Source organism: Nonomuraea sp. B208 (assembly GCF_057536035.1).
On sequence record NZ_BAAJOU010000021.1, the window covers coordinates 722,646 to 949,315 of the forward strand.

Below are 226,670 nucleotides of genomic sequence, written 5' to 3' on the forward strand. Positions count from 1 at the left end.
CCAGCGCGACGACGCCAGCGCCGCCACGATCGTCTACTTCGGCGACGGCGCCACCTCCCAGGGCGACGTGAACGAGTCCTTCATCTGGGCCAGCGTGTTCAACGCGCCGATCGTGTTCTTCTGCCAGAACAACCAGTGGGCCATCTCCGAGCCGCTGGAGAAGCAGACCCGCATCCCCCTCTACCGCCGCGCCTCCGGCTTCGGCTTCCCCGGCATCCGGGTGGACGGCAACGACGTGTTCGCCTGCCTCGCCGTCACACGCAAGGCCCTGGAGGCGGCGCGGACCGGGCAGGGGCCGACGCTCATCGAGGCGTTCACGTACCGGATGGGCGCCCACACCACGACCGACGACCCGACGCGCTACCGGGTCGCGAGCGAGCTGGAGGCGTGGAAGCTCAAGGACCCCATCGAGCGGGTGAAGGCTTACCTGTTCAAGAACGAGCTGGCCGACCAGGAGTTCTTCGACTCCGTCGACGAGGAGGCCGGCCAGCTCGGCGCCGACCTGCGGCGGCGCTGCCTCGCGCTGCCCGACCCCCAGCCGCTCGACATCTTCGACCACGTCTACCGCGAGCCCCACGCGCTGATCGACCAGGAGCGCGCCCAGTTCGCCGCGTATCTGGAGGGGTTCGAGAAGTGACCGTTCTGAGCTTGTCGAAAGCCCTGAACGAGGGCATGCGCAAGGCCATGGAGGACGACCCCAAGGTCCTCATCATGGGAGAGGACGTCGGCAAGCTGGGCGGCGTCTTCCGCGTCACCGACGGCCTGCAGAAGGACTTCGGCGAGGACCGCGTCATCGACACGCCGCTCGCCGAGTCCGGCATCATCGGCACCGCGATCGGCCTGGCGCTGCGCGGCTACCGGCCGGTGTGCGAGATCCAGTTCGACGGGTTCGTCTTCCCGGCCGCCGACCAGATCATCACGCAGCTCGCCAAGATGCCCATGCGGTCGCTGGGCGCGATCAAGCTGCCGGTGGTCGTGCGCATCCCGTGCGGCGGCGGCATCGGCGCGGTCGAGCACCACAGCGAGTCCCCCGAGGCGTACTTCACCCACACCTCCGGGCTGCGCGTGGTCGCCTGCTCCAACCCGGCGGACGCGTACACGATGATCCAGCAGGCCATCCGCTGCGACGACCCGGTGGTGTTCTTCGAGCCCAAGCGCCGCTACTGGGAGAAGGGCGACATCGACACCACCTCGTCCGACTGGTGGACGCCGTTCGACGCGGCCAAGGTCGTACGGGCGGGGGCCGACGCCACGCTGCTGGCGTACGGGCCGATGGTGAAGACCTGCCTGGAGGCCGCGGCGGCGGCCGAGGACGACGGCCGCTCCCTGGAGGTCGTCGACCTGCGCTCGCTCAACCCGCTGGACGAGGCGGTGATCATGGAGTCGGCGCGCCGCACCGGCCGGGTCGTGGTCGTCCACGAGGCGCCCGTCTACAACGGCTTCGGCGCCGAGCTGGCCGCCCGCGTCACCGAGCAGTGCTTCTACCACCTGGAGGCCCCGGTGCTGCGGGTCGGCGGGTTCTCCACCCCCTATCCGCCGTCGAAGCTGGAGGAGCACTACCTGCCCGACCTGGACCGGGTGCTCGACGCCGTCGACCGGGCCTTCGGGTTCTGAGAGGGGGGTTCATGCGACGCGAGTTCAGGCTCCCCGACGTCGGAGAGGGGCTGACCGAGGCCGAGATCGTCCGCTGGCACGTCCAGCCGGGCGACGAGGTCAAGGTCAACCAGATCGTGGTCGAGATCGAGACCGCGAAGTCGATCGTGGAGCTGCCGATCCCGTGGGACGGCGTGGTGTCCGGCCTGCTGGCCGACGAGGGCCGGACGGTGGAGGTGGGCCGGCCGATCATCGCCGTGGACACGACGGAGGAGCCCGGCGAGGCCGGTTCGGCGGGCCAGGTCAAGGCCCTGGCCGACGACCTGGTGCCCAAGCCCCCGGCGGAGGGCGCGGTCGAGCCCGGCGCCCACGGCAGCCCGGCCCCCAAGGAGGAACGCCAGGCGGTGCTGGTCGGCTACGGCGTCAAGACCGGCGCCACCCGACGCCGCCCCCGCAAACCCGCCGCCACCACCGACGGCCCGCCCCCGGAAGCCGCCGCCCCGGAAGCCGCCGCCCCGGAAGCCGCCGTCACGGAAGCCGCCGTCACGGAAGCCCCCGCCCCGGAAGCCCCCGCCACGGGGGCTCCGGCCGCGGAGGCGCCCGCCGCCCCGATCCCCGCCGCTCCGGTGGCCAACCCGAGGCGCGTGGAGGTGGCGCCCGTACCCGTCCACGAGGCGCCCGGCCCCATCACGGTGCTGGCCAAGCCGCCGGTCCGCAAGCTGGCCAAGGACCTCGGCGTGGACCTCACCACGGTCACGGGCACCGGCCCGCAGGGCTCCATCACGCGGGACGACGTGCACGCCGCCGCGGCGGCCGCACAGGCCCCGCAACCGGCCCCGCAACAGGCCACCGCCGCCCCCGGGCAGCGCGAGGAGCGCGTCCCCGTCAAGGGCGTGCGCAAGATGATGGCCCAGGCCATGGTCGCCAGCGCCTACACCGCCCCGCACGTCACGGAGTTCCTCCAGATCGACGTGACCGGCACCATGGAGGCCGTCAGGCGGCTGCGCGCCCTGCCGGACTTCGCCGAGGTCAAGGTCAGCCCGCTGCTGCTGGTCGCCAAGGCCGTCCTGACGGCGGCCCGCCGGCACCCGATGATCAACTCCTCCTGGGACGAGCAGGCCCAGGAGATCGTCGTCAAGCACTACGTCAACCTCGGGATCGCCGCCGCCACCCCCAGGGGCCTGGTGGTGCCCAACATCAAGGACGCGCACGCCCTCTCCCTGCCCGACCTGGCCCGGAGCCTGGCCGAGCTGACGGAGACGGCCCGCGCGGGACGTACGCAGCCGGCCGAGATGGCGGGCGGGACGATCACGATCACCAACGTCGGCGTGTTCGGCGTGGACACCGGCACCCCCATCATCAACCCGGGCGAGGCCGCCATCCTCGCCTTCGGCCAGGTGCGGGACCTGCCGTGGGTGGTGGACGGCGAGCTCGCCGTACGCAAGGTGACGACGCTGTCGCTGTCGTTCGACCACCGGATCGTGGACGGCGAGCTGGGCTCCCGCTTCCTGCGCGACGTCGGCGACATGCTGGAGGACCCGCTCCGCATCATGGCGTGGAGCTGAGCTGAAACCAGGGTGATCGCCGGGAGGACCCCTCCCCCGGCGATCACCCTGCGAGGCGTGCCACACGCTTGCCTTCATGACGTCGGAGACGCCGCCCACCCGATCTGATACATCTCCTGTGGTTTTCCGCACCCTCACTCGGCCGTCCGCCTCATGGTGGCCGTACCCTGGTCGTTCCTAGTCTCTGGTGCATGACGGAATGGCTGATCGACCTGATGGAGATGCTCGGCGCCCCCGGAGCCGGGATCGCGATCGCGCTGGAGAACCTCTTCCCGCCCCTGCCCAGCGAGGTGATCCTGCCGCTGGCCGGCTTCGCCTCCTCCCAGGGAGAGATGAACCTGCTCGCCGTGCTGCTGTGGACCACGGCCGGCTCGGTGATCGGGGCGCTGGCGCTGTACGGGGTGGGCGCGATGCTCGGCCGGGAGCGCACGCTGGCCCTGGCCGCCCGGATCCCGCTGCTGAAGGTCTCCGACATCGCCAGGACGGAGGCGTGGTTCCTCAAGCACGGGCGCAAGACGGTGTTCTTCGGGCGGATGATCCCGATCTTCCGCAGCCTGATCTCCGTTCCCGCCGGGGTGGAGCGCATGCCGCTGGGCGTCTTCACGCTCCTGACCACGGCCGGCAGCCTGCTCTGGAACACCATTTTCGTCCTGGCCGGATGGACGCTGGGCGAGAACTGGGCGCTGGTGGAGACCTACGTCGGCCTGGGCACCAACGCCGTCATCGCCACGGTGGCGCTGGCGGTGCTGGTCTTCGTGGGCACGCGGCTGACCCAGCGGCGCAAGGGGCGGCATGCGGTCGGTGCTTAGCGGGCCGAGGCTCGTCGGGGCGGTGGCCGCCGGCGCGGTGACCGCCCTCGCGGGGTTGCTGTTCGTCCTGGCGGCGGCGCCGTTCGCGGACCGTCCCGCCGTGCGGACGGCGGCCGCCCGGCTGACCCGGTTCGAGCTGTGGCGGCTGCGCCTGGACCTACCCGTCGAGAACGAGGAGGGCGAGCTGCGTTACCTCGCCGCCCGTACGCCCGTGGGCGTGCTGGGCGGGCTCGTGGTGCTGCTGCTCGTGGTCGGCCTCGGCATGGCGGTCATGCTGGTGTGGTCGTGGGCGCGCGGGGAGGCGTTCGACGGCATGCTGCCCACCGCGCCGCTGGTGGCCTACCTGTTCGTGTCGGGCTGCGTGCTGCTGTTCCTGGACGTGTGCGGCCTGGTGGGGGTGGAGGCGCTGGAGCGGCGGCTGGCCGTACGGCTGCTCGCCCCAGACCCGGTGGAGGCGCTGCGGCGGCGGATCGACGAGCTGACCGTGAGCCGGGCCGGGGTGGTCGCGGCGGTCGACGCCGAACGGCGGCGCATCGAGCGCGACCTCCACGACGGGGTGCAGCAGCGGCTGGTGGCGCTGTCCATGCTCGCGGGCCGCGCCCGCAGGGGCCGCCCCGAGCTGCTGGAACAGCTCCACGAGCAGGCCCAGCAGGCGCTGGTTGAGCTGCGCGAGGTGGCCTGGCGGGTCTACCCGTCGGGGCTGGACGCGCACGGTCTGGCCGAGGCGCTCGCCGGAGTGGCCGAGCGGTCCTCGGTCGCGGTCAAGGTCACCTGCGAGCTGCCGGAGCGGCCCCCGGCGGTGGTGGAGGCCGCCGCCTACTTCGTGGCCAGCGAAGCGGTGACGAACGCGGCCAAACACTCCGGAGCCACCCTGGTGACCATCGACGTACGCCGGCAGGCCACCATGGTCGTCGTGCGAGTGGAGGACGACGGCGTGGGCGGGGCCGACGCCACCGGCGGCGGGCTGACCGGCCTGGCGCAGCGGGTGGCCGCCCTGGACGGCCGGTTCACCCTGACCAGCCCGCCCGGCGGGCCGACCGTGATCGAAGCGGAGTTGCCGTGCGCGTGATGCTGGCCGAGGACTCGGCCCTGCTGCGGGAGGGCCTGGTACGGCTGCTGAAGGAGGAAGGTCACGACGTGCCGGCCGCGGTGGGCGACGCCGACGCGCTGCTGCGGGCGGTGACCGCCGAGCGGCCCGACGCGGTGGTGGTGGACGTACGGATGCCGCCCACCCACACCGACGAGGGCCTGCGCGCCGCCCTGGAGATCCGGCGGCGCTGGCCGGAGGTCAAGGTGCTGGTGCTGTCGCAGTACGTCGAGAAGAAGTACGCCACCGAGCTGATGAGCGGCAGCATCGACGGCGTCGGCTACCTGCTGAAGGACCGCGTGGCCCAGGTCGGCGACTTCCTGGACGCGCTGGACCGGGTGGGCGCGGGCGGGACGGCGTTCGACCCGGAGGTGGTGCGCCAGCTGCTCGCGCGCACCAGCCACACCGACCCGCTGACCCAGTTGACCGCCCGCGAGCGCCAGGTGCTCGAGCTGATGGCGCAGGGCCTCACCAACGCCTCCGTCGCGCAGTCCCTGCACGTGTCGCAGAGCGCGGTGGAGAAACACGTCAACGCCCTGTTCGACAAGCTCGCGCTGTCGCACACCACCGGCTACAGCCGCCGGGTCCTGGCGGTGCTGCGTTACCTCGGCTCCTGAGCCGGCGTCGATAGGGTGCTCCCATGATTCGCCACATCGTGCTGTTCACCTGGACCGACGACGCGACCGACGAGCAGAAGGCGACGGTGACCGCCGAGCTGCGCAAGCTGCCGGACGCGATCCCGGAGATCCGCTCCTACACCGTCGGCCCCGACGCCGGCATCAACGAGGGCAACCACGCCTACGCGGTGGTGGGCGACTTCGACTCGGTGGACGACTATCTCGTCTACCGCGACCATCCGCAGCACCAGGCGGTCATCGCCGAGCACATCAAGCCGATCCTGGCCGCCCGCGCCGCCGTGCAGATCGAGGTCTAGGGCCTAGATCTCCGGGGGGTTGTTCTCGCGGTGCATCAGGCGCCCGTCGGACGTGCGGCCCCGCCTCGGGGCCAGCACGATGCTCAGCACGACGCCCACGCCGCCCACGATCATGAAGATCAGGCCGATGACGTCCATGTGGACGCTCTCGCCGAAGACGTCGGGCTCGATCGCGAACTTCAGGATGGCGCCGAGCGTGAGGAAGAAGATGCTGACCCCGACACCCATGACGAGCCTCCCTGGTAAACGGCCGGTACGCCCACGGTCATACCCGGGTGAGGACGATCACACCCCCAACCGGCCGAACGACGGAACGCCCGCACGGCGTGCGGGCGTTCCGTGTGGTGCCGGGACCTAGAAGGCCTCCTCCGGAAGCTCCATGAGCTCCTGGCCGGTGGCGTCGAGGACGCGCCGCTCGGCGGCCAGCCGGGGCAGCACGGTCTTGGCGAAGAACGTGGCCGACGCGACCTTGCCCTGGTAGAACGGGTCCTCGCCGTCCGCCAGCCGGGCCAGCGCCACCTCGGCCTGGCGCAGCAGCAGCCAGCCGATGACGAGGTCGCCGAGCGCGAGCAGCAGCCGGGTGGTGTTGAGCCCGACCTTGTAGACCTCCGCCGGCTTCTCCAGCGAGCCGAGCGCCCAGGTCGCCATCGTGTCGCCCATGGCCTTGACGTCGGCGGCGGCCTCGGCCAGCAGCTCGCGCTCCTCCTTGAGCCGCCCGTTGCCGGCCTCGGAGGCGGCGAAGGCGGTGATCTCGCCGAGCAGCGCGCCGACGGCCGCGCCCTGGTTGCGCAGGATCTTCCTGAAGAACAGGTCCATGCCCTGGATGGCGGTGGTGCCCTCGTACAGGGAGTCGATCTTGGCGTCCCTGATGTACTGCTCGATCGGGTAGTCCTGCAGGTAGCCGGAGCCGCCCAGGGTCTGCAGCGAGCGGGCCAGCAACTCGTACGACCGCTCCGACCCGACGCCCTTGACCAGCGGCAGCAGCAGGTCGTTCATCGCGTGCGCGTGCGCGTCGGCCGGGTCGATCATGACGGCGTCCTGGAAGGTGGCCGTGTAGAGGACCAGGGCGCGCATGCCCTCGGCGTACGCCTTCTGCAGCATCAGCTCGCGGCGCACGTCCGGATGGTTGACGATGGTGACGCGCGGGGCGGTCTTGTCGGTCATCTGGGTGAGGTCCGCGCCCTGGACGCGCGACCTGGCGTAGTCGAGCGCGTTGAGGTAGCCGGTCGAGAGCGTGGCGATGGCCTTGGTGCCGACCATCATGCGGGCGTGCTCGATGACCATGAACATCTGCTTGATGCCCTCGTGCACCTCGCCGACCAGCCAGCCGACCGCCGGGTGCTTCTCGCCGAAGGTGAGCTCGCAGGTCGTGGAGACCTTCAGGCCCATCTTCTTCTCGACGTTGGTGACGTAGACGCCGTTGCGCTCGCCGAGCTCGCCGGTCTCCAGGTCGACGTGGTACTTCGGCACCAGGAACATCGACAGGCCCTTGGTGCCGGGGCCGTGACCCTCGGGGCGGGCCAGCACCAGGTGGAAGATGTTCTCCGACATGTCGTGCTCGGCGCTGGTGATGAAGCGCTTGACGCCCTCGATGTGCCAGGTGCCGTCGGGCTGGCGTATGGCCTTGGTGCGGCCGGCGCCCACGTCGGAGCCGGCGTCCGGCTCGGTGAGCACCATGGTCGCGCCCCAGTTGCGCTCGATGGCCAGCTCGGCGAAGCGCTTCTGCTCCTCGGTGCCGACCTGCCACAGGGTGTAGGCGAAGTTGGGGCCGGCGGCGTACATGTAGAGCGCCGGGTTGGCGCCCAGCACCATCTCGGCCGTGGCCCAGGCGAGGCTCCTCGGGATGCCGGGGCCGCCCAGCTCGGCGGGCAGGTCGAGGTGCGCCCAGCCGCCGTCCACCAGCGCCTTGAACGACTTCTTGAAGCCTTCCGGCATGGTGACCGAGCTCGTCGCGGGGTCGAAGACCGGCGGCGTCCTGTCGCCCTCCTCGAAGGAGTCGGCGAGCACGCCGGTCGCCAGACGGTTGACCTCTTCCAGGATGCTGCGCGCGACGTCCTCGTCGACTTCCGCAAAGGGCCCTGCGCCGAGGATCTCGCGTCGCCCGAAGACCTCGAAGAGGTTGAATTCAAGGTCGCGAACGTTGCTCTTGTAGTGGCCCATGGGGTCGATCTCCTTGAACCGAGTCAGGGGTGTACTCGCGAGTAACCTTACTCTGAAATGCTACCCGCGGGTAACCCCCGCCATGCATGGCATGCTCGTCTCCATGGACGCCGAAGAACTCGCCGTGCGGTGGCGGGAGCGACTGGAGGCCTGGGCGATCCCGGACGAGATCCTGGCCCGTGCTTCCGCCGACCCCTGGACTCACTCGCCCGAACGGTTCGGCACCCGCACCGACCGGGCCCTCGCCGAGCCGGACGACGGACCCACGACGACGAGGCTGATGGAGGCCCTGCCCGACCAGGGCACGCTGCTCGACGTGGGCTGCGGCGCCGGCGCGTCCTCGCTGCCGCTGGCCGGGCGCCTCGGCCACCTCTACGCGGTCGACTCCTCGGCCGCGATGCTCGACGGGCTCACGCTGCGGGCCGACAAGCTCGGGGTGCCGGTCACCACGATCCACGGCCGCTGGCCGGACGTCGCCGACGAGGCCCCGGTGGCCGACGTCGCCATCGCCGCGCACGTCGTCTACAACGTGCCCGACCTGGCCGGCTTCCTGCGCGCGCTCGACGCGCACACGCGCGGGCGGGTGGTGCTGGAGCTGACGCACCGCCACCCGACGAGCTGGATGACGCCGCTCTGGCAGCACTTCCACGGCATCGACCGCCCGGCGCGGCCGGTCGCCGAGGACTGCGTGGCGCTGGCGGCGGCGCTCGGCTTCGCCGTACGGGTGGAGGAGCGGGAGGCCCCGCTGGAACGATTCAGCTCCCTGGAGGAGCTCGCGGCCAGCGCCTGCCGGCGGGCGTGCCTCGACCCGTCCCGAGCGGACGAGGTGGCCGAGACGGCCGTCGCGCTCGGCATGTGGCCGTTGCCGAGGGACCGCTGGGTCACCGTCTGGTGGGACTGACACCGGTTTGACGTCTACGGCGGTGTCGGGTTGGGTGTTGCCATGATCGAGATCCACGCCGTCACCGTCGACGCCGCCGACCCCTACGCGCTCGCGAGCTGGTGGAGCAGGGCCACCGGGCTGCCTCTGGGCGAGGACGACCAGCCGGGCGACGACGAGGTGATGCTGCGGACCGAGCGCGACCCCTACGTGCTGTTCATCCGCGTCCCCGAGGGCAAGACGGTCAAGAACCGCCTGCACTTCGACGTCAACGGCACCGCGGGCGCGACCCGCGACGAGGAGGTCGACCGGCTCATCGGGCTGGGCGCGACCGTCCACGCCGACCTGCGCCGGCCCGACGGCACCGGATGGGTGACGATGCTCGACCCCGAGGGCAACGAGTTCTGCGTGTGCCGCAGCCAGGCCGAGCGGGAGTCCTGAAGGCCGGGTGGGGTCACCGCTCAGAGCGTGCCCTGCCCTGCATCGTGAGCGTCAGGATGGCGGCGATCAGATAGACCAGCGCGCCGTGCCACAGCGCGTGCACGGCCGAGCCGAAGACCCCCTCGCCGTCGAGGACGAGCTGCACCGGATAGTCGAGCACCGCCGTGATGCCCGCGGGCAGCAGCGCGAACTTCCACGGGTGGCGCAGCGACCAGACGCGCGCCTGGCGGGTGACCCGGTCGCCCTCGTGCGGCTTGGACACCGCCCCGATCGCGGCGATCAGGGCGAACAGGCTGATGCCGAGGCCCAGCGCCCACACCAGGTCGCCGCCGCCCGTGAGCAGGCCCATGCCGTAGCTGGCGGCGGTGACGACACCGCCGCCGACGGCCGCGGCCTTCCAAGGGGCGCCACGGAGCGCGGCACCGGAGAGCGATATCTCATCGCGTCGACTGATTTCGTTCATATCGCCATGGTCGCTCCCGGGGCCCCTTGGGAGCATCGGGGACGGACCCTGAGCCGTCCCTGACATGATGCGAAACATGCAGGAACCGCACGTAACAGACATCACCTTCCGTACAGCCCGCCGTGACGACGTGCCCGCCATCGTCGCGATGCTGGCCGACGACCCCCTCGGCGCCCGGCGCGAGGGCGACCCCGGCGACCCGCGTTACCTCGCGGCCTTCGACCGCATCGACGCCGACCCGTACGACGAGCTCGTCGTCGCCGAGCAGGGCGGCGAGGTGGTGGGCACGATGCAGCTCACGTACCTGGCCGGGCTCTCCCGCCTCGGGGCCGAACGCTGCCAGATCGAGGCCGTACGGGTCCACGCGTCGACCAGAGGCCGGGGGCTCGGCCGCCGGATGATCGGCTGGGCCGTGGAGCGGGCCCGCGAGCGCGGCTGCGCCATGGTGCAGCTCACCTCGGACAAGACCCGCACCGACGCGCACCGCTTCTACGGCTCGCTCGGCTTCACCGCCTCCCACGAGGGCTTCAAGCTCCAGCTGAGCTGAGCCGCTCCAGCATCCACCTGCACCACTCGACGCGGTGCCGCTCGTAGCCGAGCCCGCACCAGAGCGTCGCGTAGTTGCCGAACCGGGGATCGCCGGGCGGGGGCGGCCCGCCGAAGGCCGCCTCCTCCCGCTCGTAGTCCGCCAGCCGCTCCTCGTGCATGGCGAGCTGGTCGGCGAACAGCCTGCGCAGCAGCCCCGGCTCGGCCAGCCACGACGCGTACGTCTTCAGCACCAGCTCGTCGCGCTCCGGCCGGGCACGCGGCGGCTCGGTCACCCATGCCCGCAGCTCCGCCAGGCCGTCGGCGGTCAGATGGTAGACCTTCTTGCCCTGCGGCCCGGGACCGTGCTCGGCCTCGAAGCCCACCAGCCCCGCGGCGCGCAGCTTCTGCAGCTCGGCGTGGATCTGGCTGTGGCCGGCCGTCCAGAAGTAGCCGACCGGGGTGCGCATGGCGGCGGCGAGGTCGTATCCGGTGCGCTCGCCGCGGGCCAGCACGGCGAGGATCGCGAATCCCAGTGTTGAGGTCATCGTCGCCCCAGGATAAGGTCCTTCACACTATGTCAGTTCTGACATAGTGTGAGGCATTGGAGGTGGGCGGTCGTGCGAAGGATGCTGAGCGCCGTCGGACTCGTGACCATGCTGGCCGCGCTGGCCGCCTGCGGAAGCGGCGGCGGGGGCGCCACGGGGGCGGCCCCCGCCCCGGCGACCCCGGCGACCCCGGCGACCAGCGCCGCCCCCAGCAGCAGCCCGCCGCCCACCGGCCCCAACGTCTCCGGCTGCTTCACCGAGGCCGACGGCAAGATCTTCGAGTACGACGGCGGCCTCCCCGGCGTGATCACCGGCACCGGCTCCACCGGCGTCGTCATCACCTACGAGCGCCGCGGCAACGTCTGCACCTGGCGCCCGCTCTCCGACCGCCTGGTCGCCGCCGGCTACCGCGTGCTCCTCTACGCGAGAAGCGCCGTCGCCGCCCCCGAGGACACCACCGTCGCCATGGCGAAACGCCTGGCCAAGGAGAAGGGCGTCGGCCGCGTGTTCCTGGTCGGCGGCTCGATCGGCGCCACCACCGCCGTCCCGGCCGCGCTGCGGCTCGGCCCGGAGAAGATCGCCGGCGTGGTCGCCCTGTCAGGCGAGATCGCCGCCGAGGACGCGGCCAAGCTGACCGTCCCGCTGCTCCAGATCGGCAGCGAGCACGACGACTACGGCGGCCGCGCCGCGCTCGACGCCGCCCGCGCCGCCGCCACCAAGGCCCCGGACGCCCAGGCGCTCGTCATCCCGGGGGAGCGCCTGCACGCCTCCCAGCTGCTCGCGAGCCCGTACGCCGATCAGGTCCTGAGCACCGTCGAGACGTTCATGAACCGGCACAAGGGCTGACCTCGACCAGGTTGTCGTGGAAGCCAGGCCCCTTGCCCATGTCGCCGTCCCGCTCGGCCACCACCGCGTTCGCGTTCGAGCCGCCGGGGCTGAGCTTCGGCCAGCGGCCCTTGGGCGAGGCCACGACCCCGGGGGCCACCCGGTCGCTGATCTCCACGTCGGCCAGGAACTCGCCGCCGTCGTTGTGGACCCGTACGCGCTGGCCGTCCGTCAGCCCGCGCGCCGCCGCGTCGGCCGCGTTGATCAGCACCACCGGGTCCTTGGCCCGCCGCCGCAGCTCCGCGTTGTTGCCGAACGTCGTGTTGAGGAACGTGTGCGAGGCCGGCGTCACCAGCGTCAGCCGGTACGGCGAGCCGTCCGCCGCCAGCGTCGCGTGCGACGGCACGTACGCCTCCCCGGGCCGCGGGAACCGCATCCGGCCCGACCGCGTCGGGAACCCGTCGGCGAAGGGCGTGAACGGCTTGGGATAGTTCATCCGCACCCAGCCCTCCTTGCGCAGCCGGTCGAGCGTGACGCCCTCCAGCGACGGATGCCCGCTGGACAGCAACTGCTCGGCCAGCTCCAGGTCCGAGTCGTAGAGCGACGGCTCGGTGAGCCCCATGTGCCTGGCCAGCCGCCGGAACGTCTCGGTCGTCGACAGGCACTCGCCGGGCGGCTCCACCGCGGCCTCGTTCCACAGCAGGTAGAGGTGGCCGTAGCCGGCGTGCAGGTCGTGGTGCTCGGTCTGCATGGTGGCCGGCAGCACGATGTCGGCGTAGTCCACGGTGTCCGTCGGGAACTGCTCCATGACGACCGTGAACAGGTCCTCGCGGGCGAGCTGCCGCCTGATGGCGTTCGCGTCGGGCGTGGAGCCGAGCGGGTTGGCCGCGTACACCCACAGGCACTTCACGTCGTCGAGCTGCGAGGCGAGCTTCGTCATGACCCGGGTGCGCACCGGCTTGGCCAGCAGGTCGTCGCGCGTGTCGATGTTGAGGTGGACGTGCCCGCTGGTCGAGTACGCCACCCCGCCCCCCGGATGCCGCCAGTCGCCCGTGACGGCAGGGATCGCGCCGATCGTCCGCATGGCCGTGCCGCCGCCCGCGTGCCGCTGGATGCCCATCGTGGCCCGGATGGCGGTCGGGCGGGTGTGCGCCAGCCTCATCCCCAGCCTGTGGATGTCGGCCGCCGGGATGCCGGTGATCTCGCTCACCTTCTCCACCGGGTGGGCCAGGATCTCCTCGCGGAAGCCGGCCCAGCCCTCGGTGTGCTCGGCCAGGTAGGCCTCGTCCTGGGCGTTCTCGGCCAGCACCACGTTGAGCAGCCCGAGCGCGAGCGCCGCGTCCGTGCCCGGCCGGATGGCGAGATGTTCGTCGGCCTGGTCGGCGGTCCTGGTGCGGATCGGGTCGATGGCGACCACGTGGGCGCCGTCCGCGCGGGCGTCCTGGATGAACTTCCACAGATGGTGGCCGCTGGTCAGCGTGTTGGTGCCCCAGAGCAGGATCAGCTTGGAGAGCGCGAAGTTCTCCGGGTCCATGCCGCCCGCGGTGCCGTTCGCGCGGAAGAGGCCGCTGCTGCCGGCCGCCGAGCAGATGTTGAGCCAGTGCTTGGACGCGCCCAGCACGTTCCAGAACCGCCGGCCCGCCACGCCCTCGCAGCCCTGCAGGTAGCCGAGCGTGCCGGTGCCGAGGTAGGGCCAGATGGCCTCGCCGCCGTGCTCGTCGACGATCGCGCGCAGCCGGGTGGCGATCTCCTCCAGGGCCTCGTCCCACGAGATCCGCTCGAACCGCCCCGAGCCCTTCGGGCCGACCCGGCGCATCGGGTGCAGAATGCGGTCGGGCGCCTGCGTGTGCTCCAGGTAACGGTTGACCTTCACGCACAGCGCGCCCCTGGTGTAGGGCTGGTCGGGGTTGCCGCGCAGCTTGACGGCCTGGCCGTCGTTCACGGTGACGACCCAGGAACAGGTGTCCGGGCAGTCCAGCGGACATGCCCCCAGAACTCTCAATTCGCCCGACATAGGACACAGCCTACGCGGGGCGCCGAGAGGTGAACTGCCGGAGCTGCACCGTGTAGCCTGCCTGCGCGGACGTAGGCTGCCCGATGGGGACGGCAGGCGCCCGTCCGCATTGCGAAACGGGGACACTGCGACCCAGAGATCTCACGGTCCTGCCGGGAAGGTGCAGAATCGCTGACGGTGGCCGAAATCAGGGAACGAGATGACGCGGAGGACCTCACGGAGGGGGATCCGGCCGTGGGCGAGCCACGCGCGGACACCGACGTCTACGTCGTAGAGCCGCTGCTGCCGCAGCGCCTGCGCCGTCCCTCCGACCTGCTGCGCTTCATCGCCACGCTCGTCGTCCTCGGCGCGGTCGTCCTGCTCGCCCTCGTCGCCAAGCAGACCCTCATCGGCCTGGAGGCCGACGTCAAGGAGGGCGCCGAGCTCGTCCCGCTGCTGAGCCGCGTCGCGGCCTTCCTCGGCGGCGCCGCCGTGCTCGTCGTGCCCACGGCGTTCGCCGTCGAACGGGTCTTCCACCGCGACGGCCTGCGCGTCGCCGAAGGGCTCATCGCCGCCATCGTGGGCATGGCCGGCTCGTTCCTGCTCGGGCAGTGGCTGGTCGGCGGCAACGTCGAGGACCTGCGCGTGCTGCTCACCGGCAACCGCGACATCGAGCCGCTGAACACCCTGCTCACCTCGGTCGTCGCCTACACCACCGCGGTCCGCATCTCCCGCCGCCCCACCTGGCGGATGCTCATGTGGACCACGATCGCGCTCTACATCCTCGCCTTCTTCTCCGGCCGCCAGATCACGATCCCCAGCGCCATCGTCACCGTCCTCGTCGGCATGGCCATCGGCTACGCCACCCTCTACGGCGTCGGCAGCCCCAACACCCGGCCGCCGGGCAGCGCCGTGGTGGCCGCGCTCCGCAAGCTGTCGTTCCAGGTCGTCTCCGCCCGCCGCATCGAGGACGACCACCAGGGCAGCCGCCGCTACGCCGTCGGGCTCAAGGACGGCACCAGCCTCGACGTCACCGTCCTCGACCGCGACCGGCAGGTGGCCGGGCTCCCGTACCGACTGTGGCGGCGCATCAGGCTCAACTCCGAGACCCGCCGCCGCGCCATCCGCTCGCTCCGCGCCGAGCTGGAGCGCGAGGCCCTCATGGCGTACGCCGGCCAGGCCGCGGGCGCCAGCACCCCGCGCCTGCTCGGCACCAGCGAGATCGGCACCGAGGCCGCCCTGCTCGCCTACGAGCACATCGAGACCCGCCCGCTCGACGAGGTCCCCGACAACGAGATCGACGACGCCCTGCTGCACCAGATCTGGGAACAGGTCGAGCTGCTGCAGATCCAGCGCCTCGCCCACCGCCGCCTCACCGGCGACGGCATCCACCTCGACCGGGCCGGCCGGGTCGTCCTCACCGACGCGCGCAGCGGCGAGATCGCCGCCGGCGACCTGCTGCTGCGCCTCGACGTCGCCCAACTCCTCACCTACCTCGCGCTGCGCGTCGGCCCCGAGCGCTCCGTACGCGCCGCGTCCGCCGTGATGGGCCCCGACGCGCTCGCCGCCGCCATGCCGCTGCTCCAGCGCATCGCGCTCACCAGGGAGACCCGCGCGGCCGTCGGCAAGGCCAAGCAGATCCTGCCCGGCATCCGCGAGCAGATCGTCGCGCTCAAGCCGCAGGGCAAGGTCGAGGAGGTCCGGCTCGAACGCTTCCGCCCGCGCACGCTCGTCACCATCATCGCCAGCGCGCTCGCCGCCTACTTCCTGCTCTCCCAGCTCAGCCAGGTGAACATCTACGAGGTGGTCACCACGGCCAACTGGGCCTGGTCGATCCTGGCGCTCGCGGCGTCGTTCGTCAGCTTCGTGGCCGCCGCGCTCATGCTGCGCGGCTTCGTGCCCGAGCCGCTGCCGCTCTGGCGGACCGTGCTGGTGCAGTTCGCGTCGTCGTTCGTCAAGCTGGTCGCGCCCGCGGCCGTCGGCGGCGTCGCGATCAACACCCGCTACCTGCAGAAACGCGGCATCCCGCCGGGCAGCGCGGTCGCCAGCGTCGGCGCCTCCCAGCTCATCATGCTGGTCTTCCACATCGCGCTGCTGCTGCTGTTCGCCTACATCACCGGCTCCAACACCGCGACGTCCTTCACCCCGTCGCGCGGCCTGGTGCTGGCGCTGCTGGCCGTGGCGGTGGCGGTCGTCGGGGTGCTGGGCGTGCCGCCGCTGCGCAGGCTGATCACCTCGCGGATGCGCCGGCTGTTCAGCAACGTGCTGCCGCGCCTGCTCGACGTGCTCCAGTCGCCGCGCAAGATGATCGAGGCGTGCGCCGGCACCCTGATGATCACGATGGCGTTCGTGGTGTGCCTGGACGCCTGTGTGGCGGCGTTCGGCGGCGAGCTCAGCTTCACCGCCGTCGCCGTCGTCTACCTCACGGCCAACGCCATCGGCTCGGCCGCGCCCACCCCCGGCGGGCTGGGCGCCGTCGAGGGCGCGCTGGCCCTGGGCCTCACCGTGGCCGGGCTGCCGGCCGAGCTCGCGACCTCGGCCGTGCTGCTGCACCGGCTGCTCACGTTCTGGCTGCCGGTGCTGCCCGGCTGGGCCTCCTTCACCTACCTCCAGCGGCACGAGGCCCTGTGAGCGAAGCGAACCATCAGACGCAGCATCTTGATCACCGGGCCGACGAAGTCGGAACGGTGATCTTGTCGATGGCGTCGAGTTCGTCCTCGGTGAAGGCGGGGCCGTCCACGCAGGCCACGTTGTCCTCAAGCTGCCCGACGCTGCTCGCGCCGATGAGCACGCTGGTCACCCTCGGGTCCCTGAGCGTCCACGACAGCGCCATCTGGGCCAGCGTCTGACCCCGCCCGCGGGCGATCTCGTCGAGGTCGCGGGCGAGCTCCCTGTCGATCCGGTCCGGGGTGAGGAACCGGCTGGTGGCCGCCCGCGAGTCGGCCGGCACCCCCTTCAGGTAGCGGTCTGTCAGCACCCCCTGCGCCAGCGGCGAGAACACGATGCAGCCCATGCCCGCCTCCTCCAGCGTGTCCAGCAGCCCGTCCTCGATCCACCGATTGATCATCGAGTACGACGGCTGATGGATGAGCAGCGGCGTGCCCAGCTCGCGCATGATCCGCGCCGCCTGCGCGGTCTGCTCGGGCGAGTAGTTGGAGATGCCCGCGTACAGCGCCTTGCCCGAGCGCACCGCCCGGTCCAGCGCCCCCATGGTCTCCTCCAGCGGCGTGTCCGGGTCGGGCCGGTGGCTGTAGAAGATGTCCACGTAGTCGAGGCCCATCCGGCCGAGCGACTGGTCGAGGCTCGCCAGCAGATATTTGCGCGAGCCCCACTCGCCGTACGGGCCGGGCCACATGTCGTACCCGGCCTTGGTCGAGATGATCAGCTCGTCCCGGTAGGGGAGGAAGTCCTCGCGCAGGATCCGGCCGAACGTGCGCTCCGCGGACCCGTACGGCACCCCGTAGTTGTTGGCCAGGTCGAAGTGCGTCACCCCGAGGTCGAACGCCCGCCGCAGGATCGCCCGCGAGTTCTCGACCGGCCGGTCGTCGCCGAAGTTGTGCCACAGGCCGAGCGACACCGCCGGCAGCCTCAGCCCGCTGCGCCCGCTCCGGTTGTACGGCTGCCGCTCGTAGCGCTCGTCGTCCGCCCGGTAACTCATGCCGTGCCCCTCTCGATGATCCAGGAGAGCGCGAACGCCTCCTCGCGCCAGGCGTCGTAGCGCCCGCTGCGCCCGCCGTGACCGGCCCCCATCTCCGTCTTCAGCAGGAACGGGCCGCCCTGGGCGCTCGCCCGCAGCCGGGCGATCCACTTGGCCGGCTCGTGGTAGAGGACGCGCGTGTCGTTGAGGCTGGTGATCGCCAGAACAGGCGGGTACGTCCGCCCGTCCACGTTCTCGTACGGCGTGTAGCTCTTCATATAGGCGTACACGTCGGGATCGTGCAGCGGATCGCCCCACTCATCCCATTCGATCACGGTCAGCGGCAGCGACGGATCGAGGATCGTGTTGAGCGCGTCCACGAACGGCACCTCGGCCACCACGCCCGCGAACTCCTCGGGCGCCAAGTTCGTCACCGCGCCCATGAGCAGACCGCCCGCCGAGCCGCCCCGCGCGATGATCCGCTCGCTCCAGCCGGACGCCTTCATGTGCCTGGCCGCCGCCACGAAGTCCGTGAACGTGTTGCGCTTCCTGGTCAGCTTGCCGTCCTCGTACCAGCGCCGGCCCATCTCGCCGCCGCCCCGCACGTGCGCGACCGCGAAGACGAACCCGCGGTCGAGCAGCGACAGCCGCGCCACCGAGAAGCCCGGGTCGATCGAGGTCTCGTAGCTGCCGTAGCCGTAGAGCAGGGTCGGCGCCGGCGTGGCCGCGTCCTTCCGCTTGACGATCGAGATCGGCACCCGCGTGCCGTCCTTCGCCGTGGCCCACTCGCGGAACTGCTCGTACTCGGCCGGGTCGTAGCCGCCCAGCACCGGGCGCCGCTTCAGCAGGATCAGCTCGTGGGAGTCGAGCTCGTAGTCGTACACGCTGGGCGGCGTCACCATGCTCGTGTACGTCAGCCGCAGCCGCCTCGTCGTGAACTCGGGGTTGCCGGCCGGGCCGACGTCGTACAGCGGCTCGGGGAAGTCGATCTCGTACGCGTTCCGCTCGGCCGCCTCGACGCGCTCACGCCAGCCCTGCCCCCCGTCCGGGTACGGCAGCACCCGCAGCCCGGTCAGCCCGTCGCGCCGGAAATACACCACCGCGTGGTCGGCGAAGGCGTCGATGCCCAGCAGCCGGGTGTCCTCCCGGTGGGGGATCAGCGGCGTCCACTCGGCGGGGGCGTCGAGCGGCGCCGTGGCCAGCTCGAAGTTCTCGGCGTTCTCGTTGTGCAGGATGAAGAAGAAGTCGCCGGCGTGCTCGACGCTGTACTCCACGCCGGTCGTACGCGGCCGGACGACCCGGAACTCACCGGAGTGGTCGGCCGAGTCGAGGATGCGGACCTCGCTGGTGATCTTGCTGCCGGCGGCCAGCACCAGGTAGCGCTCGCTGCGGGTCAGCCCGATGCCCACCCAGTAACGCTCGTCGGCCTCCTCGTACACCAGGACGTCCTCCTGCGTGCCGAGGGTGTGCCGGTAGACCTGGTAGGGACGCCAGGCGTCGTCCACCCGCGTGTAGAAGAACGCCGAGCCGTCGGGCGACCAGGCGCCGCCGTAGAAGATGTCGGCGATCTCGTCGGGCAGCACCTCGCCCGTCTCCAGGTTCTTGAAGCGCAGGGTGAAGCGCTCGTCGCCCTTGTAGTCGGTGGAGAAGGCCAGCATCGTCCCGTCGGGGCTGACCGCGCTGGTGCCGACGGAGAAGAACGGGCTCTCCCCGGCCAGCTCGTTGCCGTCGAGGACCACCTGCTCCAGGTCGAGGCGCTCGCCGGGGGTGATCAGCGGGGGCGCGTCGCTGTCGGCGGGGACGCGGCACGAGACGGCGTACTGCTTGCCCTCTTCGGTGCGGCTGAAGTACCACCAGGCGCCCTTGCGGCTCGGCACCGACAGGTCGGTCTCCTGGGTGCGCCCCTTGATCTCCTGGAACACCTGCTCCTGGAGGTCCGCCAGATGAGCGGTCTGCTCCTTGAGAAACGCGTTCTCCGCCTCCAGATAGGCGGTGGTGTCGGGATCGTCCTTGTTGGCCAGCCAGGCGTACTCGTCGATGAAGGTGTCGCCGTGATGCGTACGCTCGGCCGGGATCTTCTTCGCCACAGGCGGCATGTTGCTGCTCACGTGGGGAGTCTATGGTCGGCCGTGATCGTTCTGTGGCCGGAGAGACAGGCGAATCGGCACGAGCAGCGTGGAGGCGCTGCTAATCTTTAGAAGCCGACGCGGTGCGGCGCAACCCTCCTTCATCACTCAGATGACTTTGGTGTGCGTTGTGTCGCCAGTGCCGGTAATCCCTTGTGGCTCACCTGTCCGGTGATCGATTCGCTAGTCGGTCGAAGGGCTGGTAAGTTAGAGGGGTTGCCCCGGAAACGGGGCGCGGATTAATTCCAGCAGGTCGAGCAAGTCCGGTCAATTTGACAGAGACTTGAACGGCTGAAAGAATTAAGACACAACGAAGACGAAATGAACGCCTCCGAGGCGGGGCCCGCAAGGGAAACCGGCGAGGAAGTACGCGTCCGTTTCTTGAGAACTCAACAGTGTGTTAAAAGCCAGTGCATGTGCATCACACATGTATGACCCCGTCATTTTTGACGGATTCTTGCTTGGATGATTCATCCGGACAAGCTGTATTACGCAGACATTGTTTGGAGAGTTTGATCCTGGCTCAGGACGAACGCTGGCGGCGTGCTTAACACATGCAAGTCGAGCGGAAAGGCCCTTCGGGGTACTCGAGCGGCGAACGGGTGAGTAACACGTGAGCAACCTGCCCCTGACTCTGGGATAAGCCCGGGAAACTGGGTCTAATACCGGATATGACCGCCTCCGGCATCGGATGGTGGTGGAAAGTTTTTCGGTCGGGGATGGGCTCGCGGCCTATCAGCTTGTTGGTGGGGTAGTGGCCTACCAAGGCGACGACGGGTAGCCGGCCTGAGAGGGCGACCGGCCACACTGGGACTGAGACACGGCCCAGACTCCTACGGGAGGCAGCAGTGGGGAATATTGCGCAATGGGCGGAAGCCTGACGCAGCGACGCCGCGTGGGGGATGACGGCCTTCGGGTTGTAAACCTCTTTCAGCAGGGACGAAGTTGACGTGTACCTGCAGAAGAAGCGCCGGCTAACTACGTGCCAGCAGCCGCGGTAATACGTAGGGCGCAAGCGTTGTCCGGAATTATTGGGCGTAAAGAGCTCGTAGGTGGCTGGTCGCGTCTGCCGTGAAAGCCCGCAGCTTAACTGCGGGTCTGCGGTGGATACGGGCCGGCTAGAGGTAGGTAGGGGCAAGTGGAATTCCTGGTGTAGCGGTGAAATGCGCAGATATCAGGAGGAACACCGGTGGCGAAGGCGGCTTGCTGGGCCTTACCTGACGCTGAGGAGCGAAAGCGTGGGGAGCGAACAGGATTAGATACCCTGGTAGTCCACGCTGTAAACGTTGGGCGCTAGGTGTGGGACCCTTCCACGGGTTCCGTGCCGGAGCTAACGCATTAAGCGCCCCGCCTGGGGAGTACGGCCGCAAGGCTAAAACTCAAAGGAATTGACGGGGGCCCGCACAAGCGGCGGAGCATGTTGCTTAATTCGACGCAACGCGAAGAACCTTACCAAGGTTTGACATCACCCGGACCGCCTCAGAGATGGGGCTTCCCTTTTGGGCTGGGTGACAGGTGGTGCATGGCTGTCGTCAGCTCGTGTCGTGAGATGTTGGGTTAAGTCCCGCAACGAGCGCAACCCTTGCTCCATGTTGCCAGCAACACCTTCGGGTGGTTGGGGACTCATGGGGGACTGCCGGGGTCAACTCGGAGGAAGGTGGGGATGACGTCAAGTCATCATGCCCCTTATGTCTTGGGCTGCAAACATGCTACAATGGCCGGTACAGAGGGTTGCGATACCGTGAGGTGGAGCGAATCCCTAAAAGCCGGTCTCAGTTCGGATTGGGGTCTGCAACTCGACCCCATGAAGTCGGAGTCGCTAGTAATCGCAGATCAGCAATGCTGCGGTGAATACGTTCCCGGGCCTTGTACACACCGCCCGTCACGTCACGAAAGTCGGCAACACCCGAAGCCCGTGGCCCAACCAGCTTGCTGGGGGGAGCGGTCGAAGGTGGGGCTGGCGATTGGGACGAAGTCGTAACAAGGTAGCCGTACCGGAAGGTGCGGCTGGATCACCTCCTTTCTAAGGAGCACTCTCACCCGTCACCACCGAACGTGTGGTGGGGTGACAGCTCACTAGTGGAGCACTGGCTAGTCAGCCGGACCGGGTCGCCGGGCCGCAAGTACCGCCCAGCCCCTCTCGCGAGGGGATCGGGGAGTGGGAACGGGGTCGCCGGGGGTTCGGGCCGGGTCTGAAACACACTGTTGGGTCCTGAAGGAACGGGCACATTGATTGCGCTCGTCTTCTTCGGAGCACAGGGCCGCTGAAGGGCTGGGAGCATTCCCTGCTCGGAAGCGGTTGCTGTTTGTTGTTTGAGATTTGCATAGTGGACGCGAGCATCTTTGTGGCCAAGTTTTTAAGGGCACACGGTGGATGCCTTGGCATCAGGAGCCGATGAAGGACGTGGGAGGCTGCGTTAAGCCTCGGGGAGTCGCCAACCAGACGTTGATCCGGGGATGTCCGAATGGGGAAACCTAGCACCAGTCATGTGGTGTTGCCTCCGCCTGAATGTATAGGGCGGTTGGTGGTAACGCGGGGAAGTGAAACATCTCAGTACCCGTAGGAAGAGAAAACAAGAGTGATTCCGTGAGTAGTGGTGAGCGAAAGCGGATGAGGCTAAACCGGGCGTGTGTGATAGCCGGCAGGCGTTGCATGTCCGGGGTCGTGGGACCCTCTGGTGGTTTCTGCCGGAACCGCAAGAAGTTATAAACCTTTGGGGTAGTTGAAAGCTCTGGGAAGGGCTGCCGTAGACCGTGAAAGCCGGGTAGACGAAACCTTGAAGGCTTCTGGAGGGGATCCCAAGTAGCACGGGGCCCGAGAAATCCTGTGTGAATCTGCCAGGACCACCTGGTAAGCCTAAATACTCCCTGATGACCGATAGTGCACGAGTACCGTGAGGGAAAGGTGAAAAGTGCCCCGGTGAGGGGTCGTGAAATAGTACCTGAAACCGTGTGCCTACAAGCCGTAGGAGCTTAGCTGGTCTTCGGATCGGCTGTGATGTGACTGCGTGCCTTTTGAAGAATGAGCCTGCGAGTTATGGTGTGTGGCGAGGTTAACCCGTGTGGGGGAGCCGTAGCGAAAGCGAGTCTGAAGAGGGCGTTTGAGTCGCATGCTGTAGACCCGAAGCGGAGTGATCTACGCATGGGCAGGTTGAAGCTCAGGTAAGACTGGGTGGAGGACCGAACCCACCAGGGTTGAAAACCTGGGGGATGATCTGTGTGTAGGGGTGAAAGGCCAATCAAACTCCGTGATAGCTGGTTCTCCCCGAAATGCATTTAGGTGCAGCGTCGCGTGTTTCTTGCCGGAGGTAGAGCACTGGATGGCCGATGGGCCCGACAAGGTTACTGACGTCAGCCAAACTCCGAATGCCGGTAAGTGAGAGCGTGGCAGTGAGACTGCGGGCGATAAGGTTCGTAGTCGAGAGGGAAACAGCCCAGATCACCGACTAAGGCCCCTAAGCGTGTGCTAAGTGGGAAAGGATGTGGAGTCGCAGAGACAACCAGGAGGTTGGCTTAGAAGCAGCCACCCTTGAAAGAGTGCGTAATAGCTCACTGGTCAAGTGATTCTGCGCCGACAATGTAGCGGGGCTCAAGCACACCGCCGAAGTCGTGGCACTGATGAGACATCGTTCTTGTTGGTGGGTAGGGGAGCGTCGTGCAGCCGGTGAAGCGGCAGAGTGATCTAGTCGTGGAGGCTGTGCGAGTGAGAATGCAGGCATGAGTAGCGAATCGAGGGTGAGAAACCCTCGCGCCGGATGACCAAGGGTTCCTGGGGCAGGCTAATCCGCCCAGGGTAAGTCGGGACCTAAGGCGAGGCCGACAGGCGTAGTCGATGGACAACGGGTTGATATTCCCGTACCCGCTTCAATGCGCCCATACTGAACCTCGTGATGCTAAGAGTCCTTAAGTCGGCCGGCCCTTCGGGGCGGGTGTCAGGCTGAACGCTCGGTCCGATCGGGTAGTAGGTAAGCGATGGGGTGACGCAGGAAGGTAGTCCAGCCCAGGCGATGGTTGTCCTGGGGTAAGCATGTAGCCCGTGTTGTAGGCAAATCCGCAACACATGCAGGGTGAGATGTGATGCCGAGCCGATTGTGGTGAAGTGGATGATCCTATGCTGCCGAGAAAAGCCTCTAGTGAGTGTTGTGGCGGCCCGTACCCTAAACCGACTCAGGTGGTCAGGTAGAGAATACTAAGGCGATCGGGTGAACTGTGGTTAAGGAACTCGGCAAATTGCCCCCGTAACTTCGGGAGAAGGGGGACCTCTGCTGGTGATGAGTCTTGCACTCGGAGCTGGTGGGGGTCGCAGTGGCCAGGGGGAAGCGACTGTTTACTAAAAACACAGGTCCGTGCGAAGTCGTAAGACGATGTATACGGACTGACGCCTGCCCGGTGCCGGAACGTTAAGGGGACCGCTTAGTCAGCGTGAGCTGGCGAAGGTGAGAACTTAAGCGCCGGTAAACGGCGGTGGTAACTATAACCATCCTAAGGTAGCGAAATTCCTTGTCGGGTAAGTTCCGACCTGCACGAATGGCGTAACGACTTCCCCGCTGTCTCAACCACAGACCCGGCGAAATTGCACTACGAGTAAAGATGCTCGTTTCGCGCAGCAGGACGGAAAGACCCCGGGACCTTCACTACAGCTTGACATTGGCGTTTGGAGCGTCTTGTGTAGGATAGGTGGGAGACTGGGAAGCTCGGACGCTAGTTCGGGTGGAGTCATTGGTGAAATACCACTCTGGTCGTTTTGAACGTCTAACTCTGGTCCGTGATCCGGATCGGGGACAGTGTCTGGTGGGTAGTTTAACTGGGGCGGTTGCCTCCTAAAGGGTAACGGAGGCGCCCAAAGGTTCCCTCAGCCTGGTTGGCAATCAGGTGTTGAGTGTAAGTGCACAAGGGAGCTTGACTGTGAGACTGACGGGTCGAGCAGGAGCGAAAGCTGGGACTAGTGATCCGGCATCGGCGTGTGGAAGCGGTGTCGCTCAACGGCTAAAAGGTACCCCGGGGATAACAGGCTGATCTTCCCCAAGAGTCCATATCGACGGGATGGTTTGGCACCTCGATGTCGGCTCGTCGCATCCTGGGGCTGGAGTAGGTCCCAAGGGTTGGGCTGTTCGCCCATTAAAGCGGTACGCGAGCTGGGTTTAGAACGTCGCGAGACAGTTCGGTCCCTATCCGCTGCGCGCGCAGGAGACTTGAAAGGGGCTGTCCCTAGTACGAGAGGACCGGGACGGACGAACCTCTGGTGTGCCAGTTGTATCGCCAGGTGCACGGCTGGTTGGCTACGTTCGGAAGGGATAACCGCTGAAAGCATCTAAGCGGGAAGCTCGCCTTGAGATGAGGTCTCCCACCCTGTGAGGGGGTAAGGCTCCCGGTAGACGACCGGGTTGATAGGCCGGAGGTGGAAGCGCGGTAACGTGTGGAGCTGACCGGTACTAATAGGCCGAGGACTTGACCTCAAAGCATACTTTCTTTCTAGTTTTTGCTCGCGTCCACTAGGCAATTCTGAGACTGCAAACACGGCTGTGTTTGTTTGTTTCGGAGGGTTACGGCGGTTATGGCGGGAAGGAAACACCCGGTTACATTCCGAACCCGGAAGTTAAGCTTCTCTGCGCCGATGGTACTGCACTCGGGAGGGTGTGGGAGAGTAGGTCACCGCCGGACAATCTTTATAGGGAGGGCCCCGACTGGTTCAGTCGGGGCCCTTCTGCATTTCTGCCCCTTGCTCGCGGTCTGTGTCCTCTCGCGTGGCAGGTCGGTGGCGTCGGACGCCGGCTCGCATTCATCGAGAGGTGAGCACCGTCCTCCCAGCGCTAACCGGTGCCTTCCAGGGTGCGGATGCTGGTGAAGCGGGTCAGGGCCTGTTCGAAGGCTTCGGGGCCGATGGCGATGCCGCCGCTGAACGGAAAGTCGAGTTGGTGGACGAGGAACAGGACCAGGCCGACCAGACCGCCCACGACGGCGGCGACCGTGACGTGGACCTTGCGTACCGGGCTGCCGCAGACGATGGCCGGGAGGAGCACGACGAGGCCGCAGCCGGCCAGGGCTGCCCAGAGGAGCGGTGGGACGCCCGAGGCGGCCATCTGGGCGCGGGCCCGGCGGGCGTCGAGTACGGCCTGGATGCGGCTCATCGCCTGGCTGTAGCGGGTGGAGGCGGCGCCGGTGGCCGGCTCGATGGTCTGGAAGTAGGCGCGTAGCTGCTCGACGTGGCGCCAGGCGCGCGGAGAGAGCGTGTGGTTCTGAGTCATGCGCGGCCACTCCTCGCGGACCACCGTCGTGGCGTAGTCGGTGGCGAGGGTCTGCAGGGTCTGGCGCTGGGTGTCGGGGAGCGAGCGGGAGTACCAGTAGACGTCGGTGAGGTTGCTCGCCTCGGTGGAGGCGGTCTGGTGGGCGGAGTTGACCTGGTTCCAGGCCGCCACCACGACGAGGCCGATGCTGACGGCGAAGAGCGTGCCGACGATTCCGGTGACCACGCTGCTGCCCTCGCGAAAATCGTGGCGGAGCGGCGCGGCGATGAACCGGTTGGCGTAAAAGGCGACGACGCCGGTGACGGCGGCCGCGGCGGCTGCGATGAGCAGCCCGACGATGGCGACGAACAAAGCACCCCACTTTCTGCGCTCTAATGATTACGCAAAGTGAGGTCGCGTCGCTAGACGTGTAGGGTGCCGGACAGCACGGTTACGGCTTTGCCCGCCAGGTGAACGCGGTCTCCGGCATAAGTGACGTGGACGATTCCGCCTCTCTTGGACAATTGCGCGCCGACAAGCGAAGCGCGCCCGAGACGGGCCGACCAGTAGGGGGAGAGCGCACAGTGGGCCGAGCCGGTTACGGGGTCCTCCGGGACGCCGACATTGGGCGCGAAGAAACGGGAGACGAAGTCCGTTTCCGTGCCCCGGGCGGTGACGATGACGCCGCGGGCGTCCACGGCCCCGAGGGCGGTGATGTCGGGGGTCAGGTTCCGTACCGTTTCCTCCGACTCCAGCTCGACCAGCAGATCGAGCTGGCTTATCCCGACGCGCACAGGGGTCGCCCCGAGGGCTTTCTCCAGGCCGGTCGGAAGTGTGACGGGGGTCACCTCCTTCGCCGGGAAATCCATCGTGATCCCCCCGCTCGGGAGCCGATTCACGGTGAGCGTGCCGCTGGCCGTACGGAATTGGACCGGTCCCGTCGCCGCACCGGTCGAATAGAGGACATGTGCCGTGGCGAGGGTGGCATGACCACAGAGCGTGACCTCTACCGCCGGAGTGAACCAGCGGAGCGAATCCCCGTGAAGGAACGCGGTCTCCGAGAGGTTCATCTCGGTGGCCACGCTCTGCATCCAACCGTCGGTAACGGGAGAGTCCAGCAGGCAGACGGCGGCCGGATTACCCTGGAAAGCTGTGCTGGTGAAGGCATCGACGGTGTAGAGGCGCATGGGGGCGATGGTATCTGGGCAGTGGATATCAAGATGCAACCGGGCTGCAAGCCGTACAAACTGGAATTAGGCCTGGGCGTGTCGCGTGGCGAATGCGGAATCGTCGGTTACCGTCCAATGTGTAGGGACGTGCCGATTACGGTGAGTTCCTGAGGAAAGGACAAGCCGATGGGGGCAGTGCGCAAGGTGGTGAGCTACCTTGGCCTGAGCGGGGTCGATCACTACGACGAGGCCTATGACGACGACGAGCACTACGAGGACGAGTATGTCCCGGCGACCGAGCGGGCAGCTCGGCGGTGGCGCGCGAACGTCGACTCCTCACGCATCGTGATGGTCCAGCCGCTCAAGTACAACGACGCACCGTTGATCGGCCAGCACTTCCGTGACGGCCAGACGGTGATCATGGACGTTTCCGGCATGGCGTTGCCTGAGGCCACCAGAATGGTCGACTTCGCCGCCGGGCTGGCCTTCGGATGCGAGGGGCGGATCGAGCGCATCGCGGAGCGGGTGTTCCTGCTTGCCCCGGCGCATGTGGAGATCGAGACGACATAGTCGGCCGAGGGAGTGCAGTCCGGTTGCCGGGGCGAAGGGCGACCGGACGGGCTGGTGACGGGGTGCTGGGGGCGCCTCGGGGCCGGCGACCGGCTTTCAGAACCCGGGTCTGAGGTGATCAGGCCCGGGTTCTTGCTGTTGGGGGCCGCATCCGCCGCATCGGTGCCTGGCCGAGGAACGCGGTCAGGTGGGCAGCCCGCCGCCCGTTCGGCCTGATGGGGCCAGACGGCTGGGGGTGGGCCGGGCAGCTGGGGTCCAAGGGGGGTCAGGCGGTTGGGGTGGGGCGGCGGGTCAGGCGGCGCGGGGGCCGCGGCGGATGAGGCGGAAGAGTTCGCTGGCGTCCTCGGCGGCCTGCTTGGCGCGGGCGTCGGACTCGCGGGCGTAGGCGTGCAGCGCCCACACCGCGCCCTCGGCCAGCTCCCGCAGCTCGCTGACCTGGCCGGCGACGTATTGGGCGTCGGCGTCGACCAGTTTGCGGCGCTGCCAGAGCTGCCAGCCGGCCAGGCCGATCATGGCGACGCCGGCCGCGGCCAGCAGGGGGGTGATCAGGACGGCGCCGGCGAGGCAGGCCACTCCGGCCACGATCAGCAGGATCGCCGCCCACGGGCGGGAGCGCGGTATGACACCTTCCGTGACGATGGACTGTTCGGCCACGGCCAGCGAGGCCCGGTCAGGGCCTTCGGGGCGCAGGTGGATGCGGTGCCCGAGGATCGGCACCGTGAGCGTCTCGGGCGGCTCCAGGCTGCTGTCGGTCTCCAGCTCCTCGGCCACCATCCGCAGGATCGGGGCCGCCACGTGCAGCGCGATCGCCGCCAGCTGCGGGTCGGCGCCGGGGCGGAGGTCGTCCAGCAGGTAGGACACCAGCGAAGCCATCGGCCCCTCGGGACCGCCGGAGCCGATGAGCGAGCGGAGCACGGCCAGCGGCTCGTTCTCGGCCAGGTGCGTGGCGGGGTTGTCGAGCGGGACGCGGGCGTCGGGGCCGGTCTTGCGGGCCGAGGTGATCTCGGCGCACCGGCCCCGCAGCCGGGCCAGCCGGTCGGCGGCCATGGCGGGGCGGGCCAGCTCGGGGATCTCGGCCATCTCGGGGAAGTCGGCCAGCGAGGGCGGCACGACGACCGCGGGCTCGCCGGGGATGAGCGCCTGGATCCACTGCTCGGCGTCGGCGTGCTCCTGGACGGCGAGGGCGTCGAGCTTGCGCAGGACGAAGATCTTGCCGGCGGGGCCGTACGCGCCGCGCGCGGCGGCCAGCCAGAGCGAGCGCTGACCGTGGGTGACCGGCCGGTCGAGTGACAGCTCGCCGAAGGCGGTGCCCAGCCAGGAGGCGTGGATGCGGCTGCCCTGCCCCGACACGGCGAGTGCCAGGCACAGGAACAGCGCGGTGCGTTGCTGGTCGCGGCTCGCGGCCCGGCTCAGCGGCTCCAGCGGGTCGTCACCGGACAGCAGGGCGACCAGGGCCTCGACGGCCGGGGGCAGCCAGTAGCCGGGGACGTCGCGGAAGCCGACCGGGGCGGCGGGTGGCGCCGCGCCGTCGGCGGCGAGGTGCGCCAGCAGTGCCTCCGCGTAGCGATGCACCTCCGTCGCTGCTTGGGGGCTCGCAGTAAGGTCCGTGCTCAAGGCAGAGAACTCCCCCATTTCGGCCTCAGTTCATGACCGCGTAAAGCCTAACCGTATGGGCGCGCCAACCCGGTGGAGGCGCGCCCACGACGGAACGGGCGGCTTCGAGCCAACTGTGTGTTACATGCGCTCGGGGACCGGGACGCCCAGAAGGTCGAGCCCGGTCTCCAGGGTGCGGAGGGTCAGCGCGCACAGGGCGAGCCGGGAGGCCCGCACCTCGGGTGCGACGTCGGTACGGAGGACCGGGCACTGCTCGTAGAAGGTGCTGAACAGGCTCGCGGTCTCGAACAGGAAGGCGCACAGCCGGTGCGGCTCGGACTGGGCGGCGACCTGCGACACCAGCTCGCCGAACCCCAGCAGGTGCAGGCTGAGCGCGCGCTCGGCGGGCTCGCCGGGCGTGATGGTGCCCTGCGCCTCGGCCGGCTCCATGTCCGCCTTGCGGAAGATGGAGCGGATGCGGGCCGTGGCGTACTGCATGTAGGGGCCGGTGTTGCCGGTGAAGCCGAGCATGCGGTCGAAGTCGAAGACGTATTCGCTGTCGTGGCTGACCGACAGGTCGGCGTATTTGACCGCGCCCATGCCGACCGCCCGTGCGATCTCGGCCTGGGTGGCCGCGTCGTAGCCGCGGTCGGCGATGGCCGCCGTGGCGCGTTCGATGGCCTCGTCGAGCAGGTCGGTCAGCTTGACCGACTCGCCGGAGCGGGTCTTGAAGCGGCGGCCGTCCTTGCCGAGCATCATGCCGATCTGGACGTGCTCGGCCGAGACCTCGTCGGGCAGCCAGCCGGCCTGCTGGGCCGCGGCGAACACCATGCGGAAGTGCAGCGCCTGGTCGGCGCCGACGACGTAGAGGATGCGGCCGGCCTTGAGGTCGTGGACGCGGTAGCGGATGGCCGCCATGTCGGTGGTGGCGTAGCCGTATCCGCCGTCGCTCTTCCTGATGATGAGCGGCAGCGGCTTGTCGTCGGAGCCGGTGAAGCCCGGCGGGAAGACGCAGAGCGCGCCCTCGCTGAGCTCGGCGGTGCCGGACGCCTCCAGGTCGGCGCAGGTGCGCTCCAGCATCGGGTTGTACATGCTCTCGCCGGCGATGTCGGCGTCGGTGAGCGTGACCCCGAGCAGGCTGTAGACCTTGTTGAAGTAGCGGACGGTGGCGTCCATGAAGACGTGCCAGAGCCGCAGCGTGTCGGGGTCGCCGGACTGCAGCGTGGTCACCCGCACCCTGGCGCGCTGCTTGAACGCCTCGTCGCCGTCGAACTTGGCCCGCGCCGCCTGGTAGAACTCGGTGCCCTGGCCGGCTTCGAGCTGCTCGACCGCGGCCTCCTCGCCGATGTCGAGCAGGTGCTCGATGAGCATGCCGAACGGGGTGCCCCAGTCGCCCAGGTGGTTCTGCCTGATGACGGTGTTGCCGACGTGCTCGTGCAGGCGGGCCAGCGCGTCGCCGACGATGGTGGTGCGCAGGTGGCCGACGTGCATCTCCTTGGCCGCGTTGGGCGCGGAGTAGTCGATCACCACGGTCTGCGTGGGCGTGACCGTGCCGACGCCGAGCCGCGGGTCGTCGAGCATGCGCTGGGCCTCGGCGGCGATCCAGCCGTCGTCGAGGGTGATGTTGAGGAAGCCGGGGCCGCTGACCTCGACCGTGCCGGGGAAGTCGGACAGCTCCGCCCTGATCGCCTCGGCGACCTCCCGCGGGGCTCGTCGCAGCCGCTTGGCCAGGCTCATCGCGACGTTCGCCTGGAAGTCGGCGAACTGGGAGGGCCGGATCAGCGGGTCTGCGTCGGCGTGCTCGGCGCCGAACGCGTGCGCCAGCGCCTGCTGGACGCGCTCGGTGAGCACTATCTGCGGGTCGGTCATGTTCTAAGGGTACCGGCGAGCTTGACCGCGACGCTGATCAAAACGGCCGCCCCGAGGCCGACGCCGATGGCGGTCAGGTCGCCTGCGAGGCCGCCCGGTTCGAGGGCGAAGAAGGTCCGTACGAAGGGCAGCGACATCGCGATCGCGAACGCCACCCCCATGGCCCCGACCAGAAGCACCCGCCACCAGGTGAGCGGCCTGGCGATGAGGACGAGCACCCACCACGTGGCCATGAAGAGCGTGATCACCGCCGACGTCTGGTCCTCGATCAGCGTGGAGTCGTCCCTGTGGGCCAGCCAGAACGACACCAGCACCGCGACCGCGCACAGCACCCCGGACGGCACGGCGAAGCGCAGCACCCGGCGGACGAATCCGGAGCGGGCGCGTTCGAGGGTCGGCGCGAGCGCCAGGAAGAAGGCGGGGATGCCGATGGTGAGGGCGTTGACCAGGGTCGAGTGGCGGGGCGCGAACGGGAACATCACCCCGGCGACGCCCACGGCCAGCGACAGCGCGATGGCGTAGAAGGTCTTGGTGAGGAAGAGGTTGGAGACCCGCTCGATGTTGGCGAGCACCCGCCGGCCCTCGCCGACGACGTGGGGGAGGGTGGCGAACTTGTTGTCCAGCAGCACGACCTGCGCGACGGCCTTGGTGGCCGGGCTGCCCGCGCCCATGGCGATGCCGAGGTCGGCGTCCTTGAGCGCGAGTACGTCGTTGACGCCGTCGCCGGTCATGGCGACGGTGTGGCCGCGGGCTTGGAGGGCGGTGACGAACTTGCGTTTCTGCTGGGGGGAGACCCGGCCGAAGACGGCGTGCTCGTCCAGCAGCTCGCCCAGCTTCTGCGGGTCGTCGTCGGGGAGGGTGCGGGCGTCGATGAAGCGGTGGCCGTCGGGGATGCCGAGGCCGGTGGCGATGGCGGCGACCGCCTCGGGGTTGTCGCCGGAGATGACCTTGACTGTGACGCCCTGCTTGGCGAAGTAGCGCAGGGTCTCGTCGGCGTCGGGGCGTACGCGCTGTTTGAGGGTGACGAGGGCGACGGGCTCCAGCGCCGCGGTGGTGCCGTCGCCGGGGTCGGGCAGCCGGTCGGCGCGGCAGAGCGCGAGCACGCGCGCGCCGGTGGTGGCGAGCGCGGCGGCGCGGTCGTAGCCGTCGCCGCTCTGCAGCAGCACGTCGGGGGCGCCGAGCACCCAGGCGCCGCGCTCGCCGAAGTCGGTGCCGCTCCACTTGCGCGCCGAGGAGAACGGCACGCTCTCCCCGGCCGTCCAGCCGTCGGCGGGGGTGGTGTAGCGGGCGCGGATGGCCTGGGCGGTGGGGTTGGGCCGGGGGTCGGCGTGGCAGAGGGCGGCCAGGGCGTCGGTCACGGGCTGGTCGTGGCGGAGCGGCAGCACCTCGTCGAGCTCCATGCCGCCGGCGGTGAGGGTGCCGGTCTTGTCCAGGCAGAGCACGTCGACCCGGGCCAGGCCCTCGATCGCGGGCAGCTCCTGGACCAGGCAGCGGCGGCGGCCGAGGCGTACGACGCCGACGGCGAACGCGATCGAGGTCATCAGCACCAGGCCCTCGGGGATCATGGTGACGATGCCGGCGACCGCGCCGGTGATCGCGGTGCCGAAGTCGACGGAGTTGCTGACCTGGCTGTAGATCAGCAGGGCGCCGATGGGGATGACCAGCCAGGTGATGTACTTGATGAAGTTGGAGACGCCCTCGCGCAGCTCGGAGTGGGCGAGGTGGAACTTGCTGGCCTCCTCGGCGAGGCGCACGGCGTAGGCGTCGGTGCCGACCTTCGTGGCCACGAACGCCCCCGCGCCGGCCACGACGAAACTGCCCGACAGCACCTGGTCGCCGGGCTTCTTGTGCACGGGGTCGGCCTCGCCGGTCAGCAGCGACTCGTCCACTTCCAGGCCGTCGGAGCGGATCACGTCGCCGTCCACGAGGAGGCGGTCGCCGGGGGCGAGCAGGATCAGGTCGCCGAGCACGATCTCCCGCGGGTGGATCTCGCGTTCTTCGCCGTCGCGGCGCACGCGTACGGGTGCCTCGTTGACGACCGCGAGCTTGTCGAGCGTGTGCTTGGCCCGCAGCTCCTGGATGATGCCGATGAGCGCGTTGGCCACGATGACCAGGCCGAACAGGCCGTCCTGCCACTCGCCGAAGATCAGGATGAGCGCCCAGAGCACGCCGATGACGAGGTTGAACAGGGTGAGGACGTTCGCCCTGATGATGGCGCTGAACGATCTGCTGGACCGGCGTGGGACGTCGTTGGGCTTCGCCGCCGCGACTTGGGCAGCAGTGAGCCCGTCAAAGGTGAGCCCGACCACATAACCCCCTGTATCTGTGGATCGGTCTCACACCTTACGGGTTCACCAGAGTCTGTGGGAGCGGTGTGATGTCGCTATTCTGTCGCCGATTCGGGCGACGATCCCATTGTCGGACATATCCGCGGCGAGCTGGCAGGCCGCGCTGATCGCCGGCGCTCGCGAGGAACCGTGGGCTATGACCACGGTGCCGTTCAGCCCGAGCAGCACGGCTCCGCCGTACGCCTCCGCGTCGAGGCGGTTGCGCAGCTCGCGCAGGCGGTTGCGCTGCAGGGCAGCGCCGAGCTTGGCGAGCCTGCTCTCCTCGATGGTGGTGCGCAGCTCGGCGAAGGCGTAGCGGACCGCGCCCTCCATGGTCTTGAGCGCGACGTTGCCGGTGAAGCCGTCGGTGGTGATCACGTCCACCTTGCCGGTGAGCAGGTCGTGGCCCTCGATGTTGCCGGCGAACTGCAGGCCGGGGGAGCTCTGCAGCAGCTCGTTGGCCCGTTTGACCAGCTTGTTGCCCTTCTCGGGCTCGCTGCCGATGGTGAGCAGGCCGATCTTGGGCTCGGTGGCGCCGTGGGCGAGCTCGGCGTAGGCGGCGCCCAGATGGGCGAACTGCACCAGCATCTCCGGTTTGGCGTCGGCGTTGGCGCCGGCGTCCACCAGCAGGGTCGGGCGGGGGAGCGTGGGGAGGCGGACCGCGATGGCCGGGCGCAGCACGTGCTGCTGCGCCTTGAGCCGCAGCCGGCCGGTGGCGACGACGCCCGCCGTGGAGCCGGCCGACACCACGGCGCAGGCGTCGCCGCGGCGGACGAGGTGGCAGGCCACCGCGATGCTGGAGCGGGGGCGGCGCAGGCTGGCGAGCGCGCCCTCGTTCATGGCGAGGGCCTCCTCGGCGCGGACGATCGGCACCTCTTTGGTGGCGTCGTGGTCGGCGAGCGCCTCGAAGAGCACGCGGGGGGAGCCGACGAGCACGACGGCCAGGCCGCGCTCACGGACGGCGTGCACGGCGCCGGCCACGATCTCGTGCGGTGCGTGGTCGCCGCCCATGGCGTCCAGCGCGACGGGCCTGCTGTCGGACAATCGTCACCTCGTACGGCATCTCGCCCGCCGTCACGGCTTGGCCGGCGCGCGGGCTCGGTATGTCCGCATCGAGGGCGAGGCTGCTGCCAGGTTAACCGGCGGGTAAGGGTTGTCGTTCCCCGCGCCGCCGGTCGCAGTCCTTCAGCCGAGGTTCCAGTCGGTCTTCGCCCGGGACACGATGACCTTGGAGAACGCCGACTTTCCGGTCACCCGGATGAGCGGCCCGTCCGCCTGGGAGCCGCCGGTCACCAGCCGCTTGCCGAAGACGGAGCCGCCCTCGTCGACGACGTGGGCGTTCTCGGGGACGCGCACGATCATCTTGCTGAACCAGGCGTCGGCCTCCAGGGTGATCTCCCGGCCGGGGAGCACGGCGTCCGACAGGTCGATGATGAGGGCGCCGAAGCGGGCGGTGAGCTTGGTATGGCGGGAGGCCACCCAGCGTCCCCGTCGGATGATCTTGCTGAACGTGGAGTGGATGACCTGCCGTTCGACGGCGGCGGGGGCTCCGGAGGCGGTCACCTCGGGAAGGTCCCTGGTCAGGGGGACGAGCTCGCCCATCGTGGTCGCCGAGTAGGCGAGGTCCAGACGGTCGGCGTGCTCGACGCTGGTGAGTCGTCCTGTGGCGAGCGCCTCGCTCAGGACCGCGGCCACCTGGTCGCGGTCGGCGTCCGAGGCGCGTATCGCGGATTCATCGGTCACGACATCGGAGTCTATGACTAATCGCGATATGTCGCGAGTGTTGGTGAAACTGAAGGAAAACTTGGAGCCTGGCGGAACCAGGGGCGTGAGCATGCACGTCTCGGTATTAAGGTCCTTAGACGCGCGAAGAGGTCCTTCGGTTTACGTCCGATCGAACAAAAAAGATGGGAACGGCCTAGTGATCTTGCAACAAACCGGCACGCGGCGCTTCAAGGCGTACACGTCCAAGCATCTCGACGAGCTCCTGCGGCGTGCGGGGCTCGACGACGAGGAACGGCTGAAGGTCCGCGCCGTCGCGACGGTCCTGCCGTTCCGGACGAACGCCTATGTCGTCGACGAACTCATCGATTGGTCGGCCGCGCCCGACGACCCCATATACCGGCTGGTCTTCCCGCAGGCGGACATGCTTCCCGCCGCGGACGTCGCCCGACTGGCCGACCTGATCAAGGCGGAGGCGCCGAACGCGGAGCTCCAGGCCGAGGCCAACCGCGTGCGCGCGCAGCTCAACCCGCATCCCGCGGGCCAGAAGGAGCTGAACGTCCCGAGGCTCGGCGACGAGCCGGTGCCGGGCATGCAGCACAAATATCCCGAGACCGTGCTGATCTTCCCCAAGCAGGGGCAGACCTGCCACGCGTACTGCACGTACTGCTTCCGGTGGGCGCAGTTCGTCGGCGACGCGGACCTGAAGTTCGCCTCCGACGACGTCGACCGGATGGTGGGCTACATCCGCCGGCACCCCGAGGTCACCAGCATCCTCATCACCGGGGGCGACGCGATGATCATGGGAGAGCCGGTGCTGCGGCGCTACCTCGAACCGCTGCTGGAGCTGGAGCAGCTCGAATCCATCAGGATCGGCACCAAGTCGCTCGCCTACTGGCCGCAGCGCTTCACCGGCGATCCCGACGCCGACGACACGCTCCGCCTGTTCGAGCGGACGGTGGCGGCCGGCAAGAACCTCGCGTTCATGGCCCACTTCACGCATCCGCGCGAGCTGGAGCCGCCGCAGGTGCAGGCGGCGGTCGAGCGCATCATCGGCACCGGGGCCACGATCAGGACGCAGGCGCCGCTCATCCGCTCCATCAACGACGACCCGGGCGTGTGGACGTCGATGTGGCGGCGGCAGCTGCGCATGGGGATGGTCCCCTATTACCTGTTCGTCGAGCGCGACACCGGGCCGCAGGACTACTTCGCGGTGCCGCTGGCCCGCGCGTACGAGGTCTTCCGTGACGCGTACGCGTCCGTCTCCGGCCTGTGCCGCACGGTGCGCGGCCCGTCGATGTCGGCCACCCCGGGCAAGGTGTGCGTGGACGGCGTCATGGAGGTCGCGGGGCAGCAGGTCTTCGTGCTCCACTTCATCCAGGCACGCGACCCCTCGCTCGTGGGGCGGCCCTTCTTCGCACGTTACGACCCGGAGGCGGTCTGGCTGACGGACCTCCGGCCGGCCTTCGACGAACGTTTCCCGTTCGAACCGGAAGGGGCTCTGCTGCCCTCCTGAGCGGTGGCGGCGCCCTCGGAAATCACGTCATCCGGCCCGCGGCAATTCATTTCGCGTCCCTATTGTTCGCGGGCCGGAAGACGCCATATCACTTGACAGCCGTTTTCACAACCGCCTCTGCAATATCGGAAACAAGACCCTCCTATTTCCCGGTTTGTCTTCCCGCTCAACGCTCTCCCCTTACTCGGTAACCGGCCTGCAAACCCCTGTCACGTGGGCATTCATGCGCCTGCGGGCGTTCCCGCCCGGTGGTACAACTGCTGGCGTAGCTCAGCCGTGACGCACACGCTCAGTGTGGTGCCCATAGCGTGCACGACGCGGCATACGGGGGTTATCGATTCGCATTTCCACCGCATTCGAGAGCGATCGATCACGAGCCGGGAAGGCAATCATGAATCGAGTAGTCAAGGCGGCGGTAGCCGCTACAGCATTCGGCCTGGCCGCGGCGTTGGCCGCGCCCGCCCAGGCCGAAGCCCTATACGAAACCGCTGGGAACGCGCTCGCCGACGGCGCGGGCGGGGGCCCCGGCGTCGCCGGCGGCAGCCCTGCGGGAGGTCTCCTGAGCGGGCTGACGGGCGGCGGACTGGCGGGCGGCGGGCTGGCGGGCGGCGCGGCCGGCGGGGGGCTCCTGGGCGGCCTGCTCGGGAGCAAGGCCAAGTCGGCCGGCGGGCAGGTCCGCCGCGAGCCGAGCGAGGCCGAGAAGGACGCCATCGCCGCGAGCGGGCGGAGGGGGCCGGTCGGCCGGTCCCAGACGCCGAACTCCGCCGAGGACGCCACGAGGAAGGGCCGGCCGATTCCCGAGCTGTCGCCGATCCGCAGCGGGATCCCGCTCGGCGGCGGCGGCATGACCGAGTCGCTGCCCGTGGTGTCGGGCGCGCGCCGCGCGGCCGCCCCGGCGGCCGGAACCGCCCGGCGGATCCAGCCCCAGGCCGCGGCGCTGAACGCGGACGGCGCCGAATACGGGCCGTTCCACCTCGTCACCGGCCTCGCCAAGGACGCTGTGGGCGCGGCGGGCAAGGTGCAGGCCAGCGACATGCTGGACGGCGCCGCCCTGCCCGGCCTGCCCGGACCGTCCGGGCTGACGGGCGGCGGCCTGCCGGTCAGCGGCGTGCACGGGGTCTCCGACCGGACGGTCAGCGAGCTCACCGGCGGCCCCGCGCCGCTGGACGCGCTCGCCGGGCCGGTGACCGGCCTGGCCTCGCTGCCGCTGAACGCGCTGTCAGGAAGCCCGCTGTCGGGAGGCCCGCTGGGCGCGCTGTCCCAGGGCCCGCTGGGCGCGCTGTCCGGACCGCCGGCGGCCGGGCTGCTGGCCGCGCCCGCGCGTGACTTCGGCTCCCTGCCGGGCGGCGCCTCGCCCGCCGGCCTCGCCCAGGCGGCGCTGCGGGCGCTGCCGTACAAGGGGGAGCAGGCCCCGGTCGTCGGCCGGGCCGCGCCGGTCGGGACGGCGGCGGTGGCCGAGGTCCTGCCCGCCGCCGTACGGCACGCGACCGTGGACGAGCTGGTGCCGCTCGCGGCCGACGCCGCGGACGTCGTCGAGGCGAACGGGGCCGGCACCGTCCCCGGCTACAGCGACCTGATGGCCGCTCTCGGATGGACCACCGACGCGCTGACGGGCTCGGTGCGGGACACCTGGAATCGCGGCTAGGAAACGCGATGGAGGCGGTGCTGAGCGTGGCTCGCCGAGAGCCGGCGTGGTGGTTCGCGGGCGCCCTGGGTGCCGATGCCCGGGAACCGGTCGTGCCGGCGCAAGGCGGCTTCGTTTCTGCCCCACCCCCAGTGGTCCCCTGACGACGTGATTTCCCCTGGGCCGCAGCAACGGGCCGGGACGTCGTCGCACTGACGCGGCAGATCTCCGGGACGCCCTTCAAGGTGCCGGGCGCTCGAAGAGCTGGCGCGCGTGGGTTACGAGCCTCCCGCGGCGAGCGGGCGGTCTCAATGGCGGGCTCGGGCGGACGCGCCCAGGCCCGGGCTCGGGCAACGCCGTTCTCATGCAGGGCAGCGGCGCCCCCGAGCCCCGCCGCCGGCCCGATCAGGGTCGGCGGCATTCTCATGTCCGGCTCACGTCCGGCTCACGTCGGGGGTCTGCCGCTCGCCGCGGCGGGGTCTGTCGGTCGGTCAGGGCAGTCGGACGCCCGTGCGACGGGCGATCTGGGCCTGCAGCCTCGCCATCTGCCAGTGCAGCTCAAGGAGCTGCTCGGCGAGCTGCATCCGCGGGATCTCGGTCACGTCTTCGGTGGCCAGGTGGTCGATCGCGGCCGAAAGCTCTCCCATCGCGCGCTCCCACTCCATCACCGGTCCTTGTCCATCACCGGTCCTCGGATCGAATTGACGTTCGAATCCTATCGGAACGCGGGGCCCGATGTCAGTCTTTCGTCCCTCCCGTCGCGGGCGTTTCGCGCACAGGAAAGCGCCGCGCCCTTCGCGGGGGCACGGCGCTCGGACCTGCGGTCTCAGCCCTTGTTGTAGGCGGCGATGACTTCCTTCGGGTCGCCGTCCATGCGGATCTTGCCCTTGTGCAGCCAGATGACGCGGTTGCAGGTCTCCTCGATGACGCGCAGGTCGTGGGCGACGAGGAAGACGGTGCCGGCCGACTCGCGGATCTGGCGGATGCGCTCCTCGCTCTTCTTGCGGAACTCGCGGTCGCCGGTGGCGAGGGCCTCGTCGATGAGCAGGACGTCGTGGGTCTTGGCCGAGGAGATCGCGAAGCGCAGTCGGGCGCCCATGCCGGACGAGTAGGTCGACATCGGCAGCTGAACGAACTCGTCGATGCCGGAGAAGTCGACGATCTCCTGGTATTTCTCCCGGACCTCGGCCGGCGTCATGCCCATGGCGTAGCAGCCGAGCACGATGTTGCGCTCGCCGGTGAGCTCGCGCATCAGGGCGGCGTTGACGCCCAGCAGCGAGGGCTGGCCATCGGTGTAGACGGCGCCCTCGTGCGGGGGCAGCAGGCCCGCGATGGCACGCAGCAGCGTGGACTTGCCCGAGCCGTTGCGGCCCACGATGCCGATGGCGTCGCCGTGGTAGGCCACGAACGTCACGCCCTTGACCGCGTGGACCTCTTTCATCTGCGGGCGGCCCTGGCGCTTGAGAATGCGCGTGAGGGCGTTGACCGCGTTGCCCTTCTCGGCGTCGGAGGCCGCGCCGTAGACGCGGTAGACGATGTGGAGGTCGTCGACGATGACGGTCGGCGTGCCCGTGGGGACGTCGAGTGGCGCCTTGCCCGCGGACTTGGCGGCGGCGGGGCGCGCCTTGGCGTCCTTGGGGACGGCGGGCTTGTCGCCCTTCACCTGCTGCAGCTCCTTGGTCTCAGCCACGCCCGTACCTCTCCTCGGCCCGCCAGAAGTACCAGAAGCCGAATCCGAGCGCGAACACCGCCCAGAATACGCAAGACATCCACACCATTGTCGGGGGGTGGTGCCCGAGCTCGGGGTTGTGGCTCTTGATCAGGATCTCCCGCATCCACTCGATGTAGGAGGCCGCGGGGTTGAGGTACATCACGTCGGCCACCCACTGGGGGAGGCCGGCCGAGCCCACGACCTTGGCCTGGATCGAGAAGAAGACGCCCGAGGCGTAGAGCCAGGTGCGCGTGATGAACGGCAGCAACTGGTTGAGATCGCGCATCGATGCGCCGAGGCGGGCCACGACGAGCCCGGCCCCGATGTTGAACATCGTCTGCAGGAGGAGCACCACCGGGATCATGAGCCAGAACCAGGTGGGGAACTCTCCGGTGGCGACCACGAGCACCAGGAGCACGCTCATCGAGATGGCGAGCTGCTGCAGCTCCTGGATCGTGTAGGCCAGCGGCAGCGAGGCGCGCGGGAAGTGCAGGGCCCGGATCATCGACAGGTTGCCGGTGATCGACTTGGCGCCCGCGGTGACCGTGCGCTGGGTGTAGGTGAAGATGAACATCCCGGTCAGCAGGAAGGCCGGGTAGTTCTCGATGTTCTTGCTGCCGCCCAGGATGAGGCCGAACATCAGGAAGTAGATGGCGGCGTTGAGCAGGGGGGTCAGCACCTGCCACAGCTGGCCCAGCGTCGAGTTGGAGTACTTCGAGACGTTGCGGGAGGTCGCGTACGTCAGGATGAAGTGTCGCCGCTCCCACAGCTGGCGCACGTAGACAGGGAACCTCGGCCGTGCGATGGCACGGCGAAGCCCGTATCTCTTGGCGAGCTTGGCCAGCGGCTCCCCGCTCCGGCCGCCCGCCTGGGCGTCCGCTACAGCGGATTCCGGCTGGCTCATGGCAAGGACTCTATTGGATCCGGGTCGGTGGGGTGCCTGTCACGCTGGACCGTGACCGGCAGACTGTTGGACGGTGTCTCGGGGCGCCGGGGTTCCAAGCCACCGCCAAGACCTGTTCAACCGTAGCCCAGGAGGGGCGGGCGATGGTGGCGGAGGCACGAGCAGTCTTGGCCACGGGGTAATTTTCATCGTCTGTTCAGGTCCAGGTCCAACCGGTACTGGGCTCTTTGTACGATTTACCACAGATCACACCGATTGTCTGTGACGGTTGATAGGCGGACGTGTGACCGAACTGCAACGCGCCAGAGACTCGCTGGTGGCAAGTAGTAAGGGATAGTCGCGATCGACTGGCAGGGCGTACGGCTGGCTTGACCTGGTCGGCCAAACCCGGGGGGGATACCAGGACTCCCCCGTCAGGCTGCTCACGAACACGCAGCTCAGCGCTGTACGCCCACTGTAGAGGGAGGATTTTTCTTTACCATGCGTGTTACTAAGGGCGCACAGATCGTCGCCGGTACCGCGCTGCTCGCCCTCGCGGTTGCCGCGTGTGGTGGCGGTGCCTCGGAGAGTGGCACTGCCGCGAGCGGCGGCGCCGAAACGCCGGTCCGCATGGAGCTCGGTGAGCCCCAGGAGCTCCTGGTGCCGTCGAACACCACGGAGTCCGAGGGCTCGGAGGTCCTCGCGGCCGTGTTCGAGCCTCTCGTCACCTACGACGAGAACAAGAACGCCGTCGAGGCCGCGGCCGAGTCGATCACCAGTGATGACCAGAAGGTCTGGACGATCAAGCTCAAGTCCGGCTACACGTGGCACAATGGCGAGCCTCTCGTCGCGCAGAACTACGTGGACGCCTGGAACTACGCCGCCAACCAGGAGAACGCCCAGAGCGCCGGCTACTTCTTCGGCCGCGTCGAAGGCTTTGCCGACCTCAACCCGGGTGAGGGCAAGTCGGTCACCGCCAAGGGCATGAAGGGCCTGGAGGTCGTGGACGACACGACGTTCAAGGTCACCCTGGCCGCGCCGTTCTCGCAGTTCAAGACCATGCTCGGCTACACCGCGTTCTACCCGCTGCCCAAGGCCGCCTTCGGCCCCGACGGGAAGATCACGCAGCAGTTCGGCGAGCAGCCCATCGGCCAGGGCCTGTTCAAGCTGGACAAGCCCTACAAGAAGGGCACCGACCAGAGCATCGACATGACCGTGTACGACAAGTACCCGGGCAAGAAGCCGAGCAACTGGACCAAGCTGCAGTTCAAGCTCTACACCGACTCGGATGTCGCCTTCAACGACCTGATGGCCGACAACCTGGACATCCACGACTCGCTCGGCCCGGCGGCGATCGCCCAGGCCAAGTCCTCCCTCGGTGAGCGTTACCAGGACCAGCCGGACGCCGGCGTCGGCTACATCGGCGTGCCGCTGAAGTACAACGACGAGCTGAACAAGGTCGACGTCCGCAAGGCCATCTCGATGGCCATCGACCGCAAGACCATCGCCGAGACGGTCTTCTCCGGCACCCGCTCCCCGGCCGACGACTTCATCAACCCGGCCATCGCGGGCTACCGCCAGGGCGCGTGCAAGGCCTGCACGTACAACCCGGCCGAGGCCAAGAAGCTGTACGAGTCCGCCGGCGGTCCCAAGACCCTGGAGATCGGCTACAACGCCGACGGTCCGCACAAGGAGTGGATCGAGGCCGTCGCCAACAACCTCCGCGCCAACCTGGGCATCGACGCCGTCGCCAAGCCCTTCGAGAAGTTCGCCAGCATCCTCGACGAGCTGGACGCCAAGAAGTACAAGGGCCTGTTCCGCATGGGCTGGGCCATCGACTACCCGTCGGCCGAGAACTACCTGTCGCCGATCTTCAGCACCGGCGCCATCGCGACCGGCTCGAACTACGGCGGCTACTCGAACAAGAAGTTCGACGCCCTGATCGCCCAGGGTGACCAGGCTCCCTCGGTGGAGGAGGGCCTGAAGTTCTACCAGCAGGCCGACGACATCCTCAACGAGGAACTGCCGTACATCCCGGTGTACTTCTACCGGAACAACTCCGGCTACTCCAAGATGGTCAAGAACGTCCACATCAACCTGCTCAACCAGGTCGAGTGGGCTGACGTCGAGAAGGTCTGACGTTGTTCCCGGGGTGGGCGCGGACGCCGCGCCCACCCCACAGGGGTAAGCGAGGAGGCGGCTCCCCGGCCGAAAACCCATAAGGTCAGGGGGGTGGCCTTCTTCGCGTGTACGGGAGGCTTATATGGGCCGTTACATCATCAGGCGTCTGCTCCAGTCGATCCCCGTGTTGTTGGGTGCCACCCTGCTCATCTTCGCCATCGTCTTCGCGCTGCCCGGCGATCCCATCGCGGCGCTGGCGGGCGAGAAACGGGCGGACCCCAACATCGTCGCGATCCTGCGCGAGCAGTACCACCTCAATGATCCGCTGTTGCTCCAGTATTGGTACTACATCAGCGGTGTGATTTTCCGCGCGGACTTCGGCGTCACCTTCGCCGACGTGCCCGTTTCGCAGATCATGGCGGGCAAGTTCCAGGTGACGCTCAACCTGGCGATCACCGCGCTCGTCATCGAGGCCCTCATCGGCGTGGGTCTGGGCCTTTGGGCGGCTCTCAAGCGCGGCAAGGCCATCGACACCATGATCCTCGCCTCGACGCTGCTGCTGATCTCGGTGCCGACGCTCGTGTCCGGCTTCGTGCTGCAGTTCCTGCTCGGCGTACGGCTCAAGCTGTGGACGGGGCTCGACATCTTCCCCATCGCGGGCATCACCGAGGGCTTCCGCAGCTATCTGCTGCCCGGCTTCGTGCTCGCCGGCGTGTCGATCGCGTATCTGACCCGGTTGACCAGGACCAGCCTGGCCGAGACGCTGCGCGCCGACTACATCAGGACGGCCACCGCCAAGGGCCTGCCCCGGCGGCGGGTCGTCGGCAGGCACGGCCTGCGTAACGCGTTGATCCCGCTCGTCACGTTCCTGGGCGCCGACCTCGGCAACCTCATGGGCGGAGCGGTCATCACCGAGAGAATCTTCAACCTGCCGGGCATCGGCAACCAGCTCTTCATGTCGGTGTACCTCAGGGAACAGCCAGTCGTGGTCGGCATCGTGACCATCCTGGTCCTGATCTACATCTTGGCCAACCTGGCCGTGGACGTGATGTACGCAGTGCTCGACCCGAGGATCCGCTATGAGTGACATTCGACCGGGCGGCCCCGTCATCGCGCCCGAGGAGACCCCCGCACCGAGACCCCACAAGAAGGAGAAGGCGGCCAAGCCGGCCAGCCTGTGGTCCGACGCCTGGCACGACCTGCGCCGGCGGCCGATCTTCATCATCTCGCTCTGCATCATCGCGGTGCTGGCGCTGATGGCCCTCTGGCCGTCGCTGTTCAGCTCGGTGGACCCGTTCAACGCCCGCACCTGCGAGCTGGCCACCGCCCGTCAGGGGCCCAGCGCGGGCCATCCGTTCGGCCGCGACAACCTGGGCTGCGACCTGTACGCCCGCACCATCTACGGCGCGGCGAACTCGCTGATCATCGGCATCAGCACGACCGTCTTCGCCGCGCTGATCGGCGGGCTCATGGGCCTGATCGCCGGGTTCTTCGGCGGCGGCGTGGACAGCGTGGCCTCCCGGGTCACCGAGATCTTCTTCGCCATCCCCAGCATCCTGGGCGCGCTGCTCATCGGCTCGACCTTCCGCGACAGCGGGTGGGGCATCTGGCTGGTGGTGGCCGCGCTCACCATCCTGGGCTGGCCGATGACGTTCCGGATCATGCGGGCGGCGGTCATCACGGCCAAGTCGCAGGACTTCGTGGTCGCGGCGAGAGCGCTGGGCGCCGGGCCGATCCGGATCATGTTCCGGCATCTGCTGCCCAACGCGCTCGCTCCCGTGATCGTCGTGGCGACGATCAACCTGGGCGGCTTCATCGCGGCCGAGGCCGCGCTGTCCTACCTGGGCGTGGGCGTGCAGCCGCCGGAGATCTCGTGGGGTCTGATGATCGCCGACGCGCAGCGCCGCTTCCTGGAGGCGCCGTTGCCGCTGATCTTCCCGGCGGTCTTCCTGAGCATCACGGTGCTCGCGTTCATCATGCTGGGCGACGCCGTACGCGACGCGCTCGACCCGAAGCTCAGGTAGAAGGGGGGACCGAACAGTGAGCAGGACGTCAGCGGACGTGTTGCCGGTCGAGGGAGGACTCGGCAACGAACCGCTGCTCGCCGTCGACAACCTGCACGTGGAGTTCCACACCCGGGCGGGGATCGTACGCGCCGTGAACGGCGTGAGCTACACGGTCAACCCGGGTGAGACACTGGCGGTGCTGGGCGAGTCGGGCTCGGGCAAATCGGTGACCGCGCAGGCGATCATGGGCATTCTGGACATGCCGCCCGCGCGCATCCCCAAGGGAGAGATCCGCTTCAAGGGCACCGACGTGCTCAAGCTGTCGGAGGAGGCCCGCACCCAGGTGCGCGGCCAGCGCATCGCCATGATCTTCCAGGACGCGCTCTCCGCGCTCAACCCGGTCTTCACCGTGGGCTGGCAGATCAGCGAGATGTTCCGGGTGCACCGGGGCATGTCCAAGGGCGACGCCATGAAGAAGGCGGTCGAGCTGATGGACCGGGTCCGCATCCCGGCCGCGAGGCAGCGCGTCAACGACTACCCGCACCAGTTCTCGGGCGGCATGCGGCAGCGCATCATGATCGCGATGTCGATCGCGCTCGACCCCGAGGTGCTCATCGCCGACGAGCCGACCACGGCGCTCGACGTGACCGTCCAGGCGCAGATCATGGAGCTGCTGGCCGAGCTGCAGCGCGAGAGCCAGATGGGCCTCATCCTGATCACCCACGACCTCGGCGTCGTGGCGGACGTGGCCGACAAGATCGCCGTCATGTACGCGGGGCGCATCGTCGAGAACGCCCTCGTGCACGACATCTACCGGGCGCCCGCCCACCCGTACACCAAGGGTCTGCTGGAGTCGATCCCCCGGGTCGACCAGAAGGGCCAGGACCTGTACGCGATCAAGGGCCTGCCGCCCAACCTGCTCGAACTGCCCAGCGGGTGCTCGTTCAACCCGCGCTGCCCCTACCGGCAGGGCAACTGCGAGACCGACGTCCCCCCACTGCATCAGATCAGCGGCACGCGCGGCAGCGCCTGCCACTACTGGAGGGAGGTCCTCGATGGCGATCGGTGAGAAGATCCTCGAGGTGCGTGACCTGGTCAAGCACTTCCCGCTGACCCAGGGCATCCTCTTCAAGCGGCAGATCGGCGCGATCAAGGCCGTGGACGGCGTGTCGTTCGACCTGCACAAGGGCGAGACGCTGGGCATCGTGGGCGAGTCGGGCTGCGGCAAGTCCACGCTGGCCAAGGTGCTGATGGCGCTGGAGCGGCCCACGTCGGGGTCGGTCATGATCAACGGCCGCGACATCGGCAAGGCCAAGGGCGCCGAGCTCAAGCGCATGCGGCGCAACATCCAGATGGTGATGCAGGACCCGTACACCTCGCTGAACCCCCGGATGACCGTGGGCGACATCATCGGCGAGCCGTACGAGATCCACACCGAGGTGGCGCCCAAGGGCGACCGGCGCAAGAAGGTGCAGGAGCTGCTGGAGGTGGTCGGGCTCAACCCCGACCACATCAACCGCTACCCGCACCAGTTCTCGGGCGGCCAGCGGCAGCGCATCGGCATCGCCCGCGGGCTGGCGCTCCAGCCGGAGATCATCGTGTGCGACGAGCCGGTGTCCGCGCTCGACGTGTCGATTCAGGCGCAGGTCATCAACCTGCTGGAGCGGCTGCAGAACGAGTTCGGGCTGGCCTACATCTTCATCGCGCACGACCTGTCGGTGGTCCGCCACATCTCCGACCGGGTCGGGGTGATGTACCTCGGCAAGTACGTGGAGCTCGGCAAGGACACCGAGATCTACGACCGGCCGGCGCACCCGTACACGCAGGCGCTGCTGTCGGCGGTGCCGGTGCCCGACCCCGAGGGGCGGGAGCAGCGGGAGCGCATCATCCTCCAGGGTGACCCGCCGTCGCCGGCCAACCCGCCGTCGGGCTGCCGGTTCCGTACGCGGTGCTGGAAAGCGCAGGAGATCTGCGCCGAGGAGGAGCCGCTTCTCCAGATCCGGCCGGGCACGGCGCACGAGAGCGCCTGCCACTTCGCCGAGACGCACGACGTGGTCCACGTCAACTGACGCCGTCCGGCGTTCGGAGAAGGCCCTCCCCTCGCGGAGGGCCTTCTCGCGTCTCATCGCGTCACGACGATCGCGCTGCCGTGGCCGAACAGGCCCTGGTTGGCCGCCAGCCCGGCCCTCGCCCCGTCGACCTGCCGGGGGCCGGCCCGGCCGCGCAGCTGGTCGGTCAGCTCGCAGAGCTGGGCGACGGCCTGGGCGGGGATCGCCTCGCCGAACGAGGCCAGGCCGCCCGACGGGTTGACCGGGATCCGGCCGCCGAGCGCGGTTGCCCCGTCGCGCAGCAGCTTCTCGGCCTCGCCCGGCGGGCACAGGCCGATGTCCTCGGTCCAGTCCAGCTCCAGTGCCGTGGACAGGTCGTACACCTCGGCCAGTGACAGGTCCTCGGGGCCGAGGCCGGCCTCCTCGTACGCGGCGTGCGCGATGGCCGCGCGGAAGGGCCGCTCGGGCGGGGGGACGGCGGCGCAGGAGTCGGTGGCGAAGTTCGGCAGCTCCAGGACCGTGTTGGGGAACGTGGGCGTGACGGTCGAGACGGCCGCCAGGCGCACCAGGCCGCGGGCGCCCGCGTGGCGGCGGGCGTAATCCTGCGAGGCCAGCACCACGGCCGCGCCGCCGTCGGAGGTGGCGCAGATGTCCATCAGCCGCAGCGGGTCGGCCACCATGGGCGAGGCCAGGACGTCCTCCGCGGTGACGGTCCTGCGATAGCGGGCCATGGGGTTGAGCGCGCCGGCGCGGGCGTTCTTGACCTTGACGGCGGCGAAGTCGTACGGGGTCGAGCCGTGCAGGGCCATCCGGCGGCGGGCGTACAGGCCGAAATAGGCCGGATTGGTGGCGCCGAGCAGCCGGAACCGCAGCCAGTCGGGATCGTCGGGGCGATCGCCGCCCACCGGGGCGAAGAAGCCCTTGGGGGTGGAGTCGGCGCCGACGACCAGGGCGAGGTCGCACAGCCCGGCGAGGATCCTGGTACGGGCCAGGTCCACGGCCTGGGCGCCGGAGGCGCAGGCGGCGTAGCAGGAGGCGATCCTGGCACCGGTCCAGCCGAGCGCCTGGGCGTAGGTCGAGCCGGCGACGAAGCCCGGGTAGCCGTTCCTGATGGTGTCGGCGCCGACGAGGTACTGGATGTCGGTCCAGGCGACCCCGGCGTCGGCGAGGGCGGCTCGGGCGGCGGCCAGGCCGTACTCGGTGAAGGGGCGGCCCTGCTTGCCCCAGGGGTGCATGCCGGTGCCCAGGACCACGACGCCGTTCGCCTGGCCGCTCATGAGGCGCGCCGCCACATCCACACGAGCGGGCCGTCCGCGAGGGGGCCCGCCGTGAGCTCCAGCTCCATGCCGACCTCCAGCTCGTCCACGGTGAGGCCGGCGACCTGGCCGAGCACCACGATCCCGGCTCCGTCGAGCTCGACCGCCGCGAGGGTCACCGGCACGTACGGCTGCGCGGCCACGTAGGGCGGGGGTGGCGGGTAGGCGGCGTTCGTGTACGACCACACGCGCCCCCGCCGGGGCAGCCTGGCGACCTCCATGTCGGTCCCGGGGCAGCGGGGGTCGGGGCAGGACCCTCGGCGGGGCGGGAAGCAGAGGGTGCCGCAGGCCGTGCAGCGGGTGCCGAGCAGGACGACCCCGTCGGCGTCGACGGCGAACCAGCCCTCGATCGCGTACGTCATAGCAGGGAGTATCACACAAGCGCTTGCTAGGGTGAATCCCCGTCGCGCCGCCGCCTCGCCAGCACGCGTACGGACATGGCCGCCAGCAGCCCCAGCAGCCCCGCGATCACGGGGGTCCTGCTCGCGGGAACGGGCACGCCCGGCCCCGCCCCGAGGCGGGCGACGGGCCGCGCGGGCGAGCCCACCGCCGCGCGCAGGTCGTCGGCCGCGCGGAGTGCCAGCAGGGCGTTGGCCACGCCGTGGCCGTAGGTGCGGTTGTGGCCGCCCGGCGGGCGTCTTCTGGTGCCCTGCTCGATGGCCGTGCGGACCTCCTGCGGCGACAGGCCGGGATGGGCGGAGCGGACGAGGGCCGCGATGCCCGCCACCATGGCGGCGGCCGAACTGGTGCCGTCGCCCACCGCGTACGAGCCCGCGCCGTCGGCCGTCACGATCTGCGTGCCGGGCGCGACGACCGACAGGTAGTCCTGCCGGTTGGAGAAGCCGGCCACCCGGAGCCCCCGGTCCACCGCGCCCACGGCTATCACGCCGGGGTAGGCGGCGGGGAAGTTCTTCCTGTTGGCGCTGTCGCCGTCGTTGCCCGAGGAGGCCACCAGCACCGCGCCCCTGCCGAGCGCGTACCTGACGGCCTCCTCCTCGGCCGCCGAGCCCTCCCGCGTGCCGCTGCCGCCCCCCAGCGACATGCTGATCACGTCGGCGCCCTGGTCGGCCGCGTAGCGGATGCCGCGCGCCAGGGCGTCGCTCCCGCCCCGGGGCTGCCGCTGGCGCTGCGGGTCGCCGCTCTCCAGCGTGACCCGTACGGACAGGACGCGGGCCCCGGGCGCGACGCCGACGACCCCGGCGGCGCGGCCGGGGCCGTGCCCGCGGCCGGCGATCAGGCCGGCCATCGCGGTGCCGTGGTGGCCCCACGGCCCGTGGCCGCGCGCCGCGCCGGTGAGGTCGGGGCCCTCGACGACGGCGCCCGCGAGGTCGGGGTCGCGGGCGTCGACCCCGGTGTCGAGGACGGCGACCAGCACGCCCCGGCCCTCGCTGCGCCGCCACGCCTCGGGCAGGCGCAGCGCGCCGAGCTGCCACTGCCCGGCCCGCGCGACCGCCCCGATCCTGTCGCCGGCCCCGGTCCCGCCGGCGGCGGTCACGGAGGCCGGGACGGCGAGCACGCAGCAGATGGTCAGCGCCACGGCGAGGAGGCTCCTCATCGCGGCAGGGCCCGCCGCGGCGCGGTCGCGACCCAGGCGTGGCAGCGCGGAGGAGAGCTGGTGCACGGAGGACCTCGAGCGGGGAGAAGAGGGGGAACGCTCGAACTGACCGGCATTCTGACACGCGGCCGCCACCGCAATCCGACGGTTCGGTAAACAGCCCGATACGCGGAGTAGTTCCGTTCTGTGTGCTTTTCTGCTACCTCGTAGGCGAAAGTCGGGACATACCCGCAGCGCGGGAGCTCAGCACATTACGATTGGCCACGGGCCGTGCGGGTGACGGGACCGTCACCCGTCCCCTCAGAGGAGGACACCATGGGAGCACCCCTCAGCGGTGACGATGCTGCCCACGAGCCGTCCCGACAACCACTGACCGAACGCGACATCGAGCTCCTCGCCTTCGAACGCCAATGGTGGCGCTACGCGGGCGCGAAGGAGCAGGCCATCAAGGAGACCTTCGGGTTCTCCGCCACGCGCTACTACCAGATGCTGGGCGAATTGATCGACCGTCCGGAGGCGCTTGAGCACGACCCCATGCTGGTCAAGCGGCTTCGCAGGGTGCGCGCCGAGCGGCAGCGCGACCGCGCGGCCAGAAGGCTTGGCATGCGCCCCTGACCTGCTGGGTACGGCAGGCGCGTGGAGAACATCCCTGGAATTGAAGCAATCTTGAAGGACCCCGCCGGGGCCGTGATCGGGCTCGACTTCGACGGAACCCTGTCCCCGATCGTGCCCGATCCGGCGGCCGCCGTGATCCACCCCAAGGCGCCCGCGGTGCTCGCCGAGCTCGGCGCGCACGTGGGGGCCGTGGCCATCGTGACGGGCCGGCCGCCGGCCACCGCGCTGGAGCTGGGCCCGGGGCTGGCCGACGTTCCCGGGCTGGTCATCCTCGGCCACTACGGCTTCGAACGCTGGGAGAACGGCCGGATCTCCGCGCCGCCCCCGCCGGCCGGCGTGCCACGGGCGAAGGCCGACCTGCCGCTGCTGCTCGACTCGCTCGGCGTCGAGGGCGTGACCGTCGAGGACAAGGGCCGGGCCGTCGCGGTGCACACCCGCCGCGCCCCCGACCCCGAGGGCGCGCTGGCCGCGCTGCGCGAGCCGCTGGCCGGGCTCGCCGAGCGGCACGGGCTGGTGGTCGAGCCGGGCCGCATGGTGCTGGAGCTGCGGCCGCCGGGCATGGACAAGGGGCACGCGCTCGGCCTGTTCCTGGCCGAGAGGGACGCGCGCTCGGTGCTGTTCGCCGGCGACGACCTGGGCGACCTCGCCGCCTTCGACGCCGTACGGTCCTCCGGGCTGCCCGGGGTGACCGTGTGCAGCGGCTCGGCGGAGGTGACCGCGCTGGCCGAGCGGGCCGACATCGTGGTGGACGGCCCGGACGGCGTGCTGGCGTTGCTGGCGGAGCTGGCGTCGGCGTTCAGCCGTTGACGACTGGACTGCAAGTCCGGTTCCCTAGAGTCGGGGTCATGATCAAGCGTTACCTCGCGGTCGCCGCCACCGCGGCCGTCACCCTCACCGCCGGCGCCTTCCCCGCCCACGCCGCCCCCGCCCAGGAGCTGAAGCTGCGTGCCGGGCTCACCCTCTACATCCCGATCCAGTGGGTGGTCCACCGCTTCGGCCCGGACAACGTGCAGGTCGTGACCGGCAAGTGCGGGAAGGCCCGGGGCTGGCGGACGCCGGAGTGCGACTCCTTCTACATTCTCGGGCCGTCCTTCATCAAGCACGGCGCGGAGGGCTTCGGCCCCTACACCGGCAAGAACCCGTACTACACGGCGAGCGACGTGCAGCCGTGCCCGTTCAACGAGAAGTGGGGCGAGAGCATCGGCCCGAAGGGCTCGCGGGGGCTGCGCCAGGTCGGGCCCGGCCACAAGGCCACGTACAACGCCTGGAAGTCCACCTGCACGAGCTACAGCGGCACCGCGATCAAGGCCCGCTTCACCCAGCGCGAGTGGTATCTGCCGAAGAGCAAGATCCTGGTCGTCGACCAGTGGAACACCCCCGGCCTGGCCGACACGCTCAAGCACGCCGACTGGCGGTGAGCGCGGGATCGCGGCTCAGGCGAGGGCGTCGAGCTGGGCCGCGAGCCATTTCTGGGGCGGCAGGGCGGTGGCCGCGGCGCGCAGCTTGTCGCGCCGCGCCCGCCGCTCGTCCTCCGGCATGACCAGCGCCCTGTGCAGGGCGTCGGCCGTGCCGCTGATGTCGTAGGGGTTGACCATCAGCGCGTACGGGCCCAGCTCGGCGGCCGCGCCCGCCTCCCGCGAGAGCACCAGCGCGCAGCGCGGCGACAGCACCGGGCCCTCCTTGGCCACCAGGTTCATGCCGTCGCGGATGGGGTTGACCAGCAGCACGTCGGCCATCCGGTACGCGGCCAGCGACCGCGGGTAGTCGTCGTGGACGTTGAGGATGAGCGGGTCCCAGTCCTCGGTGGCGAACTCGTTCTCGATCTCCTGGGCGCAGCGCTGCACCGAGGCGGTGTACTCGCGGTATTCCGGCAGGTCGTGCCGGCTCGGGTAGGCGAAGGCCAGGTGCACCACGCGGCCGTGCCACTCGGGATGGGCGGCCAGGAACTCGCCGTAGGCCACCAGGCCGCGCACGATGTTCTTCGACAGCTCGGTGCGGTCGATGCGGACGATGAGGCGGCGGTCGCCGACCTGCTCCCTGATCGCCGTGATGTGCGACTCGACGTCGGGCTCGCCGGCCCGCTCCCACAGCGCCGCGCCGTCCACCCCCAGGCTGTGGACGCCGATCCTGGTGGTGCGGCCCTCGTGGGTGACGCTGCGGGCCGCCCGGTCGACCTCCGCCCCGAGCACCGCCTCGCAGCAGTCCATGAACGCCGCCGCCCACCGCTCGGCCAGGAACCCGGCGTGGTCGGCGCCGAGTATGCCCTCCAGGACCTCGCCGGCCACCTCGTCGGGCAGCAGCGAGAAGTACTCGGGCGGCGCCCACGGGGTGTGGCTGAAGTGCGCGATGCGCAGGTCGGGCCGCTCGGCCCTGAGCATGGCGGGGGTGAGCGTGAGGTGGTAGTCCTGCACCATCACGCGGGCGCCGTGGCCGGCCTCCTCGGCGAGGGCGAGCGCGAAGGCGCCGTTGTAGTCGCGGTAGGACTCCCACTCGCGGGCGAAGCGGATGCCGAAGCTGGGCGCGTTGGGGATGTCGTAGAGCAGGTGGTTGACGAACCACAGGGTGGAGTTGGCCACGGCGTTGTAGGCGCGATGGAACGTGGTCGCGGGGATGTCGAGCATGCGCAGCGGCCCGGTGTCGTAGCCGGCCTGGTCGAGCCGGCCGCCGGGGGACAGGCGCACGGCGCCGCGGTCGTCGTCGGACAGCGCCGCGCAGACCCACAGGACCCCGTCGTCCTTGGCGACCCCGGACAACCCGGAGACGAGACCGCCGCCGCCCCGTCTCATGATGAGAACACCGTCGTCGGAGACGGTGAAGGAGACCGGCCCTCTGTTGGAGGCCACGAGGACGCTGTTCATCGAAGCTCCTTCCGATCATAGGATCGCAGCTATGGCGCTTGATGAGCTAACCGAGGAACTCGCCCGATCCGCCGCCGCTGGAGATCATCGCGCGCTCGGCGAGTTGCTGGCCAGGATCGAGCCGGATGTGATGCGCCACTGCTCCCGGATTCTTCCGTACCACCAGGATGCCGAGGAGGCGTCGCAGGACACCCTGCTCGCGGTGGCGCGCAACATCGGCCGCTTCGAGGGGCGTGCCAGGTTCAGCACCTGGCTGCACATCGTCACGGCCAACTGCGCGCGCACCACCTACCGGTCGCTGAAGCGCAGGGCGGCCGAGCAGACCTCCGACGAGCTGCCGACGCAGAAGCCCGACGCGCGGCGGGTCAGCGTGATCGCCGGCTCGCGGCTCGACCTGCTCGACGCGATGGAGGCGCTGGAGGCCGACAAGCCCGATCTCGCGCAGGCGCTGGTCCTGCGCGACATCGTGCAGCTCGACTACAACGAGGTGGCCGAGCAGCTCGGCATCCCGCTGGGCACCGCGAAGTCGCGCATCCACCAGGCGCGCAAGTACGTCCAGGCGGCGCTGGGTGACGACTATCGGTGAGACGCCCCGTCTCAGTCTTTGAGACAGGTGGTCGTTCCCGCCGCTTCGGCGGGTAGAGTCGTGTGCAACAACTTCATACAGCTCATCCAGAGGGGTGGAGGGACCGGCCCTGCGAAGCCCCGGCAACCCTCCCGGCTTTCGACTCGCGACCTGGCGAGGCCGACCGGGACAAGGTGCCAATTCCGGTTCGCGGTCAAGGTGGCCGTGGGCGAAGATGAGGGAAGGCCTCGCTTCATGTCGCACGACTTTGGTCCTGCCGTCGCTCTGTCCTGCCGCGAGTGCGGCGCCCGTTACCCGCTCGGGCCGAGCTTCGCGTGTCTGGAGTGTTTCGGGCCGCTCGAAGCGGCCTACGAGTTCGGCCGGGTGACCCGCGAGGACATCGCCGCGGGCCCGGCCAACATCTGGCGCTACCGCTCGCTGCTCCCGGTCCCCGCCGACGTGGCGAGCAAGCCCAACATGAACCCCGGCTGGACGAAGCTGGTCAGGGCGGGCAACCTCGGGCGGGCGCTCGGCATCAAGTCCCTGCACGTCAAGGACGACTCCGGCAACCCCACCCACTCCTTCAAGGACCGGGTGGTCGCCATCGCCGTCGAGGCGGCGCGCAACTTCGGCTTCCACACGCTCTCCTGCTCCTCCACCGGCAACCTCGCGGGCGCGGTGACCGCCGCCGCGGCGCGGGCCGGGCTCGACGCCTGCGTGTTCATCCCGGCCGACCTCGAAGAGGCGAAGATCGCCATGGCCCGGGTGTTCGGCGGCAAGCTGATCGGCATCGACGGCACCTACGACGAGGTCAACCGGTTCTGCTCCGAGCTGATCGGCGACCCGCTGGGCGACAAGTGGGGGTTCGTCAACGTCAACCTGCGGCCCTACTACGCCGAGGGCTCCAAGACGCTCGCGTACGAGATCGCCGAACAGCTCGGCTGGCGGCTGCCTGAGCAGATCGTCATCCCGATCGCCTCGGGCTCGCAGCTCACCAAGATCGACAAGGGCTTCAAGGAGCTCATCGCCCTGGGCCTGGTCGAGGACACCCCCTACAAGGTCTTCGGGGCGCAGGCCGCCGGGTGCTCGCCGGTGTCGGCGGCGTACAAGGCGGGGCACGACGTCGTCCAGCCGGTCAAGCCCAACACCATCGCGAAGTCGCTGGCGATCGGCAACCCGGCCGACGGCCCGTACGTGCTGGACATCGCCCGGCGCACCGGCGGGGCCGTCGAGGACGTCACCGACGCCGAGGTCGTGGCCGCGATCAAGCTGCTGGCCTCGACCGAGGGCATCTTCGCCGAGACCGCGGGCGGCGTCACCGTGGGCGTGCTCAAGAAGCTCGTCGAGGCGGGGCGGCTCGACCCCGAGGCGGAGACCGTGGTCCTCAACACCGGCGACGGCCTGAAGACGCTGGACGCCATCGCCGGCGAGTCGTCGCGGCCCACCGCCGTGATCAAGCCGTCTCTCGACGCGTTCCGCGCGGCTGTCTGACAACCAGGAAAGGCGAGATAACCATGAGCGTTACTGTTCGGATTCCCACCATTCTGCGCACCTACACCGGCGGAAACGCGGAAGTGAGTGGCGAAGGCGCGACTCTTCGTGACGTGCTCGCCAAGCTCGATGCCGACTACCCGGGCATCGGCGCGAGAATTCTGGATGAATCGGGCAAGATTCGGCGTTTTGTCAACGTTTACGTTGGGGAAGAGGACGTCCGTTTCGCCGAGGGCCTGGACACCGCCGTCCCTCAGGGCACGCAGATCTCCATCATCCCGGCGGTCGCCGGCGGCTGAGTGCCCGTACGACTCCACAGAAGGCGCCCCAAGCGGGCGCCTTCTGCTTTTCGGGCCTATTCAAACGTTGAAGTACCCGCACTGCGAACAAATGCGTCTTTCGTGGATTGACTCTGTTGCCAAACCCCTTGCCACAGGTATGGTCGAGGCGATCGTCTGGCTGTTTTGTCGTTAAGTCGGACGATTACGGGTCTCGCGGTGGAATGGGCGAGATCTGTAGCCCCAGTAAGAGGAGTCGGAAGTGGCGCAGGGCACCGTCAAGTGGTTCAACGCGGACAAGGGCTACGGCTTCATCGCGGTAGACGGTGGTAAGGATGTATTCGTCCATTACTCCGCGATACTGATGGACGGGTACCGATCTCTCGAGCAGGGCCAGCGGGTCGAGTTCGAGATCACGCAGGGCCAGAAGGGACCGCAGGCCGAGTCTGTCCGCTCGGTCTGATTTACGTCACCTGGTATGCACCGGCGGGGCCCGTGCGGCAGCGCAGTCCGTACGAGCCCGCCACCCTCGTAGTCGTCGATCGGCGGCGGGCCACACGGTGAGCGGCCCGCCGTCCCTATGCGGATCGGCTGACCTGCGCGGAGACCCCTCCAGAAGGTCGTTCGCTTGCACTCGGCAGGGTAGAGTGCTAAACAGTTCGTTGGCACTCTGTGTGGCAGAGTGCCAATAACTCGGGATCGAGACGATGGGGTCTGCCGAACGGAGATGCAGTCCCTGGCCGTCGCGGGCGTCGGCTCGGTCCAGGACAAGCCACCCTGCATCTGGGAGGTCTAGCCTTATGGCAGCCAAGATGATCGCGTTTGACGAGGACGCCCGGCGCGGTCTCGAGCGCGGTATGAACCAGCTCGCTGACGCCGTCAAGGTGACCTTGGGCCCCAAGGGCCGCAACGTCGTGCTGGAGAAGAAGTGGGGCGCCCCCACGATCACCAACGACGGTGTGTCCATCGCCAAGGAGATCGAGCTCGAGGACCCTTGGGAGAAGATCGGCGCCGAGCTGGTCAAGGAAGTCGCCAAGAAGACGGACGACGTCGCGGGCGACGGCACCACCACCGCCACCGTGCTCGCCCAGGCGCTGGTTCGTGAGGGCCTGCGCAACGTCGCCGCCGGCGCCAACCCGATGGCCCTGAAGAAGGGCATCGAGGCCGCCGTCGAGCGCGTCAGCGAGGAGCTCTCCAAGCTGGCCAAGGACGTGGAGACCAAGGAGCAGATCGCCTCCACCGCCTCCATCTCCGCCGCCGACCCCGAGATCGGCTCGCTCATCGCCGAGGCGATGGACAAGGTCGGCAAGGAAGGCGTCATCACCGTCGAGGAGAGCAACACCTTCGGCCTGGAGCTGGAGCTCACCGAGGGCATGCGGTTCGACAAGGGCATGGTGTCGATGTACTTCGTCACCGACTCCGACCGCATGGAGGCCGTCCTCGAGGACCCCTACATCCTGATCGTCAACAGCAAGGTCTCCGCCAACAAGGACCTGCTGCCCCTGCTCGACAAGGTCGTGCAGTCCGGCAAGCCGCTGCTGATCATCGCTGAGGACGTCGAGGGCGAGGCCCTGGCCACCCTGGTCGTCAACAAGATCCGCGGCCTGTTCCGCTCCGTGGCCGTCAAGGCCCCGGGCTTCGGCGACCGCCGCAAGGCCATGCTCAACGACATCGCCATCCTCACCGGTGGCCAGGTCATCGCCGAGGAGGTCGGTCTCAAGCTCGAGAACGCCACCCTCGACCTGCTGGGCCGCGCGCGCAAGGTCGTCGTCACCAAGGACGAGACCACGATCGTCGACGGCGCCGGCGACGCCGAGCAGATCTCCGGCCGGGTCAACGAGATCCGCGCCGAGATCGAGCGCACCGACTCCGACTACGACCGCGAGAAGCTCCAGGAGCGTCTCGCCAAGCTGGCCGGCGGCGTGGCCGTCATCAAGGCCGGCGCGGCCACCGAGGTCGAGCTCAAGGAGCGCAAGCACCGCATCGAGGACGCCGTGCGCAACGCGAAGGCGGCCGTCGAGGAGGGCATCGTCCCCGGCGGTGGCGTGGCGCTGCTGCAGGCCGGCGCCAAGGCGTTCGACAAGCTGGAGCTGGCCGGCGACGAGGCCACCGGTGCCTCGATCGTCAAGAAGGCTCTGGAGGAGCCGCTCAAGCAGATCGCGGTCAACGCCGGTCTCGAGGGCGGCGTCGTGGTGGAGAAGGTCCGCAACCTCACTCCGGGCGAGGGCCTCAACGCCGCCAGCGGCGAGTACGTCAACATGTTCGAGTCGGGCATCATCGACCCGGCCAAGGTGACGCGCTCCGCGCTGCAGAACGCCGCCTCCATCGCGGCGCTCTTCCTCACCACCGAGGCTGTCATCGCCGAGAAGCCCGAGAAGACCCCCGCCGCCCCGGCCATGCCGGGCGGCGGCGACATGGACTTCTAGGTCTGTTCGCTCGCGAAGCCGAAGAACAAGAGCGGCCCGGATCTTCCGGGCCGCTCTTGTGCGTTGACAGCGGGTTCGTCGACGGGCGTATGCGCTGACGGCGGGTTCGTCGGCCGCGGTCAGACGCCGTAGACCGGGACGATGTGGCCGCGGGCCAGGGTGTTGGCCGTGATGTTGAAGCCCACCACCGCCGGGCTGGCGTCGCCGTCCACGCCCAGCTTGTCGACGCCCAGGGCGTGGACGGTGAAGACGTAGCGGTGCGGGGCGCCGGGCGGCGGGGCCGCGCCGCCGAAGGCCTTGGCGCCGTAGTCGTTGCGGGCGTGGGCGGCACCCTCGGGCAGCCCCTTGAAGTCGGGGGCGCTGCCCGCGCCCGCGGGCAGCTCGGTCACCGAGGCCGGCAGGTCGAACAGCACCCAGTGCCAGAACCCGCTGCCCGTGGGGGCGTCGGGGTCGTAGCAGGTGACGGCGTAGCTCCGGGTCCCTTCGGGCGCGCCGGACCAGCGGAGCTGGGGCGAGACGTTCTGGCCCGTCATGCCCCAGTCGTTGAAGACGTGCAGGTCGCTGAGCCGCTCGCCGTCCTGGATGTCGTCGCTCTCGACCACGAGCGCGGGAACCGACGGCAGGTGTTCATGGGGCAGCGGTGCTGGCACGGCATCCTCCTAGGTAGGCAGCGTTCCTGATCGCCATCCTAGAAGCGGCCGGGCCGGTCGCCGGTCATGGCGTCGCCGGTTCCCGCGCGGGGCGCGGTCACATGGCGAGCTGCGGCGGCAGGGGCTTGTCGTGCAGGACCGTGAGCGAGGTGACCGCACGGGTCAGGACGACGTACAGCCGGGCCAGGCCGCGGGGCTCGGCGGCCACGATGTCGGCGGGCTCGACCACGATCACGTGGTCGTACTCCAGACCCTTGGCGAGCGTGGCGGGGACGACGAGCAGGCGGTGCTCGCCCTCCGGGGCGTCGGGGTCGAGCACGGAGTGCGGACGGCCGGACAGCGCCCGCGCGACCTCGCCGACCAGCGCGTCCGGGACGATGACGCCGATCGAGCCCTCCTGGGCGAGGGCCGCGTCGGCGGCCTCCGCCACCGAGCCGCCCGGGCGGATGCTCAGCGAGCCCGCGCCGGGGCGCAGGGACCGCGGCGCGGCCAGTCCGGGGGCGATGGACGGCAGCAGCCGGGCGGCGAAGTCGAGCACCTCGCGCGGCACGCGGAAGCCGAGCGTCAGCTCGGTCACCTCGCCCTCGGCCTGGCCGAGGTGCCGGAGCACGCTCTCCCACGAGCTGGTGGACCAGGGCGTGGTGCCCTGGGCGAGGTCGCCGAGCACGGTGGCCGAGCCGTTGCGGCAGCGTCGGCCGAGCGCGCGCAGCTGCATCTCCGACAGGTCCTGGGCCTCGTCCACGACCAGGTGGCCGAGTGAGGGGGTGCGCTCCATGAGGTCGCGCAGCTCGTCGAGGAGCGCGGCGTCCGCCGCCGACCACTTGGCGGACTTGTGGCTGCGGTACGGCTTCGGCCAGAGGAGCAGGCTCTGCTCGTCGGGCGACAGGTCGGACTTGGCGGCCCTGGCGAGGAACTCCGGCTCGGCGAGCAGCCGGAAGAGCACCTGCTCGGGCGTCAGCTTCGGCCAGACCGCGTCCACGAGCTGCTTGACCGGCTTGGAGCGGGCCACGGCGTCCTGCACCCGGTCGTCGGGCGACTCGCCGCGCTGCTCCATCCGCACCAGCACCAGGTGGGCCAGCCGTTGCGCGAGCGCCGCTCGCCCTGGCAGGTAGCGGGTGGTGCCGCGCAGGGAGGCGACGATCTCGCGCACCTCGTAGTCGGCCACCCGGTAGCGGTAGGCGCCCTTGGTGAACACCAGGCCCTCCTCCGGCTTCACGATGTGCAGCCAGAGCGCGCGTTCGAGCACCGCGGCCATCCGGGCGTCGCCCTTGACCGCGGCCACCAGCGGGTCCTCTGGGGCGGCGTGCTCGCCGAGCAGGCCCGCCACGGTCGTCTGGTCCACCTTGACCTCGCCCAGCGCGGGCAGGACCGAGGAGATGTAGGACAGGAACGCGCGGTTGGGGCCGACGATCATCACGCCGGACCTGGCCAGCCGCTCGCGGTGGGTGAACAGCAGGTAGGCGGCCCGGTGCAGGCCCACCGCGGTCTTCCCGGTGCCGGGGGCGCCCTGGACGCAGACGGTCTGGGCGAGCCCCGAGCGGACGATCTCGTCCTGGTCGGGCTGGATGGTGGCGACGATGTCGCGCATGGGGCCGGTGCGCGGGCGTTCGATCTCCTCGGTGAGGATCTTCGACGGGCCGAGCTCGACGTTCCCCTCGCCCAGGGGCTCGTCCTCGTACGCGGTCAGCGTGCCGCCGTGGTAGCCGAAGCGGCGGCGGCGTACGACGCCCATCGGCTCGGCCGGGCTCGCCTGGTAGAAGGCCCGCGAGACCGGGGCCCGCCAGTCGATGACGAGCGGCTTGCTGCGGGCGTCGTGGACGTGCCGGCGGCCGACGTAGATCGTGCCGGGCAGGTCGTCGCCGGACTCGCGGTCGAGCCGGCCGAAGAACAGCGGGGTGTCCGGGTGGTCGGCCAGGGCGGCGACGCGCTGGTCGAGGAGGGACTGGAGGATCTGCTGCGACACCCAGTCGCCGGCCGCGTCGGCGGAGAGTGACTGGGCGTGGGTGCGCATCGCCGTCAGCGCGGCCCTGGACTCGGCCAGGTGCCGCTGCTCGGCGGCGAGGACGTCGGCGGGTATGTCGGGGGCGAGTTGGTGTGCGGGCATGCGAAAGTGCCTCCTTGTCGGGATCGGAGGTGGTCGTCGGAGGTGGTAAGGCAGCGAATCGGTCAGTTTAGCTGGGCGCGGCGAGCGCTTCCACAGCATTTACCGGGGGGCGGGCGTGCCCTTGCCGGCGGCGGTTGGCGGTCCGGGGGCGCGGGTAAAACGGGGGGATGGCGCGGGTGCGGGTGTCGCCGATCATCCCCACGATCGCGAGTTTCCTGCTCGCGGCGCTCTGGGGGTTGTCGGTGTTCGCGGGCTGGGGCCTGGAGGCGTTCTGCGCCGGGGGCGACGAGGACTGTCCGCGGCGGCTCGGTACGGTCTCCACGGTGTCGGGCCTGTTCGCGACGCTGGCCGCGTGCTGCACGGCGGCGGCCTGGCTGCTGCCGGTCTCGCGCGGCGACCTGCGGGTGTTCGGGCGGCTCATGGGAGCGGCGGTGCTGGCGTGGGTGCTGGCCGAGGGCGTGCTCTTCGTCGGCGGGCTGCTGGCCCGCCGACCCTGAGCTGAGGACAACCTGGGAATACCGAAAAAATCGGGCATATCAGGTGGGTTTGCCGGATCATGGGGGTATGTCGCAGGCGGCGTGATAGTACGCAGGTGAGGGGGGTGGTTCGATTGTCGACGGCCCGCGGAGTCTCGTGGACGTGACACCACGTCGAGCGCTCGGCCGCTCACGCGCGAGCGGCCGGGCCTTCACCCGCTGAGAGCCACCCTCAGACGCCGTCGTGCACGTCGTCGGCGTCGATGATCTGGTAGGCGTATCCCTGCTCGGCCAGGAAGCGCTGCCGGTGCGCCGCGAACTCCTGGTCGACGGTGTCGCGGCTGACCACGGTGTAGAACCGCGCGCCCCCGCCGCCCGCCTTGGGCCGCAGCACCCGGCCGAGCCGCTGGGCCTCCTCCTGGCGCGAGCCGAACGTCCCCGACACCTGGATGGCGACGGACGCCTCCGGCAGGTCGATGGAGAAGTTGGCGACCTTCGACACCACGAGGACCTGGATCTCCTTGTCGCGGAACGCCTGGTAGAGCCGCTCGCGCTCCTTGACCCGGGTCTCGCCCTTGATCACCGGCGCGCCGAGGTGCTCGCCGAGCTCGTCGAGCTGGTCGATGTACTGGCCGATGACCAGCACCTGCTCGCCCGCGTGCCGGCGCACCAGCGCCTCGGTGACCCGCGTCTTGGACGGCGTGGTCGCGCAGAAGCGGTAGCGCTCCTCCGACTCGGCCATCGCGTACGCCAGCCGTTCCTCGTCGGTGAGCGTGACCCGCACCTCGACGCAGTCGGCCGGGGCGATCCAGCCCTGGTTCTCCATCTCCTTCCAGGGCGCGTCGTAGCGCTTGGGGCCGATGAGCGAGAACACGTCGCCCTCGCGCCCGTCCTCGCGCACCAGCGTGGCCGTGAGCCCCACGCGCCTGCGGGCCTGGAGGTCGGCGGTCATCCGGAAGATCGGCGCGGGCAGCAGGTGCACCTCGTCGTAGACGATGAGCCCCCAGTCGCGCGCGTCGAACAGCTCCAGGTGGCTGTAGACGCCCTTCCGCCTGGTGGTCATCACCTGGTAGGTGGCGATGGTGACCGGGCGGATCTCCTTCTTGTTGCCGCTGTACTCGCCGATCTCGTCCTCGGTCAGCGACGTGCGCTTGAGCAGCTCGGTCTTCCACTGGTGGGCGGAGACGGTGTTGGTGACCAGGATGAGCGTGGTGGCCTGGGCGTGGGCCATGGCGGCAGCGCCCACGATGGTCTTGCCGGCGCCGCAGGGCAGCACGACCACGCCGGAGCCGCCGTGCCAGAAGGCGTCGGCCGCCTCCTGCTGGTAGGGGCGCAGCGACCAGCCCTCCTGGGCCAGCTTGATCGGGTGGGCCTCGCCGTCGACGTAGCCGGCCAGGTCTTCCGCCGGCCAGCCCAGCTTGAGCAGGGCCTGCTTGACGTTGCCCCGGTCGCTCGGGTGCACGACGACCGAGTCGGCGCCGAGCCGGTCGCCCAGCATCGGCGCGATCTTCTTGGAGCGCAGCACCTCCTCCAGCACCGCGCGGTCGCTGGAGGTGAGCACCAGGCCGTGCACCGGGTCCTTCTCCAGGCGCAGGCGGCCGTAGCGGGCCATGGTCTCGGCGATGTCGACGAGCAGCGCGTGCGGCACCGGGTAGCGGCTGTGGCTGATGAGCGCGTCGATGACCTGCTCGGCGTCGTGGCCGGCGGCACGGGCGTTCCACAGCGCCAGCGGGGTGACGCGGTAGGTGTGGACGTGCTCGGGGGCGCGTTCGAGCTCGGCGAACGGCGCGATGGCCTTGCGGCACTCGTCGGCCTTGTCGTGGTCGACCTCGAGCAGCAGAGTCTTGTCCGACTGGACGATGAGCGGGCCGTCGTTCACGGACATCCCTTCCTACGGTTGACCCTTATCCAACACAGCCGACGGCAGGGAAAGTCCCGGAACGGGTCATCAATCGTCGAGATAGCCGTTGAGGCCGAGGAAGAGGAAAAGGCCGATCATGAGGACGAAGCCGAGCCCGAACAGGACCCAGCTCCACATCACCATGCTACGTGCCGCGCGGGGGTCGGAGCTCGCCCTGCCGAGCGCCAGCCCGGCGAGGATCGCCCCGGGCAGGCCGAGGACGTTGCAGCAGGAGACGAGGGCGAGGAGGTTGAGCACGAGGGAGACGATGGCGTTGGCGCTGGGCCCCTCGTTGCGCGGCGGCGGCGGATAGCCGTAGCCGTAGCCGTAGCCGTAGCCCGGCGGGGACTGCTCGCCGTAAGGGGCGCCGTAGGGCTGGTAAGGGTAACCCGGCGGGTCCTGTTGGGTCATCGTCACCTCCAGACACGTCAACACTTATCACGGAACCGGACGGGCCCGGCCGCGTGATCAGCGTGCCGGACTAGAGGCGGGCGCGCACGGCCTTGCGGTCGAGCTTGAGCACGCTCGTGACCGGGATGTCGTCGACGAAGCGGATCTCGCGCGGGTACTTCACCCGGCCGACGCGGTCGCGGGCCCACTCGACGAGCTCCTCGGCGCTCGCGGTCGCGCCGGGTTCGAGCTGCACGAACGCCACGACCTCCTCGCCGTGGCGGGCGTCGGGCCGGCCCACCACGCAGGAGCGGGCCACGTCGGGGTGCTGGTCGAGGGCGTACTCGACGTCGCGGGGGAAGATGTTGAAGCCGCCGCGGATGATGAGGTCCTTCTTCCTGTCCACGACGTGGAGGTAGCCGTCGTCGTCCACGCAGCCGATGTCGCCGGTGCGCAGCTCGCCGTCGACCAGCGTGGTGCCCTCGGGGTCGGGCTCGTGCTCGCCCCAGTAGCCGAGCATCAGCGACTCGCCCGCGACGCAGATCTCGCCGACCTCCCCGGCCTCCACCGCCTCGCCGTCGCCGTCGCGCACGACGATCGAGTAGCCGGGCAGCGGCAGGCCGACGCTGCCGATCCTGCGCCGGCCCGGCGGGTTGAAGGTGGTGACCGCGCAGGTCTCGGTCAGGCCGTAGCCCTCCAGGATCTGCACGCCGGGCAGCCGGCGCTCGAACTCCTCCAGCAGGCTCCGGCCCAGCGGGGCGGCGCCGCAGGTGAGGTGGGACAGCTCGGGCAGCGCGTACGACTCCAGCGGCTCGGCGAGCAGCATCTGGAGCATGGCGGGCACGACGGTGCCGTAGTGGACGCGCTGGCCGCCGGCCAGCTTGAGGAACTGCCCGGGGTCGAACCAGCGCATGAGCACCGCGTGCTGCGGCTCGGTCGCGTGCATCCAGGCGATCGTGACGATCAGCCCGTACGAGTGCGACAACGGCACCGGCACGATGACGCGGTTCTTGCCCTCCTGGTGGGACATGTCCCAGACGGCCTTGCCCACCTGCCAGAGGCCGCGGTGGCTCAGCATGACGCCCTTGGCGCGGCCGGTGGTGCCGCCCGTGTACATGAGGGCGGCCAGGTCCCCGGGGTCCCGGGCGACGGGGCCGCGCCCGGGTGCCCGTTCGAGCTCGGCGGTGTCCACATGGACCGGGATGTCCACGCCCGTGGCCCGTACGGTCGCCTCCAGCTCGGGGGAGGTGACGATCGCCACGGCGCCGCTGTCGAGCAGGATGTGCCGCAGCTCCTCCGCGCCCACCAGGAACACCACGGGGGTCACCACCGCGCCGGCCGCCCACAGCGCCTGGTAGAGCACCGGGACCTCGGGCGAGTTGGCCATCATGACGGCCACCCGGTCGCCGGGCCGTACGCCCGCCGCGACGAAGCCGCCGCACATCCGGCGCGCGCGCTCGGCGAGCTCGTGACTGCGGTGCCAGACCCCTTCGTAGTACATGGCGTCGTGGTCGGCGAAACGGCCCCAGGACTCCTCGGCCAGCCGGCCCAGCGTCTGCTCGGTCACATGCCCAACCTGCTGCGTGGGGGAGCGTGACGTCAAGACCTGCCGGCCCCCTTGACTGATCACTGTGGAGAATGTCTTCATTATCGGTAAATAAAGTGATATCTCCTACTCGGGCCATTTGAGTTTTCACGGTGGCCTAGATCGTGTAAATGTGGGAGATCTGGGATGCGGGTTGGCGTCCCAGGTGGGGAACACCTGGTCAGGCCGGTACGGTGACGCAGCGCGACCGGCTCGTGCGGCACGGAGAAAGTCGTGCTCGCACGGTAATTAGTGGAGACAAGTTTCGTGTCCAGCTCCGAGGTGACTTCGTGACCGACACGCCTCAACCAGGCGAGCTCGACCTTGATCACTTGACGTTCACGCGGCGCCGCCCGCCGCCGGACGTCCGGCCCATCCCCGGGGAGCTCGCCCGGCGGGAGGCCGACGCCCTGCTGCGCTCCTACCTGGAGCCGCCCTGCTTCCCCGAGGCCGTCCGCAGGCTCTCCGCCCGCCATCTGCTCGTGCTCGTGGGCGAGGAGGAGATCGGCAAACGGCTGGGCGGGCTCGCCCTGCTGTCGCGCATGTCGCTGGCCGAGAGCACGATCACCGTCCTGTCGCCGGCCAGCACGGTCGCCGAGCTGATCGGCGGGACCGAGTACGCGCCGGGGCGGGCGTACCTGCTGCACGACTGGATCGCCGTCGGCACCGACCCGGCCGCGCTGTCCGTCCTGGCGCGCGAGCTGGCCGAGCTCGGCTCCTACCTCGTCATCACCCGCGACGGCGCGCCCTCGCGGGCCGTGGAGGTCGAGCAGCCCTGGGCCGCGCCCGACCCACGGGAGCTGTTCGACCTGTGCCTCAGCACGTACGACCTGCGCGCCGGCCTGGCGCCCGACACGCTCGTCAAGGCCCGGCACCGGGCGGCCGAGCTGCCCACGCCCGCCCACGTCGTCCGGCTGGCCGCCGGGCTCGCGCCGGACGGGGCGCGGGCGGGCGCGGCGCGGGCGGCCGAGGAGGTCGCCGCCTGGTTCGACACCAAGCCGGCCATGCGGGAGGTGCTGGCCGCGGCGGCGCTGGCGTTCACCGGGCCGCTGCCCGAGGATGCCTTCGAGGCGCGGCTCGCCCGGCTCGACCCGATCTGGCAGGCGCACGAGAGCGGCCCGCCCGAGCCTCCCCAGCCGCACCCGCTCATCAGCCGCGCCGTCGGTCAGGCAGACTTCCCGACGCCGGAGCACCGCGGGCCGGTGCTGGCCGAACTGGCCGCCCGGTACGGGTTCTGGCTCTGGCAGCCGCTGCGCGCCTGGGTCAGGTTGCTGACCGATGAGGATCCCGAGGTGCGCACGCGGGCCGCCGAGGGTGTGGCGGCGCTGGCCGCGTACGCGCTCAAGGAGGCGAGGGCCGAGTTCCTGGAGGTGTGGGCGGCGGGCACGGCGGGGGAGCGGCTGGCGGCGGCGGAGGCGCTGTCGTCCATGTGCGCCGGCGACACCCTCGCCCCCGAGGCGCTCCGGCTGGCGCTGGAGTGGGCGGCCGACCCCGCCCGCGCCACGACGGCCGCCGTGGCCCTGGGCGGCGACCTGGCGCTGCGCTACCCGGCCGACTGTGAGCGGGCCCTGCGGCGGCTGGCCGACGGCGACGGACCGGCCGCGGCGGTGGCCAGGCGGATGACGCAGGACGCCTAAGGCTCAGCGACGGACCGGCCGTTGCCGTGGCCAGGCGGATGACGCCGGGCGGCTAGACCCCCGCCACCCCGGTGATGCGGTGCAGCGCGAAGCGGTGGACGGCGGCCCTGGTCTCGTCGTACGCGGTCAGGTAGCCGCCCTCCATCCTCGCCGGCTCAAGGATGCGCGAGGTCGCGTTGCCCTGCGAGTCGAGATAGCCGATCCACACCCGTACGCCCTGCTTGATGGCGTCCTGGAGGGCTGAGATCGTGGCCGTCGCGGGGCCGCGCGGGATCTGGCCGTCGGGGGCGTCCGCGGGCTCGCGCCGGGCGAGATGCGCCGCGTCGCCCGCGCGCAGCGCCCGTACGGCCGCCGCCGCCACATGGGGGTCGATGCCGTTCGCCGGGGCCACCGCGCGCACCGGCGGCGCCGCCTCGGTGCGCCTGCTGTCGAGCTGCGAGATGATCACGTCGCCGTCGAGCGACTCGGCGACCGGGGAGTAGCCCATGGCCCGCAGCGAGTCGACCAGCGCCGCGCGCGAGGAACGGGAGGCGATGACCGTCGGGGCGAGCCTGCGCAGCCGCAGCGCGGCCGAGCGCCGGTCGGCGGTGATCTGGTCGAGCAGCGCCGGGTCGTCGCAGCGGACGTACGCGCTCGCCGTGCCCACCCGGATCCGCCCGTGCCGCCGCGCCACGTCGCCCACCAGGTAGGACAGCGCCTGCGGCATCGGCGTGGCCGAGTGGCGGGCCAGCATCGCCAGCAGCTCCTCGCCGCCGTGGCCCGCGTCGAGCGCCCGCCGGATCGACTGCTCGCTGAAGCGGTAGACGGTCGCCCCGCCCTTCGACTCGACGTCGGCGGTCAGCGTCATCCACCGGTTGAGCTCGCTGGTCAGCGGGCCCGGCGCGACCGCGGTCAGGTCGGCCTGCAGCAGCACGTGATCGACCGGCTCGGGCAGCAGCGGCGCCAGCGCGGCCGCCGCCGCCCCGGTGTCGCCGCCCTCCAGCAGCGCCCGCCCGTGCCCGGACAGCGCGCCCAGGCCGGTCACGCCGATCTGCTCGGCCTCGCGCAGGGCGAACTCGGTCAGCTGCTCGCGCAGCGGCCCCCGGCGGCGCGGCTGCTCCCACGCCAGACGTTCCAGCACCGCGTCGCGGGACGGCGCGCGGCCCGGCGCCGCCGCCAGCACGCTCAGCGTCGCCGCCCGCACCCCGGGCGCGGCCGCGCGGCGCAGGTCGGCGTGCAGGGCGTTGAGCGGGCGGTCGCGCTCGTCCCGTTCGCCCACCAGGCCCGGGACACGGTCCATGTGCAGCCAGCTCGTGGCCAGCGTCACCCAGCGGTCGGCGGTGCCCCTGACCCGCCACAGGTCGTAGGCGGGGGTCGGCAGCCACTCGCCGTCCACGCCGCCGCCGGCCGCGATCAGCCCGGCCGCGTGCGCCACCTCGACGACCAGCGCCGTCACCCACTCCGGCAGGTCCAGGTCGGCCGCCGTGCGCTTCAGGTCGCGTACGCCGAGGCCGCCCGTGCGCAGCACGCCCGGCGGCTCGATGCTCCACCGCTCGCACAGCTCCTCGGCCGCGCGGACGAACATGAACGCCTGCCCGGCCGCCGTACGGTCGGCCAGCTCCCGATCGCGCTCGGGGCCCTCCAGCGGCGGCGGCTCCGCGGGCAGGCCGCGGTGCACCCGGCCGCCGCGCAGATGCAGGCCCACCTCGCGGGGCAGCGTCACGCTCTCCTCGCCGGTCGCCGCGAGCAGGCCGCGGGCCAGCAGCTCCTCGATGGGGGAACGGGCGGTCGCGACGCGCACCTCGCGCCGGGCGTTGGGCACCCGGCCGGTCGGCGGGCCCCAGGCGAGCTGGTCGAGCGCGGCCCGCGCCTCAGCCGACACGGACGCGACCAGCGCGGCGGGGTCGGCGAGCGCCGCGGCCAGGCGTTCCTTGCCGGTGCCCGCGGTGCCGGGGACGATGTCGTCGGCCATCTCGTCGAGCTGCTCGGGCGGGTGGTGCCGGAACGCCTCCACCGCGCGCGGGCCCAGGCCGGCCGGGTCCTCCAGCACCTTGCGTACGCCGGGGCCGAGGTCGAGGGCGTCGTCGGGGCCGTAGACGAGGGCGAGGTCGCGCAGCCGGTCGAGCGCCGCCGACAACGCCGGCTCGGCGGCCGGAGGGTCGCTGCGCGCGGACGGGGGCAGGGCCGCGGCGATGAGGGCGCTCAGGCGCTCCTTCGGCGTCGGGCCGTCCTGGACCGCCAGCGTCTCGACGACGGCCAGCGTGAACCGGTCGAGCCGGTCGAGCGCCCTGCCGATCGCCGACGGGCTGGCCGCGCGGGACGCCAGACCCTCCAGGTGCGCGGGCACCGGAGTGATCAGCTCGGGACGCGACGAGACGAGCGCCCGCAACTGGTCGTCGGTGCGTCCCCTGATCCACTCCGTGAACTCCATCGTTGCCATGGTATGTCCCCCCTGATTGGGGCAGCATGGCTAGACGTGAGAGAGCGTGCCGATCAGCTCGTGCTGAACTACGTCTCCAGGGCCGCCGACGCGGCCCACGGCGTGTTGCGCTCCGAGCAGCGGCTGGACTTCGCCAGGCGGCTGCGCGCCCGGATCGAGGCCGAGGTGGGCGGCAGCGAGAACCCGCGCGCGGTGGCGAAGGTGCTGGACCGGTTCGGCGACCCGGCGGCGCTCGTCGAACGCGAGGCCCACCGCCTCGCCACCACCGAAACCGCCACTGGCCCCGGTCCCGGCTCGGGCCCCGCCACCGACACTGGCTTGGCCAGCGGCCCTGCTGCCACCGGCGCCCCCGGCACCGGCCTCGGGCCGGGCGGGACGCGGCGGTTTCCCGCCATCCGCGATGACACCCTGCACGCCCCCCACAGGGCCGGGCAGCAGCGGGGGAGCCGTTCGACCGGTCTGGGGCTGCCGTTCGCGGGGCTGCGCAGGGTCGCGATGTCCACCGCCAACCCCATGACCACCGGCGGCAGGGATGCGCGGACCGTGGTCAAGGAGCACCCGCGCGAGATCGGCGCCCTGGTGATCCTGGTGGCGGCCGCGCTGCTGGTGCCGTTCGGGCTGCCGTCGCTGGCGATCTTCCCGGTCCCCCTGGTGGTGTGGGCGGCCGGCACGGCGGTCGTGCTGCTGAGCGAGAGCTGGGAGGCCCGCGACCGCTTCCTGGGCGCGGGCGCGCCGCTGCTCGGGTACGCGGTCGGCGGCGTGCTCGTCGGCGGCCTGCGGGTCGGCGCCGAGCCGGGTTTCGACACGTTCATGACCGAGTTCTGGGCCGTGAGCGGCACCATGTTCATGATCGGCACCGGGCTGGGCGTGGTCTGGCTGGCCTACCGCCTGCTCGACCTCACCTGATCACCGACCTCAGCTGACCACCGGCGCCGGGCTCGGCAGCAGCCCGACGGCGAGCCGCACCCAGGCCGTCACGAACTGCTCCTTGTCCGCGTGCCCCGCCAGCTCGCCCACCGTCTCCTGGAAGAGCCGGTAATGCACGACGGCGCCGCCGAGCACGGTCGCGATGCCCGACCAGTCGATCTCGACGTCGCGGTATTCGGGCTGCGCGCGGAACCAGGTGACGATCGCGTCGAACATGGGCTGCAGCAGCCCGTCCCGTACGACGGCGACCAGCTCCGGGAACTGGCTGAGGTCGCGGAAGAAGACGCGGGTCAGCTCCGACTCCTCGCGCACCTTGGCGAGCCCCGCCCGGCAGACGAGCGACAGCCGCTCCTCCAGGTCGGCCGAGGACTCCATGGCGTCCAGCTCGGCCAGGCTGCCGGCCACCTGGCTACGGGTACGGGCGGCGTGCTCGTTGATGGCGGCGGCGAGCACCTCGTACTTGGACTTGAAGTGCCTGTAGAGCCCTCCGGCGCCGGGAGACAGCCCTGAGGCGGCCTCGATCTCGGCCACGGAAGTGGCGGAGTAGCCCCGCTCGGCGAACAGCCGCAGGGACTCATCGATGATCCGCTCACGGGTGGATCTGCTCATGTCTATCCTGATACCTCCGTAAGGAGAGTAGTCGTTACGGAGCGGCGCGCCGGACCGGGCTCGCCAGGACCGAGCCCTCCCCCTCGATAAGTAATTCCTTTCTGGCCATTCCACCATCCCACAACAAGGGCGGTTACCGGAGGCCGCGTGGCCTTTGGCATCCTGCACGGGTGATGACATCGGTAGGTTTCGACCTTGACATGACATTGGCGGATACGCGAGTGGGGATAGCGGCCGCGATGGACGAGCTGTCGGCGCGTTTGGGGGTGCCGATCGACAGCGCGGCCGTGGTGCGGCGGCTCGGGCCGCCTTTGGAGATGGAGTTGGCCAACTGGATGCCCGTCGAGCAGGTCCCGGCGGCGGCCGACCTGTATCGGGAGATATATCCGGATATAGGGGTTCCCGCACACACGGCCATGGACGGCGCCCACGACGCCATCGCCGCCGTACGCGCCGCCGGCGGCCGGGTCATCGTGGTGACGGGCAAGAACCCGCGCGACGCCGTCGGCACCGTCGAGAAGCTGGGGCTGGTCGTGGACGAAGTGGTCGGCTCGCTGTTCGGCGCGGGCAAAGGATCGGCACTCGCGAGGTTCGGCGCCGCCGCCTATGTTGGTGACCATGTCGCGGACATCGATGCGGCCCGCGCGGGAGGCGCCGTGAGCGTCGCCGTCGCCACGGGGCCGTACACAGCGGAGGAGCTGCGCGAGCACGGCGCGGATGTGGCTCTTCCCGACCTCACCGAATTCGCCGGTTGGTACGCCCGCTGGTGCCGCCGCGATGAAGTCCGGTAATTCATCGGCATTTACCCGGTCGCTCCGCCGCCCTTCGGGGCATAACCTACATCCATCCAGCCTTTTCGACTGTTTGAACGAGGTCCTCCTGTGCCGAGTGGCAAGGTCAAGTGGTACGACGCCGACAAGGGATTCGGCTTCCTCACCCGTGACGACGGCGGTGAGGTCTTCGTGCATTCCTCCGCGCTGCCTCCTGGCACCGGCCCGCTGAAGCCAGGCCAGAAGGTCGAGTTCGGCGTCGCCGAGGGCCGCCGCGGCCAGCAGGCGCTGTCGGTGCGGATCCTGGAGCAGCCGCCCACCCTGGCCAAGCCCAAGCCGAAGGGCAAGCGGAAGAAGCCCGACGAGATGGTCGTCATCGTCGAGGACCTCATCAAGCTGCTCGACGAGGTCTCGGGCACCTACCGGCGGGGCAAGCACCCCGAGACCGCGCACGCCAAGAAGATCGCCCAGGTGCTGCGCGCCCTCGCCGACGACCTCGACGCCTAGCGGCACTCCGGCCGCTCAGCCGAACGGGTTGGTCAGCGGTTTGGTGGAGTCGAGCGTGTCCCCGCGCCTGGGGTCACGCTCGGCGGGCGCGGGTGCGGGCGCGGGCCACTCGGCGGTCGGCGCGGACGCGGCAGCGTCGTAGCCGTCGGCAGCGTCGTAGCCGGCGTCCGGGTCGTGCAGGCCGTGTTTCCTGGCCGCCTCGGCCCTGGCGGCGCGCACCCGCCGTACGCGGGCGAACACCAGCCACCCGAGCGCGGCGGCCAGCGCCACCGCCAGCCCCACCAGCCCGGTGGAGGCGTCGCGGGCCAGTGACAGCACCAGCCCGACCAGCCCGCCGAACACCCACGCGAGCTGCAGCACCGCCTCGACCACCCCGAACGTGGACGAGCGCACCTCCTCGCCGATCTCGCGCTGCACGATCGCGTCCAGCGCGAGCTTGCCCAGCTCCTGCGCGAACGCGGTGACCAGCGAGATCGCCAGCGCCGCCCAGACGCCGAACAGCAGCGCCGTCACGACGGCGGTCACGAGGGTCAGGGCCAGCGTGGCCGGCACGATGAGCTGCGGCGCGTGGTTGCGGGTCCAGTTGGCCACGGCCGCGCCAGCCAGGCCGCCGAGCCCGGCCGCGCCGGCCAGCAGCGCGATCGTCCGCGGCACGTCGAAGAACGGGTCCCGGCCCGCCAGCCACGGCACCGCGTGGTCCTGCACCAGGAACAGCAGGAAGAACAGCAGGAAACCGGAGAAGACGCGGATGGCGACGTTGGCCCAGACCGCCTCGGCGACCGCCGGGCCCACCTTCAGCAGCGTCCGCCAGCGGTGCCTGGAACCCTCCTCCTCCAGGTCGGGGGAGTCGATGTGGCGCGGCAGGCGTACCGCGACGACCCCGAGCGCCAGGAAGGCCAGCATGGCCACGCGCAGCACCACGGCGCTGCCCAGCCACGCGGTCAGCCCCGCGCCGATCGGCACCGCCACGCCGGCCGCGACCAGAGTGAACAGCGCCACCCTCGCGTTCGCCGACACCAGCGTGATGTCGGCGGGCAGCACGTTCGGCATGATGGCCGCCCGCGACACGTTGTACGCCTTCGACAGCACCAGCACGCCGAGCGCCCCGATGAACAGCGTCGGCAGGTCCCCGGGACCGACGGCGGCCGCCATCGCGAAGCAGAGCAGGCCCCGCCCGAACAGCGTGCCCGCCATCACGTAGCGGCGGCCGGACCTGAACCGGTCGAGAATCGGCCCGACGAACGGCGCCAGCAGCGCGAACGGCAACATCGTGATGACGAGGTAGAGCGCCACCGAGCCGCGGGCCTCGCCGACCGGCACCCCGAAGAAGACCGTGCTGGCCAGCGCCACCGTCACCAGGGCGTCTCCGGCGCTGTTGCCCGCCGACAGCTCGATCAGCCGGCCGAGGCCGGTGCGGCCCGCGCCGCCCGCGTACGTCAGCCGCCGCGTGGCCCTGCCGACCGACTTCACGCCGTTGGCGGTGGCCCGGCCCGCCCTGGCCGTGCCCCCGGCGGTGGCCCGGCCGGCCCGTCCGGCGGCACGACCGGCGTCGGCGACGCCGCGCCCCATGCGCCGCGCGGCCTCGCGTGCCCGGTCCCAGCCTGCGTCCACGCCTACCAGTCTTACCCGATTCGGGCGAAGAGTCGGCGGACGATGCGCCGTTCCCGGCCCGTCCAGGTCCCGTGATGGGTGAGAATGAAGTGTGAGCGAACAGCACCTTTCGCCGGAGGCGGCCCGATGAGCCGCACAAGGGCCCGTGTCCCCGCTCCCGACCAGGCGTGTGCCGAGGCGGTCGAGCTGGCACGCGCCGCGGCCGAGGAGCTCGCGCGGCCGGGCGAGCCCGGGGAGCACCTCGGCTTCGAGAGCGAGGGCGACCGCATCGTCACCCACTACTTCGCCTGCCTCGACCGCGCCTACCGCGGCTGGCGCTGGGCGGTCACGGTCACGCGCGCCTCGCGGGCGAAGAAGGTGACGGTCAGCGAGGCGGTGCTGCTGCCGGGCACGGGCGCGCTGCTCGCGCCCGAGTGGCTGCCGTGGAGCGAGCGGCTGCGCCCCGGCGACCTGGGTGTGGGCGACCTGCTGCCGGCCGCCGAGGACGACGACCGGCTGGCGCCGGGTTTCACCGAGGTCGACGACGACGCCGACCATCAGGCGCTTTTCGAGTACGGCCTGGGCCGGGCCCGTGTGCTCTCGGCCATCGGCAAGGACCGGGCTGCCAGGCGCTGGCACTCCGGCGAGCACGGGCCGCATACACCGATCGCACACGCCGCTCCCGCGCAGTGCTCCACCTGCGGCTTCTACTGGCTGCTCGCGGGTGGGCTGCGGCAGATGTTCGGGGTCTGCACTAACGAGTTCACCCCCGACGACGGCAAGGTGGTCTCCGCCGACCACGGGTGCGGCGCCCATTCCGAGGCCGCCGTGCTGCCGCCGCCGGTGGAGCAGGCCATCCCGATCCTCGACGACCTCGGCTACGACCTGATGGAGGAGGAGCCGGGGGCCGCCGCCGGCTTCGCCGAGGAGCCGGGCTCGGCCGAGGAGCCGGGTTCCGTCGACGAGTCGGGGTCGGAGGAGCTCGGTCATTCCTGATCGAGGTGTCAGGCTGGGGGCAGAGCGATAACCGGGTTTCCTGTCGCCGGTGGCCGCTAACCTACCCTGGCCCACCCTCAACTTCATCAGGATCGTGATCGATGACCGACACCTTTGGCTGTGACCGGATGCGGGCCGCCGTCCTCGCCGCGTGGACTGCCTCGCCCGCCAGGTTCCGCGAGGACGCCAACGCCGAGGAGGATTTCGCGCTCGGCGGCTACCGCGACCGGCTGATCGTCGAGCTCGCGCAGAACGCCGCCGACGCGGCCCTGCGCGCGGGCGTGCCAGGGGTGCTGCGGCTGACGTTGCGGGGCGACGTGCTGACCGCGGCCAACACCGGCGCGCCGCTCGACGCGACCGGCGTGCAGAGCCTTTCCACGTTGCGGGCCTCCGGCAAGCGCGACGAGGCGGGCGCGGCCGGGCGTTTCGGCGTCGGGTTCGCCGCGGTGGTCTCGGTGACCGACGCGCCGTCCATCGGCTCGCGCGGCTCCGAGGCGGTGCGCTGGTCGCGCACCGACACCGCGGCGCTGGTCGCGGAGATCCCCGCGCTGGCCGGCGAGCTGGCTGACCGGTCGGGGCACGTGCCGCTGCTGCGGCTGCCGTTCGACGAGCCGCCCCTGGTCGACATCCCGGAGGGCTTCGACACGCTCGTACGCCTGCCGCTGCGCGACGCGGCCACGGTCGAGGCGGTGCGGCGGATGCTGGCCGAGACCAGCCCGGCGCTGCCGCTCGGCCTGCCCGCGCTGGAGCTCATCGAGATCGACGTCGACGGCGAGACGCGCAGGGTCGTCGCCGACGGCTGGCACGTGGTCTCCGACTCCGGGGAGTTCACGCCCGAGCAGGTGGCCGCACTGTTCGCGGACCGGCCCACCGAGGAGCGGTCCCGCCCCTTCTGGTCGTTGCGCTGGGCGGTGCCCGTCACCGGCACCGGCGAGCCGGGGCCGCTGCCCGCGAGCGTGCCGCCCGTGGTGCACGCGCCCACGCCGAGCGACGAGCCGCTCGACCTGCCCGCGCTGCTGATCGCCTCGTTCCCGATGGCCACCGACCGGCGGCACGTCGCCAAGGGGCCGCTGGCCGACTTCCTCGTCGGGAAGGCGGCCGACGCCTACGTCCGGCTGCTGCGCGAGCTGCCCCGCACGTCCAAGCTGCTCGACCTGGTGCCCGCGTTCATGGGCAAGGGCGAGCTGGACGCCAGGATCCGGCGGGCCGTGCTGGACCGGCTGCCGGGCACGCCCCTGCTGCCCGCCCTGTCCGCGCCCGCGCCTGCCGTGCAGACGCCGTCGTTCGCCGACGCCGAGGTCTACGAGCCCGACGCCGCCTGGCAGGTCGAGCAGCCCGCGCCCGAGCCGGAGGCGGGCGGCTGGGTGGTGAGCGGCCGCGAGGCGGCCGTGCTGGCCGCCGGGTCGGCCGAGCTGCTGGCCACGGTCGCCGCTTTCGTGCCCGGCCTGCTGCCGGCCGGCTGGCCGCCGCGCCATCCGGCGATGACCGCGCTCGGCGTGCGCCGGGTCGAGCTGGCCGACGTGGTCGACCTGCTGTCGGGCGAGGCCGTGGAGGGGCGCGAGCCGTCCTGGTGGCGTTCGCTGTACGAGGTGCTGCCCGCCGACGACCCCGAGTCGCTGGGCGCGCTGCCGGTGCCGCTCGCCGACGGGCGCGTGGTGCGCGGGCCGCGCGGCACGCTCATCCTGTCCGACGGCGGGGCCGAGCTCGACCTGACGCCGCTCGGGCTGCGCATCGTGCACCCGGAGGCGGCCCACCCGGCGCTGCTGCGGCTGGGGGCGGCCGAGGCCACGCCGCGTACGGTCCTGGAGGACCCGCTCACCAAGGCCGCGGTGGCGCAGTCGCTCGACAGCCCCGAGCCCGAGCCGGTGGCGCGGGCCGTGCTCTCGCTCGTCCAGGCCGCCGGGCTGGCGCCGGGCGAGGCGCCCTGGCTGGCCGAGCTGGCCCTGCCGGCCGCCGACGGCGAGCTCTACCCGGCCGGTGAGCTCATGCTGGCCGACGGCGCGCTGGCCGGCGTGCTGGAGCCCGGCGGCCACCTGGGCATCGCCTCGACGGCGCTGGAGGAGACGTACGGCTCGCGGGTGCTGGCCGCGGCGGGCGTGCTCGACGGGTTCGCGGTCGTCCACGACGAGGACGTCCTGCTCGATCCCGACGAGTGTGACCACGACCTCGACGGCGAGGTCGAATGGCTCGACCACGTGCTCGACCTGCTGCCCGAGCTGGACGTGCCGCCGCTGATCCCCGAGTTCACGGCCGTACGCGACCTGGAGCTGGTGGCCGACTGGCCGGCGGCGCTGGCGCTGCTGTCCAGGCCGCCGCTGCGGGCCGCGCTCCACCCGCTGCGGATCGCGGGCGTCGAGGTGCCGTCCTACACCGCGTGGTGGCTGGCCCGCCATCCGGTGCTCGACGGGCGCAAGCCGCTGGAGCTGCGCCTGCCCGGCGCGGACCCGCTGCTGCAGGGCCTCTACGCCGACGCACCCGCCGGGCTCGACGAGGGGGCGCTGTCGATGATCGGCGTCCGCACCACGCTGGCCGAGCTGCTGGCCTCGCACGGCGGCCCCGAGGAGCTGCTCGACCTCATGGCCGACGAGTCCGTCGAGGTCGACCGGGCCCAGTTGCGCGCGCTGTGGGTGGCGCTGGCCGGCGTCGATCCCGAGCGGGTGGCGCCGCCGTCGCGGGTGCGGGCGGTGCTGCGCGGGTCGATCGTGGTGGCGGCGGCCGAGGACGCCGTGGTCGTGGAGGCGCCCGACCTGCTGCAGCTCGTCGCCGACCGGCCGCTGGTGCTGGCCCCTTACGACCTGGCCGAGTCGCTGTCGGAGCTGCTCGACCTGCCGCTGGCGGGCGAGCTGACGACCGGTGAGGTGACCTCGGCGGGCGAGGTGCGCGAGGTGCCGGCCGAGGTGCGCTCGCTGCTGCCCGCGGCTCCCGGCACGTACGTCGAGCACGAGAAGCTGCTGGTCGACGGCGTGGAGTGCGCGTGGCGCTACTTCGAGGGCGCCGTGCACTGCACGGGGGTCGACGGGCTGGCCCGGGGGCTCGCCTGGGCGACGGGGCAGTGGGGCGACCGGCTCGCGGTGGCCGCGCTGCTGCGCGATCCCGATGCGGTGCCGCTGCTGCTGGCCGAGGCCGACCTGTCATAGCCGCGTCTCAGGGGTCCGCTTGACGGCGGGCCCCTGAGGCTAGTTGTCGCGGGGGCGGCGGACCATCCACATCCCGAGGAAGCCGAACGCCACCCCCGTGACGCAGGTCCAGATCCACCACTCGTTCCCGGGTGCGGGACGGAAGATCAACAGGACGACCAGGGCGACGGCCCAGAGGGCCGTGCCGACGCCGACGGCGGCGACGTCGTTGGTCTTGATCGGCTCTGGGTCGGGGTGCCACTGCTTCACGTGGTTCAGCCTAGCTTCCAATAGTGTCTCGATCGTATTACTGACACTTTCCGCAGGTCATCCCATACTGTCACCCTTCGCGTCGTGAGCGACACAAAGAACACTGAACCCCGATCCGCACTGGACCGCTTCTTCGCGATCACCGCGCGAGGATCGACCGTCTCCCGGGAAGTCCGGGGCGGTCTGGCCACCTTCTTCACGATGGCGTACATCGTGGTGCTGAACCCGTTGATCATCGCCACCGGTAAGGACATCGACGGCGAGTACATCGGCGACGGCAGCGCGCCCAACATCGCGCTGGTGGCCGCCGGCACCGCCTTCGTGGCCGGCGTGATGACGATCCTCATGGGCGTCATCGGCAAGGTGCCCTTCGCGATGGCGGCCGGGCTCGGGCTCAACGCCTTCGTGACCTTCAACATCGCGACGGTGATGAGCTGGGAAGAGGCCATGGGCCTGGTCTTCCTGGAAGGCGTCATCATCGCGATCCTGGTGCTGACGGGGCTGCGCACCGCGGTCTTCCACGCCATCCCCGCCCAGCTCAAGACCGCCATCAGCGTGGGCATCGGCCTGTTCATCGCGCTGATCGGCTTCGTGGACGCCGGCTTCGTGCGCAAGGCCCAGGGCACGCCCCTGGAGCTGGGCATCGCCGGCAACCTCACCTCGTGGCCGATCTTCGTCTTCATCGTGGGCCTGCTCGCCACCGCCGCGATGGTGGCGCGCAAGGTGAAGGGCGCCATCCTCATCGGCATCGTCGGCACCACGGTCCTCGCCATCGTCGTCGAGGCGCTCACCAAGGCCGGCAATTTCTCGGCCGAGAACCCCGGCGGCTGGCAGCTCAACCGGCCCACCGTCCCCGAGCAGATCTTCGGCTTCCACAACCCGCTGACGCTGTTCGCCGAGTTCGACCCGATCGGCGGCTTCCAGCGGGTGACGATCCTGCTGGCCGTATTGTTCGTCTTCACCCTGCTCATCACCGACTTCTTCGACACCATGGGCACGGTCGTGGGCGTCGGCCGGCAGGCGGGGCTGGTGCAGGAGGACGGCATGCTGCCGCGTACCAAGCAGATCCTGCTCGTCGACTCGATCGGCGCGGCGGCGGGCGGCGCGGGCTCCGTCTCCTCCAACACGACCTACATCGAGTCGGCGGCCGGCGTCGGCGAGGGCGCCCGCACCGGCCTGGCCAGCGTGGTGACCGGGGCGCTGTTCCTGGTGGCCATCTTCTTCGCGCCGCTCGTGACGGTGGTGCCGTACGAGGCCGCCGCGCCCGCGCTGGTCGTCGTGGGCTTCCTCATGATGACCGCGATCCGCGACATCGACTGGAACGACTACGAGATGGCCATCCCGGCGTTCCTCACGATCGTCATCATGCCGTTCACCTACTCGGTCTCCAACGGCATCGGCGCTGGCTTCATCAGCTACGTGCTGATCAAGGTGGTGCGCGGCAAGGCGCGTGAGGTGCACCCGCTGCTGTGGGGCACCGCGGTGCTGTTCGTGCTCTACTTCGCGATCGGTCCGATCCGGGCGCTGCTCGGCATCTGATCGCGCGTCACGCAGGCCCGGAGCCGCCCCGCACACGCGGGGCGGCTCCGGGGTATCAAGGGGTGAGACGCCTAAACGGTTGGGGAAATATCGTGGACTGCCCTATAGTTAGCAAAGGTAATGACTCATGCTAACCAACACCCCGCACAAGACAGGTCTGCGCGGCGACGCGGGTCTGGCTTCAGCCTTGCGCGTGTCGCTGACAAGGCTCAACCGACGACTCAGACGACAGGCGGCGGCGCACTCGCTGACGCCCACCCAGTTCGCGACGCTCGCCGCCGTGGAGCGGCACTCCGGGATTACGCCCGGAGAGCTGGCCGAGCTGGAGAAGGTGCAACCGCCCTCGATGACCCGCGTGATCGCCGGTCTAGAGGAGCGCGGACTGGTCGCCCGTGGCCCGCATCCGACCGACCGGCGCCAGGTGACCGTGACCGTGACCGAGGCCGCCCAGAAGCTGCTGAAGGAGGAACGCCGACGCAAGGACGCGTGGCTGACGCAGCGGCTGAAGGAGCTCTCCCCGGAGGAGAAGTCGATCCTCAGGCAGGCCGCGCCGATTCTGGAGAAGCTCAGCAGGATATAGAGCCTGAGCAACCCAGGACCGGGATGTTCCGGTCGCTCAGGATTCGCAACTACCGCATGTTCGCGGCCGGTGGCGCCGTCTCCAACGTCGGCACCTGGCTGCAGCGCACCGCCCAGGACTGGCTGGTGCTCGACCTGACCAACGGCAGCGCGGCGGCGCTCGGCACGGCGACCGCGCTGCAGTTCCTGCCGATGCTGCTGTTCGGCATGTTCGGCGGCGTGCTCGCCGACCGCTACCCGAAGCGCCCCATCCTCGTCGCGGCCCAGAGCCTCATGGCCATGCTGGCCCTCACCATCGGCGTGCTGACGATGACCGGCAGCGCCCAGGTGTGGCACGTGTACGTGATGGCGTTCCTGCTCGGCATGATCTCCTGCGTGGAGGTGCCGACCCGGCAGGCGTTCGTGGTCGAGATGGTCGGCCGCCGCGACCTGCCCAACGCGATCGCGCTCAACAGCTCCATCTTCAACCTGGCCCGCGTGGTCGGCCCGGCGCTCGCCGGCGTGCTGATCTACGTGCTCGGCGGCACCGGCCCCATCTTCCTGGTCAACGCGCTGACGTTCGGCGCGGTGATCTCCTCGCTGGTGTTCATGCGCGCCTCCGAGCTCAACCCGGCCGAGCCGGTGCCGAGGGCGAAGGGGCAGCTCCGCGAGGGCCTGCGCTACGTCGTACGGCGCGAGGAGCTGCTGCTGCCGGTGCTGCTCATCGGGTTCGTGTCGATGTTCTCGCAGTCGTTCTCGATGTCCATAGCGCTGATGGCGCGCGAGGTGTTCAAGGCGGGCGCGTCGTCGTTCGGCCTCGCCTCCAGCATGTTCGCGGTGGGCGCGCTGGGCGGCGCGCTGCTCGCGGCGCGGCGGGCGAAGCTGACGAACAAGGTGCTGTTCGCCGGGGCGATCGGGTTCGGGGCGTTCCAGATCCTCACGGCGCTGGCCCCGTTCTACCCGGTCTACCTGCTGCTGCTGGTGCCCACGGGCGTCGCGCTGATCACCGTCAACACGGCCGCCAACGCCAGCGTGCAGCTCGCCACGTCGGCCGAGATGCGCGGCCGGGTGATGGGCATCTACATGCTGGTCTTCACCGGCGGGGCCCCGCTCGGCGCGCCGCTGGTCGGCTGGCTGTCGGAGCTCGGCGGGCCGCGCCTCGGGGTGCTGCTGTCCGGCGTGCTGGTGCTGGCCGGGACCGGGCTCGCGGTCGTGGTGTCGCGGCTGATCAGCCGCAGGGTCTCCCGCCCCACCCTCGCGATGGCCTGACCCGTCCGCGCCCGCTCCGAGCGGGCACAATGTGTTGGCATGAGGCTCTTCGCGGCCCTGGTGCCGCCCGACGAGGTGCTGGACGAGATCGAACGCGCGATCGCGCCGCACGTCGGGCAGGTGCCGGGGCTGCGCTGGCCCGACCGGGCCACCTGGCACATCACGCTCGGCTTCTTCGGTGAGGTGCCCGAGCGGGCGCTGCCCGAGCTGGAGACCCGCCTGGCCCGCGCCGTGCGCCGGCATCATGCGCTCGACCTGGCCTTCGCCGGATTCGGTGCTTTCTCGTCCGCCCGCCGGGCCCGCGTCTTCTGGATCGGCGTCACCGGCGACTCCATGACCAGGCTCGCCGACTCCGTACGCGCCGGGGCCCGCCGCGCCGGGGCCACCGAGACCGACGCCAAACCCATGCACCCGCACCTCACGCTGGCCCGCGCCAGGACCGAGACCGACCTCCGCCCGCTGGTGGAGTCGCTGTCGGGGTTCAGCGGCTCGCCGTGGCGGGCGGAGACGGTGCGGCTGGTGCGCAGCCGTACCGGACCGCAGGTGAGGTACGAGTCACTCGCCGAATGGGCGCTCGCACCCGCCGAGCCGGGCTAGGCTCCAGGGCGTGGATCGCCCTCGTTCTTGGCTGCTGCCCCTGGTGCTCGGCCTGCTCCTGCTGATCGTGGTAGTCGGCGCGCTGCTCACCTGAGCCCTACCAGGCGTAGTCCTCCGGCGCGGTCCTGTGACCGGGGAAGATCTCGTCCAGGCGGGCCAGCACGGCGTCGTCCAGCTCGATCTCCAGCGTGCGCATGCTGCCTTCGAGCTGCTCCAGCGTGCGCGGGCCGATGATCGGCGCGGTGACCGCCCGCTGCTTGAGCAGCCAGGCCAGGCCCACGTGCGCCGGGTCCTCGCCCAGCTCGTCGCAGAGCTTCTCGTACGCCTCGATCTTGTCGCGGTGCTTCTCCAGCTGCTTGACGATCTGCTCGCTCGCCGAGCGGCCCTTGTCGATCTTGCGGAGCACGCCGCCCAGCAGGCCGCCGGCCAGCGGGCTCCACGGGATCACGCCGAGCCCGTAGTCCTCGCAGGCGGGCAGCACCTCCAGCTCGACCGCGCGGGTGAGCAGGTTGTAGTGGGACTGCTCGCTGACCAGGCCGAGGAAGTTGCGCCGGGCGGCGGTCTCCTGCGCCTTGGCGATGTGCCAGCCGGCGAAGTTCGAGGAGCCGACGTAGAGGATCTTGCCCTGCTGGCGCAGGACCTCCATCGCCTCCCAGAACTCCTCGAACGGGGTGTTCCTGTCGACGTGGTGCGCCTGGTAGATGTCGATGTAGTCGGTCTGCATGCGCTTCAGCGAGGCGTCGCAGGCCCGGCGGATGTTGAGCGCCGACAGCTTGCTGTCGTTCGGCCACTCGCTCATGCCGCCGTAGAGCTTGGTCGCGATGACGGTCTTCTCACGCCGCCCGCCGCCCTGGGCGAACCACCTGCCGATGATGTTCTCGGTGATGCCCTCGCCCAGCTTCCAGCCGTAGACGTTGGCGGTGTCGAAGAAGTTGATGCCCAGCTCCAGGGCCCGATCCATGATCGCGAAGGAGTCTTCCTCCGAAGTCTGCGGGCCGAAGTTCATGGTGCCGAGGCAGAGGGGGCTGACCTGAAGGCCACTGCGTCCGAGGTTGACATAGTCCATGGATCCAACCCTAAAGACCTGGAGCGCACTCCAGGCCAGACGCTTCCCGGCGCGCCGGTGGGGCATGATGGCGGCGTGGGGGATGCCTTGATCCGGATGCTCGCGGCCGTGTTCGCGGCCTGTTGCCTGGCCGTCGTGCCCGTCCATGCGGCGGCGGCCGACGACGACGAGCGGATGGAGAAGCTCTTCACGTTCAAGGACCCGAGGATCACCGAGTCCAGCGGCCTGGCCGTCTCGCCCACCCATCCTGGCATCTACTACACGCACAACGACAGCGCCGCCGCCCCGACGTTCTACGCGGTGGACGGCGAGGGGCGCACCCGGGCGACGTACCAGCTGCGCGGCGCGGAGGCGCGCGACTGGGAGGCGATGGCCGCGAGCAAGGACCCGCGCACCGGGCGCGGCGTGCTCTGGTTCGCCGACATCGGCGACAACCTCGACGGCGCCTGGCCCGACGTGTCGATCTACAAGGTGATGGAGCCGCAGCGACTCGGCGACGCCACGCTGCCCGCCGTCCGCTACCGGTTCCGCTACGCCGACGGCGCGCGCAACGCCGAGGGCATCATGGTCAACCCGAGGACCGGGCGGCTCTACGTGGTGTCCAAGGAGTTCGCGGGCTCGGTCTACGCCGCGCCGAAGACGCTGCGCACCGACCGGACGAACGTGCTGCGCAGGGTGGCCGCCGCGCCCATCATGGCGACGGACGCGGCGTACGCGCCGGACGGCTCCTCGTACGTCGTGCGCACCTACTTCTCCGCCACCCTCTACAAGCCCTCGGGCGAGACGATCGCCAGGGTGACGATGCCGCAACTGGAGCAGGCGGAGTCGATCGCGTTCACGGCGGACGGCAAGGCCCTGCTCACCGGCAGCGAGGGGGCGCGGAGCCCGGTCTACCGGGTGCCGCTGCCCGCCCGCGCGCTGGCCTCCGCCTCGCCGAGCGCCACCCCTACGCCCACTCCCACCTCCAGCCCGGCCAAGGCCGAGAGCAGCCTGGACGCGCAGGCGGACAGTGCGGCGGGCGGCGGGCTGGCGCTGAAGGACGTGCTCATCTGGCTCGCCGCGGCGGCGACGGCCATCGGCGTGATCACCTTCATCGCCCGCAGGACCGCCTGAGGCGGCCGTCACCGACATCGCCCGGCGGACCGCCTGACCGACCTCAGCCGACCACCTGATCGGCCTCAGCGGCCCCCGCCGCGCATGGTCGCGGTGAACATGTCGCCGCGCAGCGCCCGCTCCACCACCTCGATCGAGCGCGACAGCCGGACCAGCCGCGGGCCCTCCTGCCGGTAGGCGTCGAGCACCGCCTCGATGGCGTGCGGCGGCAGGTGGCCCTTGAGGTCGACGGCGGCGGCGCGGTAGCCGGCACGGGCGGCCTCGACCGCCGAGTGCACGTGGTGCCTGGCCATGCTGGCCAGGGCCACGGGGTGGCGGCGCAGCACCTCGTAGGCGCGGTAGTCGGGCGGGACCGCGTCGAGCAGCCAGGCCACGGCCGAGGTCTCCCAGTCGGGGACGCTGGGCGGTCGGACCTCGGCGGGCCACTCGGGCGGGACGTACATATGCCAATCGTACTTAAGTTCGATTGATGACCGGAGGGCGCTCCTGGCCAACCCGCCCGCACGTGGTGCCTGCCCATTTACGATCAACAGCAGCCCCACCCCGACGAATACCTGGAGGTCGCGGTGTCGGACGGCGTTTCTCGTCGGGGAGCGTTGACGTTCTTCGGCATCCTCGCCCTCGCGGGCATCGTGATGGTGACGCTCGTAGTTCTCCGCAGCACCGGCGACGGGCGGTTCCTCCACGTGTCCGCAGAGATCGAGGCGTTCGCCCGCACCATGCGGGACGGCGAGCGGCTCGGCCCCCGCACCGTCGGTGGGGTGGAGTTCGAGGAGGTCCGCCGCGAGTGGGGTGGTCGTTTTCCAGCAGGGCGACACCATGCACAGCCCCTACGGCTACGCCTGGAGTCCACAGGGCGATCCAGCCCGGCTTCTTGAGGACGTGGAGTGGTCAGAGGATCACGTCGATCACTATTTCGAGCACCTGCAGGGCGCCTTCTACTCCTGGGATGGAAGACGCTGACCAGCCGGGGCCATGATGGTGTGATGCCTCGCGAACTCCCCTCGCCACCGACTCACGGGCGTGAGCTCCTTGTTCACTGAAGACATGGTGGCGGTGGCAGGCGAGCCGGTCGTGGAGTTGTTCGTCGCTCAGAGTGTTCGTCCGGCCGGACGGGCGATGTTGGTGATCCACGGTGGCCCCGACTGGGATCACACGTATCTGCGCGAACCTCTTGACCAGCTCTCCGGCCGCCATCGGCTGATCATGCCGGATCTGCGCGGCTGTGGGCGTTCGACCCGCGGGCTCGCCGACGATCAGTACACCCCCGCCGCGGCCGCCGGTGACCTCGTCGCTCTTCTGGACGCCCTGGGCCTCGGGCAGGTGGACGTTCTCGGATTCTCCTACGGCGGCCTCATCGCTCAACGCCTGGCTCTGGCCGCTCCCGAGCGCGTCCGGCGGCTGATCATCGCCTCCAGCGGCATTCTCCCCGTCCCTCCGGACGCCTTCGACGAGTGGACTGAACGCGCGGAGCGGCGCGCCGCCGAAGCAGCGGTGTGGGCCGATCCGACCCTGTCCGGACCCGAGTTGACCCGCGCGGCCGCTGTCGCCTCAGCCAGGGCGAACGTCTGGCGGCCGGAAGCGCTGGCTGATTACCTCGATCGCGTGACACGCATCCACTTCACCGCCGAGTGGCTGCGCCCCCTGCGGGCCGGCATCCTGCCGGCTGCCCGCCCAGAGGATTCGGCCCGGAGGCTGGCCGCCGCGGGTCATCCCCTGCTCCTGCTCCACGGGCGGCAGGACATGATCTTCCCCGCGGCCCTGGTCCAGGACGCGGCGACGTTGATCCCCTCCGCCAAAGCCGTTGTGCTCGAAGAAGCGGGCCACATGGCGCATATTGACCAGCCCGAAGAGTGGCTGAACGCCGTGGACTGGTTCCTGTGCTGAGGTCCGCGCGTCGTACGATGCGCCCCTGATATGGCGGGGACGGGCGGTAAGCCGGGAAAATCGGTCATGTGACGGAGAGAATCGGGATCGTGGGCGCCGGGATCGTCGGGCTGGCGGTGGCGCGCGAGCTCGCCGCCACCCGGGGCGCCGAGGTGACGGTGCTGGAGAAGGAGGACGGGGTCGCCGTCCACCAGACCGGGCACAACAGCGGCGTCGTCCACGCGGGCATCTACTACCCGCCCGGCTCGCTCAAGGCCAGGCTGTGCCGGGAGGGCGTGGCGCTGCTCAAGGACTACTGCGCGGCGCACGGGCTGCCGTACGAGGAGGTGGGCAAGCTCGTCGTGGCGAGCACCCACGCCGAGCGGGCGGGCCTCGCCGCGCTGGCCGAGCGGGCCCGCGCGAACGGAGTCCCCGGCATCGCCGAGCTGGACGCGCTGGGGCTGCGCGAGATCGAGCCGCACGCGGTCGGCGTCGGCGCGGTGCACTCCCCGCACACCGCGATCTGCGACTTCCCCGCCGTCGCCCGCCGCCTCGCCGAGGACGTCGAGGAGCTGGGCGGGTCCGTACGCCTCGCGCACCCCGTCCGCGGCATCCGCGAGCGCGCGGGCGGCGTGCAGGTGCTGGCCGCCCGCCGGATCTTCACCTTCGACCGACTGGTGGTCTGCGGCGGGCTCGGCACGGACGCCGTGGCCGCGATGGCCGGGCGGCCGGGGGAGGTGCGGATCGTCCCGTTCCGTGGTGAGTACTACGCGCTCCAGGGCGCGGCGAAGGAGCTCGTACGCGGGCTGATCTACCCGGTGCCCGATCCGCGCTATCCGTTCCTGGGGGTGCACCTGACCCGTACGGTCGGCGGCGAGGTGCTGGTGGGGCCGAACGCGGTGCTGGCGCTCGCGTACGAGGGCTACAACTGGCGCAAGTTCGGAAATATCCGGCAAATTCTTGGTTGGCCCGGCACGCTCCGCCTGGCCCGGCAGCACTGGCGCACCGGGATCAAGGAGGTGCGGGGCAGCCTCGCCAAGGGCGCCTTCGTCCGGGCCGCCCGCCGTTACGTGCCCGAGCTGAGCGGCGCCGACCTCGTACGCGCGCCCGGCGGCGTCCGCGCCCAGGCCGTGGCCAGGGACGGCCGGCTGGTGGACGACTTCGTCGTGGACGTGCACGGCAACGTCGTGCTGGTCCGCAACGCCCCGTCGCCCGCGGCCACGTCGAGCCTGGCGATCGCCAGGCATGTTGCCGGAATTGTCCCAGCACTCGTCCGTTAAAGGCATCCTTATGGTGATGGAATCACGCCTGCTGATCGTCGAGGACGACCCCAACATCCTCGAACTCCTCGCCGCGAGCCTCAGGTTCGCGGGTTTCGACGTGACCACGGCGAAGAGCGGCGTCGACGCCGTCGCCTCCGTGCAACGACACCGCCCCGACCTCGTCGTGCTCGACGTCATGCTGCCCGACCTGGACGGTTTCGAGATCGTCAGGCGGCTGCGCGGCGGCGGGCTGCACACGCCGGTGGTGTTCCTGACCGCCCGTGACGAGACCGAGGACAAGATCCGCGGCCTCACGATCGGCGGCGACGACTACGTGACCAAGCCGTTCAGCCTGGAGGAGGTGATCGCGCGCATCCACGCGGTGCTCCGCCGTACCAGCGGCGACCTGCCGGCCGCGCCGCCGCGGCTCACGTTCGCCGACATCGAGCTGGACGAGGAGAGCCACGAGGTGTGGCGCGGTGGCACCGCCGTGCCGCTGTCGCCGACCGAGTTCAAGCTGCTGCGCTACTTCATGACGAACGCCGGGCGCGTCCTGTCCAAGCCGCAGATCCTCGACCACGTCTGGGACTACGACTTCCGCGGCGAGGTCGGCATCGTCGAGTCGTACGTGTCCGTGCTCCGCCGCAAGATCGACAACCGGAGCCCCCGCCTCATCCACACCCTGCGGGGCGTCGGGTACGTGCTGCGCCTGCCCCCGAGCTCCTGATGACCCGGCTGCCGCTGAGGATCAAGCTGATGGCGTCCATGCTGGCGCTGCTCGGCTTCGGCATGGTCTTCATCGGCCTGGTCAGCGTGTCGGTGCTGCACGGCTACCTCATCGACCGCGTGGACGGGCAGCTCACGCTGCTCAGCGAGCGCATGCACAAGAAGATCGTCAACGACCGGCGCAACGACAGGGAGACCCCCGAGCGGCCGCTCCTCATCGAGTCGGACGCGATCGTCCTGGTCAAGGAGCCCGGCGGCGACTTCGTGCCGATGCTGACCGACCGCGACGTGGACGCCAAGCCCAAGCCCCTCCTTGGCCACGCCCCCGGCCAGGACGCCTACACCGCCCTCGCCTCCAGCGGCGACGGCGAATGGCGGGTGCTGGAGCGGCAGGTGCATCGCACCACGCTCGTCGTCGCCGTGGACCTGGAGGAGGTCGACGCGATCACCAGGCGGCTCGTGCTCATCGAGCTGCTGGGCGGCGGCGGCAGCCTGCTCATCCTCGCCGTCGTGGGCGTCACCATCGTCCGACGCAGCATGCGCCCGCTCGCCCAGATCGAGCGCACCGCCGAGGCCATCGCCGGCGGCGAGCTGGGGCGCCGGGTTCCCGATGCCGACCCCCGTACCGAGGTGGGCAGCCTGGCGAGGTCGCTCAACGGCATGCTTGCCCAGATCGAGGCCGCCTTCGCCGCCCGTTCGGCCTCCGAGGAGGCCGCCCGGCGCTCCGAGGACCGCATGCGCCAGTTCGTCGGCGACGCCTCCCACGAGCTGCGCACCCCGCTCACCTCCATCCGCGGCTTCGCCGAGTACGCCCGCCAGAACCCCGGCGCCGACCCCGTCGAGCTCATGCAGCGCGTGGAGAAGGCGGCCGGCCGGATGAGCCTGCTGGTGGACGACCTGCTCCTGCTGGCCAGGGTGGACCAGCAGCGGCCGCTGCGGATGCGCCCCGTGGACATGCTGGCGCTGGCCGCCGACGCCGTGCAGGACGCCCGGATCATCGCGCCCGACCGTACGATCAAGCTCGACGTCGTCGGCGGCGCGGCCCTGATCGTCTCCGGCGACGAGGTACGCCTGCGCCAGGTGGTCAGCAACCTCGTCACCAACGCCATCGTCCACACCGAGCCCGCCTCGCCGATCATCGTCCGGGTCGGCGCCGGCGGCGAGCAGGTCTTCCTGGAGGTCGCCGACCAGGGCCCCGGACTCACCCCCGAGCAGGTCGAGCACGTCTTCGAACGCTTCTACCGGGCCGACACCGCCCGCGCCCGCCGCCGCTCGACCGAGGAGCGGGGCAGCGGGCTCGGCCTCGCCATCGTCCAGGCACTCGTACGGGCCCACGGCGGCGAGGTCACCGTGACCAGCACCGTCGAGGACGGCTCCACGTTCCGGGTCGAACTCCCACTAGCTTTGGAGTGACCGTTCAGCTAACCCTCAGGTCGTTTTGTCACTGTAAGTAGGTGACGAAACCCGAGGCGCTGATCATGGTGGTGGACGACGAACCCAGCATCAGGGACCTGCTCTCCGCCAGCCTGCGTTTCTCCGGGTTCGAGGTCCTGACCGCCGCCGACGGGCAGGAGGCCGTCGAGGTCGCCGAACGCGCCTCGCCCGACCTCGTGGTCCTCGACGTGATGCTCCCCGACCTCGACGGCCTGGAGGTCGCCAAGCGCATCGACGCGCCCGTGCTCTTCCTCACCGCCCGCGACGCCACCGAGGACAAGATCGCGGGCCTGCGGGTGGGCGACGACTACGTGACCAAGCCGTTCAGCCTGGAGGAGGTGCAGGCCCGCATCCGGGCGGTGCTCCGGCGCACCCGAGTCGACGGCGCGCCCGCCACCCGGCTCAAGGTCGCCGACCTGGAGCTGGACGAGGACTCCCGCGAGGTCTGGCGCGGCGGCCGGTCGGTGCGCCTGTCGCCGACCGAGTTCAAGCTGCTGCACTACTTCATGGTCAACGCCGGGCGGGTGCTGTCGAAGGCGCAGATCCTCGACCACGTCTGGAACTACGACTTCGGCGGGGACGCCGGGGTGGTGGAGTCGTACGTGTCCTACCTGCGGCGCAAGGTGGACGACGTCGAGCCACGGCTCATCCACACCCTGCGCAGCGTCGGCTACGTGCTCCGGGAACCGCCGCCCGGCCCCTGACGGTCCGGGGAGTCGGGTCAGCCCTCCGCGGGTTGGTCACGGTACGACAGCTCGTAGCGCAGCTCGCGCCCGTCGGCGACCATCGTCATCACGCTGACCTCGTACGGGGTCCCGGCGCTCGTACGCGACACCCTGGTGAGGACCAGGACCCAGTCGTGCGGACGGAGGGCGAGGGCGGCCTGTTCGGGCTCCGTCGAGGGGCGGGCGGTGACCCGCTCCTCGACCTTGTGCGGCCGGTAGCCGAGCTCGGCCAGCAGGGTGACGGCTCCGCCGGGGATCTTGCGGGCCTCGGCGAGCCTCGTGCCGCCCGCGATCCCGACGGGATAGTAGGAGTCGGCCAGTTCCGTCGGCCGCCCGTCCAGCAGCACCAGCCTCCGCCGGACGATCGCGGTGTCTTCCGGACCGAGCCGCAGGGCGTCGGCCACCGCCTGTGGAGGACTGACCTCCTCCACGCCGCGTAGCTGGTTCGTCCCGACATGGCCGTGCGCCTCCGCCTCCGCCGTCCAGGCGTCCGGGTCGCCGGGGCGGCGAGGCCGCAGGTAAGGAGCGGAGATGCCGGTCCAGCCCGTGTCCGACACGAGTCCTCCACGAGGTCGAGATCCGAGAGGTGTCACGGTACCGTTCCGCACCGCGACGCTCCCCACATGGCACCGCTGAATCGGCCCCCGCGTGGGTAGCGTGAGGCGTATGGATCTGCTGGGCGCGTTGGAGGCATTGCGCCGGCCGCTGGACCGTGAGCTGTTCCCGCTGGCGATCGGCGAGGCGGCGGCGGACCGGCGGGCGTTGCGCGAGCTGACCGGGCAGCTCGACGACTACCTGCTGCCGCGGCTGCGGGCGATCGACGCGCCGCTGCTGGCCGTCGTCGGCGGCTCCACCGGGGCGGGCAAGTCCACGCTGGTCAACTCGCTGGTCGGCGCGGACGTGGCCGAGCCAGGCGTGCTGCGGCCCACCACGCTGACCCCCACGCTCGTGGTCAACCCCGCCGACCGGCCCTGGTTCATGGGTCAGAACGTGCTCCCCGGGCTGTCCCGCGCCACCGGCGAGGGCCCCGGCGCGCTGCGCGTGGTGACCTCCGACGCGGTCGGGGCCGGGCTGGCGCTGCTCGACGCGCCCGACATCGACTCCGTCGTCACCGCCAACCGGGAGCTGGCCGCGCAGCTTCTCGCCGCCGCCGACCTGTGGCTGTTCGTCACGACCGCCGCCCGGTACGCCGACGAGGTGCCGTGGAGCTTCCTGCGTTCGGCCCGCGAACGGAGCACGGCCCTCGCCGTGGTGCTCGACCGGGTGTCGCGGGAGGCGATCGAGCCGGTGGCCCGCGACCTCAACCGGCTGCTCGACGAGAACGGGCTCGACGGCACCCGCCTGTTCACCGTCCCCGAGGCGGCCCTGCCGGACGAGAAGGCGCGCCTGCCCGAGGAGTACGTACGCCCCATCGCCTCCTGGCTCAACGGGCTGGCCGAGGACGCCGCCGAGCGCGCCCGCGTCGTACGCCAGACGCTCTCCGGCGCGCTGGACAGCCTGGAGACCCGGGTGCCCGCCCTGGCCACGGCGGTCGCCAGGCAGCAGGCGGGCTTCGACGGGCTGCGCGCGATCGTCGTGAACGCGTACGCGGGCGGCCTCGCCGACTTCGACGGCGGCATGCGCGACGGCTCGCTGCTGCGCGGCGAGGTGCTGGCCCGCTGGCAGGACTTCATCGGCACCGGCGACCTCATGCGTACGCTGGAGAGCCGCGTCGGCTGGCTCCGCGACCGCATCGTGGGCTTCTTCACCGGCCGGATGCCGGAGACGCAGCTCAAGGAGGCCCTGGAGAGCGGCGTCGAGTCGCTGATCCGGGGAGCCGCCGACGGGTCCGCCGAGCGGGCGCTGGAGGGCTGGTCCGCGGCGCCCGGCGGCGCGGGGCTGCTCGACCGGCTCGGGGCCGTCGAGTCGGCCCGGCTCGGGCGGGCCTCGCCCGACCTCGGCAGGCGGGCGGAGGCGGCGGTGCGCGGCTGGCAGGAGTTCGTGCTCGACCTCGTACGCGACGAGGGCGCCGAGCGGCGCACCGCGGCACGGGTGGCCTCGTTCGGGGTGAACGGGGCGGGGCTGCTGCTCATGCTGGGGGTGTTCGCCTCCACGGGCGGGCTGACCGGCATCGAGGTGGGGATCGCGGGCGGCACGAGCGTGCTGTCGCAGAAGGTGCTGGAGGCCGTCTTCGGCGACCAGGCGGTCCGTACGCTGACCGTCACGGCCCGCGAGGACCTGCGCGAACGGGTCCGCGTCCTGCTGGCGGAGGAGGCGGCCCGCTTCGACGCCCTCCTGGAGTCCGCCGAACCGCCGAAGGGCACGGCCGAGCAGCTCGACGAGGCCCTCGCCGAGATCCGGGCCCAGCGGGCGCGGCGCGCCGACCTCCCGGCGCCGGCCGTGGAGCCGGCGCTCCCCCCGGGGGCGTGGCAGTCCGCCGCCACCATGGAGCTGCCGGTCCAGTCCGGCGCCGAGGAGGAGGGCCGGTGAAGCTGCTGCGGCGCAAGGAGGGGCCGTCCCTCGACACGCGGGTGAGCGCGCTGCTGGAGGCGGCCACGCTCGGCGACGGCCGGCTGCCCGAAGAAGCGGTGACCGCCGCGCGGGCCGTCGCCGAACGGGCGGGAGCGCGGGCAGGACTGTCCCTCGACCACACCGTGGCCGCGCTGGCCGGGGCCACCGGCAGCGGCAAGTCGTCCCTCTACAACGCGCTGGCGGGGCAGGAGCTGGCGGCGGTCGGCGTCACCCGGCCCACGACCTCGACCGCGCAGGCGGCGCTCTGGGACGGCGAGGGCGCGGGCCCGCTGCTCGACTGGCTGGACGTCCCGCACCGCCACTCCGCCGCGGACGCGGACGGGTCCGGGCTCGTCCTGCTGGACCTGCCCGACCACGATTCCATCCGGCTCTCTCATCGGCTGGAGGTGGACCGCCTGGTGGAGCTGGTCGATCTGCTGGTGTGGGTGGTGGATCCGCAGAAGTACGCGGACGCGGCGCTGCACGAGCGCTACCTGCGGCCGCTGGCCGGGCACCGGGACGTGATGCTGGTGGTGCTCAACCAGGTCGACCGGCTGCCGCCGCAGGCCGTCGAGCGTTGCGTCGGCGACCTGCGGCGGTTGCTGGAGGGGGACGGGCTGGCGGACGTCCCGGTGCTGGCGGTCTCGGCGCGTACCGGTGAGGGGATGGCCGGGCTCCGGGAGGTGCTGCGGGAGCGGGTCGCGGCCCGCGCGTCGTGGGCGGCCCGCCTGGGCGCCGACGTCGCCGCGGCCGCCGCCCACCTGGGGGCGGCCGAGGGCGGGAGCGGGGGCGGGGGCGAGGTCCCGGCGCTGGAGCAGGGGTCTGGGAGAGGGCTGGAGAAGGGACCTGGGAGGGGGCCGGAGCAGGGGCCTGGGAGAGGACTCGGCAAGGGGGTCGACAAGGGGCTCAGGGAGGCGCTGGCGCGGGCCGCAGGGGTGCCGCTGGTGGTGGAGGCCGTGGCCAAGGGGCATCGGCACCGGGCCGTGGTGGCGACCGGATGGCCGGTCACCCGCTGGCTGCGGCGCTTCCGCCCCGACCCGCTGCGCCGGCTCCGCCTGGGGATGACGGCGGTCCAGAACGCGCGCCCCCAGCTCCCCTCACCAGGGGACGCGGAGATCGTCGGGCGGACGTCCGTGCCGGGCGCGTCCGCCGTGCAGCGGGCGCAGGTCGAGACCGCGCTCAGGGACGTCGGCGAGTCCGCCGCCACCGGCCTGCCCGGCCCCTGGGCGACGGCGGTGCGCCACGCGGCCCGCTCCCACGCCACCGAGCTGATGGACGCGGTGGACCGCGCGATCGCCACGGCCTCGCTCGACGCGACCCGCCGCCCCCGCTGGTGGAGCGCGGTGAACGCGCTGCAGTGGCTGGTGTTCGCGGCCATGCTGGCGGGCGCGCTCTGGCTGGGGGTGCTGTTCGGGATGGACTACCTGCGCCTGCCCCAGCCGCCGCTGCCCACCGCCGGGCCGGTCCCGTGGCCGACGGTGCTGCTGGCGGGCGGGGCGCTGGCGGGGGTGCTGGTCGCGCTGCTGTCCCGGCTGCTGGCCTGGCTGGGCGGCCGCCGCCGCGCCCGCCGTACGGGGAAGGCGTTGCGGACGGCCATCGCCGAGGTGAGCGACCAGCTCGTGCTGGAGCCCGTACGCGCGGAGCTGGACCGGCACGCCCGCTTCACCGAGGCGCTCCGCCTGGCCCGCGCCGAGGTGTGAGAGCAGGGGTCAGCCGCAGTGCTCCCAGTCGCTCTCCCACCACGTGCCGCCGTACGTGCCGCCCCACTTGACGCACTTGCCGGCCGCGTTGACCTTGACCGGCCCGGCGTAGTAGCGGTAGTTGTCCGCGTCCACCTTGCCCTCCCCGCCGTACGGCCAGATCACGGCGCGCACGTACGTGCTGTTGCCCGCCGCGCCCGTCTTCCACGTCACCACGCAGTTGGTGGTGCCGTTGTAGAGCAGGTACGTGACGGCGCTGGAGCCGTAGGCGTGGCTGTCGATGACGTGGTAGCTGCCGCCGCCGCACGCGCCGATGGGCGTGGACGCCCCGGCGGCCGGGCCGCTCAGGGTCACCGACGCGGCGAGGGCGGTCGCGAGGCCGAGGGAGAGGGTCGCACTCCGCTTGATCATGCGCACTCGGGATTCCTTCGATGTGATCCGATGTGAAGATCAACGATAGGGCACCAATACGCCGATAAATCAGGATGTATCGGGCGGGGTGCCGCCGATCGAGGACGCCACCTCCCGCAACGCCGCCAGCACCGGCCGCACCACCGGATGCGAGTCGGCCCCACGCCGCACAGCCGCGAAGACCCGCCGCTCGGCCGCCCCCTGCGTACGGCGCACGACCACCCCGGCGGGAGCCATGTCCCGGAACGCCAGCCGGGGCACCAGCGCCACCCCGGCCCCCGCCCCGACCAGCGCCACCACGGCGCGGAAGTCGTCGGAGCAGTGGGCGACGTTGGGCGTGAAGCCCGCCTGCTGGCAGGCGAACGTGATCACGTCGTGCACCGGATTGCCGGGATAGGGCCCGATCCACCGCTCGGCGGACAGCGACACCAGCGTGGCCGAGTCCGCCAGCGGATGGCCGCGGGGCAGCACCAGGTCGAACGGCTCGGCGTACAGCGGCAGCCGGGACAGTCGCCCGTCGGCGGCGTCGGGCGCCCCGCGGTACTCGACCGCGACCGCGAGGTCGGCCGCCGAGTCGAGCAGCATGGCGAGCCCCTGGTCGCCCTCGGCGTCGAGCACCCGCACCTGGATGCCGGGCGCGCTCGCGCGCAGCGCCGCGATCGCGGGGGAGAGCACGGCGCTGATCGCCGTGGCGAAGCAGGCGACCGTCACCTCGCCGGCCTCGCCCGCCGCGTAGGCGGCCACGTCGGCACGGGCCCGTTCGAGCTGGGCCAGCACCTCGTTGGCGTGCCCGAGCATGATCCGGCCGACCGCGGTGAGCCGCACGCCGCGCCCGTCGCGGTTGAACAGCCGGTGCCCCACCTCGTGCTCCAGCGCCACGAGCTGCTGCGACACGGCCGACGGCGTGAGGTGCAGTGCGGCCGCCGCGGCGGTGACCGTGCCGTGGTCGGCCACGGCACGGAGCGTGCGCAGCCGCCGCGTGTCTATCACGGAGGTGAGGATACTCAGCTGCGTGCGCGTACGAACCAGCTGCGTGCGCGTACGAATCAGCTGCGCGCGCGTACGAAGGCGTCCACCGCCCGGTCGACGTCCTCCTCGCGGTGCGCGGCCGAGAGCTGCACCCGGATCCGCGCCTGCCCCTGCGGCACCACCGGGTACGAGAACCCGACGACGTAGATCCCGAGGTCGAGCAGCCGCTCGGCCATCGCGCCCGCCTCGGCCGCGTCGCCGATCATGACCGGCACGATCGGGTGGTCGCCGGGCAGGATGTCGAAACCGGCCTCGGTCATCGCGGCGCGGAAGCGGGCGGTGTTGGCGCGCAGCCGTTCGCGGGCCTCGCTGGTGGTCTCCAGCAGGTCGAGGATGCGCAGCGAGGCGGCCGCGATGACGGGCGCGAGGGAGTTGGAGAACAGGTAGGGGCGCGAGCGCTGGCGCAGCAGCGCGCAGATCTCCGCGCGGGCCGCGACGTAGCCGCCGCTGGCCCCGCCGAGCGCCTTGCCGAGGGTGCCGGTGATGATGTCCACGCGGTCGGTGACGCCGTGCAGCTCGGGCGTGCCGCGTCCCGTGGGGCCGACGAAGCCGACGGCGTGCGAGTCGTCCACCATGACCATGGCGTCGTAGCGGTCGGCGAGGTCGCAGATCTCGCGCAGCGGGGCGACGTAGCCGTCCATGGAGAAGACGCCGTCGGTGACGATGAGCCGCCGCCGCGCCTCCGACGCCTCCTTCAGCCGGGCCTCCAGCTCGGCCATGTCGCGGTTGGCGTAGCGCAGGCGCTGGGCCTTCGACAGGCGGATGCCGTCGATGATGCTGGCGTGGTTGAGCGCGTCGGAGATGACCGCGTCCTGGGCGTCGAGCAGCGTCTCGAAGACGCCGCCGTTGGCGTCGAAGCACGAGCTGTAGAGGACGGTGTCCTCCATGCCGAGGAACTCCGACAGCCGGGACTCCAGCTCCTTGTGCACCTCCTGTGTGCCGCAGATGAAGCGTACGGAGGCCATGCCGAACCCCCACCGGTCCAGCGCCTCCTTGGCCGCCGCGACCACCTCGGGGTGGTCGGCGAGGCCCAGGTAGTTGTTGGCGCAGAAGTTGAGCACCTCGCGCCCGGCCACGCCGACCTCGGCGCTCTGCGGGGTGGTGATGACCCGCTCGGGCTTGAGCAGCCCGGCCTCGGCGATCTCGTCGAGGGTCGCCCGCAGCTGCCCGCGCACGTTGGTGAACATCAAGCGCTCCAATCCAATATGACCTTGCCGGTACGCCCGCCCGCCGCCGTGTCGAAGGCCGCCTCGAAGTCGCGGTAGTCGAACCTGTGGGTGATGACGGGGGAGAGGTCGAGCCCCTTCTCCAGCAGGACGGACATGTTGTACCAGGTCTCGAACATCTCCCTGCCGTAGATCCCCTTGATGGTGATCATGGAGGTGACGACCGTGGCCCAGTCGATCGCGAACTCCTCGGCGGGCAGCCCGAGCATGGCGATCCTGCCGCCGTGCGTCATGTGCGCGATCATCTCGCGCACCGCCGCCGGGTTGCCGGACATCTCCAGTCCGACGTCGAAGCCCTCGCGCATCTGGAGCCGGCGCATGCCCTCCTCGATGGAGGTGCGGGAGACGTTGAGCGCGAGCGAGACGCCGAGCTTGGTGGCCAGGTCGAGGCGCTCGTCGCTGACGTCGGTGATCATCACGTTGCGCGCGCCGACGTGGGTGGCGACGGCCGCCGCCATCAGGCCGATCGGGCCGGCGCCGGTGATCAGGACGTCCTCGCCGACCAGGGGGAAGGAGAGCGCGGTGTGCACGGCGTTGCCGAACGGGTCGAAGATGGCGGCGATGTCGGGGTGGACCGGGGTGCGGTGCACCCAGACGTTGGTGGCGGGGAGGGTGACGTACTCGGCGAACGCGCCGTCCCTGTTGACCCCGAGGCCGATCGTGTTGCGGCACAGGTGGCGGCGGCCGGCCATGCAGTTGCGGCACTTGCCGCAGACCAGGTGGCCCTCCCCGCTGACGAGGTCGCCGACGGCGACGTCCTCGACGCCGGGCGCCACCTCGACCACGTGGCCGCAGAACTCGTGCCCGGCGACGAGGGGCAGCTTCAGCGTGTGCCTGGCCCAGTCGTCGTACTTGCGGATGTGCAGGTCGGTGCCGCAGATGCCGGTGCGCAGCACGCGGATCTTCACCTCGCCGGGCCCCACCTCGGGCTCCGGGACGTCCACCAGCCACAGACCGGGCTCGGCCTTCTCCTTGACCAGCGCTTTCATGGCCCTCTTTCCCCCTAGGTCGAACCTAACGCACTGTGCCCGGTCCACTCGTGAGGTGTCCATCGAGGACTTCTTAAGTGCCCCCACAGCTCAGCTTCACGCGGGCCCGCGAGCAGGCACAATTACGCAATAGGCTTGAAGATGACTCGATGTGGAGGTCACGTGCGACAGCAGAGCGGCGACGCCTCCCTCCTGCGCAGGCTCAACTCGGCGGCGATCCTGCGCGTGCTGCGCGAGGTGGACGTCGCCACGCTGTCGGAGCTGGCCAGGGCCGTCCGGGTGTCGCGGCCGACGGCCGAGACCATCGTGGACGACCTGGTCGCCGAGGGCTGGGCCGAGGAGTGGACGGAGGACGAGGGCGACCGGCAGCGCGGGCGGCCGGCCCGGCGGTTCAGGTTCCGCGCGGGGGCCGGGCACGTGCTCGGCGTCTCCATCGGTGGCTCCAGCGTGCGGGCCATGGTGGCCGACCTCGCGGGCACGGTGCGGGCCTCCGGCTGCGTGCCCACCCACCGGCACCTGAGCGCGGCCGAGCGGCTGGACGCGGCGACCGCGCTGGCCGCCGAGACCGCCGGCCGGGCGGGTCTGACGCTGGAGGGCCTGGTGGCCGCCGGCGTCGGCACCACCGGCACCGTGGACGCTGCGGGCCGGGTGGTCAAGAGCGTCGCGCTGGACGACTGGACGGGGCTCGACCTGCGCGGCGAGCTGGCCCGCAGGCTGCCCGTCCCCGTGCTGGTGGACAACGACATGCGCCTCGCGGTGCTGGCCGAGCACTGGCGCGGCGCGGCGCGGGGCCGCTCCGACGTGGTCTACCTGTTCACCGGCGACCGCATCGGCATGGGCCTGCTGGTCGGCGGCCGGCCGCACCGGGGCGCGCACGCGGCCGGGGGCGAGATCGGCTCCCAGCCCAACGACAACTGGACGGCGTTCCGGCACGTCATCGACTACGCGATGGCGGCCGAGCCGGGGGAGCTGCGCTCGATGCGGCAGAGCGCCGACTTCGCGATCGGCCGGGCCCGCGCGGGCGAGGAGCGGGCCGCGACGGCCGTGCGCGAGCTGGCCCGCGGGCTGGCGGCGGGCCTGGTCACCGTGGTCAACCCGCTCGACCCCGAGATGGTGGTCATCGGCGGCGCGCTGGCCTCGGCCGGCGACCTGCTGGTGGAGCCGGCGCGTGAGGTCTTCGAGCGTCACTGCCTCTATCCGCCCGAGGTCGTGGCCTCGGCGCTGGGCGCCGACTGCATCGTGATCGGCGCGGTCCGCCTGGCCCTCGACCACGCCGACCAGCACCTGTTTGCGCTGGATTAAAGCTAGTTGTTTTCATAATTGACCGCTAGCCTGCAGGTCACACAACGCTCGAACGTGGAAGGACTCGTGTGAAAGACCTGCGCATCGGAGTCATCGGTCTCGGCCTGCGGACGAGCCTCGCGCTGCACGCGCACCGTCCCGGCGGCGGATCGGTCGTGGCCGCGCTCTGCGACTCCGACCCCGCGGTGCTCAAGAGCCAGTCGGCCCGCTTCGAGGCCGGCTTCCTCACCGAGGACTACCGCGCGCTCCTCGACCGGCCCGACCTCGACGCCGTCATCGTCAACACCCCCGACGACACCCACGAGCGCATCGCCATCGACTGCCTGGAGGCCGGCAAGGCCGTCTACCTGGAGAAGCCGATGGCGATCACCGTGGAGGGCTGCGACGCCGTCCTGCGCGCCGCCCGCCGCACCGGCACCCGCCTGTACGTCGGCCACAACATGCGCCACATGGGCGTGGTCCGGCTGATGCGCGACATCATCCGCAAGGGCGTCATCGGCGAGCCGAAGACCGTGTGGGTGCGGCACTTCGTCGGCTACGGCGGCGACTACTACTTCAAGGACTGGCACGCCGACCGCACCCGCACCACTGGCCTGCTGCTGCAGAAGGCCGCCCACGACCTCGACGTGATCCACTGGCTGGCCGGCGGCTACACCACCCGGGTCAACGCGCTCGGCGACCTCATGGTCTACGGCGACCTGCCGCGCCGCGCCCCCGGCACCCCGCGTCCGGACGACTGGCTGCGCACGTACGAGTGGCCGCCCACCGCCCGCCGCGACCTGCACCACGTCGTGGACGTCGAGGACGTCTCCGTGATGAACATGCGCCTGGACAACGGCGTCATCGCCGCCTACCAGCAGTGCCACTTCTCGCCCGACTACGTGCGCAACTACACCGTCATCGGCACCGAGGGGCGGCTGGAGAACTTCGGCGACGGGCCCGGCGACACGGTCAAGGTCTGGAACACCGGGCCGACCGGCTACCGGGACGACTGCGACATCGCGTACAAGGTGCCGCTGGCCGAGGGGTCGCACGGCGGGGCGGACGCCGAGATCATCGGTGAGTTCCGCCGGTTCGTCCAGGAGGGCGGGGCCACCGACACCTCGCCGGTGGCGGCGCGGATGAGCGTGGCGGCCGGCTACATGGCGACGATGTCGCTGCGCGACGGCGGCATGCCGTACGACGTGCCGCCGCTCGATCCGGACCTGGCCGCGTACTTCGCGGGCGGGCAGGCGTGAGCCACGACGGCCCGGCCCCGCGAGGGGACCGGGCCGGTGCGCCAGGGGCTCAGCGCTCGGCCTCCTTGGGCTGCGGGTCGAGGTCGGGGAAGGGGGACGGCTCCTGCATGGCCTGGGTGAGCTGGCGCGGGCCCTTGGGGTCGGCCTCCTGGGCGTCGGCGACGGCCTCGGCCGCGGCCTCCGCCGCGCGGGCGGCGTCCTCGTCGGCCGCCGAGTGCTCCGGAGCCACCTCCTCGCGGGTGGCCGCCGAACGCGGCAGCGCCTCGGTGAACGCCTTCGACACGCCCGTCAGCGCCGAGGTGACCTCGCTCGGGATCACCCAGAACGTGTTGCCCTGACCCTGGGCGAGCTGTGGCAGCACCTGGAGGTACTGGTAGGCGAGCAGCTTGGGGTCGGGGTCGTTGCGGTGCACGGCCTGGAAGACCTGGTCGATGGCGCGCGACTGGCCCTCGGCCTCCAGGATCGCCGCGGCCCTGGTGCCCTCGGCGCGCAGGATGCGGCTCTGCTTGTCGCCCTCGGCCGTGAGGATCTGCGACTGGCGCTGGCCCTCGGCGGTCAGGATCGCGGCCCGCTTGTCGCGCTCGGCCCGCATCTGCTTCTCCATCGCGTCCTTGATGGTCTTGGGCGGGTCGATCGCCTTGATCTCGACGCGGTTGACGCGGATGCCCCACTTGCCGGTGGCCTCGTCGAGCACCCCGCGCAGCTGGCTGTTGATGGTGTCGCGGGAGGTCAGCGTCTTCTCCAGGTCCATCGAGCCGACGACGTTGCGCAGCGTGGTGACGGTGAGCTGCTCGACGGCCTGGATGTAGTTGGCGATCTCGTACGCCGCCGCCCGCGGGTCGGTGACCTGGAAGTAGAGCACCGTGTCGATCTCGACGACCAGGTTGTCCTCGGTGATGACCGGCTGCGGGCGGAACGAGACGACCTGCTCCCGCAGATCGATCATGGCGTAGACGCGGTCGATGTACGGGATGACGAAGTTGAGCCCGGGTTTGAGCGTGCGGTGGTAACGGCCGAGCCGCTCGACGTTGCGGGCCCGGGCCTGCGGCACGATCCGTACGGCTCTGAGCACGGTGAAGACGGCGAACAGGATGACGAAGATGCCGACCATCAAGAGCGGATCCATGCCTACTCCCGGGGATATACGAGGGCGGTCGCGCCCTCGATCTCGATGATGTCTACGGTCGCGCCCGCGGGGATCACGAGTGTCTCGTCGTAGGCACGCGCCGACCACTCCTCGCCCCCGACGCGGATCCGCCCCTCACGCCCGGTGACCTCCGAGACCGTGTACGCGGGCTTGCCGACGAGGGCTTCCACGCCGAACCGCTGGAGCTGCGGCTGCTTGATGTGCCGCAGGGCGAGCGGCCTGACGACCAGGAGACCGGCCGCGGAGGCGGCGGCGAAGAATATTAACTGCAGCGGGACGGGCAGGCCGATGGCCGCGGTCGCGGCGGTGAGGAGGGCCGCCGCGCCGAGCAGCCCGAGAGCCGCCGTGAAGGTGAAAAGCTCCGCCACGCCGAGGACGACTGCGAGGATTACCCAGATGACCCATTCATCCATGTCCGGCCCTCCTGTAAGAACAACGGGCCCGTGCCGCGGGTGGTTCCCCCCTCTTCTAACCTAGCCCCGGAGTCAACCCCGGCGGCACCCTCTCACCTGCGGCGTCGGCGGCCCGCAGGGCGCTCCCCTCGATCCACCTCTCCCAGGTGAGCTGCCAGAAACCCCACCCGTTGTCCCACGCGAGCTCGCGCCCGGTGCCGGTGATCGTGACGGGATCGCCGCGCAGTGAGCTCGCGTAGAACCAGGCGGCCTGGTCGGGGCGGGCGTTGACGCAGCCGTGGCTGACGTTGCGGCGGCCCTGGGCCCACACGTTGTCCTTGGCGTGGATGTACTCGCCGCTGTCGGAGATGCGTACGGCGTGCTCGATGAGCAGGTCGTAGAAGCCGGGGTCGCCCTTCTCGCGGCCGGGGGAGATCATGCGGACCGGGTCGCCCTTGTCCATGGTGAGGTGCACGCCGCTGGTCGTGGTGTATTCGCGGGTGGTGGCCATGCCGGCGCTGATCGCCATGCGCTGGGCGGTGCGGCCGTCGCGCTCGACCGTCATCCGGTGGGTGCGGGTGTCGACCACGCTGGTCTGGGCGCGGCCGACGGTGAAGGCGAAGGTGGAGTCGACGGCTCCGTGCACGCCGTCGGCCGCGCGCACCCCGGCCAGGTGCGCGGTGACGGTGACCCGCTGCCGGGGCGTCCAGAAGCGGCGCGTGCGGTAGATGACGCGGGTGTCGCCGGCCCAGTGCCAGGCGCCCTCGGCGGGATGCCCGGACCTGACCTCAAGGGCCCGCTCGACGGCCGCCTTGTCCTCGATCGGGCGGTCGAAGTCGAGGATGACCGGCATGCCGACGCCGACCGTCTCGCCGGGCAGCGGCGCGGTGGCCGCGAGCCCGAAGGTCTCCTGGGCGGGGCGGGTGCGGAAGCGGCCGGCCAGCACGGTGGCGGGGCCGCCCGGCGAGGTGGCGGTGGCGGCCACGGTGTATTCGGCGCCGGGCTTCAGCGTCCAGTCCGAGCGCCAGACGCGGCGCGAGGCGTCGAGCCGGCCGGGCACCGGCTCGCCTCCGGTGAGCGCCGCCACCTCGCTCAGCGTGCCGCCCGTCGCCCTGATCACCAGGCCGCGGCCCGGCCGGGCGCGGACGCTGTCGAGGGCCGGCGCGATCTTCACGACCGGCGGGGCGGCGGGCGTCTCCGCGGTGACCGGCCCGCAGCCGCACGCCACGGACATCGCCGCCATGGCGCAGACCAGGAGGAAGGCGACACGAAGCGTCGCGGCACGCCGCATGAGAGATGACTCCTGCTGTCCGGGAGAAGGGGTCCTCCAAGATTAGCGGGGAGTCACCGGTCAAGCACGTTGAGTGACGTCCAGGGCCTGTACGACAGTTCCGGAAACCTCCCCCAAGGTCACGTCGCCGGCCGTCGCCCTGATCGTCACCGTGTCGCCGTCCTCCAGGAACGTGCGCGTCTCGCCGCTGCCGAGCTTGATCGGGTCGGCGCCGTTCCAGGTCAGCTCGATGAACGAGCCGCGCTGGCCGCGCTCGGGACCCGAGATCGTGCCGCTGGCGAACAGGTCGCCGGTGCGCAGCGAGGCCCCGTTCACGGTCAGGTGCGCGAGCATCTGGTCGGGCGTCCAGTACATCTCCGCGTAAGGGGGCCGGGCCACGACCTCGCCGTTGAGCAGGATCTCGACCGCGATGTCCAGCCCCCAGTCCGCCTTCCTGCGCAGGTAGGGCAGCGGCTCGGGGTCCTGCGCCCGCCCCGGGATCCGGGGCAGCGCCTCCAGCGGCGTCACCCACGGCGAGACCGACGTGGCGAACGACTTGGCCAGGAACGGCCCGAGCGGGCGGTACTCCCACGACTGGATGTCGCGCGCGCTCCAGTCGTTGACCAGCGTCACCCCGAACACGTGGTCCTCGAACTCGCCGGCCGGCGTGCCCATCTCCGTCGGCACCCCGACCACGAACCCCAGCTCGGCCTCGACGTCCAGCTTCGCGCACGGCCCGAACCGGCCCGCGCCGAGCTGCCCCTGAGGCCGGCGCACCGGCGTGCCGGACACCACGACCGTGCCCGACCTGCCGTGGTAGCCGACCGGCAGGTGCCGCCAGTTGGGCATCAACGGCTCGTCGTCCGGCCGGAACATCCGCCCGACGTTGCTCGCGTGCTCCAGCGAGCAGTAGAAGTCGACGTAGTCGGCCACCTCGACGGGCATGTGCAGCTCGACCTGCGCCAGGGGGACCAGGTGGCGCTCGACGACCGACAGGTCGCTCGTCAGCTTCTCCTGGATGAGCGCCCGGGTGTCCCGCCAGGCCGCGCGGCCCCGCGCCATGAACGGGTTGAGCGACGGCGCGGCGAACACCTCGTCGTGCAGCGCGGCGGTCAGGTCGAGCACCCTGTCGCCGTAGCGCACCCCGACGCGGGGCTCCTGCCCCGGCAGGGAGAAGACGCCGTACGGCAGGTTGTCGATGCCCCAGCTCACTGATCCTCCTCGATCAGGCCCAGCGTACGCAGGTCCTCCAAAGGCGTGTGGGTGGCGCAGGAGCCGTAGCTCACCAGCAGCCGCCGCGCCCGCGCCGCGATCTCCTCGGGCACCGCCCGCGCCATCCGCACGAGCTGCCCCACGTCGGTCATGCGCAGGGCGTGCGCGGGATCGCGCCCCTGCACGGCCTCGCAGACGGCCAGCAGCAGGTTGAGGAACCCGTGCCGGTCCACGCCGAGCGAGGGGTCGAAGTGCCGCACCGCGTGGTGCAGCCCCGCGGTGGCCTTGAACGGCACCCCGTGGTCCACGCACGACCTGATGAACGCCGCCAGCGGCTCCACCGCCGGGAACGCGTCGGCCGTCAGCCCGCCGCAGCGCACCTTGAGCCCCGTGCCCTCGGGCACGTCGATCGCCAGCTTGCGCGGCTGGACCTCGGCGAACAGCCGGACCCCCAGGGGCAGCCGGAGCCGCGCGGCGAGCGCCTCGACGGTCTCGCCCTCCGGCAGAGGCGTCTCGACCAGATCGATCGGCAGGTCGCCGAAGTCGGGCAGCTCCTCGGTGTCGAGGATCAGCCCGATGCGCTCCGGCCGGAAGTCCTGGCCGCGCAGCCGGTCGAGACGGCCGGCCGGGCACAGGAAGCGGTTGGTGAGCACCGGGTTGCCGCTCTCCAGGTCGCGCCGGTTGCGGGCGAGCGCCTCCTCCATGTGCAGGGACGTCGGCGGGAACAGCCCGGCGTCGTCCACGAGCGCGGCGTACAGGGTGGCGCTCATCGGGCCCACGTCCAGGCGTAGCCGGAGTCCTCGCAGGACAGGGCGGCCGGGCCGAGGTCGAGCGGGCGGAAGGTGTCGACCATGACGGCCATCTCGCTGGTGGTCGTCACGCCGTTCGCCACCGCCTCGACGACCGCCTCGACCGCGCCGGGCTGCGGCCCGTGCGTGAAACCGGCCGGGTGCAGCGACACCGAGCCGACGTCGATGCCCGAGCCCCTGCGGGCGGAGTAGTCGCCGCCCACGTAGAACATGAACTCGTCGGAGTCCACGTTGTGGTGGTTGTACGGGATCGGCACGGCCTCGGGGTGGAAGTCCAGCGGCCGGGGGCAGAACGAGCACACCACGAATCCCGGCCCCTCGAACGTCTGGTGCACCGGCGGCGGCGCGTGCGTCTTCTTCACCACCGGCTCGAAGTCGTCGATGTTGAACGCGTACGGGTAGAGGCAGCCGTCCCAGCCCACCACGTCGAACGGGTGGTCGCGGTAGACCAGGCGGGTCAGTCCGCCGCGCGTGCGCACCAGCACCGGCACCTCCTCGCCCTCGGCGAGCAGCGGCTCGGAGGGGGCGCGCAGGTCGCGCTCGCAGTAGGGCGCGTGCTCCAGGAACTGGCCGTACTGCGACAGATAGCGCTTGGGCGGCCTGATGTGCCCGGACGCCTCGATGGCCAGCACGTTGACCTGGCCGTCCGGCACCCAGCGGTGGATGGTGCCGGTCGGGATGACGACGTAGTCGCCCTCGCCGGCCTCGATCACGCCGTAGGTGGACTCGAAGCGCACCCGGCCGCGCTGGACGTAGACGCACTCGTCGCCCATGGAGTTGCGGTAGAGCTCGCTCGGGCGGTCGCTGGTCGCGTACGACAAGCGGACGTCGCCGTTGCCCGCCAGCAGCATGCGCCCGCCCACCAGGTCGCCCGCGCTGCCCAGCTCCTGGGTGCGGAAGTGGCGCGGCGACAGCGGCAGGTTGGGCTCCAGCCGCGTCCCGGCGACCGGCTCGACGGCCTCGGCCTTGACGATCGCGGTCGGCAGGTGGCGGTGGTAGAGCAGCGAGGAGTCGGACGAGAAGCCCTCCTCGCCCATCAGCTCCTCGGCGTAGAGCCCGCCGTCCGGCCGCCTGAACTGCACGTGCCGCTTGCGCGGCACCTCTCCCACGACCCGGTAGTACGGCATACCGGCCCCTCCCAAGCTGTCCTGTTATCGGACGCAAGTGTCCTCTATGTGTACTAACCGTCCGTCATGTGCCCGAGGATGTCAACCCAGCGCGGCCGACAGCTCGGCCGCCGCCGCCACCACGCGCGCCCCCGCGCGCTCGTCCAGAGGCCCGAACGTCACCACCCCCACCGACGCCTCCAGCCACGGCAGCCCGGTCACCGGCGCGGCGACGCCCCGGGCTCCTTCCTGCAACTGCCCCTCAGAGACGAAGTAGTCGCCGCGCCCCTCGCGCAGCGCCAGGATCGCCTGCCCCGCCGCGCCCCTGGTGAGCGGATGCCGGGAGCCCTCCCGGTAGGCCACGTGCATGTCGGTCCACGACGGCTCCACCACCGCCACGGCGAGGCCGTCGTCCCCCTCGGCCACGGTCAGGTGCGCGGTCGCGCCCACCTCCTCGGCCAGCCGCCGCAGGGTCGGCACCGCCGCCGCCCGCAGCAGCGGCTGCACCGCCTGCGCCAGCACCAGCACCCCGAACCCCAGATGCACCCGCCCATCAGCGTCACGGCGGACGAACCCCTCCGCCATCAGGGCCGTCAGCAGCCGGTAGACCACCGGCCGGCTCAGCCGCAGCTCACCCGCCAGCTCCGTCGGCGTGCGCCCGGCCTTGCCGTCGGCGAGCAGTCGCAGCAGGCGAAGCCCGCGTTCCAAGGTCTGTACGGATTCAGCGGCCATCTCCCCATTATCTGGTGACGCTGCGCCGCGAAGGGGGTACGTACGGGAAGCAGCGGAACCGGGGGGTGCACGTGCGGCAAAGGTGGGTCTTCCTGCTGGCCGGGATGGCCGTGTGCGGGCTGTCCGCCACGGTGCCGTCGCTGACCGAGCCGATCGCGCCCGTCGAGCTGATGGCCCGGGAGACTCCCTACCACCGCCCCGAGGGCGAGCTGGTCGAGGACACCTTCTACGTCACCGAGGGCATCGAGGTCGCCCAGCAGCTCCTGCCCACCGCCAAGGGCGTCTCCGTCCGGCCGGCCTACCTCGCCGTCGGCGTCAGCGTGGACGAGGGCGGGCGCCTCCACGGCAAGCCCGCCCGCGTCGGCACCTACGTCGCTCCCGTCCAGATCTGCTCCGGCTCGTCCTGCCGGGAGACGCGGGTGACCCTGGTGGTGCTCGGCAACGTCCCCTGGACGCCGCGCGACCTGATCTTCCCCGGCAAGGCCGGGGTGCCGCTGAACGGCGAGATCGGGATCAACGGCGGCCCGCCCGGCGTGCTCCCCACCTTCACCGTCACCGACCACGGCAGGCTGCCCGAGGGCGTCTCCATCGGCCCCGACGGGCACGTGGGCGGCGTCCCGGCGAAGGCCGGCATCTCGGAGGTGCCGGTGCGGATCTGTGTGGCGGGCAACTGCGCGGGCGTGGTGGTCCGGCTCATCATCGAGTGACGGGCTCGACCGGCTCGACCGGCGCGCGCAGGTTCCGCACGCCGGGGGCCAGCAGCGCGCCCAGCGTGCACACCACGATGATCGCGGCGCAGGCCAGCAGCGACGTCTCCGCCCCGAACGCGTCCGCCGCGCCTCCGGCCAGCAGCAGCCCGAGCGGCCCGAACATGAGCGAGCCGAGCATGTCGTACGAGCTGACCCGCGACAGCGCCTCGGGCGGCACCTCCCGCTGCATCGTGGTCTGCCAGAGCACGCCGAAGACGTCGAAGCACACCCCGAGCACGAACGCCGCGGCCACGGCCGCCCAGAGCGGCGCGTCGCTGCCGAGCAGCAGGTACGGCAGCGCCACCGGCAGGCACAGCAGCACCCCCACCAGGATCGGCCGCCGGGGGCGCAGCCGGATCGACACCAGCACCCCGGCGATCATCCCGACGGCCTCGGCCGCGAGGAACGCCGACCAGGCCGCCGGCCCGCCGAGGCGGTCCTTGAACAGCAGCGGCCCGAGCACGCCGTGCCCCGCCTCGAACGCCATGATCAGCAGCGAGAACTGCGCCACGACCACCCAGAGCCACTGCCGGCTGCGGAACTCCCGCCAGCCGTCCCGCAGGTCCTTCAGCACCGAGTGCCGCTCGCCCGGCGGGCGCTCGATCCGGTCGAAGCGCATGAGCGCGACGAGCACGCCCGCCCCGCCGAACATGGCCCCGCTGGCGACCAGCGCCCAGCCGCCGCCGAACAGCGTCACCGTGCCGCCGCCGAGCACCGCCCCGCCGACGCGGGAGGCGTTCGCGCCGAGGCCGAGCAGCGCGTTGCCGGACTGCAGCCGGTCGGGCGGCACGACGTCGGGGATGATCCCGGTGAGCGCGGGCAGCGCGAGCGACGTGGCGATGCCGGTGAGCGCCGCGGCCGTCATCAGCGCGGGCATCGGCGTCCAGCCGGTGAGCATCATGGCGCCGATCGCGAAGTAGCCGGCGGAGGCCAGGAACTCGCCGGTCATCATGACCTGCTGGCGCGGCAGCCGGTCCGCGACGACCCCGCCCACCAGCATGAACGCGATCATGGGCACCGAGGCCGCGGCGAGGACCATCGACAGTGTTCCGGCGCTCGCCCCGGGCAGTTCGAGCACGCCGAACGCCAGCGCCACCGGGGCGAAGGCGCTGCCGAGGACGGAGATGGTCCGCCCGGACAACAGCAGCGCGAAGCGGCGATCCCGGAGCAGGCCGAGATCGCGTGCGTAGTCGTGCACCAAGAACCCCCTACAAAACGGTCAAAGCCTGCCATCCGGCCCCGTGTCTTGTCACTCGATAAAAAAGACGGGCCGCGGAATGTGCAGGGGTTTGGCAAGAATCGCGGCCCGATCCTCCCGTAATTTGCTAGGTCCCTCCAGCTCCAGCCAAGGGGACGCGGGCATGCCGGACGAGATGCTGATCACACGGGTGGCGCGGTGGGCGCGCGAGGTCCCGGACGGGCCGGCGTACACGTTCGTGGACCACCTCGGGGACGGCTCCCGGCGGACGTACACGTGGGCGCGGGCCGACCTCAAGGCCAGGGCGCTCGCGGTACGGCTGCGCGAGCTGGCCCGCCCCGGCGACCGGGCGGCCGTGCTCGCGCCGTCCGGGCTGGACTACGTGGTCGCCGTGCTCGGCACGATGTACGCCAGGCTGGTGGCGGTCCCGCTGTTCGCCCCCGGGCTGCCGGGGCACGGCGAGCGGCTGGAGCGGGCGTTCGCCGACGCCGCCCCCGCCGTCGTGCTCACCACGACGGCCGCGCGGCCCGGTGTGGACGCCTTCCTGGGGGAGGCCCGGCTTTTTGAGAAGGAGCCGCCTGTCGTCGTCGTGGACGCCGTCTCCGACCTGCTCGCCGACGAGTGGGAGCGCGAGCCGATCGCCGCGGGCGACCTCGCCTACCTGCAGTACACCTCCGGCTCGACCCGCGCCCCCGCCGGGGTCGAGATCACGCACGGCAACCTGACCGCCAACGCCGCCCAGCTCTGGGAGGTCTTCCGCGCCCGGCCCCGCGTCTCGGCGGCGGTGCTCTGGCTGCCGCTCTTCCACGACATGGGGCTGGTCGCCACCGTCGCCATGCCGATCATGGGGGCGAACCGGGCGGTGTTCATGGACCCGGTGGCGTTCGTCATGAGCCCGGTACGGTGGCTGCGGCTGCTGTCGGAGGAGACCGACGCCTTCACCGGCGCGCCCAACTTCGCCTATGAGTTCACCGCCGCCCGCGTCCGCCCCGAGGACAAGGAAGGGCTCGACCTGTCCGGGGTCCGGGTCATGCTCAACGGGGCCGAGCCGGTCCGGCCGGGCGCGTTCGCCGCCTTCGACGCGGCCTTCGCCGGGTGCGGGCTGCGGCCCGAGGCGCACACGCCCGCGTACGGGCTGGCCGAGGCCACCGTGTTCGTCGCCGCCACCGGCCGCGACGAGCGGCCCGTCGTGACGGCCTTCTCCCGCGACGCCCTGCGCGAGGGGCGCGCCGTCCCCTGGACCGAGGGCCCGGCCAGTCACCTGGTCGCCTGCGGGCGGCCGCACGGGCAGCGGGTCAGGATCGTCGGCGACGCCGGCGACCAGCCGGACGGCCACGTCGGCGAGATCTGGGTGCGCGGGCCGAACGTGGCCCGCGCCTACTGGCGCGACCCGGCCCGCACCGCCGAGGTCTTCGGCGCCGACGGCTGGCTGCGCACCGGCGACCTCGGCGTGTGGCACGACGGCCGCCTCTACGTCACCGGCCGCATCAAGGACCTCGTCATCGTGGACGGCCGCAACCACTACCCGCAGGACATCGAGGCCACGGTCCAGGAGGCGCACGAGGCGGTGCGGCGCGACCGGGTGGCGGCCTTCGCGGTGCCGGGCGAGGACACCGAGCGGCTGGTCGTGGTGGCCGAGCGGTCCCGGCGCGGGCAGGGGGCCGACGCGGCGGAGGTCGCGCGGGCGGTGCGGGCCGCCGTACGGGCCGGGCACGACCTCGCGGTGCACGACTTCGTGCTGACCGAGGCCGGGGCCGTGCCCCGCACCTCCAGCGGCAAGCTCGCCCGGCGCGCCTGCCTGCGGGCGTACCTGGAGGGCGCCCTTGTTTGAGCGCGCGGGCCGCCTGGTCTACCGCGGCAGGTGGACGCTGCTGGTGCTGAGCCTGGCGGCCGCCCTCCTCGTCGCGCCGCTCGGCATGGAGCTGTTCGGGCGGATGGCCGACGGCGGCTTCGAGGACCCGCGCGCCGACTCCACCACCGCCGCCCGGTGGAGCGACGACTGGTACGGCGCGCACGCCCCCGACGTCGTCGTCCTCTACCACCACCCGTCCGTCAAGGCCCGCGACCCCCGATACAAGAAGGCGGTGCACGACGCGCTGCGGGCGCTGCCGGCCGAGCACGTGGGGGCGCTCGCGACGTACTGGACGACCGGGTCGAAGCTGATGGTGTCGAAGGACGGGCGGTCCACGTACGCGCTGGTCACGCTCAAGGGCGACAAGCAGGCCGGCTACGCGGCCGTCGCCGACCGGCTGCGGCGGGCCACGAACCTCCAGGTCTCGGTCGGCGGGCCGGTGCCGCTGCTGAAGGAGCTCAACGGCCAGACCGCCGCCGACCTCGCCCGCGCCGAGGCCATCTCGATGCCGGTGCTGCTGGTGCTGCTGGTCGTGGTGTTCGGCAGCCTGGTGGCGGCCGGGCTGCCGCTGCTCGTGGGGGCGTTCGCGGTGCTCGGCGCGCTGGTGCTGCTGCGGCTGCTCACCGAGGTCACCGAGGTCTCGGTCTTCTCGCTCAACGTCGTCACCATGCTCGGGCTCGGGCTCGCCGTGGACTACTCGCTGTTCGTGCTCAAGGCGTTCCGCGAGGAGATCGCGGCCGGGGCGACGAGCGAGCAGGCCGTGGTGCGGACCATGGCCACCGCCGGGCGTACCGTCGCCTTCTCCGGGCTGACCGTGGCGACGGCGCTGCTCGGGCTGCTGGCGTTCCCGCAGATGTTCCTGCGCTCGATCGGGCTCGGCGCGGCGGCCGTGGTGCTGGTCGCGATGGGCGCGGCGCTCGTCGTGCTGCCGGCCGCGCTCGGCGTGCTCGGGCGGCGGGTGAACGCGCTCCGGCTCACCCCCGACCTCGGGGACGGCGGAAGCGGCGGCGGCATGTGGCACGCCGTCGCCTCCAGCGTCATGCGCCGGCCCGTGCTCTACTTCGTGGCCGTGGCCGCCGTGCTGGTGGCGCTGGCCGCGCCGTTCCTGCACGTCACGTTCGGCAACGTGGACCACCGCGTGCTGCCCGCGGACTCCGAGAGCCGCCGGGTGGCCGAGATCGTCGACCGGGACTTCGGGCGCAACTCGATGGCCGCGATCGACGTGCACGTGCTGGTCGAGCGGTCCTTCACCGAGGCGCCCGCCCGGCCGGGGCCGCTCGGCCAGGGGCACGCGGCGATCAGCGCCGTCACCCCCGTCACGCCGGACGACGCCGACCCGCTCGCCGCGCGGCTGCGCCGGCTGCCCCACGTCACCGGCGTGGACGTCGCCGGGCTGTCGGAGGACAACGGGGCCGTCCGGCTCGCCGTCCGCTACGACGTGGACCCCATGTCGGCGGACGCGCAGCACCTCGTCACCGCCATCAGAACGTTGTCGCCGGAGCCGAACGTGCGGCGCGTCGTCGTCGGCGGGCCCACGGCCGCGCAGATGGACCTCATGGACAGCCTTGCCGCCCGGCTGCCCTGGATGGCCCTGGTGGTGGGGTCGGTGACCGCCGTGCTGCTGTTCGCCGCGTTCGGGTCCGTGGTGCTGCCGGTCAAGGCGCTGCTCATGAACGTGCTGTCCATCGGGGCCTCGCTCGGGGTGATCGTGTGGGCGTTCCAGGACGGGCACCTCGCGTCCGTGCTGGGCTTCACCTCCACCGGGACGGTCGAGGCGACCGTGACCGTGCTGATCCTCGCCGTGGTGTTCGGGCTGTCGATGGACTACGAGCTGTTCCTGCTGTCGCGGGTGCGGGCCGAATGGTTGCGCACCGGGGACAACACCGCCGCCGTGGCCGCCGGGCTGCGGCAGACCGGCGGGGTGATCACCAGCGCGGCGCTGCTGCTGCTGGTGGTGATCGGGGCGTTCTCGACCGCAGGGATCACCATCGTGAAGCTGCTGGGGGTGGGGTTGTTCGTGGCCATCGTGGTGGACGCGACCCTGGTGCGGGCGCTGCTGGTGCCCGCGACGATGCGGCTCATGGGCGGGGCCAACTGGTGGCTGCCCAGGCCGCTGCGCGCGCTGCACCGGCGCGTGGAGCTCCGCGAGCCGGCCGCGGCTCCGGGCACCCCGGCCCTGCGCGAGCCCGTGGCGGCTCCGGGGCCCCCGGCGCCGCGCGAGGACCCGTCCGGGGCCGGAGGGCGTGGCCGGCCCAGGGCCGAGGGCGGGCCACGGTGGGAGCGGATCGGGCGCGAACGGGACCGCGTGGTGCGGGCCACCCCCGACGGGACCGGCTGGACCTGGGTGGAGGTGGACCGGTGACCGGCCGCACCGCGACCCGCCCGGCGACCGGCCGCCGGCTGCTGACCGCCGTCGCCCTCGCCGGGTTCCTCACCACCCTGGACAACACCGTCGTCACCGTCGCGCTCCCCAGCATCCAGCGCGACCTCGGCGCGAGCCTCGCCGCCCTGGAATGGGTGGCCACCGGTTACCTGCTGACGTTCGCCGGTCTCATGCCCGCCGGCGGGCGGCTGGCCGACGTCTGGGGGCACCGTACGACGTTGCTGACCGGGCTGATGCTGTTCACCGCGGCCTCGTTCGCGGCCGGGCTGGCCGGGACGGTGGGGCCGCTGGTGGCCGCCCGGCTCGTCCAGGGGGCGGGCGCGGCGCTGGTGCTGCCCGCGACGCTCGCCGTGCTCGCCGTCCTCGACGAGCGGCGGCGCTCGACGGGCGTGGCCGTCTGGATGGCGTCCGGGGCGGCCGCGCTCGCGCTCGGGCCGGTGGTCGGCGGCTACCTGAGCCAGCACGCCCACTGGAGCTGGGTGTTCCTCGTCAACGTGCCGCTGGGCGCGGCGGTCGTCGCGCTCGCCGCCGTGGCGGTGCCCGCCTCGCGGCCGGTACGGCGGGCGCTGGACGTGCCCGGCGTGCTGGCCTCGGCGGTGTTCCTGGCGTCGGGGACCTTCGCCCTGATCCACGGCGGCGAGCACGGCTACGGCTCGCCGGCGGTCGTCGCCGCGCTGGCGCTGTGCGCGGGTGGCGGGGCCGCGTTCGCCGTGGCCGAGCGGCGGGCCGCCGATCCGATGGTGGACCTGCGGCTGTTCGCGGTGCGGGCCTTCGCGGGCGGGGTGGCGGCCCAGGTGCTCTGGGGGCTCGGCGTGAACGGCGTGTTCTTCTACACGGCGATCTTCCTGCAAGGGGTGCTCGGGTTCACGCCGACCGGGTCGGGGCTCGCGTTCGTGCCGCTGGCGCTGCTCGTGGTGCTGGTCACGCCGCTCGCGCCGCTCCTGGAGCGGCGGGTGGGCGCGGGGCGCACTGTGGCGGCCGGGCTGACGCTGGTCGCGGGCGGGATGGCGGTCGCGGCGACGCTGGAGGCGGGCGACGGATGGGGGCGGCTGCTGCCCGCCGTGTGCGCGATCGGGATCGGCTCGGCGCTCACCATGCCGCTGGGCTCGGCCGTGCTGGGTGCGGTGCCCGCGTCGCGGGCCGGGGTCGCGGGCGGGGTCTTCTCGGTCAGCAGGGAGGTGTCCGGGCTGTTCGGGATCGCCGCCGTCGGGGCGGTCGTGCAGGCCGCCCCGAGCTTCGCCGCCGGGTACGCCACCGGGCTGCTCGCGGCGGCCGGGCTGGTGCTGGCGGGCGCGCTGATCGCGCTGAGGACGCTCAAGTGACGCGGGGCCGGGTGCTGTCGTGAGGGTTCTGTCGTGAGGGCGCTGTCGTGAGGGCGCTGTTGTGAGGGCGCTGTCGTGAGGGTCGCGGTGCTGGCGCTGGGGTCGCGCGGGGACACGCAGCCGTGCGCCGCGCTGGCGCTTGAGCTGGCCGGGCGCGGGCACGACGTCGTGCTCGCCGCGCCCGCCCGCTACGCCGCCCTGGCGGCTCCCGGCGTGCGGTTCGTCGCGCTGAGCGTGGATCCCGCGACCGTCCTGGACGGCGAGGAGGGGCGGGCGTGGCTGGACAGTGGGCCCCTCGGCTTCGTACGCGGGCTGAGGACGGTCGTCGAGCCGCTGGCCGCCAGGCTGGTCGCCGAGGTGGACGCCGGCTGCGCGGGCGCGGACCTGGTGCTCGCCCCCGCGCTGGGCGCGTTCGGGCGGCATCTGAGCGAGCGGCACGGGATGCCGTACCGGATCCTGCAGTTCCAGCCGAGCGAGCCGACCGGGGAGTTCCCCAACCCGCTGGTGCCGCTCGCCACGCTGGGGCGGCTCGGGAACCGGGCCTCGTACGCGGTCGTGGAGCGGGCCGGACTGCTGGTGCTCGCCCCCCTGATGAACCGGCTGCGCGCCGAGGTGCTGGGGCTGGGGCCGCTGCGGGGGAGCCCGTTCGCCGCCGACCGGAGGGAGCGGGTGCCGGTGCTGTGCGGGGTCAGCCCGCTGGTGGTGCCGCGCCCGCGCGACTGGCCCGGGTACGTGCACCTGACCGGCTACTGGCGGCTCCCGGGCAAGGGTGGCAGCGAGGAATTGGAGGACTTCCTCGCGGCCGGCCCGCCGCCGGTGTTCGTCGGGTTCGGCAGCATGCCGTGCCCGGAGCGGGTGGCCGGGGAGGTCGTCGCCGCGCTGCGGCTGGCCGGGCTGCGCGGCGTCGTCCAGGGACTGCCGGTGGCGGCAGGCGACGACCTGCTGCCGGTGGGGGAGGTGGCGCACGACCTGGTGTTCCCGCGCATGGCGGCGGTCGTGCACCACGGCGGCGCCGGGACCACCGGGACGGCGCTCACGGCCGGGGTGCCGAGCGTGGTCTGCCCGTTCTTCTCCGACCAGCCCTTCTGGGGCCGCCGGGTCGCGGCACTCGGCGCCGGCCCGCCACCGCTGCCGATCCGCCGGCTAGACCGGCGGGAACTGGCCGATCGGCTGCTGGCCGCACCCCGCCACCGCGAGCGGGCCGCCCGACTCGGCGAGCGACTGACGGTCGAGAAGGGAGTACGGACGGCGGCCGATCTCATTGAACGTCCTTGATCAGCCAGATATGGTGCATATGGCCACGATCACCCCCAGGAAGTCAGGTGCCATGCGAAAGCGGCTGCGGCAGCTCCTCGTCCTCGGAATCACCTTGTCGTTCCTCGGGATCGGCCTGCCGGCCTGGTCGGCCGACGATCCGCGCAGCTGCAACGACCTGCTGGCCGCGGACACCCCCGCGTACGTCGTCTGCACCTGGATGGCCACCCCCGAGGAGGCCGCCGACATCGCCAGGTTCTGGCTGGGCAACGACGGCCAGAACATGATCGACTCCGGCCCGCAGGGCACCATCCGCGTCGACTGCACCGACCCCGCCAACGCGTGCGCCGTGGACTCCGAAGGCGACGGCGAGGCCCACGACGCGGGCGACCCGGACGTCGAGGGCGCCGAGGACGGCGGCACCCCCGAGTGCCAGAACGGCGAGCAGTGCTACACCGACGGCAGCGAGATCAGCGCCGCCGACAAGGCCGCCGCCAAGCAGACCGCCGCCGGCCAGGCCGCGACCGCCGCCACCCCGACCGGCCTGCGCCTCTGGATCGAGACCGAGCTGGCCGACGACTACAAGGCCGGCAAGCTGGACGAGGCCGTCAAGAAGGTCGCCGCGCTGGCCGCCACGCAGCCCGGCGTCGTCGGCATCCGCTTCACCTCGCAGCTCGGCTTCAACGAGACGTTCGACAGCGCCGACGAGATCGACAAGTTCGTCGCCACGGCCGCGACCGCGCTGCGCGCCGCCGTGCCGGGCCGCAAGCTGTCGGTGCACACGGTGGCGCCGGTGCTCGGCTGCGGCGCGAACGACGCCTGCAAGGCCGAGATGAGCAAGAAGTACCCGCTGCTCGACCCCGACCGCGTCGGCGCCTGGCTGACCAAGGGCTACGCCGACCAGCTCGCCCTGGACAACGTGCTCCTCGCGAGCGGGTACGCCACCTGGAAGATCGACGCCGCCGAGGCCCAGCGCAACCAGTCCATCCAGATCCGCGGCCGGGCCTGGGACGCCTACGGCCAGATCGCCGTCGAGGACGCCACCGTCACCTCCGCGCTCACCGCCGAGCAGGTCACCCAGGCGCTCACCGAGCGCGTCGCCGCGCCGCTCCAGGAGGACGCCGCCGAGACCGTCACCCTGTGGACCCGCTGGGTGAACCCCGAGAACCAGACGGTCCGCGTCTACGGCGACAAGTGGGCCGCGACCCCGGCGTGGGAGCAGCTCGGGAAGCTCGGCTCGCTCCGCGCCCGCCTGGCCACCTTCTACGACCCGGCCCACCCCGAGGTCGACCTCGCCACCGACCTGAAGCGGCTGTCCGAGGTGTTCGGCCAGGTCTACCTGCACGTCGCCTGAGCCGCCTCGCCCGCGACAGTCGTTGCCCGGACGGGGCCGGCGTGAGAGTTTCGGTAACCGACGGGGGTTGACCATCTCACGCAAGGGGGCTCCGCCATGACGGAGGACTTCGCCGAACTGCCCGCGCCGCAGTCCGTGCGGCTGATCGACTTCGACGAGGCGCGGGTGGTGCCGGGGATCGTGCCGAACACGTTCATCCTGGTCGTCAACGGCACCAAGCCGTACCTGACCATGCACGTCGAGCTGTCGCCGCTCGTGTACGTCCGGCAGCCCGAATACTGGGGGATCGAGGTCGTCGGCAGGCTGCGCGGCATCGGGCTGCCCGCGACCGCGCCCTACTCGGTGTCTCTGCCGCTCGACGGCATCCTCGGCGCCAAGGGGATCGAGGTGATCGGGGCGGGCGGACGCAAGACGTTCGACGTCCCGTAGGCGGATGACGCGGCGGGCCGATGGCCCGCCGCGTCATCCCCGCCGCAGCCCCAGAGCGCGCACGATCATCGGGTACGACCTCTTGAACTCGCGCGTCCAGTACGGCCAGGTGTGCGTGCCGTCCCCGTACAGGTGCAGCGTGTGCCGGATGCCGAGCCTCTTCAGCCGCTCGCTCAGCGCCCGCGCCGTGTAGGCGGAGATAGGCTCGCCCAGGTGGGCCGGGTTCCAGGCGGCGTCGGGCCGGTCCAGGGGGCCGTTCAGCGACGTGCTGCCGCTGGAGATGTAGAGCGAGGTGCCGCGGAGGCCGGCGGCGAGCGCCAGGGGGTCGTTGGCGGCCCACACCTTCGCGTTCCGCTTCGGGTCGCCCCACAGCGCGAGCGGGTCCTGCTTCTCGCCGGCCTGCGCGTTCATGATGACCGCGGGGATGCCCGGCAGCCGGGTGGCCATGATGCCGCTGTACGCGCCCGCGAAGCGGAACATGCCGGGGTTGGCGGCGGCGTACTTGATCGCGCCGTACGCGCCCATCGACAGCCCGGCGACGGCCCGCCGGGTGCCGGCCCGGTAGCCGGACTCCAGCAGCCGCCGCACCTCCGAGGTGTGGAACGTCGCCCACTTCGGCGGCCCGCCCCGTCCGGCGTTGTGCCAGTCGGAGTAGTTGCCCGCCCGGCCCGCCTCCGGCATGACGACGATGGCGTCCAGGTTCGCGGTGTACGTGGCCACGTCCGTCATCCGGGTCCACGAGGTGTAGTCGTCGGCGCCGCCGTGCAGCAGGTAGAGCACCGGCCAGGTCCGCCCGGCCGTCCGCGACCAGCCTCGGGGCAGCAGCAGGCGGACCGGCGTGAGCTTCCCGACGGCCGGCGAGGAGACGAGCAGGTCCAGGGTGCGCGGGTCGAGCCGGCGTTCGGCGACCACGCGGGCGGGGCCGGGCAGCGCGCGTTGACCGGGGGCGTACCCGCCGGTGGCCGGCTCGGCGCGCGGCGGCTCGCTCTCCTGGGCGAACGACCAGTCGGGGTCGGCGGAGGCGGGGGCCGCGCAGGAGAGCAGCAGCGCCGTCGCCGCCGCCAGTGCCGCCAGGGCGCGCATGGGAGCCCTCCTTCGCTCGGGGTGCAGGCGAGAGTAGAGGCGGCGTCGGCCCGGGGCTATGAGGCGGCGCAACGAAATCGGCCGTCCGTTGTGGCCCGCCGGACAAATCCGCTCCGATTGTCACCGGCGTGACAAAACGCGACCGAGGAATGTTCCGTACGGTCGTGCCGCCCGTCCGGCGCTCCTCAGTAGGGTGGCCGATCACCCCGGCCCCGGCGCACTCGGGAGTGTTTCGTGGACGTACCCGATGAGAGCGAGATCCGGACCTTCCTCATCGAGCGGCTCGGCGGGCAGGTGGACCCCGGCCGGCCGCTGGAGGAGCACGGGCTGTCCTCGCGCGAGGCGGTCGCGGTGGCGGGCGAGCTGGGCGAGCTGCTGGGCCGCGAGCTGAGCCCCACGATCGTGTGGGAGCACCCGACGATCGACCGGCTCGCCCGCGCGCTGTCCGCGCCCCAGGAGACCGCCGAGGCCGGCGGGACGGCGGGGGAGCCGGTCGCGGTGATCGGCGTCGGCTGCCGCTTCCCCGGCGCGCACGGCCCCGAGGCGTACTGGAAGCTGCTCGTCGACGGCCGGGACGCGGTCGGCGAGGTGCCGGAGGGGCGCTGGGAGGCGTTCGACGACGGCTCCGCGCGCACCCGCGAGGCGCTGGCCGGCGTCACCCGGCACGGCGGGTTCCTCGCCGACGTGGCGGGGTTCGACGCCGAGTTCTTCGGCATCTCGCCGGGCGAGGCCGCCGCCATGGACCCGCAGCAGCGGCTGCTCCTGGAGACCGCCTGGGAGGCGCTGGAGCACGCCGGCCACGCCCCGCGCACGCTCTCCGGCAGCCGCACCGGCGTGTACGCAGGACTCTCCGGCACCGAGTACGCGCACCTGACCGGCGCCGACCTCGCCGCCGTGGACGCCTGGACCGCCACCGGGGCCGCGCTCAGCATCGCCGCCAACCGGGTGTCGTACCTGCTGGACCTGCGCGGCCCCTCCCTGGCCGTGGACACCGCCTGCTCCTCCTCCCTCGTCGCCACCCACCTGGCCGTCACCGGCCTGCGCGCCGGCGAGTGCGACCTGGCGCTCGCCGCCGGGGTGAACCTCCTGCTGTCGCCGCTGGTCACCGTGGCCTTCGACCGGGGCGGCGGCACCGCGGCCGACGGGCGCTGCAAGGCGTTCGACGCGGCGGCGGACGGGATGGTGCGGGCCGAGGGCTGCGGCGTCGTGGTGCTCAAGCGGCTCGCGGACGCCGTACGGGACGGCGACCGGGTGCTCGCGGTGATCAGGGAGTGCGCCGTCGGCCAGGACGGCCGTTCCAACGGCCTGGTCGCACCCAACCCGGAGGCGCAGGAGTCGCTGCTGCGGCAGGTGTACGGGCGGCTCGGCCGCGGGCCCGACTACATCGAGGCGCACGGCACCGGAACCCTGCTCGGCGACCCGATCGAGGCCAGGGCCATCGCCGCCGCCGTGCCGACGCCGGTCCTGCTGGGCTCGGTCAAGACCAACCTCGGGCACCTGGAGGCGGCGGCGGGCGTCGCCGGGCTCATCAAGGCCGTGCTCGCCCTGCACCACGGGGTGATCCCGCCCAGCCTGCACTTCCGCGAGCCGAACCCGCACATCCCGTGGGAGCGGCTGCGCGTCGTCACCGCGCCGACGCCGTGGCCGTGCCGGGAGGGTGGTGACCCGGCGAGGGCGGGGGTGTCGGCGTTCGGCTTCGGCGGCACGAACGCCCACGTCGCCCTGGACGCCTTCCCCGCTCCTCAGGCCGCTCTCCCGGTCCGTGCCAAGCACGTCTTCCTGCTCACCGACGCGACCCCCCGCCGGGTCGAGCGCCACGCCCGCGTCCTCGCCTCCTGGCAGCCCCCCGCCGACCTGGCGGACGTGGCCCACACCCTCGCCAGGCGGGCCGGGCGCGGGCGGGTGGCGGCGGCCGTCGTGGCGGGCGACGCCGGCGAGCTGGCCGCCAAGCTGCGCGAGGTCCGGCCGGTCGGCCCCGTCACCGCCGCCGAGGGGCCCGTCTGGGTGTTCAGCGGCTACAGCCCGCACCGGCCGTCCCTGGAGCTCTACGCCGCAGAGCCCGCCTACCGCCGCACCCTCGACCTGCTGGCCCCCATGCTGCGGGACGAGGCCGGCATCGACGTCCACGACCCCGGCGCGGCCGGCGTGGCCACGCTCCAGCCGATCATCTTCGCCGTGCAGCTCGCGCTGGCCGAGACCTGGCGGGCCTACGGCTTCGAGCCCGCCGCCGTGATCGGGCACTCCATGGGCGAGGTGGCCGCCGCGGTGGTGGCGGGCGGGCTCGGCGTCGAGGACGGCGTACGGGTGATCTGCGCGCGGGCCCGGCTGCTCGGCGGGCTGGGCGGCGGCGGGGCCATGGCGGTCGTCGAGACCGGGGCCGAGGAGGTGCCGGACGACCTGCACGTCGCCGTGTACGCCTCGCCGTCGCAGACCGTGGTGACGGGGGAGCCGGAGCGGGTGGCGGAGTTCGCGGCCTCGGTGGCGGCGCGGGGGTTGTTCGCGCGGACGCTGACGGCCGAGGGGGCGGGGCACTCGTCGCAGGTACGGTCGCTGGTGCCGCTGCTGCGTGAGGAACTGCGCGGGATCGCTGGGGGCAAGCCTGACATCCCGTACTATTCGCCGGTCTTCGAGGATCCGCGCGAAGCGCCGGCGTTCGAGGGCGCGTACTGGGCGGCCGGGCTGCGCCGTCCCGTACGGCTCATGCAGGCCGTACGGGCGGCGGCCGAGGACGGGCACACGCTCTTCACCGAGCTGGGGCCGCGCCCGCTGCTGTCCGGGGCGCTCCGCGACACCCTGCCCGCGACCGCCCGCGTCACCGAGGGGCCCTTCCACGACCAGCTCGCCGCCGTCGCCGTGGCCGTGCCGCCCCGGACGCGCGGGCGGCTCGCCGACGTGCCGCACTCGCCCTGGGAGCACGTACGGCACTGGGCCGAGCCGAAACGGCCGCCGGCCGGGCATCCGCTGCTCGGCGCGCACGTCGAGACGCCGTCCTGCCACTCGTGGACCACCACGCTCGACGACCTCGCCGACGCCCCCTGGCGGCTGCCGCCGGAGGAATGGCACCGGGACGGCCATCCGGTGCTCACGCCCGCCGTCCTGGCGCGGCTCGCCCGCGCGGCCGTCGCGGAGACCTCCGACGAGATGGAGCTCCGGCAGGTGACGCTGCACGCCCACCTGCCGCTTCCCGCCCAGGTGACGATCACCCTCGCGGACGGGCGCGTCGAGCTCTCGGCGAAGAACGCCGCAGGCCGGTGGACCGTCCACGGGAGCGCCGTGGTCGGCCCGGCCGCCGGGGTTCCCGAGCTCATCGACCTGCTCCCGGGGCCCGTCCCCGTCACGCTGGACGCCAAGCTCGTCGCGCGGGCGTGGGTGAGCGTGCCGCCGCCGGAGGCGGGCATGTCCCGCCCCTGGCTCGTCCTGGCCGAGGAGGGGGATGCGCGGGCCGCCCGCCTCCGCGCCCTCCTGCCCACCCCTTCGGGCGAGGGGGCCCCGGCGGGTGGTGGCGTCCTGCCTGGTGACGGGGTGCTGGTTCTGGTGCCGCCGGGGCTCGGGGTGGCGGGGGTGCAGCGGGTCATGCTGCGGGTGGCCGGGCTGGCTCGGCGGGGCGCGCGGATCGTGGTCGCGACCGAGCGGGCCCAGGCCGTACGCGACGGCGACCTCGCCGACCCAGGGCCCGCCGCCCTCCGGGCCCTGGTCCGGGTCCTCGCCCTGGAACATCCCGAGACCCGCGCCCGCCTCGTCGACCACGACGACCTCGACGCGCTGGTCAGGGAGCTGTCCTGCGACGCCGAGGACGACGAGGTGGCCTGGCGGGCCGGCATCCGCTACGCGGCCCGCCTCCGCCGTGTCACCCTCCCGTCCCCCCGTGGCCCCGTGGCCGGACCCGGGGCGTACGTCATCACCGGCGGCCACGGACACCTGGGCCGCCTCACCGCCCGTCTGCTGCTCGAACGCGGCGCCACCCGCGTCGTGCTGAACAGCCGTACTCCCCATCCGGACGCCGGGCCTGTCAGGACGGTCACCGGCGATCTCGCCGCGCCGGGCACGGCCGAGCGGCTGGTGGCCGCCGCCACCGAGGGCGGGCTGCGGCTGCGCGGCGTCGTGCACGCCGCCGGGGTGCTCGACGACCGCCTGATCGCCGACCTCGAACCGGATGGCCTCGCCCGCGTGTGGGCCGCCAAGGTCGTCGGCGCCCAGCGGTTGCACGACGCCACCAAGGACCTGGATCTCGACTGGTGGGTGGCGTTCTCGTCGGCGGCGTCCCTGCTCGGCTCGCCGGGCCAGGCGGCCTACGCCGCCGCGAACGCCTGGCTGGACGCGCTGTGCGAGCGCCGCCGCGCCGAGGGGCTGCCCGCTCTCGCCGTCAACTGGGGTCCCTGGGCCGGGACCGCCGCGCCCGCCACCCCGGGCGTCGAGCCCCTGACGGAGGACGAGGGGCTGGAGGCGCTGGAGGCGCTGTTGCAACGTGACTTCCCGGCGGGGGTGGTCAAGCTCGATCCTGCGCGGGCGGTCGCGCTCTTCCCGCCCCTGGTGCGCATCCCGTACTTCTCCGAGGTCGCCGAGGCCCCGGCCCTTGAGGACCTGCCGGGGCCGGTGGGCGTCTCTCACAAGCTGCGGGAACGGGCCGCCGCCGTGCTCGGGGTGGAGCCGTCCCGGCTGGGGGACGACGCCGTCCTCACGGACCTCGGTCTCGACTCGCTGGCCGCCACCCGGTTGCGGGGCATGATCGAGCACGACTTCGGCGTACGGGTGGCGGCGGCCCCGCTGCTCAACGGCGGCACCCTGGGCGCACTGGCACGGGCGGTCACCGAGAGCCTGGGTCTCGCCCCCGTCCTGCCGAGGGACGCGGCAGAACGCCAGGTCACCCGCGTGCTCGCCGGGCTGCTCGGCCGCGAGCCCTCCGTCACCGAGCCGCTGCCGCCCGGCATCCTGCCCGAAGCCCTCGCCCTCCTCGCCGGGAACCTCAGCCAGGGCCCCAGCCAGGCCCTCGGCCAAGACCTCGCCTGGGACCCCGGTCAAGAGGTCGTCACCCCCGCCGACCTGGCCGTGGCCATCAGACGGGTGGACGAGGCCGAGGCGGGGCGGGGGGTCGTCCGGCCGCTGACCCCGGCCGCCCCCGCCGGCGCGCCGATCTTCCTGGCGCACCCGGCGGGCGGAACCACCGGCGTGTACGCCCTCCTCGCCGCCCGGCTCCCCGTCCCCGTCCTCGGGCTGGAACGCCTGGACCAGCCGGACGACATCCCCGGCCGCGCCGCCCGCTACGCCGAAGCCGTCCGCCGGGCCGCGGAGCCTCCGTACCGGCTGGGCGGGTGGTCGTTCGGCGGGATCCTGGCGTTCGAGATCGCGCGGCTGCTCGGCGAGGACGACGTCGAGCTGCTGGCCATGATCGACTCCGGCCTCCCCGACGAGGTCGGCGAGCCGGACCGCCGACGACTCGCCGCCCGCCGCTACGCGGCCTTCGCCGCCTACCTGACCAGGACGTACGGCACCCCGATCCACCTGGACCGCGCCGAGCTGGAGACGCTGGACGAGCCGGCCCAGTTCGCGCTCACCGAGGCCAGGATCGCCGAGTCGGGCGTGCTCGCCACCCTGCCGCCCGCGATCCTGCGCCACCAGCTCACCTCGCACGACGACACCCGGGCCATCGAGCGCTACCGTCCCGCCGGCCCGTACCACGGCCGCGCGGTCCTCTACCGCTCCACCGAGCCCGCCCCCTGGACCGTCGAGGACCCCCGGTACGCCCACGCCGACGACCCGGCCAGGGGCTTCGCCCCGTACGCGCCCCGGCTGGAGGTCGTCGAGATCCCCGGTTCGCACCACCTCAACCTGCTCGACCCGCCCCACGTCGAGGTCATCGCCGAGCACCTGAAGGGACTACTCCTGTGAAGACGACAGCACTCGGCGAGGCGGTGGTGGCCGGCGCCGAGCCGGCCGAGCTGGCGCGCCTGGACGTGCCCTCCGCCTACCGCGCCGCCCACCTGCGCAAGGACGAGGTCGGCAGTTTCGACCAGGACGAGCAGGACAAGGACGTCCGCCGCACCCTGCACGTCGGCGAGGTGCCGATGCCGGAGCTGGCCGAGGACGAGGTGCTGGTCGCGGTCATGGCGAGCGCGATCAACTACAACACGGTGTGGTCGGCGATGTTCGAGCCGGTGCCGACGTTCGCGTTCCTGGAGCGGTTCGGGCGCAGCGACGCGCGGCACGACCTGCCGGTGCACGTGCTCGGCTCGGACGCGGCCGGCGTGATCGTCAGGACCGGCCGCGCGGTCCGCCGCTGGCGGGTGGGCGACCGGGTGGTGACCAGCCCCGCGTACGTGGACGGCGAGGACCCGGTGATCCAGCACGACGGCATGCTGGCGGGCGACCTGCGCGCCTGGGGCTTCGAGACGAACTTCGGCGGCCTCGCCGACTTCGCCGTGGTCAAGGCCACGCAACTGCTCGCCAAGCCCCGGCACCTGAGCTGGGAGGAGGCCGCCTGCAACATGTTGTGCGCCTCGACCGCGTACCGGATGCTCGTCGGGGAGCGCGGCGCGCGCATGAAGCAGGGCGACGTGGTGCTGCTGTGGGGGGCGACGGGCGGCCTCGGCGGGTACGGCGTGCAGCTCGTCAGGAACGGCGGCGGCATCCCGGTCGGCGTCGTCGGCAGCCAGGAGAAGGCCGAGCTGCTGCGCCGCATGGGCTGCCCGTACGTCGTGGACCGTTCGCAGCTCGACGGCGGCCTGGCGGACGAGAAGGGCTGGCGGCGGCTCGGCGCGGAGATCAGGCGGCAGGTGGGTGAGGACCCGGCCATCGTCTTCGAGCACACGGGCAGGGAGACGTTCGGGGCGTCGGTGTACGTCGCCAGGCGCGGCGGCGCGGTCGTGACCTGCGGCTCCTCCAGCGGCTACGCCCACGAGTACGACAACAGGCACCTGTGGATGAAGCTCAAGCGCATCATCGGCTCCCACGGAGCGAACTACCAGGAGTGCCACGAGGTGAACCGGCTGATCTCGCTCGGCATGGTCCATCCCACGCTGTCGGCCGTCTACCCGCTGGAGGGGGCGGCGGAGGCGGCCCGCGCCGTCCAGCTCAACCAGCACGTCGGCAAGGTCGGCGTGCTCGCCCTCGCCCCGTCGGAGGACCTGGGGATCGAGGATCACGCGCTGCGGGCGCGGATCGGCGAGGACCGGCTCAGGCTCTTCCGCCGGCCCCTCTGAACGTCCTGTTCACGGCCTGGCGGGCGCGGAGCGCGATCTCCAGCTCGAACCGGACGTCCGGGTCGGCGAGCTGCTCGCCGTACAGCTCTTCGAGCTGGCGTAACCGGTAACGCACGGTCTGGGGGTGTACGTGCAGGCGGGCGGCGACCTCGCCGGCCCCGCGCCCGTACCGCAGCCAGGCCAGCAGCGTCTCGGCCAGCCGGTCCTGCTGGGTGGGGCGGAGGTGCGCGAGGGGCGCGAGCCGCGCCTCGGCGAGGGCGTTGACCAGCTCCTCGTCCTTGAACACCACCAGCGTCGCCATGTGGTCCTCGCAGCGCGGCAGCCCGCGCGGCAGCACGCCGCGCCGCGACAGCTCCAGCGCCTCCCGCGCCCAGCGCAGGGACGTCGCCGCCGCGGCGAGCGGCACCGCGGGCCCGATCGCGCCCCAGTAGCCGCGCAGCCCGTGCTCCAGCATCTGCGCCTGCCCCGGCCCGGTCGGGTCGGGCACCAGCAGGCACGGCGTGGTCCGCTCCAGCCCGGCGAGCACGTCGGGCGGCAGCGCCGGCATCCGGGCCGGCGTCCGGTACGCCGTCCCACGCCGCCCCTGCGCGGGCCCCTGTGCGGGCCCGGGCCCCTGTGCGGGCCCCTGCGTGGGAACGCCGGGCAGGTCGTCGAGCGCCACGCAGGCGACCGTGCGCGGCAGTCGCCACCCGGCCGCCTTGGCCAGGTCGGCGATCGCCTCGGGGCTCGCGGCCGGCTGGCTGAGCAGCAGGTCGAGCAGCCGGCCGCGGCGACGTTCGATCTCGCCGGCGGCCCGCGCCCTGGCCTCCTCGAACCCCTCGGCCGCGGCGTCGGCGAGCTGGTCGAGGTAGACGAAGATGGTCTCGCCCAGGTCGTACAGGCACTGGGGGGAGAGCCCGAGCGGGTCGGCGATCTCCGTGAGCCGCCGCCAGCCCACCCGCGCGCCGAGCCGGAGCGCGGTTTGCAGCGGCTCCAGGTTGCGCCCTTCGGCGGCCTCGCCCTTGCCGACCATGCGGAACGGCTCGGGGTCCCAGGCAGCGTCGGGGCTCTCGACGCGGTCGAGGAAGCCCTCGATGGCCTGCTCGACCGCGGTGCGCAGGACCTTGATGTAGAGCTCGTCCTCCCGCCTGGCGTACTCGGGGATGCGGTTCTGAATCTCCTCGATCACCTCTTCGGAGACCCGGCCGATGCCCGACCTGAGCGTCTTCACGAGGCCCGCGGGCGCCCGGCTTTCGCGTACGTCACTCTTGATGGCCATCGTCCCTCCTGTCGCCATTGTGACCCAGGCGACAGGAGTTTTGTAGCAAGTGCTTGCTTTTATCGCATCCGGCTATACCGGCGGCGGCACCGCTCACCGGCTGACGAAGGCGCCGAACTCCTCCACGTCGATCAGCCCGTCGCCGTCCTTGTCGAGCCTGCGCACGCCCTCCTGCGCCGCCTCCAGCGTCACCGGCTGACCCATGATCTCCATGAGCCGGACGAGCTCCTCGGCCGAGATCCGGCCGTCCTTGTCGACGTCGATGAGATCGAAGGTGATCGCGTAGTCGCTCATGCGGGGGGCCTTTCTGGTTGTCGTCGCGTTCGAACCTTAGTGGCGCGGATCGCAGCCCGTCGATGGAACGCCATTCCCCCGCAAACGCCGCCCTAACGGACCTGCTCGGGGCTCTGGAGCTCGTCGAAGTAGGCGAGTGCGTCGGCCGGGTCGGGGCTGACGATGCGGTCGAGCCCGGCCGCGGTGAGCCTCGCCCACCTGACCGCCCGCGCCTGCATCCGCTCCTCGAAGGCGGCGACGGCCTCGTCCAGGTGGCCGGGCGCGGCGGCGGCCACGGCCTCGGCCAGCTCGGCTCCCTCCAGCAGCGCGAGGTTCGCGCCGGCCCCGAGCGGCGGCATCAGGTGGGCGGCGTCGCCGAGCAGCGTCACCCCGGGGACGTGCGCCCAGGTGTGCGGCACGGGCAGGACGTGCAGCGCGCGGTGGATGACGGGGCCGCCGCGCCTGAGCAGGTCGAGCAGCGGATCGGCCCAGCCGTCGAACAGGGCGAGCAGTTCCTCCCGCGCGCCGTCCGGCTCCGCCCGCCGCTCTAGCGGGGCGCGGAACTGGGCGTACACCTTGACGTGGCCGCCGCTGTTGCGCTGCGCCACGAGGGCCTTGTTCACCCCGTACACGGCCATGGAGCCGTCGCCGATCAGGCGGGCGAGGTCGGGATGGCGGGCGTCCACGTCGTCCAGCGACGTCTCGGCGTAGCGCACGCCGGTGTAGCGGGGGGTCGCGGGCGAGAGCGCCGGACGCACCCGCGACCAGCCGCCGTCCGCGCCCACCACCAGGTCGTACGTCTCCTCGCCGCCGTCCGCGGTGCGCACCCGCGCCGTGGAACCGGCGGACGGCACGACCTCGGTCACGGCCCGGCCCCACTGGACGTCGAGCGGCCCGAGCAGCAGGTCGCGCAGGTCGCCGCGGTCGATCTCGGGATGCTGGGGGTCGCCGGGCCTCGGCGCCCAGTCGCGCAGCACGGTCCCGTCCTCGGCCAGGATGCGCATGGCCTGGCCCTCGGGACGCGCGCGGGCCCGGAAGCCGTCGAGCACCCCGGCCCTGTCGAGCGCCCATTGGCCCATGTTCTCGTGCAGGTCGAGGGTGCCGCCCGGGGGGCGGGCGTGGGGGCCGGGGTCGCGTTCGTAGACGGTGACGGGGTGGCCGTGGCGGTGCAGGACGCGGGCGAAGGCGAGGCCGCCGGGCCCGGCGCCGACGACGGCGATACGTTGTCTCATGTCGATACACTGTATTGAGTAGATACGCCGTATCGCAATCGTACGATGTATTCCATGACTGTCTGGGACCGGCCAGAGCCGCAGCCCCGGCCCGCGCCCGTGCCGCTCGACCGCGAGCGCATCGTCGCCGCCGCCGTCGAACTGGCCGACGAGGGCGGGCTGGAGGCGGTGTCGCTGCGCAAGGTCGCGGCCCGGCTCGACGCCGGCCCGATGCGGCTCTACGGCTACCTCGCCACCAAGGAAGAGCTGTTCGACCTCATGCTGGACGCGGTCTACGCCGAGATCCTGCCCGCCCCGGATGACCGGGCCGCCGGCTGGCGCGAGACCCTGCGCGCCCACGCCCGCCGCACCCGGCAGGCCGCACTCCGCCACGAATGGCTGGCCGACCTGCTCGGCGGCCGGCCGAGCCCCGGGCCCAACGCCCTCGCCGCCGCCGAGGTCACGCTGGCGGCGTTCGACGGCCTCGCCGACGTGGACACCGTGGCCCGCGCCGTGGCGACCGTCAACGCCTACGTCACCGGCGCGATCAGGCGCGAGATCGCGAACCTGCGCGCCGAGCGCGCCACGGGGCTGTCCGAGCACGACTGGCAGCGCGCCCACGGCCCCCACCTGACGAGGATGCTGGACACGGGCCGCTATCCGGCGTTGGCCAGGTTCGTGCACGAGGGCACGGAGACGGACGCGGGGACGTCCTTCGACCTGGAGCTCGACTGGGTGCTCGACGCCGTCGCCGCGCGAATCGCCTGAAACGGCAAAGCAGGGGTAGTCGGGGGGTCATGCGACTGACGTACACCTCTGACGTCTGGTGGAAGAACGCCGTCGTCTATTGCCTGGACGTGGAGACCTTCAAGGACGGCAACGGTGACGGCGTCGGCGACTTCCGCGGGCTCACCCAGCAGATCGACTATCTCGCCGGGCTCGGTGTGACGTGTCTGTGGCTGATGCCGTTCTTCCCGACCCCCAACAAGGACGACGGGTACGACATCACCGACTTCTACAGCATCGACCCCCGCCTCGGCACCCTGGGCGACTTCGTGGAGTTCATGCGCACCGCCCACGACCGCGGCCTGCGCGTCATCGCCGACCTCGTCGTCAACCACACCTCCGACCAGCACCCCTGGTTCAAGGAGTCCCGCAGCAGCAAGAACTCGCCGCTGCGCGACTGGTACGTCTGGTCCGACAAGCCGGAGCCGGACGACCCGAGCAAGGTGGTCTTCCCCGACAAGGAGGACTCCCTCTGGGAGTGGGACAACCGTTCCAAGCAGTACTACCTGCACAGCTTCTACAAGCACCAGCCCGACCTCAACGTGGCCAACCCCGAGGTCAGGGACGAGATCACCCGCATTCTCGGGTTCTGGATGGAGCTCGGCCTGTCGGGCTTCCGGGTGGACGCCGTCCCGTTCCTCATCGAGAACGTCGACCCGAAGCTGCCCGATCCGCACGAGTTCCTCCAGGACATGCGGGCGTTCATGACCCGCAGGAAGGGCGGCTCAATCCTGCTCGGCGAGGTCAACGTGCCCTACCCGGAGTTGGTGAAGTACTTCGGCGACGGGCTCGGCGACCAGGTCACCATGTGCTTCGACTTCATCAGCATGCAGAAGGCGTGGCTGTCGCTGGCCCGCCAGGACGCCGGCCCCCTCGCCGACGCCCTCCGCGAGCGTCCCAAACCGCCGAAGGACGGCCAGTGGGCCATGTTCCTCCGCAACCACGACGAGCTCACCCTCGACAAGCTGACCGACGAGGAGCGGCAGGAGGTCTTCGACGCGTTCGGGCCGGAGAAGGACATGCAGATCTTCGGCCGGGGCCTGCGCCGCCGGCTGCCGACGATGCTCGGCGGTGACCTGCGCCACGTCAAGATGGCCTACAGCCTGCTGTTCTCCCTGCCCGGCACCCCCGTCATCTTCTACGGCGAGGAGATCGGCATGGGCGAGAACCTCGCCGAGGAGGGCCGGCTCGCGGTCCGCGTCCCGATGCAGTGGACGCCGGACGGCGGTTTCAGCCAGGCCGATCCGGTGCGCGAGATGCCGGAGGGCTCCTTCGCCCCCGACCGGGTCAACGTCGCCGACCAGAAGCGGGACACGGCCTCGCTGCTGCGCTGGTTCCAGCTGCTCATCGAGCGTTACCGGGAGTGCCCGGAGCTGGCGTGGGGGACGTACACCGTGCTGGACGCCGGGCACGCCGCGGTCTTCGCGCACCGCTGCGACGCCGACGGCGCCACGGTCGTGGTGGCGCACAACCTGTGCGACAAGGCGGTGGACGCCGAGCTGGAACTGCCGGGGTTGGAGGGTCAGCAGCTCACGGACCTGCTGGTGGACGGCACGCTCGACGTGTCGGACGACGCCAAGGTGAAGCTGCCGCTGGGGCCGCACGACTGCCGCTGGCTGCGGGCCTCGCCGCCGGAGATCGCCCCCGAGGACGCGGGGGTCATGTCGCAGTAGCCGGATCAGCAGCCGGATAGGCCGCCATGGCGAGGGCGGCGATCCGCCGGAGCTCGGCGGGTCCCGCCCCGTCGCGCGACTGCGTCGACATGCCCTGGATGACGCAGGCGTAGAAGGCGGCCAGCCCGGCCGTGTCGGTGCCGGCCGGGATGCGGCCCGCCGCGAGGTCGTCGTCGATGCGCCGTTTCAGCGCGGCCGTGGCCTCCTTCCTGTGCTCGCGCAGCAGCTCCTCCACCTCGGCGGACTCAGGCCCGCAGTTGACCGCCGAGGAGACGATCATGCAGCCGGGCGGGTGCGCGGCGTCGGCGTACTCGGCCGCGGCCTCCCTCAGCACGCGCTCGATCGCCTGCCGCCCGGTGGGCTCCTCATTCAAGGCGCGGGTGGTGAAGGCGCCGTAGGTGCGCTGGTAGCGGGCGACGACCTCCTCGAACAGGCGGCGTTTGTCGCCGAAGGCGGCGTACAGGCTGGGCGGTTTGATGCCCATCGCGGCGGTGAGCTCGGCGATCGAGGTCGCCTCGTAGCCGCGCCGCCAGAACGCCCGCAGCGCCTGCTCCAGCGCGAGGTCCCGGTCGAATGTCCGCTGCCTTGCCATGCCGTCATTCTATAGCGATCGCTATGTTATTGTCTGTTCTGTAGCGATCACTAAAGAAAGGTTGAGGAGAACCATGCCCATCGCGCAGCACCCCGCGGGCCCCGTCCACTACGGCCGCGCCGGCGAGGGCCCCGGGCTGGTCCTGGTCCACGGCACCGGCGGCGACGCCGCGACCAACTGGGCCCACCTCGTGCCCGGCCTGAGCGACCTGCGCACCGTCATCACCCCCGACTACGCGGGCAGCGGGGCCACCGCCGACCCCGGCGGCGAGCTCACGCTGGACCTGCTCGCCGGGCAGGTCGCCGCGGCCTTCGAGGGGCCGTCCGACCTGGTGGGGTTCTCGCTCGGGGCGGTCGTGGCCGCCGCGGTCGCCGCCGAGCGGCCCGAGCTGGTCCGGCGGCTGGTGCTCATCGCGGGCTGGACGCACCTCGCCGACGACCGGCTCGAACTCGGCCTGCGCACCTGGGCCAGGCTCGCCCGCACCGACCCCGAGAGCTTCGCCGCGTACGGGCCGCTGGTGGCCTTCAGCCCCGAGTTCGTCCGCGAGGCAGGCGTCGCCGCGCTCATGGGCGAGCCGCCGCGCGGCACGCTCCGCCAGATCGAGCTGGACCTCAGGGTGGACGTCCGCGACCTGCTCCCCAAGATCACCGCGCCCACGCTGGTCGTCGGCAACACCCGCGACTACCTGGTCCCGGTCGAGCACGCCCGCGCGATGCACGCCGCCATCCCCGGCAGCGAGTACGCCGAGCTCGACAGCGGCCACGTGGTCCTGCACGAGCGCCCGGCCGAGATCACCGCGCTGATCCGGGAGTTCGTGACCAGGGAGCCGTTGGGCGAGTCGTAACCAGCGAGTAACTTGTGGCGGTTACCCTCCAGCCACATGCAGACCAAGAAGCTCGCCCTCGCCGGGGCCGCCGCGCTGACCGCGCTGGCCCTGGCAGCGCTCCCCGCCCAGGCCGGGGCCGCCCACGCGGGACCCGCGAGGACGGTCACCGTCACCGTCATGGGCACGTCCGACCTGCACAGCAACGTCCTCAACTGGGACTACTTCAAGGACGCCGCCTACGCCGACAGCGCGGGCAACAGCGTCGGCCTGGCCAAGGTCTCCACGCTGGTCAACACGATCAGGGCCGAGCGCGGGCCGGGCCACACGCTGCTCTTCGACTCCGGCGACACGATCCAGGGCACGCCGCTCGCCTACTACTACGCCAAGATCGAGCCGATCACCGAGACCGGCCAGACGCACCCGATGGCCAAGGCCATGAACGCCATCGGCTACGACGCCGTGACCCTGGGCAACCACGAGTTCAACTACGGTCTGCCGCTGCTGGCCACCTGGATCAAGCAGATGAAGGCCCCGGTGCTCGGCGCGAACGCCGTGCACGCGAAGTCGGGCCTGCCGGCGTACCAGCCGTTCGTCATCAAGACCATGAAGGTCAAGGGCGAGAAGCCGATCAAGGTCGGCGTGCTCGGCCTCACCAACCCCGGCGTGGCCATCTGGGACAAGGCCAACGTCGAGGGCAAGCTGCGCTTCACCGACCTGGTCGACTCGGCGAAGAAGTGGGTGCCGGTCATCCGCGGCCTCGGCGCGGACGTGGTCGTCGTGACCGCGCACGCGGGCGACAACGGCATGTCCTCCTACGGCGGCGACCTGCCCGTCGAGAACGCCTCGGCCCTGGTCGCCGAGCAGGTGCCGGGCATCGACGCGGTGCTGTTCGGGCACGCGCACAACGACGTGCCGCAGAAGTTCGTCACCAACAAGGTCACCGGGCAGCAGGTGCTGCTCACCGAGCCCGGCCGGTGGGGCCAGCGGCTGTCCCGGCTGGACTTCCAGCTCGCCAAGCAGCGCGGCAAGTGGGTCGTGACCGGCAAGTCCTCGGCCACGATCAACACCAACACGGTCGCCGAGGACCCCAAGATCGTCTCGCTGCTGAAGCCGCAGCACGACACCACCGTCGGCTACGTCAACAAGGTCGTGGCCAAGTCGGCGCAGGAGCTGTCGGCGGCCGAGTCGCCGTACAAGGACACGCCGATCCTCGACTACATCCAGCAGGTGCAGACCGAGACGGTCAAGCAGGCGCTGCCGGACAACACGCTGCCGGTGCTGTCGATCGCGGCCCCGTTCAGCCGCTCGGCGGTCTTCCCCGCCGGTGACGTCCGGGTCAGGGACGTGGCGGGCCTCTACGTCTACGACAACACGCTGCTGGCGATCAAGCTGACCGGCGCGCAGATCAAGGACTACCTGGAGTACTCGGCGAAGTACTTCAACCAGCTCGCCCCCGGCGCTCCGGTGGACGTGGCCACGCTCACCAACGCCTCCGGCACCCCCGACTACAACTACGACCAGCTCTCCGGCGTCTCGTACGACATCGACGTCAGCAAGCCGGTCGGGCAGCGCATCGCGAACCTGACCTACGACGGCCGGCCCGTCCCGGCCGACAAGGAGTTCGTGGTCGCGATCAACAACTACCGGCAGTCGGGCGGCGGCGGCTTCCCGCACGTCACCACCGCCCCCGTCCTCTACAACGCCCAGGTGGAGATCCGCCAGGCGCTCATCGAGTACGCCACCGCCAAGGGCACCATCGACCCGGCCGACTTCGCCGCCCCGAACTGGAAGCTCACCAGGGAAGGGGTCCCGGTCTTCTAAAGGTACGAAGGCCCGGTGACCCGGTGCCGGAAGGTCCACCACACCCACGCCTGGGACGCCACCAGGAACGGGACGAGTGCCAGGACCACCGGCACCAGCACCGGCCCCGACGTGCCCGGATGCAGGGGGAGGCGCAGCCCCGCCAGCACCCCGACGGCCAGCAGCGCCGCCGCGGTCAGCGCGTACGCCCGCGCCTCCCCGCCGCCGCCCGTGAGCACGCCCGCCCGCTCGCGCAGCCCGCCGCGCAGCCGCAGCGCCGCGAACGTCAGCCCGTGCGTGCCGAACAGCGCGGCCACCACCAGCGCGGGCAGCACCGCGATCGGCCCCTCCAGCCCGAGCAGCACGCGGCTCAGCAGCAGCCCCCAGGTCAGCGCGAGCCCCCAGCTCCCCGCCACGGTCGCGCCGTCCCAGAACGCCTGCCAGCCGGGCCGCTCCAGCCGCCCGCGCAGCCACAGCCCCATGTCGCGGACCACCCACGCCAGCACGAGCCCGACCACCAGCGTGTAGTTGCCGCTCAGCAGCTCGCCCTCCAGCTCGGGGAACAGCCCGGCGAGCACCCCGGCGGTCGCCACCAGCCACACCTCGTTGCCGAGGAAGAACGGCGCGATGGCGGCGATCACCTCGCGCCGCTCGGCCCCGGAGCGCCCCAGGTAGGGCAGCGCCATGCCGACCCCGATGTCGGCCCCGCCCAGCACGAGGTAGCCGAGGGCGAAGAAGGCGAGAACGAAGATCTCCATGACGGCGTACTCCTAGAAGGTGGGGACGGGGGCGGGGGCGGGCTCGACCGGCTGCTCGCCGAGCGCGACCGCGCCGGGGCCGCGCCGGGCCTGCCGGGCCAGCAGCCAGTAGTTGACCGCGATGAGCGCCGCGAACACCGCGACGAACGCGGTCAGCGACACCCGCACCTGCGTCGCGGTCAGCGGCGACATGGCCTCGGCCGTGGTGAGCAGGCCGTACACGGCCCAGGGCTGGCGTCCCACCTCCCGGAACACCCATCCGGCCAGCATCGTGACGAACGGCACCGGGATCATCAGCGTCAGCAGCCAGTGCCAGGGCCGGAAGGACCGTACGGCCGGCCGGAACGCCATGAGCAGCACGCTCAGCCCCGCCACCACGGTCATGACCAGCCAGAGCACCATCATCAGCACGCCCGCCACCCGCACCGCGCCCACCGGCGGCAGGTAGTCGCCGGGCCCGTGCAGCGCAGCCATCGTGGCCTGCGTCTCGGCCATCAGCTCCGCCCGGTCCGCCCACGCCGCGGTCTTCGACGGCTGCAGGTAGGAGAACTGCAGCCCGCCGAACGTCACCGTGAACATCGCCGCCGGCAGCGCCAGCCCGAGCCCGAGCCGCAGCGACTTGCGGAAGAAGTCCTGCTCGGCCGTGCGCCTCCGCAGGTGGTAGGCGCTCACCCCGGCCATGAAGAACCCGCCGGTGAGCAGCGCACCGCCCAGGATGTGCCAGAACGCGAGCTGCGCGGCCGGATTGCCGACCATCGCCCCGAAGTCGGCGATCCGCAGCGCCCCGCCCTCCAGCACGTGGCCGACCGGGTGCTGCAGGAAGCCGTTCGCCACCATGATCCAGAACGCCGACGCGTACGCGGTCAGCGTCACCACCCAGATCAGCGCCAGGTGCGCCCACCGGTTCAGCCGGTTCCAGCCGAAGATCCACAACCCGAGGAACGTCGACTCGACGAAGAACGCCACCAGCGTCTCGATGGCCAGCGCCGAGCCGAAGACGTCGCCCGCGTACTCGGTGAGCCCGCTCCACGCCAGCCCCAGCTGGAACTCCATGACCAGGCCGGTGACGATGCCCATCGCGTAGTTGATGAGGTAGAGCTGGCCCCAGAACCGGGTCATCCGCAGATGGATCGGGCTGCCGGTCACCGTCGCCCGGGTCTGGAGCACGGCCACCAGGGTCGCGAGGCCCAGGGTGAGCGCGACGAAGAGAAAGTGCGCGCCCGCCGTGAGCGCGAACTGCAGCCGGGCGAGATCCACCGTTTCCATGCCGCAGAGTCTCCGGTCACGGCACCGGCCGCCGCGTCATGCCGGGGACGACGATTGCCCGTACACCCTGGGATGCAGGCGGGTCCCTCGCGTACCGCTCAGGTGGTAAGCCAGCCCGGCGTGATCATCCCGGCCTCGTACGCGAGCACCACGAGCTGGGCCCGGTCGCGCGCCGCCAGCTTGGTCATGATGCGGCTGACGTGCGTCTTCGCCGTGGCCGGGCTCAGCACCAGCCGGGCGGCGATCTCGTCGTTGGACAGCCCGGCCGCGACCAGCGTCAGCACCTCCCGCTCGCGCTCGGTCAGCGCGTTGAGCCGGGGGCCCGGCTCGGGCCGCTTCACCCGGCCGGCGAACTCGGCGATCAGCCGCCGGGTGACCGACGGCGAGATCAGCGCGTCGCCGCGCGCCACCACCCGGACCGCGTGGATGAGCTCGGCCGGCTCGGTGTCCTTCACGAGGAAGCCGCTCGCGCCCGCCCGCAGCGCCCCGTAGACGTAGTCGTCCAGGTCGAACGTGGTCAGGATGATCACCTTGACGCCGTCGAGCCGCGGGTCGCCGGCGATCCTGCGGGTGGCCTCCAGGCCGTCCAGCTCGGGCATGCGGATGTCCATGAGCACGACGTCGGGCCGGTGCTCGCGGGCTCCGGCCACGGCGACCTCGCCGTTGGGGGCCTCGGCGACCACCTCGATGTCGTCCTCGTCGCTGAGTATGGACCGGAAACCCGCCCGTACCAGGGTCTGGTCGTCGGCGAGCAGCACGCGGATCATCGGGCTCCTTCGATCGGCAGGCGGGCGACCACGCGGAAGCCGCCTTCGGGGCGCGGACCGGCCTCCAGCGTGCCGCCGAGCGCGCTCGCGCGCTCGCGCATGCCCCGCAGGCCGAAGCCGCTGCCCCCGTCGTACGTGACACCGGGGCCGTCGTCCTCCACGCGGACGACGAGCTCCCCGTCCCGGCAGGCGGCCGAGAGCCGGGCCTCGGCCGCGCCGGAGTGGCGGGAGACGTTCGTCAGCGCCTCCCTGATGATGCGGGCGGCGGCCAGGTCCACCTCGGTGGGCAGGGCGTCGAGCGGCCCGGACAGCTCCGTGCGCACCGTCAGGCCCGAGGCCGCGACCAGCGCGTCCATCCTGGCCAGGCTGTCGGCCGGCGCGGTCGGCGCGCCCTCGTCCACCTGCCGCAGCACCCCCAGCGTGGTACGCAGCTCCCGCAGCGTCTCCTTGCTGGTGTCCTTGATCGTGCGCAGCGCCCGCTCGGCCTCCTCGGGCCGCTTCTTCAGCCCGTGCAGCGCCGCCGCGGCCTGCACGTTGATCATGGAAATGTTGTGCCCGAGCACGTCGTGCAGCTCCCGCGCGATGCGCAGCCGCTCCTCGCTGGCCCGCCGCCTGGCCTCCTCCTCCTTGCTGTGCTCGGCGTCGGCCGCCCGCCGCTCCGCCTCCAGCAGGTAGGCCCGCCGCGTCCTGGTCACCCCGCCGAACGCCACCGCCGCCACCACCCAGCCGCCGATCGCGACGAACATCGTGTCGTCCACGTGCCGGGTGCCGCCGGACTCGCCGAGCCCCATCGCCAGCAGCAGCGTGCCACCGGTGGCGACGGCCGCGGTGAGGTGCCCGAGGTCGGCCGCCGTGTAGAGCACCACGAACGCCAGCACCAGCAGAGGCCCGTCGAGCCGCCCCCACGGGTAGTAGAGCGCCACGCAGAGCGCGACCACGATCAGCGCCGTGACCGGGAACCTGCGCCGGACCAGCGTCGCCGCGCTCGCCGCCAGCGGCAGCAGCACGTCCAGCAGGTTGGGCGGCCGTGACGGGTTGAGCATCGCGGTGACCACCGTGCCCACCGCCACGACGCCGACCGCCGCGAGCGAGACCAGCGTGCTGGTGGAGGGCTTTCGCATGCCTCCCATTCTGTACGGGTACCGTCCGTGGATGAGCACCAAGGATGAGTTGCGCCGGCTCGACGAGGACCTGGCCCGGCTGCGCGCGGAGAACCACGACATCCGCGAGCAGATCCGGGACATGGGCGCGACCGACCAGATCGAGAAGGCCGCGGTGATCAGCCAGGCGGACGAGCAGGTCGAGCTGATCGCGGAGCTGGAGCGCCGCCGCGACAGGCTGGTCGCCCGCCTGGAGGAGGAGGAGTCAGCGTAGCGAGGCGCCCACCTCGTGCAGATGACCCAGCGCCTGCCGGTAGGAGGCGACCAGGCCGGTCTGCAGATAGCTGACGCCGATCTCCGCGCAGTAGCGCTCCACGATGGGCTGGGCGCGGCGCAGGTTCGGCGCGGGCATGTTCGGGAACAGGTGGTGCTCGATCTGGTAGTTGAGCTGGCCGAGCAGGACGTCGCGGACCGGCCCTCCCCGCACGTTGCGCGAGGTGAGCACCTGCTTGCGCAGGAAGTCGAGCTTGTCCTCCTTGGTGAGCACCGGCATGCCCTTGTGGTTCGGCGCGAACGTGCACCCCAGGTAGAGCCCGAACAGCCCCTGGTGCACGGCCAGGAACGCCAGCGCCTTGCCCGGCGGCAGCACCGCGAAGACCGCGCCGAAGTAGGCCGCGAAGTGCGCCGCGAGCAGCCCCAGCTCCTGCCACCGCCGCCGCGCCCCCGGCTTGAGCAGCGCCTTCACGCTGGCCACGTGCAGGTGCCAGGCCTCCAGCGTGAGCAGCGGCAGGAACCAGAACGCCTGGTGGCGGGCGACGAGCCTGGGCAGGCCGCGGCTCCTCGCGACCTGGTCCGCCGAGAACACGATCACCGCGGGCGAGACGTCCGGGTCGTGGTCCTCGTGGTTGGGGTTGGCGTGGTGCCGGTTGTGCTTGCTGTTCCACCATCCCCAGCCGAGCCCGATCGCGAGGTTGCCGAACAGCAGGCCCGCGAGGTCGCTGGGCGGGCGGGTGCGGAAGACCTGGCGGTGGCCGAGATCGTGGGCGAGGAAGCCGAACTGGCTGAACACCACGGCCAGCAGCGCCGCCACGAGCAGTTGCAGCCACGAGTCGCCCACCAGGGCGAACAGCGTCCAGGAGGCGACGTAGACGGCGACGCAGACGCCCATCCGGACCGCGTAGTAGACGGGACGCCGGTCGAGCAGACCGGCGTCCGCGATGCGATGGGCTAGCCGGGCGAAATCGCTTCCCCTAGCGTCCAGCGTGCCAGGACTGGCCACAGGTCTCCTTCCTCACGGATTCGTTGTTGCCACCCTGACGTATCGGACACCGGTAGGGAAGCTTCGCAGGTCGTGGCGTTTCACCGGGACGCGAGCGACCCCAGAGCGTGCCGCTCCGGGTCCGGCCGCGCCGCGCCCCTCTCCACGGCCGCCGCGAAACCGGCCGCGCCCAGCGCCTCGCGGCAGCGCGCGGCCAGGGCGGTCACGTACGGGTCGGCGGACTCGGCGATGCCGCGCAGCGCCCGCGCCGCCCCCAGCAGCTCGGCCGCGGGCGCCGGCTCCAGGTGCCCGGCCACGCCTTCCAGCACCGTGGCCCGCACCGTCCGGTCGGAGCAGCCGGCCATCAGCGCAAGCGCCGCGCGCAGCGGGCGGCCGGGCTCGGCCACCCGGGCCAGCTCGATCTGGAGCAGCGCACGGAACTGCGCGCTCGCCTCGACGTCCAGGGCGAGCGCGGCCTCCAGCAACCGCCGCGCCTCCGCCGGGTCGCCGCCGCGCCGGGCCAGCTCGGCGCGGGCGTGCAGCACCCGGGCCAGCGGCTCGGGCTCCCGCGACCGTTCGGCGGCCTCCTGCGCCCGCGCCAGCGCGCCGGCCGCGCCCGTGAGGTCGCCCGCCCGGCACTTGAGCTGCCCCAGCCGCAGCAGGTACGACATCGGACCGAGCGCCACCTCCTCCAGCCCCGGCAGTCCCGGCGACCCGGCCATCCCCGGCGTCTCGGTGAGCGCGACGGCGGCGGCGAAGTCGCCGCGGTTCTCGGCCGCCAGCGACAGCCAGTAGGACGCCGCCCACTGGCCCCACCGGTCGCCGGTCCGCCTGAAGCCGTCCAGCGCCGGCTCCAGCAGGTCCTCCGCGCCCGCCACGGCGCCGTACTCGAACCGCACCAGGCCCGCGACCAGCAGCGCCGCCGACCTGACCCACGGGTCGGGATGGTCGCGCAGCCGCTCGGCGCCGCGCTCCGTGAGCGCCACGACGTCGTCAGGGGTGCCCAGCACGGCCCCCATCGCCCAGAAGTTCAGCGCCGCCGGATGGTCGGAGTCACGCACCGCCTCCGACGCCGGCTCGCCCGCCAGCATGCGGCACAGCCCGTGCGCCAGCTCCCTGCCCGGCGGCACGTCCCCGACCCGGGCGAGCACGGCGGCGGCCTGCTCGCGGATCTCCCGCAGCCTGGCCCGCATGATCCACGGCCAGAACAGCGGCAGGATCAGCCGCAGCGGGTCCTCGGCGTGGCGCAGCGCGGCCTCCAGGTTGCCGTGCTCGGCGTCCAGCACCGCCAGCCAGGCGAACTGCGCGCCGGTGCGCAGGTGCGGCTCGGCGCGCTCGGCCAGCTCCGTGTAGTGGAGGGCGTGGGCGCGGCGCAGCTCGGGCAGGTCGGCGGCGGCGTACTCGCGGATCGTCTCCAGCATCGTGTAGCGGTCGCCGGACACCGCGACGAGCGACTTGTCCACGAGCGAGGACAGCAGGTCCAGGCGGCCGCCGCAGACCCGGGCGATCGCCTCGTACGTCGCGCCGCCCGAGAAGACGGTCAGCCCGCGCAGCAGCTCGCGCTCGGCGTCGGAGAGCAGGTTCCAGCTCCAGTCGATGACCGCGCGCAGCGTGCGGTGGCGCGGCTCGGCGGTGCGCCCGCCGCGCAGGGCCAGGCGGTCACCGAGCTGTTCGACGAGCAGCGGCACCGGCATCGTGCGCAGGCGGGCGGCGGCCAGCTCGATGGCGAGCGGGATGCCGTCCAGCTCCCGGCAGATCCGCGCCGCCTGGTCCGGCTCCACCCGCAGGCCGGGCCTGGCCGCGGCGGACCGCGCCGCGAACAGCTCGACGGCCTGCGTCTCCGGCAGCGGAGGGACGGGATGAACGGTCTCGCCGGGGATGTCGAGCGGCTCCCGGCTGGTGGCCAGGATGCGCAGGTCCGCGACCTCCGCCAGCAGCCGCCCCGCCACCCTGGCGGCCTCCTCCACCACGTGCTCGCAGTTGTCGAGCACGATCACAGCGCCGGCCCCGCGTAACGCCGCCGCCGGGTCGCTGGTCCGCAGCACGCTCTCCACGGCGGCCCGGACCCCGTCCGCGGCGGCCAGCTCCACCAGCCACACCCCGCCGGGCGCGACCAGCCCGCCGGCCGCCTCCAGCGCCAGCCTGGTCTTGCCCGCGCCGCCCGCGCCGGTCAGGGTGACCAGCCGGGTCCCGCCGCCGAGCAGGGCGCGCAGCCGGGAAACGTCGCCGGTCCGGCCCACGAAGCTCGTCACCGGGGCGGGCAGGTTGCCGCGCGGCGCGGGCGGCGGCTCCCGCAGCGCCTCCAGGTGGGCCTCGCGCAGCTCGGGCCCGGGGCCCGCGCCCAGCTCGTCGCCCAGGGCGGCCCTGATCCGCTCGAAGACGGCCAGCGCCTCGCCCCGCCGCCCCAGCGCCGACAGCGCCCGCATCAGCAGCGCGTGGAACGGCTCCCGCAGCGGATGCGCCGCCACCAGCCCCTCCAGCTCCGCCACCAGCCCTTCCAGGACCGGACCGGCGGTGGACAGGTCGTGGGCGATCCTGGTGGCGAGCGCGGTCAGGCGCAGCTCCTCCAGCCGCACCGCGGGGCCCGCCGCGAAGGGCAGGTCCGCCGCGTCGGCCAGCGCGGGCCCCCGCCAGAGCGCCAGCGCCCGGTGCGCCTCGCCGTCGCGTACGAGCTGCTCGAACGCCCAGGCGTCCACCTCGCCCGGCGGCACGTCCAGCAGGTAGCCGGCGGGATGGGAGCCGATGAGGCCGGGGGCCTCGCGCCGGGCCCGCGACACCAGGGACTGCAGCGCCGCCGCCGGGTGGGCGGGCGGCTCGTCCGGCCAGAGGTCGTCGATCAGCCGGTCGGCGGGGACGACCCGGCCGGGGTCGAGCGCCAGGCGCACCAGCAGGGCCCGCACCCTGGCCCCGCCCACCTGGGCGCCCGCCACCTGCAGCGGCCCCAGAATCCCGACCCGCATCGGCCCGGGAGCCCTAGGAGTCGGCGGAGAGCCGGTCGAAGAGCTCCAGCGCGGCCTCGCGCACCTCCTCGGGGGAGAGCCCGCCCAGGGTCTCCCTGGCCTGGTCGATGTCGCGGGTGGTGGCGAGCGTGATGGCCACGGACGAGGCGGCGGCGCGGTCGATCGATCCCGTCGGGGCGGCGTCGGCCAGCTTCTGGGCGCTCGCGGCGAGGTCGAGGTTGTCTCTCAACGGATCTCCTCGGATGGACGAAGACCCATTCTTGCAGTGCGCGCCCCCGGTAGGGGGTCAGCCTCGCAGCGGGTCGTGGCCGACGGACATCAGCTCGCGCCGCGACTCGTCGTCGGTCCGGCCGTCCAGGGTCTCGACCAGCTCGATGACCTGCCGCATCACGTCGAGATCGGTCCTGGTGAGATCGCCCTTGCGCTTGCTCAGGACGTGCAGCACGCCCCGTCCGAGCTCGTCGATGCCGAGGTCGGGGTCGGGCGGGAAGCCGTCCTCGTTCGACGCGTCCGCCAGCAGGTACGAGCGCAGCTCCTCCGAGTTCATGTTGACCGCGCGGTGGAACTCTTCCCAGAGCAGATCGGTGTCAAGGCTCTCAGTCATGGGGGCCGCCTACCCCGCAGACCTGGCGTTACGCGCCCGTCCAGATTCGAGGCGACATGGAGGTATTCGACCGTCGGCCCGAGCGCTCAGTGAGGTCGGACCCGCCGCGAAGGAGGGGGCGGCACGTGTCGCGCGCAGGGCCACGCGGTCTGCCAGCCGCCGGCCCCGGCCGCGCGACACGTGCCGGGACGCTACAGCGGGGCGGGGCCGGTGCTGCCGCGCGGCGTGAGCGCCGCCGCCTGGTCCTCGTACGGGGGGACGCTCTCCCCGGCGATCAGCGCGAGCAGCCGCTGCGCCGCGTGCGCCCCGTACGCCGGGATGTCGCGGGTGAGCGCCGTCAGCGGCGGACGGACGACCCGCGACAGCGGCGAGTCGTCCCAGGCCACCACGGACAGGTCGCGCGGCACCTCGACCCGCATCTCCTGGGCCACCGAGAGCCCGGCCACGGCCATGATGTCGTTGTCGTAGATGATCGCCGTCGGCCGGTCGGGCGAGCTGAGCAGGCGGCGCGTGGCGCGGGCGCCCTCCTCGCCGGTGTAGTCGGTGTGGACCGTGACCGGCTCGGCCACCCCCTGGCACGCCTCGGCGAAGGCCCGGTCGCGCAGCGCGGTGTGCACCAGCTCGGGCAGCCCCGCCACCCGGGCGATGCGCCGGTGACCGAGCGCCACGAGGTAGCCGACCGTCTCGCGGACGGCCTGCCCGTCGTCGGACCAGATCGCCGACAGCGAGCCCGACTGCGACGGGTGCCCGATGACCACGGCCGGCATGCCGAGCCGCTCCAGCTCGCCGATCCTGGTGTCGGAGGTGTGCAGGTCGACGAGGAAGACGCCGTCGATGCGGCTCTCGCCCCACCAGCGCCGGTAGACCTCGCTCTCCTGCTGGTGGCTGGTGACGACCTGGAGCAGCAGCGCGTAGGACCGGTCGGCCAGCACCCCCTCGATGCCGCTGATCAGCTCCATGAAGAACGGCTCGACGCCGAGGACCCGGGCGGGACGGCAGAGCGCGAGCCCCACGCAGTCGGCGCGGGCCCCGTTGAGCGCCCGCGCGGCGCTGTTGGGCCGCCAGCCGATCTCCTCGGCGATGGCGACGATCCTGGCCCGTGTCGCCTCCGACACGCCGGGCTGCCCGTTGAGCGCGTAGGACACCGCCACTTTGGAGACGCCCGCCCTGCTGGCGATGTCGGCGATCGTCGGTCGCTTCACGGACTCCCTCTCTTGACCTGGCTCCCGCCCTGAACCGGGTAACCGCCTCTAACTGTAGGCCACCCGGAGCAGACCTCCGTTAACCGGTCAAGCCACGTGCCAGGGCCGCGCGTCCTGCGTCTCGTGCGCCTCCTCCGCCACCCGCAGCGCGAACGTCGGCCGCCCCGCTCCCTCGACCGGCCCCAGGTAGGTGTGCCCGGTGAGGTGGCACCAGGCCGGCAGGTCGACGGGCGCGGCCGGGTCGGTGGCGATCAGATGGATCACGGCGCCGGGGCCGGCGCGGCGCACGTGCCCGCGCAGCTCGATGAGGAGCTGCACGCACAGCTTGTCGCCGCCGTCGACAACGAGATCAGGCATGCTTCCAGCAAATCATCCCTTGAGACCCGTGTGCGCCAGCCCCTCCACGAACTGCTTCTGCGCCAGCACGAACACCACGAGCACCGGCAGCGCCGTCATCGAGGCGGCGGCCAGCTGCACGTTCCACATGGGCCCGCCGTAGGCGTCCACGAACTGGGTGAGCGCCTGCGGCAGCGTGAACCGCTCCGGCGTGGTGAGGAAGACGATCGGCTCCAGGTACAGGTTCCAGCTGTGCAGGAACGTGAAGATCGCCACCGCGCCGATCGCGGGCCGGGCCAGCGGCAGCCCGATCCGCCAGAACGTGGCCAGCCGTCCGAGCCCGTCCACGGCCGCCGCCTCGTCCAGCTCCTTCGGCAGCGCGAGGAAGAACTGCCGCATGATGAACGTGGCCAGCACGCTCGGCGCGCCCAGCACCGGCACGAGGATGAGCGGCCAGTGCGTGTCCGTCAGCCCCGCCGAGTGGAACAGCCGGAACAGCGGGACGATCGTGACCTCGCTCGGGATCAGCAGCCCGACCAGGATCACCAGGAACAACGCGTTCGAGCCGCGGAAGCGGATGCGCGCGAACGCCCAGCCGGCCAGCGCCGAGATCGCCAGCGTCCCGGCCGTCACCACGGCCGCGATGTAGAGGCTGTTCCAGTACTGCTGCGCGAACGGCTGCAGCTCGAACACCTGCCGGTACGCCTCCAGCCGCGGCGCGTTCGGCAGCAGCGACGGCGGGAAGGCGAAGATCTCGTTGACCGGCTTCAGCGACGAGGTGACCATCCACCAGGTCGGGAAGACGAACGGCACGCACAAGACGCACAGGACGCCGTACAGAAGAGTCTTACGTCTCAAGGAACACCCACCTCCTGCGCATCCGCCACTGCAGCACGGTGAGGGCGAGCACGATCACGAAGAGCAGCACCGACAGCGTGGCGCCGTAGCCGAAGTGGTGGAACTGGAACGCCTGCTGGTAGAGGTAGTAGACGAGCACGGTCGTGGACGTGCCGGGGCCGCCCTGGGTGAGCACCGCGATCTGGGCGAAGACCTGGAGCGACCCGGCGACCGTGATGATCGAGGTGAGCAGCACGGTCGGGCTGATCATCGGCAGGGTGATCCGGGTGAACCGGGCCCACGCGCCCGCGCCGTCGAGCCGCGCGGCCTCGTACAGCTCCTTGGGCACGCCTTGCAGCGCGGCCAGGAACAGCACCATGTTGAGCCCGACGTTCTTGAAGACCTGGACGGCGATCACCGACACCATCGCGCCCGAGCCCGTACGCAGCCAGTTGGGCCCCTCGACGCCCAGCACGTCCAGGAACGCGTTGACGCCGCCGTTCCGCTGGAGCATGAAGCCCCACACGATGGTCCAGGCCACCAGCGAGACCACCACCGGCGAGAAGAACACCGTACGGAACACCACCGTGCCGCGCAGCCGCTGGTTCAGCAGCACCGCGAGCAGCATCGCCAGCGACAGGTTGAACACCACCAGGCCGGCCGAGAACACCGCGGTCGCGGTGAGCACCTTGGGGACGTTCGGGTCGGCGAGGAGCTGCCGGTAGTTGTCGCCGCCGACGAAGTCGAAGGTGTCGGCCAGAACGTTCCACTCGTGCAGGCTGTAGTAGACGACCAGCCCGAGCGGCAGGAACACGAACAGCAGGCTGCCGAGCAACTGCGGGGCCACGAACGCGTAGCCGACCAGGTGGTCGCGGCGGCGCGCGGTCCACCAGCGACCGCCGGGACGGACGTCGATCGCCATCATGCCGTCACTTGGCCAGCATCGGCTGGATCGCGGCGCAGACCCCGGCGAGCGTCTTGGCCACGTCGGCGCCCGGCTGCCAGAGCGGGTCGAGCCCGGCCCGTACGGTCTGAGCCAGCTCGGCCTGGCCGGCGTGGTTGGGCTTGACCCGGCCGTTCGCGATGCCGTCGATGACGACCTGCTGGAGCTGCTCCGGCTTGAGCAGCGGGTTGCTCTTGCCCAGGCCGTCGGCGGTCAGCAGCGGCGTGCGCGGCGGCGGGAAGAACTGGCCGAGCTTGGCGGCGTTGTCCGGGTTGGAGAGGAAGGCCAGGAAGTCGGCGGCCTTGGCGGCGTTCGGGCTCTTCTTGACCACGCCGACGCCGGCCTGGCCGATCACGCTGTAGCCGCCCTTCGGGCCGGTCGGCAGCGGGATCAGGTCCCACGTGAAGGTGGCGTCCTTGAGCAGGGAGGCGCGGGAGATCTGGGTGATCGTCATCGCGGCCTCACCGGCGAAGAAGTCGGCCGTGGTGCCGGGACCGGGCAGCGCCTTCTTCTCGAAGATCGCCTTGTGCAGGAACGTCATCGCCTCGACCATCTCGGGCTTGGTGAAGCCGCAGGTCCGGCCGTCCTCGCTCCACGCCTCGGCGCCCCAGCCGCCCCACACGGTGGCCAGGTTGTCCCAGCCCTTGTAGTCGAAGTCGCGGACCACCAGGCCGGCCTTGCCCGTCTTCGCGTTGACCGCCGCCGCCGTCTCGACCGCCTGCTCCCACGTCCAGCCGGCCTTCGGGACCTTCTGGCCCGCCTGCTTCAGCAGGTCCTCGTTGACGAAGACGCCGAAGGGCGAGGTGGAGAACGGGTAGGCGTACAGCTTGCCGTCCCGCTGCCACAGCTTCGTGGTCGCGGGGGCGAACTCCTCCGGCTTCACCAGGTTGTCCAGGGGCGCGAGCGCGCCCGAGCCGACGAAGTCGGGCGCCGAGTTCTCCAGGATCCAGGCCAGGTCGGGCGCGTTGCCGCCGGCCATCTGCGTGGTCAGCGTGGTCGTGTAGTTCTCCAGCGGCAGCGTGTCGAACTTGATCGACGCCACGTCCTTGTGGGTCTTCAGATAGTCGGCGGCGATCGCGTTGAGCAGGTCGAGGTGCTCGGCGTTGCCGGTCCAGACCGTCATCCGCAGCGCGGCGGGCCCGCTCGCGGTCTCGTCGCCGCCAGAGCCGCAGGCGGTGAGGACGAGCAGTCCCGCGAGGCCGGCGGCGGCCAGGGTGATGCGCATCGGCGCTCCTTGCAGAGGGGGAGTACAGAAGGGGGGATCAGTAGCCGGTGACGTCCGGCCAGTGGAGTTCGACGCCCTGCGCCTCCAGGCGGTCCTGGAACGCGGCGAGCAGGGCCGGGTCCTGCCGCACGGCGTGCGGCGTGGTCGACCGGTCGAGGCAGAACGCCGCCAGCGCGCCGGCGGCCTCCCCGATGTTCCACTCGACCGGGTGCAGCCGGTAGCAGCCGTTGGTGATGTGCGTGGTAGCGAGGTTCTTGCCCGCCGGGAGAAGGTTCTCGACGCGGCGGGGGAGCAGCGCGCCGAGCGGGATCTCGAACGGGCTGTTCGGCACGTCGAGATAGTTGTCCCCGCCTGTGGACGGGTGCAGGTCGATGCGGTACATGCCGATGCCGACCGAGTCGGGGTAGCGGACGGCGCCCTTGTCGCCGCGCACGGCCAGCGACAGGTCCTGCTCGACGATCGTGTACGCGCCGCGGATGCGGCGGGACTCGCGCACGTACGGGGCCTGGGCCAGGCCGTCGGCCGAGCCGGTGACGTCGCCGCGCAGCCGCAGCCCCGGCCAGCCGGTGCCGCCGTCGGGACGCGGCGCCTCGGTCTGCATCCAGTACAGGACCGACAGCGACAGCTCCTTCGCCCGCCGCAGGTTCTCCGCGGCGTCGGGGACGTCGACGATCCCGCCCTCCAGGTAGTCGATCATCGGCCAGTTGACGAGGGTGATGTCGCTGGCGTACGCGCCCGGCGTGAACAGGTCCTTGGCGGCGATCCTGCGGAAGGTCCACAGGTTGCCGTCGCCGGGGTTGCGCCGCTGGTCGGCGTGGACCTGGAGCGGGTCGTCGCCCGGGTTGGGGGTGAAGGAACGTTCCGTGATCTCCAGCGTGCGCGGGTTCGGGCTGCGCCAGCCGAGGATGGGCCCGCCCCAGAACTCCGGCTGGTACGTCCGCCAGAAGTCGTAGCGCTCCGGCCGGTCGATCGTGTGGTCGCCGTCCACGTGGTCCATCGCGAAGCAGACGGAGACGGCCTGCATGTTGAGCGGCTGGGCGGTCGCCGGGGCGCTCGGCTCGCCGGTGTCGGCCTGCGACTCGAAGCCGGTGACGTACTCGGTGCCGGTCAGCGGCAGCAGCTCGCCGGTCTCGGTCGCGTCCAGGATGTACGGGGCCGTGATCCAGCGCTCGTCGCCGCCGTCGCGATTCGCGAGCCGGACCGCCGTCACCCGGTCGCCGTCCACCTCGGCCGCCACCGGCCGGTACGGCCGCAGCACCGTCAGCCGCCCGCCGCCGATGTAGGGGGCGAGCATGGCGTCGATGACCGCGACCGCCACCCGCGGCTCGTGGCACAGGGGGCTCACCCAGCCCGCGCCCGGATTGAGCGCCCGCCAGGCGCGCGCGCCCTCGGTGAGCGGGTAGTGGCGGCGGTAGTAGTCGCGGATGCCCTCACGCAGCGCCCGATAGCTCGCGGTGATGCCGAACTGCTCGACCCAGGTGTGCTCGTCGGACGGGACGGCCTGGCTGGTGAGCTGGCCGCCGAGCCAGTCGTACTCCTCGGTCAGCACCACCTTCCTGCCCGCCCGCAGGGCCGCGAGCGCCGCGGCCACTCCTCCGAGGCCGCCCCCGACGATCAGCACCTCGGTGCTCGACTCGCGCAACTCCGATCCTTTCACTTGGTGGGGGGCGCCAGGGTGACGCCCTCGGTCAGCTCGCACGGCAACAGCCGCTGGACGGGCGGTCCGCCCTCGATCAGCTCGGTCAGGTCCTCGACCGCCTGCCGGCCCATCTCCCTGCGGGGGATGAGGAAGCCGGTGAAGTCGATGTCGGTCGGCGCCGGGCGGGTGGGGTCGCCCAGGGTCAGGATCGACAGGTCGCCGGGAACGCTGACGCCGCGCCTGCCCAGCAGGTCGGCGAGGGCGACGGCGTCGGCGTACTCCTCGGCGAACACCGCCGTGACGCCCGCCGCCAGCACCCGCTCCGCCATGTCGGCGGCCTCGCCGGGCACGAGCCGCAGCGGACGCTCGACGGCGTCGGCGAAGCCGCGGAAACGGTCGGCGTACGACTCGGCGCCGACCCCGTGCCCCAGGTACGCGACCCGCTCGTGGCCCAGCGCGCGGGCCTTCACCACCAGGTCCCGGACGGCCGAGACGTAGTCGGCGCCGACGTACGGCACCGTGCCGCCCGCGTCGTCACGCCGCCCCACCGACACGAACGGGTAGCGCTCGCCCACCAGCCGCGCCAGGTCCTCCCGGTCCAGCTCGCGCCCGAGCAGCACGCATCCGTCGGCGAGGCGCAGCCGGTTGTCCTGGTGGTAGACGCGCTTGCGCCCGTCCACGGTGGGCGCGCTGGTGAACAGCAGCAGGTCGCACCCGAACTGCTCGGCGCACTCCTCGATCCCGACGAGGAACGGGTGGTAGAAATCGCCGGTCGCGCTCGGGAAGACGGGCTCGTAGGTGAACACCCCGAGCATGCGATTGCGCCGCGCCGCCAGCCGCCGGGCCGCCGGATCGGCGACGTACCCGGTCTCCCGGATCACCCGCAGCACCCGGTCCCTGGTCTCGGCCGGAATCCGCGAGTCGGCGCCGGCCCGGTTGTTGAGCACCAGGGAGACGGTGGTCTGGCTGACGCCCGCCAGGCGGGCGATGTCGCGCTGGGTGAGGCGACGGTGTGACGAGGGATCGGGGGGAGGCATGACGTTCCTCAGCTAATGCGCATTAGCGCGAGGGGCAATGCCGGAATTGTTCGCCTCCCCCGCGCCGGGTGTCAAGGGTTCCCGCAGTGCTAATCCGGATTACCAGCCCCGCCGGCCGGGCCGACCCATGACTTACAAGTCATTCTCCAGTGCCCGTCTCTATCGTCATCGTCGATCCTCGTGCCCGAAGCGGCCGAGGAGGGGACGGCGACCGGTATGGCGCAGGGCGAGCCCAGGCGCGCGAGTGGACAAGGAAAAAAGAGATCATGATGGACTCCGAGGAAGGCCAGGCGATCGCCGCCACACGGATAACCGAGTGCTCGGAGGACGGATCAACCGACCTCGACCTGCGCCGTCTCCAGCTGAGCACGGTGCCCGGGTCACTCGCCCAGCTCACCGCGCTCGAACGGCTCAACCTGGGCGGCAATCAGTTGACCGTTCTGCCTGAGTGGCTGGGGAACCTCACCGCTCTCACCGAGCTCAACGTGGGCGGTAATCAGTTGACTGTTCTGCCCGAGTCTTTGAGGAACCTCACCGCCCTCACCGTGCTCAACGTGGCCAGTAATCAGTTGACCGTTCTGCCCGAGTCCTTGAGGAGCCTCACCGCCCTCGAATCGCTCGGCCTGTACGGGAACCGGCTGACCGTTCTGCCTGAGTGGCTGGGGAACCTCACCGCTCTCACCGACCTCAACGTGGCCGGTAATCAGTTGACCGTTCTGCCCGAGTCCTTGAGGAACCTCACCGCCCTCGAAGCGCTCGACCTGGCCGGCAATCAGTTGACTGTTCTGCCCGAGTCCTTGAGGAACCTCACCGCCCTCGGTTGGCTCGACCTGTACGACAACCGGCTGACCGTTCTGCCCGAGTGGCTGGGCGACCTGCCCGCTCTCACCGGGCTCAACCTGGATGGCAACTATCTGACCGCTCTACCCGAGTCCTTGAGGCGCCTCCTCGATGTCGACTAGGAACGCCCTGAAGATCTTGGTCGTCGCGCCAGGCGGGAAATGCCCGGCATGAAAAGGCCCCGCCGATCCCAGAGGACGGCGGGGAGCAATGAAGCGAGCATGCCTCGACGCCCAAAGATCAACGCTCCCAGGGGTCAGGAGATGCCGGGTGGGGAGGTGGAGTCGCGGATGACGAGTTGGCAGGGCATCTTGTGGACGCCGGGCGTCGCCTTGCCGTCGATCGCGGCGAACAGGTGCTGGGCCGCGGTCCGGCCCAGTGACTCGAGGTTCATGTCCACGGTCGTCAGCGCCGGCCGGGTCTCCGTGGACAGGACCTCCCAGTTGTCGTAGCCGACGACCGCGATGTCGTCGGGCACCCGCCGGCCGCGTTCGCGGGCGGCCTCGACGAAGCCGGCGGCGATCTGGTCGCTGCCACAGAAGACGGCGTCGATCTCGGGCTCGGACATCAGCAGCATCTCGGCGGCGTGCCGGCCCCAGCGTTGCGACCACGGGCCGGAGAGGGTCTGGCCGGCCTGGGGGAGGCCCGCCGCCTCCAGGGCGAGGCGGGCGCCCTCCTCGCGGTCGCGGGCGGCCTTGTAGTGGGTGGGGCCGGTGACGTGGGCGATGCGGCGGCGGCCGAGGGCGAGCAGGTGGTTGACGGCCATGGCGGCGGCGCCCACGTCGTCGGGCACGAACGAGACGTCCTCCGGGTCGTCGGAGGGCCCGTAGGCGTAGACGACCGGCACCGGCAGGTCCTTGCTCACGGACGGCCGCGGGTCGGTGCTCTCGCCCACGACGATGAGCCCGTCCACCCGGCGTGACAGCAGCGCCCGCAGGTGGTGCTGCTCCCTGATGGCGTCGCCGCGGGCGTCGCAGAGCAGCACGGCCATCTCGCCGGCTCCGAAGGCGTTCTCGGCGCCGAGCAGCACCGGGATGCCGAACCGGCCGACGCTGTCGGAGGTCAGCAGCCCGACCGTGCGCGTCTGGCCGGACAGCAGCCCTCTGGCGAGGGCGTTCGGCTGGAAGGAGAGCTGGGCCGCGGCGGCGAGCACCCGCTCGCGCGTGGCGGCGCGTACGTCCTGCCGCCCGTTCAGCGCCTTGGACGCCGTGGCGATCGACACCCCCGCCAGCGAGGCCACATCGTTGATGGTCGCCCGCTTAGTCGCCATGCTTCGAAACCCTTTTCGGTCGCTGTGAACTGCTTAGCACCCTAGCACCCATTGACAGAGGTCCGTGTTTCTTCTACGTTTCCGAAAACCTTTAAGTCCAGGAGCACAACATGAGACGAAGGCTGGCCGGGATCTCCCTTCTCGGTGTGTTAGCGCTCACGGCCGCGGCCTGCGGAAACGGCGGGAACGGCGGCGACGGCGGCGCCCAGGAGGCGGGCCCCGTCACGATCACGATGTGGACCCGCGCCGCCACCCAGACCCAGAGCGAGCGGCTGGTCCAGCAGTACAACAAGACCCATAAGAACCAGGTCAAGCTCACCGTCATCCCGACGGACAACTATCAGCCGCGCATCGCCGCCGCGGCCGGGGCCAAGCAGCTCCCCGACGTGTTCGCGGCCGACGTCATCTTCGTCCCGAACTACACCTCCCAGGGTCTGTTCCTGGACATCACCGACAGACTGGCGGCTCTGCCGTACAAGGACAAGCTCGCCCCCTCGCACATCAAGCTGGGCACGCTCGACGGCCGCATGTACACGCTGCCGCACACCCTCGACCTGTCGGTCTGGTTCTGGAACAAGGACCTGTACGAGAAGGCCGGCCTCGACCCCGAGCAGGGCCCGAAGTCGCTGAAGGAGTTCGCCCAGCAGGCCACCGCCGTCCAGGAGAAGCTGGGCAAGGACGGCAAGGTCCACGGCACGTTCTTCGGCGGCAACTGCGGCGGCTGCTACGTCTTCACCTTCTGGCCCTCCGTCTGGGCGGCCGGCGGCCAGGTCATGAACGCCGAGGGCACCCAGTCGCTCAACGACCAGCCCGCCATGACCGAGGTCTTCAAGATCTGGCGCGAGCTGTACGAGAAGAAGGTCACCGGCCCTACCGCCAAGGAGGAGCAGGGCCCGACCTGGACGGGCTTCTTCCCGAAGGGCGAGATCGGCGTCATGCCGATGCCCTCGACCACGCTCGGCCTGATGCCGAAGGACATGAAGATCGGCGTCGCCCCGATCGCCGGCCCCGACGGCGGCGAGTCGACGTTCGTCGGCGGCGACTCGATCGGCATCAGCTCCACCACCAAGAACGCCGACGCCGCCTGGGAGTTCCTGTCCTGGACGGTCGGCGACGAGGCCCAGGTCGAGGTCATGGCCAAGAACAAGGACGTGCTCGCGCGCACCGACCTGGCCGGCAACAAGTACTCGTCCGAGGACCCGCGCGTGGTGCTGATCAACTCGCTGGTGGCCAAGGGCCAGACCCCGTTCGCCCTGCGCTTCGGCCAGACCTTCAACGACCCGCAGGGCCCGTGGCTGCGCTACGCCCGTGAGGCCGTCTTCGGCGACGCCTCCAAGCTCCCGCAGTTCAACGCCGAGATCACGAAGTCCCTGCAGCAATGACCCTGACGATGACCCGTTCCGGGCGGCGGGCGGCCCACGGCGCGCCCTCCGCCCGGTGGCGGAGCAGGAAGATCCAGGGCTGGCTGTACGCGGCCCCGACGGCCGTCATCGTGGGCGTGCTCTTCGTCGCGCCCCTGGTGCTGGTGGTCTGGATGTCGCTCAACCGCTGGCCCCTGCTCGGCGCCCCGGCGTTCAACGCCCCGGACAACTACACCAAGATCGCCGACAACCCGCTCTTCGTCGACGCGGTGCTCTTCACGCTGAAGTACACCGCCCTCACCACCGTCCTGCTGTCGGCGGTGGCGCTCGGGCTGGCCCTGCTCGTGCAGGACCGCAGGCCGGGCATCGGGTTCTTCCGCACCGCGTTCTTCCTGCCGGGCGCGGTCGGCTTCGCGGCGGCGGGCCTGCTGTTCTACGGCATGCTGAACAACGACTTCGGCCCCATCGACCCGATGCTCCAGGCCATCGGCCTCACCAGCGAGCCGGTCAAGTGGATCGGCACCCCGAACATGGCGCTGTTCTCCACGATCACGCTGGTGATCTGGCGCTTCGCCGGGTTCAACATGCTCATCCTGCTCACCGGCCTGCAGGCCATCCCGACCGAGGTGTACGAGGCCGCCCGCAGCGACGGCGCCAACCGCCGGCAGATCTTCACGAGGATCACCCTGCCGCTGCTGCGCCCGACGCTGGCCCTCATGCTCATCCTCAGCGTGACGGGCTCGCTGCTCGCCTTCGACCAGTTCTTCGTCTTCACCAACGGCGGCCCGGACAACAGCACGGTGTCGATGGTCATGGTCGTCTACCGGGACGCCTTCTTCCGTTTCGACCTCGGCGGCGCGGCGGCGCTGTCGGTCGTGCTGCTCGTGGCCCTCGTCGGCCTCAACACGTTCATGATGCGGAGGCTGCGATGAGCCGCTATCTCACGCTGTCGGCGCTGGCGGTGCTGTTCCTGTTCCCCCTGGTGTGGAGCGGTTGGGCGTCGCTGGAGGACCCGTCCAACTACCTGGAGATGGCCGGCTTCGGCGAGGGCCTCGGCACGTACGCCACCAACAGCGTCCTTGTCTCCGTCATGACCGTGGCTGGCACGCTGGTCGTCTCGGCGCTCGGCGGCTACGGCTTCGCCCGCTTCGACTTCCCCGGCAAGAACGTGCTGTTCCTCGCCACGCTGGCGATCCTCATGGTGCCGTACGCGACCATCCTCATCCCGCTCTACGTGCTGCTCGGCTACCTCGGCCTGCAGAACTCGCTCGTCGGGCTGTCGCTGGTGTTCGTGATGTTCCAGCTCCCGTTCGCGCTGTTCATGATGCGCAACGCGTTCGAGGCGCTGCCGCGCGAGCTGGAGGAGGCGGCGCTGGTGGACGGCTGCGGCACGTTCCGCGCCTTCTCCGGCATCCTGCTGAAGGCCGTGCGGCCGGCGCTGATCACGGTCGGGCTGTTCGCCTTCCTCGCTTCGTGGAACGACTTCTTCGCGCCGCTCATCCTGCTCAACGACGGCGCGTCGTTCACGCTGCCGGTGGCCGTGGTCAGCATGACGCAGCGCACGTTCGGCGCCGTCGACTACGGCATGCTCCAGGCCGGCGTCATGGTCATGGCCATCCCCTGTCTCGTCCTGTTCATCGTGCTGCAGCGCCACTACGTGCGCGGATTCATGTCAGGAGCTCTGCGTGGCTAATCCCGTCCTGCCCTCATCGGGCGTCCTGTCCCCCCTCGGCCTCGACGCGGTACGCCTCTCGCCCGGTTTCTGGGGCGACCGGGTGGCGCTCAACCGCGAGGTCACGATCGCCCACTGCCAGGAATGGGAAGAGCGCGAAGGCTGGATCGGCAACTTCCGGGGCGAGCGCCCGAGACGGGGCCGCGAGTTCAGCGACTCGGAGATCTACAAGCTGCTGGAGGCCATGGCCTGGGCCGACCATCCGGGGCTGCCCGCGCTGGCCGAGATCGTGGCGGGCGCGCAGGAGGGCGACGGCTACCTCAACACCCGCTGGACCGGCAGCCGCTACACCGACCTGGAGTGGGGCCACGAGCTCTACTGCTACGGCCACCTCATCCAGGCCGGGGTGGCCCGGCTGCGCACGCACGGCGAGGACACGCTGACCAGGGTCGCGGTGCGGGCCGCCGACCACGTGTGCCGCCGCTTCATGGAGGGCACGCAGACCTGCGGGCACCCGGTGATCGAGATGGCGCTGGTCGAGCTGTACCGGGCGACGGGGACCGAGCGCTACCTGGAGATGGCCCGCCGCTTCGTCGAGCGCCGCGGCCTGCCCGCGCTCGCCGACATCCCCTTCGGCCGCGCCTACTACCAGGACGACCAGCCGGTACGGCAGGCCCAGGTGTTCCGCGGCCACGTCGTACGGGCCCTCTACCTGGCCTCCGGCGTCGTGGACGTGGCCGTCGAGACCGGCGACGAGGAGCTGCTGAAGGCGGTCGAGGCGCAGTGGGAGCGCACGGTCGCCCGGCGTACGCACCTGACCGGCGGCATGGGCTCGCGCCACACGGACGAGTCGTTCGGCGAGGACTACGAGCTGCCGCCCGACCGGGCCTACAACGAGACCTGCGCGAGCATCGCCTCCGTCATGCTGTCCCACCGGCTGCTGCTGGCGACCGGCGACGTGCGCTACGCCGACCTGGCCGAGCGGACGCTCTACAACATGCTGGCGACCGGCGTCGCGCTGGACGGCCGCTCGTTCTTCTACGCCAACCCGCTGCAGGTGCGGGTGCCCGCCGTGCCGCTCGACGGGGTGAACCACGGCCCCGAGGGCGGGCTGCGCTCGCCCTGGTTCGACGTCGCCTGCTGCCCGAACAACATCGCCCGCACGCTGGCCTCGCTGCCCGCGTACGTCGCCACCGCCACGGCGGACGGCATCCAGATCCACCACCCGACCCCGGCCGAGATCAGGCACGGGGAGCTCGCGGTCAAGGTGGAGACCGGCTACCCGTGGGACGGCGCGGTGACCGTGCGGGCGCTGACCGGCGGCAGGGGCAGGATCGCTCTGCGCGTCCCGGCCTGGGCGGAGGGCGCGCGGCTCACGCACCGCGGCGAGGTCCGCGAGGTCGCCCCCGGCTACGCCGTCGCGGACGGCCCCTGGCGGACCGGCGACGAGCTGCGACTGGAGCTGCCGATGGCGCCGCGCTGGACGTTCCCCGACCGGCGCGTGGACGCGCTGCGGGGCAGCGCCGCCGTGGAGCGCGGGCCGCTGGTCTACTGCGCGGAGTCGGTGGCCGACGAGCCGCCGCTCGGCGACCTCGCCGCCCGCGTGGCCCCGCCCGTGGAGCACCACGTGGACGGGGTGGTCGAGCTGGAGGTCGCCGCGTCGCTCGGCGGCGGCAGCGAGCCGCCGGGCTGGCCGTACGGCCACGAGCCGGACGGGCGTCCTTCGGGTGCGGACGCCGGTCTGCGGCTGGTGCCGTACCACCGGTGGGGCAATCGCGGCCCCGCGACCATGCGGGTCTGGCTGCCGGTCGGGGCCGGGGAGTGACCATGCGGAAGATGGCGCTGCTCACCGTGCTGGCGCTCACGGTCTCGCTCATGACCTCGCCCGCGGCGGCGGCCCCCGACCTGGGGATGCCGGTGTTCACGGGCGACGACCCGGTGCCCGACGAGCCGGTCGGGTACGACCCGCGGCGGATGATGAAGGCGATCTACGCCAAGGAGAAGGGCGGCGACTCGTACTGGATCGACCGGATGCTCGCCCGGCCGGGGGACGACCCGGCGGGGACGTGGCTGATGTCGCGCGGGCGGGCGCTGTTCATGAAGACGCACGATCCGGCGAAGCTCGGGTTCGGCGGGGCGGTCGCGTACTGGGAGAGCATCGACGACCGGGACGCCTACACCATCTCGCTGGGCACGGCGCTCGCCGAGGACGTGCCGAAGCGGCTGCAGATGCCGAGCCACTGGAGCGGCGTCTACACCGGTGACGGCCTGTCGGTCGGCGTCAAGAAGTTCGTCACCGCCGAGAACGTGGCCGTCACCACCCTGGAGATCACCAACACCGGGACGGCCGCGCGGAGCGTCCCGGTCACCGTGACCTCGCCGTACGCGCGGACCGCCGACGGCGAGCGCGAGCTGACCGGCGTCGTCGCGGCGAGGAACAAGCTGACCACGATCTTCCCGAGGCTGAGCGGCGACGGGCTCAAGGCGGCCGGCGGCGAGCTCAAGGGCACGCTCACGGTCGGCCCCGGCCGGACCGTCCGCACGAAGGTGCAGATGGGCTTCGTCACCGAGGAGCTGCCGGGCTCGCGCGCCGAGTACGACGCCTACCGGGACCGCTCGCCGCAGCAGGCGCTGCGCCGCCAGCTCCAGGACTACAACGCCTGGTGGGCGGAGAACCTGCCGTACATCGACGTGCCCGACGAGAACATCAAGAAGTTCGTCTACTACCGCTGGTGGCTGATGCGCTTCAACTTCCTCGACGCCGACATCCCGGGCAACGACTTCCAGTTCCCGACGTCGGTCGAGGGCGCGCTCGGCTACAACAACGCGATCGTGCTGACCGTGCCGATGTTCGTGCAGGACCTGAAGTACCTGCGCGACCCGATCTACTCGTACGGGCCGTGGGTGTCGGCGGGCGAGGTGTCGCGCAACTCGAAGTACACCGACAACCCGGGCGACCCGGAGAACTGGTCGAACAGCTACACGCAGTACATCTCGGCCGCCGCCCTGGAGAGCTACCAGATCCACGGCGGGCAGCCCGCGATCCTGCGCAACCTGGCCCGCTACGCGGAGAAGGACGTACGCGGCCAGCTCGCCGCCTACGACTCCAACGGCAACGGCGTCATCGAGTACGACTGGGAGGCGATGACCGGCAACGACGCCGACGCCGTCTCCTTCCACTACTACGACCGGGCCAACGAGCGGCTGGAGGGCGCCTACGTCCACGCCAACGCGATGGCGGCGGCGCAGGCGTACGAGCTGAGCGGCGACCAGGCGAAGGCCGCCGAGCTGCGCGCCGTGGCCGACAAGGTGAAGAACGGCATCCTCACCCTGCTCTGGGACGAGCAGGACAAGCTGTTCAAGCACCGCGACCTGCAGACCGGCAACCTCATCCCCTGGAAGGAGTCCAACAACTACATCCCGTTCGCGACCGGCCTGGTGCCCGCCGACGACCCGAAGTACCGGGAGGCGCTGCGGCTGTGGGCCGACCCGGCGGAGTACCCGATCTTCCCGGCGTACACCGCCAACCAGAAGGACAAGGCCGAGGCGGCCGCCCAGGGCAAGCCGGGCTCGAACAATTTCTCGCAGATCAACTCGACGCGGAACTTCGCGCTGTTCTCGAAGGCGCTGCGCGAGTACGCCTCGCCGTACCTGACGGCCGCGCAGTACAAGCAGCTCCTCTACTGGAACGCCTGGTCGCAGTACGTCGGCGGCGACACCCGCTACCCCGACGCCAACGAGTTCTGGGCGGACTGGAAGCCGGACACCAGGACGATCGGCTACCGCTCCTGGATCCACCACACGATCCTGGGCAGCAGCAACTGGACGGTCATCGAGGACGCCATGGGCCTGCGCCCGCGCTCGGACGGCAAGGTCGAGCTGTGGCCGGTGGACATCGGCTGGGACCACTTCACCGTCAACGGCGTCGACTACCGGGGCGACGACCTCACCATCGTCTGGGACAAGCCCGGCGACGGGACCACACACTACGCGGGCGTGCCCGAGGGCTACTCGATCCTCGTGAACGGCAAGCGCAAGGTCACCCTGCCGGAGCTCAGGCACGCGATCTGGGACCCCCGGACCGGCCAGGTCGAGGGCGCCGTCGCCACGCACGCGGAGAAGGCCCCGTCCATGAAGGCGCCGACCCAGGTGGAGCTGGAAGGCGAGCGCGTCACCGACCTGTTCCAGAAGGCCGGCGTGGACCTGCGCTCCACCCGGCCGAACCTGGTCGCCTTGGCCACCGCCGCCTCCGGCGACGCGACCGGGGCCGCCGACGGGTTCACGATCAACGAGCCGTACTGGGGCGGCGGCGAGTGGCTGGAGACCGACCTCGGCGGGCGGCGCAAGGTGGACCTGGTCAGGCTCTACTTCTACGCCGACCGCAAGCGCTACGCCGAGCCCGCGGTCTACCGTGTCCAGTACCAGGACGCCGCCGGCGCCTGGAAGGACGTGCCCGGCCAGGCGCGCACCCCCGCCTACCCACGGGCGAACCTCAACGAGGTGCGCTTCCCGGCCGTCACCACCGCGAAGCTGCGGGTGCTGCCCACCGCCCGTCCGGGGCAGGCGGCCGGGCTGAAGGAGGTGCAGGCGTACCTGACCGGTCAGGGGGCCCGCCCGGCGGCCAACCGGGCGCCGTCCGTGCTGGCGGTGCCCGACACCGCCTTCAACCGGCCGGGCCAGGTCAGGATCGAGGCCGTGGTCGAGGACGACGGGCTGCCGTCGGGGACGCTCACCACGCAGTGGTCCAAGGTCGACGGGCCGGGGGAGGCGTTCTTCGCCGAGCCGGCCGGGACGACCACCGTGGTCGCGTTCTCGGAGCCGGGGACGTACACGCTGAAGCTGACCGCGAGCGACGGCGCGAAGAGCGCCGCCGCGAGCGTCACCGTCACCGCCACCGCGCAGGGCGAGCGGGCGAACGTGGCCCCCTACGCCACGCCGACCGCCTCCTACACCTCGCCGTGGGAGAAGGTCACCGCGATCAACGATGGCATCGACCCGCCGAGCTCGAACGACGCCGCGAACCCGCGCTGGGGCACCTGGCCGCAGCAGGGCACGCAGTGGGTCCAGCTCGACTGGCCCGAGCCGGTCCGGCTGGACCAGGCCGAGGTGTACTTCTTCGACGACGGCGGCGGCGTGCGGGTGCCCGCCTCCTGGCAGCTCCAGTACTGGAACGGCACCGCCTTCGCCGACATCCCGGGCACGTACCCGGTCGCCGCCGACGCCTACAACGCGGTCTCCTTCGACGCGGTCACCACCTCGCGCCTGCGCGTGCGGATGGAGGCCGGCGGGGCCTCGGTCGGGCTGCTGGAGGTCAAGGCGTACGCGGTGCCGCCCGACGCGGTCCGCCCGGTGCACGTCCCCACCCTGGCGGGCGTGCTGCCGGAGCTGCCCGCCACGGTCGAGACCACGTACGCGGACGGCGGGCGCGGCCGGGCCGCGGTCACCTGGCAGCAGGTCACGCCCGCCCAGGTCGCGACCGGCGGCCGGAGCTTCACCGTCGCCGGGCTCGCCGAGGGCGTGCGCGGGGCGGTCGAGGCCACCGTGCACGTCCGGGTCAACGCCGCCGTGACCGTCACCTCGATCGCGGAGGAGAGCGTGACCACGCGTGCCGGGGTCGCGCCCGCCCTGCCCGGCACGGTGCTCGCGACCTTCAACGACGGCTCGAAGGACAGCTCGGTGCCGGTGACCTGGGAGGCGATCGACCCCGACAAGTACGCCAGGCCCGGCACGTTCACCGTGACAGGCCAGGTCCAGGGGACGACCTTGCCGGCGAAGGCGGCGATCACCGTCCAGTAGCGCCTATATTGTCCTGGCCCTATGGGTTCATGGGGCCAGGGCATAATGCGTTCTGCCCGGACCCCTCCTGCCGGGTCCGGAGGACGGAGGGCACAGTGAGCGGCCGACCCACCGACGACATCGAGAAGGCCGACCTCGGGAAGGCCACGCCCGCGCGGCTGGTCGCGATGATCATGGCCGCCGTCTCGCCGGTGCTCGGCGTAGCGTCCTGGCTGGTGTGGGCCGGGATGCCGGACGCGTGGACGCCGGCGCTCACCGCCTCCCCGCAGTCGGCGGTCGCGCTGACCTTCCCCGCCGTGGGCGCGTTCCTCATCGTGCACCGGCCGCGACTCAACATGGCCTGGCTCATGTGCGTCGGCGGGTTCGCGGCGGCGGTCAGCGACCTGTCGGACGCGCTGATGCTGCGCGCCGCCGCCTCGGGCGACCTGGCACTCGCCGGCTGGATGCGGTTACCGGCGAACGTCGGGTGGGCGGTGTGCGGGCTGACGCTCACCATGCTGCTGCCGCTGTACTCGCCCGACGGGCGGCTGCCGTCCCCGCGCTGGCGGGCGGCGCTGCTGCTCGGCTGGGCGTCGATCACGCTCACACTGGTCCGCAACACCTTCAAGGAGCCGCCGCCGGCGGCGGGCTACCTCTTCCCGGAGGTCATCCCCAACCCGCTGGCCGTGCCGGCGCTCACGCCCTATCTCGACACGCTGGCGGCGGTCGGCTGGACCGGCATCTACCTCGCCATGGCGCTGGCCGCGCTCTCGCTGGCGGTGCGGCTGCGCGGGGCCGACCCGGTGCTGCGGCGGCAGATCGGCTGGCCGCTGCTGGCCTTCACCGGCTACATCATCTTCCTGGTCGTCGCGGCCTTCACCCAGAAGTTCCTGTGGGCGGCGATCGTGTGGGCGGCGGTCATCCCGTTCGCGGTGGCGTTCTCGGTGATGCGCTACCGGCTCTACGGCATCGACACGGTGATCAGCCGCGCCTTCGTGGCGGCCGGCGTGGTGGCCGTGGTCAGCGCGGTCTATTTCGGCGCGGGCGCGCTGTCCAGCCTGGTGGTCTCCGGCTACGGCCAGGTCGCCGGGGTGGCCGCCGCGCTGTTCGCCGGGGCGTTCTTCCAGCCGCTGCGCCGCCTGCTCCAGCGGGTCGTGGACCGGATGCTGTACGGGTCCGTCGGCGACCCCGCCCTGCTCGCCGAGCGCCTCACCCAGGCCGTACGCCGCGGCGACCCGGCCAACGCGCTCACCGCCGTGGTCGGCGTGCTGCGCGACGGGCTCGCGGTCGAGGGCGTGGCCGTCGAGGTGGCCGACGGCGAGCCCCGCTACGTCGAGAGCGGCCGGGTCGGCGACAGCCCGCGCGAGGTGCCGCTCGTCTGGCACGGTGAGCGGGTGGGGCGGCTGCTCGTCGGGCCGCCGGGGCCGCGCAGGTTCCCGGCCGCGCACAACGAGCGGGTGCTGACCACGCTCACCCCGTACGCGGCCGACGTGGCCCACGCCGTCCGCATGGCCGCCGACCTGCAGCGTTCACGCGAGCGCATCCTCACCACGCGCGAGGAGGAGCGCCGCCGCCTGCGCCGCGACCTGCACGACGGGCTCGGCCAGACCCTCTCGGCCATGGCGATGACCATCAACATGGCCAGGCTCAGCCTCGCCGACTCCCCGGACACCGCCGACGAGCTGCTGCGCGAGCTGCACACCGGCATGGCCGCCGTCACCGGCGACATCCGCGAGCTGGTCTACGGCCTGCGCCCGCCCGCGCTCGACGACCTCGGCCTGGCCCGCGCCGTACGCGACCTCGCCGAGCGCTCGTCGCCGGGCATCACGGTCGAGGCGGAGGTCGAGGGCGACCTGAGCCGGCTGCCCGCCGCCGTCGAGGTGGCCGTCTACCGGATCGTCCAGGAGGCCCTGACGAACGTCCGCAAGCACGCGGCGGCCTCCAGCGCCCGGGTGGTGCTCCAGCGGGAGCGGTCGGGGCTGCGGGTGCTCGTCTCCGACGACGGCAAGGGGCTGCCCGAGTCCGTACGGTCGGGCGTCGGGCTCGGGTCGATGCGCGAGCGGGCGGCCGAGCTGGGCGGCATCTGCGTGGTGAGCGGCGAGCCGGGCGGGGGCACCCGGGTCGAGGTGATGTTCCCGCTGCTCACCGCTCCTTCCGAGGCTTTGGCGTGAGCCGGTCCTCGCCCGATGGCGAGGACCGGCCACGTTCAGGAGGCCGCGCAGGTGTAGGACGAGACCGTCGCGGTGTTGCCGCCCGGACGGGCCACCTGGAAGCCGAAGCCGGCCGAGCCGTTCGGGGCCAGGTTGCCGTTGTAGCCGGCGTTCTTGGCCGTGACCGTCTGGCCGCTGACGCTCACCGTGGCGTTCCACGAGCCGGCGAGGGTGTGGCCGGCGGGCAGGGTGAAGGTGACCGTCCAGCTGGTGGTGGCCGAGGTGCCGGTGTTGGTCACCGTGACCGGCTGCACCACGTAGCCGCCGCCCCACTGGCTCTGCACCGTCCCGGCCGCCGTGCAGCCGCCGCTCGGGCCGCCGCCCTGCTGGGTGGTGAACGTGGTCGTCGCGGAGGCCGCGGAGGTGTTGCCGGCGACGTCGCGGGCGCGTACGTACACCTGGTACTGCGTGGCGGCGGACAGGCCGGTCAGCGTGATCGAGTTGGTCGCCGACGTCCCGAGCAGCGGGTCGGTCGCGCCCTGCTCGCGGTAGACGTCGTAGCCCGCCACGCCGGAGCCGCCGGTGTCGGTGGAGGCCGTCCAGGACAGGGTGGCGCCGGAGGAGGTGACGTTCGCGGCCGACGGCGTGCCCGGCGTGGTCGGCGGGGTCGTGTCGGTGCTGCCGCCGCTGAAGAACGTGGCCTCGCGCGAGGTGGCCGCGATGCCGTTCGCGCCGTTGAAGATGCGCTGGCCCCAGGAGGTGAGCTGGGCGGGGTCGAAGTTGGTGACCATGTCGAGGTACTCGACGCCGCCGCCGTTGCCGCTCCACGACCAGCCGATGTAGCCGAGGGCCCGCTGCTGGGCCTGGGCCATGATGGTGTCCTCGTCGGGGTTGCCGTCGGAGTGGTTGAAGCCGAACTCGCCGATGATCAGCGGCAGGCCCGCGCTCTGGAAGGCGTCGAGATAGGCGGTGATCTCGGCGGCCGTGTCGAAGACGCCGTACATGTGGATGGCGAAGACGGTGTTGTGCTGCGGGTCGGCGGCGGCCACGGTGGCGGCGTTGTCCCGCATGGTGAACTGCCAGTCCTGGCCCCAGTTCGGCGCGTCCACGACGAGCAGGTGCTGGAAGCCGAGGGTGCGCATCCGGGCGATGGCCGAGGAGGTGGCGCTGGTCCAGCCGGAGACGTTGTTGTTGCCGTACGGCTCGTTGCCGATGTTGATGATGATGAAGTCCTCGGTGCCGGTGAGCGCGCTCTTCACGCTGTTCCAGTAGGTGACGGCCTGGTCCAGCGTGTACGCGCCGCTCTGCTCGCCGTAGCCCGTGGTGTCGTGGTTTTCGAGCACGCAGATTAACCGGTTCTGCCTGCACAGCGAGACGACGTTGGCCACGTCGGAGGCGGCGTTCGGCGTCCACCGGCCGCCGCTCAGCACCACGCGGACGGTGTTGGCCTTCAGCGCCTTGATGTTGGCGAAGGAGCTCGTCTGGCTCGTGTACCACGTGTGCGCGTGGCTGACGCCGCGCATCACGAACGCGTTCCCGTTGGCTTCCACGATCTTGGTGCCGCTGACCCGCAGCCCGACCGCGGCGTGCGCGGGGGCAGGGGCGGCGAGCATCGAGACGAGGAGCGACAGGAACGCCGCCGCCACGAGCCCGATGGGTTTCCTCATGGGGGTCCCTTCTCCAGTGTTAACCGGTTAGGCACACCGTGCTGGGAAACCGCCGTCATGTACAGCAATCGGCCGCCGCGGCGGCGTATGCGCTGGACGCCGCTGAAACTTTCAGCTCTCCCGCAGCGCGGGCAGCCCGGCCGCGATGGCGCGCAGCCCGCGCACGAGCGTCGGCACGAACGGCGGGCACGAGGCGGCCAGCTCGGGGTCCTGGGCGTAGACCTGGAGCAGGACGGGGGAGGGGTTGGCGGCCGGGTGGAGCACCCCGGCCAGGCCCGCGGCGGCCGCGGCGAGTTCGAGCCCTTCGGTCGGGGTGAGGCCGGCGGCGGGCGCGATGCGGGCGCCGAGCTCGGTCACGGTGTCGACCACGGTGCGCTTGAAGGCGTGCGCGGCCGGGACGGAGACGTTGTGCTCCAGGCTGGTGGAGGTGTTGCCGAGCAGGTCGCAGAAGAGGGGACGGGCGGCGAGCGTCTCGGCCAGCGCCGTGACGACCGCGTCGGGGTCCGTGGTGTCCGGGAGGCGTGCCGTGACCGCCTCCGCCCAGGAACGCCACTCCTCGGCGGCGAGCTGGAGGTAGATTTCCTCACGGGTGCCGAAATAGCGCACGATGTTGGACTTCGCCAGGCCCACCGCCTCCGCGACCGCCCCCAGGCTGACCGTGCGCACGCCGGAGGCGGCGGCGAGCTCGCGGGCGGCGTCGAGGATCGCCTGCCGCCGCTGCTCCTTGTGCTCAGGCCGCCTGGCCCGGAGGAATGCCGATCGCGTCATGTCGCTGCCAGCATACTGGCGGCACTTAAAAGAACAACGTTCTCTTGTTAGGCGGACACCGTTCTGTTAGCGTCCCCGTCGTGACCGAGATACGGATGCGGGTGAACGGCGCCGAGGAGAAGCTGGACGCCGAACCCTGGGTGAGCCTCGCCGACCTGCTGCGCGACCGCCTGGGCCTGACCGGGGTGAAGAAGGGCTGCGACCAGGGCGCGTGCGGCGCGTGCACGGTCCTCGCCGACGGCGTGCGGATCAACTCCTGTCTGGCCCTCGCCGTCCAGTACGACGGCAAGGAGATCACCACGATCGAAGGGGTGACCCCGCACCCCCTCCAGGAGGCGTTCGTCCGCCACGACGGGCTCCAGTGCGGCTACTGCACCCCGGGCCAGATCTGCTCGGCCATCGGCATGCTGGCCGAGCACGCCGCCTCCGGCGCGGACCCCGCCGCGCTCGACGAGGCCGAGATCAGGGAGCGCATGAGCGGCAACCTGTGCCGCTGCGGCACCTACAACGGCATCGTGGACGCGATCAAGGACGTGACCCGATGAGACCCTTCGCCTACCTCAAGCCCGCCGACGTGGACGAGGCCGTGCTGGCCGTGGCCGCCGACCCCGGCGCCCGCTTCCTCGGCGGCGGCACCAACCTGGTGGACCTCATGCGCGAGGGCATCGAACGCCCGGCCACCGTCGTGGACCTCACCGCGCTGCCCCTCGACGAGGTGCACGACCTGCCCGGCGGCGGCCTGCGGGTCGGCGCCCTCGTACGCAACAGCGCCCTGGCCGCCGACCGCCGCGTGGCCGCCCGCTTCCCGATGCTCTCCCAGGCCATCCTGGCGGGCGCGTCGGCGCAGCTGCGCAACATGGCCACCGTGGGCGGCAACCTGCTGCAGCGCACCCGCTGCCCGTACTTCTACGACCGCGAGTCGGCCTGCAACAAGCGCGAGCCCGGAGCCGGGTGCGACGCCATCGGCGGCTTCAACCGCTCCCACGCCGTGCTCGGCGGCAGCGACAGCTGCATCGCCACCCACCCGTCGGACATGTGCGTGGCGCTCGCCGCGCTCGACGCCGTCGTGGAGGCCCGCAGCGTGCGCGGCGTCCGGCGGATCCCGATCGCCGAGTTCCACCTGCCGCCCGGCGACACCCCGCACGTCGAGACCGCGCTGGCCGCCGACGAGCTGATCACGGCGGTCGAACTGCCGCCCTCGCCGGTCGCCGCCCGCTCCCGCTACCGCAAGGTGCGCGACCGGGCGTCGTACGCGTTCGCGCTGGTCTCCGTGGCCGCCGCGCTGGAGGTCACGGACGGCGTCGTCACCGACGTGCGCCTGGCGCTGGGCGGCGTGGCCACCACCCCGTGGCGGGCCAGGGAGGCCGAGCGGCTGCTGCTCGGCGGGCCCGCGAGCGAGGAGGCGTACCGGCGGGCCGCCGAGGCCGAGCTGGCGCCCGCCGACGTACGGCCCGGCAACGCGTTCAAGACCGGCCTGGCCCGCGCGACCGTCGTGGCCACGCTGCGCGACCTGGGGGAGGGGATCGCCGGGGTGCCGCGCGACCTGACCGACGAGGAGGGGATCGCCCGGATGCCGCGCGACCTGACCGACGAGGAGGGGACGGCATGACCACGACCGAGACCGAGCGCGCGACCGCCCCGGCCGCCTACGTCGGCAAGCCCGTCGACCGGGTCGACGGCCGGGCCAAGGTCACCGGCGAGGCCCGCTTCGCCGCCGAGCACCATTACCCCGACCTGGCCCACGCCGCCCTCGTCCACGCCTCCGTCGCGCGCGGCCGGATCACCGCGATCGACACGGCGGAGGCCAGGGCCGTGCCCGGTGTGATCGACGTCCTCACCCACGAGAACGCCCCGGCCATGAAGCCGCCGCCGAAGTTCACGCCGCTCGACCTCAGCACGTTCGTCTCGGCCACGTCCGTCAACTACCTGGCGACGGACGAGGTGCACTGGAACGGCCAGCCGGTCGCCGTCGTCGTCGCCGAGACCCCGCAGGCCGCCCGGCACGCCGCCGCCCTCGTCCGGCCGGTCTACCAGGAGCTGCCCGCCGTCCTCGACTTCGCCGCCGAGGAGCCGAACGCCGTGCCGCAGAAGGGCAACCTGCTGCAGGAGAGCGAGGCCGACAAGGGCGACGCCGAGGCCGCGCTGAAGGCCGCGCCGGTCACCGTGGACCTGCGTTTCACCACGCCGCCCTACCACCACAACGCCCTGGAGCCGCACGCCACGACCGCCGTCTGGGACGGCGACCGGCTCACCGTGCACGAGGGCACCCAGAACATCGCCTGGCTGCGCAAGCACCTGGCGACCCGGTTCGGCGTGCCGGAGAGTGGCGTCCGGGTGCTGGCGCCGTATGTGGGCGGCGGGTTCGGCGGCAAGGCCATGGTGTGGGCGGGGACGCTGCTCGCCGTGCTGGCCGCGCGGGCGGTCGGCCGCCCCGTACGCCTCGCGCTCAGCCGCGCGGCCGTCTACCACACGGTCGGCGGGCGCACCCCCAGCACGCAGCGGGTCGCGCTCGGCGCGGACGCCGACGGGCGGCTGACCGCGATCGTGCACACCAGCGTCTCCAGGACCGGGCGGATCGGCGGCATGCCCGAGCCGATCACCGCCGCCACCCGCCACCTCTACGCCGCCCCGAACATCCACCTGCGCCAGCACGTCGTCGAGCTCGACCTGCTGGCGAACACCGCCATGCGCGCCCCCGGCGAGGCCATCGGCACCTTCGCCATCGAGTCCGCGATGGACGAGCTGGCCTGGGAGCTCGGCCTCGACCCCGTCGAGCTGCGGCTGCGCAACGAGCCTGACCGTAATCCGGTGGACGGCAAGCGGTTCTCGCGGCGGCTGCTGCGGGAGGCGTACGCGCTCGGCGCCGAACGCTTCGGCTGGCGCGACCGCGACCCGCGCGCCGGGGCGACGCGGGACGGGCGGTGGCTGGTCGGGATGGGCGTCGCGACGGCCTACCACCCGGCGATGGTGCTGCCCGCGAACGTGAGCGTCCGGCTCGGCGCGGACGGCCGGGTCGTGGTGCGCTGCGGGCTGCAGGAGATGGGCATGGGCGCGGCGACCGTCCAGGCCCAGATCGCCGCCGACGAGCTGGGCGTGCCCCTGGAGTCGGTGCGGGTCGAGTACGGGGACTCCTCGCTCCCTGACGCGCCCGGCGCGGGCGGCTCGACGCAGACGGCCAGCATCGCGGCCGGGGTCGTGGCCGCCTGCGCCAAGCTGAAGCGGACGGTGCGGCGGCTGGGCCGGGGCGCTCCAGGAACGTACGCGGAGATCCTGGCCCGCGCCGGCCGCGACCATGTCACCGCCGAGGTGAAGGCCAACATGCCCGTGTTCATGATCCGGACGCTGCTGGAGCGGCGGCGCCTGGTGAAGGCCGCCTGCGGGGTGCACTTCTGCGAGGTGCGGGTGGACCGGGACACCGGCGAGATCCGGGTGTCGCGGTGGCTCGGGGTGTTCGACGTGGGCCGGATCGTCAACGCCAAGACGGCCGCCAGCCAGCTCCGGGGCGGGATCGTCATGGGGCTCGGGATGGCGCTGTCGGAGGAGACGCTGGTCGATCCGCGTACCGGCCGGATCATGAACCCGAGCCTCGCCGACTACCACGTGCCCGTGCACGCCGACGTGCCGCACATCGACGTGCACTATCTGGACGAGCCGGACCCGACCATGCCGCTGGGGCTGGTGGGGATCGGGGAGGTCAGCATCGCGGGGGTGGCGGCGGCGGTCGCGAACGCGGTCCGCCACGCCACCGGGGTGCGCGTCCTCGACCTGCCGATCACCCTCGACAAGGTGTTGCCGCGCTGAGACCCGCCCGGCCGGCTCAGGCCGTCCTGCGCCCGGCCTGCTCAGGCCGTCCTGCGCCCGGCCTGCTCAGGCCGGGCGCAGGACGGCGAACAGGCCGCGCTCCCGTACGCCGTCCGGCAGGGTCCAGGCGCCGGCGACGTGCCCGATCGCCTCCTCGGGCGCGTCGGCCGGCCCCAGCACCCGCTGCAGCCGCAGGACCGTGCCGTCCGCCGCCTTCAGCTCGGTGCCCTCGTCGTCGTTCCACACGGTCGAGAAACGAGGAAGGACGTCGCCGCTGAAGGCGCGGCTGACGTCCTGGTCGACGGTGTCGCTGACGTTCTGGTCCTGAGCCTGCACCCGGCCCTCTATCAGGGCCGCGAACTGGGCGAGCAGGACCGGGTCGTGGCAGCCGTCGTACGCCCAGCGCCGCCCCAGCACGCCGTGTTCCATGGTGCCGACCAGGGCGTCCTCGGCTTCGTCCAGCGGGGCGCCGCGGTAGGTGAGCGGCACGAAATAGGCGACCGGACGCGCGCCCGAGGTGTCGGCGACGACCATGAACTCCATCCCGACCTCGCCCTGCGGGTCGTCCAGCCGGAATCCACCGGCCTTGACCAGGCTCGGCACGCCGTCGCCTCGATACCAGGGGCGGGTGGGCAGCCAGGCGGTGAGCAGTTCGAGTTTGGTGGGTTTGAGGGTGGTTTGGTGGATGACGGCCATGAACGGGGATTCTCGCATGATCGCCGATCCCGTCATGGCATCAGGGGCCCGTCGGACATTCGGGGCGCTGTCGCCTCAGCGCCCCGTCCGACGCCGAGCGCGCTATCGCCCCGGGACCCCGTCCGACGCCGAGCGCGCTGTCGCCCCGGGACCCCGTCCGACGCCGAGTGCGCTGTCACCACGGGACCCTGTCGACGCCGAGCGTGCTATCGCCCCGGGGTCCCGTCCGCCGCCATGATCGCGGCGGCGGCCAGGCCCGCCGCACGGGCCGCCGTGGCCGCCGCTTCGCGCGGGCTCACCATGGCGACCGCGGTGGCCCCGTCGATCAGCACGAGAAGCTGCTCGGCCACCAGCCCGGGATCCGCCGCCCCGCCCTCGACGGCCAGCCCGCGCAGGTACGCGCGCAGCCGCTCCTTGTGCCGCCGCACCACCTCCCGTACGGCGTCGGACTCCACCCCGAGCTCCCCATAGGCGTTGACGAACCCGCACCCGCGAAAGTCGTCCTCCCCGAACCACCGCTCCAGCCACTCGAACACCGCCGTGATCGGGTCGGGCCGTCCCGCCACGTACCCGGTGAGCGAGGACATCCAGCGCTCGTCCCGCCGCTCCAGGTACGCCACCACCAGCGCCTCCTTCGACGGATAGCACTGGTAGAGCCGCTTCAGCGACACGCCGGAGGCGGCCCGGACCTCGTCCATGCCGACGGCCCGCACGCCACGCCGGTAGAACAGGTCCGCAGCCGCGGTGAGAACGCGTTCCGCGTGTTCCATGACCGGGGCTCCTTGCCTTGGAGAACGAGCGTTCTCTACGATACGGGAGAACGTTCGTTCTCCGCTTGTCGTGCGCCAAGGAGGCCCCATGACCCGCCCGCCCGTCCCGCCGTTCACCGAGGAGACCGCCCGGATCAAGGTCCAGGCCGCCGAGGACGCCTGGAACACCCGCGACCCCGACCGCGTCGCGCTCGCGTACACGGAGGACTCCGTCTGGCGCAACCGCGACGAGTTCCTCCAGGGCCGCGACGAGATCAGGGCGTTCCTGCGCCGCAAATGGGACCGCGAGCTGGACTACGCGCTGCGCAAGGAGCTGTGGGCGGCGTCCGGCGACCGCATCGCCGTACGTTTCCAGTACGAGAGCCGCGACCCCTTCGGCCAGTGGTGGCGCAGCTACGGCAACGAGCAGTGGGAGTTCGACGAGAACGGGCTGATGCGGCGGCGCGAGGCCAGCATCAACGACGTACGCATCGAGGAGTCGGAACGCCGCATCCTCGGCCCCCGCCAGGACCCCGAGCCGCCGCTGCCGCTCGCGTGACGCGACCCCGCCGCGACCCCGCCGCGACTCCGAGCTGCCGCTGCCGCTGCCGCTGCTGCTGACGCTGCCGCTGACGTGGCCCGCCGATCACCGCGCGGGGCGGACCGCCAGCAGCGACTTGCCCACCGTCGTCCGCGCGGCCAGCGCGCGATGCGCGTCGGCCGCCCGTTCGAGCGGGTAGACGGCGCCGACGGCCGGCCGCAACCGCCCCTCCGCACCCAGGCGCAGTGCCCGCTCCAGCCCTTCGCGGGCGACCTCCGGCGCGGGCGGGCCCTCCATGAGCGGGAAGAACAGCCGCACGCCCCGGCGCTCGGCCGCCTCCTGGTCGGGTGACGCGAAACCTTCGCCGGTCCCGTACGTGACGAACCGCCCGCCGTTCGCCACCGCCTCCCGGGCCGCCGTCGTGCCGAGGGCTCCGCCCGCCCCGTCGTACACCAGGGCCGCCCCGCCCCCGGTGATCTCCCGTACCCGCTCGGCCCACCCGGGCCGCGTGTAGTCGACGCCCGCCTCAGCCCCCAGCTCCTTCGCCAGCGCCAGCTTGTCGCCGCTCGACGCGGCCGCCACCACCCGCGCCCCCGCCTCGGCGGCGAGCTGCACCAGCAACGACCCCGCCCCGCCGGCCGCCGCCGACACCAGCACCCATTCCCCCTCCTCGGGCACGCCCAGGTCGGCCATGCCGAGCGCGGTCACGCCGTCGTGCACGAGGGCCGCCGCCGGCTCGTACGCCAGCCCGTCCGGAATCGCGACGATCTCCTCGATCCCGGCGACGACCCGCTCGGCGTACCCCGTGGACGTCCGCGCGACCACCCGCCGCCCGACCCACGCCGGATCCACCCCGTCGCCGACCTCCAGCACCTCACCCGCTCCGCCGCCGCCGGGCACGTACGGCAGCTCCCGCGGAAAGAACTCCTGCCCCCACCCGGCACGCAACAGCGTGTCCAGGAAGATCACATCCGCAACCGCCATCCCGACCACCACCTGCCCGGGCCCGGGCTCCGGATCGGGCACCTCCACAGGAACCAGCACCTCAGGCCCACCGAACGAGGCCACCTGAATCGCACGCACGAGGACGACCGCCTTTCATCGCGGGAGAAACCGTCCTCGCCAGTCTTCAACCTCAACCAAAGTCGAGGTCAACCCGGCGCACCCTGAGCCGGGGCGTCTTTCGGCAGGATGATGCCGGGAACCTCTCTCTCAGCCTGATCGTCCAAAGCTTTGGCAGCCGAGATGAGCGAAGGGCGCACCGGAAGTGACCTATGGCATGCGGCTTGAGCAGGCCATCGCGGATTTGGAGCGCTGCGGCGGGGTCGAGGTCGAACGTCGGCCTCCGGCTCCGGACCTGACACCACAGCGGCTCGAACTGCTGGCGGACCCCGATCAGGTGTGCGAGCGCATCGCCGCCGAGTGGGCTGTGGGGCTGGCCGACGTTCTGCGGCCCTACCATTTCGCGGCCGACGCGTACCATGCGGCCTGGACCGCCACCGATGGAAGCGTGCACGGCGAGTTCTTCCTGCGCAACATCCACGACTGCCTGGTGGGCCGGCCGCACCCGGCGCTGGGGGACGTGAATCTGCCGCCCGGCGACCGTAGCGTCCTCGCGACACTGAAGATCTTCGACGAGGCGCCGTTCGCTGGTGAGGGCGCCGTGGCCGGCCTGCGCATGCCCCCGAAGGGGGGCGAACCCCAGATCTGGTTCTACGTCACGACCCGGACCATGCTGCACCGGTTGCATCTGGACTACAGCACATATCTGGAGACACTGCTGGTGACCAAAGGCGCCTTCGGCTGGCAGTACCTGTTCGCCGACGTCGACCTCAGCGCCCCACGCCACCACGACACCGCCGAGAACCTGACCGCGATGCTCGAGGTCTTTCCCCGATCCTTTCCCGGACACGATTACGAACCGCTGCGCGCACGCCTGCGGGAACGCCTGGGCTAGAGGGCGCTTCTTCTGCTTAGTAGATGGGGGAGCGATGGCTTCCCGCCGTTTCAAGCCGAGGCGACACCCGGTCCGGCTGGATCGCCGGGACCGCCTGGATCGCCGGGAACGCCTGGAGCCGTACCGGCCAGGCCGAACAGCGGCCGCAGCACCTCGCGCGCAGCGATCGCCGCCCCCCGCGCCCCCGCCATGTCCAGATCCGGCACCAGCGCGAACACCGCCGCCTCCCGCTGCTCGACCCGGAGCGCGGTGTACGCCCGCACCCGCCCCAGCAGCCAGTCCCGGAACCGCGCCCCGGCCGCCACGACACCCCCGCCCAGGAAGTACGCGTGCGGATCGGTGAAGTTGGCCGCCATCGTGAACAACATCCCCAGAGCCTTGGCCTGCTGCTCGAACACGCTCAACGCCAGCGGATCCTCACGCTCGGCGTACCCGCGCAAAGCCTTGGCCGCCACCGCTAACGGCTCGTTCGCGAGCGGATGACCCGGATACCGCCCGAGCCAGTAGGGCAGCAAATTCTTCTCGATCCCCGTCAGCGAAGCCAAACTCTCGACATCACACACATTGCCGCAATTGCACTCCGGCAGCGCCTGCCCATCCTCCAACACCTCGCCCGACGGAAGCGGAATGTGCCCAAGCTCCCCAGCCATCCCCGCCGCCCCCCGCACGACCTGCCCCGACTCGACCACTCCGCCACCGAGCCCCGTACCGACAATCGCCGACACCGACGACCGCCGCCCCGCCTCCTCCGCCCCGAAATAGGCGTGATGCGCATACAACGCCGCCGCATTGGCGTCATTGCTGTACACGACCGGCACCTGCAACAAATCCTCCAGCGCCGTACGAATGTCGAACCCGGCCCACTCCGGATGCAGAAAATTCGTCGACCCACGCGACGAGATGACCCCGTGCGCGCTGGCCGGCCCCGGCGTATCCAACCCAACCCCCACCACGGCCGCCCGCCGTACGTCTGCGACCTCCAGCACCCGCTCCATCGCCTCGGCAAGCGCCCGCAACGCCACCTTCGGCCCTTCCCGCACCCGACTCGGCGACTCGACCATCCCAGGAACGAGGAACCGGCCCGCGTCATCGAGCACCGTGGCGTTGTTCGCATTCCCCCCGTTATCGAGCCCAACGACGAACCACGACCCGGAGCCCACACCCACCCCTCCCCCCAGCTGACCCTCCCCTCAGCATCGCCGCGCCCCGTCACACCAGCAAGAGCCCCTACCTGACTCTCATCGCGCCTGTCCCCACAGGATCCGATGGAAGGTGTCCAGGGCGCTCGTCGTGCTCGTCCAGGCCGTTTCGTGAACCGTCCCCTGTATCCGATCGGTCCGCCGTACGAATCCCTGGCCGGCGATGTGACAGAGCTCGTACACGATGCCCCGGCACTCACACGTGTGCGCGACCACGCGAACGCGCGACGTACGGCTGCCGGGCACATACCAGTTGAGAACGAGATGACCAGGCTTCGGCCGCTCATCGTGCTGCCCGTGGTAGTCGGCGAACTCGTCCCACTGGATCACCGAGTCCTCCCCTCGAAGATCGCCGCGAGGCTCTGGAGCGCGACCTCAACCCGCGCCAGCACCAACGCCTGTACGTGATCTCCACCCGCCGGCAGCCGGTAACCGTGCTTTTCGAGCACGGTCTGAATATCGGTGGCCAGCAGAGGCGTGAACCGCGGGTCTGTGATTGTGTTGCCCAAGGTCGGACCTCCCATGTCCGATCAAGGGCCCGCCTCGGCGCTTGCCCCGCCGAGGCGGGCCCGTTTGGTTTTCCAGAACGTTGGTCCAACTCGCATAACCCAACGGCGGCCCCTACCTGCACGTCCGTAACGTGGTGTCCCCGTGACCATCGACCATCTCGACCCCACCCCGATCTACGAGCAACTGGCGCGGATCATCAGGAACCACATCAAGGCCGGCGATTTGGAAGAGCGGCAACTCGTCCCCTCCGAGAGCTCGCTGCAACAAGAAGACGGCATCGCTCGCGGCTCCATACGGCGTGCCATGGAGGTCTCGCGAAAAGAGGGTTGGGTGGTCACGATCCAGGGCCGCGGCACGTTCGTGGCCCCCAGCGCGGGCTGGCCGAGTAACTGACACGCCGACCAGCCTCCGGGATTCGACTCGGAGCGGGGGCTGACCCCTCAGCCGGGCGCCGCAGCTCGCAGATCGTTCCAGTGGTAGCCACAATCCGGAGGAGGAAGACCTTCGAAAGTACGAAGAGGGTCGATCTCCAGATCACACAGCCGTTGATCCTGCGAAAGCGCGTGGTGCGCCACGGCCTTGTTCATCGCGCTGGCCACGTCGCGTGCCTCAACAACCCAGGTGTACGGTGCTTCGCCGTCGAACCGCTCGGTCCCAGCGACGGTCACCGTGAACGTCCTCGTCCAACTCGTGTCGAGAGCTTGTGGCGAACCGCATCCACGGGAGGCGCGCCTGCTGAATCTCCGAACCATAAGCGCAGGGTACGCCAACCTTCCTACTCCTACCTAGTGATTCCTAGGGGTACCTCCGGGAAGGTAGGGGAACCTTTGGGTTCCTATCGTTACCTATATGGACTTCAAGCCCGATGAGCTCCGCTGGCAGGCGGTGGCAGACGAGATCCGACGCAGGATCGCCGAAGGCGTCTACCAGCCCGGCATGCCCGTCCCGGGCGAGCCTCGACTGGCAGTCGAGTTGGGCGTCTCCAAGGGAACGGCCCGCCGCGCGCTGAACGCCCTGCTCGCAGACGGCACCCTGTACTCAGTCCTGGGCAAGGGCACCTTCGTCAATCGTGCTGACGATGCGGATGCCACAGAAAGATAAGTGTCCGGCAGGCGTAGAGGATTGATCCTGGGCATGCCGTTCAATGCTTGGCATATTCCTGAGCGAGAAGGGTTTGAACGGCGCGAGTGGCAGAGTTCTTGGAAGACTCACCAGGATGAGTGCCTACATCGGACTGAGGGCAACAGGGGATACCAGACCAATGCTGGTGAATGGCACGTATCTGCAGATGAGCACTTACGGTTCGGATAGCAGAAAGTCCGAGAAAAAGATCAGTCAGACGCTTCAGCTGGGTCGAGTGTGAGCGGCCACGCGCAACATCGCTTACGTAAGGCTACGCTTCAAAAGCCCTGAATCGTGAGTGCGCCGATGGTACTGCACGAAATCCAGGCCGATTTTGTGTCGGCGATGAGTGTGCAAATCCGTGACAGGCTCCCCGGTGCTCTGATCGATGACACGATAAGAATCGTCGAGCGTCAATGTGCCTAACTCGAAAAGCATGCGATGATTGGGGCACAGGCAAGCCATGTTAGCGACTATGTCTGGGCCCTTATGGGGTGCACCTAGGCTACGGAAGTGAAAAGTCTCGGCGTAACGTATGCCGCCCATGGTTTCGATAGTGGTGCCGCAGACTTGACACTCATAATCGTAGAGCTTCTTGAGCCATTCACTAAGCTGGCGGTCTTGGAACACCCCTCGCGCCACAGGGCTCCAGCGATCGGGAGCTATAGACGGATTGTTCGTATTATTCTCTAGCTGCTCGATAGCTTCTAGTCTAAACCGAATTATTAGGTAGCCATCCTTCCCTGGTTCTGTCCAGTAGTCCGCTACTCGGAAGAGTCCGTCGTAGCTATAGCCTACTGGTGGAGAGAAGGGAGTCCTGGCTTGGGCTCCACGGATCACTCGTACGGGTATATTGGTGATCCGGCTGGCGATGAGGGCGCTATTTCCTGTGCTGGTAGGATCCTGGTCTGCAATGTGAACGCCATTGGAATCTTGCCCGCCATGCCCCGTATAAATGATGACATCCCCGTAATCTTTGTCATCCTTATAGCCGCCGGATAGAACAATCGATTCCGCCCCGCCCTTGGCTCGCGTTCCACAGATCCCGGCCTCAAGTGGTCGATGCACCTTGGCATCATGAAGTGCCCGTCGGTCGGGGAAAAGTGCCCCGAGTTCGACGCCCGCTATGGCGCCGTATCCTGGGGGTGTCTCGAAGGATGTTTTTCTTTCCGATGAGTGCGCAGGTTTCGAGCGCGTCTTGAATGCCTGGTTGATTGCCAAGCTAAGATCTTCGGCAGTGTTGCTGTTGAGCATCTGCGGAAGGGGATGTCCTGCTGCTCTCAGCCTGCCATAAATATGTTGATAGATGGCCTTGATGCTCAGATGCTGCGGCTGTCCCGATATCCCATCTTGAAGTACCTCCAATAATTCTGCAGTGAAAGCAGTGAAGCGCTCTCCTGTAGGTGCTATCGCGGACTGTGTCTTGGGTGATGCTGTCAGGATAACCGTGCCAGCTATGTCGACCGCTCCGCTGGGGATACTGGCTGTGCTGCTCATTGCGCCAAGGGCGCGGCCACTAAAGCAGCTATCAAGTATCACGACTCGTCTTTTGGCCGGACTCTGCAGTACGGCGCGACGGATCTGACTATAAGCTACTGCTGTGAGGGGTAAATAAGAAGGGTCGTTATTTGTTCCAGTAAGCGAGAGCTGTAGTTCGCCGTCTGTATCAGCAAATCCATGACCGGCGTAGTAGACGAGGAAGGTATCTTCGGCTTCTTCTGCAGCCTCCATAAGTGGTACTAGCATGGCTGCCGGTGTGGTCGGCTCCGCAATTAGGCGACAGTGCTGAGGCGGTAAACCCCAAATCCTCCGATCACAGAACGTCTCCTGTAGCGCGAAAAGATTGTTCGCCACTGCCGGCAAGTCGTGTATTGCTTCGTGCTCGTACTCGCTCGTGCCGATGAGAACCGCGCGTGACAGATGTTTGCTTGGGAGGGTCATCACTTGCCTGAATCAAGTGCTGCAATTATGGTAGCAATCGACTCCTCGTCTCCCTTAGTAAGAACTACCTCGATATCGCCACGTCTGATAGTGACGGTTGGCTTGGCGGCGCGAGAGCTGCGCCATGAGAGGTAGGCCAGTGCTAGGTTCGCCAGCTCAAATCCGCTACTTACGAGGAGCTCAATCGTCTCAAAGTCCAGCCCCATCTCTCCTTGCTCGGGGGGACTGGATTTGAGGGAAATTTTCGCATTTTGGCGCACGTGATCGTCGTCTTGCAGCCAGCTATAGAGAGATCGAATCTCCTGACCGGCATCGGCGCCGCTCACCGTTACGTGGATTGCGTTGACGGCCATCGTGATCCTCTCGACGCAGGGGACCACAGGCTACTGCAATTCGGGCGGTGTTGTGGAGGATGTAAGTATGTACTCGTTTGGGCATACTTGTACTAGTAAAATCGGATATAAGCTTTTGGTCCGGCTTATGTGTAGAAGAGCTCCAGGCATGCGGCGGACTCTGCGCGGTGTGGATGCCTCCCGCCGCCATCGGCACTGAAGCTGCTGATGTGCTAGGCGACCTCGGAGGTAGTCATGATCGGGTGGCTCCGTTCCTAGACATCGGCCAGACTCTCCGCGACCGCAGCGGTCCTTCTAGGCGAGGTGCCGGATGGCCTGAGATCGTGTCACCGCCGCCGGTTGCGCCCATTCGTGGCGTCAGGTGGACGGGGAGAGCAGGATGGGCTTGAGTTGGCGGACGAACTCGATGGCGTCCGCTCGATGGTCTCGAGCTGGAGCGCCCGGCGTGATCCAGACGGACAGTAGGCGTCGCGTGTCGGGCGTCCAGGCGTAGGCGTACGTGCTGGGTCCGTTCTTGCCCTTGAACTCGGCTGTATAGCCAGGACCGAGATCGGGCGGCAGGTCCACCCCTCGGTCGTGCTTCATCGTGTTCTTCAGCTCTTCAAGGGACAGAGCTGAAGGATGGTCGAGCTTGATGGACAGCAGGAAGCCTCGCTCGTCGTCCTGTGGATCTGTGACGATGCAGTACGAGAAGGGTCTGCCCGGCTCGCTGCCGGAGGCCTCGTATTCCTCTAGGCCAGTGGCGCGGATGATGGCCTGTTTGGAGATGAGGCCGCATTCCTGAGGGCCCGCAGTCACTTCTCCGAGTGGGCTGGTGTCAGGAGGTGGAGAGGAGGTGCAGGCTGAGACGACGGCGATGGTCGCGAGCAAGCAAGGCCCGAGAAAGGTCGCTCTCATTGAACTGAACTCCCGCCGACGCCGCCAGCTTGCTTGAAGCCGTCCCTGACGGCCTGCACGGGGTCGCGGAAGACGGCTCCCGTGTCACCGAGACCCAGCCAGGTCGTGTAGGCGTCGCGCTGTGCCTCGTTCATCTTGCTCCATGGCACGATCTTGTTGCCGTCCACGAAGTCCCCCTCGGAGCCGCGAGGGTAGTTGGTGGATGAGTAGGGGTGTGTTCTGGCCGGGACTTCACCGTCGCCGAAGAGCCCGTGCCGCATCATCACGTCTGCCGTGATGTCGGTGAACATGTCGATGCTCTGACCGACCGTGGATTCCGCCTGACTGCGCGCTAGCGCTCCCTGTTGCCCGGTCACCTGGCCGAATACGGCGGACTTGGCCTTGTCGAAGAGCAGGCTGCTGATCTTCCCCTGAGGTCCTGGAATCAGGTTCGCCACGCTGGTGACGGCGTCCTTGAAAGCGCCGAACGCGCTGTCGTGGGCATCGGCTTTGTTGATGTGGGCGATGTTGCCCGCATCGGTGACGAGGTAGAGGGTCTCGCTGAGTCTTTCCACGTCAGTGCTGAATTCCGCGCCGCCGGCCCCTGCCATGTGACTCTCCAGAATCCTCTGGCGTTGATCATTCATGTCGGAAGTAGTCGCGTCGGGGTGAGCCTTATGCCATTTCTCGAAGTCCGAACGGACCTGTTCGGCGACACGGGCCGCCCGTTCGTTCAGGACATTGATGCTGTATTGCCCTTGGGCTGTGGCCACCGTCTTCAAAGCGATCGGATCGTCGAAGGCCCACTGCATCACGTTCTTGACTCCGTCGCCGTCCAGCATGACGCCGTAGGGCTGCACGCCCTTCAAGTGAGGATCGGGATCGGAGGCGGGCATCACGCCGGGTGGTTGCGCGACTCGTAGACCGGGGACGCGGTTCAGGTCGCTCACGTACGAGCTGAGGATGTTGCCTACGCTCTGCCGGGTGTTGCGGAGGTTGGACTGGACGGAAGGGTTGGTCCAGAAGTGCAGGGTCCAGGAGGCGATCAGGGCTGATTTGTAGCCGCGGGAACCGCCTGGGGGGAGGTCATGGTCGCGGAAGGTGGTGGTGGCGGCTTCGAGGGCGTGGCCGAGGTCGGTGTCGGTGGCTTCGTACCAGGTGCGTTCGCGCATCAGGTAGTCGAGGGGCTTGCGTTGGGGGTCGGTGAGGAAGTCCTGGGCGGCTCGGGGGTTGTGGGCGAGGGCGGCGGCTACGGCGGCCAGTGGGTCCTTGTACGCGGCCGGGAGGTCGTTGGCGGGTTGCGTGGCGGGGGTCATGTTGTGCCAGTACAGGGAGCCTGGGGGTTGTTTGCGTTCGTAGTCGTAGACCTTGATGGCCAGCTCGCGGAGGAAAGTGTCATCGAAGCGGCCGGTGCGCAGGAGTTTGTTGAGTGCGAAGGCGGTTTCGGGGGTGTCGAGGTGTTCCAGGAGCTGGTCGACGTAGCCCTTCGGGAGCTTGAGTGAGCCGGCGCCGCGTGAGGCGGTGGCGAGGGTGGTGCTCAGGGCGGCGGACAGTTTGTCGAGCTCGGCGATCGCTTCCGGGTCGGCGCCCAGCACGGTGGTGTTGCGGCGGTAGAGGGACGTGAGTAGTTGCTTGAGCTCCCTGGGGGATAGTTGGGTGGCGAAGGCGATGGCGAAGTATGGGTCGTTCTGGTGTTTCTGGAGGTCGGCGAGGGTTTTGGCGTCGATGGCGCCCTTCTTCATGGCGGTGCGGAGGGCGGCGGCCAGGCGGTCGGCCGTTGCGGCGCCGGCTGCGGGGGTGTCGGAGACCCATTGGGACTCGTCGGCCCACAGGGCTTGGGATCTGCTGAGCGCGACCTTCTGGGCGGCGAGCATCAGGTCGAGGCGGCGTTGTAGTTCGGGGACCTTTGTGCCGATCTGGTGGGCGATGTCGCGGGCAGCGCCGGGGCCGGGCATGCTCAGCCGGACCGTGCTCAGGGCCTTGTCCACCTGGGCGCCGGTCTCGGGGACGGTCTGGCTGAGGCGCTTCATCAGGGAGATGAGCTGGGTCATCAGCGTCGGGTCGATGGCGAGGGGTGTCGTCGGGCCGGGGGTCATGAGGTCGCGCCCTCCGGGTGGAGGGTGTCCAGCAGGTTGAGTGCGCGGTCGAACAGGCCGCGGTACGCCTGGTCCCAGCCGTTGATGTCGCGTACGAGTCTGTCGGCGGCAGGGCCTTTTATCGCGCCGGCGTCAATGAGGTGGATCAGGCCGCGGATATCGCCGCTGTGCTGATCGCGCAACTGCTCGATTTGCCGCCGGGCGGCATGGATCTGCTCCTGTGTCGCCATGCTGGGTCCCCTGTGGGCGGTCGACGGGCGAGTGACCATGCGCAGCGTATCCGGGTTGCGGGAGATACAGAGCGCGATTTCCGGCTGCACAGTCAATCGGTATAAGACGGGGCGGGAATATGCATAATGGGGCCGGGTGAAAAAGCGATTTCGTGCGCGCCTAAAAGAGGTTCCGTTCCGGCTTTTCTTGGGTGGTGGCTGCGGGCTGTGCGCTTGATGGCGCGGATAGGGGCGTAGTGGGGTGATTCTCGCGATTCTGCGGACTGTTGTCCACTGGGCGCGAAGTGGGCGTTGTCCGGCAGCCGGCTGTGGTCGTGGTCGCCGGGTGGGGCGGTGATCAGGTGGGTGACGGGGCCGGTAAACCGCTGGGAAATTGTCGGAGGCCGGTGGTAGAAAGCGAGTTCGAGTCTGTCAGCTATCCGTGGTCGGGGGCGGCGCCTGTGACGAGCAGCAGTTCCGAGTTCTCCGTGGCGGGTCCACGTCACGACCGGCGTGGGCCCGTGCGTTGGCTCTGGTCGCATCTGCGGCGGCACCCGTACCATCTGGTCGGGTTCCTGGGCGGGTCCGTGGTCATGACCACGCTCAACGCCATGGTGCCGCAGTACATCGGCAGCGCCTTCGACGCCGTGCTCGGCCACCGGGGCGGGCCGCTGGACGCGCTCGGGCTCATCGCGCTCGCGATGCTGGTGGTGGTGCTCGCGCGCGGGGTGTTCGACCTGGTCGCGCGGCTGTCGAGCGAGGTGCTGGCCAAGCGGCTGGAGCGCGATGCGCGCGACGAGCTGTATGTCAGCCTGCTCGGCAAGAGCCAGACCTTTCACAACCGCCAGCGCGTGGGCGATCTCATGGCGCGGGCCGCCAACGACATCCGGCAGCTCTCCATCATGATCACGCCGGGCGCCGACCTCATCGTCGACTCCGGGCTCACCGGCATCGTCCCGCTGTTCTTCATGGCGGCCATCGATCCGCGGCTGCTGCTGGTGCCGGGGGTGTTCGCGGTGGTGTTCGTGATCGCGCTCCGGGCCTACATGCGCAGGCTCAACCCGGTGGCGACGCGGATGCGGGAGGAGTTCGGCGAGCTCAACGCCGGGCTCAGTCAGGCGGTGCGCGGCATCGAGGTGATCAAGGTGACCGCACAGGAGGGGCAGGAGCGGCTGCGGTTCCGGGCCAGCGCGCGGCGCTACCGCGACTCGTTCGTACGCAACGGGCTGGTGCAGGCCCGTTATCTGCCTACGTTGCTGTTCTCGTTCGCGATGGCGGGGGCGCTCTGGCATGCGCTCTATCTGCAGGGCATCGGGGCGATCAGCGTCGGCGAGCTGGTCGCGTTCATGGGGCTCATGGGGATGCTCGGGTTCCCGACGCAGATGTCGATCTTTACGTTTTCACTCATCCAGATCGGCATCGTCTCGTCCCGGCGCATTCTCGACATCATGACCGCGGAGAGTGAGATCGAGCAGCGGCAGGATGGGCACGCCGCGCCGATTCGCGGCGAGATCGTCTTCGAGAACGTCACTTTCGGCTATGCCGCAGATGGCGAGCCGGCGCTGCGCGGGGTGTCGTTCACCGTGAAGCCGGGCGAGACGGTCGCGATCGTGGGGGAGACCGGGTCGGGCAAGAGCACGCTCACCAAGCTGGTGCCGCGGATCTACGACGTCACCGGCGGGCGCGTGCTGGTCGACGGGGTTGATGTACGCGACTGGGACCTCGACTCGCTGCGGTCGCAGATCTCGACGATCGAGCAGGACATCGTGCTGTTCTCGCGGTCGGTGAGCGAGAACATCGCCTTCGGTCTGGGGCAGCGGGCCGATCGCGAGGCGGTGGTGCGGGCGGCCGAGGACGCGCAGGCCGCCGAGTTCATCGGGGAGCTGGAGGACGGCTACGAGACGGTGATCGGGGAGCGCGGGGTCACGCTCTCCGGAGGGCAGCGGCAGCGGCTGGCCATCGCGCGGGCGCTGCTCACCGACCCGGCGATCCTGGTGCTCGACGATTCCACCAGCGCCATCGACTCGGCGACCGAGGACAAGATCCAGCAGGCTGTCGGGCGCATTCTGGAGGGGCGGAGCACGTTGCTGATCACGCATCGGCTCTCGCAGATTCGGTGGGCGGACAAGGTGTTGTTGCTGCGGCGCGGGGAGGTTGTCGACTTCGGTACGCATGATGAGTTGATTGCGCGGAGTCGGCTTTATCGGCGGGTGTTTGCTCACTATGACGAGATCGACGTTCCGGGTGGCGGCGTTCCGGGTGACGGTGGCGGCGTTCAGGGCGGCGGCGTTCCGGGTGCGGGTGGTCGGGTTTTGGCAGGGGAGCAGGGAGGGGTGCGCTGATGGGGTTCATCATGGATGGACTCGATGCCGAGGACTACGACCGCACCTACAACGATCGTGACCTGCTGCGGCGCATCCTGTCCTACTTCCGGCCCAAGCTGGGCCCGATGCTGCTGGTCGCCGCCATGATCGTGCTGCTGTCGGCGAGTCAGGCGGCGGTGCCCGCTATCGGCAGCCTCGCCGTGGACGCCATCGCTGACGGCACGATCGGCGCGGCCGGGCCGGCGCTCGTGGCGGCCATCCTGGGGACCGGCGTGTTGTCGTGGGTGTTCAACTACCTCCGGCAGAAGCACAGCGCGCAGGTCACCGGCGATGTCGTGCTGCAGCTGCGAGAGGACGCCTTTGACGCGGTGCTGGCGCGTGATCTGTCGTTCTACGACGAGACGCCGTCCGGGCGGATCGTCAGCCGGGTCACCTCCGACACCGACGACTTCGCGACCGTCTCCACTTTGACGATGGACCTCATCAGCCAGGTGCTGATGGTCGGCTTCGTGACGGTGCTGCTGTTCGTGCGCAGCGCGCAGCTCGCGCTGATGACGCTGCTGGTGGTGCCGATCGTGGTCGGGCTGGCGCTGCTGTTCCGGCGGGTGGCGAGGATCAGCACGCGGCGGGCGCAGCGCTCGCTGAGCCGGGTCAACGCCAACCTGCAGGAGACCATGGGCGGCATCGCCGTCGCCAAGAACTTCCGGCAGGAGCGGCAGGTCTACGACGAGTTCCGGCCGATCAACCAGCAGAGCTATCAGGTGACGCTGCGGCAGGGGTTCGTCTTCTCCACCATCTTCCCCGTGCTGTTCACGGTGGCGGGGCTGGCCACGGTCGCGCTCGTGCAGCTCGGCGGGGCGCGGGTGGTGGCGGGTGGGCTCACGGCGGGCGAGTGGTACCTGTTCCTGCAGAGCGTGGCGCTGTTCTGGTTCCCGCTGACGTCGATCGCGGCGTTCTGGTCGCAGTTCCAGCAGGGGCTGTCGGCGTCCGAACGGGTCTTCGCGCTGATCGACGCCCCGCCCCGCGTGGTGCAGACCGACGCGCGGCCGGTCGGGAAGCCGGCGGGCCGCATCGAGTTCCGTGGCGTCACCTTCGGTTACGACCCGGCCAGTCCTGTACTGCGGGACTTCGATCTCACCATCGCGGCGGGGGAGACGGTCGCGCTGGTGGGGCATACGGGTGCGGGGAAGTCCACGCTCAGCAAGCTGATCACCCGCTTCTACGAGTTCCAGGAAGGCAGCCTGCTCATCGACGGGCAGGACATCCGCAGCTTGGAGCTGGGCGCGTACCGGCGGCAGATCGGCGCGGTGCCGCAGGCGCCGTTCCTGTTCAGCGGGACGGTGGCCGACAACATCCGCTATCCGCGGCCCGAGGCGAGTGACGAGGAGGTGCACCGGGCGGCGGCGGCCGTGGGCGGCGGCGACTGGATCGAGGCCCTGCCCAACGGCCTGCTCACGGACGTCGGTGAGCACGGCCGGGCGTTGTCCATGGGGCAGCGGCAGCTCGTCGCGCTGGCCCGGCTGCTCATCCAGGACCCGGCGATCGTGGTGCTCGACGAGGCCACCGCGAGCGTCGATCCATTGACCGAGGCGCAGATCCAGGAAGGGCTTGACGCGGTGCTGGCGGGGCGTACGTCGATCGTGATCGCGCACCGGCTGTCCACGATCGAGCACGTCGATCGGATCATCGTGCTCGATCACGGGCGGATCGTGGAGGAGGGGGACCACGCGACGCTGCTGGCGAAGGGTGGGCGTTACTGCGAGGTCTACAACACGTACTTCCGGCATCAGTCGCCCAACTATCGGGCGGGTACGGGGTTCGTCGCGGTCGGGCAGGGGTGAGCGGGCCGGCGCGGCGCGGGCGGCTGTCGCCGTCGCCGGCCGGGCGGCTGTGCCGTCGTCGGCTGGGCGGCTGATGCGGATTGCCCGCCTGGTGGCGATCTTGGGCGCTACTCTTCGCAGGCACCATCACCGACAGAACAGGTCAAATCATGCGACATTCTGTTGTCATTGGCGTCTTAACGGCCGTGGTCGCCATCGCCAACCTCTTCGTCGGGCAGGCCGCCAGCGCCGCAGCCCCGGCGGCGGCGGCGGGGCAGGCGGCCGGTGGCTGGTACGCCGAGCTGCCGGACAGCCTGCGAGTCTGCGACAACGCCCCCTGGCGGGGCGGGCCGTCCAGTGCGCCGTCGGACGCCATCGTGGTTCCGGCGGGCAACAACAAGGGCTTCGACTTCGGCCAGATCGGAAAGACCTACTGGTTCGCCCCGGGCATCCATGATCTCGGTGAGGGCGAGTACAGCCAGATCTTCCCTGGCAGCGACAGCGTCTACATCGGGGCTCCGGGCGCCGTCCTGGACGGGCTGAACACCAATCGGTACGCCTTCTCCGGCGACGCCTCCAACGTGCGGATCGCCTACCTGGAGATCCGCAACTTCGGCCGCGGCAAGGACAACAACGACGAAGGCGTCATCAACCACGACGCCGGCAGCGGCTGGGTGATGGAGTATCTCTACGCGCACCACAACGACGGCGCGGCGGTGTTCCTGGGGAACGCCAACACGATCCGCCACAGCTGCCTGAAGGACAACGGCCAGTACGGCCTCAGCGCGTACAGGAAGCAGGTCGAGGGCGACTGGGCGATCAAGGACCTTGTCGTGCACAACAACGAGATCGCCGGCAACAACCAGGACGACTGGGAGGCCGAGATCGAAGGGTGCGGCTGCACCGGCGGCGCGAAGTTCTGGGACGTCAAGGGCGCCAAGGTCACGGAGAACTACGTACACGACAACCTGAGCATCGGACTCTGGGCCGACACCAACAACGTCGACTTCCTCTTCGACCGCAACTGGATCGAGCACAACGAGAGCATCGGCCTCTGGTACGAGATTAGCTACAACGCCACCATCACCCGCAACACCTTCAGGCGGAACGGCTGGGTGAGCGGCAACGAGAACCTGGGCTCACCGGCGCCGGCGATCTACATCTCGGAGTCGGGCGGCGACGCGCGGCTCGCCCACGGCACGAGCGGCAGCCCGGACCTCACCATCAACGACAACTACTTCGAGGACAACTTCTCCGGCATCACGGTCTTCGAGAACGCCAATCGGTTCTGCAACTCGAACGGCAACACCAGCAAGTCGTACTGCACGCCGTTCGTCAGCCCCACGGTGATCCCGAAGCCGCACGACGACGACTACCTCGACCCCATCAACGCCACCCATCCCTGCTACACGTCCATCAAGAACGAGCCTTACCGCACTGACTGCCGCTGGCACTCGCGCAACGTCAAGGTGTTCGGCAACGAGTTCCGGTTCGAGAAGGCGAACGTGCCCTGCGCCGGGACTTACTGCGGCGTGCAGGCCCTGTACGCCCAGGGGGACGACAATCTGCCGTGGATGCCGTACACGGTCGCGGAGATCCAGCAGAACGTCATGCTCACCGGCGGCAACAGCTTCCACGACAACACGTATGTCGGTGACTGGAAGTTCGTTAAGGGGTGGGGCGAGGCGATCTCCTGGAACGCCTGGCGGTCCGCCCCCTACAACCAGGAGGCGGGCAGCACGCTCAACGGCGTGACCGAGCCGCCCGCCTCGTCCAACGCCCTCGACGCCGACACCGCGACGCTCGAAGGGTCGGTCGGGCAGTGGGCCGCCTGGTACGGAAGCTCCGTGCAGAGAGCCGCCGGCGCGGCTCACGGCGGTGCCTACGGGCTGCGGATCGACGTCACTGAGGGCGGTGGATGGGGGGTGCAGCTCGCGAACTGGCCCGGGTTCACCGCCACGCCGGGCGTCAAGCAGGTCAGCGTGTGGGCGAGGCAGGGCACTTCCGGGATTTCCACGGCGACGCTCGGCGTGCTGTGGCGCGATGCCGATCAGCAGCTTCTGCGGACCGATCAGGTTCCGCTCGGTGGTCTGAGCGCGGACTGGCAGGAGTTCACGGGGCAGCTCACCGCGCCTGCGGGGACTGCCTCGGTCTCGCTGGAGGTGAGGAGCGCCGTCGGCGGTGCTGGTGACGTGCTCCACCTCGATGACGTCGTGGTGGCCGATCAGCGGTCAGTGTCTGCGCCGCGAGGCTGACGTTCCGGACGGTGGGAGGGCGGTCGCTCCGGTGGTGCCGGGAGTGGCCGCTCTCGCGGCGGGCTGGGGCGGGCTGGGGGAGGGCCGGCCCCGGTCGAGCGCAGCTAGGGTCCGGTCGGAGTGCGGCGGTCAGGGGCTGGTCGGAGCACGGTCAGGGCTTGGTTGGAGCGCCACGGTCAGGGGGCGGGAGTGGTCGGGCTGATCGTCCAGCGGTGGGCTAGCAGGAGCCTGCGGACGCCGTACGCGCCGAGTGGGGTGAGCTGGACGGGTGGGCTGGTCATGATCACGTCGAGGGCGTGGCGGGGGATCTGGCGTAGGAAATGGGCGGCGGCTTTGGCGCGGTCGGGCGAGGCGTCGTCGTGGCGCCAGAAGAGGGTCACCAGATCGCCGATCCCGGCGTCGGTCCTGGTCCCGGATATAGCGTCGGCTCCGGCCCAGGTCCCGGCGTCGGTCCCGGTCCCGGTCCCGGTCCCGGGCATAGCGTCGGTCTCGGTCCCGGCCCCAGCTCCGGGAGCTGCGGGGGCGGTGACTCCGGCGGCCGCCCAGGTGTTCATCGCAATTCGTACGCCGGCGAACAACGCACCGGACGGGTCGTGTGGTCCCGTGAGGTCGTGGGTGGCGGCGGCGATGGGCAGGGCGGGGAGCAGCATGGGGAACGGGCGTTCGGCCAGATGGACCCCCATGAGGTGGGCGGTCAGGGGGAGGATCGCCTCCAGGGGTGACTGGAGGGAGTAGTAGCGGCCGTCCTTCTGCTCGGCCTCCACCCGATCCCGCAGCGAGCCGGCGAGCAGCCGGGCCCACACCTCCAGCTGGGCCTGCTCGGCGGTCGCGTCGGCCGCGAGCCGTGCCCGGGCGGCGGACTTGTGTTCAGGGGAGGCGCGGCGTACCAGCAGGGAGTCCTCGGCCTGGGCGGCGAGTTCGGGGAGGGGCGCGAGCGTGTGCGGAGGCAGCGCAGGGCGTTCGTCGTCGAGCGGTGTGAGCCAGGGGAACAGGCCCGCGAACACCAGGTCGAACCGCCGCGCCGTCCGTGGCAGGCCCGGCCCGGCTGCCACCTCGTACACCGCCGCCGCCTCGTACACGGCCGCCACCTCATACACCGCTGCCGCCTCGTACACCATGGACGGATCATGCACCGCGGCGGCGAGGACGCGCGCGGCCCGCGTACGAAGGTGAGCAGATCCGCTATGGAGTGAGGATCTTTCACGTCCAGCGGGTGATCACGACCGTCGTTCCGCGGCCCGGCGCGCTCGCCAGGCGGAACTCGTCCACCAGCCGCTTCGCCCCGCCCAGCCCAAGGCCGAGCCCGTGGCCCGTGGAGTAGCCGTCGACCAGCGCGACGTCCGGGTCGGGGATGCCGGGGCCCTCGTCGGAGATCGTCAGCCGGAGCCCGGCCCGGGGCGGCGGCTGCAGGTGCTCGATCAGCAGGCTGCCCCCGCCGCCGTGGACGTAGCAGTTGCGTACCAGTTCGCTGGCCGCCGTGATGAGCTTGGTCTGCGCGATGAGCCCGAACCCGGCCTCCAGGGACGCGGCGCGTACCGCGTGCCGGGCGGTGAGCAGGTCACGTTCGGTGCGGATGGGCAGCGAGCGGGTCGCCGCGGGCTCCGCGGGCTCACTGTCACCCAACCCGGATCCTTCCCGTGACCGTCCGGTTAGTTGTCGCGTGGCAAATATATAGGATCGTCACTCCGGTCGCAGGTTCGGGCCTGGATGAACGTAACCTCAGAGTTATTTGCTATCGTGCAAATTTATCGGTGGCGCGCGGAACGCGCCTGGAGAAGAGGACATGCGTTGGGCAGCATTTCCGAGGGCGTTCACGCGGTGCGACAGGCCATGCAGGCCGCTCCGCCCTATGCCGTGGCCGAGGCGCTGCGCGACGCGGTGACTCTGCACTTCGCCGTCGAGCGCGTCGAGGTGCTCCTCGCCGACCCGGCGTTGGTCACGCTCCGTCCCGTTCTCGAAGAGTACGCACCCGGCGCACGTGGTCTGGCCATCGACGGCACGCCCGCCGGCCGCACGTTCGCCTCGCAGACGCCGCAGCGCGAAGGCACCCTGCTGCACCTGCCCGTCAGCGCGTGCGGCGAGCGCGTCGGCGTCCTCAGCCTGAGCTTCGGCACGCCGCCCGGCACGGAGGCCGTCGAGGACCTCCAGGAGATCGCCACCGCGCTCGGCCACATCCTGTGTGACGCCTACCGCATCACCGACCGTTACCACCGCGTACGCCGCGCCGCCCGCCTCACCCTCGCCGCCGAGATGCAGTGGGCGCTGCTGCCCGGCTGCGGCCACCAGGGCGACGGCTACCGCCTGGCCGGCCAGCTCGAACCCGCGTACGCCGTCTACGGCGACAACTTCGACTGGGCCTGCGGCCCGCGCGGCCTCATCCTGTCGGTCACCGACGGTATGGGCGCCGGGGTCGAGGCCGCGATGCTCACCACGCTCACCATCACCGCGCTGCGCAACGCCCGCCGCTCGGGCGCGGGCCTGGAGGAGCAGGCGGGCCTCGCCGACGAGGCCATCTACAGCCAGTACGGCGGCAGTCTCCACGTCTCCACCCTGCTGATGAGGTTCGACGCCGAGACCGGTGAGGCGGCGCTGGTGGACGCCGGCTCGCCGCGGCTGCTGCTCATGCGCGGCGGCCAGGTCCGCCACATCGAGCTGGAGCAGCAGCTCCCGCTCGGCATGTTCGGCAACACCGCCTACACCGAGCAGCACCTGCGGCTGGAGCCCGGCGACCGGCTGATCGTGGCCAGCGACGGCGTCTACTCCTCGCGCTCGCAGGGCGGTACGGAGTTCGGCGGCTCGTCCCTGGAGTCTCTGATCAAGTCCACGCGCATGCAGCCGGCCGATGAGGCGGTCCGCACGATGATCAGGGGACTGCTGGACTTCCGGCGGGGCATGGAAGTGCTGGATGATGCGGTCGTGGTATGTCTCGACTGGACACCGGACCCCAAGCCGGGGTCGAAGCCATCCGGGCCGCATCCCGGGCGAGAACGACCATGACCGGCATCACCTCACTGAGTGGATAGCGTGTGATTGACGAGCCTGTTCCACCCGTTGAAGCGTTCGACTCCTTCGTCGGCCACCTGCCACCGACCGAATGGGCCCTCATCGAGAGGGAGGCGGCGGCCCTGGTCGCGGTCTGGGGCCGCTCACGTCAGGCGTTCGTCACGAAGGTGTCCTCCATCCAGCTCCAGGCCATGCTGACCATCGAGAAGCACGAGACGATCAACCTGGGCCGCCTGGCCACGGCGCTCGGGGCGGTGCCCTCGTCCGCGAGCCGCCTCTGCGACCGGCTGGAGGCGGCCGGGCTCGTCCGGCGCTCCCACGACGAGGAGGACCGGCGCGAGCTGACGCTCTCCCTCACCCCCTCCGGCCGCGCCCTCATCGAGGAGCTGCAGCAACTGCGGCGGGACGACCTCGCCCGGGTGCTCAGCGAGATGCCGCCCGCCGGGCGGATCGCGCTGCTGCGCGGGTTGCAGGCGTTCGCGGAGGCGGCCGACCGGGTCACGGCGCGCGAGACGCCCGAGGAGGACGAAGACTGGATCCAGATCGCCGCCCGCCTTCTCGCCTGATGAGGGCCGTAGCGTCGCTGCTGGTCGCGGCGAGCTTGCTGGTGGCGGTGGGGTGCGCGGCGGGGCAGGGGGCGAGTGGTTCTCCGTCGCCCGCGCCGACACCCCTGCCCACGGAGACGGTCACGCCCACGCGTACGGCCCCGTCCGAAGGGGCTCCGACGCCGGGCCCGGTGGTCACCCCGGCCGCCTCCCCCGGCGGCTGGCGTTACGCGTACGTCAGCGACCAGCCCGGCTCCCGCCTCACCGGCATCACCGCCGCCGGCCCTCGGGAGGCGTGGGCCGCCGGCTCCGAGGGTGACCGGCTCCTGCTGCTCCACCACGACGGCACCGCCTGGCGCAAGGCCGATCCGCCGCCCGGGGCGGCCGCGGTGCCCGAGGGCGCGGACGTCCGGATCGCCGCCTCCGGTCCGGACGACGTCTGGCTGCTGCTCCCCGAGCTCGGGGCCGACGACCAGGTCCAGGCGCTGACGGCCGTACGCTGGGACGGCTCCGCCTGGCATCGGGTCCCCGGGCGCATCGACTCCCCGTACGTCGCCGGCTTCGCGGTGCTCGGGCCCGCCGACGCCTGGGCCGTCTACGGCTCCGACCGCCGGGAGGCCGCCCACTGGGACGGCCGGTCCTGGACGAAGGTGCCGCTCCCCGCGTACGCGTCGGCCCTGGCAGGCTCCGGCTCCACCGGGCTGTGGGCCGTCGGCTTCCGCTCCTCCGGGCCGGGCGTCACCGAGAGCGAGATGGACCAGCCCGCGGCCATGCGCTGGGACGGGCGCTCCTGGCGGCTGGTGCCCACCCCGACGTACGCCTTCGCCCGGCCCAAGCCGCCCGAGGGCAGCGCCACGCTGGACGGCGTGCTCGTGCTGGGCGAGGACGACGTGTGGGCGATCGGGGTGCACACCTTCAACCACGGCGAGGTGGAGGACGAGCCGGCCGATCCGCCGCCGATCCTCCTGCACTGGGACGGCCGGAGCTGGAGCAGGCAGAACGCCCCCGGCGACAGCCACTACTGCTGCCCACGCCTGGCCGCCGGTCCCTCCGGCGGGGTCCTCGTCGTGACCGGCAGCCCGCGCCTGCGCGAAACCTGGCGGGTGGCGGCGCCCGGCGGGTCCGCGGTCCCGCTGCCGCGCCTGCCGGCGATCCCCGGGCTGAAGCGTTCGCAGTTCTTCAAGGTCGAGGGGGCGGCCCGCTCGGGCGCGACCTGGGCGGCCGGCACGCTGTCGGCGGACGGCGGCTTCTGGGGCCGCGCCGCCATCGCCGAGCTGCCCTGAATCGCCCTGCTGCCCTGAACCGCCGAGCTGCCCTGAATCGCCGAGCTGCCCTGAATATGATCAAATTCCGGGAATGGACCGAGCTCGGCAACTGGTAGGGGAGACGCTCCTCTACGGCTTCGCCTTCCTCCTGCTGACCGGCGCCTACCTCGCGCACTTCTACACGCCGAGCGGGCAGCTGGTGCCGTACGCGGGCGCGTACGAGCCGCTGCGCGGAACGATGATGACGGCCGCGTACGAGTCGATCCTGACGATGAGCTTCGAGGAGCCCCGCGCGCTGTTCGCGCGGCAGTTCCACACCAGGGTGATGATGGTGCTCGCGGTGGGCGCCGTGCTCTGGGCGCTGCTCGGCCGCGTCAGGTACGCCCTGGCGGTGCTCGGCCTGATCGCGGTCGCCGGGGTGGCAGGATACGGGGCCGCCGACGCGCTCGTCCTGGTGCAACTGCCCATCCCCGTCTGGTACGGCCTGCACCTGGCGGCGGCCCTGGCGGTGCTCGTGACGCTGGTGGTGTCCTCGCGCCGCGAGGCCGCCAGGCAGCCGCGCACGCTCGCCTTCACGGCGCTCGCCGCAGGTCTCGCCCTGCTGGCGGTCTACGTGCTCTGAAGCGGAGGTCAGCCCTGCTTGAGCACGGGCTTCCACTTGGAGCACTCGCCCGTGGGACGGGAGGCGGTGCCGCGGCAGACCTGCATGCGGATCTGCAGCACGTTGCGGTAGTCCTTCTTGAACGAGCCCACGCCCGGCCGGCAGTTGTAGAAGCCGTACGACTTCCAGCGGCCGTTGCGCGCGTCCTGCGCCTTCAGCACCGCCCACGCGCAGCCCTTGCCGCGCGTGTCCTCCAGCTTGCCCTCCACGAGGTAGCCGAACTGGTGGAGGTAGACCTTCCCCCACGAGCCGGCCATGCCGTCGGCGGAGTAGACGGGCCCCCACTTCCAGACGGCCGGCGTGGCCGAGGCGGGCGTGGCGGCCCCGGCCAGGGGCAGGACGGCGGCGGCGAACAGGACGAGCAGACGACGCATGAGGGGTCTCCGTGATCGGGCAAAGAACTTCACCCCACTACAGATAGGCCCTGGTACTTGCGATCGGCTTGAAGACCAGTGGTCCGCTCAAGGAGCGAGCCGGGCGGGGAAACCGCCGGTGGCGATCGGCCCCCAGCGGTCGATGTGGAGGCGGATCAGCGACTTGTCCTGGCGGCGCATCGCCTCGCGGTACTCGTCCCAGTCGGGGTGCTCGCCGGCGATGCACCGGTAGTACTCGACCAGCCCGTCCAGCGCCTCGGGCATGTCGAGCACCTCGGCGCGGCCGTCCACCTGCACCCAGGGGCCGTTCCAGTCGTCGGACAGCACGCAGATGGACACGCGCTCGTCCCGCTTGGCGTTGCGGGTCTTGGCGCGCTCGGGATAGGTGGACACCACGATCCGCCCGTCGGCGTCCACGCCGCAGGTGACCGGCGAGAGCTGCGGGCGGCCGTCGGCGCGGACGGTCGAGAGCAGGCCGTGATGCCGGGTGCGGAGGAAGTCGAGGAGCTCGGGCCGGTCGACCCGGCGCGCGGTGGCGATGTTCGGAGCCATGTGCAGGTGCCTTTCGGATCGTACGTGACCCGATCCTTTCACTGGGCGAGCGCCGCCTCGTCGACCAGGGCGACCCGGACGGCGCGCGGGTCGTCGCCGGACAGCGGCACCGCGAAGACCGCCGTGCTCGGGCCCGCCCCGTAGACCACGAACCTGGTCCCGTCCTCGTCCCAGGTCTCGCGTACGTCGGAGGTGAGCCGCGCCGACGCCGAGCAGTACGCGGGGCTGCGGCGCAACAGGTGCAGCGAGGTCTCCAGGGGCACGTCCCCGGAGGGGGCCGGGGCGGCGAGCGGCGGGCGGAGGCGGACCCGGAGGCGGCGCAGCGGGACGAGCCAGTGCCGGTCCAGCTCGGAGGAGAGGGCGAGCAGCACCACGACCTCCAGCACGGCCAGGGGCGCCAGCGGCGGCTGCGCGGCCGGCGCGGTCATCGCCAGGAGCCCGGCGGCGAGCAGCAGCCCGGCGCGGGCGAAGGACCGTACGTCCACGGGCTTGGCGTGGTCGCCCAGGCAGCCGCAGGACGCGGCCGGCGCGGCCACGCGGGCGTAGCCGAGGTAGCCGAGGAAGCCCGCCGCCAGCAGCGCGGCGGCCGCGCCGTCCAGGGGGTGGAGTGGCGGGACGAGCAGTGCGGCGGCCACGGCGAGCTCGGCCAGCCCGACGAGGCGGAGCGCAGGGACCGCGCGCGCCGCGCCGACGAGCCCGGCCAGGGCGCTCCGCCCGGCCTGGGCCCGCATCCGCCTGCCGAACAGCTTCATCAGCCCGGCCCAGAGGAGGAAGAGGGCGATCACGTACGGCTGCGACGCGGCGATCCCGTTCATCATGCTTCTCCTAGTGGGGGGAGAACACGGTGGCGATGTCGACCTCGTTGGTGTCCGGCCGCCAGGCGCCCAGGATCTGTACGTGCTGGGCGACCTTCAGCAGGGACAGGTCCGCCGTGGGCGGCGACTCGGAGTGGATGGCGACCGACTTGCCGGGCACGACGTGGCACAGCACCTCGTGCCCGTTGTGGTCCAGGCGGAGGGTCTGGTCCTTGATGTCGGTGATGTGGCCCTTGATGTTGACGATGTTGAGCCACACCGCCTCGGCGGCCAGCATCCCGTCGGGCATGCGGACGCCGCGCGCGTACAGGCCGTCGCCCGGCCTGGCCTGGTCGAAGCCGACCGGTCCGAGCTTCCACAGGCTGGTGCCGTCCACGACGCGGATGGTGTGGAAGACCATGTTCGAGCCGAGGACGAGGAGCGTGTTGTCCTTGATCGAGCGGATCCTGCCCTCGGCGAAGTTCGGGTCGAGAGCGCCGGGCTCCACGCCGGGGGCGGCGGTGGTGGCGAAGGCGGCCTCGGGGCCGAGCGAGCCGAGCGCGGTCGCGGCCACGACGCCGGCGCCGCCGCCGAGCACGGCGGACTTGAGCACATCCCGTCTGCTGCGCATGTCCGTCCCCCTCACGCCGTCGAGATCTCGGCCGGGCGCAGGCCCGCGGACAGGCTGGCGATCGCGCTGAAGGCGGCCGGGGTGAGGTCGATCAGCCGGTTGCTCGCGCAGGTCGCGCCGCAGCAGCTCCGCTCGCCGCAGAACAGGTCGGTCTGCGGGCCGCAGTCGGCGATGGAGGTGACGACGCTCGTACCGGTGCAGAGGGCGGTGGTGCGGTGCCGGTAGCCGCAGGTGCGGCGGGACAGGCTGACTCCGCAGGAGTCGGGGCGGGTGATGGCCCAGCAGGCGTCGGAGGTGTTGGGCCAGGCGTGCTGGAGGCTGCCGGAGTTGCAGGTTCCGCAGGCTCCCTTGCCGGTGCTGCTGCACGGTCCCCAGGAATTGCCGCAGCAGAACCAGGAGACCTCTCCTTGGACGGGGCCGAGTAAGTCGGCGGGCGGGCCGGACGTGGTACGCGCCATGCGCGTCTCCCTTCGGGTGAGCTCCGGGGGGTCTCGACGGATCGAGGGATTGAAGCTTTCCGACTCGATCTATGAGTACCATGTAAGGATTTTTCGTCAATGCCTGACTTGTGGCCGGAGTCGCCAGAGAGGGAGGAGGGGGGTGACGTCCCGGGCGGTGACCAGGGACGCGGGGGTGCTGCCCGGGAACGGACGCGCGGCGGGTCAGGAAGCCGGCGTCGGCGTTTCCGTGGGGGTGTCGGTCGGGGTGTCGGTGGGGGTGTCGGTGGGTGTCTCCGTCGGAGTCTCGGTCGGCGTCTCGGTCGGCGTCTCGGTCGGGGTCGCCGTCGGGGTCTCGGTCGGGTTCTCGGGCAGAGTGACGGTCGGGGTGGGGGCCGGCGTGGGGCACTCGGCGGGCTTACGCCACGACGGCGCCGGGGCCCACCACTGCCGGAGCTGGCCCCAGCCCTTCCACGAGCGCTTGACCGGCCGCGACAGGTCGTAGACGTAGAGGGCGGTGCCGCCGTCCGTGGCCTCCTGAGCGGCGCCGCCGTCCGTGCCGTCCGCGGGGGCCGCAGGGGCCGCAGGGGTCGCGGGGGTCTCAGGGGTCGTGGGAGTCGCCGGGGTAGTGGGGGCCGCCGGGGTCGTGGGGGCCGCCGGAGTGGGGGTGGCCGGGGTCGTGGCGGCCGGGGAGAGCGCGGTGACCGACACCCAGTCGTCCTGCTTGACCGCGCTGTTCCCGCGGCGGCCCGCGATCGTCCGGGTGTCCTCGCCGATCGTGTACGTCCGCTCGAAGCCGTCCTGGCTGCGTACCGTGATGGAGTCCTCGGCGACGGCGGTCGCCCGGCCCGTCTGGGCGGAGAGCGTCACCGAGCCGCAGCCGTCCTTCGTGGGCACCGCGAACTCGCCGTGCATCGCTCCGACGAAGCCCCAGGGGCTGAGCGGCGCGAGTTCGGGAACAGGGGCATCGGTGGGGGTCTCGGTGGGGGCGTCGGTGACGGTGACCGTCTCCGTGGGGGTCGGGGTCAGGGTCTCGGTCGGGGTCGCGGTGGGCGACGGTTCGGCAGGCGTGGCGCCCGCCGCCGCCGTGGCCACGCCGGCTCCGCCCGCCGCCATTAACACGGCGGTGGCGGCGACGAACACCGGTCGCCGGATCCGGCTGTCGCGAGGTTGATGGGCCTGCATAGGCGTTACCTTTCGTGTCATTCGCCGACATTCAACTCATGAGAACCCCGCCCGACTAAGGCATCCGTAAGCTGCCGCCCCTCGTGCCGCGCCGTGGGGTCCTGCCCGGAAAGCGCTGCCCACTTCCGTGTTGCTTATGCCGGGATGCGACGATCGGATCGTTCGACCCATTCGGCGATAGGCGAAAGCATGGCAAGTGACCAGGGCCGCAGGGCTCTCGTGGTCCGGGGCGGCTGGGAAGGGCACGCCCCCGTGGAGGCCACGGAGCTCTTCATCCCCTTCCTGGAGAAGAACGGGTTCGAGGTGCGGAGGGCGGACTCGCCCGCGCCGTACGCGGACGCGTCGTACATGTCCGGCGTCGACCTCATCGTGCAGTGCTACACGATGGGAACCATCCAGCCCGACGAGCTGAAGGGCCTGGAGGCCGCCATCCGCGCCGGCACCGGCATGGCGGGATGGCACGGCGGCATCGCCGACTCCTACCGCAACTCCTCCGACTACCTGCACCTCATCGGCGGCCAGTTCGCCTGCCACCCCGGCAAGCACCCCGACGAGCGGGAGGGCACGCAGGCCGACAACTTCGTCCCCTACACGGTGAACCTGCTGCCCGAGGCCGCCGAGCACCCCATCACGGCGGGCCTCACCGACTTCGACCTCGTCACCGAGCAGTACTGGGTGCTCACCGACGACTACATCGACGTGCTCGCCACGACCACCCAGAAGGTCCGCTCCTGGGACCCGTGGCACCGCGAGGTGACCTCGCCCGCGCTCTGGACCCGCCAATGGGGCGAGGGCCGCATCTTCGTCACCACCCCCGGCCACAGCCTGGACGTCCTCCAGCACGACACCGTACGCACGATCATCGAGAGGGGCATGTTGTGGGCCAGCCGCTGAACGTCGGCGTCGTGGGCTGCGGCGCGATCTCGGCCCAATATCTCAGCACCATCGACCGCCTGCCGGGGCTCCGCCTCGCGGCCGTCGCCGACCTCGACCCCGGCCGGGCCGCGGAGGCGGTAGCCGCCTGGCCCGGCACCCCCGTCCTGTCCGTCGCGGACCTGCTGGCCGACCCCGGCGTGGACGTGGTGCTCAACCTCACGATCCCGGCCGCCCACGCCGAGGTCGCGCTCCAGGCGATCGCGGCCGGCAAGGACGTCTACGGCGAGAAGCCGTTGGCGGCCAACTCCGCCGACGCGGCGAGGGTGCTGCAGGCGGCAGAGGCGGCCGGCGTACGGGTCGGCTGCGCGCCCGACACCGTGCTCGGCACCGGCACGCAGACCGCCCGCAAGGCCGTGGACGACGGCCTCATCGGCCGCCCGGTCGCCGCCACCGCCACGATGGTCACTGCCGGCCACGAGCGCTGGCACCCCAACCCCGACTTCTACTACGTCCCCGGCGGCGGCCCCCTCCTCGACATGGGGCCGTACTACGTCACCAGCCTGGTGACGCTCCTCGGCCCGGTCACCTCCGTGATCGGGGCGGCCTCCCGCCTGCGCGGCAAGCGCACGATCGGCTCAGGACCGCGGCGCGGCGAGGAGATCCCGGTGTCCGTGGACACGCACGTCACCGGCGTGCTGGTGCACGAGTCGGGCGCGCTGTCCACGCTCGTGATGAGCTTCGACGCGCCGGCCAGCAAGGCGCCGAACATCGAGGTGCACGGCGAGCGCGGCTCGCTGGTCGTCCCGGACCCGAACCACTTCGACGGCGTCGTCCAGCTCTCCGCCGTGGGCGAGGGGGGTTGGCACGATCTGCCGGACTCGGCCGGTTATGTGGCGGCGGGCCGCGGCGTCGGGCTGGCCGACCTCGCCGCCACCCCGGCGGGCGAGGAGCCGCGGGCGAGCGGGACGCTGGCCTTCCACGTCCTCGACGTCATGGAGTCGCTGCTGGCCTCGGCCGGTTCGGGGGCCGCGGTCACGGTGGCCAGCACCTGCGAGCGGCCGTCGCCGGTGCCCCTGCTGACCTTCTGAGAACCGGTGCCCCTGCTGCCCCTCTGAGAACCCGGATCATGGGCGCGGCGAGGTCCGCGTCCATGATCCGCTCCATCCGCGGTGCGAGCGCCGCCCCGACGCCGCCACGCACTTGCGGCACACTTCGCTGATCTCCTCGGCCGCGCCGCCGGACTCCGGGAAGACCTCGGGCCAGCGGACGTGGTGGAAGCGCAGCAGCCGGGCCCGGCTCAGCTGCAGGCCGCACAGGGTCTGGTTCGTGCCGGGCTGCCAGGCGTGCGCCTCGCCCGCGGGCATGCGCACGCCGTCGTCGTCGCGCCACTGCCCGGAGGCCGCGACGGAGGGCTCGCCCCGCCTGCGTCCCGGCATGTCACCTCGAATCGGGGAAGCCGGCGTAGTAGCCGCCGACCTCGTCGTGGTAGCGGGTGTCCCGGTAGGTCTTCTCGTCGAACTCCGGGGCCTTCTTGATCTCTTCCTTGGTCCGCCCGACATGGATCGTGCGGGCGTCCTCGTCGATGTGCTCCACCGCCCCCGCGGGGATGAGCACCTTCTTGCCGAAGATCCACGGGCCGGTGTGCACGACCACGTAGCTCTCTCCGACCGCGTTGTTCGCCTCGTCCACCGTGCCGATCTTGCCGTCGGTCGCGTCCACCTCGAAGCCGACGAGGTCGAGCGACTCGCGTAGCCCCAGCTCAGGACGGTACTGCCACAGATTTTCGAGCATGTCCGCCCCCTACCCCGTCACAGCGCGCCAATCGCGGCCCCGACCAGCGCCAGGCTCACCGTGGAGCTGGCCGCCCGCACCGTGTTCCACGCCGTCCACCTGCGCGCATAGTCCTTCCACCGCATCGTGCCCGCGTCGAGCGCGTTGTTCATCGGGACGTTCACCGCCACGGTGACGAGGAACGAGCCGGCGAAGCCGACCCCGGCCGCCCCGAGGAACCACCCGGCCGACGCGCCGCCCGCGAGCAGCCCGGCCACGAGCGCGGCCACCGGCGAGCCCAGGAACACCAGGAACAGCCACGGGTTGAGGATCTTGCGGTTGACGCTCCGCATCGCCGCCTCGGCCTGCGCGGGCTCGATCGCGTTCAGACCGGGCATGACGGACATCGAGAAGGCGTAGAAGAGGCCGGCGAGCAGCCCGTGCAGGACGAGCGTGAGCAGGGCGAGAATCAGCATGCCCCCATCGTGGCGACAGGCGGGTGAGACGGTCCATGCACAGGACGCTCACTCCCATAAGCGACGCTCTCCTCGGGTCCTGTGCGGGCTGAAAGAGATCATGTAAGGTGAGCGCGGCCCGTCCCCCAACGGCCTGGAGCCCGCCGTGCCGCAGCCTTCCCGCCGCCAGGTTCTCTCCCTGCTCCCCGCCGCCGGCCTGCTGGCCGTGGCCGGCCCGCTGCGCGCCGCCGCCGAGGCGGGCGGGTTCGACCACGCGCGGCTGATCGCCAACACCGTCGCCATGCTCGCCGGGACCCCCGAGGTCAACGCCAGGCCGGAGGTCGCCGCCAAGCTCGCCGCCGTGCTCGCCACCGCCAGGCAGCGGCTCGCCGCGATGGACCGGGCGGGCGAGGGCGAGCTGTTCGCCGGCCTCGCGCTCGGCTCCGACGACGTCAACCTGCGCCTCGCCTTCCAGTACCTGTACGAGATCGCGCTCGCCACCCGCGTCCCCGGCGGGGAGCTCGCGGACGACGCCGCCGCCCAGCGCCGGGTCGCCGACGGCCTGCTGTGGCTGCACGAGCGCTACTACGGCGACCAGGCGAAGGGCTACTACGGCAACTGGCACACGTGGGAGATCGGCATCCCCACCCACGTCACCAGGACGCTCGCGCTGCTGGCCGACCGGCTGCGCGCGGAACGGCCCGACCTCACCGCCACCTACGTGGCCTCGATGGACGCCTACCTCCGCAACGGCAGGAACGGCGACGTCGACCTCGACTCGCGCTTCCACACCGGCGCGAACCTGGCCGACATCACCGCCAACCGCATCCTCCAGGGCGCGGTGTCCGGCGACGACGCCCGCGTGGCCAAGGCCGTCGCCGACCAGTCCACGGTCTTCGCCACCGTCGACCCGTACGCGCTCCAGCACGGCGTCACCGACGGCTACTACCGCGACGGCTCCTTCATCCAGCACGGCTCGGTGGCCTACACCGGCTCCTACGGCCGCGCCCTGCTCACGCGCGTCGTCCAGACGCTCAAGACGCTGGACGGCGCGACCGCGGCGGCCGGCACAAGCGACCTGCCGGGCGTCGTCTACCGCTGGGTCGCCGACGGCTTCGCCCCGCTCATCTTCGAGGGCTGGATGATGGAGATCGTCAAGGGGCGGGCGGTCTCGCGCACCGGCACCGGCTACGCCGACGTCGGCGTGGTCGTGGAGGCCGTCGCCGACCTGGCCGACCACGTGCCGGCCGAGCAGGCGCTCGCGCTGAAGAAGTACGTCAAGCACCTGCCGGCCGCCGACACCGCCGCCTTCGTCTCGCCGGTCAGCATCGCCCGCTACGCCGCGATCCGGGCCGACGCCTCGATCGAGGCCGCCGACCTCAACCCGCCCGAGCGCAGCGTCGCCTTCAACGCGATGGACCGCACCGTGCACCGCCGCCCCGGCTACGCCTTCGCCCTCGCGCGCAGCTCCGAGCGGATCAGCAAGTACGAGTACATGAGCGGCGAGAACCTCATGCCCTGGTTCCAGGGCGACGGCGCCCACTACCTCTACCTGGCGGGGGAGGACCAGCGGGCGGTGTTCGGCGTGGACTACTTCACGACGGTCTCGCCGTACCGGCTGGCCGGGGTGACCGCGCCGGCCGAGGAGCGCCGCACGGTCCCCGAGCTGTACGGCGGCCGTCTCTGGTACGACAACCCGGACCATCCGCTGAACTTCACCGCGTCCTCGGAGTCCCAGAACGCCTACGTGTACTTCCCGGTCGCCGGGAACGCCTTCTCGGGCGGCGCGACGCTCGGCGCGTACGGCATCGCCGGGATGGTCCAGTCCGACGACGCCGCCTGGGCCGCCAAGCAGGCGGGCCTGCTGCCCGACGACTTCGTCGCCTACCGGAACGCCCGCGCCACCAAGTCGTGGTTCCTGCTCGACGACGAGATCGTGGTGCTGGCCGCGGACGTCTCCGGCCAGTCGGGGCGGGCCGCGGTGACCACGGTGGACAGCCGCATCGCCGCTCCCGCCGACGCGGTGGCGCTCACCGGCGAGACCTGGACCGGCTCGCCGTGGCGGCCGGGGGCGACGGGCGAGCCGCGCTGGCTCCGCTACGCCAACGCCACCCGTGGCACCGCCGTCGGCTACGCCTTCCTCAGCCGCCAGCCGGTCAGCGCCGTCCTGGAGACGGTGACCCGCAGCCGCCGCGTCGTCCGCACGTCCAACCCGGACACTCCGGTCACGAAGAACGTCTTCACCGCCTCCGTCACCCATCCGGCGTCCGGCGCGCTGCCGGCTCTCGCCTACGCCCTGGTCCCGAACGCCACCGAGGCCCGCCTGCGCGCCTACGCGAGAGGGCCGCTGACCGTGCTGGCCAACGACCGGCACGTGCAGGCGATCGAGCACGAGGGGCTGGGCCTGATCGCCGCGAACGTCTTCACCGCGGGTCCGCGCCACGCCGGCCGCCTGCGCGTGGACGGCCCGGCCGCGGTCATCGTGCGGACGTCAGGGTCCCGGGTGAGCGTCGCCGTCGCGGACCCGACGACCCGGCGCGACCGCGTGAGCGTCCTGCTGCGCGGCCCCTCGCTGCGGCTCGACCGCGCCGACGAGGGGGTGACGGTCCGCCGCGTGCCCGGCGGCACGCTCGTCGAGGCCGTGACCCGCCGCACCTACGGCCGCACGCTCACCGCCACCCTGCGCTGACCGGAGAGGGTCAGGAGTAGAGGAAGTAGTAGGAGTACGCCGCCTTCCACTCGCAGCGCCACTCGTCCCACCAGCCCTGGCTCTCGCCGTAGGCGCCGACGCGCTGGCATTCCGCGGACGTGCGGTAGATACCGGTCAGCCTTTCCGCGTTCGCCGGCGCGGCGCCGAGCGTCAACGACAATCCGGCGGCCAGAAGGACCGGGACGAGAACCGCACGAACCTTTCGCATGAATCCTCCTGCGTTGGGGCGGATCAACGGAGCGGATCATTACATTGGCAGTCATCGCGGCTGAGATCAACACCGGGAGCCCGAAACTTTCCATCCGCCTTTTCGTGAGGGCGGCGCATGTTTCACCGGTGATTCTCGGACGTTTCCGGACGGGCTTTGACCACCGTCACATCCCTGGCATATCGTCGCCTCGCCCTGATCGATCGCGAGCCCGATCGATGACGAGGGCGAATCCGCACGGGGGCGTGTGTTGTTCTCACCTGCGCGACGGCTGACGCGCCGATCGCGGCTGCCCCGGCACGGGTGAGAGCCGGACGGCCACCTGCCAAGCGGCGATCATCCGAAACACCGGAGGCGCACCATGCAAGTTCGTTCCCGCCCGGCCGCGATCGTCGGCATGGTCATGACCATGCTGGCCGGCCTCGCAGTGTCGCTCGTCCTTCCGCCCCCGGCCCAGGCCGACCAGGTGATCAGCAACATCGCGTACGCGCCCGCGCAACCGGCCGGCTCCAAAGGACACCTGCTCGACCTCTACCTGCCGTCAGGCGGCACCGCACCCCGGCCGCTGATCATCTGGCACAGCGGCTCGGCCTGGTCGAGCGACGACGGCAAGACCGGCGCGGCCGCCATCGCCGCCGTGTTCAACCCCCTGGGGTTCGCGGTGGCCGGCGTCAGCGTCAGGTCCAGCGCCCAGGCGGTCTTCCCCGCCCAGGTGCACGACGTCAAGGCCGCCATCCGCTGGCTGCGCGCCAACGCCGCCACCTACCAGCTCGACCCCAACCGCTTCGCCATGATGGGCACCTCCTCGGGCGGCTGGCTGACGGAGATGGCCACGCTGACCGGCGGCGTCGCATCCTTGGAGGGCACCGTCGGCACGACCGGCGTCTCCAGCGCCGTGCAGACGGGGCTCGCCTTCTTCAGCCCGACCGACTTCCTGCAGATGAACGCCCAGAACCTGCCCACCGGCGGGCTGGACCACAACTCCCCTGCCTCGCCGGAGTCGATGCTGATCGGCTGCCCCATCCAGACCTGCCCCGCCCAGGTGGCCCTCGCCAACCCGGTCAACTACGTCGACGCCAACGACCCGCCGCTGCTGTTCCTGCACGGCCAGGCGGACTTCCTGGTGCCGCACGGGCAGAGCGTCCTGCTCTACAACAAGATCAAGGCGAGCTGCGGCCAGGGCCAGTTCATCTCGGTACCGGGCGCGGACCACGGCATCGACTTCGTCATGGACCCCGCCCACTACGGCACCCAGACCACCTACACCACCGCCAACTGCTCCAGCACCACCACGGCCGGCGCCCCCAACCCCACCTGGGACACCTTCGCCAACCACATCCGCGGCGGGCTCAAGATGGGCACCGCCTGCAAGGTCGCCTACGCGCCCACCACCTGGGACGGCGCCTTCTCGGCCACCGTCACCGTCACCAACACCGGCACGACGCCCGTCGACCGCTGGGCCGTGACCTGGACGTGGCCGGGCAACCAGCAGGTCACGGACTCCTGGAACGCCGCCGTGACGCAGTCGGGCACCCAGGCGACCGCGCGCGACGCCGGCCACAACGCCTATATCGGTCCGGGCTCCGCCCAGAGTTTCGGTCTCAACGGCACCTTCAGCGGGACGAACGCCAAACCGGCCGAGTTCAGGCTGAACGGCGTGGTCTGCACCCCGGCGGCCTGAGCGCCGATAATTTCGGAAAGACGCTCTGGAACCGTCCAAAAGGATGAACCGCAGCTCGCCGGGAAATAGGGTATTTCCCAAATCCGCCACGTTCCGCTGGATTCCGGTTACGGAAGGAAATCATCCAGATCGCGGACAGTTATATTGATTTTCCCGGCGAGCTGCCCCTATCCTTTCGCTCTCGTGAGGGCCGATCAAAGAGCGGACCGAAATATTTCGGCGGCCGGCGGCCCATCCCGCGTTATCGCCTGACCCGTTTACGGAAAGCTTCGCCGGCGTCCCCTTGAGACGCCGTTCTTCGTGGTGCCCGTCGATCAGTTAGGGGATGTGTGCGTACATCTGACATGTTCGTCCGGAGCCTCGGCGTCTTCGTGCCGGACAGCGTGAGCGTCGAGCAGGCGGTCGAGGAGGGACTGTACCCACCCGACGAGGCCGAGCGTTTCGGACAGCTCGGCGCGGCGGTCGCCGGCGACACGCCCGCCCCCGAGATGGCGCGCCGCGCGGTCCTCGACGCGTACGAGCGCTGGAACGAGTCATCGCCCAAGGACCTCGACCTGCTGCTCTACCCGTCGGTCTGGCACCAGGGCCCGAACGGCTGGCAGCCCCAGCACTACCTGCAGATGCACCTCCTCGGCGGCGCCGTCCCCGCGTACGAGATCCGCAGCGGCTGCGTCGGCATGATCAGCTCGCTGGAGCTGGCCGCGAGCTACCTGCGGGCCGACCCCGGCAGGGAGACCGCGCTGGTGGTCTCCGCCGACAACCACGGGACCCCGCTGGTGGACCGCTGGCGGATGACGCCCGGCGCGCTGATCGGCGACGCCGCGTGCGCGCTCGTCCTCGGCAAGGACTACGGCATGGCCGAGCTCCTCGCGGTGAACGCGACCACGATCCCCGAGGCCGACGCGGTCAACGACGGCGCCTACCCGCTCTTCCCGCCGGACGCCACCGTCGGGCGGGGGCTGAGCTTCGGCGACCGGCACGAGGAGTTCCGCCAGCGGCTGCTCAAGGACCGGGGCACCGGGATCCACCTGACCATCCAGAAGACGATGATGCAGCAGGTCGAGCAGACCCTGGACGAGGCCGGCATCGAGCTGTCCGACATCACGAAGGTGGCCTTCCCGCACGGCCGCCGCGAGGACCTGGACGGGCAGATGTCCTGGCTCGGCATCGACATCGACCAGACGACCTGGGACTACGGCCGGCGCGTCGGGCACTGCGGCGCGGTCGACCAGTTCATCGCCTTCGAGCACCTGCTGGCGACCGGCGGGCTCGTGCCCGGCGACCATCTGCTCATGGTCGGGTTCGGCTCGGGGACGTCCGTGGCCGCGGCCGCGTTCCGCGTGCTCGCCCCCGCCCCCGTGACGAAGGAAGGGGCGCGCGCGTGACCGCCGACCAGCTCAGCGACCGCCTGGTGGCGTTCGTCCAGGAGAACCTGGTGCCCGACGACGTCGAGCTGGAGGTCGACGAGACGACCCCGCTCCTGCTGTCGGGGCTGCTCGACTCCCTGCGTACGGCGCGGCTGCTCAACTTCATCCGGCGCGAGCTCGGCGTCCCCGTCCCGGCCGCCAAGCTCGACCCCGACAACTTCAAGGACGTCGCGACCATCGTCGCGCTGATCAGGGAACTCGAGTCGGCGAAGATCGGCTAGCCGTCCCGAGCGAACGAGGGCAGAGTCATGCAGTGGACGGACACCTACATCAGCGGCGTGGGCGCCTTCGTCCCCCGCACGATCGTCAGCGTCGAGAAGGCCGTGCAGAAGGGCTGGTACCCGGCCGACGAGGCCGAGCTGCACAACCTGGCCGGGGCGGCCGTCGCCGGTGACCTGCCGGCCCCCGAGATGGCCCTGCACGCGGCGCGCAGCGCGCTGAAGCGCAGCGGCCGCGCACCGGCCGACCTCGACCTCCTGCTGTACGCCTCCACCTGGCACCAGGGCCCGGACGGCTGGCCGCCGCACTCCTACCTGCAACGCCACCTGGTCGGCGGCGACGTGCTCGCCACCGAGATCCGGCAGGGCTGCAACGGCATGTTCCTCGCCCTGGACCTCGCCGCGAGCCACCTCGCCGCCGCGCCGGGCCGGCAGGCCGCGCTGCTGGTGGCCGCCGACAACTACGGCACCCCGCTGATGGACCGGTGGCGGATGGGCCCCGGCTACATCGGCGGCGACGCCGCCAGCGCGCTCGTCCTCACCAAGGAGGAGGGTTTCGCCCGCCTCGCGGCGGTCTGCACGGTCACCGTGCCCGAGGCCGAGGAGCTGCACCGGGGCACCGAGCCGCTGTTCCCGCCCGGCGTCACCGTCGGCCGCCGGATGAGCTTCGAGACGCGGAACCAGCAGTTCCGGCAGCAGGTCATGCCGAAGGGCGAGAGCACGGCGGCGCTGTTCAAGATCCAGCGGGCGCTGATGGAGGTCGTCGAGCGCACGCTGGCCGAGAGCGGCGTCGAGGCCCGCGACCTCGCCAGGGTGGCCTTCATGAACTACTCCGAGGAGATCGTCGAGCAGCGCTGCATGGCCGCTCTGGACCTGCCGATGTCCCGTTCCACCTGGGACTACGGCCGCACCATCGGCCACTGCGGCGCCAGCGACCAGGTCCTCGCCCTCGACCGGCTGCTCCTGACCGGGGAGCTGGGCCCCGGCGACCACCTGCTGATGCTCGGCACCGGACCGGGCGTCACCGTCTCCAGCGCCGTGATCCAGATCCTCGGCAAGCCCTCATGGTCCTGATCCGCAGTCAGCGAAGGGAAAAGAACGCGATGGCCGACAGTCCGAGCGGGGTCCAGGCCGAACCGGTGGCGGTCATCGGGATCGGCTGCCGCTTCCCCGGCGGCGCCGACTCACCGGACGAGTTCTGGGACCTGCTGTGCGCCGGCCGCAACACCACCGCCCCGCTGCCCGCCGAGCGCTGGCGCCCGTACGAGGACCGCGGGCCCGAGCACGCCGCCGCGCTGCGGGACGCCGTACGGCACGGCAGTTTCCTGCGCGACATCGAGGGCTTCGACGCGGAGTTCTTCGGCCTGTCGCCGCGCGAGGCCGAGCTGATGGACCCGCAGCAGCGCATCCTCATGGAGACCGCGTGGGAGGCGCTGGAGCACGCCGGCCTGCCGCCGCACGAGCTGGCCGGCACCGACGCCGGGGTGTTCGTCGGCGTCTGCACCGCCGACTACGGCGGCATGCTGCTGGAGGACGTGCCCCGGATCGAGGCGTGGACCGGGATCGGCGCCGCCACCTGCGCCGTCGCCAACCGCGTCTCCTACTCCCTCGACCTGCGCGGGCCCAGCATGGCCGTGGACACCGCGTGCTCGGCGTCGCTGGTCGCGCTCCACCTGGCCTCGCAGAGCCTGCGGCTCGGCGAGAGCGACGTCGCCGTCGCCGGCGGGGTGAACCTGCTGGTGACGCCGGGGCAGACCGTGACGCTCGGCGCGGCCGGAGCGCTGGCCCCCGACGGGCGGTCGAAGTCGTTCGACGCCGCGGCCGACGGCTACGGACGCGGCGAGGGCTGCGGCGTGGTCGTGCTCAAGCGGCTCTCCGACGCGCGGCGCGACGGGGACCGCATCCTCGCGCTGGTCATCGGCAGCGCCGTGAACCAGGACGGGCACACCAACGGCATCATGGCCCCGTGCGGGGAGGCCCAGGAGCACGTCATGCGCCGGGCCTGCCGGCAGGCGGGCGTCGCGCCGGGCACGCTCGACTACATCGAGGCGCACGGCACCGGCACCCGGCTGGGCGACCCGCAGGAGGCGGAGGCGCTGAGCGCCGTCTACGGCGCGGGGCGCAGGGCCGACGACCCGTGCCTCATCGGCTCGGTCAAGTCCAACATCGGCCACCTCGAAGGGGCCGCGGGCATCGCCGGCGTCATCAAGGCGGTGCTCGCCCTCGACCGCAGGGAGATCCCCCCGAGCGTGCTGGCCACCCCGAACCCGGCCATCCCGTGGGAGACCTCGGGGCTGCAGATCGTGACGAAACGGTCGGCCTGGCCCGATCGCGGCCACCCCAGCCGGGCCGGCGTCTCCAGCTTCGGCTACGGCGGCACGGTCGCGCACATCGTGCTCGAACAGGCGCCGCCGGCCCCCGAGACGCCGCGCGGCGAGGGGACGGGGCTGCGCGTGTTCCCGCTGTCGGCCGCGTCGGGGGCCGCCCTGCGGCAGTACGCCGGCACGCTGGCCGAGCGGCTCAACGGCGACGGGCTCGACCTGGCCTCGGCGGGGCACACGCTGGCGCGGCGCCGTACCCACCTGGCCCGCCGGGCCGTGGTGCTCGCGGCCGACCGGCACGAGCTGGCGGACGGGCTGCGCAGGCTCTCCTGGGACCTGCCGGCCGAGGCCGTGCTCACCGGGGACGTGCTGCCCGAGCCGGGCCCGGGGCCGGTGTGGGTGTTCGCCGGGCAGGGCTGCCAGTGGCGCGGCATGGGACGGGAGCTGCTGGCCGGCGAGCCGGAGTTCGCGGCCCTGGTGGACGAGGTCGAGCCGATCTTCGCCGAGGAGATCGGCTTCTCCCCCCGCAAGGTGCTGGCCGAGGGCGAGCTGGACGGGATCGACCGCGTCCAGACCATGATCTTCGTGATGCAGCTCGGCCTGGCCAGGCTCTGGACCGCCCACGGGGTGACCCCGGCGGCCGTCATCGGCCACTCCGTCGGCGAGATCGCGGCGGCGGTGACCGCCGGCGCGATGAGCGTCGCCGACGGCGCGCGGCTGATCTGCCGCCGCTCCCTGCTGCTGCGCCGGGCCGAGGGCAAGGGGGCCATGGCCATGGTGGGGCTGTCGTTCGAGGAGGCGGCCGACCGGCTGGCCGGGCGGAGCGACCTGGTGGCCGCGATCGCCTCCGCGCCCGGCTCGACCGTGCTCTCCGGCGACGTCGCGGCGGTCGAGGAGGTGGTGCAGGAGTGGCCGGCCGAGGGCATCATGGTCCGCCGGGTCGACTCGGACGTCGCCTTCCACAGCCCGCAGATGGAGCCGCTGGCCGCCGAGCTGGCCGAGGTCACCGCCGGCCTGCCCTTCGGCGCGCCCCGCATCCCGATGTACACGACCGCGCTGGCCGACCCCCGGTCCACGCCCGTGCTCGACTCCGCGTACTGGGCGGCGAACCTGCGCGACCCGGTACGCCTGGCCGCGGCCGCGACGGCCGCCGCCGAGGACGGCTACCGCGCGTTCCTGGAGATCTCCCCGCACCCCGTGGTCGCGCACTCCCTGACCGAGACGCTCGCGGAGACCGGGCACGAGGACGTGTTCGTCGGCATCTCACTGCGCAGGAACCAGCCGGAACGCGCGGCCTTGCTCGCCGCGCTCGGCAGCGCGCACTGCGCCGGCGTCGAGGTGGACTGGAGCCGGCTGCAGCCGGACGGCGGCCTCGCCCCGCTGCCGCCGTACGCCTGGCAGCGCCGCCGCCACTGGCGCGACCCCGCCGCCGGGTCCGCCGAGAACCGCGGCCACGACGTGGGCTCCCACACCCTGCTCGGCGCGGGGACGAGCCTCGCGGGCAGCCAGGCCAGGATGTGGCGGACCGTACTGGAGGACGCCAACCGGCCCTACCCCGGCAGCCACGCCGTCGGCGGGGTCGAGATCGTGCCCGCCGCCGTGCTGGTCACCACGTTCCTGGACGCGGCCGGCGAGTTGCCCGTGCTCACCGACGTGGAGATGACGCACCCGCTGATGACCTCGGGACGGCGGCAGGTCCAGGTCGTGCATGAGCCGCCCGCGATCAGGCTCGCCTCGCGCACGCCCGCAGGGCCCGGCGAGCCGGAGCCGAACTGGCTGGTCCACGTCACGGCGTCCGTCGGCGGCCCCGCCCCTGCGCACTCCGGGACCCTGCCGGACGCGGCCGGTCTCGCCTCGATCGACCCCGGGTACGTCCATCAGCGGCTGGCCGCCGTCGGCGTCCCTTCCACGGGCTTCGACTGGACGATCGACACGCTGCTGAGCGGTGACGGGGTGCTGCGGGCGACCGTACGGACGGCCGGCGAGACCTGGGCGGCGGCGATGGACGCGGTGATGTCCGTCGCCCCGTGCGTGTTCCCCGGCGACCCGATGCTGCGCATGGTCGTGCACATCGACGAGGTGGCGCTGACCGGCGCGCCGCCGGAGACCGTGATCATCGAGGCCGCCGTCGATCCGGCGGGCGAGGACACGGTGCAGGCGCTGATCGCCGACGCCGACGGTCGCGTGGTGGGACGGTTGTCCGGGCTCCGCTACCCGGTGATCGACGCGCCCGCGGCGGCCGAGGACGAGCTGGGGGAGGCCGCCGAGTCGTTCGCCGGCCTGTCCGCCGAGGACCTGCGCGAGCGCGTCCAGGCCGAGGTCCGCGCGGAGATCGCGGCCGTGATGCGGCTCGACCAGGAGGACCTGGCGGTCCGCCGCCCGCTGGTGGAGCAGGGGCTGGACTCGGTGATGACGGTCATGGTCAGGCGGCGTCTGGAGCAGCGTTTCGGCCGCCGGCTGCCCGCGACCCTCCTGTGGCAGCAGCCCACGATCGCGGCCATCGCCGAGCACCTGGCGGAGCTCCTCGCCACCCCGCCGGGGGGCTAACATCACGGGGCGTGGAGACGTGGAACGGCATGGGCCCCGGTGCGGCGGCGCCACCTGTCCCCGGGTGGCGTCCGCCCACGGACGTCGAAGCCGGCCTGTACGCGGCCAGGACGCGCGGCGACTGGGCCGCGTACTTCGACGTCCTCGCCACCGCCGACCTCTACCACGCGATGCCGCGCGCCACGGCGGACTCCCGGCCCGGCTGGGTCAGCTACACCCCCACGCCCTGGGGCGCGCGGCCCGGCACCAAGGTCCTGGTCTTCCACACGGCGGGGATGCTGCCGGCGCCGGCGCCCGACCCGGTCTTCTTCCAGGACGACCTGGGGGAGCTCGCCAAGGACTGGCCCCAGGACGACGAGTGGCTGTGCGTCAACCCGGGCAGCCCCTGCGAGGGGTACTTCCCCGCGACCGCCGAGCACCGGGCGGTGTGGCGCCGGCACGCCGAACGCGCCACCTACCCCCGCAGGAACGCGCTGCGCACGCTGTGGATCGGCGGCCCGCTGCACGGCCCGGTCGCCCACGGCCTCGCCTGCGGGGCCCTGCTGTGCGTGGCCAACGCCTCGCTCTGGAACGCGATGGGCTGGCACGGCACCGGCTACGTCCGCGAGCGGAAGCGGCTCAAGGAATGGTGGGGGATCACCAGCCGTGAGGAGTGGTCGAGCGCCGTCGAGGCGCTGCTCGACTCGCGGATGAGCAGCCCGTTCTGGGGGACGGTCCTGCAGGTGCGCAGCGCTCTCGCCCGCGACTTCGGCGGCCTGGTGGAGGTCGCCCACTGGCGCGAGGTGACCGCCCGCGTCCTGCGGAGCCTCCCGGCGGGCGGCACCGACGCCGAGACGGAGGCCCAGGTCGCGGGGGCGCAGCGGCTCATCGGCCGGATCACCCGGTACGAGTCCCGCTTCCGCGCCGACGGGCTCCTCCCTGAGAACGGGTTCGTCCACTCGGTGGAGGCATGGGACTACGGGCGCGCCTCGAAGATGGCCCGCTGGGGGCTCGGCGCCCGCTACTGCGACCTGGCGGAGGCCGAGCGGGCGGTCCTGCGCGCCGGGCAGCTCAGCCGGATCTCCTACCGGTCGTGGGAGGACTTCTCGGCCGCGTACGTCCTCGGGCGCTGCCTCCACTTCGACGAGGAGGAGTTCGGCGACTGGTACGGGGACATGCTCCACGCGCACCGGGTCCTGACGAGCGACCCGAACAGCCCGTGGGTCAACATCCCCTTCCGCTGACCGGTCTCATCGCGGCCGGTCGCGGCGGCCGAACAGCTTCTCGATGCTGCGGCGCTCGCGCTTGGTGGGGCGGCCCGCGCCCCGGTCGCGTACGGCCACCGGCCCGGCCTGCTCGCGCGGCGGGGGCGGCGGGCTCTTGTCGACGTAGCACTCGGCGGCCACGGGCGCGCCGACGCGCTTGGTGATGATCTTCGAGACGACCACGATCCGTTCGCGCCCGTCGTGCCGCAGCCGGACCTCGTCGCCGACCCGGACGACGTGCGCGGGCTTGACGCGCACCCCGTTGACCCGGACGTGACCGCCCCGGCAGGCGTCGGACGCGACCGACCGGGTCTTGGTCAGGCGTACGGACCAGATCCAGCTGTCCACCCGAGCGCCGGCTTGCTCACCTGCCACCCCGCCACTTTAGTCAGCGTCTCGGCCGTGAGCGGTTCTCATGGAGTTCTCAGGTGAAGTTTGTGGCACTTTGAGCGGACTTTTATGACGATGGAGCGATGGAGCACGTGCCGCAGGAGGCTGGTGCGGCCGAGGGCGGGGGAGCCGGGGCCGGGAGGGCTCGGCGGTACGCCGCCTCAGGCGGCCTGCTCGTCGTCGTCGCGGTGCTGGCGTACTGGCTGGGCGGCGGCGGGGGGAGCGGCGAGGAGGCCGCGCCCCGGCCGACCCCGACGCCGACGCCGAGCGCGTCGCTCACGGTGCCCGACGTCTTCGAGCGGGTCGGGCCCTCCGTGGTGGTCATCCGGTCGGGCGATTCGCTCGGCACCGGCGTGATCGCCGCCGAGGACGGCACGATCCTGACCGCGTACCACGTCGTCAAGGGCGCGGCCGGCGACGGCGGCGCGGACGTCACCGTGACCTTCGCCGACGGCACCAAGGCGAAGGCCGCCGTCGCGTCCTCCGCCCCCGAGAGGGACGTCGCCACGCTCAAGCCCGCGAAGCTGCCCGAGATCGTCGTCCCCGCCACGCTCGGCGGCGGCGTGGAGGTCGGCGCTCCCGTGGTGGCGATCGGCAACCCGCTCGGCCTGACCTACAGCGTCTCCACCGGCGTCGTGTCCGGGCTCAACCGCACCACCGGCGGGGCCGTCAAGGGGAGCGACCTGAAGGGGCTCATCCAGTTCGACGCCTCCGTCAACCCGGGCAGCTCCGGCGGCCCCCTGCTGGACGCCCGCGGCCTGGTCGTCGGCGTCGTCGTGTCCATCGCCGACCCCGGAGGCGACGAGGCGTTCGCCGGGATCGCGTTCGCCGTTCCCATCGGAGCGGCCCTGGGCGATGAGGGGGACGGCGATCCCACCGGCGCCATCTGAACCGACGAGAAGGAACTCCGCATGACGAAACCCCCGGGACCGGGCCACGGCCACCCGCTCGAACAGGTGCTGTACGAGGTCAAACGCACGATCGTCGGCCAGGACCTGCTGCTTGAGCGCATGGCCGTCGCGCTGATCGCCGACGGTCACCTGCTGGTGGAGGGCGTGCCCGGCCTGGCCAAGACGCTCGCCGTACGGTCGCTGGCCGCCGCGATCGCCGGCAAGTTCCAGCGCGTGCAGTTCACCCCCGACCTGGTGCCCGCCGACCTCGTCGGCACCCGGGTCTACCACCAGCACTCGGGGGAGTTCAGGACGGAGCTCGGCCCCGTGTTCGCGAACCTGCTGCTGGCCGACGAGATCAACCGCGCCCCGGCCAAGGTGCAGAGCGCCCTGCTGGAGGTCATGCAGGAGCACCAGGTGACGATCGGGCGGGAGACGTTCCGGGTGCCTGAGCCGTTCCTGGTCATGGCGACGGAGAACCCGATCGAGTCGGAGGGGACGTACCCGCTGCCCGAGGCCCAGGTCGACCGGTTCATGATGAAGGTCGTCGTGGACTACCCGACGCAGCCCGAGGAGCAGGCGATCGTCCAGCGGGCGCTGCGCCCGCCGGAGCCGCCGCAGCCGATGGTGACGACCGAGGACCTGATGGCGATGCGCGAGCGGGCCAGGCAGGTGTACGTCGATCCGGCCGTCGTCGACTACGCCGTACGGCTGGTCGCCGCGACCCGCTCCCCGGCCATGGCCGGGCTCGGCGAGCTGGAGCACTACGTCACCCACGGCGCGAGCCCCCGGGCGTCGATCGCGCTCGTCACGGGCGCGCGGGCGCTGGCGTTCCTGCGCGGGCGCGACTACGTGCTGCCGCACGACCTGTCGGAGCTCGCGCTCGACGTGCTGCGCCACCGGCTCGTGCTGTCGTACGAGGCCCTGGCCGACGACGTGGACTCCGACACGATCATCACCAGGGTGCTCGGGGCCGTCCGCGCGCCCGACGTCGTACTCCAGAACCGCTGACGCCATGGCCACCGCCCCCGAGAGACTCCTGCTCCGCCTGGAGTGGAAGGTCGTCCGCAGGCTGGACGGCCGGCTCCAGGGCGCCCACCGCACCGCGCACCGCGGCTCCGGCATCGACTTCACGGGGCTGCGGGCGTACACCGAGGGCGACGACGCCCGCCACATCGACTGGAACGTCACCGCCCGGCTGGACGAGCCGCACCTGCGGGTGTTCACCGAGGACCGCGAGCTGACCGTGTGGCTCGTGCTCGACCGGTCGGCGTCCATGGCGGCGGGCCGGCCGGGGCGCGGCAAGCACGACGTGCTCGCCGAGCTGGCGCTGGTCCTCGCCCGGCTGTTCGGCAGGGGCGGCAACCGGGTCGGCGCGCTGCTGTACGACACCGGGATGCTGCGGGTCGTGCCGCCCGGCACGTCCCGGCGGCACGCGCTGCGGATCGCCGCCGAGCTGGAGCGCACCGCCTCCTCGGCGTCCGGCGGCGCCTCTGGCGGCGCCACGACCGACCTGGCTGAGATGCTGGACGCGGCCGGGCGGCTCGCCCGCCGCCGCGCGCTCGTCGTCGTGCTGTCGGACTTCATCGGCGACGGCGACTGGGAACGCTCGCTGCAACGCCTGGCCCGCCGGCACGAGGTGGTCGCCCTGCGGATCGTGGACGCCGCCGACGACGTGCTGCCCGAGGCCGGGCTGATCGTGGTCGAGGACGCCGAGACCGGCGAGCAGCTCGTCGTCGACTCGGCCGACCCGCTGCTGCGGGCGCGCCTGCGCGAGGCGGTCGACGACCGCGAGGCCCGGCTCGCGGCGGGCATGCGCCGGGCCCGGGTGCCCGTCCACCGCGTCGACACGGACCGCGACCTGGGCGAGGCGCTGGTCGAGGTCGTCGTCGGCACCGGGGGCAGGAAGCCATGACCGGGGACGGAATCCGACGCGGGGCGGAAGCCATGACCCGGGACGGGGAACCATGACGCTCTCCTCCCCCCTTCTGCTGGTCGCCGGGCTGCTCGTCACGGCCGCGCTGGTCTGGGCGGCCGTCGTCCTGGGCCGCCGCAGGACGAGGGCGCTCGCCGCGGCCGGCGTCACGATGCCCGGCGGCCGGCGGGCGTCACTCGGGACCGGCCTGACGATCGCCGGCGTCGGCGTGCTCGCGGTCGCCGCCGCCGGACCGGCGGCCATGGTGCCGGTCCCGCGCACCGCGGGCACCGTCATCCTCGCCATGGACGTCTCCAGCAGCATGGGCGCCGACGACGTCGCACCCAACCGGCTGGCCGCGGCGCAGCGGGCGGCCCGCGCGTTCATCGAGGCCCAGCCGGACAGCGTCGACATCGGCGTGGTCACCTTCGAACAGGGCGCGCGCACCACCGCCCGCCCCGACGCCGACCACTCCGTCGCGCTCAAGGCCGTCGACCGGCTGAAGGTCACCGGCGGCACCGCGCTCGGGACCGCCATCAGGGCCTCGCTCACGGCGATCACCGGCAAGCAGGTGCCCCTCGACCCCGACGCCGACATCCCCGACCTCGGCTACTGGCCGTCGGCCACGATCGTGATGTTCACCGACGGCCAGAACCGGGGCGGCGACATCGAACGCGCCGCCGAGACGGCCCAGAAGGCGGGCGTCCACATCCACACCGTCGGGGTCGGCACCACGGCCGGGGCGACGGTGAGCGTGGACGGCTACCGCCTGCACACCGCGCTGGAGGAGGACGTCCTGACCTGGATCGCGGAGACCACGGGCGGGGCCTACCACCCCGCCTCCGACGCCGCGCGGCTCGACGGCATCGCCGACACGATCGACCTGCGGGTCACCGTCTCGGACGAGCCGCTGCCGCTCGCCGGCGGGCTGATCGGGCTCGCCCTCGCGCTGCTCACCGGGGGAGCGGCGCTCACCGTGTTCCGGTCGGGGCGGGTGATCTGAATGACGTTCTCGTGGCCGTGGGCGCTGCTGTCGGTCCTGGTCGTGCCGCTGATCTTCGCGATCCGGTGGTGGGCGCTGCGCCGCCGGCGGCGGGCCGCGGTGCGGGTCACCTCGATCGCGCTCGTACGGGCCGCGCTGCCCGGACGTACGCGCTGGACCCGGCGGATCCCGCCGGCGCTGTTCGTGGCCGGGCTCGTGCTGCTCGCCGTCGGCGCCGCGCGCCCGCAGGCGTCGGTGGCCGTGCCGATGAGGTCGGCGACGATCATGCTCGCCCTGGACACCTCCGGCTCCATGTGCGCCACGGACGTCGACCCCAACCGCCTCACCGCCGCCCGCAAGGCCGCCGCGGATTTCATCGAGTCGCAGCGGGGCGGGCCCCGGATCGGCCTGGTCACCTTCGCCGGCTCGGCGGGCCTGCTCGTGCCGCCCACCGACGACACCGACGAGCTGATCGAGGCGCTGGACGGCCTCACCGTCGCCCGCGGCACCGCGATCGGCCAGGCCATGCTCGCCTCGATCGACGCGATCGCCGAGGTCGACCCGTCGGTCCCGCCCACGGGCGCGAACGCCGCCGCCGGGGGCGGCGCGGACTCGGGCTACGCGAGCGCCGCGATCGTCGTGCTCACCGACGGCGCCAACACCCAGGGCGTCGACCCGAAGACCGCGGCCGAGGAGGCGGCGCTGCGCCGGGTGCGCGTCTTCCCCATCGGCTTCGGCACCACGACCCCGGCCCCGATGGTCTGCGAGAACTCCCAGTTCGACGGCCGCGGCTTCGGCGGCTTCGGCGGCTGGGGCGGCGGCCGGGGCGGCTTCGACCGGGGCGGCCGCAACATCCGCTCGATCGACGAGCCCGCACTCAAGGAGATCGCCAGGACGACCGGCGGCGCGTACCACCGCGCCGAGAACGCCGACCAGCTCCAGGACGCCCTCGACTCGCTGCCCGGCTCCTTCCAGGTGATCCGCGAGCGGGTGGACACGGCCCCGTTCTTCGCCGGCGGCGGCGCCCTCCTCGTCGTCACGGCCCTGTCCCTCTCCCTGTGGTGGAACCGCCCTCGTACGCCGATCCGGTGAGTAATGTGGTCATGACGTGGAGGAGGGTCAGGATGTCCATCCGCATGCGCTTCGACGGCGATCATTCTGAGCAGGAGTTACAGTCCCTTCGCCAATGGCTGCTGGACGACCCGGAGGTGCGCAGGCACGCGCGCGTCAGACTGGGCGGACCTCCCGTCCAGGACGGGGAGATGGGCACCGCGCTGGACGTGATCGAGCTGATCGTCGACAGCGGTTTCGAGGCGCTCAACTTCGCGCTCGCCTATGTCGCCTGGCGTGCCACACGACCGGCGAAACCGTCCGTCACCATCGAGCACGACGGGACGAAGATCGTCCTGACGGACGGCGATCCCGAGACGGTCGAGAAGATCGTCCGAGCGCTCGAAGCCAAGCGGTCATGAGCAGGGTCCCGGATCCCGCCCTCTCCAGGGTCGTGCTGATCGGGACGGCGCACTACGACTTCCTCCCTGCCCTCGCGTCGGTGGAGGACAACCTCCTGTCCCTCGCCGACGTCCTGACCGCCGAGGAGGTCTGGGGGCTCCCCGCCGATCACGTGACCATCGTGGCCGATCCGGTGACCGGCGCGGACCTGCTGGATCCCGTGGTGCGGGCGGCCGACGAGGCCACCGACACCCTGGTCTTCTACTACGCGGGCCACGGGCTGACCGATCCCCGGCGCGGGGAGCTGCACCTGGCACTGAAGGGATCCGACGCGCAGCGCCCGTACACAGCCGTCTCCTACGCCCACGTCAGGGACGCTCTGCTGGAGAGCCGCGCGACCCGCAGGATCGTCATCCTCGACTGCTGCCACAGCGGGCGGGCACTGGGCACGATGTCCGACCCCGTCACGGCCGCCATCGACGAGGCCGGCACCGAGGGCACCTACGTGCTCGCCGCGACGGCGGAGAACCAGAAGGCCCTCGCGCCCGTGGGCGAGCCGCACACCGCCTTCACCGCCGAACTGCTGAGGATCTTCCAGGACGGCATCCAGGGGCGAGGACCCCTGCTGGACCTGGACACCATCTACACCCACGTACGCGCCGCGATGCGGGCCAAGGGACGTCCGCTGCCGCAGAAGCGTGACCGCAACACCGCAGGCCGGCTGACCCTGGTCCGCAACCGCGCCCACGCGAAGCCGGCCCGAGACGTCCGAGATCTGGAGCGGGGATCGCGGGAACGGGCGCGGGCACGTCTTGAGGAGCACCGCCACCGGCCTGCGGCCACCATGAGGTCCCGGCTGGTGGAGGTGCACGACTTCGACCCCCGCTACCACACGGGAGGGCCACGGGCGATCCAGGGAAAGTGCTCATGGCACGGAAGCTCATGTGACGAGAAAGTGGTCGCCAGCGTGCTGGTCCGCATTCGAGGAGCGGACGTTTGGCATGCCGTGTGCGAACGAGCACTCCGGACGCTCCGCACCACGCAGTGAGGGGGGAATCGCTTTACACTGGCCCACCGTGGACTGGATCGAGCGGATCGCCGGGATCAAGCGCTGGACCAGGGGCGGCGAGCGCGCCCCGCACAAGCCGCTCCTCCTGCTGTACGCCCTCGGCCGCTTCCAGCGTGACGGCAACCGGCCCATCCCGTTCAGCGCCGCCGAGGCCGAGCTCAAACAACTGCTCAAGGAGTACGGCCCGCCCCGCGACACCAGCCCCGGCTACCCGTTCCACCACCTGACGACCGACGGCCTCTGGCTGGTCGACACCCGCCACGGTCCCGGCAGCCCGGGCCCCGAGCTGCGCCGCCTGCGCGACAGCGAGGCCGCCGGCCGCCTCCACCCCGACCTGGCCCGCGCCCTGGCGGAGGAGCCCGGCCTGCTGGGGCGGATCGCCCGCCACCTCCTGGACGCCAACTTCGCCCCGTCCCTGCACCAGGACCTGTGCCTGCTGACCGGCCTGGACCTCGAAACCGCCACCGCTCCGGCCGCGAGACCCGCCGTACGCCGCGACCCCGCCTTCCGCGACCGGGTGCTCATGGCGTACGAGTACCGCTGCGCCTTCTGCTCCTACGAGGGCTGGCTGGACGGCATGGTGGTCGGCCTGGACGCGGCGCACGTACGCTGGTGGGCCTTCGACGGCCCCGACGACGTCGCGAACGGCCTGTGCCTGTGCGCGATCCACCACAAACTATTCGACAAGGGCGTCCTCGGCCTGACCACGGAGCACACGATCACCGTGTCGGCCAGGTACGCCGGCCGCTCGCAGTCCTCCCGAGACCTGGTCCTCTCCCTGGCGGGCCGCCCCGCCCGCGAGCCCCAGGCCGGCCTCGACACGCTCGAACAGGACCACATCACCTGGCACAGCCGCCAGGTCTTCCGCCCACCGGCCCGCGCCTGACTCTCGACGGGGCCGCGAATTGTCGGTCGGCCCTGGCATCCTCGGGTCATGGAGACCGTGTACGCCGCCGCGGGCGGCGACGAGGGCCTGCTCCGCCTCGCCGAAGCGTGGCATGTCCGCGTGATGGCGGACGAGGTGGTCGGCCATGCCTTCAGCCATGGCTTCCACCCGCGGCACAGCGAGCGGCTGGCCGCCTACTGGGCCGAGGCGCTCGGCGGCCCGGCCGCCTACTCCGGCCAGTACGGCGACGAGACGTCCGTCGTGCGCCTCCACAGCGGCAACGGCGAGCACGAGGAGATGGACCGCCGCGCGATCGCCTGTTTCGACCAGGCTCTCGACGACGTGGGGCTGGCCGAGGGCGAGCCGCTCCGTCAGGTCCTGTACGACTACTTCGCCTGGGCCACCACCACGACCATGTCCCGCTATCCGGAGTCCGCGGCCGACGTGCCGGAGGGTTTACGCATCCCCCGCTGGTCCTGGGACGGCCCGCAACGCTAAGCGCCCTCGGGGCGTTCGACGCGTACGGGGTCGCCGCGTACGAGCTCGTCGTGGACGCGGCGGCGGGCGGCGGTGACGGCGCGCTCCACCGCCTCGTCACCCTGCTCGATCCGCTCCCGCAGCAGCCGCAGGGCGATGCGCCGGTTGAGGCCGAACTGCCGCTCGGTGTCGACCACGACGACGATCCCGGTGGGCCGGTGGGTCGCCCGCACCGCCGTGCTGGCCTTGTTCCGATGCTGGCCACCGGGCCCGCCGGTACGGCAGGCGACGATGTCGACGTCCGCCTCACTGAACGCCGTACGCGGGGCGTCGACCTGGCACGGCTGGGCGGTGACGTACCAGTTCTTGCGCCCGGCGCCGGCCCGGTACGGGCTGGGGGCCTGCCAGCACAACGTCCCGGTCCACGAGGCGGCGAACTCCTCGACGCCCGCCCCGGAGATCCGGACGAGAACCGACCGATAGGTGCCGGCCCGCTCCCCGGGAACGGTGTCGGCCCGGTGGGTCTCCAGGCCGTGCCGCTTGGCGTCCACCTCCAGCCGACGCAGCAGCCGGGCCAGCGCCCACGCGCACTCCTGCGGGCCACGCCCGGCCGACAGCAGCAGATGCACGCTCACGAACGCCCCCGCCGCCCCTTGCCGACTTCGGCCGTCTTGTACGTCACCAGCGGGACCGTGGTGGCCACCGGCGTGGCCAGACCGTGGGCGACGAGGTCGGCGATCACCTGCTCGATCCGCTTGTACGCCGTCGGCGCCTCCTCGAACAGCAACTGCCGGTCCCCGCACACCACCACCGACCCCACCGGCGTACGCCGCAGCTCCTCCACCGTGTGCTTGGCCCGCCCCCGGCGCAGGGCGTCCGCCCGCGACATCTTGCGGCCCGCGCCATGGGCCACAGAGTGCCCGGCGTCCGCCCCGGCGTGCCCGGCGACGAGGTAGGACGGGGTGCCGCGCGTACCGGCGATGAGCACGTCACGCCCGTCACCCGGCGCCGCCCCCTTCCGGTGCAGGTAGAGCCCGTCGCGTACCTCGACCAGGTTGTGGCACTGGTCGACGATCGGCTCGGTGGGCTCGGCCCCCAGGGCGTGGGCCACGCGCGCGGCCAGCAACCGCCGGTTGAGCGCCCCCCACCGTACGGCGTCGTCGTGCAGCGCCAGATAAGAAGCGGGATCAGGCGCGGGCCCCGCGCCGTGCACCTCGGTGTGCGCCCGCAGAATCCGCTCACCCAGCCCCCGGGAGCCGCTGTGGACGACGAGCACCAGGTCCCCGGCGTCGAGCCCGAGCAGGCTCGCGTGCTCCGGCTCGAAAACCGTCCCGATCCGCGCCAGCTCCACGAAGTGGTTGCCCCGGCCGACCGTCCCGAGCCCTTCCACGTAACCGGCTGGAATGTCACCCTTCACCACATCCCAGGCGGGATCGTCGGCGTCCGGCACCCGATCGAGATCGGGGAACCGCGCGGCCAGCCTCTCGGGCACGACGCGCCTGAGCTTGATGGGGAACACCGCGATCCCGCAACCGATGTCGGACCCCACCAGGAACGGATAGAGGACGGCCGACAGCATGGCCGCCCCGATGGGCGCACCCTTGCCGGGGTGCAGGTCGGGCATGCCGGCGACGTGCCTCATCCCGTCGAGCGCGGCCACCTGATGGCACTGAGCGACGGCATCGGATTCGATCCAGCTCGTGGGGGAGGCGAACACGGCGACCGTGGCCTTGGGGGAGGGGTGCTGAGACAAAGACGCTCTTCTCGCTTCGCTGAACAAGGGGGATGGGCATGCGGCATCACGGCGCCGAGTACGCGCCGCGGCATCTCGAAAAAAGGGGGGTGTTGTCCGTCAGAGCCTCATGAACACCACATTTCCCCGAGCCCACCACCCGAGGCAAACCATTTTCCCGCCGCCCAAGGACCCCTTGCCGCCCTCAGCAGGCATCGGCTAGACATGTGATCTTCCTATGTCTCCGAGGGCCTGACATGACCGACGCTCCGATCCCGGGTCTCTACGACTCCCTGCTCAGCGGCACGCTCGAAGCCAAGATCGACACCTGGCGGCGAACCGGTCATCTGGTCGAGGTGTCCAAGATCGACGCCGAGGAGGTCCCCCATCTGCTCGCCCGCTTCGTCGGCGAGACTGCGGCGAGGGCCTTCGCCGAGCTGAAGGGGCGCCCCGACCAGCAGGTGGCCCTGGCCAACCGGCTGCTGGCGCAGCTCGCCGAGCCGGAGACGGTCGCGGAGGGGCCGAACCAGCTCCTGTCGATCGTCAAGGACGTTCCCGGACAGGCCGCTCCGCGTCGCCCTCTGACCTCGCTGGCGGAGGCCGCCCTGCTGACCAACGCCCGCGAGGACCCGAACCTGGCGCACGAACTGGCGGCCGAGCTGGAGAGCGCCGACCGGGTGGACCTGCTGTGCGCGTTCGTGAAGTGGTCGGGACTGCGCATCCTGGAGAAGCCGCTGGCCGAGCTGCGGCGCCGGAACGTGCCGCTGCGGGTGATCACGACGACGTACATGGGCGCGACGGAACGGCGAGCGCTCGACCGTCTCGTCAACGACTTCGGCGCCGAGGTGAAGATCAGTTACGAGCGCAACTCCACCCGGCTGCACGCCAAGGCCTGGCTGCTGCGCCGCCGTACCGGCTTCGACACCGCCTACGTCGGCAGCTCCAACCTGTCCCGCGCGGCCCTGCTGGACGGGCTGGAGTGGAACGTTCGACTGTCGTCGGTGACCACCGCGCGGCTGCTGGACAAGTTCGAGGCGACGTTCGACTCCTATTGGAACCGGTCCCAGTTCGAGCCGTACGACCCCGCGACCGACGCCGGCCGCCTGGACGAGGCGCTGGCCCGCTCACAGGTGGGCAAGCAGCTGTTCGACATCCCCGAGCTGGTGCCGCATCCCTTCGATCACCAGCGCGAGATGCTGGCCGACCTCGACCGCGAGCGCACCGTCCACGACCGGCACCGCAACCTGCTGGTCGCCGCGACCGGCACCGGCAAGACCGTCGTGGCCGCCTTCGACTACCGCAACCTGCAGCAGCGGCTGGGCCTGCGGCCGTCGTTGCTGTTCGTGGCGCATCGGCGGGAGATCCTGGCCCAGGCGATGCGTACGTACCGGCAGGTGCTCGCGGCCCCGGACTTCGGCGAACTGCACGTGGGGGAGGAGAAGTCGCGGCACTGGCGACACGTGTTCGCGAGCGTGCAGTCGCTCACCCGGCGGATCACGGAGTTCGACTCCGAGCACTTCGACGTCGTGGTGATCGACGAGTTCCACCACGCCGCGGCGCCGACGTACCGGCAGATCATCGACCACCTCAGTCCCCGAGAACTGCTCGGCCTGACCGCGACGCCGGAGCGGTCGGACGGCACCTGGGTGCAGGACGCGTTCTTCGACCGGCGGATCGCCTCCGAGCTGCGGTTGTGGGACGCGCTGGACGCCGATCTGCTGTGCCCGTTCCACTATTTCGGCATCAACGACGGCACCGACCTGTCCGGGGTGAAATGGGCGCGCGGCTCCTACGACGCCGCAGCTCTCGACAACGTCTTCACCGGCGACGACGCGCGCGCCCGGCTGGTGTTCAACGCGGTACGCGACAAGGTCGGCAACCTGGAGACCACGCGCGGGCTGGGCTTCTGCGTCTCGGTACGGCACGCGCGCTACATGGCCGACTTCTTCACCCGCCACGGGCTGCCCTCGCAGGCGGTGGACGGCTCGACGGAGGACGGCACCCGCAAGGCCGCGCTCCGGGCGCTCGCGGACGGGAAGATCAGGTTCCTGTTCGCGGTGGACCTGTTCAACGAGGGCCTGGACGTGCCCGACGTCGACACCCTGCTCATGCTGCGGCCCACCGAGAGCGCCACGATCTTCCTGCAGCAGCTCGGGCGCGGGCTCCGCCGTACGCCGGACAAGGACGTGCTGACCGTGCTCGACTTCGTCGGGCAGCACCGCAAGGAGTACCGGTTCGCCAACCGGTTCCAGGCGCTGACCGGGTTCTCCAGGGGCCGGCTGGACACGCAGGTCAAGGAAGACTTCCCGCTGCTGCCGTCGGGCAGCCAGATCGTGCTGGACCGGGTGACCAAGGAGCGGCTGCTGGCCGACCTCAAGGTCCAGCTCGGGGTGACGGTGAACACGCTGTCGCAGGAGATCCGCTCCGTCGGCGAGCTGTCGCTGATCAGCTATCTGGAGGAGAGCGGACGCGACATCAGCGACCTTTACCGCAACGATCGCAGCTGGACCTCGCTGCTGCGCCGTACCGGCCTGTTGCCTGGGCCTGGCTCCCTGCTGGAAGAACAGCTGGGGCGCCGCGTCCGCGCGTTGCTGCACGTGAACGACCGGACCCGCGGCGATGCCTACGCCCGTCTGTTGCAGCCTGACGGCCCGCGCTACGCGTCGCTGTCGCCGTCCGACCAGACCTTCGCCCGGATGCTGTTCTTCTCGTTCTGGCGCGATGGGGGCGGATTCGCCTCTTACGACGAGGCGCTGGACCGCCTGCGCGGCGAGACGGCGCTGTGCGACGAGCTCAGGCAGGTGCTCGCCTACGGCGTCGACCGGCCGCGGTATGTGGCCAAGCCGGTGGAGCTCGACGGCGTGCCGCTGGCGGTCAACGCCTCCTACTCCTCCGAGGAGGTGCTCGCCGCGATCGGCTGGGCCTCGCTGAACGGCCAGGTGCCCTCGAACGCGCGCGAAGGCGTCGCCTGGAGCCCCGCGACCCGGTGCGACGCCCTGCTGGTCACCCTGCGCAAGAACGAGAAGGAGTTCTCACCGCAGACGATGTACCACGACTACGCCCTGACCTCGCGCCTGTTCCACTGGGAATCCCAGAACCGGACCAGCGCCACCTCGGCCACGGGCCGCCGCTACCAGAACCACGCGGCCGAGGGCAGCCACGTGCTGCTCTTCACCCGCGAGCGCAAGAAGAACGACCTCGGCCACCCCGAGGCGTACGTCTTCCACGGCAAGGCCCACTACGTGGAGCACCGCGGCGAGCGGCCGATGGGCATCACGTGGCGACTCGACGAGGAAATGCCCGCAGACCTGTTCCGCCGCGCCGCCATCGCCGGCTGAGTCCGCCCGGCGGTGCCGGGCATGAGCCGGCGGAGGACGCGGGCCTGTCCGACGTGCACCTGGAGTCCCTAGGCATGCACGGTGAGCCGGCCGGCAACCCACGCGGCCGCGCCGTGCCCGTCGCCGACCTGGCCATCGCGTGTGTGCGCAGCCCCGGCCCTCCAGCAGGTAAGGACCGGCGGGACAGTGGCCGCCGCCGGTGCTGTCTGCAGATCAAGAACATCTGCGGGAGTCGTCCTGGACCGAGTTCGGCGGCTCGGCCACGATGAGGACATGACCGGAGGC

General features: G+C 71.3%; 199 protein-coding genes, 3 rRNA genes and 1 riboswitch (1 of these 203 only partly in view). Of the genes, 107 read left to right on the forward strand and 95 right to left on the reverse strand.

The features are described from left to right. The 7 genes from pdhA to AC27IY_RS20490 form a co-directional block, all read left to right on the forward strand. Positions 1 to 637: the 3' portion of a pyruvate dehydrogenase (acetyl-transferring) E1 component subunit alpha gene (pdhA, locus tag AC27IY_RS20460; RefSeq protein WP_423451668.1), read on the forward strand. 461 nt of this gene lie to the left of the window's left edge; the window shows 637 of its 1,098 coding nt (coding positions 462–1,098); its start codon lies off the left edge, out of view; it ends in the stop codon at positions 635 to 637. After that, a complete protein-coding gene (locus AC27IY_RS20465) occupies positions 634 to 1,614 on the forward strand; it encodes an alpha-ketoacid dehydrogenase subunit beta (RefSeq protein WP_487178867.1) in 981 nt (326 codons plus the stop codon). The genes pdhA and AC27IY_RS20465 overlap by 4 nt, the downstream gene beginning before the upstream one ends. 11 nt (positions 1,615 to 1,625) lie before the next feature. Continuing rightward, positions 1,626 to 3,158 carry a dihydrolipoamide acetyltransferase family protein gene (locus tag AC27IY_RS20470; RefSeq protein WP_487178868.1) on the forward strand — a complete coding sequence of 511 codons (1,533 nt, stop codon included), beginning with the start codon at positions 1,626 to 1,628 and terminating at the stop codon, positions 3,156 to 3,158. 191 nt (positions 3,159 to 3,349) lie between these two features. Next, positions 3,350 to 3,967 (forward strand): DedA family protein, encoded by a 618-nt coding sequence (locus AC27IY_RS20475; protein WP_423477174.1) that lies wholly within the window; start codon positions 3,350 to 3,352, stop codon positions 3,965 to 3,967. After that, positions 3,951 to 5,036, forward strand: coding sequence for a sensor histidine kinase (locus tag AC27IY_RS20480; RefSeq protein ID WP_487178869.1), 1,086 nt, complete (start codon positions 3,951 to 3,953; stop codon positions 5,034 to 5,036). Before AC27IY_RS20475 ends, AC27IY_RS20480 begins: the two co-directional genes overlap by 17 nt. After that, a complete protein-coding gene (locus AC27IY_RS20485) occupies positions 5,027 to 5,671 on the forward strand; it encodes a response regulator (RefSeq protein WP_487178870.1) in 645 nt (214 codons plus the stop codon). Before AC27IY_RS20480 ends, AC27IY_RS20485 begins: the two co-directional genes overlap by 10 nt. A gap of 23 nt (positions 5,672 to 5,694) precedes the next feature. Then, complete coding sequence (locus tag AC27IY_RS20490) at positions 5,695 to 5,988, forward strand: Dabb family protein (protein ID WP_344212850.1); 294 nt, start codon at positions 5,695 to 5,697, stop codon at positions 5,986 to 5,988. 3 nt (positions 5,989 to 5,991) lie between these two features. Here the strand turns inward: AC27IY_RS20490 and AC27IY_RS20495 are convergent, their stop codons facing one another. Continuing rightward, positions 5,992 to 6,216: a hypothetical protein gene (locus tag AC27IY_RS20495; protein ID WP_344212848.1), complete on the reverse strand. Its 225-nt coding sequence runs from the start codon at positions 6,214 to 6,216 to the stop codon at positions 5,992 to 5,994. Positions 6,217 to 6,342: 126 nt separating this feature from the next. Next, the gene (locus AC27IY_RS20500; protein WP_487178871.1) at positions 6,343 to 8,148 is read right to left on the reverse strand and encodes an acyl-CoA dehydrogenase; all 1,806 of its coding nucleotides are present in this window, start codon (positions 8,146 to 8,148) and stop codon (positions 6,343 to 6,345) included. A 103-nt stretch (positions 8,149 to 8,251) separates the two neighbouring features. Here AC27IY_RS20500 and AC27IY_RS20505 point away from each other — a divergent pair, with 103 nt between their 5' ends. Beyond that, a complete protein-coding gene (locus AC27IY_RS20505; protein ID WP_487178873.1) occupies positions 8,252 to 9,049 on the forward strand; it encodes a class I SAM-dependent methyltransferase in 798 nt (265 codons plus the stop codon). Positions 9,050 to 9,091: 42 nt separating this feature from the next. Beyond that, positions 9,092 to 9,469 (forward strand): VOC family protein, encoded by a 378-nt coding sequence (locus AC27IY_RS20510; protein ID WP_344212842.1) that lies wholly within the window; start codon positions 9,092 to 9,094, stop codon positions 9,467 to 9,469. A 13-nt stretch (positions 9,470 to 9,482) separates the two neighbouring features. Here the strand turns inward: AC27IY_RS20510 and AC27IY_RS20515 are convergent, their stop codons facing one another. After that, complete coding sequence (locus AC27IY_RS20515; protein WP_344212840.1) at positions 9,483 to 9,932, reverse strand: hypothetical protein; 450 nt, start codon at positions 9,930 to 9,932, stop codon at positions 9,483 to 9,485. Positions 9,933 to 10,008: 76 nt separating this feature from the next. Here AC27IY_RS20515 and AC27IY_RS20520 point away from each other — a divergent pair, with 76 nt between their 5' ends. Then, entirely contained in the window at positions 10,009 to 10,479 is a 471-nt protein-coding gene (locus tag AC27IY_RS20520; protein WP_487178875.1) for a GNAT family N-acetyltransferase, read from the forward strand. On the opposite strand, the gene AC27IY_RS20525 is transcribed toward AC27IY_RS20520, so the two are convergent. Then, a complete protein-coding gene (locus AC27IY_RS20525) occupies positions 10,460 to 11,005 on the reverse strand; it encodes a PadR family transcriptional regulator (protein WP_344212836.1) in 546 nt (181 codons plus the stop codon). The genes AC27IY_RS20520 and AC27IY_RS20525 overlap by 20 nt on opposite strands. Before the next feature lie 72 nt (positions 11,006 to 11,077). On the opposite strand from AC27IY_RS20525, the gene AC27IY_RS20530 reads away from it, so the two are divergent. Next, complete coding sequence (locus tag AC27IY_RS20530; RefSeq protein ID WP_487178877.1) at positions 11,078 to 11,851, forward strand: alpha/beta fold hydrolase; 774 nt, start codon at positions 11,078 to 11,080, stop codon at positions 11,849 to 11,851. Here the strand turns inward: AC27IY_RS20530 and AC27IY_RS20535 are convergent. After that, positions 11,829 to 13,844, reverse strand: coding sequence for a molybdopterin-containing oxidoreductase family protein (locus AC27IY_RS20535; RefSeq protein ID WP_487178878.1), 2,016 nt, complete (start codon positions 13,842 to 13,844; stop codon positions 11,829 to 11,831). The genes AC27IY_RS20530 and AC27IY_RS20535 overlap by 23 nt on opposite strands. A 234-nt stretch (positions 13,845 to 14,078) precedes the next feature. Between AC27IY_RS20535 and AC27IY_RS20540 the strand changes: the two genes are divergently transcribed. Then, positions 14,079 to 16,454 (forward strand): flippase-like domain-containing protein, encoded by a 2,376-nt coding sequence (locus AC27IY_RS20540; protein ID WP_344212830.1) that lies wholly within the window; start codon positions 14,079 to 14,081, stop codon positions 16,452 to 16,454. Positions 16,455 to 16,485: 31 nt separating this feature from the next. On the opposite strand, the gene mgrA is transcribed toward AC27IY_RS20540, so the two are convergent. Both mgrA and AC27IY_RS20550 read right to left on the reverse strand, forming a co-directional pair. Then, positions 16,486 to 17,481, reverse strand: coding sequence for an L-glyceraldehyde 3-phosphate reductase (mgrA, locus tag AC27IY_RS20545; RefSeq protein WP_487178879.1), 996 nt, complete (start codon positions 17,479 to 17,481; stop codon positions 16,486 to 16,488). Then, a complete protein-coding gene (locus tag AC27IY_RS20550) occupies positions 17,478 to 19,568 on the reverse strand; it encodes a S9 family peptidase (protein ID WP_423477167.1) in 2,091 nt (696 codons plus the stop codon). The genes mgrA and AC27IY_RS20550 overlap by 4 nt, the downstream gene beginning before the upstream one ends. Before the next feature lie 518 nt (positions 19,569 to 20,086). On the opposite strand from AC27IY_RS20550, the gene AC27IY_RS20555 reads away from it, so the two are divergent. From AC27IY_RS20555 to rrf, 3 genes are all read left to right on the forward strand, one after another. Then, a 16S ribosomal RNA gene (locus AC27IY_RS20555) occupies positions 20,087 to 21,609 on the forward strand. Positions 21,610 to 21,933: 324 nt separating this feature from the next. Next, positions 21,934 to 25,042: ribosomal RNA gene (locus AC27IY_RS20560) — 23S ribosomal RNA — on the forward strand. A gap of 88 nt (positions 25,043 to 25,130) precedes the next feature. Next, a 5S ribosomal RNA gene (rrf, locus tag AC27IY_RS20565) occupies positions 25,131 to 25,247 on the forward strand. Together the 16S, 23S and 5S rRNA genes form the textbook arrangement of a ribosomal RNA operon. A gap of 149 nt (positions 25,248 to 25,396) precedes the next feature. On the opposite strand, the gene AC27IY_RS20570 is transcribed toward rrf, so the two are convergent. Further along, positions 25,397 to 26,182, reverse strand: a complete 786-nt coding sequence (locus tag AC27IY_RS20570; protein ID WP_487178880.1) for a bestrophin-like domain — start codon at positions 26,180 to 26,182, stop codon at positions 25,397 to 25,399. 50 nt (positions 26,183 to 26,232) lie between these two features. Beyond that, positions 26,233 to 26,997 (reverse strand): PhzF family phenazine biosynthesis protein, encoded by a 765-nt coding sequence (locus AC27IY_RS20575; protein WP_487178881.1) that lies wholly within the window; start codon positions 26,995 to 26,997, stop codon positions 26,233 to 26,235. Between the two features lie 168 nt (positions 26,998 to 27,165). Here AC27IY_RS20575 and AC27IY_RS20580 point away from each other — a divergent pair, with 168 nt between their 5' ends. Continuing rightward, positions 27,166 to 27,549, forward strand: a complete 384-nt coding sequence (locus AC27IY_RS20580; protein WP_020546507.1) for a cell division protein SepF — start codon at positions 27,166 to 27,168, stop codon at positions 27,547 to 27,549. A 291-nt stretch (positions 27,550 to 27,840) separates the two neighbouring features. On the opposite strand, the gene AC27IY_RS20585 is transcribed toward AC27IY_RS20580, so the two are convergent. From AC27IY_RS20585 to AC27IY_RS20605, 5 genes are all read right to left on the reverse strand, one after another. Next, positions 27,841 to 29,121, reverse strand: a complete 1,281-nt coding sequence (locus tag AC27IY_RS20585) for a hypothetical protein (RefSeq protein ID WP_364464234.1) — start codon at positions 29,119 to 29,121, stop codon at positions 27,841 to 27,843. Positions 29,122 to 29,283: 162 nt separating this feature from the next. Further along, positions 29,284 to 31,011, reverse strand: coding sequence for an arginine--tRNA ligase (gene argS, locus AC27IY_RS20590; RefSeq protein WP_423478571.1), 1,728 nt, complete (start codon positions 31,009 to 31,011; stop codon positions 29,284 to 29,286). Further along, positions 31,008 to 33,320: an HAD-IC family P-type ATPase gene (locus AC27IY_RS20595; protein ID WP_487178882.1), complete on the reverse strand. Its 2,313-nt coding sequence runs from the start codon at positions 33,318 to 33,320 to the stop codon at positions 31,008 to 31,010. Before AC27IY_RS20595 ends, argS begins: the two co-directional genes overlap by 4 nt. Positions 33,321 to 33,362: 42 nt before the next feature. Next, positions 33,363 to 34,382, reverse strand: coding sequence for a phosphate acyltransferase PlsX (gene plsX / locus AC27IY_RS20600; protein WP_487178883.1), 1,020 nt, complete (start codon positions 34,380 to 34,382; stop codon positions 33,363 to 33,365). A gap of 141 nt (positions 34,383 to 34,523) precedes the next feature. Continuing rightward, the gene (locus AC27IY_RS20605) at positions 34,524 to 35,081 is read right to left on the reverse strand and encodes a DUF1707 SHOCT-like domain-containing protein (protein WP_487178885.1); all 558 of its coding nucleotides are present in this window, start codon (positions 35,079 to 35,081) and stop codon (positions 34,524 to 34,526) included. A 178-nt stretch (positions 35,082 to 35,259) separates the two neighbouring features. Between AC27IY_RS20605 and AC27IY_RS20610 the strand changes: the two genes are divergently transcribed. Both AC27IY_RS20610 and AC27IY_RS20615 read left to right on the forward strand, forming a co-directional pair. Then, positions 35,260 to 36,576 (forward strand): KamA family radical SAM protein, encoded by a 1,317-nt coding sequence (locus AC27IY_RS20610; protein ID WP_487178887.1) that lies wholly within the window; start codon positions 35,260 to 35,262, stop codon positions 36,574 to 36,576. 391 nt (positions 36,577 to 36,967) lie between these two features. Continuing rightward, positions 36,968 to 38,221 carry a hypothetical protein gene (locus tag AC27IY_RS20615; RefSeq protein WP_449958823.1) on the forward strand — a complete coding sequence of 418 codons (1,254 nt, stop codon included), beginning with the start codon at positions 36,968 to 36,970 and terminating at the stop codon, positions 38,219 to 38,221. Positions 38,222 to 38,691: 470 nt separating this feature from the next. Here AC27IY_RS20615 and AC27IY_RS20620 read toward each other — a convergent pair whose 3' ends face one another. The 3 genes from AC27IY_RS20620 to AC27IY_RS20630 all read right to left on the reverse strand — a co-directional run bounded on the left by AC27IY_RS20620 (position 38,692) and on the right by AC27IY_RS20630 (position 40,815). After that, positions 38,692 to 38,847 carry a hypothetical protein gene (locus AC27IY_RS20620; protein ID WP_329589229.1) on the reverse strand — a complete coding sequence of 52 codons (156 nt, stop codon included), beginning with the start codon at positions 38,845 to 38,847 and terminating at the stop codon, positions 38,692 to 38,694. A gap of 179 nt (positions 38,848 to 39,026) precedes the next feature. Further along, a complete protein-coding gene (locus AC27IY_RS20625; RefSeq protein WP_344220133.1) occupies positions 39,027 to 39,890 on the reverse strand; it encodes an ABC transporter ATP-binding protein in 864 nt (287 codons plus the stop codon). Next, positions 39,883 to 40,815 (reverse strand): ABC transporter permease, encoded by a 933-nt coding sequence (locus AC27IY_RS20630; protein ID WP_344220135.1) that lies wholly within the window; start codon positions 40,813 to 40,815, stop codon positions 39,883 to 39,885. Before AC27IY_RS20630 ends, AC27IY_RS20625 begins: the two co-directional genes overlap by 8 nt. 609 nt (positions 40,816 to 41,424) lie before the next feature. On the opposite strand from AC27IY_RS20630, the gene AC27IY_RS20635 reads away from it, so the two are divergent. The 5 genes from AC27IY_RS20635 (at position 41,425) to AC27IY_RS20655 (ending at position 46,990) form a co-directional block, all read left to right on the forward strand. Beyond that, the gene (locus AC27IY_RS20635) at positions 41,425 to 42,933 is read left to right on the forward strand and encodes a peptide ABC transporter substrate-binding protein (protein WP_487178888.1); all 1,509 of its coding nucleotides are present in this window, start codon (positions 41,425 to 41,427) and stop codon (positions 42,931 to 42,933) included. 124 nt (positions 42,934 to 43,057) lie between these two features. Further along, complete coding sequence (locus tag AC27IY_RS20640; RefSeq protein WP_329589237.1) at positions 43,058 to 44,002, forward strand: ABC transporter permease; 945 nt, start codon at positions 43,058 to 43,060, stop codon at positions 44,000 to 44,002. After that, positions 43,995 to 44,939 (forward strand): ABC transporter permease, encoded by a 945-nt coding sequence (locus AC27IY_RS20645; RefSeq protein WP_423453085.1) that lies wholly within the window; start codon positions 43,995 to 43,997, stop codon positions 44,937 to 44,939. Before AC27IY_RS20640 ends, AC27IY_RS20645 begins: the two co-directional genes overlap by 8 nt. Positions 44,940 to 44,955: 16 nt before the next feature. After that, the gene (locus AC27IY_RS20650; RefSeq protein WP_344220141.1) at positions 44,956 to 45,990 is read left to right on the forward strand and encodes an ABC transporter ATP-binding protein; all 1,035 of its coding nucleotides are present in this window, start codon (positions 44,956 to 44,958) and stop codon (positions 45,988 to 45,990) included. Continuing rightward, on the forward strand, positions 45,977 to 46,990 hold the full coding sequence (locus AC27IY_RS20655; protein ID WP_344220143.1) for an ABC transporter ATP-binding protein: 1,014 nt from the start codon (positions 45,977 to 45,979) through the stop codon (positions 46,988 to 46,990). The genes AC27IY_RS20650 and AC27IY_RS20655 overlap by 14 nt, the downstream gene beginning before the upstream one ends. Before the next feature lie 53 nt (positions 46,991 to 47,043). Here AC27IY_RS20655 and AC27IY_RS20660 read toward each other — a convergent pair whose 3' ends face one another. The 3 genes from AC27IY_RS20660 to AC27IY_RS20670 are packed head-to-tail and all read right to left on the reverse strand — an operon-like array spanning position 47,044 to position 49,840. Then, positions 47,044 to 48,246 (reverse strand): lipid-transfer protein, encoded by a 1,203-nt coding sequence (locus tag AC27IY_RS20660; protein WP_487178889.1) that lies wholly within the window; start codon positions 48,244 to 48,246, stop codon positions 47,044 to 47,046. Next, the gene (locus tag AC27IY_RS20665; RefSeq protein WP_423478576.1) at positions 48,243 to 48,647 is read right to left on the reverse strand and encodes a Zn-ribbon domain-containing OB-fold protein; all 405 of its coding nucleotides are present in this window, start codon (positions 48,645 to 48,647) and stop codon (positions 48,243 to 48,245) included. Before AC27IY_RS20665 ends, AC27IY_RS20660 begins: the two co-directional genes overlap by 4 nt. A 26-nt stretch (positions 48,648 to 48,673) precedes the next feature. After that, complete coding sequence (locus tag AC27IY_RS20670; protein ID WP_487178890.1) at positions 48,674 to 49,840, reverse strand: S8 family serine peptidase; 1,167 nt, start codon at positions 49,838 to 49,840, stop codon at positions 48,674 to 48,676. 315 nt (positions 49,841 to 50,155) lie between these two features. On the opposite strand from AC27IY_RS20670, the gene AC27IY_RS20675 reads away from it, so the two are divergent. The 3 genes from AC27IY_RS20675 to AC27IY_RS20685 are packed head-to-tail and all read left to right on the forward strand — an operon-like array spanning position 50,156 to position 51,873. Continuing rightward, positions 50,156 to 50,455: a DUF3263 domain-containing protein gene (locus AC27IY_RS20675; RefSeq protein WP_329589251.1), complete on the forward strand. Its 300-nt coding sequence runs from the start codon at positions 50,156 to 50,158 to the stop codon at positions 50,453 to 50,455. A 51-nt stretch (positions 50,456 to 50,506) separates the two neighbouring features. Further along, positions 50,507 to 51,262, forward strand: coding sequence for a trehalose-phosphatase (gene otsB / locus AC27IY_RS20680; protein WP_364464281.1), 756 nt, complete (start codon positions 50,507 to 50,509; stop codon positions 51,260 to 51,262). Between the two features lie 38 nt (positions 51,263 to 51,300). Next, the gene (locus tag AC27IY_RS20685) at positions 51,301 to 51,873 is read left to right on the forward strand and encodes a hypothetical protein (RefSeq protein WP_487178891.1); all 573 of its coding nucleotides are present in this window, start codon (positions 51,301 to 51,303) and stop codon (positions 51,871 to 51,873) included. 15 nt (positions 51,874 to 51,888) lie between these two features. Here AC27IY_RS20685 and AC27IY_RS20690 read toward each other — a convergent pair whose 3' ends face one another. Then, the gene (locus AC27IY_RS20690; RefSeq protein ID WP_423453073.1) at positions 51,889 to 53,313 is read right to left on the reverse strand and encodes an alpha,alpha-trehalose-phosphate synthase (UDP-forming); all 1,425 of its coding nucleotides are present in this window, start codon (positions 53,311 to 53,313) and stop codon (positions 51,889 to 51,891) included. Positions 53,314 to 53,344: 31 nt separating this feature from the next. Between AC27IY_RS20690 and AC27IY_RS20695 the strand changes: the two genes are divergently transcribed. From AC27IY_RS20695 to groL, 5 genes are all read left to right on the forward strand, one after another. Further along, complete coding sequence (locus AC27IY_RS20695; RefSeq protein ID WP_091094399.1) at positions 53,345 to 53,899, forward strand: RNA polymerase sigma factor; 555 nt, start codon at positions 53,345 to 53,347, stop codon at positions 53,897 to 53,899. Positions 53,900 to 53,978: 79 nt separating this feature from the next. Further along, a riboswitch (SAM riboswitch) is annotated at positions 53,979 to 54,120 on the forward strand. Positions 54,121 to 54,133: 13 nt separating this feature from the next. Then, positions 54,134 to 55,369 (forward strand): threonine synthase, encoded by a 1,236-nt coding sequence (gene thrC / locus AC27IY_RS20700; RefSeq protein WP_449958803.1) that lies wholly within the window; start codon positions 54,134 to 54,136, stop codon positions 55,367 to 55,369. Between the two features lie 23 nt (positions 55,370 to 55,392). Further along, positions 55,393 to 55,668 carry a MoaD/ThiS family protein gene (locus tag AC27IY_RS20705; RefSeq protein ID WP_091094397.1) on the forward strand — a complete coding sequence of 92 codons (276 nt, stop codon included), beginning with the start codon at positions 55,393 to 55,395 and terminating at the stop codon, positions 55,666 to 55,668. Positions 55,669 to 55,909: 241 nt separating this feature from the next. Next, positions 55,910 to 56,110 carry a cold-shock protein gene (locus AC27IY_RS20710; protein WP_090947280.1) on the forward strand — a complete coding sequence of 67 codons (201 nt, stop codon included), beginning with the start codon at positions 55,910 to 55,912 and terminating at the stop codon, positions 56,108 to 56,110. Between the two features lie 337 nt (positions 56,111 to 56,447). Then, entirely contained in the window at positions 56,448 to 58,073 is a 1,626-nt protein-coding gene (groL, locus tag AC27IY_RS20715) for a chaperonin GroEL (RefSeq protein ID WP_487178892.1), read from the forward strand. A 119-nt stretch (positions 58,074 to 58,192) separates the two neighbouring features. Here groL and AC27IY_RS20720 read toward each other — a convergent pair whose 3' ends face one another. Continuing rightward, entirely contained in the window at positions 58,193 to 58,723 is a 531-nt protein-coding gene (locus AC27IY_RS20720) for a YbhB/YbcL family Raf kinase inhibitor-like protein (protein WP_329589271.1), read from the reverse strand. 97 nt (positions 58,724 to 58,820) lie between these two features. Then, positions 58,821 to 60,827, reverse strand: a complete 2,007-nt coding sequence (locus tag AC27IY_RS20725; RefSeq protein ID WP_487178893.1) for a HelD family protein — start codon at positions 60,825 to 60,827, stop codon at positions 58,821 to 58,823. 167 nt (positions 60,828 to 60,994) lie between these two features. Here AC27IY_RS20725 and AC27IY_RS20730 point away from each other — a divergent pair, with 167 nt between their 5' ends. Further along, positions 60,995 to 61,324: a hypothetical protein gene (locus tag AC27IY_RS20730; RefSeq protein WP_344211627.1), complete on the forward strand. Its 330-nt coding sequence runs from the start codon at positions 60,995 to 60,997 to the stop codon at positions 61,322 to 61,324. 211 nt (positions 61,325 to 61,535) lie between these two features. On the opposite strand, the gene AC27IY_RS20735 is transcribed toward AC27IY_RS20730, so the two are convergent. The 3 genes from AC27IY_RS20735 to AC27IY_RS20745 all read right to left on the reverse strand — a co-directional run bounded on the left by AC27IY_RS20735 (position 61,536) and on the right by AC27IY_RS20745 (position 65,160). Then, positions 61,536 to 63,188 carry a DNA repair helicase XPB gene (locus tag AC27IY_RS20735; RefSeq protein ID WP_344211625.1) on the reverse strand — a complete coding sequence of 551 codons (1,653 nt, stop codon included), beginning with the start codon at positions 63,186 to 63,188 and terminating at the stop codon, positions 61,536 to 61,538. Between the two features lie 63 nt (positions 63,189 to 63,251). Next, complete coding sequence (locus AC27IY_RS20740; RefSeq protein ID WP_487178894.1) at positions 63,252 to 63,614, reverse strand: hypothetical protein; 363 nt, start codon at positions 63,612 to 63,614, stop codon at positions 63,252 to 63,254. 70 nt (positions 63,615 to 63,684) lie between these two features. After that, positions 63,685 to 65,160, reverse strand: coding sequence for a class I adenylate-forming enzyme family protein (locus AC27IY_RS20745; RefSeq protein WP_487178895.1), 1,476 nt, complete (start codon positions 65,158 to 65,160; stop codon positions 63,685 to 63,687). Positions 65,161 to 65,510: 350 nt separating this feature from the next. Here AC27IY_RS20745 and AC27IY_RS20750 point away from each other — a divergent pair, with 350 nt between their 5' ends. After that, positions 65,511 to 66,815 (forward strand): hypothetical protein, encoded by a 1,305-nt coding sequence (locus AC27IY_RS20750; protein WP_487178896.1) that lies wholly within the window; start codon positions 65,511 to 65,513, stop codon positions 66,813 to 66,815. A 52-nt stretch (positions 66,816 to 66,867) separates the two neighbouring features. On the opposite strand, the gene AC27IY_RS20755 is transcribed toward AC27IY_RS20750, so the two are convergent. Continuing rightward, positions 66,868 to 69,225 (reverse strand): helicase-associated domain-containing protein, encoded by a 2,358-nt coding sequence (locus tag AC27IY_RS20755; protein WP_487178897.1) that lies wholly within the window; start codon positions 69,223 to 69,225, stop codon positions 66,868 to 66,870. A 45-nt stretch (positions 69,226 to 69,270) separates the two neighbouring features. Between AC27IY_RS20755 and AC27IY_RS20760 the strand changes: the two genes are divergently transcribed. Continuing rightward, positions 69,271 to 70,140, forward strand: coding sequence for a hypothetical protein (locus tag AC27IY_RS20760; protein ID WP_487178898.1), 870 nt, complete (start codon positions 69,271 to 69,273; stop codon positions 70,138 to 70,140). Positions 70,141 to 70,149: 9 nt separating this feature from the next. Here the strand turns inward: AC27IY_RS20760 and AC27IY_RS20765 are convergent, their stop codons facing one another. Continuing rightward, a complete protein-coding gene (locus tag AC27IY_RS20765; RefSeq protein WP_423476823.1) occupies positions 70,150 to 70,770 on the reverse strand; it encodes a TetR/AcrR family transcriptional regulator in 621 nt (206 codons plus the stop codon). Between the two features lie 173 nt (positions 70,771 to 70,943). On the opposite strand from AC27IY_RS20765, the gene AC27IY_RS20770 reads away from it, so the two are divergent. Both AC27IY_RS20770 and AC27IY_RS20775 read left to right on the forward strand, forming a co-directional pair. After that, positions 70,944 to 71,561 carry an HAD family hydrolase gene (locus AC27IY_RS20770; protein WP_487178899.1) on the forward strand — a complete coding sequence of 206 codons (618 nt, stop codon included), beginning with the start codon at positions 70,944 to 70,946 and terminating at the stop codon, positions 71,559 to 71,561. A gap of 90 nt (positions 71,562 to 71,651) precedes the next feature. After that, on the forward strand, positions 71,652 to 72,047 hold the full coding sequence (locus AC27IY_RS20775; RefSeq protein ID WP_344211609.1) for a cold-shock protein: 396 nt from the start codon (positions 71,652 to 71,654) through the stop codon (positions 72,045 to 72,047). 15 nt (positions 72,048 to 72,062) lie between these two features. On the opposite strand, the gene AC27IY_RS20780 is transcribed toward AC27IY_RS20775, so the two are convergent. Continuing rightward, entirely contained in the window at positions 72,063 to 73,658 is a 1,596-nt protein-coding gene (locus AC27IY_RS20780) for an MFS transporter (protein ID WP_423452225.1), read from the reverse strand. A 126-nt stretch (positions 73,659 to 73,784) separates the two neighbouring features. Between AC27IY_RS20780 and AC27IY_RS20785 the strand changes: the two genes are divergently transcribed. Together AC27IY_RS20785 and AC27IY_RS20790 are read left to right on the forward strand one after the other, a co-directional pair. After that, a complete protein-coding gene (locus AC27IY_RS20785) occupies positions 73,785 to 74,633 on the forward strand; it encodes a DUF3027 domain-containing protein (RefSeq protein ID WP_364455727.1) in 849 nt (282 codons plus the stop codon). A gap of 101 nt (positions 74,634 to 74,734) precedes the next feature. Then, positions 74,735 to 77,770, forward strand: coding sequence for a sacsin N-terminal ATP-binding-like domain-containing protein (locus tag AC27IY_RS20790; protein WP_487178900.1), 3,036 nt, complete (start codon positions 74,735 to 74,737; stop codon positions 77,768 to 77,770). Positions 77,771 to 77,809: 39 nt separating this feature from the next. Here the strand turns inward: AC27IY_RS20790 and AC27IY_RS20795 are convergent, their stop codons facing one another. Beyond that, positions 77,810 to 78,019 carry a DUF2530 domain-containing protein gene (locus AC27IY_RS20795; RefSeq protein ID WP_344211601.1) on the reverse strand — a complete coding sequence of 70 codons (210 nt, stop codon included), beginning with the start codon at positions 78,017 to 78,019 and terminating at the stop codon, positions 77,810 to 77,812. A gap of 84 nt (positions 78,020 to 78,103) precedes the next feature. Between AC27IY_RS20795 and AC27IY_RS20800 the strand changes: the two genes are divergently transcribed. The 4 genes from AC27IY_RS20800 to thpR all read left to right on the forward strand — a co-directional run bounded on the left by AC27IY_RS20800 (position 78,104) and on the right by thpR (position 81,982). Further along, the gene (locus tag AC27IY_RS20800) at positions 78,104 to 79,558 is read left to right on the forward strand and encodes an NCS2 family permease (RefSeq protein WP_487178901.1); all 1,455 of its coding nucleotides are present in this window, start codon (positions 78,104 to 78,106) and stop codon (positions 79,556 to 79,558) included. A 127-nt stretch (positions 79,559 to 79,685) separates the two neighbouring features. Beyond that, positions 79,686 to 80,138: a MarR family winged helix-turn-helix transcriptional regulator gene (locus tag AC27IY_RS20805; RefSeq protein ID WP_329589302.1), complete on the forward strand. Its 453-nt coding sequence runs from the start codon at positions 79,686 to 79,688 to the stop codon at positions 80,136 to 80,138. 23 nt (positions 80,139 to 80,161) lie between these two features. Beyond that, complete coding sequence (locus AC27IY_RS20810; RefSeq protein ID WP_344211596.1) at positions 80,162 to 81,385, forward strand: MFS transporter; 1,224 nt, start codon at positions 80,162 to 80,164, stop codon at positions 81,383 to 81,385. A gap of 39 nt (positions 81,386 to 81,424) precedes the next feature. Beyond that, positions 81,425 to 81,982 carry an RNA 2',3'-cyclic phosphodiesterase gene (gene thpR / locus AC27IY_RS20815; protein WP_344211594.1) on the forward strand — a complete coding sequence of 186 codons (558 nt, stop codon included), beginning with the start codon at positions 81,425 to 81,427 and terminating at the stop codon, positions 81,980 to 81,982. A gap of 97 nt (positions 81,983 to 82,079) precedes the next feature. Here thpR and AC27IY_RS20820 read toward each other — a convergent pair whose 3' ends face one another. Continuing rightward, positions 82,080 to 83,048 (reverse strand): aldo/keto reductase, encoded by a 969-nt coding sequence (locus tag AC27IY_RS20820; RefSeq protein WP_357639099.1) that lies wholly within the window; start codon positions 83,046 to 83,048, stop codon positions 82,080 to 82,082. 75 nt (positions 83,049 to 83,123) lie between these two features. On the opposite strand from AC27IY_RS20820, the gene AC27IY_RS20825 reads away from it, so the two are divergent. Beyond that, complete coding sequence (locus AC27IY_RS20825; RefSeq protein WP_364455714.1) at positions 83,124 to 84,161, forward strand: hypothetical protein; 1,038 nt, start codon at positions 83,124 to 83,126, stop codon at positions 84,159 to 84,161. A gap of 65 nt (positions 84,162 to 84,226) precedes the next feature. Here the strand turns inward: AC27IY_RS20825 and AC27IY_RS20830 are convergent, their stop codons facing one another. Continuing rightward, positions 84,227 to 84,604 (reverse strand): hypothetical protein, encoded by a 378-nt coding sequence (locus tag AC27IY_RS20830; protein WP_344211590.1) that lies wholly within the window; start codon positions 84,602 to 84,604, stop codon positions 84,227 to 84,229. Positions 84,605 to 84,757: 153 nt separating this feature from the next. On the opposite strand from AC27IY_RS20830, the gene AC27IY_RS20835 reads away from it, so the two are divergent. The 6 genes from AC27IY_RS20835 to AC27IY_RS20860 all read left to right on the forward strand — a co-directional run bounded on the left by AC27IY_RS20835 (position 84,758) and on the right by AC27IY_RS20860 (position 90,153). Next, positions 84,758 to 85,039: a hypothetical protein gene (locus AC27IY_RS20835; RefSeq protein ID WP_487178902.1), complete on the forward strand. Its 282-nt coding sequence runs from the start codon at positions 84,758 to 84,760 to the stop codon at positions 85,037 to 85,039. Positions 85,040 to 85,184: 145 nt separating this feature from the next. After that, the gene (locus AC27IY_RS20840) at positions 85,185 to 86,048 is read left to right on the forward strand and encodes an alpha/beta fold hydrolase (RefSeq protein ID WP_487178903.1); all 864 of its coding nucleotides are present in this window, start codon (positions 85,185 to 85,187) and stop codon (positions 86,046 to 86,048) included. Between the two features lie 68 nt (positions 86,049 to 86,116). Further along, entirely contained in the window at positions 86,117 to 87,307 is a 1,191-nt protein-coding gene (gene lhgO / locus AC27IY_RS20845; protein WP_423452230.1) for an L-2-hydroxyglutarate oxidase, read from the forward strand. A gap of 10 nt (positions 87,308 to 87,317) precedes the next feature. Further along, positions 87,318 to 88,016: a response regulator transcription factor gene (locus AC27IY_RS20850; RefSeq protein WP_344211586.1), complete on the forward strand. Its 699-nt coding sequence runs from the start codon at positions 87,318 to 87,320 to the stop codon at positions 88,014 to 88,016. Positions 88,017 to 88,045: 29 nt separating this feature from the next. After that, positions 88,046 to 89,428 carry a sensor histidine kinase gene (locus tag AC27IY_RS20855; protein WP_487178904.1) on the forward strand — a complete coding sequence of 461 codons (1,383 nt, stop codon included), beginning with the start codon at positions 88,046 to 88,048 and terminating at the stop codon, positions 89,426 to 89,428. Between the two features lie 65 nt (positions 89,429 to 89,493). Further along, positions 89,494 to 90,153 carry a response regulator transcription factor gene (locus tag AC27IY_RS20860; protein ID WP_344211661.1) on the forward strand — a complete coding sequence of 220 codons (660 nt, stop codon included), beginning with the start codon at positions 89,494 to 89,496 and terminating at the stop codon, positions 90,151 to 90,153. A gap of 17 nt (positions 90,154 to 90,170) precedes the next feature. Here AC27IY_RS20860 and AC27IY_RS20865 read toward each other — a convergent pair whose 3' ends face one another. Continuing rightward, positions 90,171 to 90,731 carry a GntR family transcriptional regulator gene (locus AC27IY_RS20865; protein ID WP_487178905.1) on the reverse strand — a complete coding sequence of 187 codons (561 nt, stop codon included), beginning with the start codon at positions 90,729 to 90,731 and terminating at the stop codon, positions 90,171 to 90,173. A gap of 109 nt (positions 90,732 to 90,840) precedes the next feature. Here AC27IY_RS20865 and AC27IY_RS20870 point away from each other — a divergent pair, with 109 nt between their 5' ends. After that, entirely contained in the window at positions 90,841 to 92,643 is a 1,803-nt protein-coding gene (locus tag AC27IY_RS20870; RefSeq protein ID WP_487178906.1) for a GTPase family protein, read from the forward strand. Next, positions 92,640 to 94,364, forward strand: coding sequence for a YfjP family GTPase (locus AC27IY_RS20875; protein ID WP_487178907.1), 1,725 nt, complete (start codon positions 92,640 to 92,642; stop codon positions 94,362 to 94,364). Before AC27IY_RS20870 ends, AC27IY_RS20875 begins: the two co-directional genes overlap by 4 nt. 9 nt (positions 94,365 to 94,373) lie before the next feature. Here AC27IY_RS20875 and AC27IY_RS20880 read toward each other — a convergent pair whose 3' ends face one another. The 4 genes from AC27IY_RS20880 to tdh all read right to left on the reverse strand — a co-directional run bounded on the left by AC27IY_RS20880 (position 94,374) and on the right by tdh (position 98,019). Further along, positions 94,374 to 94,775 (reverse strand): hypothetical protein, encoded by a 402-nt coding sequence (locus AC27IY_RS20880; protein WP_487178908.1) that lies wholly within the window; start codon positions 94,773 to 94,775, stop codon positions 94,374 to 94,376. Between the two features lie 69 nt (positions 94,776 to 94,844). Continuing rightward, positions 94,845 to 95,765, reverse strand: coding sequence for a LysR family transcriptional regulator (locus tag AC27IY_RS20885; RefSeq protein ID WP_487178909.1), 921 nt, complete (start codon positions 95,763 to 95,765; stop codon positions 94,845 to 94,847). A gap of 56 nt (positions 95,766 to 95,821) precedes the next feature. Continuing rightward, positions 95,822 to 96,991, reverse strand: coding sequence for a glycine C-acetyltransferase (locus tag AC27IY_RS20890; RefSeq protein ID WP_344211570.1), 1,170 nt, complete (start codon positions 96,989 to 96,991; stop codon positions 95,822 to 95,824). Then, a complete protein-coding gene (gene tdh, locus AC27IY_RS20895; protein ID WP_487178910.1) occupies positions 96,991 to 98,019 on the reverse strand; it encodes an L-threonine 3-dehydrogenase in 1,029 nt (342 codons plus the stop codon). Before tdh ends, AC27IY_RS20890 begins: the two co-directional genes overlap by 1 nt. Positions 98,020 to 98,181: 162 nt before the next feature. Here tdh and AC27IY_RS20900 point away from each other — a divergent pair, with 162 nt between their 5' ends. Then, entirely contained in the window at positions 98,182 to 99,321 is a 1,140-nt protein-coding gene (locus tag AC27IY_RS20900) for an ROK family transcriptional regulator (RefSeq protein WP_364455684.1), read from the forward strand. Between the two features lie 68 nt (positions 99,322 to 99,389). Further along, a complete protein-coding gene (locus AC27IY_RS20905; RefSeq protein WP_344211564.1) occupies positions 99,390 to 100,559 on the forward strand; it encodes a Gfo/Idh/MocA family protein in 1,170 nt (389 codons plus the stop codon). Between the two features lie 49 nt (positions 100,560 to 100,608). On the opposite strand, the gene AC27IY_RS20910 is transcribed toward AC27IY_RS20905, so the two are convergent. The 7 genes from AC27IY_RS20910 to AC27IY_RS20940 all read right to left on the reverse strand — a co-directional run bounded on the left by AC27IY_RS20910 (position 100,609) and on the right by AC27IY_RS20940 (position 107,227). Continuing rightward, positions 100,609 to 101,685: an SPFH domain-containing protein gene (locus tag AC27IY_RS20910; RefSeq protein ID WP_344211562.1), complete on the reverse strand. Its 1,077-nt coding sequence runs from the start codon at positions 101,683 to 101,685 to the stop codon at positions 100,609 to 100,611. 2 nt (positions 101,686 to 101,687) lie between these two features. After that, positions 101,688 to 102,119 carry an NfeD family protein gene (locus AC27IY_RS20915; RefSeq protein WP_344211560.1) on the reverse strand — a complete coding sequence of 144 codons (432 nt, stop codon included), beginning with the start codon at positions 102,117 to 102,119 and terminating at the stop codon, positions 101,688 to 101,690. Between the two features lie 55 nt (positions 102,120 to 102,174). After that, the gene (locus tag AC27IY_RS20920) at positions 102,175 to 103,389 is read right to left on the reverse strand and encodes a L,D-transpeptidase (protein ID WP_487178911.1); all 1,215 of its coding nucleotides are present in this window, start codon (positions 103,387 to 103,389) and stop codon (positions 102,175 to 102,177) included. A gap of 60 nt (positions 103,390 to 103,449) precedes the next feature. After that, entirely contained in the window at positions 103,450 to 104,580 is a 1,131-nt protein-coding gene (gene fahA / locus AC27IY_RS20925; protein ID WP_487178912.1) for a fumarylacetoacetase, read from the reverse strand. After that, the gene (locus AC27IY_RS20930) at positions 104,577 to 105,350 is read right to left on the reverse strand and encodes a hypothetical protein (protein ID WP_344211554.1); all 774 of its coding nucleotides are present in this window, start codon (positions 105,348 to 105,350) and stop codon (positions 104,577 to 104,579) included. Before AC27IY_RS20930 ends, fahA begins: the two co-directional genes overlap by 4 nt. Further along, positions 105,347 to 106,516, reverse strand: coding sequence for a homogentisate 1,2-dioxygenase domain-containing protein (locus tag AC27IY_RS20935; RefSeq protein ID WP_487178913.1), 1,170 nt, complete (start codon positions 106,514 to 106,516; stop codon positions 105,347 to 105,349). The genes AC27IY_RS20930 and AC27IY_RS20935 overlap by 4 nt, the downstream gene beginning before the upstream one ends. Before the next feature lie 81 nt (positions 106,517 to 106,597). Beyond that, positions 106,598 to 107,227 carry an IclR family transcriptional regulator gene (locus tag AC27IY_RS20940; protein WP_344211550.1) on the reverse strand — a complete coding sequence of 210 codons (630 nt, stop codon included), beginning with the start codon at positions 107,225 to 107,227 and terminating at the stop codon, positions 106,598 to 106,600. 71 nt (positions 107,228 to 107,298) lie between these two features. Between AC27IY_RS20940 and AC27IY_RS20945 the strand changes: the two genes are divergently transcribed. Then, entirely contained in the window at positions 107,299 to 107,934 is a 636-nt protein-coding gene (locus AC27IY_RS20945; RefSeq protein WP_344211548.1) for a hypothetical protein, read from the forward strand. Here the strand turns inward: AC27IY_RS20945 and AC27IY_RS20950 are convergent. Further along, on the reverse strand, positions 107,924 to 109,174 hold the full coding sequence (locus AC27IY_RS20950) for an MFS transporter (protein WP_344211546.1): 1,251 nt from the start codon (positions 109,172 to 109,174) through the stop codon (positions 107,924 to 107,926). The genes AC27IY_RS20945 and AC27IY_RS20950 overlap by 11 nt on opposite strands. A gap of 163 nt (positions 109,175 to 109,337) precedes the next feature. On the opposite strand from AC27IY_RS20950, the gene AC27IY_RS20955 reads away from it, so the two are divergent. The 6 genes from AC27IY_RS20955 (at position 109,338) to AC27IY_RS20980 (ending at position 117,768) form a co-directional block, all read left to right on the forward strand. Continuing rightward, positions 109,338 to 111,005, forward strand: coding sequence for a fatty acyl-AMP ligase (locus tag AC27IY_RS20955; protein WP_487178914.1), 1,668 nt, complete (start codon positions 109,338 to 109,340; stop codon positions 111,003 to 111,005). Further along, complete coding sequence (locus tag AC27IY_RS20960; protein WP_487178915.1) at positions 110,998 to 113,388, forward strand: MMPL family transporter; 2,391 nt, start codon at positions 110,998 to 111,000, stop codon at positions 113,386 to 113,388. The genes AC27IY_RS20955 and AC27IY_RS20960 overlap by 8 nt, the downstream gene beginning before the upstream one ends. Beyond that, positions 113,385 to 114,731, forward strand: a complete 1,347-nt coding sequence (locus tag AC27IY_RS20965) for an MFS transporter (protein WP_371249661.1) — start codon at positions 113,385 to 113,387, stop codon at positions 114,729 to 114,731. Before AC27IY_RS20960 ends, AC27IY_RS20965 begins: the two co-directional genes overlap by 4 nt. 75 nt (positions 114,732 to 114,806) lie before the next feature. Then, positions 114,807 to 116,006 carry a glycosyltransferase gene (locus tag AC27IY_RS20970; RefSeq protein WP_487178916.1) on the forward strand — a complete coding sequence of 400 codons (1,200 nt, stop codon included), beginning with the start codon at positions 114,807 to 114,809 and terminating at the stop codon, positions 116,004 to 116,006. Positions 116,007 to 116,058: 52 nt separating this feature from the next. After that, positions 116,059 to 117,339: a hypothetical protein gene (locus AC27IY_RS20975; protein ID WP_371249663.1), complete on the forward strand. Its 1,281-nt coding sequence runs from the start codon at positions 116,059 to 116,061 to the stop codon at positions 117,337 to 117,339. 96 nt (positions 117,340 to 117,435) lie between these two features. After that, positions 117,436 to 117,768 carry a hypothetical protein gene (locus AC27IY_RS20980; protein ID WP_371249664.1) on the forward strand — a complete coding sequence of 111 codons (333 nt, stop codon included), beginning with the start codon at positions 117,436 to 117,438 and terminating at the stop codon, positions 117,766 to 117,768. Positions 117,769 to 117,801: 33 nt separating this feature from the next. On the opposite strand, the gene AC27IY_RS20985 is transcribed toward AC27IY_RS20980, so the two are convergent. Then, a complete protein-coding gene (locus AC27IY_RS20985) occupies positions 117,802 to 118,851 on the reverse strand; it encodes an alpha/beta hydrolase (RefSeq protein WP_487178917.1) in 1,050 nt (349 codons plus the stop codon). 234 nt (positions 118,852 to 119,085) lie between these two features. Between AC27IY_RS20985 and AC27IY_RS20990 the strand changes: the two genes are divergently transcribed. After that, positions 119,086 to 124,737 (forward strand): beta-ketoacyl synthase N-terminal-like domain-containing protein, encoded by a 5,652-nt coding sequence (locus AC27IY_RS20990; protein ID WP_487178918.1) that lies wholly within the window; start codon positions 119,086 to 119,088, stop codon positions 124,735 to 124,737. Further along, positions 124,734 to 126,047, forward strand: a complete 1,314-nt coding sequence (ccrA, locus tag AC27IY_RS20995; protein ID WP_487178919.1) for a crotonyl-CoA carboxylase/reductase — start codon at positions 124,734 to 124,736, stop codon at positions 126,045 to 126,047. The genes AC27IY_RS20990 and ccrA overlap by 4 nt, the downstream gene beginning before the upstream one ends. Here ccrA and AC27IY_RS21000 read toward each other — a convergent pair. The 3 genes from AC27IY_RS21000 to AC27IY_RS21010 form a co-directional block, all read right to left on the reverse strand. Further along, the gene (locus AC27IY_RS21000) at positions 126,022 to 127,305 is read right to left on the reverse strand and encodes a PucR-like N-terminal domain-containing protein (RefSeq protein WP_487178920.1); all 1,284 of its coding nucleotides are present in this window, start codon (positions 127,303 to 127,305) and stop codon (positions 126,022 to 126,024) included. The genes ccrA and AC27IY_RS21000 overlap by 26 nt on opposite strands. 93 nt (positions 127,306 to 127,398) lie before the next feature. Continuing rightward, positions 127,399 to 127,599, reverse strand: coding sequence for an EF-hand domain-containing protein (locus tag AC27IY_RS21005; RefSeq protein WP_091092764.1), 201 nt, complete (start codon positions 127,597 to 127,599; stop codon positions 127,399 to 127,401). Between the two features lie 92 nt (positions 127,600 to 127,691). Beyond that, positions 127,692 to 128,810, reverse strand: coding sequence for an FAD-dependent oxidoreductase (locus AC27IY_RS21010; RefSeq protein WP_487178921.1), 1,119 nt, complete (start codon positions 128,808 to 128,810; stop codon positions 127,692 to 127,694). A gap of 54 nt (positions 128,811 to 128,864) precedes the next feature. Between AC27IY_RS21010 and AC27IY_RS21015 the strand changes: the two genes are divergently transcribed. Both AC27IY_RS21015 and AC27IY_RS21020 read left to right on the forward strand, forming a co-directional pair. Then, on the forward strand, positions 128,865 to 129,557 hold the full coding sequence (locus AC27IY_RS21015) for a TetR/AcrR family transcriptional regulator (protein ID WP_487178922.1): 693 nt from the start codon (positions 128,865 to 128,867) through the stop codon (positions 129,555 to 129,557). Positions 129,558 to 129,586: 29 nt separating this feature from the next. Continuing rightward, entirely contained in the window at positions 129,587 to 131,248 is a 1,662-nt protein-coding gene (locus AC27IY_RS21020; protein WP_487178923.1) for an alpha-amylase family protein, read from the forward strand. Here AC27IY_RS21020 and AC27IY_RS21025 read toward each other — a convergent pair. Further along, entirely contained in the window at positions 131,235 to 131,840 is a 606-nt protein-coding gene (locus AC27IY_RS21025; protein WP_487178924.1) for a TetR/AcrR family transcriptional regulator, read from the reverse strand. The genes AC27IY_RS21020 and AC27IY_RS21025 overlap by 14 nt on opposite strands. Positions 131,841 to 131,913: 73 nt before the next feature. Between AC27IY_RS21025 and AC27IY_RS21030 the strand changes: the two genes are divergently transcribed. After that, entirely contained in the window at positions 131,914 to 132,684 is a 771-nt protein-coding gene (locus AC27IY_RS21030) for an alpha/beta fold hydrolase (protein WP_423476850.1), read from the forward strand. 36 nt (positions 132,685 to 132,720) lie between these two features. Beyond that, positions 132,721 to 134,487, forward strand: coding sequence for a bifunctional metallophosphatase/5'-nucleotidase (locus tag AC27IY_RS21035; RefSeq protein ID WP_487178925.1), 1,767 nt, complete (start codon positions 132,721 to 132,723; stop codon positions 134,485 to 134,487). On the opposite strand, the gene AC27IY_RS21040 is transcribed toward AC27IY_RS21035, so the two are convergent. The 4 genes from AC27IY_RS21040 to AC27IY_RS21055 form a co-directional block, all read right to left on the reverse strand. After that, positions 134,484 to 135,224, reverse strand: a complete 741-nt coding sequence (locus tag AC27IY_RS21040) for a cytochrome d ubiquinol oxidase subunit II (protein ID WP_364455621.1) — start codon at positions 135,222 to 135,224, stop codon at positions 134,484 to 134,486. The genes AC27IY_RS21035 and AC27IY_RS21040 overlap by 4 nt on opposite strands. A 12-nt stretch (positions 135,225 to 135,236) precedes the next feature. Then, a complete protein-coding gene (locus AC27IY_RS21045) occupies positions 135,237 to 136,490 on the reverse strand; it encodes a cytochrome ubiquinol oxidase subunit I (RefSeq protein WP_487178926.1) in 1,254 nt (417 codons plus the stop codon). Between the two features lie 98 nt (positions 136,491 to 136,588). Then, positions 136,589 to 137,257: a response regulator gene (locus tag AC27IY_RS21050; RefSeq protein WP_344211507.1), complete on the reverse strand. Its 669-nt coding sequence runs from the start codon at positions 137,255 to 137,257 to the stop codon at positions 136,589 to 136,591. Beyond that, a complete protein-coding gene (locus AC27IY_RS21055; RefSeq protein WP_344211505.1) occupies positions 137,254 to 138,378 on the reverse strand; it encodes a sensor histidine kinase in 1,125 nt (374 codons plus the stop codon). The genes AC27IY_RS21050 and AC27IY_RS21055 overlap by 4 nt, the downstream gene beginning before the upstream one ends. 31 nt (positions 138,379 to 138,409) lie before the next feature. Between AC27IY_RS21055 and AC27IY_RS21060 the strand changes: the two genes are divergently transcribed. Continuing rightward, entirely contained in the window at positions 138,410 to 138,631 is a 222-nt protein-coding gene (locus AC27IY_RS21060; protein ID WP_344211503.1) for a hypothetical protein, read from the forward strand. Here the strand turns inward: AC27IY_RS21060 and AC27IY_RS21065 are convergent. The 11 genes from AC27IY_RS21065 to AC27IY_RS21115 all read right to left on the reverse strand — a co-directional run bounded on the left by AC27IY_RS21065 (position 138,623) and on the right by AC27IY_RS21115 (position 150,398). Continuing rightward, on the reverse strand, positions 138,623 to 139,525 hold the full coding sequence (locus AC27IY_RS21065) for a fatty acid desaturase family protein (RefSeq protein WP_344211659.1): 903 nt from the start codon (positions 139,523 to 139,525) through the stop codon (positions 138,623 to 138,625). The two genes, AC27IY_RS21060 and AC27IY_RS21065, sit on opposite strands and share 9 nt — an antisense overlap. Positions 139,526 to 139,716: 191 nt before the next feature. Further along, positions 139,717 to 142,575 (reverse strand): AfsR/SARP family transcriptional regulator, encoded by a 2,859-nt coding sequence (locus tag AC27IY_RS21070; RefSeq protein ID WP_487178927.1) that lies wholly within the window; start codon positions 142,573 to 142,575, stop codon positions 139,717 to 139,719. Between the two features lie 13 nt (positions 142,576 to 142,588). Beyond that, entirely contained in the window at positions 142,589 to 142,804 is a 216-nt protein-coding gene (locus AC27IY_RS21075; protein ID WP_371249677.1) for a hypothetical protein, read from the reverse strand. Between the two features lie 57 nt (positions 142,805 to 142,861). Continuing rightward, positions 142,862 to 143,179 carry a DUF3140 domain-containing protein gene (locus AC27IY_RS21080; RefSeq protein ID WP_344211497.1) on the reverse strand — a complete coding sequence of 106 codons (318 nt, stop codon included), beginning with the start codon at positions 143,177 to 143,179 and terminating at the stop codon, positions 142,862 to 142,864. A 191-nt stretch (positions 143,180 to 143,370) separates the two neighbouring features. Further along, positions 143,371 to 144,381, reverse strand: a complete 1,011-nt coding sequence (locus AC27IY_RS21085; protein WP_344211495.1) for a LacI family DNA-binding transcriptional regulator — start codon at positions 144,379 to 144,381, stop codon at positions 143,371 to 143,373. 87 nt (positions 144,382 to 144,468) lie between these two features. After that, positions 144,469 to 144,738 carry a sulfurtransferase TusA family protein gene (locus AC27IY_RS21090; RefSeq protein WP_344211493.1) on the reverse strand — a complete coding sequence of 90 codons (270 nt, stop codon included), beginning with the start codon at positions 144,736 to 144,738 and terminating at the stop codon, positions 144,469 to 144,471. 12 nt (positions 144,739 to 144,750) lie between these two features. Next, positions 144,751 to 145,575 carry a carbohydrate ABC transporter permease gene (locus tag AC27IY_RS21095; protein ID WP_329589420.1) on the reverse strand — a complete coding sequence of 275 codons (825 nt, stop codon included), beginning with the start codon at positions 145,573 to 145,575 and terminating at the stop codon, positions 144,751 to 144,753. Then, positions 145,565 to 146,479, reverse strand: coding sequence for a carbohydrate ABC transporter permease (locus AC27IY_RS21100; RefSeq protein WP_344211490.1), 915 nt, complete (start codon positions 146,477 to 146,479; stop codon positions 145,565 to 145,567). The genes AC27IY_RS21095 and AC27IY_RS21100 overlap by 11 nt, the downstream gene beginning before the upstream one ends. A gap of 4 nt (positions 146,480 to 146,483) precedes the next feature. Further along, positions 146,484 to 147,722, reverse strand: coding sequence for an ABC transporter substrate-binding protein (locus AC27IY_RS21105; protein WP_344211488.1), 1,239 nt, complete (start codon positions 147,720 to 147,722; stop codon positions 146,484 to 146,486). A 37-nt stretch (positions 147,723 to 147,759) separates the two neighbouring features. Beyond that, positions 147,760 to 149,364: an FAD-dependent oxidoreductase gene (locus AC27IY_RS21110; protein WP_487178928.1), complete on the reverse strand. Its 1,605-nt coding sequence runs from the start codon at positions 149,362 to 149,364 to the stop codon at positions 147,760 to 147,762. An 11-nt stretch (positions 149,365 to 149,375) separates the two neighbouring features. Then, the gene (locus AC27IY_RS21115) at positions 149,376 to 150,398 is read right to left on the reverse strand and encodes a LacI family DNA-binding transcriptional regulator (protein ID WP_487178929.1); all 1,023 of its coding nucleotides are present in this window, start codon (positions 150,396 to 150,398) and stop codon (positions 149,376 to 149,378) included. A gap of 266 nt (positions 150,399 to 150,664) precedes the next feature. Here AC27IY_RS21115 and AC27IY_RS21120 point away from each other — a divergent pair, with 266 nt between their 5' ends. Further along, the gene (locus AC27IY_RS21120; RefSeq protein WP_487178930.1) at positions 150,665 to 151,360 is read left to right on the forward strand and encodes a leucine-rich repeat domain-containing protein; all 696 of its coding nucleotides are present in this window, start codon (positions 150,665 to 150,667) and stop codon (positions 151,358 to 151,360) included. A gap of 134 nt (positions 151,361 to 151,494) precedes the next feature. On the opposite strand, the gene AC27IY_RS21125 is transcribed toward AC27IY_RS21120, so the two are convergent. Next, entirely contained in the window at positions 151,495 to 152,508 is a 1,014-nt protein-coding gene (locus tag AC27IY_RS21125; RefSeq protein WP_344211480.1) for a LacI family DNA-binding transcriptional regulator, read from the reverse strand. A 110-nt stretch (positions 152,509 to 152,618) separates the two neighbouring features. Between AC27IY_RS21125 and AC27IY_RS21130 the strand changes: the two genes are divergently transcribed. The 6 genes from AC27IY_RS21130 to AC27IY_RS21155 all read left to right on the forward strand — a co-directional run bounded on the left by AC27IY_RS21130 (position 152,619) and on the right by AC27IY_RS21155 (position 163,487). Further along, on the forward strand, positions 152,619 to 153,890 hold the full coding sequence (locus AC27IY_RS21130; RefSeq protein ID WP_487178931.1) for an ABC transporter substrate-binding protein: 1,272 nt from the start codon (positions 152,619 to 152,621) through the stop codon (positions 153,888 to 153,890). Further along, positions 153,887 to 154,801, forward strand: a complete 915-nt coding sequence (locus AC27IY_RS21135) for a carbohydrate ABC transporter permease (RefSeq protein WP_487178932.1) — start codon at positions 153,887 to 153,889, stop codon at positions 154,799 to 154,801. The genes AC27IY_RS21130 and AC27IY_RS21135 overlap by 4 nt, the downstream gene beginning before the upstream one ends. Continuing rightward, the gene (locus AC27IY_RS21140) at positions 154,798 to 155,562 is read left to right on the forward strand and encodes a carbohydrate ABC transporter permease (RefSeq protein WP_364455577.1); all 765 of its coding nucleotides are present in this window, start codon (positions 154,798 to 154,800) and stop codon (positions 155,560 to 155,562) included. The genes AC27IY_RS21135 and AC27IY_RS21140 overlap by 4 nt, the downstream gene beginning before the upstream one ends. Continuing rightward, positions 155,555 to 157,366 (forward strand): glycoside hydrolase family 127 protein, encoded by a 1,812-nt coding sequence (locus AC27IY_RS21145; protein ID WP_371249683.1) that lies wholly within the window; start codon positions 155,555 to 155,557, stop codon positions 157,364 to 157,366. Before AC27IY_RS21140 ends, AC27IY_RS21145 begins: the two co-directional genes overlap by 8 nt. A gap of 2 nt (positions 157,367 to 157,368) precedes the next feature. Continuing rightward, a complete protein-coding gene (locus tag AC27IY_RS21150) occupies positions 157,369 to 161,337 on the forward strand; it encodes an Ig-like domain-containing protein (protein WP_487178933.1) in 3,969 nt (1,322 codons plus the stop codon). A gap of 95 nt (positions 161,338 to 161,432) precedes the next feature. After that, complete coding sequence (locus AC27IY_RS21155; RefSeq protein ID WP_487178934.1) at positions 161,433 to 163,487, forward strand: sensor histidine kinase; 2,055 nt, start codon at positions 161,433 to 161,435, stop codon at positions 163,485 to 163,487. Between the two features lie 35 nt (positions 163,488 to 163,522). Here the strand turns inward: AC27IY_RS21155 and AC27IY_RS21160 are convergent, their stop codons facing one another. Together AC27IY_RS21160 and AC27IY_RS21165 are read right to left on the reverse strand one after the other, a co-directional pair. Continuing rightward, on the reverse strand, positions 163,523 to 165,133 hold the full coding sequence (locus AC27IY_RS21160; protein WP_487178935.1) for a cellulase family glycosylhydrolase: 1,611 nt from the start codon (positions 165,131 to 165,133) through the stop codon (positions 163,523 to 163,525). A 111-nt stretch (positions 165,134 to 165,244) separates the two neighbouring features. After that, a complete protein-coding gene (locus tag AC27IY_RS21165; protein WP_487178936.1) occupies positions 165,245 to 165,901 on the reverse strand; it encodes a TetR/AcrR family transcriptional regulator in 657 nt (218 codons plus the stop codon). A 95-nt stretch (positions 165,902 to 165,996) separates the two neighbouring features. Between AC27IY_RS21165 and AC27IY_RS21170 the strand changes: the two genes are divergently transcribed. The 3 genes from AC27IY_RS21170 to AC27IY_RS21180 are packed head-to-tail and all read left to right on the forward strand — an operon-like array spanning position 165,997 to position 169,702. Next, a complete protein-coding gene (locus AC27IY_RS21170; RefSeq protein ID WP_487179115.1) occupies positions 165,997 to 166,446 on the forward strand; it encodes a (2Fe-2S)-binding protein in 450 nt (149 codons plus the stop codon). Then, positions 166,443 to 167,510 carry an FAD binding domain-containing protein gene (locus AC27IY_RS21175; RefSeq protein ID WP_487178937.1) on the forward strand — a complete coding sequence of 356 codons (1,068 nt, stop codon included), beginning with the start codon at positions 166,443 to 166,445 and terminating at the stop codon, positions 167,508 to 167,510. The genes AC27IY_RS21170 and AC27IY_RS21175 overlap by 4 nt, the downstream gene beginning before the upstream one ends. After that, positions 167,507 to 169,702, forward strand: a complete 2,196-nt coding sequence (locus AC27IY_RS21180; RefSeq protein WP_487178938.1) for a xanthine dehydrogenase family protein molybdopterin-binding subunit — start codon at positions 167,507 to 167,509, stop codon at positions 169,700 to 169,702. The genes AC27IY_RS21175 and AC27IY_RS21180 overlap by 4 nt, the downstream gene beginning before the upstream one ends. 66 nt (positions 169,703 to 169,768) lie before the next feature. Here AC27IY_RS21180 and AC27IY_RS21185 read toward each other — a convergent pair whose 3' ends face one another. Both AC27IY_RS21185 and AC27IY_RS21190 read right to left on the reverse strand, forming a co-directional pair. Next, positions 169,769 to 170,398 carry a maltokinase N-terminal cap-like domain-containing protein gene (locus tag AC27IY_RS21185; RefSeq protein ID WP_487178939.1) on the reverse strand — a complete coding sequence of 210 codons (630 nt, stop codon included), beginning with the start codon at positions 170,396 to 170,398 and terminating at the stop codon, positions 169,769 to 169,771. Between the two features lie 206 nt (positions 170,399 to 170,604). Further along, positions 170,605 to 171,168 carry a TetR/AcrR family transcriptional regulator gene (locus AC27IY_RS21190; protein ID WP_487178940.1) on the reverse strand — a complete coding sequence of 188 codons (564 nt, stop codon included), beginning with the start codon at positions 171,166 to 171,168 and terminating at the stop codon, positions 170,605 to 170,607. An 88-nt stretch (positions 171,169 to 171,256) separates the two neighbouring features. Between AC27IY_RS21190 and AC27IY_RS21195 the strand changes: the two genes are divergently transcribed. Next, positions 171,257 to 171,706, forward strand: coding sequence for a DUF1348 family protein (locus AC27IY_RS21195; protein ID WP_487178941.1), 450 nt, complete (start codon positions 171,257 to 171,259; stop codon positions 171,704 to 171,706). An 87-nt stretch (positions 171,707 to 171,793) separates the two neighbouring features. Here the strand turns inward: AC27IY_RS21195 and AC27IY_RS21200 are convergent, their stop codons facing one another. After that, complete coding sequence (locus AC27IY_RS21200) at positions 171,794 to 172,732, reverse strand: zinc-binding dehydrogenase (protein WP_487179116.1); 939 nt, start codon at positions 172,730 to 172,732, stop codon at positions 171,794 to 171,796. Between the two features lie 223 nt (positions 172,733 to 172,955). Here AC27IY_RS21200 and AC27IY_RS21205 point away from each other — a divergent pair, with 223 nt between their 5' ends. Next, positions 172,956 to 173,645 (forward strand): hypothetical protein, encoded by a 690-nt coding sequence (locus AC27IY_RS21205; protein WP_487178942.1) that lies wholly within the window; start codon positions 172,956 to 172,958, stop codon positions 173,643 to 173,645. Positions 173,646 to 173,695: 50 nt separating this feature from the next. On the opposite strand, the gene AC27IY_RS21210 is transcribed toward AC27IY_RS21205, so the two are convergent. The 3 genes from AC27IY_RS21210 to AC27IY_RS21220 all read right to left on the reverse strand — a co-directional run bounded on the left by AC27IY_RS21210 (position 173,696) and on the right by AC27IY_RS21220 (position 175,353). After that, a complete protein-coding gene (locus AC27IY_RS21210) occupies positions 173,696 to 174,805 on the reverse strand; it encodes an ROK family protein (protein WP_487178943.1) in 1,110 nt (369 codons plus the stop codon). Positions 174,806 to 174,883: 78 nt separating this feature from the next. After that, positions 174,884 to 175,174: a hypothetical protein gene (locus AC27IY_RS21215; RefSeq protein ID WP_487178944.1), complete on the reverse strand. Its 291-nt coding sequence runs from the start codon at positions 175,172 to 175,174 to the stop codon at positions 174,884 to 174,886. Then, entirely contained in the window at positions 175,171 to 175,353 is a 183-nt protein-coding gene (locus tag AC27IY_RS21220; protein WP_487178945.1) for a hypothetical protein, read from the reverse strand. Before AC27IY_RS21220 ends, AC27IY_RS21215 begins: the two co-directional genes overlap by 4 nt. 142 nt (positions 175,354 to 175,495) lie before the next feature. On the opposite strand from AC27IY_RS21220, the gene AC27IY_RS21225 reads away from it, so the two are divergent. Next, a complete protein-coding gene (locus AC27IY_RS21225) occupies positions 175,496 to 175,747 on the forward strand; it encodes a GntR family transcriptional regulator (protein WP_487178946.1) in 252 nt (83 codons plus the stop codon). 47 nt (positions 175,748 to 175,794) lie between these two features. On the opposite strand, the gene AC27IY_RS21230 is transcribed toward AC27IY_RS21225, so the two are convergent. Further along, on the reverse strand, positions 175,795 to 176,022 hold the full coding sequence (locus tag AC27IY_RS21230; RefSeq protein ID WP_487178947.1) for a hypothetical protein: 228 nt from the start codon (positions 176,020 to 176,022) through the stop codon (positions 175,795 to 175,797). A 181-nt stretch (positions 176,023 to 176,203) separates the two neighbouring features. On the opposite strand from AC27IY_RS21230, the gene AC27IY_RS21235 reads away from it, so the two are divergent. After that, the gene (locus AC27IY_RS21235; protein WP_487178948.1) at positions 176,204 to 176,455 is read left to right on the forward strand and encodes a winged helix-turn-helix domain-containing protein; all 252 of its coding nucleotides are present in this window, start codon (positions 176,204 to 176,206) and stop codon (positions 176,453 to 176,455) included. A gap of 282 nt (positions 176,456 to 176,737) precedes the next feature. Here the strand turns inward: AC27IY_RS21235 and AC27IY_RS21240 are convergent, their stop codons facing one another. The 5 genes from AC27IY_RS21240 to AC27IY_RS21260 form a co-directional block, all read right to left on the reverse strand. Next, positions 176,738 to 178,417, reverse strand: coding sequence for a caspase, EACC1-associated type (locus tag AC27IY_RS21240; RefSeq protein WP_487179117.1), 1,680 nt, complete (start codon positions 178,415 to 178,417; stop codon positions 176,738 to 176,740). Further along, positions 178,417 to 178,770, reverse strand: coding sequence for an effector-associated constant component EACC1 (locus tag AC27IY_RS21245; RefSeq protein WP_487178949.1), 354 nt, complete (start codon positions 178,768 to 178,770; stop codon positions 178,417 to 178,419). Before AC27IY_RS21245 ends, AC27IY_RS21240 begins: the two co-directional genes overlap by 1 nt. A 357-nt stretch (positions 178,771 to 179,127) precedes the next feature. After that, positions 179,128 to 179,640: a hypothetical protein gene (locus AC27IY_RS21250; protein ID WP_487178950.1), complete on the reverse strand. Its 513-nt coding sequence runs from the start codon at positions 179,638 to 179,640 to the stop codon at positions 179,128 to 179,130. A gap of 23 nt (positions 179,641 to 179,663) precedes the next feature. Next, entirely contained in the window at positions 179,664 to 181,742 is a 2,079-nt protein-coding gene (locus tag AC27IY_RS21255; protein ID WP_487178951.1) for a hypothetical protein, read from the reverse strand. Next, the gene (locus AC27IY_RS21260; protein ID WP_371249707.1) at positions 181,739 to 181,972 is read right to left on the reverse strand and encodes a hypothetical protein; all 234 of its coding nucleotides are present in this window, start codon (positions 181,970 to 181,972) and stop codon (positions 181,739 to 181,741) included. Before AC27IY_RS21260 ends, AC27IY_RS21255 begins: the two co-directional genes overlap by 4 nt. 572 nt (positions 181,973 to 182,544) lie before the next feature. On the opposite strand from AC27IY_RS21260, the gene AC27IY_RS21265 reads away from it, so the two are divergent. The 3 genes from AC27IY_RS21265 (at position 182,545) to AC27IY_RS21275 (ending at position 188,350) form a co-directional block, all read left to right on the forward strand. After that, a complete protein-coding gene (locus AC27IY_RS21265; RefSeq protein WP_487178952.1) occupies positions 182,545 to 184,293 on the forward strand; it encodes an ABC transporter ATP-binding protein in 1,749 nt (582 codons plus the stop codon). 11 nt (positions 184,294 to 184,304) lie between these two features. Beyond that, entirely contained in the window at positions 184,305 to 186,116 is a 1,812-nt protein-coding gene (locus AC27IY_RS21270; protein WP_487178953.1) for an ABC transporter ATP-binding protein, read from the forward strand. A 185-nt stretch (positions 186,117 to 186,301) separates the two neighbouring features. After that, the gene (locus AC27IY_RS21275) at positions 186,302 to 188,350 is read left to right on the forward strand and encodes a right-handed parallel beta-helix repeat-containing protein (RefSeq protein WP_487178954.1); all 2,049 of its coding nucleotides are present in this window, start codon (positions 186,302 to 186,304) and stop codon (positions 188,348 to 188,350) included. A 176-nt stretch (positions 188,351 to 188,526) separates the two neighbouring features. On the opposite strand, the gene AC27IY_RS21280 is transcribed toward AC27IY_RS21275, so the two are convergent. Beyond that, positions 188,527 to 189,468: a hypothetical protein gene (locus AC27IY_RS21280; protein WP_487178955.1), complete on the reverse strand. Its 942-nt coding sequence runs from the start codon at positions 189,466 to 189,468 to the stop codon at positions 188,527 to 188,529. Between the two features lie 82 nt (positions 189,469 to 189,550). After that, positions 189,551 to 189,973, reverse strand: a complete 423-nt coding sequence (locus AC27IY_RS21285) for an anti-sigma regulatory factor (protein ID WP_344211401.1) — start codon at positions 189,971 to 189,973, stop codon at positions 189,551 to 189,553. 165 nt (positions 189,974 to 190,138) lie between these two features. Between AC27IY_RS21285 and AC27IY_RS21290 the strand changes: the two genes are divergently transcribed. From AC27IY_RS21290 to AC27IY_RS21305, 4 genes are all read left to right on the forward strand, one after another. Then, positions 190,139 to 191,347, forward strand: a complete 1,209-nt coding sequence (locus tag AC27IY_RS21290) for a PP2C family protein-serine/threonine phosphatase (protein ID WP_487178956.1) — start codon at positions 190,139 to 190,141, stop codon at positions 191,345 to 191,347. 29 nt (positions 191,348 to 191,376) lie between these two features. Continuing rightward, positions 191,377 to 191,919 (forward strand): MarR family winged helix-turn-helix transcriptional regulator, encoded by a 543-nt coding sequence (locus AC27IY_RS21295; protein WP_364455503.1) that lies wholly within the window; start codon positions 191,377 to 191,379, stop codon positions 191,917 to 191,919. Beyond that, complete coding sequence (locus tag AC27IY_RS21300) at positions 191,919 to 193,181, forward strand: hypothetical protein (protein ID WP_487178957.1); 1,263 nt, start codon at positions 191,919 to 191,921, stop codon at positions 193,179 to 193,181. Before AC27IY_RS21295 ends, AC27IY_RS21300 begins: the two co-directional genes overlap by 1 nt. Before the next feature lie 73 nt (positions 193,182 to 193,254). Beyond that, entirely contained in the window at positions 193,255 to 193,785 is a 531-nt protein-coding gene (locus AC27IY_RS21305; RefSeq protein WP_487178958.1) for a hypothetical protein, read from the forward strand. Between the two features lie 8 nt (positions 193,786 to 193,793). Here the strand turns inward: AC27IY_RS21305 and AC27IY_RS21310 are convergent, their stop codons facing one another. From AC27IY_RS21310 to AC27IY_RS21335, 6 genes are all read right to left on the reverse strand, one after another. Further along, on the reverse strand, positions 193,794 to 194,198 hold the full coding sequence (locus AC27IY_RS21310; RefSeq protein WP_487178959.1) for a hypothetical protein: 405 nt from the start codon (positions 194,196 to 194,198) through the stop codon (positions 193,794 to 193,796). Between the two features lie 87 nt (positions 194,199 to 194,285). Further along, complete coding sequence (locus tag AC27IY_RS21315) at positions 194,286 to 194,750, reverse strand: PPOX class F420-dependent oxidoreductase (protein ID WP_364455487.1); 465 nt, start codon at positions 194,748 to 194,750, stop codon at positions 194,286 to 194,288. A 38-nt stretch (positions 194,751 to 194,788) separates the two neighbouring features. Then, positions 194,789 to 195,568: a MauE/DoxX family redox-associated membrane protein gene (locus AC27IY_RS21320; RefSeq protein ID WP_487178960.1), complete on the reverse strand. Its 780-nt coding sequence runs from the start codon at positions 195,566 to 195,568 to the stop codon at positions 194,789 to 194,791. A 7-nt stretch (positions 195,569 to 195,575) separates the two neighbouring features. Continuing rightward, positions 195,576 to 196,175, reverse strand: a complete 600-nt coding sequence (locus tag AC27IY_RS21325) for a cell wall protein (protein WP_344211385.1) — start codon at positions 196,173 to 196,175, stop codon at positions 195,576 to 195,578. 11 nt (positions 196,176 to 196,186) lie between these two features. Next, positions 196,187 to 196,633 carry an RlpA-like double-psi beta-barrel domain-containing protein gene (locus AC27IY_RS21330; protein WP_344211383.1) on the reverse strand — a complete coding sequence of 149 codons (447 nt, stop codon included), beginning with the start codon at positions 196,631 to 196,633 and terminating at the stop codon, positions 196,187 to 196,189. 204 nt (positions 196,634 to 196,837) lie between these two features. After that, on the reverse strand, positions 196,838 to 197,797 hold the full coding sequence (locus AC27IY_RS21335; RefSeq protein WP_487178961.1) for a hypothetical protein: 960 nt from the start codon (positions 197,795 to 197,797) through the stop codon (positions 196,838 to 196,840). A 189-nt stretch (positions 197,798 to 197,986) separates the two neighbouring features. Between AC27IY_RS21335 and AC27IY_RS21340 the strand changes: the two genes are divergently transcribed. Both AC27IY_RS21340 and AC27IY_RS21345 read left to right on the forward strand, forming a co-directional pair. Then, positions 197,987 to 198,691: a ThuA domain-containing protein gene (locus AC27IY_RS21340; RefSeq protein WP_487178962.1), complete on the forward strand. Its 705-nt coding sequence runs from the start codon at positions 197,987 to 197,989 to the stop codon at positions 198,689 to 198,691. Beyond that, the gene (locus tag AC27IY_RS21345; RefSeq protein ID WP_487178963.1) at positions 198,676 to 199,761 is read left to right on the forward strand and encodes a Gfo/Idh/MocA family protein; all 1,086 of its coding nucleotides are present in this window, start codon (positions 198,676 to 198,678) and stop codon (positions 199,759 to 199,761) included. Before AC27IY_RS21340 ends, AC27IY_RS21345 begins: the two co-directional genes overlap by 16 nt. A gap of 36 nt (positions 199,762 to 199,797) precedes the next feature. On the opposite strand, the gene AC27IY_RS21350 is transcribed toward AC27IY_RS21345, so the two are convergent. Genes AC27IY_RS21350 through AC27IY_RS21360 form a run of 3 tightly spaced genes read right to left on the reverse strand, consistent with a single transcriptional unit; the run spans position 199,798 to position 200,919 of the window. Beyond that, a complete protein-coding gene (locus AC27IY_RS21350; RefSeq protein WP_344211375.1) occupies positions 199,798 to 200,109 on the reverse strand; it encodes a hypothetical protein in 312 nt (103 codons plus the stop codon). Between the two features lies 1 nt (position 200,110). Next, positions 200,111 to 200,464, reverse strand: coding sequence for a PRC-barrel domain-containing protein (locus tag AC27IY_RS21355; RefSeq protein WP_344211373.1), 354 nt, complete (start codon positions 200,462 to 200,464; stop codon positions 200,111 to 200,113). A gap of 17 nt (positions 200,465 to 200,481) precedes the next feature. Next, positions 200,482 to 200,919, reverse strand: coding sequence for an anthrone oxygenase family protein (locus AC27IY_RS21360; protein ID WP_487178964.1), 438 nt, complete (start codon positions 200,917 to 200,919; stop codon positions 200,482 to 200,484). 145 nt (positions 200,920 to 201,064) lie between these two features. Between AC27IY_RS21360 and AC27IY_RS21365 the strand changes: the two genes are divergently transcribed. Then, the gene (locus AC27IY_RS21365; RefSeq protein ID WP_487178965.1) at positions 201,065 to 203,587 is read left to right on the forward strand and encodes a polysaccharide lyase family 8 super-sandwich domain-containing protein; all 2,523 of its coding nucleotides are present in this window, start codon (positions 201,065 to 201,067) and stop codon (positions 203,585 to 203,587) included. Positions 203,588 to 203,597: 10 nt separating this feature from the next. Here the strand turns inward: AC27IY_RS21365 and AC27IY_RS21370 are convergent, their stop codons facing one another. Continuing rightward, complete coding sequence (locus tag AC27IY_RS21370) at positions 203,598 to 203,816, reverse strand: hypothetical protein (protein WP_423476914.1); 219 nt, start codon at positions 203,814 to 203,816, stop codon at positions 203,598 to 203,600. 361 nt (positions 203,817 to 204,177) lie between these two features. On the opposite strand from AC27IY_RS21370, the gene AC27IY_RS21375 reads away from it, so the two are divergent. The 6 genes from AC27IY_RS21375 to AC27IY_RS21400 all read left to right on the forward strand — a co-directional run bounded on the left by AC27IY_RS21375 (position 204,178) and on the right by AC27IY_RS21400 (position 213,233). Further along, entirely contained in the window at positions 204,178 to 205,497 is a 1,320-nt protein-coding gene (locus tag AC27IY_RS21375) for a cellulose binding domain-containing protein (protein ID WP_487178966.1), read from the forward strand. A gap of 344 nt (positions 205,498 to 205,841) precedes the next feature. Next, complete coding sequence (locus AC27IY_RS21380; protein ID WP_487178967.1) at positions 205,842 to 206,882, forward strand: ketoacyl-ACP synthase III family protein; 1,041 nt, start codon at positions 205,842 to 205,844, stop codon at positions 206,880 to 206,882. Continuing rightward, on the forward strand, positions 206,879 to 207,145 hold the full coding sequence (locus AC27IY_RS21385; RefSeq protein WP_423452322.1) for a phosphopantetheine-binding protein: 267 nt from the start codon (positions 206,879 to 206,881) through the stop codon (positions 207,143 to 207,145). The genes AC27IY_RS21380 and AC27IY_RS21385 overlap by 4 nt, the downstream gene beginning before the upstream one ends. Before the next feature lie 27 nt (positions 207,146 to 207,172). Continuing rightward, positions 207,173 to 208,216: a ketoacyl-ACP synthase III family protein gene (locus AC27IY_RS21390; protein WP_344211359.1), complete on the forward strand. Its 1,044-nt coding sequence runs from the start codon at positions 207,173 to 207,175 to the stop codon at positions 208,214 to 208,216. Between the two features lie 29 nt (positions 208,217 to 208,245). Continuing rightward, the gene (locus AC27IY_RS21395) at positions 208,246 to 212,010 is read left to right on the forward strand and encodes a type I polyketide synthase (protein ID WP_487178968.1); all 3,765 of its coding nucleotides are present in this window, start codon (positions 208,246 to 208,248) and stop codon (positions 212,008 to 212,010) included. 11 nt (positions 212,011 to 212,021) lie between these two features. Next, the gene (locus AC27IY_RS21400) at positions 212,022 to 213,233 is read left to right on the forward strand and encodes a DUF1266 domain-containing protein (protein ID WP_487178969.1); all 1,212 of its coding nucleotides are present in this window, start codon (positions 212,022 to 212,024) and stop codon (positions 213,231 to 213,233) included. A gap of 6 nt (positions 213,234 to 213,239) precedes the next feature. Here the strand turns inward: AC27IY_RS21400 and AC27IY_RS21405 are convergent, their stop codons facing one another. After that, positions 213,240 to 213,629 (reverse strand): RNA-binding S4 domain-containing protein, encoded by a 390-nt coding sequence (locus AC27IY_RS21405; protein ID WP_364455440.1) that lies wholly within the window; start codon positions 213,627 to 213,629, stop codon positions 213,240 to 213,242. Between the two features lie 98 nt (positions 213,630 to 213,727). Between AC27IY_RS21405 and AC27IY_RS21410 the strand changes: the two genes are divergently transcribed. The 9 genes from AC27IY_RS21410 to AC27IY_RS21450 are packed head-to-tail and all read left to right on the forward strand — an operon-like array spanning position 213,728 to position 221,336. Beyond that, positions 213,728 to 214,534, forward strand: a complete 807-nt coding sequence (locus AC27IY_RS21410) for a S1C family serine protease (RefSeq protein ID WP_423476920.1) — start codon at positions 213,728 to 213,730, stop codon at positions 214,532 to 214,534. Between the two features lie 21 nt (positions 214,535 to 214,555). Further along, positions 214,556 to 215,545, forward strand: coding sequence for an AAA family ATPase (locus AC27IY_RS21415; protein ID WP_487178970.1), 990 nt, complete (start codon positions 214,556 to 214,558; stop codon positions 215,543 to 215,545). Positions 215,546 to 215,549: 4 nt separating this feature from the next. Next, the gene (locus AC27IY_RS21420; protein ID WP_487178971.1) at positions 215,550 to 216,449 is read left to right on the forward strand and encodes a DUF58 domain-containing protein; all 900 of its coding nucleotides are present in this window, start codon (positions 215,550 to 215,552) and stop codon (positions 216,447 to 216,449) included. Positions 216,450 to 216,501: 52 nt separating this feature from the next. After that, entirely contained in the window at positions 216,502 to 217,452 is a 951-nt protein-coding gene (locus AC27IY_RS21425) for a vWA domain-containing protein (protein ID WP_344211345.1), read from the forward strand. Continuing rightward, positions 217,453 to 218,523 carry a VWA domain-containing protein gene (locus tag AC27IY_RS21430; RefSeq protein WP_487178972.1) on the forward strand — a complete coding sequence of 357 codons (1,071 nt, stop codon included), beginning with the start codon at positions 217,453 to 217,455 and terminating at the stop codon, positions 218,521 to 218,523. Positions 218,524 to 218,555: 32 nt separating this feature from the next. After that, a complete protein-coding gene (locus tag AC27IY_RS21435; RefSeq protein WP_487178973.1) occupies positions 218,556 to 218,903 on the forward strand; it encodes an effector-associated constant component EACC1 in 348 nt (115 codons plus the stop codon). Then, positions 218,900 to 219,931, forward strand: coding sequence for a caspase family protein (locus AC27IY_RS21440; protein WP_487178974.1), 1,032 nt, complete (start codon positions 218,900 to 218,902; stop codon positions 219,929 to 219,931). Before AC27IY_RS21435 ends, AC27IY_RS21440 begins: the two co-directional genes overlap by 4 nt. Before the next feature lie 28 nt (positions 219,932 to 219,959). Beyond that, positions 219,960 to 220,838 (forward strand): phosphorothioated DNA-binding restriction endonuclease, encoded by an 879-nt coding sequence (locus AC27IY_RS21445; protein ID WP_449950730.1) that lies wholly within the window; start codon positions 219,960 to 219,962, stop codon positions 220,836 to 220,838. Between the two features lie 48 nt (positions 220,839 to 220,886). Further along, positions 220,887 to 221,336 carry a group II truncated hemoglobin gene (locus AC27IY_RS21450; RefSeq protein ID WP_423476925.1) on the forward strand — a complete coding sequence of 150 codons (450 nt, stop codon included), beginning with the start codon at positions 220,887 to 220,889 and terminating at the stop codon, positions 221,334 to 221,336. Here AC27IY_RS21450 and prfH read toward each other — a convergent pair. Together prfH and AC27IY_RS21460 are read right to left on the reverse strand one after the other, a co-directional pair. Next, the gene (prfH, locus tag AC27IY_RS21455; RefSeq protein ID WP_371249734.1) at positions 221,333 to 221,950 is read right to left on the reverse strand and encodes a peptide chain release factor H; all 618 of its coding nucleotides are present in this window, start codon (positions 221,948 to 221,950) and stop codon (positions 221,333 to 221,335) included. The two genes, AC27IY_RS21450 and prfH, sit on opposite strands and share 4 nt — an antisense overlap. Beyond that, entirely contained in the window at positions 221,947 to 223,068 is a 1,122-nt protein-coding gene (locus tag AC27IY_RS21460) for an RNA ligase RtcB family protein (protein WP_487178975.1), read from the reverse strand. The genes prfH and AC27IY_RS21460 overlap by 4 nt, the downstream gene beginning before the upstream one ends. Before the next feature lie 236 nt (positions 223,069 to 223,304). Between AC27IY_RS21460 and AC27IY_RS21465 the strand changes: the two genes are divergently transcribed. Beyond that, a complete protein-coding gene (locus tag AC27IY_RS21465) occupies positions 223,305 to 226,385 on the forward strand; it encodes a DEAD/DEAH box helicase (protein WP_487178976.1) in 3,081 nt (1,026 codons plus the stop codon). Positions 226,386 to 226,670: the final 285 nt, after the last annotated feature.

What these genes read in the sequence shown, in the direction of transcription:
- AC27IY_RS20470 (WP_487178868.1), top strand. Translation starts at nt 1,626, where the DNA reads ATGCGACGCGAGTTCAGGCTCCCCGACGTCGGAGAGGGGCTGACCGAG.
- AC27IY_RS20475 (WP_423477174.1), top strand. Translation starts at nt 3,350, where the DNA reads ATGACGGAATGGCTGATCGACCTGATGGAGATGCTCGGCGCCCCCGGA.
- AC27IY_RS20480 (WP_487178869.1), top strand. Translation starts at nt 3,951, where the DNA reads ATGCGGTCGGTGCTTAGCGGGCCGAGGCTCGTCGGGGCGGTGGCCGCC.
- AC27IY_RS20490 (WP_344212850.1), top strand. Translation starts at nt 5,695, where the DNA reads ATGATTCGCCACATCGTGCTGTTCACCTGGACCGACGACGCGACCGAC.
- AC27IY_RS20495 (WP_344212848.1), bottom strand. Translation starts at nt 6,216, where the DNA reads ATGGGTGTCGGGGTCAGCATCTTCTTCCTCACGCTCGGCGCCATCCTG.
- AC27IY_RS20500 (WP_487178871.1), bottom strand. Translation starts at nt 8,148, where the DNA reads ATGGGCCACTACAAGAGCAACGTTCGCGACCTTGAATTCAACCTCTTC.
- AC27IY_RS20505 (WP_487178873.1), top strand. Translation starts at nt 8,252, where the DNA reads ATGGACGCCGAAGAACTCGCCGTGCGGTGGCGGGAGCGACTGGAGGCC.
- AC27IY_RS20510 (WP_344212842.1), top strand. Translation starts at nt 9,092, where the DNA reads ATGATCGAGATCCACGCCGTCACCGTCGACGCCGCCGACCCCTACGCG.
- AC27IY_RS20515 (WP_344212840.1), bottom strand. Translation starts at nt 9,932, where the DNA reads ATGAACGAAATCAGTCGACGCGATGAGATATCGCTCTCCGGTGCCGCG.
- AC27IY_RS20520 (WP_487178875.1), top strand. Translation starts at nt 10,009, where the DNA reads ATGCAGGAACCGCACGTAACAGACATCACCTTCCGTACAGCCCGCCGT.
- AC27IY_RS20525 (WP_344212836.1), bottom strand. Translation starts at nt 11,005, where the DNA reads ATGACCTCAACACTGGGATTCGCGATCCTCGCCGTGCTGGCCCGCGGC.
- AC27IY_RS20535 (WP_487178878.1), bottom strand. Translation starts at nt 13,844, where the DNA reads ATGTCGGGCGAATTGAGAGTTCTGGGGGCATGTCCGCTGGACTGCCCG.
- mgrA (WP_487178879.1), bottom strand. Translation starts at nt 17,481, where the DNA reads ATGAGTTACCGGGCGGACGACGAGCGCTACGAGCGGCAGCCGTACAAC.
- AC27IY_RS20575 (WP_487178881.1), bottom strand. Translation starts at nt 26,997, where the DNA reads ATGCGCCTCTACACCGTCGATGCCTTCACCAGCACAGCTTTCCAGGGT.
- AC27IY_RS20580 (WP_020546507.1), top strand. Translation starts at nt 27,166, where the DNA reads ATGGGGGCAGTGCGCAAGGTGGTGAGCTACCTTGGCCTGAGCGGGGTC.
- argS (WP_423478571.1), bottom strand. Translation starts at nt 31,011, where the DNA reads ATGACCGACCCGCAGATAGTGCTCACCGAGCGCGTCCAGCAGGCGCTG.
- AC27IY_RS20615 (WP_449958823.1), top strand. Translation starts at nt 36,968, where the DNA reads ATGAATCGAGTAGTCAAGGCGGCGGTAGCCGCTACAGCATTCGGCCTG.
- AC27IY_RS20620 (WP_329589229.1), bottom strand. Translation starts at nt 38,847, where the DNA reads ATGGGAGAGCTTTCGGCCGCGATCGACCACCTGGCCACCGAAGACGTG.
- AC27IY_RS20630 (WP_344220135.1), bottom strand. Translation starts at nt 40,815, where the DNA reads ATGAGCCAGCCGGAATCCGCTGTAGCGGACGCCCAGGCGGGCGGCCGG.
- AC27IY_RS20635 (WP_487178888.1), top strand. Translation starts at nt 41,425, where the DNA reads ATGGAGCTCGGTGAGCCCCAGGAGCTCCTGGTGCCGTCGAACACCACG.
- AC27IY_RS20640 (WP_329589237.1), top strand. Translation starts at nt 43,058, where the DNA reads ATGGGCCGTTACATCATCAGGCGTCTGCTCCAGTCGATCCCCGTGTTG.
- AC27IY_RS20645 (WP_423453085.1), top strand. Translation starts at nt 43,995, where the DNA reads ATGAGTGACATTCGACCGGGCGGCCCCGTCATCGCGCCCGAGGAGACC.
- AC27IY_RS20655 (WP_344220143.1), top strand. Translation starts at nt 45,977, where the DNA reads ATGGCGATCGGTGAGAAGATCCTCGAGGTGCGTGACCTGGTCAAGCAC.
- AC27IY_RS20660 (WP_487178889.1), bottom strand. Translation starts at nt 48,246, where the DNA reads ATGAGCGGCCAGGCGAACGGCGTCGTGGTCCTGGGCACCGGCATGCAC.
- AC27IY_RS20665 (WP_423478576.1), bottom strand. Translation starts at nt 48,647, where the DNA reads ATGACGTACGCGATCGAGGGCTGGTTCGCCGTCGACGCCGACGGGGTC.
- AC27IY_RS20670 (WP_487178890.1), bottom strand. Translation starts at nt 49,840, where the DNA reads ATGAGGAGCCTCCTCGCCGTGGCGCTGACCATCTGCTGCGTGCTCGCC.
- AC27IY_RS20675 (WP_329589251.1), top strand. Translation starts at nt 50,156, where the DNA reads ATGGGAGCACCCCTCAGCGGTGACGATGCTGCCCACGAGCCGTCCCGA.
- AC27IY_RS20685 (WP_487178891.1), top strand. Translation starts at nt 51,301, where the DNA reads ATGATCAAGCGTTACCTCGCGGTCGCCGCCACCGCGGCCGTCACCCTC.
- AC27IY_RS20690 (WP_423453073.1), bottom strand. Translation starts at nt 53,313, where the DNA reads ATGAACAGCGTCCTCGTGGCCTCCAACAGAGGGCCGGTCTCCTTCACC.
- AC27IY_RS20695 (WP_091094399.1), top strand. Translation starts at nt 53,345, where the DNA reads ATGGCGCTTGATGAGCTAACCGAGGAACTCGCCCGATCCGCCGCCGCT.
- thrC (WP_449958803.1), top strand. Translation starts at nt 54,134, where the DNA reads ATGTCGCACGACTTTGGTCCTGCCGTCGCTCTGTCCTGCCGCGAGTGC.
- AC27IY_RS20705 (WP_091094397.1), top strand. Translation starts at nt 55,393, where the DNA reads ATGAGCGTTACTGTTCGGATTCCCACCATTCTGCGCACCTACACCGGC.
- groL (WP_487178892.1), top strand. Translation starts at nt 56,448, where the DNA reads ATGGCAGCCAAGATGATCGCGTTTGACGAGGACGCCCGGCGCGGTCTC.
- AC27IY_RS20725 (WP_487178893.1), bottom strand. Translation starts at nt 60,827, where the DNA reads ATGCCCGCACACCAACTCGCCCCCGACATACCCGCCGACGTCCTCGCC.
- AC27IY_RS20730 (WP_344211627.1), top strand. Translation starts at nt 60,995, where the DNA reads ATGGCGCGGGTGCGGGTGTCGCCGATCATCCCCACGATCGCGAGTTTC.
- AC27IY_RS20735 (WP_344211625.1), bottom strand. Translation starts at nt 63,188, where the DNA reads ATGTCCGTGAACGACGGCCCGCTCATCGTCCAGTCGGACAAGACTCTG.
- AC27IY_RS20740 (WP_487178894.1), bottom strand. Translation starts at nt 63,614, where the DNA reads ATGACCCAACAGGACCCGCCGGGTTACCCTTACCAGCCCTACGGCGCC.
- AC27IY_RS20755 (WP_487178897.1), bottom strand. Translation starts at nt 69,225, where the DNA reads ATGGAGTTCACGGAGTGGATCAGGGGACGCACCGACGACCAGTTGCGG.
- AC27IY_RS20765 (WP_423476823.1), bottom strand. Translation starts at nt 70,770, where the DNA reads ATGAGCAGATCCACCCGTGAGCGGATCATCGATGAGTCCCTGCGGCTG.
- AC27IY_RS20770 (WP_487178899.1), top strand. Translation starts at nt 70,944, where the DNA reads ATGACATCGGTAGGTTTCGACCTTGACATGACATTGGCGGATACGCGA.
- AC27IY_RS20785 (WP_364455727.1), top strand. Translation starts at nt 73,785, where the DNA reads ATGAGCCGCACAAGGGCCCGTGTCCCCGCTCCCGACCAGGCGTGTGCC.
- AC27IY_RS20790 (WP_487178900.1), top strand. Translation starts at nt 74,735, where the DNA reads ATGACCGACACCTTTGGCTGTGACCGGATGCGGGCCGCCGTCCTCGCC.
- AC27IY_RS20805 (WP_329589302.1), top strand. Translation starts at nt 79,686, where the DNA reads ATGCTAACCAACACCCCGCACAAGACAGGTCTGCGCGGCGACGCGGGT.
- AC27IY_RS20810 (WP_344211596.1), top strand. Translation starts at nt 80,162, where the DNA reads ATGTTCCGGTCGCTCAGGATTCGCAACTACCGCATGTTCGCGGCCGGT.
- thpR (WP_344211594.1), top strand. Translation starts at nt 81,425, where the DNA reads ATGAGGCTCTTCGCGGCCCTGGTGCCGCCCGACGAGGTGCTGGACGAG.
- AC27IY_RS20820 (WP_357639099.1), bottom strand. Translation starts at nt 83,048, where the DNA reads ATGGACTATGTCAACCTCGGACGCAGTGGCCTTCAGGTCAGCCCCCTC.
- AC27IY_RS20830 (WP_344211590.1), bottom strand. Translation starts at nt 84,604, where the DNA reads ATGTACGTCCCGCCCGAGTGGCCCGCCGAGGTCCGACCGCCCAGCGTC.
- AC27IY_RS20850 (WP_344211586.1), top strand. Translation starts at nt 87,318, where the DNA reads ATGGTGATGGAATCACGCCTGCTGATCGTCGAGGACGACCCCAACATC.
- AC27IY_RS20855 (WP_487178904.1), top strand. Translation starts at nt 88,046, where the DNA reads ATGGCGTCCATGCTGGCGCTGCTCGGCTTCGGCATGGTCTTCATCGGC.
- AC27IY_RS20860 (WP_344211661.1), top strand. Translation starts at nt 89,494, where the DNA reads ATGGTGGTGGACGACGAACCCAGCATCAGGGACCTGCTCTCCGCCAGC.
- AC27IY_RS20870 (WP_487178906.1), top strand. Translation starts at nt 90,841, where the DNA reads ATGGATCTGCTGGGCGCGTTGGAGGCATTGCGCCGGCCGCTGGACCGT.
- AC27IY_RS20880 (WP_487178908.1), bottom strand. Translation starts at nt 94,775, where the DNA reads ATGATCAAGCGGAGTGCGACCCTCTCCCTCGGCCTCGCGACCGCCCTC.
- AC27IY_RS20890 (WP_344211570.1), bottom strand. Translation starts at nt 96,991, where the DNA reads ATGTTCACCAACGTGCGCGGGCAGCTGCGGGCGACCCTCGACGAGATC.
- tdh (WP_487178910.1), bottom strand. Translation starts at nt 98,019, where the DNA reads ATGAAAGCGCTGGTCAAGGAGAAGGCCGAGCCCGGTCTGTGGCTGGTG.
- AC27IY_RS20910 (WP_344211562.1), bottom strand. Translation starts at nt 101,685, where the DNA reads ATGGATCCGCTCTTGATGGTCGGCATCTTCGTCATCCTGTTCGCCGTC.
- AC27IY_RS20915 (WP_344211560.1), bottom strand. Translation starts at nt 102,119, where the DNA reads ATGGATGAATGGGTCATCTGGGTAATCCTCGCAGTCGTCCTCGGCGTG.
- AC27IY_RS20920 (WP_487178911.1), bottom strand. Translation starts at nt 103,389, where the DNA reads ATGCGGCGTGCCGCGACGCTTCGTGTCGCCTTCCTCCTGGTCTGCGCC.
- AC27IY_RS20930 (WP_344211554.1), bottom strand. Translation starts at nt 105,350, where the DNA reads ATGAGCGCCACCCTGTACGCCGCGCTCGTGGACGACGCCGGGCTGTTC.
- AC27IY_RS20935 (WP_487178913.1), bottom strand. Translation starts at nt 106,516, where the DNA reads ATGCCGTACTACCGGGTCGTGGGAGAGGTGCCGCGCAAGCGGCACGTG.
- AC27IY_RS20940 (WP_344211550.1), bottom strand. Translation starts at nt 107,227, where the DNA reads ATGGCCGCTGAATCCGTACAGACCTTGGAACGCGGGCTTCGCCTGCTG.
- AC27IY_RS20955 (WP_487178914.1), top strand. Translation starts at nt 109,338, where the DNA reads ATGCCGGACGAGATGCTGATCACACGGGTGGCGCGGTGGGCGCGCGAG.
- AC27IY_RS20975 (WP_371249663.1), top strand. Translation starts at nt 116,059, where the DNA reads ATGCGAAAGCGGCTGCGGCAGCTCCTCGTCCTCGGAATCACCTTGTCG.
- AC27IY_RS20980 (WP_371249664.1), top strand. Translation starts at nt 117,436, where the DNA reads ATGACGGAGGACTTCGCCGAACTGCCCGCGCCGCAGTCCGTGCGGCTG.
- AC27IY_RS20985 (WP_487178917.1), bottom strand. Translation starts at nt 118,851, where the DNA reads ATGCGCGCCCTGGCGGCACTGGCGGCGGCGACGGCGCTGCTGCTCTCC.
- AC27IY_RS21000 (WP_487178920.1), bottom strand. Translation starts at nt 127,305, where the DNA reads ATGGCCATCAAGAGTGACGTACGCGAAAGCCGGGCGCCCGCGGGCCTC.
- AC27IY_RS21005 (WP_091092764.1), bottom strand. Translation starts at nt 127,599, where the DNA reads ATGAGCGACTACGCGATCACCTTCGATCTCATCGACGTCGACAAGGAC.
- AC27IY_RS21010 (WP_487178921.1), bottom strand. Translation starts at nt 128,810, where the DNA reads ATGAGACAACGTATCGCCGTCGTCGGCGCCGGGCCCGGCGGCCTCGCC.
- AC27IY_RS21015 (WP_487178922.1), top strand. Translation starts at nt 128,865, where the DNA reads ATGACTGTCTGGGACCGGCCAGAGCCGCAGCCCCGGCCCGCGCCCGTG.
- AC27IY_RS21020 (WP_487178923.1), top strand. Translation starts at nt 129,587, where the DNA reads ATGCGACTGACGTACACCTCTGACGTCTGGTGGAAGAACGCCGTCGTC.
- AC27IY_RS21025 (WP_487178924.1), bottom strand. Translation starts at nt 131,840, where the DNA reads ATGGCAAGGCAGCGGACATTCGACCGGGACCTCGCGCTGGAGCAGGCG.
- AC27IY_RS21030 (WP_423476850.1), top strand. Translation starts at nt 131,914, where the DNA reads ATGCCCATCGCGCAGCACCCCGCGGGCCCCGTCCACTACGGCCGCGCC.
- AC27IY_RS21035 (WP_487178925.1), top strand. Translation starts at nt 132,721, where the DNA reads ATGCAGACCAAGAAGCTCGCCCTCGCCGGGGCCGCCGCGCTGACCGCG.
- AC27IY_RS21040 (WP_364455621.1), bottom strand. Translation starts at nt 135,224, where the DNA reads ATGGAGATCTTCGTTCTCGCCTTCTTCGCCCTCGGCTACCTCGTGCTG.
- AC27IY_RS21045 (WP_487178926.1), bottom strand. Translation starts at nt 136,490, where the DNA reads ATGGAAACGGTGGATCTCGCCCGGCTGCAGTTCGCGCTCACGGCGGGC.
- AC27IY_RS21050 (WP_344211507.1), bottom strand. Translation starts at nt 137,257, where the DNA reads ATGATCCGCGTGCTGCTCGCCGACGACCAGACCCTGGTACGGGCGGGT.
- AC27IY_RS21055 (WP_344211505.1), bottom strand. Translation starts at nt 138,378, where the DNA reads ATGCGAAAGCCCTCCACCAGCACGCTGGTCTCGCTCGCGGCGGTCGGC.
- AC27IY_RS21060 (WP_344211503.1), top strand. Translation starts at nt 138,410, where the DNA reads ATGAGCACCAAGGATGAGTTGCGCCGGCTCGACGAGGACCTGGCCCGG.
- AC27IY_RS21065 (WP_344211659.1), bottom strand. Translation starts at nt 139,525, where the DNA reads ATGGGCGTCTGCGTCGCCGTCTACGTCGCCTCCTGGACGCTGTTCGCC.
- AC27IY_RS21070 (WP_487178927.1), bottom strand. Translation starts at nt 142,575, where the DNA reads ATGCGGGTCGGGATTCTGGGGCCGCTGCAGGTGGCGGGCGCCCAGGTG.
- AC27IY_RS21080 (WP_344211497.1), bottom strand. Translation starts at nt 143,179, where the DNA reads ATGACTGAGAGCCTTGACACCGATCTGCTCTGGGAAGAGTTCCACCGC.
- AC27IY_RS21090 (WP_344211493.1), bottom strand. Translation starts at nt 144,738, where the DNA reads ATGCCTGATCTCGTTGTCGACGGCGGCGACAAGCTGTGCGTGCAGCTC.
- AC27IY_RS21100 (WP_344211490.1), bottom strand. Translation starts at nt 146,479, where the DNA reads ATGATGGCGATCGACGTCCGTCCCGGCGGTCGCTGGTGGACCGCGCGC.
- AC27IY_RS21105 (WP_344211488.1), bottom strand. Translation starts at nt 147,722, where the DNA reads ATGCGCATCACCCTGGCCGCCGCCGGCCTCGCGGGACTGCTCGTCCTC.
- AC27IY_RS21115 (WP_487178929.1), bottom strand. Translation starts at nt 150,398, where the DNA reads ATGCCTCCCCCCGATCCCTCGTCACACCGTCGCCTCACCCAGCGCGAC.
- AC27IY_RS21120 (WP_487178930.1), top strand. Translation starts at nt 150,665, where the DNA reads ATGATGGACTCCGAGGAAGGCCAGGCGATCGCCGCCACACGGATAACC.
- AC27IY_RS21125 (WP_344211480.1), bottom strand. Translation starts at nt 152,508, where the DNA reads ATGGCGACTAAGCGGGCGACCATCAACGATGTGGCCTCGCTGGCGGGG.
- AC27IY_RS21130 (WP_487178931.1), top strand. Translation starts at nt 152,619, where the DNA reads ATGAGACGAAGGCTGGCCGGGATCTCCCTTCTCGGTGTGTTAGCGCTC.
- AC27IY_RS21135 (WP_487178932.1), top strand. Translation starts at nt 153,887, where the DNA reads ATGACCCTGACGATGACCCGTTCCGGGCGGCGGGCGGCCCACGGCGCG.
- AC27IY_RS21140 (WP_364455577.1), top strand. Translation starts at nt 154,798, where the DNA reads ATGAGCCGCTATCTCACGCTGTCGGCGCTGGCGGTGCTGTTCCTGTTC.
- AC27IY_RS21150 (WP_487178933.1), top strand. Translation starts at nt 157,369, where the DNA reads ATGCGGAAGATGGCGCTGCTCACCGTGCTGGCGCTCACGGTCTCGCTC.
- AC27IY_RS21160 (WP_487178935.1), bottom strand. Translation starts at nt 165,133, where the DNA reads ATGAGGAAACCCATCGGGCTCGTGGCGGCGGCGTTCCTGTCGCTCCTC.
- AC27IY_RS21165 (WP_487178936.1), bottom strand. Translation starts at nt 165,901, where the DNA reads ATGACGCGATCGGCATTCCTCCGGGCCAGGCGGCCTGAGCACAAGGAG.
- AC27IY_RS21170 (WP_487179115.1), top strand. Translation starts at nt 165,997, where the DNA reads ATGCGGGTGAACGGCGCCGAGGAGAAGCTGGACGCCGAACCCTGGGTG.
- AC27IY_RS21175 (WP_487178937.1), top strand. Translation starts at nt 166,443, where the DNA reads ATGAGACCCTTCGCCTACCTCAAGCCCGCCGACGTGGACGAGGCCGTG.
- AC27IY_RS21180 (WP_487178938.1), top strand. Translation starts at nt 167,507, where the DNA reads ATGACCACGACCGAGACCGAGCGCGCGACCGCCCCGGCCGCCTACGTC.
- AC27IY_RS21185 (WP_487178939.1), bottom strand. Translation starts at nt 170,398, where the DNA reads ATGGCCGTCATCCACCAAACCACCCTCAAACCCACCAAACTCGAACTG.
- AC27IY_RS21190 (WP_487178940.1), bottom strand. Translation starts at nt 171,168, where the DNA reads ATGGAACACGCGGAACGCGTTCTCACCGCGGCTGCGGACCTGTTCTAC.
- AC27IY_RS21195 (WP_487178941.1), top strand. Translation starts at nt 171,257, where the DNA reads ATGACCCGCCCGCCCGTCCCGCCGTTCACCGAGGAGACCGCCCGGATC.
- AC27IY_RS21235 (WP_487178948.1), top strand. Translation starts at nt 176,204, where the DNA reads ATGGACTTCAAGCCCGATGAGCTCCGCTGGCAGGCGGTGGCAGACGAG.
- AC27IY_RS21240 (WP_487179117.1), bottom strand. Translation starts at nt 178,417, where the DNA reads ATGACCCTCCCAAGCAAACATCTGTCACGCGCGGTTCTCATCGGCACG.
- AC27IY_RS21245 (WP_487178949.1), bottom strand. Translation starts at nt 178,770, where the DNA reads ATGGCCGTCAACGCAATCCACGTAACGGTGAGCGGCGCCGATGCCGGT.
- AC27IY_RS21255 (WP_487178951.1), bottom strand. Translation starts at nt 181,742, where the DNA reads ATGACCCCCGGCCCGACGACACCCCTCGCCATCGACCCGACGCTGATG.
- AC27IY_RS21260 (WP_371249707.1), bottom strand. Translation starts at nt 181,972, where the DNA reads ATGGCGACACAGGAGCAGATCCATGCCGCCCGGCGGCAAATCGAGCAG.
- AC27IY_RS21265 (WP_487178952.1), top strand. Translation starts at nt 182,545, where the DNA reads ATGACCACGCTCAACGCCATGGTGCCGCAGTACATCGGCAGCGCCTTC.
- AC27IY_RS21270 (WP_487178953.1), top strand. Translation starts at nt 184,305, where the DNA reads ATGGATGGACTCGATGCCGAGGACTACGACCGCACCTACAACGATCGT.
- AC27IY_RS21280 (WP_487178955.1), bottom strand. Translation starts at nt 189,468, where the DNA reads ATGGTGTACGAGGCGGCAGCGGTGTATGAGGTGGCGGCCGTGTACGAG.
- AC27IY_RS21300 (WP_487178957.1), top strand. Translation starts at nt 191,919, where the DNA reads ATGAGGGCCGTAGCGTCGCTGCTGGTCGCGGCGAGCTTGCTGGTGGCG.
- AC27IY_RS21305 (WP_487178958.1), top strand. Translation starts at nt 193,255, where the DNA reads ATGGACCGAGCTCGGCAACTGGTAGGGGAGACGCTCCTCTACGGCTTC.
- AC27IY_RS21310 (WP_487178959.1), bottom strand. Translation starts at nt 194,198, where the DNA reads ATGCGTCGTCTGCTCGTCCTGTTCGCCGCCGCCGTCCTGCCCCTGGCC.
- AC27IY_RS21315 (WP_364455487.1), bottom strand. Translation starts at nt 194,750, where the DNA reads ATGGCTCCGAACATCGCCACCGCGCGCCGGGTCGACCGGCCCGAGCTC.
- AC27IY_RS21320 (WP_487178960.1), bottom strand. Translation starts at nt 195,568, where the DNA reads ATGATGAACGGGATCGCCGCGTCGCAGCCGTACGTGATCGCCCTCTTC.
- AC27IY_RS21325 (WP_344211385.1), bottom strand. Translation starts at nt 196,175, where the DNA reads ATGCGCAGCAGACGGGATGTGCTCAAGTCCGCCGTGCTCGGCGGCGGC.
- AC27IY_RS21330 (WP_344211383.1), bottom strand. Translation starts at nt 196,633, where the DNA reads ATGGCGCGTACCACGTCCGGCCCGCCCGCCGACTTACTCGGCCCCGTC.
- AC27IY_RS21335 (WP_487178961.1), bottom strand. Translation starts at nt 197,797, where the DNA reads ATGCAGGCCCATCAACCTCGCGACAGCCGGATCCGGCGACCGGTGTTC.
- AC27IY_RS21340 (WP_487178962.1), top strand. Translation starts at nt 197,987, where the DNA reads ATGGCAAGTGACCAGGGCCGCAGGGCTCTCGTGGTCCGGGGCGGCTGG.
- AC27IY_RS21350 (WP_344211375.1), bottom strand. Translation starts at nt 200,109, where the DNA reads ATGCCGGGACGCAGGCGGGGCGAGCCCTCCGTCGCGGCCTCCGGGCAG.
- AC27IY_RS21355 (WP_344211373.1), bottom strand. Translation starts at nt 200,464, where the DNA reads ATGCTCGAAAATCTGTGGCAGTACCGTCCTGAGCTGGGGCTACGCGAG.
- AC27IY_RS21360 (WP_487178964.1), bottom strand. Translation starts at nt 200,919, where the DNA reads ATGCTGATTCTCGCCCTGCTCACGCTCGTCCTGCACGGGCTGCTCGCC.
- AC27IY_RS21370 (WP_423476914.1), bottom strand. Translation starts at nt 203,816, where the DNA reads ATGCGAAAGGTTCGTGCGGTTCTCGTCCCGGTCCTTCTGGCCGCCGGA.
- AC27IY_RS21375 (WP_487178966.1), top strand. Translation starts at nt 204,178, where the DNA reads ATGCAAGTTCGTTCCCGCCCGGCCGCGATCGTCGGCATGGTCATGACC.
- AC27IY_RS21380 (WP_487178967.1), top strand. Translation starts at nt 205,842, where the DNA reads ATGTTCGTCCGGAGCCTCGGCGTCTTCGTGCCGGACAGCGTGAGCGTC.
- AC27IY_RS21390 (WP_344211359.1), top strand. Translation starts at nt 207,173, where the DNA reads ATGCAGTGGACGGACACCTACATCAGCGGCGTGGGCGCCTTCGTCCCC.
- AC27IY_RS21395 (WP_487178968.1), top strand. Translation starts at nt 208,246, where the DNA reads ATGGCCGACAGTCCGAGCGGGGTCCAGGCCGAACCGGTGGCGGTCATC.
- AC27IY_RS21410 (WP_423476920.1), top strand. Translation starts at nt 213,728, where the DNA reads ATGGAGCACGTGCCGCAGGAGGCTGGTGCGGCCGAGGGCGGGGGAGCC.
- AC27IY_RS21415 (WP_487178970.1), top strand. Translation starts at nt 214,556, where the DNA reads ATGACGAAACCCCCGGGACCGGGCCACGGCCACCCGCTCGAACAGGTG.
- AC27IY_RS21420 (WP_487178971.1), top strand. Translation starts at nt 215,550, where the DNA reads ATGGCCACCGCCCCCGAGAGACTCCTGCTCCGCCTGGAGTGGAAGGTC.
- AC27IY_RS21425 (WP_344211345.1), top strand. Translation starts at nt 216,502, where the DNA reads ATGACGCTCTCCTCCCCCCTTCTGCTGGTCGCCGGGCTGCTCGTCACG.
- AC27IY_RS21430 (WP_487178972.1), top strand. Translation starts at nt 217,453, where the DNA reads ATGACGTTCTCGTGGCCGTGGGCGCTGCTGTCGGTCCTGGTCGTGCCG.
- AC27IY_RS21435 (WP_487178973.1), top strand. Translation starts at nt 218,556, where the DNA reads ATGTCCATCCGCATGCGCTTCGACGGCGATCATTCTGAGCAGGAGTTA.
- AC27IY_RS21440 (WP_487178974.1), top strand. Translation starts at nt 218,900, where the DNA reads ATGAGCAGGGTCCCGGATCCCGCCCTCTCCAGGGTCGTGCTGATCGGG.
- AC27IY_RS21450 (WP_423476925.1), top strand. Translation starts at nt 220,887, where the DNA reads ATGGAGACCGTGTACGCCGCCGCGGGCGGCGACGAGGGCCTGCTCCGC.
- AC27IY_RS21465 (WP_487178976.1), top strand. Translation starts at nt 223,305, where the DNA reads ATGACCGACGCTCCGATCCCGGGTCTCTACGACTCCCTGCTCAGCGGC.